Consider the following 230,686-nt stretch of genomic DNA (forward strand, 5'->3'; position numbering starts at 1 on the left):
GGTCCGCCCGTCCGCTGTTCGGGGGACGTATCCCGATAGGCTCGGAACCTCGACGCGGAGCCCATGGCCTGCCCGGATGGTGGAATGCAGACACGGCGAGCTTAAACCTCGCTGCCCCTCGCGGGCGTACCGGTTCAAGTCCGGTTCCGGGCACCTCCGACCTCTTTCGTCCCCTTTCCGTAAAACCGACGGCCGAGTGCCGCTTGCGGTGGGACCCTGCACTCAAGACTTCGCCGCGGTGTGCGTGCGCGCGAAGCGGTGTCCCGTTCGGGGGAGGGGACCATGAGGATGCGGTGTTTCCGGAGCGGCCGGCCGGCCCGGTGGGGCGGACATGTCGCCGCGATCGGGCTGACGGTACTGCTGGGCCTCGGGACGGTCACCGGGTGCGGTGCGTCGGCGGGTGCCGGCGGGGACGATCCGGGTGGCGGCGGACCGGCGCCGGGTGCGACCGGGCCCGCGGGGTCGCCGGGCACCGGCGCGGGATACGGCAGCGTCGGCGGCGGCAGTGACGGTACCGATGGAGCCGATGGGGGCGGTGGCGACGGCGGGACCTACGGGGACCCCGGGGTGCCGGGCGTGGCGCCACCCTCGGACAGCAAGGACTGGGACAGCATCTCGGTCGGCCTCGACGGCGGCATCGGCGGCGTCGACAGCACCTGCCCCTCGCCGGACCAGATCGACTACCCGTACTGCTCCTCGCCGCCGAGCCCGACCGACGGCGGCGGCGCCTCCCCGGTGACCGATCCGCCGGTCGGCGACACCCTGCCGCCCGTCGACCCCTCGGCCGCTCCGGGCGACAACGGCGCGGGTCTCTCCCCCGGGCCGACCTGACGACATGCCTGCCCACCCCGGGGCCCCCACGCCAGGCGCCGGGCGGCCCGCGAACGGCCCCGCACGCATCCGTCCGGGCCGCCCACGGGTCCGGCCCGCCCGACCGCGGCCGCCCACGCCCGTACCCGCCCCCACGCCCCCGCCCGACCGCCCCCGCGGCCCCGTCGACCTGCTCAACTCGGTGGCCGGAATCGCGTCCTTCGTCGGCGCCCTGATGCTCTACGCCGGCTACATCTACACCAATGCCTACTTCGGCTACTTCCGCCTCAACCCCTTCGCCGTGGGTCTGAGCACCTTCGAACTCGTCATGCACAGCCTGCGGTTGGCCACACTCCCGGTCCTGGAAGCGCTCGCGCTGGCCCTCCTCGTCCCCGCCGCGCCCCGGCTGCTGACCCTGCTCCACGTCCCCGAACAGCAGGTCCGCCGACTGCGGGACTTCGGCCGCTCCATCGCTCGCGCGCATCTCGGATACGTCGTCCTCGGCGTCGTACTGATGCTGCTGTGGCGCTGGATCCAGCCCTACGGCTGGACGGCACCCCTGCTGGTCGCGGGCGGACTCATCCTCGGGCTGACCCGCGCCGCCGGCCCCGAGGGGGAGGCCCGGGCCCCCTGGGAACGCGCCGGGTCCCTCCTGGTCGCCGGGCTCTTCCTCATCTGGGTCACCGCTCTGCTCGCCGGCCAGCTCGGCCGCCAGGACGCGCAGCGCGACGCGGAGCAGCTGGTGAGCCGGGTCGCCGTCGTCGTGATGAGCACCGAGCGCCTCGACTTCGCCCCGCCCGGCCCCCGCTACGAGGACCTCGGCAAGGGCGTCCACTACCGCTACCGCTACACCGGCCTGCGCGTCCTCCTCGAACGTGACCACCGCTACTACCTCCTGCGCATCGGCTGGGACCACGACACCGACCCCACCTACGTCATCGAGGACGACGACACCGTCCGCATCGAGCTGCGCCCGGGCGTCCTGCCACGCACCGACCGTTGACAGGGGCCGCGGGCCGCCGCAGACTCGGCATGAGTCAATGGTGAAGAAAATTTCACCATGCGAACAACGATATGACGCGAACAACAGCGAACAGAGAGGTTCGTCGATGCGCACCACCGTCGGCATCATCGGAGCCGGCCCCGCCGGCCTCCTCCTCGCCCGGCTGCTCCACAACGCGGGCATCGACGCGGTCGTCCTGGAAGCCCGCGACCGCGCTTACGTCGAGCAGCGTCAGCGGGCCGGGATCCTGGAGCAGGGGACCGTGGACGTGCTGCGCGCGGCCGGGGCCGGGGAGCGCATGGACCGCGAGGGACTGCGGCACGACGGGATCGAGCTGAGGTACGACGGGAAGCGGCACCGTGTCGACTTCCCCGCCCTCACCGGCGGCCGGTCCGTGATGGTGTACGCGCAGACCGAGGTCTGCAAGGACCTCATAGCCCTCCAGCTGAAGGAGGGCGGACCGCTGCTGTTCGAGGCGGAGGCGCTGGCCGTCGAGGGGGCCGACAGCGACAGTCCGGCCGTCCGCTTCCGGCACGAGGGGCGCGAGGACGTCCTGGAGTGCGAGTACGTCGTCGGGTGCGACGGGTTCTGGGGGGTGGCCCGCAAGGCGGTGCCCGAGGAACTCGTGCGCGTCTTCGAGCGGACGTACCCCTTCGGCTGGCTCGGCATCCTCGCCGACGTCCCGCCCTCGCACGACGAGCTCGTCTACGCCCGCCACGACCGCGGCTTCGCCCTCCTCTCCATGCGCTCGCCGTCCGTCTCCCGCCTCTACCTCCAGGTCCCCGAGGGCACCGACGCCGAGGCGTGGGGCGACGAGGAGATCTGGGACGAGCTGGAGCGCCGCTTCGAGACCGAGGACGGGTGGACGCTGGAACGGGGCCCCCTCACACAGAAGTCCGTCACACCCATGCGGTCCTACGTCCACGAGCCCATGCGGCACGGGCGGCTCTTCCTCGCCGGGGACGCCGCGCACATCGTGCCGCCGACCGGGGCGAAGGGGCTGAATCTGGCCGTCGGGGACGTCGTCACCTTCGCGCGGGCGCTGTCGTACAAGAAGGACACCGGTTCGGCCGAGCTGCTCGACGCCTACTCGGAGACCTGTCTGCGCCGGGTGTGGCAGGCCGAGCGGTTCTCGTACGACATGACGACCCTGCTGCACCGGTCACCCGACGCCACTCCTTTCGAGGACCGGCTCCAGGTGGCCCGGCTGGAGCGGATCGCCACGTCCGTGGCCGCCGAGACCGACCTCGCCGAGGGCTACACGGGGTTCTCCTTCGGGTGATGTACCGAAACGGTCATGAACCTGCCCCCTTCGTGGCTGGGAATCAACCGCCCGCGTAGCGTGTTGCGCAGCACGACAAGGGAAAGATCCTCCCCAAGCACTAGGGTCAATCCTTTGCCTACCTATTACTCTTGACGCCAAGGCCCACACGAAGTGGCCATGGAGGAGTGAAATGAGGAGCAGCAACCCGGTCTTCTCGCGACGGGGGTTCAGCCGCGACAACGGCTACGCGGGCTTCAACGCCCAGCCGCAGGCCGGGGGCGCAGCCGTGGGCGCGCAGGGCAACCCGTACGCCCAGCAGCCGACCGGCAACCCGTACGCGCAGAACCCCTACGCGCAGAACCCGTACGCCCAGCAGGACCTTCAGCACGGCGCGCCGCCGCAGGCCCCGGTCACCACCGGCCGGATGACGATGGACGACGTCGTCATGCGCACCGGTACGACCCTCGGTGTTCTCATCGTCACGGCCGCCGTCGCCTGGGCGACGCTGCCGGTCGACGACGCGAACATCAGCCGGTCCTACGGCATCGCCATCGGCGCCGGTCTGATCGGCATGGTGCTGGCGCTCGTCCAGTCCTTCAAGCGCAAGGCCTCGCCCGCGCTGATCGTGTCGTACGCCGCGTTCGAGGGTGTCTTCCTCGGCGTGGTCTCCAGCGTCGTCGACAACCGCATCGCGAGCGGTGCGGCCATGCAGGCCGTGATCGGCACGCTTGCCGTGTTCGCCGCGGTCCTCGTGGCGTACCGGGCGGGCTGGATCCGCGTCAACCGCCGCTTCTACGGCTTCGTGATGGCGGCGGCCCTCGGCTTCGTCCTGCTGATGGCCGTGAACCTGCTGTTCGCCGTCTTCGGCGGCGGTGACGGCCTCGGCTTCCGCAGCGGCGGCCTCGGCATCGCGTTCGGCATCATCGGCGTCCTGCTCGGCGCCTGCTTCCTGGCCCTCGACTTCAAGCAGGTCGAGGACGGCATCGCCTACGGCGCGCCGAAGGAGGAGGCCTGGCTGGCGGCGTTCGGTCTGACGATGACGCTGGTCTGGATCTACATGGAGTTCCTGAGGCTCATCTCGATCCTCAACAGCGACTGACCTCCGCGGAGGTAGTCGCGTGGAAGGGCCCCGGCGTTCTCGCCGGGGCCCTTCGGCGTTTCCGCCGGTGCGCGTCTAGAGGAACTTGCGCGCGGCCCTCCTCAGGTCGTACTCGTGGATGATCGCCTTCGCGTGGCCGTACGCGAGGTTGTGTTCGTGGCGGAGCCAGCTGACCTTTTCCTCGAAGCGGAAGAGAGCCGGGCCTTCTTCGACGGTGCGGATCCAGTCGGACACTTCACGACCGGTGCAGTGAGGGATGCGGGCGAGCATGTTGCGGTGGGTCTCCTCGGAGAGGACGTGGGACATCGGCGCCTCCGGACGCAAAGGGGATGTAAGCCGGTCCTTCAGGTCACCGTGCCTGAGCGTTGGCCTGTTGGCAACAGTCCCGGTGCGGCGCGTACGGTTGCGCCGTGGCTGATACGACGCGTCTGACGCAGGCTGTGGATCACTTCGCCGACCGTTTGCGGGCCGCTCCGCAGAGCCGGCTGCAAAGGGGCGCCGCGGCCGAGGCACTGGGCCTGGCCAGGGAGTTGGCGCGCAGGGCGCAGCTGATCGAGGAGCCCTCGGCGGAGCCGAGAGAGATGCCGGACGCGGGCATGTTCGCCGCCGCGGACCAAATCACCGTCGCCGTGCACGACTTGGCCCTCGTCCTCACGGACGAGGGCCAGCTCGACGAGGCGGTGCGGTTGGTGGAGGAGGCGCAGAAGCGGGCGGGCGTCTGAGAGGGGACTACAGGGACGCTATGACCCGGTCCGCCAGGATGTAGACGTTCTCCTCGCCGCACGCGAACGTCAGCGTGTAGGCGCCCGAGACTCCCGAGCCGCCCAGCAGTATCGGGCTCTCGCCCGCGGTCAGCGCCGCCGAGAGGCGTTCCGCCGTCTCCCGGTGGCCCGGCGTCATGCACAGGGTGGTGCCGTCGGCGAAGACATAGACGTCGAGGGTGCCGAGGGGGCCGGGACGGACGTCGGCCAGTTCCGTGCGGGACGCGGCGAGTTCCTCCAGCGTCGCCACCGTACGCTCGTGGTCGTTCACGACCGGTGACTGGACCGGTACGAAGTCCGGGTGCGAGGGGTGGCGGCGGCGGGCCGCGGCCAGCTCCGGGGAGTCGGCGGCGAACTCGTCGGCGTCCGCGGCGGGCTCGGCGACCGGCTCCAGCGGCTCCAGGCCCACGAAGTCCGTCTGGCGGGGCAGGAACAGCTCGCTGTCGGTCAGCCCGAGGAGAGTGGGGGCGTCCGCGTCCCGCGCCTCCTGGGCGGCCCAGAAGGCGCGCGCCTCGGCGAGTTCCCGCTCCCGCTCCTGTGCGAGGGCCTCGGCCACGGCGGCGCGTATCTCGTCGGCGTCACCGGCGGGACGGGCGGCGGGCACGAGACCGTGCGCGGCGCTCGCCGCGTTCGTCTCGGCGAGCTGGGTGTGCAGGGCTGCCACCTGCCGGCGCAGCTGCAAAAGGGTGCGCAGGACGGCGACGCCCACGGCGCCCGTGGCGGCCGTGGTGACCAGCAAGGCGATCGGCATGGCGCTCACTGACGTACTCCCGGTTCAAAGTCGACCCCCGACTTCCTACATCAGCTTGAAGGGCGGACTATCCCGCTGTCAGTGCGTAACGTCACGAAACGGACAGGACTTTGGGCCCGGAGTTTAGTGTGAGAACGGTTCTGACCTGCGTAAATCCCTATGCGGAGGGAGATAGGTCACATCCTGGGGGAGATTGGATCACAAAACGGCCCAGAACCCTGGTGGTTCAAGGGTTCCGGGCCATCGCGTCACACGGAGTGCCTGGGGAACTACAGGGAGTTGGTCAGCTGAGGCGCTCGATGACCATCGCCATGCCCTGGCCGCCGCCGACGCACATCGTCTCCAGACCGAACTGCTTGTCGTGGAACTGGAGGGAGTTGATCAGCGTGCCGGTGATCCGGGCGCCCGTCATGCCGAAGGGGTGGCCGACGGCGATGGCGCCGCCGTTGACGTTCAGCTTCTCCAGCGGGATGTTCAGGTCGCGGGCGGAGGGGATCACCTGCGCGGCGAACGCCTCGTTGATCTCGACCAGGTCGATGTCGTCGATGGTGAGGCCGGCGCGGCGCAGCGCCTGCTGCGAGGCGTCCACCGGGCCGAGGCCCATGATCTCGGGGGACAGGCCCGAGACGCCGGTGGAGACGATGCGGGCGAGCGGGGTGAGGCCGAGCTCGCGGGCCTTGGTGTCGGACATGATGACGACCGCGGCGGCACCGTCGTTCAGCGGGCAGCAGTTGCCGGCGGTGACGAGTCCGTCGGGGCGGAAGACCGGCTTCAGACCGCTGACGGCCTCCAGGGTGACGCCGGCGCGCGGGCCGTCGTCCTTGGAGACGACCGTGCCGTCGGGCAGCGTGACCGGGGTGATCTCGCGCTCCCAGAAGCCGTTCTTGATGGCTTCCTCGGCGAGGTTCTGCGAGCGGACGCCGAACTCGTCCATGTCCTGGCGGGTGACGCCCTTGAGACGGGCCAGGTTCTCGGCGGTCTGGCCCATGCCGATGTAGGCGTCCGGCACGAGGCCGTCCTCGCGCGGGTCGTGCCAGGTCGTGCCCTCCTGCGTGGCGACCTCGGCGGTACGGGCCTCGGCCTCGGCGAACAGCGGGTTGTGCGTGTCCGGGAGGCTGTCGGAGTTGCCCTTGGTGAAGCGGGAGACCATCTCGACACCGGCCGAGATGAAGACGTCGCCCTCGCCGGCCTTGATGGCGTGCAGGGCCATCCGGCTCGTCTGGAGCGACGAGGAACAGTAACGGGTCACCGTGCAGCCGGGGAGGTGGTCCATGCCCATCTGTACGGCGACGATGCGGCCGAGGTTGTTGCCCTGCTCGCCGCCGGGCAGACCGCAGCCCAGGTGCAGGTCGTCGATGTCCCTCGGGTCCAGCTCGGGGACCTTCGCCAGGGCCGCCTGGATGATCGTGGCGGTCAGGTCGTCCGGGCGCAGGTCCTTGAGGGAGCCCTTGAAGGCGCGGCCGATCGGGGAGCGGGCGGTCGAGACGATCACGGCTTCAGGCATCACGGCTCCATTGGCGTTACGGGTTCTTCCGGGCAGGGCTGGTTGGGAAGTTACCCGTACGTATGGCCAGGGTCACTGGTGTCGCGGTGTGACCCTGACCGCAGTTTTCTAAGCGCTTGCTTTTTTCCTCGGCGCAGAGGCGGACGGCTCACCTCTCGGCGGACCGGGACGGGTGGTGGACGGAGACAGGGCCCGGCTCCGGCACCCGACGGCGCTTGCGCCGCTTCAGCAGCGCCCATGGCCCCTTCGGCCCCGTCGGCATCGCCGCCGTCACCTCCGTACCCGGCTCCGCCACGGCCTCCGCCGCGGCGCGGGCCACGGGCAGGAAGCCCTCGCGGCGGCTGACGTCCGGACGCTCCTCGTCCGCCGGCCACAGACCGAGGGCCGCGCACACCGTCGGCAGCACCGCCATCGCCGCGGTCGCGTAGCCCTCCGCCGAGGGGTGGTAGTTGTCCGGCCCGAACAGCTCCCGCGGGTTCGCCGCGAACTCGGGGCCCAGCAGGTCGCCCAGGGACACCGTGCGACCGCCCTGCTCGACCGTGCCGATCGTCTGGGCGGCCGCCAGCTGACGGGAGGCCCGGCGGGCCAGCCAGCGCAGGGGCTGCGGGACCTGCTCCACCGTGCCGAGGTCGGGACAGGTGCCCACCACCACCTCCGCACCGGCCGTGCGCAGCCGCCGTACCGCCGTGGACAGATGGCGGACGGAACGGGTCGGCGGCATCCGGTGGGTGACGTCGTTCGCACCGATCATGATCACGCAGACGTCGGGCAGCCGGCCCGGGTCCGCGAGAACCAGGGCCACCTGCCGGTCCAGGTCGTCCGAGCGGGCGCCCGGCAGTGCCACGTTGTGCAGGTCCACCGGACGCTCGGCCACCGCGGCGAGACCCGAGGCCAGCAGCGCGCCCGGCGTCTGCCCCGAGCGGTGCACGCCCTGGCCCGCGGCCGTGGAGTCGCCCAGCATGGTCAGCCTGAGCGGCGGTTCACCGCGGACGGAATAGGAGAGGCCGTACAGGCCCTGCGCGTTGGGCACATGCGGCGACGTGCCGTTGCCGTTGCCCACCTGCCGTTTGGCCAGCCGCACCTCGGCCAGCAGCAGACCCACGGCCGCCGCGCCGACCAGACCGATCCCGCCGCCGCCGTACGCCGCGCCTGCCGCGATCCGCCGGGCCACCCTCGCCCTCGACATGCTCGTCATGCGTCGCCGCCACCTCCTCGTTGCCGTACATCCACTCCTTGCCCCGTACGGACCGTCGTCCAATCGCAACGAGGAGTGAACAACCGTCAAGGGGCCGTAGGCTGGCGGAACCACTACGACCACATCTTTTGCAGCATCCGGAGACAACGGTGCAATTCCACGACTCGATGATCAGCCTCGTCGGCAACACCCCGCTGGTGAGGCTCAACAACGTCACCCAGGGCATCCAGGCGACCGTCCTGGCCAAGGTGGAGTACTTCAACCCCGGCGGGTCCGTGAAGGACCGCATCGCCCTGCGCATGATCGAGGCGGCGGAGGAGAGCGGCGCGCTCAAGCCCGGGGGCACGATCGTCGAGCCGACCAGCGGCAACACCGGCGTCGGGCTCGCCATCGTGGCTCAGCAGAAGGGGTACAAGTGCATCTTCGTGTGCCCCGACAAGGTGAGCACCGACAAGATCAACGTCCTGCGGGCCTACGGCGCCGAGGTGGTCGTCTGCCCGACCGCCGTCGACCCCGAGCACCCGGACTCGTACTACAACGTCTCCGACCGCCTCGTCCGTGAGACGCCGGGCGCGTGGAAGCCCGACCAGTACTCCAACCCCAACAACCCGCTCTCCCACTACCACTCCACCGGCCCCGAGCTGTGGGAGCAGACGGAGGGGAAGATCACCCACTTCGTGGCGGGCGTCGGCACCGGCGGCACCATCTCCGGCACCGGCCGCTATCTGAAGGACGCCAGCGACGGCAAGGTCAAGGTCGTCGGCGCCGACCCGGAGGGCTCGGTCTACTCCGGCGGTTCCGGCCGGCCGTACCTCGTCGAGGGCGTCGGCGAGGACTTCTGGCCGACCGCCTACGACCGGACCGTCGCCGACGAGATCGTCGCCGTGTCCGACAAGGACTCCTTCCAGATGACCCGCCGCCTCGCCAAGGAGGAGGGCCTCCTCGTCGGCGGTTCCTGCGGCATGGCGGTCGTCGCCGCACTGCGCGTCGCCGAGCGCCTCGGCCCGGACGACGTGGTCGTCGTCCTCCTCCCCGACAGCGGGCGCGGCTACCTCTCGAAGATCTTCAACGACGAGTGGCTGGCGTCCTACGGCTTCCTCGAGGAGTCGGAGCCGGCCGCGAGCGTCGCGGACGTGCTGAAGCACAAGGCAGGCGCCATCCCCAAGCTCGTCCACATGCACCCGGAAGAGACGGTCGGCCAGGCCATCGAGGTGCTGCACGAGTACGGCGTCTCCCAGATGCCGGTGGTGAAGCCGGGCGCCGGGCATCCCGACGTCATGGCGGCCGAGGTGGTCGGTTCCGTCGTCGAACGGGATCTGCTGGACGCGCTGTTCACCCAGCGGGCCGCTCTCACCGACCCGCTGGAGAAGCACATGTCGTCGCCTCTGCCGCAGGTGGGATCCGGCGAGCCGATCGAAGGCCTCATGGCGGTCCTGGGCCGTGCGGACGCCGCGATCGTTCTGGTCGAGGGCAAGCCGACCGGAGTGGTGACGCGTCAGGACCTGCTGGCGTACATGGCACGCACGGTTCAGTAGGGCGGCCGGGGTGCCGTCCTTGAGGACGGCACCCCCGCAGCGATTCCTCCGTTCACGTCAAGGCGGTGATCCGCAAGAGCGTGACGTCGAACGGGGCGCGGCGCGATCGGCCGGGCGGAAGGGGCAGGACGGTCACGGACCGCAGGACGGTGGTGACTGCTGCTCGTCGCTGCTCAAGACTCATCCCGGGCCAGCGCGACGACGGCCGGGCTCCCCGAGCGTCCTGTCGGAGGGCATGGTGCTTCGTCCGGTCCGCCTCCAATCCTGAGATCCGGATCTCGAGGTCGGATGCCCTCCGCAAGGAGCCGGCGTCGCTCGGAGCGCCTGCGCGGAGTGCGTGCTCGAGGGATTCGCGTTCCTTGACCAGGCGTTGCAGCAGCGGCGCCCCAGCCCATTCCGGCCGTTCGAAGTCGAGCGTGGCGTGACGTTCGTCGAGCAGGGATAGGACGAGAGCCTCGAGGTGACGGTCGACGTCACGAACGCTGCGTGCAGTGCCTCCGCAGTCCAGGGCGGCGCACAGGTACACGGCGTTGGCTGGGTTCGTGGCGGTCGGACGGGCACTACCGCCCATCTTGGAGTCGCACGGGCTTCCGTCCTTTCGGGCAGCGCCACAGCGCAAGTACCCGCTGAACAAGTACTTGCGGAGGCTTGAAGGCTCCGTCCCCGGACGTGGGCTGCCGTTCGTCAGGCGGGTGCCTCGCTTCGCGCCGCGCTGCCGGGAGAGTTCCACCAGTGCCTGCCATTCCGCGACGCTCGCGGGGGCGTCCCACTGGCCTACCACGGGTGCACCGTCGGCGGGGTCCCGGAGGAGTTCCCCGTGGATGGCCCGGTACCCGCACATCACAGGGTTGGTCAGGGCCTGGCGCACGGTTGAGCCGCTCCATCGGTTTCCCGACGCGGTCGGGATGGCTCGGGCATTCAATCGCCTGGCGATGTCGTTCCAACTCGTGCCGTGCAGCGCGGATTCGATCATCTCCCGGAGGACGGGCCACTCCTCGGGGTCCTTGCGCATATTGATCTTGAGCCCTGACCGTGGGTCGGGCGGGAGCCAACCGAAGCGTCGGCGACCGCCTGGTGTCCCGCCGTCGAGGGCGCGGCGCCGGATGTGGCGTTCGATGCGCTCCTTCGTCCTCCGTACTTCGCCGTCGCCGGCTACAGCGTCTTCGCTGCGCTTCGAACGAAGGTCGTAGACGGCTTGGCGCTCGATGAACAGTCCGTCGTCCGTGACGGTGACGGCCTGGCGGACCCTCGCGAAGTCCGAGGCCAGCCGCCACACGCGTTCGTGTTCCGCGGCGACGAGGGTCTGGACGGGAAAGCCCTCGGTCGTCCTTCGGTAGTGGAGGGCATCGACCATCTCTGTGAATGCCGGTCGTACGAGAGTCGGCTGCGCGGCCGTCAGGCCGTTGTCTTCGTAGAACTTGACGATGGCCACGCCGAACGCGGCTGCCGTTTCGATGTTGTCCTCGTGCTGGTGGCGAACGCCTGTCCCGGCCTCTCGGCCCAGGGCCAGGACGGCGGACCGCGTGCTCTGGTCAGCGCTGATCCGGGCGTAGTCCACTCCGGGTATCCGGGCGCCCAGCCACTCCTCGAAGGTGCGTCCGGCTTCCAGGGCCGAGACGAGCGAGGGATTCAGGAAGCTCCTGGACCAGCCGGGCATGCGAGCACCTTTTCTGGAGCCAATGAAGTGTTCGGATGCTTCGAAATATGCGGGAGGGAGCCGGGATTTGTGAGTGGATGCCCGACTGGTTGCGCATATCGGGTGAACGGGCGGCTGCCGGTTGACGCCGTGCGGGGGTCGGATGTCAGCCGCCAGGACCTGCTGGCCTTCCTCGCCAAGGGTGGGAAGTAGCGGTGAAACGCGGGGCGTGGCGGTGAACTTGCGGTGAACTGCCGGGGTGGTGGGCGAACTTGCGTTTGCCTGCCGAATCGGCGGACTTCGTCGAAGTGGTACGAGCGTGTCACGTCCGCGCAGCACCCGCTTAACACGCGTCCGGCACATTAGTGGATGTCGGCAGGGCGGGAGCGGCTCCCCGCCCCGGCCGGCGCCGAACGTCCAAGGACCTCCGGAGCGGCTCCCGGACCTCCATGGACGCCGGACGTAAGACCTGGCCTGACCCGGTCGACGTCCCTCGCGGGGACCGCCGTCGTCCCGCCCCCCGGTAACGGGGGTGCGGCGGTCCCCGCGATATATCTTTTCCGGCCCCTCGGACTGTCCGGTCAGCCTTCCCACTCGCTGTCCTGCTGAGCCTTACGACGTCCGGTGCGCCCACGGAACAGGTCCGGGTTCACCCGCAGGGCCTGGAAGGCGTTCACCCCGACGATGCCCACCCAGGTGACCAGCAGGCCAGGGAGGTGGGAGACGCCGGCGCCGATCGCGGAGAGCGGGACGGCGAGGACCAGCGAGACGATGCCGAAGCCGTACCGCTCGCCCCAGGAGTCCGTCGGACTCGGCCTCCGCGCACCCCGGGCCACCACCATCTGCTGTTCCGCCAGCTGCCGGCGCACCCGGCGCTCCACCGCGCCGTCGATGCGCTGGTCGACCTTCTCCAGGAAGGAGTCGACCAGCGCCGACTCGTACTCCTCGCCCAGTTCCCTGCGGGCCTGCAAGGTGGCGTCGAGTTCTTTCTTGAGGTCGGCGTCCCGCGCGTCCATTCCGGTCATGCGGTCAAACTTAGGGAGCCACGGCGCCCGCCGCACTGGGGATAGCCCCCGTCTTGGGCCTCGGGATCTCCGGGAGCACCCCTAGGGACTCCAGCACCCCGAATCCGAGGTCAGGGCAGGAGGGAGACGAGCCCGGTGTCGGGGTCGAAGCGGGCCGCCGCCACCTGGGCCTCCCGGAAGGCGGGGTCGGCCCTGATCGCGTCCCGTACCCAGCGGGTGTGGGTCGTCATCGTGTGCTCGGACCAGTTGCCCGGCAGGGCGCGGGTGCGGCGGGCGGACGGTGTGATCTCGTCGACCAGGAGCTCCAGATGGCCGGGACCGGGGCGCCGGTGCGCAGATGGTCGAGGGTGGCCGCGATCGCCCCGCAGCGCTCGTGGCCGAGCACCAGGACCAGCGGATGCCCAGTTCCTCGACGCCGTACTGGATCGAGCCGAGGACCGCCTCGTCCAGCGTCTGTCCCGCCGTCGTTGTGCATGGTGGGCGTGGCCGCGGGCGTAGCGCCGGTTGCCGGCGAGCAGTGCGGCCAGGGCCGTGTCGGGGTCGGACGGGTGGCGGTTCGCGGCGGGGGCGGCGGCCAGTGCACCTACGGCGCCGGCCGCCAGAAAGGCCCTGCGGTTCGAGGCCATGACGCATCCGGTCAGGCCAGCCCGTGCTGCTTCGCGTACGCGTTCGCCACGTCCTCCGGGTCCTTCTTGTCCTTGTCCACCTGGCGGTTGAGCTCGGTGAGCTGGGCCGTGGTGAGGACGTTGCCGAGGCGGGCGAGGGCCTTGCGGACGGGGGAGTCGGCGACCCGGTCGGCGATGAGCGGGACGATGTGCTGGCCGGGAATGAGGTTCTTGGGGTCGGTCAGGACCACCCAGTCGTTGGCCTGGATGTCGGTGTCCGTGGTGAACAGGTTCGCCACGTCCACGTCGCCCTTCTTCAGGGCGCCCTTGACCAGCGGACCGGAGGAGTCCAGCGACTTGAACTCCTTGAACTCCACGCCGTAGACCTCCTTGAGTCCTACGGCACCCACCTGGCGCTTCTTCACCTCCGGTGCCGCGCCGATCACCAGCTTGCCGTTCTGCTTCCTCAGGTCGGCGAGGGAGGTGAGGCCGTACTTCCTCGCGGTCTCCTGGGTGACGACGAAGGCGTCCGAGTCCTCCGCCATGCCGTACGGCAGCACCTGGAGCCCGGTGGGGAGCGCGACGGCGAGGGCGTTCTGCATCGCGCCCTCCTCGGTCGCCGTCGCCTTGGGGTCGAGGTAGTGCAGGAGGGCGCCCTGGTACTCGGGCAGGAGGTCGATGTCGCCGCCCTTGAGGGCCGGGATGAGGATCTCGCGGGTGCCGAGGTTGGGGCGGACCTTCACCGTCACGCCGGCCTGCTGAAGGACGGCCGCGTAGAGGTAGCCGAGGACCTGGTTCTCGGTGAAGTTGGCGGTGCCGATGGTGACTCCGTCCTTGCTGGAGCCGCCGCCACCGGAGGTGGACCCTTCGCCGTCGAGGGAGGTGATGCCGCCGGCGCAGGCGGTGAGGGCGGGGACGGAGGCCGCTGCGAAGAGGCCGCCGAGGAGAGTGCGTCGGTTCATCGAGGGGTCCTATGCGGTGCGGTGGCGGAAGAGGAAGCGCTGGAGGCCGGAGAGGGCGAGGTCCAGCACCACGGCGATCGCGGCGACCAGCACCGCGCCGCCCAGCACCTGGACGAGGTCGCGCTGGGCCAGGCCGTCGAAGACGTAGCGGCCGAGGCCGCCGAAGGAGACGTACGCGGCGATGGTCGCCGTGGCGACGACCTGGATGAGCGCGAGGCGCAGGCCGGTCATGATCAGGGGGAGCGCGAGGGGCAGCTCGACCTGGAGCAGGACCTGGTGGCCGCGCATGCCCTGGCCGCGGGCGGCATCGCGCACGTCCGGGTCGACCGCCGTCATCCCCGCGTAGGTGTTGGTGACGATCGCCGGGACCGCGAGGGCGACCAGGGCGACGTACACCGGCAGCATCGAAAGGCCGCCGGCCAGGAAGACCAGCACGACCAGGCCGACGGTCGGCAGCGCCCGCCCGAAGGACGCGAGGTTGATGGCGACGAACGCGCCCTTGCCGGTGTGGCCGATGAGGAGGCCGAGCGGCAGGCCGATGGCGGCCGCGATGAGGGTGGCCAGGAGCGAGTACTGGAGGTGCTCGGCGAGGCGGTGGGCGATACCGTCCGGGCCGGACCAGCTCGCGCCGCTGGTCAGCCATGTGCCGAGGTTCTTGAAGAGTTCGAACATGTCAGGCTCGCCTCCTGCGCCAGGGGGTCAGCACGTACTGGAGGGCGACCAGGAGCGCGTCCGCGACGACCGCGAGCAGGATCGTGAGGACCACGCCCGCGATCACCGGGGTCGGGAAGTTGCGCTGGAAGCCGTCGGTGAAGAGCTGGCCGAGGCCGCCGTCGCCGATGTAGGTCGCGACCGAGACCAGGGAGATCGACATGACGGTGGCGATCCGGACGCCCGCCATGATCACGGGGAGCGCGAGCGGGAACTCGACGGTGAGCAGCGTGCGCAGCGGGCGCGTGCCCATCGCCTTCGCCGCCTCCTTGGTCTTCGCGGGCACCGAGTCGAGGCCTTCGACGGTGTTCCGGAGCAGGACGACCAGGGTGTAGACGGTCAGGCCGATCACGGTCGTGGTGCGGGTCAGTCCGCTGACCGGCAGCAGCAGTACGAAGATCGCGATCGACGGGATCGTGAACAGGATGTTCGAGACGCCGAGCAGGAAGCCGCGCAGGGGGCGGATCCGGTGGGCGATCACCGCGAGGGGCAGCGAGATCAGTACGCCGAGGAAGACGGCGGTCAGGGCGGCCTGGAGGTGGGAGACGGTGAGGGTGGTGAGTTCGTCGGTGTGGTCGCCGATCCACGACCAGTCGATGCTCACGCCGCCACCCGGGCTTCCGTGTGCGCCCGGCCCGCGTAGGTGTGGATGTCGTCGCGGGAGGAGACGCCGGTGAGGACGCCTGCCGCGTCGACGCGGGCTATCAGGCCGGTGGGGGAGACGAGGGACTCGTTGAGCGCCGACAGCAGGGAATCGTTGTCGGTCAGTGGGCGTACGGGGATCTCGGCGTCCTTCGACGCCCAGTGGAGGGGCTTGTCCGCCGCGTCGAGGACGAGGGACCACGTACCGCCCTCGGGCGCGGGGCCCTGCGGAACCGCTGCCAGGGTCGTCAGTGAGAGCAGCTTGAGGCCGCGCTCGGCGCCGAGGAAGTCGGCCACGAAGTCGTCGGCGGGGCGGGCCAGGAGCTCGGCGGGGGAGGCGCACTGGACGAGGTGGCCGCCGGTGCGGAAGACGGCGATCCGGTCGCCGAGCCGTACCGCTTCGTCGATGTCGTGGGTGACGAAGACGATGGTTTTGCCCAACTCCTTCTGGAGGCGCAGGAGTTCGTCCTGGAGCTGGGTGCGGACCACCGGGTCGACCGCGCCGAACGGTTCGTCCATGAGGAGCACCGGCGGGTCGGCGGCGAGCGCGCGGGCCACGCCGACGCGCTGTTGCTGGCCCCCGGAGAGCTGGTGCGGATAGCGTCGGCCGGCGTCCGTGGTGAGGCCGACGGTCTCCAGCAGCTCGGCCGCGCGGGCGCGGGCCTTCCTGCGGCCGTGGCCGAGGAGCAGGGGCACGGTGGCGATGTTGTCGAGGACCGTGCGGTGCGGGAAGAGGCCCGACTGCTGGATGACGTATCCGATGGAGCGGCGCAGTTCGGCCGCGTCCTGCCGGGTGACGTCCTTGCCGCCGACCTTGATGGTGCCGGAGGTCGGTTCGACCATTCGGTTGATCATTCTGAGGGTGGTCGTCTTGCCGCAACCGGAAGATCCGACGAGGACCGTCACGCCGCCCTCCGGCATCTCCAGGGAGAGATCGTGGACTGCTGTCGTGCCGTTGGGGAAGCGCTTGTGGACCGCGTCGAACTGGATCATGAGATGTCCCTTGCCCGGCTGTATAACGTCATGCAGAGTTCTCTGTAGCTGAATAACTTGTCAACGGGTTGATGTAAATCCGAAGTAACGGATGACCGACGGGCAAGATCGGGTGTCCGGATTGAGGGGAGTTTGGGGCTTTATGTCGTCTCGGATCGTGGACACGCCTGCGTCTGTGCACACCGGGCTGGTCGTCCTCGACGGGATCGGACTCGGCGTCGCGGACGTCGTGCGCCTCGCCGACGGGACCGCGCGGCCCGTCCCCGGCACCGAGGGCATGAAGCGGGTGGCCGAGTCCTGGGACGCGGCCCGGCAGATCGCCGCGACCGGACGGGTCTACGGCCGCTCGACCGGCGTCGGCGCCAACCGGAACGAGCCCGTGCCCACCGAGGCCGCCGCCGAGCACGGCCTCAGACTCCTGCGCAGCCACGCCGGTGCCATCGGCGAGGAACTCCCCGCCCGGCAGGTGCGCGCGATGCTCGCCGTACGGGCGAACCAGTTGCTGGCGGGCGGCGCGGGGCTGCGGCCCACCGTTGTCACCGCCCTGTGCGAGGCCCTGGCGGGCGGGGCGTACCCGGTCGTCCACGAGTTCGGCTCAGTGGGCACCGGCGACATCGCGGCGCTGGCCCAGGCGGGCCTCGCGCTGGCCGGGGAGCACCCCTGGAAAGGCGTCGGACCCGAGCCCCAGCCCCTCGACAACAACGACGCCCTCGCCTTCATCAGCAGCAACGCCCTCGCACTCGGCCAGTCCGCGCTCGCCCTCGACGAACTGCGCGGCCTCCTTGAGGCCACCCAGGTCGTCGGCGCGCTGTCGCTGCTCGCGGTGGACGGCTCGCACGAGGCCTACGCCGCCCCCGTGCACGCCGCCCGCCCGCACCGGGGGAGCGCCGAGGTCGCCCGGCGGATCAGGGGGCTGATCGGGGCGGACGAACGGCCCACCCCACCCCTCGGCCGCATCCAGGACCCGTACGGCTTCCGCTGCCTGCCCCAGATCCACGGCCCGGCGCACGACGCCGCCGACGCCCTCGAAGCGGTCCTCGCCGTCGAGCTCAACGCCGCCGCCGAGAACCCCCTGATCAGCCCCGAGGACATGGCCGCCTACCACCACGGCGGCTTCTACCAGGCCCAACTCGCCCTCGCCCTGGACCACTTCCGGCTGGCGCTGACCCAGGTGGCCCGGCTGTCGACCTCCCGCCTGTCCACCCTCAACGAGCCCGCCTACACCCGGCTGCGCCCCTTCCTCGCCGACCCCGAGCCCGCCTCCTCCGGCGTGATGATCCTGGAGTACGCCGCCGGCGCCGCCCTCGGTGATCTGCGGGCCTTCTCCGCCCCCGCGTCGCTCGGGCACGCTGTACTCTCCCGAGGCGTCGAGGAACAGGCCAGCTTCGCCTCGCTCGCCGCCCGCCAGACCCTGCGGGCGTGCGGCGCGTACCGGCTCGTCGTCGGCTGCGAACTCGTCGCCGCCGTACGGGCACTGCGCCAGCGCGACCACGGCCCCGACCCGGACCTCCCGGTGGGCCGGGCGCTGGAGCTCGCCTACGCGGTGCTCGACGACGACCAGGCCGACCGGCCGCTCACGCACGACGTGACGACGGCGGCCCGACTGCTCGACCGGTTCACGGACATCTGGAGGGGGAGCGAGGCATGAGCGACAAGGGTGTGGGGGACACTCCCGCGGCACGGCTCCAGGCGCTGTTCGAGGGACACCGGCTCACGCCGACCCAGCGGCGCATCGCGCACAGCATGGTGCGGCGCGCCGCCGACGTGCCGTTCCTGTCCAGCGTCGAGCTGGCCGAGCTCGCCGGGGTCAGCCAGCCGTCCGTGACCCGCTTCGCGGTCGCCCTCGGCTTCGACGGCTACCCCGCCCTGCGCCGCCATCTGCGCGAGGTCGCGCCCGCCGAACAGCCGGCCGACGCGGCGTCCTACAACGAGTACCAGCAGGCCGTCGAGGCCGAGATCGAGAACCTGAGGCACCTCGCCGAGGTCCTCGCCGACCCGCGGCCCGTGCAGCGCGCCGGACGCGTGCTCGCCGGCTCGCGCCCGCTGCCGGTCCTCGGACTGCGGGCCGCCGCCTCGCAGGCGTACGGCTTCGCCTACTTCGCCGCCAAGGTCCATCCCGACGTACGGCTGCTGCACGAGGGCGGCACGATGGTCCACGACCGGATCGACGCCGCCGTCCGCGCGGGCGCCTCGGCGCTGCTCTGCTTCGCGCTGCCCCGCCATCCCCGGGAGGTCGTGGACGCGCTCAGCTACGCCAAGGAGGCCGGGCTGACCGTCGTCACCGTCGCCGACTCCGCCTTCGCGCCGGTCGCCAAGGTCTCCGACCTGCTGCTGCCCGCCGCCGTCGGCACCGGGCTCGCGTTCGACACCGCCTGCGCGCCGATGCTGCTCGGGCGGGTGCTCCTGGAGGCCATGGCCGACGAGCTGCCGGAGGCGCAGGCGCGGCTTGAGGAGTTCGACGCGAAGGCGGCGGCGCGGGGGCTGTTCGTGGAGTGACCCCGGTTTTAAGGCTCGTCTCACCTTCGCTCGTTAACCTGCCGGGCCATCAGGACTGTGCCGGGAGGACGAGGAGGACGGACGTGTCGCGCGGAGGTCAGGGACTGGCCCGGGTGGCCGTGGTCGTGCGTGCCGGAGCCGCGCCGCTGTGGTGGGCCGGGGTGTTCGCGGCGGGTGTCGGACTGCTGGTGCCGGGGCTGACCGGGCGCCGGATCGGGGTGATGGCGGGCGCGGCACTGTTCATCGTCGCCGTGGCCGTCGTGTCGTACCGCCGTCGTAAGCGCTACACCGCACTGAGCCGCGGCGTAGCGCGGGCCGGCAAGCACGATGTGCTCCAGGACCGGGCCGTGACCGTACGGAACTGGCGGCACGGACACCGCTGGTGGCTGCTCCTCGCCTGGCTGGTGGCGTTCGGCGCCAACTTCGCCGTGCCCGTCGCGGGCGGGCTGCTGCTCGCCGGGACCGGGGCGGGGCTGCGGCTGAAGGCCGCGTGGCTCGGGCGGCGCGAGCGGGCCGGGGACGCGCTGCTGTGGGTGCGGGTCGACTGGCTCGACGCGCGCGGCGGACGCCCGGCAGGCAAGGCGGTCAAGGCGTACCGCGGCACGGGCATCGCGGCGGGCGACGCGGCCCCGGGCGGGGCGCGCCGCCGCACCGCGGCGCTGGTCTGAGCGGCGTGCGCCGTCAGACCTCCAGCTCCTCCTCGATCTTCTTCAGCTGGTGGCGGGCCATCGCCAGGTTGGCGCGCTTGGCGTCCAGGACCAGGTACATGAAGAGCCCGTTGCCGCTGCGGCCGCTGATCAGCCGGATCAGGTGGTACTGGTCGGACAGGGTGATCAGGATGTCCTCGATCGCGCCCTTGAGCCCGAGATGCTCCATGGTGCGCATCTTGGCGCGGACGACGTCGGTGTTGCCGGCGGCGGCCACGCTGAGGTCGAAGCTCTTGCTGCCGCCCATCGTGCCGAGCGCCATGCCGCTGGTGTAGTCGACCAGCGCGACGCCGGTCGCGCCCTCGATGGAGGCGAGGCACTCCTTGAGGGATGTTTCGGTGTTGGCCATGACTGTCTGCCCTTCTTGTGGATTCAACTCTCCGTGGAGGTACGTGCGTTGGTCGTACGGGGCGGGCGGGCCGCTCTGGTCCGGGCGGGCGCTCTCGGCTTCGGGACGGGCGCCTCGGCGGGCGCCCGGGAGTCGAGGAGCTCCCCGATGCGGGCCCCCGCGCGGCGGCCCTCCAGATGGAGACGGCCGGCGTTGACGCGGTCCTGGGCGAGCAGGGTGAGCACGGCCGTGCGGCCCGCCGCGTACGTCGCCACATAGCCGTACGCGCCGCGCACCGTCAGCTCCCGGAACTCCCCCTGCCCGGTCGCGTCCGTCAGCCGCATCGCGACGCCGAGCGCCGCCGCGGTGAGCGCGGCCATGCCGTCGGGCTCGACGCCCGGGGTGTCCTGGGCGAGGACGAGCCCGTCCACGCTCGCCGCCAGGGCCCCGGTGAGATACGGGACCCGGCTCCTCAACCGGCGCAGCTCGTCCACGATTTCGGGTTCGGCCGCCATCTGGTCACTCCTCTCGGCGCGGGCGCGTTGTCGTTCAAAGGGACTCCAGCGCATCCCTGAGCCTCTTCAGCAGCGTGATGTCGGGGTCGGTCTCGGTCCTCGCCGGTGCGGCGGGTCTCAGGGCGCCGCGCACCAGGACCCCGGCCGCCGCGAGCCGCCGTACGTCCACCAGGGTGTGGAACGCCGGGCGGCCCATCGTGCGGGCGATGTCCGGTGCCGTGCGCACGCCGTCGACCAGATGCACCACCGCCCGCTGCCGGGCGGTGAGGCCGGGGACGGCGACGGTGTCGGCGCGCAGCAGCGGGGACTCGTCGGTCGCCGGGTCGGGCCAGATGCGGTGCAGCAGATCGCGGCGGCGCAGCGTCTCGTGCTCCAGGGCGGCCACCGGGACCGCGCGCACCGCGCCGATCCGGCCCGGGCTCGTGTACCGGAAGCGGCCCGGGGTGCTGCTGGGGGCGAGCGCGAAGTAGGCGGCGTCGTAGAGCGCTTCGAGATGGCACAGCTCCAGCGCGCCCCGGCTGAGCCGGCCGCGGCCGACCAGCAGCAGACCGGCGCCCGGGGCCTGAGCCGCCTCGTCGGCGGCCTGCCGCCAGGTGTCGGCGTCGAGGGTGCCGTGGGCCGTGAGCAGGGCGCCGAGGCCGGGGGCCGCGGGGCTCTCGGCGTGCACGACCCGGCCCTCGGTGAGATGCAGGGTGCCGCGCTCGCGGAGCAGGACGCCGGTGGCCCGTTCGGCGGCGAGCCGGGTCAGCATCGGGGAGACGCCGCCCCAGGCGCGCTCACGGGCGTCCGCCTTGTCCCGTACCGGCAGCCGGGGCGGGGGCGTGGTTCTCACCGCGGTCATCCGAGGACCAGCCGTCCGGTCATCTCGCCGAGCCGGATCCGGGCCAGCGCGAGGTTGCCCTCCACACGGGCCAGCCACAGATGGAGGAAGACGCTGCTGTCGAAGGACGTCCGCACGAAGCACAGGACGTGATAGCTGTCCCGGTTGCTGATGATGACGTCCTCGACCGGGGGGTCGGCGGCGCTGTTTTCTGGGTCGTCCGGCGCGAACGCCCGGTGCTCGGCGGCCAGCCGGGCCAGCTCGGCGGCCTCGGCCGCGGCCGTCTCGTGATCGCCGCCCGGTGACTCGCCGGCGGTGCCGAGGGCCAGCCCGCTCGTCCAGTCGACCAGCGCGGCACCACGGGCACCGGGCAGTTGCATGACTTCCGACAGACACTCGTCGATACCGGGCACCGTGAGTTCCCCTCCCGCCTGGGGTTCGGCTGAGTGACGCCGAAACTACGCAGGGTGTGAGTGAGGGGTGAGGGTTATGGCATTTTCCGGTGGAACATGCGCCGGATGGCTAAGGTGGGTCAACTGGGCTCGTTTTCCGGACAGTTGACCCACATGTCCACCGGCCTGCGTCAACGGCGCACGGCTGCTCAGAGGGTGGTGAGGGCTGACGCGTGCGCCCCTCCGGACTCGGCCACGATCTCGTCGAGCGTCTGCGGGGTGCGGACGGTCACGAACGCGACCCCGTTGCCCTCGCCCGGCGCGAAGCCGTAAATGCCCGGCCGGGCCAGGGAGTTGTACGCGTAGTGATGCGCGAAGTAGTACGCCCCCGTGTCCAGCGCCGCCGCGTAGTCACCCTGCTCCAGCAGGGGCAGCGCCCTGCCCTCGGCCAGCAGGTCGCCCGAGAAGCAGGCCGGCCCCGCGATGTCCTGCACCACCTCGGGCCCCTCCTTCGGCCGCCCCTTCCCGTCGTACGCCGCGATCCTCAGCGGCCACGACCCCGGCACGTACACCGTCCGCGTCGCCACCTGCACGCCCGCGTGCGTCACCGCCACCGGCCGCCCGCCCGCGCTCTTGGCGTACTCCACCCGCGCCACGACCGTCCCGTGCTTGGCCAGCAGCGACCGCCCGAACTCGGTCACCAGTCCGTACCGCCCGTCGAACAGCCCCGGCACCGCCTCGCTCAGCAGCCGGGCGTACTGCGCGTACGTCGGCGCCGTCATGTCCGAGCCGAAGTTGACCGGCAGCCCGCCGCCGATGTCGATCGTGTCGATCTGCGGGCGCCCGATGTGCCGGTTGATCTCCTCGGCGAGCGCGTACGTCTCCGCGACACCCCGCGCCATCAGGGACAGCGGGATGCCCTGGGAGCCGGTGTGCGCGTGCAGCCGGTTCAGCCAGGGCCGGTCGGCGTAGGCGCGCAGCAGCCACTCCCGGGCGCCGGGGTCACGCAGCGCCACCCCGAACTTCGAGGTCGCCGTCGCCGTCGAGGTCGCCCCGATGGAACCCCCGCCGACCTGCGGATTCACCCGGATTCCCAGCGGGGACCGGCTTGCCGCGGACCGGATGAGCGCGTCGATGCGGTCCAGCTCCTGCGGATTGTCGGCGTTCACGGCGATACCGAGGGCGAGCGCCTCCCGCAGCTCGGCGGGCGTCTTCGCGGGCGAGTCCAGCACCGTCTGCCGCGGGGTCAGCCCCGCCGCCCGCGCCAGCGCCAGCTCGCCCGGGCTCGCCACCTCCGCCCCGATCCCGGCCTCCGCCAGCAGCCGCAGCACCGGCACCAGCGGGGTCGCCTTCACCGCGAACGCGTGCAGCACCGGGGTGCCGGGCGCGGTGACCGCGTCGAAGGCCGCCCGCAGCTCCGCCGCCGACTCCCGGATGCCGGCCACGTCGAGCAGCCCGACGATCGGGGAGTCGGGCCCCAGCAGCCCCTGCTCCACCGCCGCCCGCACCGCGTCGTCCCGCCGGACGGCGCGCTCACCCTGTCCTTCGCTGTCCATGACGTCCCCCGTCAGGTCGTTGTCCGCACCCATGCATCCAGCCAAACACCCGCGACGCGCTCGCGCCGGGGGACCGCGCTATTGACTAGCTCTATTCAGGCGGCGAGTATGTGAATAGAGAGCCAAACAGTCCACGAGGAGGCAGACCATGTCAGGACCCCGCCCCGTCCGAGCGCCGCGCGGTACGGAACTGAGCGCCCTGGGATGGCAGCAGGAAGCCGCCCTGCGGATGCTCCAGAACAACCTCGACCCCGAGGTCGCCGAGCACCCCGACAAGCTCGTCGTCTACGGCGGCACCGGCAAGGCGGCCCGCGACTGGCGCTCCTTCGACGCGATGGTCCGCACGCTGCGCACGCTGAAGCAGGACGAGACGATGCTCGTCCAGTCCGGCCGCCCCGTCGGCGTCATGCAGACCCACGAGTGGGCCCCGCGCGTCCTCATCGCCAACTCCAACCTGGTCGGCGACTGGGCCAACTGGGAGGAGTTCCGCCGCCTGGAGGCCCTCGGCCTGACCATGTACGGCCAGATGACCGCAGGCTCCTGGATCTACATCGGCACCCAGGGCATCCTCCAGGGCACCTACGAGACCTTCTCCGCCGTCGCCGCGAAGAAGTTCGGCGGCACCCTCGCCGGCACGATCACCCTCACCGCCGGCCTCGGCGGCATGGGCGGCGCCCAGCCCCTCGCCGTCACCATGAACGACGGCGTCGCCATCTGCATCGACTGCGACCCCCGGGCCATCGAGCGCCGCATCGAGCACCGCTACCTCGACGTCAAGGCCGACAACCTGGAGCACGCCCTCCGGCTCGCCGTCGAGGCCCGCGACGCCCGCCGCCCGCTCTCCATCGGCCTGCTCGGCAACGCGGCCGATCTGCTGCCCCGGATGCTCGCCGAGAGCGCCCCCATCGACATCGTGACCGACCAGACCTCGGCGCACGACCCGCTGGCGTACCTGCCGCTGGGCGTCGACTTCGACGACATGGCGGACGCGGTGGCGAAGGACCCGGCCGGGTTCACGACCCGCGCCCGCGAGTCCATGGCCCGGCACGTCGAGGCGATGGTCGGCTTCATGGACGCCGGCGCGGAGGTCTTCGACTACGGCAACTCGATCCGCGGCGAGGCCCAGCTCGCCGGATACGACCGGGCGTTCGCCTTCCCGGGCTTCGTCCCCGCCTACATCCGCCCCCTCTTCTCCGAGGGCAAGGGCCCCTTCCGCTGGGCCGCGCTGTCCGGCGAGGCCTCCGACATCGCCAAGACCGACAAGGCGATCCTCGACCTCTTCCCGGAGAACGAGTCCCTCGCCCGCTGGATCAAGATGGCCGGGGAGCGGGTCCACTTCCAGGGCCTCCCGGCCCGCATCTGCTGGCTCGGCTACGGCGAACGCGACAAGGCCGGCGAGCGCTTCAACGACATGGTGGCGAGCGGTGAGCTGGCGGCCCCGCTGGCCATCGGGCGCGACCACCTCGACTCCGGCTCCGTCGCCTCCCCGTACCGCGAGACCGAGGCCATGCTCGACGGTTCCGACGCGATCGCCGACTGGCCGCTGCTGAACGCCATGGTCAACGTGGCCTCCGGCGCTTCCTGGGTGTCCATCCACCACGGCGGCGGCGTCGGCATGGGCCGCTCCCTCCACGCCGGACAGGTCACGGTCGCCGACGGCACCGCGCTGGCCGGCGAGAAGATCCGCCGCGTCCTCACCAACGACCCTGGCATGGGCGTCATCCGGCACGTCGACGCGGGGTACGACATCGCGGAAGCGGTGGCGGACGAGCGCGGGGTGCGGGTGCCGATGCGTGAGGGTGACTCGGCGTGACGGAGACGTCCGACGGCAGCTCGTTCCACACCATGTGGCGCGAGCTGCTCCCCATCGGCCGCCACGCCGACTCCCACGGCTACCGCCGGTTCGCCTGGACCGGCGCCGACACGGAGTGCCGGGCCTGGTTCCGGACCCAGGCCGAGGACCGTGGGCTGGCCTACGAGGTCGACCGGAACGGCAACCAGTGGGCCTGGCTCGGGGATCCGGCCGCCGGGGACGCCGTCGTCACCGGGTCGCATCTGGACTCCGTGCCCGACGGCGGGGCCTTCGACGGGCCGCTCGGGGTCGTGTCCTCCTTCGCCGCCCTCGACGAACTGCGGGCCCGGCAGGTGGAGTTCACCAAGCCCCTCGCCCTCGTCAACTTCGGTGACGAGGAGGGCGCCCGCTTCGGGCTCGCCTGTGTCGGCTCCCGGCTCGCCTCCGGACAGCTCACCGTCGAGCAGGCGCACAAGCTGACCGACGGGGACGGGATCACCCTCCCCCGGGCCATGGAAGCCGCCGGGTACGACCCTGACGCCCTCGGCGCCGACCCGGAGCGGCTCGGCCGTATCGGTGCCTTCGTCGAGCTGCATGTCGAGCAGGGGCGGGCGCTGGACATCTCCGGCGACCGGGTCGGCATCGCCAGCGCCATCTGGCCGCACGGACGGTGGCGGTTCGACTTCCGGGGCGAGGCCAACCACGCCGGCACCACCCGCCTCGTCGACCGGCACGACCCGATGCTGTCCTACGCCGAGACCGTCCTCGCCGCCCGCCGCGAGGCCGAACTCGCCGGTGCCGTCGCCACCTTCGGCAAGATCTCCGTCGAACCCAACGGCGTCAACGCGATCCCCTCCCTCGTGCGCGGCTGGCTCGACTCCCGCGCCGCCGACCAGGCGAGCCTGGACCAGGTCGTCGGCGGGATCGAGAAGGCCGCCCGCGAGTACGCCGACGCCCACGGCATCGCGCTCGACATCGTCCGTGAGTCCTTCACGCCCGTCGTCGAGTTCGACCACGCCCTGCGCGACGAACTCGCCCGGATCCTGGGCCGGGACAGCGAGCTGAGCGTCCCCGTCCTGGGTACCGGTGCCGGACACGACGCCGGAATCCTCTCCGGGACCGTCCCGACCGCCATGCTGTTCGTACGCAACCCCACCGGCGTCTCGCACTCCCCGGCCGAGTTCGCGGCCGAGGACGACTGCGTGGCCGGGGTCCTCGCCCTCGCCGACGTACTGGAAGGACTGGCCACCACGTGACCATGTACTGGCTGGAGCACGCCTGGCTCGACACCCACGTCGAGCCGGGCGTGGCGGTGGTGACCCGGGACGGCCGCATCAGCGACGTCCGCACCGGCGTCGACACCCCGCCGCCCGGCGCCGAGATCCTGCGCGGTCTCACCCTCCCCGGCCTCGCCAACGCCCACAGCCACGCCTTCCACCGCGCCCTGCGCGGCACCGTCCAGGTCGGCTCCGGGACCTTCTGGACCTGGCGCGAGGTCATGTACGCCACCGCCGACCAGCTGACCCCGGAGAGCTACCACGCCCTCGCCCGCGCCGTGTACGCGGAGATGGCGCTGGCCGGGGTGACCTGCGTCGGTGAGTTCCACTACCTCCACCACGCCCCCGGTGGCACCCCCTACGCCGACCCCAACGCCATGGGCGAGGCCCTCGTCGCGGCCGCCGCCGACGCCGGCATCCGGATCACCCTCCTCGACACCGCCTACCTCTCCGCGGGCTTCGGGCAGCGGCCGAACAGCCACCAGCTCCGCTTCTCCGACGGCACCGCGGAGGCCTGGGCCGAACGCTGTTCACTTCTCAAGGAACGGGATCACGCGCGGATCGGCGCCGCCATCCACTCCGTCCGGGCGGTGCCCGCGGGGCAGTTGGCGACCGTGGCCGCGTGGGCCGAGGAGCGGCGGGCCCCGCTCCATGTGCATCTGTCCGAGCAGACCGCCGAGAACGACGCCTGCCGGGAAGCCCACGGGTGCACGCCGACGCGGCTCCTCGCCGACCACGGCGTCCTCGGCCGCCGCACCACCGGCGTCCACAACACCCACCTCACCGACGAGGACATCGCCCTCATCGGCGGCTCCGGGACCGGGACGTGCATGTGCCCGACGACCGAGCGGGACCTCGCGGACGGCATCGGACCGGCCGTCGCCCTACAGAGGGCCGGTTCGCCGCTCTCCCTCGGCTCCGACAGCCATGCCGTCATCGACCTGCTCGAAGAAGCACGCGCGATGGAGCTCGACGAGCGGCTGCGCACCCGCACCCGGGGCCACTGGACGGCGGCGGCACTGCTGCGGGCCGCCTCCGCCGACGGCCACGCGGCCCTCGGCTGGGACGAGGCGGGCACCATCGAGCCCGGCGCCCTCGCCGACCTCACGACCGTCGCGCTCGACTCGGTCAGGACAGCGGGGACGCTGCCCAGGCTCGGCGCCGAGACGGCCGTATTCGCGGCGACGGCAGCGGACGTACGGCACACGATCGTGGGCGGACGGCACGTCGTACGCGACGGGGCGCACACCCTCGTACCGGATGTGCCGCACGCGCTGGCGCAGGCCGTCGAAGCCCTCCGCTCCTGAGCCCTGCGCTCCTGAAGACGACCGACAAGGACGCCATGAGCAGCACCAGCACCGTCATCACCAACATCGCCACGCTGGTCACCAACGACCCCTCCCTGGGTGACGGCTCCCCCCTCGGCCTGATCCAGGACGCGGCCGTCGTCATCGACGGCGACCGCATCGTGTGGACCGGTGAATCAAGCAAAGCACCCGCCACTGACAACCGGGTCGACGCCGGGGGACGGGCCGTTCTGCCCGGGTTCGTCGACTCCCACTCCCACCTCGTCTTCGCGGGCGACCGCACCCAGGAGTTCAACGCCCGTATGTCGGGCCGGGCCTACAGCGCCGGCGGTATCCGTACGACCGTCGCGGCCACGCGAGCGGCCACCGACGCCGACCTCGAAGCCAACCTCACCCGCTATCTCGCCGAGGCCCTCCGCCAGGGCACGACGACCTTCGAGACGAAGTCCGGCTACGGCCTGACCACCCGCGACGAGTCCCGCGCCCTGCGCATCGCCGCCGCCCACACCGACGAGGTCACCTACCTGGGCGCGCACATCGTCTCCCCGGACCACGCGGACGACCCTGCGGCGTACGTCGCCCTCGTCACCGGCGAGATGCTCGACGCCTGTGCCCCGTACGCCCGTTGGATCGACGTCTTCTGCGAGAAGGGCGCCTTCGACGGCGACCAGGCCCGCGCGATCCTCACCGCCGGCAAGGCCAGGGGCCTGCACCCGCGCATCCACGCCAACCAGCTCTCCTACGGCCCCGGCGTCCAACTGGCCGTCGAGCTGGACGCGGCGAGCGCCGACCACTGCACCCACCTCACGGACGCCGACGTCGACGCCCTCGCCAACGGCGACACCGTCGCCACGCTGCTGCCCGGCGCCGAGTTCTCCACCCGCGCCGAGTGGCCGAACGCCCGCCGTCTCCTGGACGCCGGCGTCACCGTGGCCCTCTCCACCGACTGCAACCCGGGCTCGTCCTTCACCTCGTCCGTCCCGTTCTGCATCGCGCTCGCCGTGCGGGACATGGGCATGACCCCGGACGAGGCGGTCTGGTCGGCCACGGCGGGCGGCGCGGCGGCCCTGCGCCGCACGGACGTCGGCAGGATCACGGCGGGCGCCCGCGCGGACCTGACCCTCCTCGACGCCCCGAGCCATGTGCACCTGGCTTACCGGCCGGGCGTACCGCTGGTGAGCGGGGTATGGCGACGGGGCGTACGCGTCGTCTGACGCGCACGCCCCGCACTCGATAAAAAGCCGGAACAACTCAGAGGATCAGGTCACTCCTCGATCGTCAGCCCTTTTCGCAGCCGCACCAGCGTGCGTGACAGCAGCCGCGAGACATGCATCTGCGAGATGCCGAGCTCGTCGCCGATCTCCGACTGGGTCAGGCCCGCCACGAAGCGCAGGGAGAGGATCTTCCGGTCCCGGGAGGGGAGGTCGGCGATGAGGGGCTTCAGGGACTCCACGTACTCGATGCCCTCGATGCCGTGGTCCTCGTAGCCGATCCGGTCGGCCAGCGCGCCCTCGGCGTCGTCCTCCTCCGGCTGCGCGTCCAGGGAGGACGCGGTGTACGCGTTGGAGGCGGCCATGCCCTCGACGACCTCGTCCTTCGACAGCCCCAGGCGCTCCGCGAGCTCGCCCACGGTCGGCGCCCGGTCCAGCTTCTGCGCCAGTTCGTCGCCGGCCTTGGCCAGGTCGAGGCGGAGCTCCTGGAGCCTGCGCGGGACCCGCACCGACCACGAGGTGTCGCGGAAGAAGCGCTTGATCTCGCCGATGATCGTCGGCATCGCGAAGGTGGGGAACTCCACGCCGCGGCTCAGCTCGAAGCGGTCGATCGCCTTGATCAGGCCGATCGTGCCGACCTGGATGATGTCCTCCATCGGCTCGCTGCGGGAGCGGAAGCGGGAGGCGGCGAACTTGACCAGGGCCAGGTTGAGTTCGACGAGCGTGTTGCGGACGTACGAGTAGTCGTGGGTCCCTTCCTCCAGCGACTCCAGGCGAGCGAAGAGGGTCTTGGACAGAGCCCTCGCGTCCACCGGCCCCACCTGGTCGTACGGGGGGATCTCCGGGAGCCCGGCGAGCGCGTCGTCTGCGTCAGGGCCCGCGAGGGCGTCCTGCTCGATGGGATCCAGCTGTTCCGGGGGGGATGTCGACGTCGCTTGATGGGTATGCGATGCGTCGAGCCGGGGTGACATGATGTCCTCCATCGTTCTCGGCATGTGGCTGCCGAAGCCGTGCGTGCACTGCGGTGTGCGGCGCCTCCAAAGCCGGCCGTGTCGTTTACGTGTCTCTACTAGCCCTACCCGGTTTCCCGACCTCGCCGCAAGTGCGTTCTGTGGGGAAATGTCCGTTTGTGTGCGGATGTTCGGGTGTCAGGGTGTGTGAGGAAGGCGTAGTGTTCGAGGGCGTCAGCAGCAGCCACGACGTCGGGAGAGAGAGACGGCATGGACCGCGGGACGGTCGGCAGCGCACAGTCTGGCCGGCTTCTGGTCGAGGTGCGAGAAGAGGGCGTCAGCGCCGTCGTGACCCCGGCAGGTGAGTTGGATCACCATACGGCCGATCTGTTGCGTGAACCACTAGAGGAATGTCTGTCCAAGGGCTTCAGCCGCCTTGTGGTCGACTGTTCACGCCTGGAGTTCTGCGACTCCACCGGCCTGAACGTCCTGCTCGGTGCGCGCCTGAAGGCGGAGGCCGCCGGGGGTGGCGTGCATCTCGCGGGGATGCTGCCCGTCGTGGCACGCGTCTTCGAGATCACGGGCGCCGACGCGGTCTTCACGGTCCATGACACGCTCGCCGCGGCCCTGGCCGACGAGACCGGCTGAGCCGGTCCGCGCCGGCCGCGCGGAGCGCCCCGTCGTCCCAGGTGGAACAGCGTTTTCCCCGGGTCGCGCCTTCCGTGCCGAAACAGGGGGTGTTCTGCCGGTTCGGTCGGGCAGGAGACACCCTGACAGTCGCGCGGGGGACAGTCCGGGGTCGTACGACCCGCGAATCCGCCTCCGTGCGACGTACTGCAACGTGACTTTTGAATCGTGAACTGGTGAATCGGTGAGGTGAAGCGCTGATGAGCAGCACCCGGCCTTACTCGCCGGGCGACGGCGGCCCGGAGGCCGACGGCGCTTCAGGGGCGTCCGAAGGGGGTGCGGCCGTGCCGTCTGAGTCCTCGGCGGGCCGGCAGGTCCGCAGACTGAACTTCGACGGCGCGAGCGGTGTCGTCCCGATGGCCCGCGACTTCGCCCGGCAGGCGCTGTACGCGTGGGGCTGGCTGCCCGCCGCCACCGCCGACCAGCGGGCCGCCGCCGAGGATGTGCTGCTGGTCGTCTCCGAGCTGGTCACCAACGCCTGTCTGCACGCCGAGGGCCCGGACGAGCTGTGGATCACCTGCGACAACAAGGTGATCCGGGTCGAGGTCTCCGACCGCGGCGCGGGCCAGCCCGCACCCCGCACCCCGCACCGCGCGGGCCGCCCCGGCGGACACGGCATGTTCATCGTGCAGCGGCTGTGCCTGGACTGGGGTGTCGTCCGCAACCCGGGGGCCGCCGGCAAGACGGTCTGGGCGGAACTGGGCGCTCCGGCGTAGCCGCGACGACGTGGTGACGCACGTCACGCGCGCCGATGTCACAGGGGAACCAGCCCCTCTCGTCCTGGGTGTGTAAGCCCAAGCGACGGCAGAGGAGCACACCGTGGAAGCCCGCCTCAACCCCTTCGGCGTCCCGCTCATGCGCAAGGTCCTGCCCCACTTCCTCTCGGCGAACAAGGCGCTCGTGGAGTCGGCCCTGCCCGCCGCGACCCAGGAACTGGTCAAGATCCGGGCGAGCCAGATCAACGGCTGCGCGGCCTGTCTCGACATGCACACCAAGGAGGCCGCCGCCGCGGGCGAGACCATGGAGCGCCTGCTCATGGTGGCGGCGTGGCGCGAGGCCAAGGCCTTCACCGAGGCCGAGCGCGCGGCCCTGGAGCTGGCGGAGGCGGGTACCCGTATCGCCGACGGCGCCGGAGTCCCGGACGAGGTCTGGCAGAACGCCGCGAAGCACTACGACGAGGAGCAGCTGATGGCCCTCGTGATCCTGATCGGCCTCATCAACACCTTCAACCGCATGAACGTCATGATCCGGCAGCCGGGGGGCGACTACGAGGTGGGCATGCTCCAGCACTGACCCGGGGGCCAGCCCTCCACCCGAACCCCCTTGCGTGCGCGCCGGATCGTCACAACTCCGGCGCGCTCCGTGTCTTCCTTCCTCACGACCCCGGGCGTACCTTGACGGCCGAATCTGATGTGCCGTCAGAACCGAGGAAGAGGGAGCGGAACCGTGTCGTACCGGAATCGAACCGCCGCGCTCGCGTCCGCCGCGGCCCTGGCCGGGTCGGCGGTGCTGATGGCAGCCCCCGCCGCCCACGCCGAGGTGGTCGACGTCAAGTACCAGTGCAAGACACCGATCGGCGACAAGAGCGCCGTCTCGCCCATCGACATCAAGGGCGTCAAGAGCGGCAGCGGCTACAAGATCACCATGTCGTGGCAGAAGGGCGTCTCCTCCAGCCCGGTCGACCTGGGCAAGGGCGCGATGGCGCCGAGCGCCGTCATCAAGCTGGGCGGGGCCGACAGCGGCACCCTGAACGTGTCCGGGCCCGCCAACCAGGCGGTCGTCCCCGCCAACACCCCCATCAAGATCAGCGACTTGAGCGGGACGTACACCCCGAAGAAGTCCGGCAAGGTCACCTTCACCGCGGGCGTCCTCACCATCAAGGCGCTCGGCACCACGACCACCTGCACGCCGACCAACAGCCCCGGCCCCTCGCTCACTTTGGACGTCACCGCCGCGACCGGCACCCAGAGCGGCTCCGGCTCCGGCTCCGGCACGGACTCCGGCGGCGAACTCCCGCAGACCGGCCCCGAGGACTCGGCGATCGCGCTGGGCACCCTCGGAGGCACGGTGCTGCTCGCGGGCGCGGCGGGCGCGCTGTGGCTGACGCGCAGGCATCAGGCGGCCCGTCGCTGACACCGCACGCCGTACGACAGCTGGAGCCGCCGATGCCGTCCGCCGTCCGTGCCGTCCCCGTCGTCCTCGCCGTGCTGGGGGCGACCGTCCTCACGCTCCTGGCCGTCGCGCCCCCGGCGACCGCTGCCGGCGGCTGGTCGGCCGCGCCCGCGGGGGAGGCGCGGCCGGCCTTCTACGCCGAGGGCGAGCCCGGCACGGCGCTCCAGGACACGGTGTCCCTGACCAACCGCGGCCCGACGCCCGTGGACGTCTCGCTGCGCGCGGCCGGGGCAGAGGTCGCCTTCGCCGACGACCGCCTCCGGCTGCCCCCGCGCACCCGCACCGACGTGCCCTTCACGACGACGGTCCCGGCCGACGACGCCACCGCCGAGCTCGTCGCCCGCGACACCGACGGCCGCACCCTGCGGGTCCCCCTCCATCTGCGCGCCTCCGTCCCGAGGGTCTCCGCGCTGACCGTCGAGCACGTGGCGGTCCACGCCGACCGCATCACCTACGAGCTGGTCAACCGCGGTACGACCCCTCTCACGCCGCGGCTCGCGGTCCGCGCCGACGGTCTCCTCGGCCGCCTCCTCGACCGCGCCCCGCGCACCCTGCCCCTCGAACTGGCGCCGGGCCGCCGGGTGCGACTCGGCGAACCCTGGGACCGGCCCGCGCTCGACTCCGTCGAGGTGCGGCTGACGGTCACGGCGGCGGGCGGGGCACGCGACGAGGCGCGGGTGTCGACGGGCGTCGGGCCGTGGGGCGCGGTGGCGGCCGGCGCGGGGGTGGTGGCGGCCGGGGGCGCGCTGTGCGCCGTACGGCGGCTGCTTGTCGTACGACGGCACAGGCGCCGTACGGCGGTCCTGCCCGAACCCGCTTGTCCGGGAGCCGAGTTGACGGGAGCGGTGTCGTGAAGCTGCGGATTCTCGGGGCGGCGGTGCTGGCACTGCTGCTGGCGTCGGTGTCGGTCGGCCCGGTGCGGGCCGCCGAGCAGCCCACCGTCAGGCTCTCCAAGTCGCAGGCCGGCACCGGTGGTTCGGTCACCGTCACCGGCAGCGGCTGGCGGGCGAAGGCGCTGCTGATGATCCTGATCTGCGGACAGGCGGTGCCCTCCCGCGGTGTGCCCGGCGGCACCAACTCCTGCGCCAATGCCGACGGCCGGGCCGTCACCACCGACGCCAAGGGCCGCTTCAACAGGAAACTGCCGGTCGCCGAACCGCCGGTGCCCTGCCCCTGTGTGGTCCATGTGGCGACGGTGACCGGGGCGAAGGCGGAGGCGGACGCGATCTTCCAGGTGGCCGGGCACGCCGTGGAGCCGCTGCCCGCCGAGACCTCCGGCGGACGGCTCTCCGTCCTCACCGACACCCGCCTCGACGGCTCCGGCGGCCTGCTCACCTGGTTCGGTTCGCCTCCCGCGCGCACCCTCGTCTTCACCGTCGGCAACGTCGGCACCTCGGCCGTCAAGAACCCCCTCTTCCAGGTCGGCACCTCCCACGGTGTGTTCGCCCCGCAGTGGGAGGAACAGCAGTGGCGCGGCACCATCGAGCCCGGGAGGAAGGCCCGCATCGAGCTGCCCGTCGAGCTGACGGGCGGCGCCCACGGCGACTACACGGTCTCCCTCAAGTACGGCGGCAAGGTCCTCGCCGAACAGCCCTGGGGGGTCGGCCGGCCCTGGGGCGTGACCCTGTTCTGGGTGCTGGTCTGTCTGGTCGTGCCCGCCGCGCTGTTCCGTGCCGCGATGGCCGCCATCGACCGGGTGCGGCCCCGCCGTCCGGGCCGCTCCTCCCGCGCCCCCGCCCGGCTGCGGCTGCCCGAACTCACCCTGCGGCTCCCGGGGTTGCGCAGCGGCCCCGCCGAACAGCCGCCCCCGTCCTCGACCCTGCCGTGGTTCACCCCGGACTCCGATCCGGGCACGGCAGGTCGGCTCTCCGCACCGCACGACGACAGCCCGACGACTCCCACCAGGAAGGGACCCACGTGAGCAAGCGAAGGAGAGCCGTACCGGACCGTGTCAGAGTCGCGCTGGCGCTCTGCGGGGCGGGCGCCCTCATCGGCGTCGCCGTCGCCCCCGCGCAGGCCGCGGAGGTGTCGTACGCGACGCACTGCGTGCCGCCCGCGGGCGTCGGCCTCGACCCCGTGGACGGCACCACCAAGGTGGAGATCACCGCGCCCGCCACCGCCAAGGTCGGCGACGAGGTCGAGGTGGTGTGGAAGTTCGTGCAGGCCGCCTCGAAGAACCCCGACCTCATCGACATCGGGGAGAACCAGGTCAAGCCGTCCGGCACCCTCAAGGCGGCCGGCGCGCAGAGTGCCGGCATCCCCATGGCGGGACCGCAGGAGAACCCGCCCATCCCCAAGGGCGGCGACATGGTGCTCTCCGACATGAAGGGCACCCTGAAACTGACGACGGCGGGTGAGGTCACGCTGACGCCGGACGCGTACACCGTCACCGCGTACGGCACGGACACCAAGTGCACGCCGAGCGAGGCCGTACCGGCCGCGGCGACGATCAAGGTCGAGGCGGGCGACGGCGGTTCACCGACCCCGACGACCTCCGACGAGCCGACCGACACCGCGAGCCCGACCTCCAGCGCCTCCGAGGAGCCCAGCGAGAGCGCCTCGTCGACCCCGAGCGCCACGGCGTCCGACAGCGGACAGACCGACTTCACCGGCGAGGTCGTCGACGTCCCGTACACGTGTGAGTCGCCGATCGGCACCCAGAAGGCGACCTCGACGATCCAGATCAACGCCAAGAAGGACGGCGGGAACTTCGGTCTCACCGTGCAGTTCAAGAAGTCGCCGATGAACAGCCCGGCCAACATCCCGAAGGACTCGATCAAGCCGTCGATGGAGGTGGTCCTGGGCGGCGCCGACAAGGGCTCGGTGCATGTGGAGGGCCCGACCAACACCGAGGACATCAAGGCGGGCGACCCGATCGAGATCCCGGACATGACCGGCACGTACAAGCCGGGGGCGACGGGTGAGTCGACACTGTCGCCGGGTGTCCTGACGATCGAGGCGCTCGGTACGACGACGACGTGCAAGCCGGACTCGACGTCGGTGTCGCTGAAGCTGGACACGACGGAGCAGGAGGGCGGGGCGTCCGGTGGCTCCTCGACCGGTGGAAGCTCGTCCGGCGCGGGCTCCTCGGGCGGCCTGGCGGCGACCGGTTCCGAGGATCACGGCGCGCTCAAGGCGCTGGGTCTGGTGGCGGGAACGGCCGTTCTGCTGGGCGCGGCGGTGTTCACGTTCATGCCGGGCAGGCGACGCGCCTGAAACCCCGAAGGGCCGCCGCACCGGACGGTGCGGCGGCCCTTCGAATACAGCCTCGGCTCAGTGGACGCTGCCCATGAGCTCCTTGACCCGGCTGCGGTACATCCAGACCGCGACACCGGCGACCACGGCGAGCGTGGCCTCCAGGGCGACGATGCCCGTCTTGTTCAGGTCGACGCCCGCGATGGACAGCAGACCCGTGGTCGCGTCACCCGCGGTCACCGCCAGGAACCAGACACCCATCATCTGGGAGGCGTACTTGGCGGGCGCCATCTTCGTCGTCACCGACAGGCCGACCGGGGAGAGCAGCAGCTCACCGACGGTCTGGACGAAGTAGATCGCCACCAGCCAGGCCGCCGCCGCCTTGTGACCGCCCTCGGCGATCGACAGCGGGGCGAGGAACAGGAAGAAGGACGCGCCGACCAGGACCAGACCGGAGGAGAACTTCACGATCGTGCTCGGCTCCTTGCCGCGCCGGTTCAGCGCGAGCCAGAACCAGGCGAAGACCGGGGCCAGGGCCATGATCAGGACCGGGTTGACCGACTGGTACCAGGAGACCGGGAACTCCCAGCCGAAGATGGTGTTGTCGGCCGAGGAGTCGGCGAAGATCGACAGGGTCGAGCCGCCCTGGTCGTAGATCATCCAGAACACGGCCGCGGCCACGAAGAACCAGATGTACGCCGACATCGAGCGCTGCTCGGTGCGGTCCAGGTCCTTGTCGCGCTTGATGCGGGCCAGCACCATCACCGGGATGATCAGACCGAGCAGGGTCAGCGGGACCAGGAGCCAGTTCAGGGTGTAGTGGCCGGAGAAGCCGACGATCGCGTAGAAGACGACGGCGATGCCCGCCCAGATGGCGGCCTTGCGCAGCGTCGAGGCCTTCTCCTGGGCCGACAGCGGCGTCGGGACGACGCTGGAGCGGTCCGCCAGGTGACGGGAGCCGATCAGGAACTGGCCGAGGCCCAGCGCCATGCCGAGCGCGGCGAGCGCGAAGCCCAGGTGCCAGTTGACGTTCTCACCGATGGTGCCGATGACCAGCGGCGCGGCGAACGCACCGAGGTTGATGCCCATGTAGAAGACGGTGAAGCCACCGTCGCGACGCGGGTCGTCCGGGCCGTCGTAGAGGTGGCCGACCATCGTGGAGATGTTGGCCTTCAGCAGACCGGAGCCGATCGCCACCAGTCCGAGACCGGCGTAGAAGGTGCCGGAGGACGGCAGGGCCAGGGTGAGGTGGCCGAGCATGATCACGCCACCGGCGACGGCGACGGTCTTGCGGGGGCCCCAGACACGGTCGCCGAACCAGCCGCCCGGCAGGGCGAGCAGGTACACCAGCGACACGTACACGGAGTAGATCGCGGTCGCGGTAGCGGCGCTCAGGTGGAGGCCGCCCGGGGCGACGAGGTACAGCGGGAGGAGAGCCCTCATGCCGTAGTAGGAGAAACGCTCCCACATCTCGGTCATGAAGAGAGTGGCCAGTCCGCGGGGGTGGCCGAAGAAGGTCTGCTCGGAGCCGGGGGTGCCCGGGCGGACCGAGTCCTTCGTCAGGCTGGACGCCATTGGTCGTTCCTTGCTGGTGGGGACGCACAACGTGCTTCAAGGCTGGCGGTGGCCGGCCCGCACATGAAAGAGACCTTCAGCGTGAACTGCTTTGCCAAAGGTCCCCGTGCTGCAAAAGGCGTCTTTCACCATACGGCAGGACACTGCCGGAAATGGAAGGACTTGAGACATGGATCACAGGCGCCGATGGAACCGCGCACACTTTTCTAAGGCTCTTACTACCCTCTCACCTCTGGTACATAGGTTCGTACCAAATCGCCCCATGGTAAGAATCACGGGGTTGCGATCACACCCCAGCATCTGCATTCCGCGGTCTACCATCAGCTCATGACCCGTGTACTGCTCGCCGAGGACGATGCGTCCATCTCGGAGCCGCTGGCCCGCGCACTGCGCCGGGAAGGGTACGAGGTCGAGGTGCGTGAGGACGGCCCCACCGCACTCGACGCCGGAATGCAGGGCGGTGTCGACCTGGTCGTGCTCGACCTGGGTCTGCCCGGCATGGACGGCCTCGAAGTCGCCCGCCGGCTGCGTGCCGAAGGTCACGCCGTGCCGATCCTCATCCTGACCGCGCGCGCCGACGAGGTGGACACCGTCGTCGGTCTGGACGCGGGCGCCGACGACTACGTCACCAAGCCCTTCCGCCTCGCCGAACTGCTCGCCCGGGTCCGGGCCCTGCTGCGCCGCGGCGCCGCCGAGCCCGCGCAGCCGCCGGCCACCCACGGCGTGCGGATCGACGTCGAGTCGCACCGCGCGTGGATGGGCGACGAGGAGCTCCAGCTCACCGCGAAGGAGTTCGACCTGCTGCGCGTCCTCGTGCGCGACGCGGGCCGGGTCGTCACCCGCGACCAGCTGATGCGCGAGGTCTGGGACACCACCTGGTGGTCCTCCACCAAGACCCTCGACATGCACATCTCCTGGCTGCGCAAGAAGCTCGGCGACGACGCGGCGAACCCCCGCTACATCGCCACCGTGCGCGGTGTCGGCTTCCGGTTCGAGAAGAGCTAGCCGACCCCCGTGCGCCGCCGCCTGATCCAGTCGACGCTCGCCGTCGTTCTCGTCGTCATCGCCGTGTTCGGCGTCTCGCTGGTCATCGTCGAGACCCGGACCATCAGTAACAGCGCCCAGGAACGCGTCGACTCCGAGGCGGTCCGGCTGGCCAGCATCATCGACAGCCGGCTCCTCGGCGAGCAGACCGTCGACGCGGACGTGCTCAAGGACCAGGTCGCGGGGGAGCGGTACGCCGAGATCCGCATCCCCGGCGAGCCGCTCATCGAGGTCGGCACCAGGCCCACCGGTGACGTCATCAGCTCCACCGAGAGAGGCGAGGAGGGCGAGACGGTCACCGTCCAGGAGCCGCGCTCGTCCGTGACCCGCGAGGTCGGCCGGACCCTGCTGATCATCGGGGCGGTGGCACTGCTCGCGGTGATCGCCGCCGTGCTGCTCGCCGTACGGCAGGCCAACAAGCTGGCCTCACCGCTGACCGACCTCGCCGAGACCGCCGAGCGCCTCGGCTCCGGCGACCCCCGGCCCCGGCACAAGCGGTACGGCGTCCCCGAGCTGGACCGGGTCGCCGACGTCCTCGACTCCTCCGCCGAGCGCATCGCCCGCATGCTCACCGCCGAGCGGCGCCTCGCCGCCGACGCCTCCCACCAGCTGCGCACCCCGCTGACCGCGCTGTCCATGCGCCTGGAGGAGATCACCCTCACCGACGACCCGGACACGGTGAAGGAGGAGGCGACGATCGCGCTGACGCAGGTGGAGCGACTGACGGACGTCGTCGAGCGGCTGCTCACCAACGCCCGCGACCCCCGCACCGGCTCCGCCGTCTCCTTCGACCTCGACGAGGTCATCCAGCAGCAGCTCGCCGAGTGGCGCCCCGCCTACCGCAGCGAGGGCCGGGCCATCGTCAGCTCCGGCAAGCGGCATCTGCGGGCGGTCGGCACGCCGGGCGCGGTCGCGCAGGTGCTGGCGGCGCTGATCGAGAACTCGCTCATGCACGGGGGCGGCACGGTGGCGCTGCGTACCCGCGTCACCGGCAACCAGGCCGTCATCGAGGTGACCGACGAGGGGCCGGGGGTGCCGGCCGACCTCGGGGCGCGGATCTTCGAGCGGACCATCAGCGGGCGGAACTCGACGGGGATCGGCCTGGCGGTCGCGCGTGACCTCGCGGAGGCGGACGGCGGGCGCCTGGAGATGCTTCAGGCCCAGCCGGCGGTGTTCGGGCTGTTCCTGTCGCGTACGCCGTTGAAGAAGCCGTCGGTGGACGAGCAGGAGCCTACGGTTCGCTAGGGCGGACGGATGCCGAGGCTTCTCAGCCGACCCTCTGCTGGGAGCGCGGCCGTTTCTCCGCCTCCGCCAGGATCTCCTCCGCGCTCGCCACCAGCTCCGGGGCCGGCAGCGCCTTGAAGACCCACGACCGGTAGGACCAGAAGCGGAACAGGGTCGCGATGCCGATGCCGACGAACTTGAAGACATTGCTGGCCAGCGGGCTGTCCCAGCCGAAGCCGTACGTCGCCACGTAGAGGACGCCGTTCTCGATCACCAGGCCGACCGCGCTGAACAGCAGGAACAGCGTCAGCTCCTTCGTACGGCCCCTCTTGTCGCGGTCGCGGTACGTGAAGTAGCGGAAGCCGATGTAGTTCGAGACGATCGCGACCACCGTCGCGATCACGCTGGCGCGCACCACCGGGAGGTCGGTCGTGTGCCGCACCAGGTTGAAGACGAGAAGGTTGACGAGCAGCCCCGCACCGCCCACGGCGCCGAACTTGGCGATCTCGTGCACGAGCCTGCGCAGCCCTGAGGAACCACGTCCCATGGAAGTACAGGCCCCCAGTCGGTCGGTTTCGTCGACGTCGGTCGGTTTCGTCAACCCAGCCATGCTAACCATCCCCCCTCCCGGTTGCCTGTGGGCGGACGCACACCGCCGTAAAGAAGCTGGTATGAGCGGCGGAAAGCGGGCGGAAAGCAGGCACAAAGGGGGCGCAGGAGGAGCGGAATCCGGCCGCCGTGGCGTGGCCGATACCCTAGGAGCGTGACGTTCCCGGTAGTCGGCATGGTCGGCGGGGGTCAGCTCGCTCGTATGACACACGAGGCGGGCATCCCGCTAGGCATCAGATTCAAGCTCCTCAGTGACACCCCTCAGGATTCCGCGGCGCAGGTGGTGAGCGATGTCGTCATCGGCGACTATCGCGACCTCGACACGCTGCGTGAGTTCGCGAGGGGCTGCGATGTGATCACCTTCGATCACGAACACGTACCCACCGAGCACCTCAGGGCGCTGGAGGCGGACGGCATCCCCGTGCGCCCCGGTCCCGACGCGTTGGTGCACGCCCAGGACAAGGGCGTGATGCGGGCGAGGCTCGACGCGATCGGGGTGCCGTGCCCACGGCACCGGATCGTGAGCGACCCGGCGGACGTGGTGGCGTTCGCCGAGGAGGGCGACGGCTTCCCGGTCGTGCTGAAGACCGTCCGCGGCGGCTACGACGGCAAGGGCGTGTGGGTCGTCGACTCCGTCGAGGAGGCCGAGGACCCCTTCCGGGCCGGTGTGCCCGTCCTCGCCGAGGAGAAGGTCGACTACGTCCGCGAGCTCGCCGCCAACGTCGTACGGTCCCCGCACGGCCAGGCCGTCGCCTACCCGGTGGTCGAGTCCCAGCAGGTGAACGGCGTCTGCGACACCGTGATCGCCCCGGCCCCCGATCTGGACCCGGCCCTCGGGCTGAAGGCCGAGGAGATGGCGCTGACCATCGCCAAGGAACTGGACGTCGTCGGCCACCTCGCCGTCGAGCTGTTCCAGACCCGCGACGGCCGCATCCTCGTCAACGAGCTGGCCATGCGCCCGCACAACAGCGGCCACTGGTCGATGGACGGCGCGATCACCAGCCAGTTCGCCAACCACGTCCGGGCCGTCCTCGACCTCCCGCTCGGCGACCCGCGCCCGCGCGCCAGGTGGACCGTCATGGTCAACGTCCTCGGCGGCGACTACCCCGACATGTACTCCGCGTACCTGCACTGCATGGCCCGCGACCCCCAGCTCAAGATCCACATGTACGGCAAGGACGTGAAGCCCGGACGCAAGGTCGGCCACGTCAACACCTACGGCGACGACCTGGACGACGTCCTGGAGCGCGCGCGTCACGCAGCCGGTTACCTGAGAGGCACGATCACCGAATGAGCCCTGTCGTAGGCATCGTCATGGGGTCGGACTCCGACTGGCCCGTCATGGAGGCCGCCGCCCAGGCCCTCGACGAGTTCGAGATCGCGTACGAGGTCGATGTCGTCTCGGCCCACCGCATGCCGCGCGAGATGATCGCGTACGGCGAGGAGGCGGCCGGGCGTGGCCTCAAGGCGATCATCGCCGGAGCCGGTGGTGCCGCCCACCTGCCCGGCATGCTCGCCTCCGTCACCCCGCTGCCCGTCATCGGCGTCCCGGTCCCGCTGAAGTACCTCGACGGCATGGACTCGCTGCTGTCGATCGTGCAGATGCCAGCGGGCGTCCCGGTCGCGACCGTCTCCGTCGCCGGGGCCCGCAACGCCGGTCTCCTCGCCGCCCGTATCCTCGCCACCTCCGACGAGGAACTCCTCGGCCGGATGAAGGAGTTCCAGCAGGAGCTCAACGACCAGGCCACCGAGAAGGGCAAGCGGCTGCGCGCCAAGGTCGAAGGGCCGGGCAACGGCTTCGGCTTCGGGAAGTGACCGCCGTGAGCGCACTGGAGACCGCCCGGGAACTCCTCGCCGAGTTCCCGGTCGTCGACGGCCACAACGACCTGCCCTGGGCCCTGCGCGAACAGGTCCGCTACGACCTCGACGCCCGTGACATCGCCACCGACCAGAGCGCCCATCTGCACACCGACCTCGCGCGACTGCGGGCCGGTGGCGTGGGCGCGCAGTACTGGTCGGTGTACGTCCGCTCGGACCTGCCCGACGCGGTGCCGGCGACCCTCGAACAGATCGACTGCGTACGGCAGTTGATCGACCGCCACCCGGACGCCCTGCGCGCCGCGCTCACCGCGGCCGACATGGAGGCGGCGCGCGCGGAGGGCCGTATCGCCTCGCTGATGGGCGCGGAGGGCGGGCACTCCATCGCCAACTCCCTCGCCACACTGCGGGGGTTGTACGCGCTGGGCGTGCGCTACATGACGCTCACGCACAACGACAACAACGACTGGGCCGACTCGGCGACGGACGAGCCGAACGTGGGCGGTCTGTCGGCCTTCGGCCGTGCCGTGGTCGCGGAGATGAACCGCGAGGGCATGCTCGTCGACCTGTCGCATGTGGCGGCCACGACGATGCGGGACGCGCTGGACACCTCGGTGGCCCCGGTGATCTTCTCGCACTCCTCGTCGCGCGCCGTGTGCGACCATCCCCGCAACATCCCGGACGACGTCCTGGAACGCCTCGCGGGCAACGGCGGCATGGCGATGGTGACCTTCGTGCCGAAGTTCGTGCTCCAGGCCGCCGTGGACTGGACGGCCGCGGCCGACGACAACATGCGGGCCCACGGCTTCCACCACCTCGCCACCACCCCCGACGCGATGAAGGTGCACCGCGCCTTCGAGGAGCGCACCCCGCGCCCCATCGCCACGGTGTCGACGGTCGCCGACCATCTCGACCACATGCGCGAGGTCGCGGGCGTCGACCATCTCGGCATCGGCGGCGACTACGACGGCACGGCGTTCACCCCGGACGGCCTGGACGACGTGTCCGGCTATCCGAACCTGATCGCCGAGCTGCTCGACCGCGGGTGGTCCAACGCCGACCTCGCCAAGCTGACTTGGCAGAACGCGGTACGGGTGCTGGGCGCGGCGGAGGACGTGGCGCGGGACCTTCAGGCGACCCGGGCGCCGTCCAACGCGACGATCGAGTCGCTCGACGGCTGAGAGCCGGTTTCGTACAGGGCGGGGTAGTCGGTGTATCCGGCCGCCCCGCCCACGTACATCAGATAGCGGTCCCGTACGGGGTTCAGCGGTGCCCCCAGCCGCAGCCGTGCGACGAGGTCGGGGTTGGCGAGGAACGGCCGGCCCAGGGCGATCAGGTCGGCGCCCGCGTCGAGGAGCCGGTGCGCGGCGTCGGTCACGGCCCCCGTGGCGAGTTCGCCGAGCACCGGGTTGGCGATGAGGGTGCCGTGCCATTGCGCGCGGATCCGCTGGAACACCGGCGCGTCCGGATCGGCGTGCACGACGTGCAGATAGGCGAGCCCCAGGCGGTTCAGCCGGGCGACCAGCGCCGGGTAGAGGTCCGCCGTGTCGCCCTCCTCGATGCCGTTGACGGTGAGCCCGGGGGAGAGCCGTACGCCCACCCGCCCGGCTCCGACCGCCGCGGCGACGGCCTCGACGACCTCCGCCGTGAACCGGATGCGGGCGTCGACGGAGCCGCCGTACGCGTCCGTGCGGCGGTTGGTGTTGCGGGCCAGGAACTGGTGCAGGAGATAGCCGTTGGCGGAGTGCACCTCGACGCCCTCGAAGCCCGCCTCGACCGCGTTCCGCGCGGCGGTCGCGAAGTCGGCGACCGTGGCGTGGATGTCGTCGAGGCTCATCTCCCTCGGTGTGACGGCCGGTTGGTGACCGTCGGGGGTGAAGACCGTGTCGGGGAGCGGGACGGGGGAGGGGGCGAGCGGGGTGTGTCCGCTGTTCGCCGGGTGGCCGACCCGGCCACCGTGCTGGAGCTGGAGGAACATCCGTCCGCCCGCCTCCCGCACGGCGTCCGTCACCCGCCGCCAGCCGGTGATGTGGGCCGGGGTGTGGATCGCGGTGATGTTCGGATACGTCTGCCCCACCGCGTTCGGCGTCGCGGCCTCGGCGACGATCAGACCGGCGGAGGCGCGCTGGGCGTAGTACTCGGCCATGAGGCCGGTGGGGGTGCCGTCGGCGGCGGCGCGGTTGCGGGTCATCGGGGCCATCACCAGGCGGTTGGGGAGGGCGAGGGGGCCGAGGGAGGTGGGTTCCAGGATCTGCGTCATGACCGTACGCTAGAACCTGACATCAGTGTCAGATTCAAGTCGAGGTGTCCATGCGGATCGGTGAACTGGCCCGGCGCACCAACGTCAGCGAGCGGTCGCTGCGCTACTACGAGACCCAGGGGCTGCTCGCAGCCGACCGCACCCCCGGCGGGCACCGGGACTATCCGGAGGCGGCCGTGGACCGCGTCGTGCGGATCCAGGAGCTGTTCGCGGCCGGGCTGCACAGCGAGAAGATCCGGCAGCTGCTGCCCTGCATGCGGGACCGGGACGGCGGCCCCTCCGTCGTCGCCACCCCCAAACTCGTCGCCGACCTGGCGCGGGAACGGGACCGCATCGACCGCATGATCCGGGATCTGGAGCGGTCCCGGGACACCCTCGACGAGGTCATCCAGGTGGCCCGCGGAAGCTGACCCGCGTACCCCCGAACGCCCCACCCACCAGGAAGCCCTCGGTACCCCGTGCGACCGTGACCGTACTGCTGATCATGCCGCCGATCACGACGTACGGGAGCACGCCATGGCAGACCTCCAGGACGAACTGGACACCACGACCGAGGTCGGCGCGCTCGACGGCCTGACCGACCCCTTCGTGGCGGACGAGCCCTACGCCCCCGTCTCCGACCCGGACTCCGGCCCCCTGGAGCGCGCGCACGCCATCCTCGCCGCGCACCCCGTCGCCGACGGCTACAGCGGACTGCCCTGGGCCCTGCGCCACCTGCCCTGGTTCGACCTGGAACTCGGCGAGAGCTCCGTCGACACGGACGTGCCCCGGCTGCGCGAGGGCCATGTGGGCGCGCTGTTCTGCTCGCTGCACCTGCCCGAGAGCATCGGCGGCGACCGGGCCGTGGGCGCCACCCTCGAACAGCTCGACCTCGTGCGGACGGTCGTGGGCACCCACCCCGAGGGCCTCCGCCTCGCCCACACCGCCGGCGAGATCGCCGACGTACGGCACTGCGGCCGCGTCGCCGTCCTGCTCGGCCCGGCCGGCGCCGCCGCCCTCGGCGACTCCCTCGGCATCCTGCGCTCGCTGCGCGCCCTCGGTCTGCGCGCCCTCACCCTGTCCGGCGTCTCCTGGGCGAGCGAGGCGGGTCTCACCCGGTTCGGCGAGGAGGTGCTGCGCGAGATGAACCGGCTCGGCGTCCTCGCCGACCTGTCCGGCGCCTCCGCCGACACCGTCCGCCGCGCGCTCGCGGTCTCCAAGGCGCCGGCCCTGTGCAGCCGCTCCGCCGCCCGCGCCCTGCGCCCGCACCCGGCCAACCTCCCCGACGACCTGCTCGCCGAGCTGGGCGCCGCCAAGGGCCTGTGCATGGTGCCGCTCACCGCCGAGCAGACCGGCCCGAGCGTGCGGGACGTGGCCGACCATCTCGACCATGTGCGCGAGGTCGCGGGACCGGAGTGCGTCGGCCTGTCCGGCACCTACGACGCCGGCACCGCCCACCCCCAGGACCTCGCCGACGCCTCCTGCTACCCGCTCCTCGTCGCCGAGCTGCTCCGGCGTGGCTGGGCCGAGTCCGACATCGCCCTGCTGACCTGGGGCAACGTCCAGCGCGTCCTGCGCAGCGCGGACTTCACGGCCCGCGCCGCCCGGGAGCGACGCGAGCCGTCGACGGCGAAGATCTCAGACCTGGACGGGTAGCCGACGACGGGTGACTGTCGACGGCGAGGTCTCAGACCTGGACGGGTAGCCGCCGGGCCACGTCGATCCGGCAGAGGCAGAACGGATGCCCCGCCGGGTCGGCGTACACCCGGAAATCCTCCTTGTCCTCGGCGTGCAGCGCCCGCGCCCCCAGCTCCAGCACCTTCTTCTCCGCCGCCTCGACGTCCTCCCACGTCGACCCCGCGTCGAAGTCGATGTGGAACTGCTGCGAGTTGCGGTCCGCGCGCGGCCACTCCGGCGGGGTGTACCCCTCGGCCCGCTGGAAGGAGAGCCGGGGCCCGCCCGGCACATCGAGCACGACCCACTCGGGATCGTCGTCCTGCGGCGTACCGCCCACCACCCCCGCGTAGAAACGGGCGAGCGCCCGCGGGTCGGGGCAGTCGAGGACGACGGAACGGAAACGGGTCACAGCGGTCATGGGTATACCTCCCGGCTCAGCAGGCGCACAGACAGAACGGGTGCCCCGCCGGATCCGCGTACACACGGAACGAGCGCGAGCGGTCCTCGGCGTCGAGCACCGTCGCGCCGAGCGCCAGAACGCCCTTCTCGGCGGCGTCCAGGTCCTCCACGGTCAGGTCCAGATGGAACTGCTGAGAGCGGTCGGGCGACGGCCACCGCGGGGGTACGTGATCGACGGCGGCCTGGAACGCCAGCGCCTGTCCGCCGGGCACCTTCACCTCCACCCACTCCCCGTCCCCCTCGACGGTGCCGCCCAGCACCTCGGCGTAGAAACCGGCGAGCGCACGGGGGTCGGGACAGTCCAGGACGACGACACCCAGCTTGGCGAGAGCCATGACTTCCTCCGGTGTTACCTCTAGAAGCGGTCAACCAGTAACGGTTACTGCATGCTGCCGCATAGGAGGTAACGTCGCAAGCATGAGTGAGAGATCGGCCGCCCCCGGGAGCCTGGCGCTGGTCGAGTCCCTGGTGAACACGCTGGACCTCGAGTCCGGCGCCGACGCCCTCGACACGGCGGACGGCCGGGCGCGCTTCGGGCTCACGGAGGAGGACGTGCCGGGAGCCCGCGAGCTGCGCGAGTCGCTGCGGGCGACGCTGCTGGCCCACGCCGGGCACCCGGCGCACGCCCCGGTCGCGCCCCTGGGCGAGCTGCTGGCGGCGGCGCCGCTGCGTGTGACGGTCGACCCGGCGGACGGCTCCGCCGCCCTCGCGCCCGCCGACGCGGGGCGCCTGCACTCCCGTGTCGCCGAAGCCGTCGCCGCGGCCCTGATCGCCGGCACCTGGCAGCGCCTCAAGTCCTGCGAGGCTCCCACCTGCCACTGGGCGTACTACGACCGCAGCCCCGCCGGACGCGGTCGCTGGTGCTCGATGCAGGTGTGCGGGGCGCGCGCGAAGATGCGGCGGTACCGGGCCAAGTAGTTCACCGGATGCCGCACAGGCCGGTGGTGCAGAATGCAACAGGACGCCGGTTCGGCCGACTGAGCCTCGGCCGAACCGGCGTCACCTTCTCCGGAAGGGGTCAGGCGGTCGGCCGGCCCATCGCCCGGTACGTCCACCCGGCCTTCCGCCACAGCACCGGGTCGAGGCTGTTGCGCCCGTCCAGGATCAGCCGCACCGTCACGGACTCGCCGAGCGCCGCCGGGTCCAGCTCGCGGAACTCCCGCCACTCCGTCAGATGCAGCACGACATCGGCGCCGCGCACCGCCTCCACGGCCGAGTCGGCGTAGCCGAGGGTCGGGAAGAGCCGGCGGGCGTTGTCCATGCCCATCGGGTCGTAGACCGTGACCTGACCGCCCTGGAGATGGATCTGCCCGGCCACGTTCAGCGCCGGCGAGTCACGGACGTCGTCCGTGTCGGGCTTGAAGGTGGCACCGAGCACCGCGACCCGCTTGCCCAGGAACGACCCGCCGCCCAGCGCCTCGCGCGCCAGCTCCACCATCTGCCCGCGCTGCCGCATGTTGATCGAGTCGATCTCCCGCAGGAACGTCAGCGCCTGGTCGGCGCCCAGCTCACCGGCGCGGGCCATGAAGGCGCGGATGTCCTTGGGCAGACAGCCGCCGCCGAAGCCGATGCCGGCCCGCAGGAACTTCTTGCCGATCCGGTCGTCGTACCCGATCGCCTCCGCCAGCTTCGCCACATCGCCGCCCGAGGCCTCGCACATCTCCGCCATGGCGTTGATGAAGGAGATCTTGGTGGCGAGGAAGGAGTTCGCCGAGGTCTTCACCAGCTCGGAGGTCGGGAAGTCGGTGACGACGAACGGCGTCCCCTCACCCATCGGCGTCGCGTAGACCTCCCGCAGCAGCTTCTCCGCGCGCTCGCTGCGCACCCCGACCACGATCCGGTCCGGGTGCAGCGTGTCCTGCACGGCGAAGCCCTCCCGCAGGAACTCCGGGTTCCACGCCAGCTCGGCGCCGGCCCCGGCGGGGGCGTGCTCCACGAGGTAACGGGCCAGCCGGTCCGCGGAGCCGACGGGCACGGTGGACTTGCCGACGACGAGCGCGGGCCCGGCCAGGTGCGGCGCGAGCGAGGCGATGGCGGAATCGACGTACGACATGTCGCACGCGTACTCGCCGTGCTTCTGCGGCGTGTTGATGCACAGGAAGTGCACATCGCCGAAGGCGCCGACCTCGGCCCAGTCCTGGGTGAACCGCAGCCGCCCGCTCGACCCCTCGATCCCGGCCACATGCTTGCGCAGCAACTCCTCAAGACCGGGCTCGAACATCGGGGCCTCGCCGCGCTGGAGCATGGCGATCTTCTCGGGTACGACGTCCAGGCCCAGCACCTCGAAACCGAGCTCGGCCATGGCCGCCGCGTGGGTAGCGCCGAGATAGCCGGTGCCGATCACGGTGATCTTGAGGGCCATGGATGCTCCAGAGGTGGACGTCGTTCGATGCGCTGACCGAGCATAGTCGGGGCGTCGGAGCCCGCTCCGTCGGGCAGCCTTCCCCTGTCGCCAAGCTCACGTATCACTCCCGTGAGCCGGGCTCTAAAATTTGAGTTACTTAACGGTAATTAGCGTCGTTCATCGCAGCGCACTGGGAGCGTGAGACACCTTGGCCGGATCGGCTGACTTCGACCTGTACCGCCCGTCCGAGGAGCACGACATGCTCCGGGACGCCATCCGCTCACTGGCCGAGGCGAAGATCGCGCCGCACGCCGCAGCGGTGGACGAGGAGGCCCGCTTCCCGCGCGAGGCCCTCGAGGCGCTGGTCGCGAACGACCTGCACGCCGTCCATGTGCCCGAGGAGTACGGCGGCGCCGGCGCGGACGCGCTGGCCACGGTGATCGTGATCGAGGAGGTGGCGCGCGTCTGCGTCTCGTCCTCCCTGATCCCGGCCGTCAACAAGCTCGGCTCGCTGCCCGTGATCCTCTCCGGCTCAGAGGAGCTGAAGAAGAAGTACATGACCCCGCTCGCCAAGGGCGAGGGCATGTTCTCCTACTGCCTCTCCGAGCCCGACGCGGGTTCCGACGCGGCCGGCATGAAGACCCGGGCGGTCCGTGACGGCGACCACTGGATCCTCAACGGCGTGAAGCGCTGGATCACCAACGCGGGCGAGTCCGAGTACTACACCGTGATGGCGGTCACGGACCCCTCCAAGCGCTCCAAGGGCATCTCCGCCTTCGTCGTCGAGAAGTCCGACGAGGGCGTCTCCTTCGGCGCCCCGGAGAAGAAGCTCGGCATCAAGGGCTCCCCGACCCGCGAGGTCTACCTCGACAACGTCCGCATCCCCGCCGACCGCATGATCGGCGACGAGGGCACCGGCTTCGCCACGGCGATGAAGACCCTGGACCACACGCGGATCACCATCGCGGCCCAGGCGCTCGGTGTCGCCCAGGGCGCCCTCGACTACGCCAAGGGCTATGTCCAGGAGCGCAAGCAGTTCGGCAAGGCCATCGCCGACTTCCAGGGCATCCAGTTCATGCTCGCCGACATGGCCATGAAGATCGCCGCCGCCCGCGCCCTGACCTACCAGGCCGCGGCCGCCTCCGAGCGCGGCGACAAGGACCTCACCTTCCAGGGCGCGGCGGCCAAGTGCTTCGCCTCGGACGTGGCCATGGAGGTCACCACGGACGCGGTCCAGCTGCTGGGCGGCTACGGCTACACCCGTGACTATCCGGTGGAGCGCATGATGCGCGACGCGAAGATCACGCAGATCTACGAGGGCACGAACCAGGTCCAGCGCATCGTGATGGCGCGCAACCTGCCGTAACGGCCGATCGAGAAGGGGCGCCCGGAACTCCGCCGGGCGCCCCTTGCCGTATCAGTCCTCGAACCCCTCAGCGGCCCGCTTCTCCCGCAGTTCCATGATCGCGCGCCGCCGGGCCAGCCGGTGGGTGCGGCGGATCTGGGCCTCCTGGTAGCGGCGCTTGTCGCGCTCGGTCTCCGGGACGACCGGCGGCACCTGCCGGGGCTTGCCGTCGGCGTCGACCGCGGCGAAGACGAGATACGCGGAGCCGACCTGGGTCGCCGGGTTCGACTCGTTCCAGCGCTCCGCCAGCACCCGCACCCCGACCTCCATCGAGGTCCGGCCGGTCCAGTTGACCTGGGCCTTCACATGGACCAGGTCGCCGACGCGGACCGGCTCCAGGAACACCATCTCGTCCATGGACGCGGTCACGGCGGGCCCGCCGCTGTGCCGTCCGGCCACCGCGCCCGCCGCGTCGTCGACCAGCTTCATGATCACGCCACCGTGCACGGTCCCCAGCAGGTTGGTGTCGGCGTGGGTCATGATGTGGCTGAGCGTGGTGCGCGACGCGGACGTCGGCTTGCCCGGGATGTCGGACTCCGTCGAGGGGGCCGGATCTGTCATGGCCTCCACCTTATGCCGAGGCCTGGATCGCGGACTTTGTGTTGGGTTCGCAACAGCAGTGCCCTGATTTTCCTACGACCCTTGTAAAGGGCACAGCCGATCCCTGCACACTGGGCCCCATGAACGATTGGCCCGAGGCATGGTCCGACGAGAACCGCGGCGACCGGTACGGACGCGGCAGCGCGAGCGCACAGCCTGAGGGCGCCCGCGCCATGCGGCAGGTCCGCAGGCCCGCCTCGGGCGCGTACGGGGGCGGCCCCGGGCAGCAGTCCGCTCCGCCCTACGGCGGCGGGGTACCGCAGCAGCCCTCCTACGGCGGCGGCTACGCCGACGACTCCGCCGTGGACGGCTACGACAGCGGTTACAACACCGGCCAGGTCTACGGCGGTGGCGGCCCCGCCGGTCCCGGCGGTGGGGGCCGCGGTGAGCGGCCCGCGCCGAACTGGCGGCGCCGGATCAAGTGGACGGCGATCACAGTCGTGACCGTGCTGGTCGTGACGACGATCGGGACGTACTTCTGGGCCGACTCCAAGCTCAACCGCGAGGTCGACCTCTCCAAGGTCATCGACCGGCCGGACTCGGGCGAGGGCACGAACTATCTGATCGTCGGCTCCGACAGCCGCGCCGGCATGTCCGCCGAGGAGAAGAAGAAGCTGCACACCGGGTCCGCCGAGGGCAAGCGCACGGACTCGATGATGATCCTGCACACCGGCGACAACGGCTCCACGCTGGTCTCGCTGCCCCGTGACTCGGACGTGGAGATCCCGACGTTCGTCGGCTCCGAGTCCGGCAAGACGTACAAGGGCACCGGCCGGCACACCAAGCTCAACGCCGCGTACGCCGAGGACGGCCCCGAGCTGCTGGTGCGCACGATCGAGTACAACACCGGTCTGCACATCGACCACTACGTCGAGATCGGCTTCGCCGGCTTCGCCGACATCGTGGACTCGGTCGGCGGCGTCGACATCACCATCCCGAAGGGCGGCATGAAGGACACCAAGTCCGGCGCCGACTTCGAGGCGGGCAAGCAGACCCTGAACGGCGAGCAGGCGCTGGCCTTCGTCCGCACCCGGTACGCCCTCGCCGGCTCCGACCTGGACCGCACGAAGAACCAGCAGAAGTTCCTCTCGGCCCTCGCCAACAAGGTCGCGACCCCCTCGACGGTCCTCAACCCCTTCAAGCTCTACCCGACCATGAGCGCCGGCCTCGACACCCTCATCGTCGACAAGGACATGGGCCTGTTCGACCTCGCGGACATGTTCTGGGCCATGAAGGGCGTCAGCGGCGGCGACGGCACGTCCATGAACATGCCGATCTCCGGCTCGACGGGCGGCAACCTCGTCTGGGACAAGGCCAAGGTGAAGACGCTGGTGGACGAACTGAAGAACGACGAGAAGGTCACCGTCTCGGGCAACTGAACGACACGGCTCAGGGGCACCCCACCGGGTGCCCCTGAGCCGTGTCAGGCCGAGGGCCTCACATCCGGGCGCCCGCCATCGTGCGACACATCTCCGCGCAGCGGCGACACGCCTCCGCGCAGCGCATCATCATCGGGTCGTCCGGCATCGCCATACACGCCTCGGCGCACATGTCGCACGCCTTGGCGCACATCGCGCACATCTCCGCCGACATCGGCGAGCGGCGCATCATCATGTCCGCGCACATGCGGGTCATCTCGGAGCAGTCCAGGAGCGCGCGCATGATCTGCATCTGGGCCTGGCCGCCCATCTGCATGCAGGAGCTCATGGCCTCCTCGCACATGCTGTGGCAGGACATGCACGCCTCGACGCAGTCCTGCATCTCCTTGCTCATGGCGGCCGTTCCGGTCATCGCGGGCTTGGTCATGGCTCCTCCTCGGGGGGTCGCGGAGCCCGGGGCGGGCCCCGTGTGCGTTTCCGTCCTACGCCCGCCCGCCGCCCGGCGCCATCGGGCGGACGGTAATAATCCGGAACGTAGTCGGTGTAATCGCCCCGATCCGGGCTGTTACGGCACAGGCCGCCACCCCGCCGCCATTGGGGTTACGGCTTCCTGCCCACCCCGGCGAAGTGCGTGACCTCGGCGATCTCGCCCTCCGGTGCCTCCGGCCGCCAGCGCGAGCAGGAGACGATGCCGGGTTCGAGGAGCTCGACGCCCTCGAAGAGACGGGCGAGGTCGGCGCGGCTGCGCAGGGTCATCGGGGCCGAGCCCTGGCTGTTCCAGTACTCCACCGCCGACTTCATCGCCTCCCCGTCGACCTCGGTGGTGGGGTGGGAGATCACCAGGTGGCTGCCGGAGGGCAGGGCCGCCAGGAGCTTGCGCACGATCCCGACCGCCTCCTCGGTGTCCATGACGAAGTTGACTATGCCGAGCATCGTGACCGCGACCGGCTGGGTGAGGTCGAGGATCTCGGCGGCGCCCCGCAGGATCGCCTCCGGGTCGTGGACGTCGGCCTCGATGTAGTCGGTGGCCCCTTCGGGCGTGCTGGTGAGCAGGGCGTGCGCGTGGGTGAGGACGAGGGGGTCGTTGTCGACGTAGACGATCCGGCACGAGGGGTCGACGCGCTGGGCGACCTCGTGGGTGTTGTCGGCGGTGGGCAGACCGGTGCCGATGTCCAGGAACTGCCGTATGCCCACCTCCGCGGCGAGGTACCGGACGGCGCGGGCCAGGAAGGCGCGGTCGGCGACGGCCGAGCGCGGCAGGGCCGGGACGAAGGACAGGATCTGGTCGCCGACCTCCTCGTCCACGGGGTAGTGGTCCTTGCCGCCGAGCCAGTAGTTCCAGATCCGGGCCGAGTGGGACACATCGGTCCGCAGCCGGGCCATGCGGGCGACGCCTTCGTCACGGGGCACTGCGGGGTCGGACATGGGTCTGGTCTCCTTCGGGCGGCACTGACCGGACGTGACCGGTCTGGATGCGCTCCAAACTAGACACAAGTCCTCAGTCTTGGCCGGAAGTTGACCGAAGTTCCGGGCTTTCGGCGGCCGCGCCTACACGCAGCCCACCTCGTCGCCCGTCACCACCCCGAACTCGCCCTGGTACGGGTCCTCCGCCCGTACCTTCCGCACCTGCCGGAAGTCCGCCCCGGCGATCACCTTCAGCACCGCCCCCTGCCCCTGCACGGGCCGCAGCTCGCTGCCCGGCAGGGCCGCGGCGAGGGACTTCGCGGAGCGGTCCCAGCGGGGGTCGTAGGCGATGACCGTGCGCTTGACCGCGCGGTTCGCCGAGGTCACCGGCTGGTGGGTGGTGCGGAAGCCGGTCGCCGCGAGCTGGGCGTCGACACGCTTGCCGAGTCCGGCGGTGGCGGTGCCGTTCTCGACCTGGACGCGGATCTGCTGTGGGGCGACGGCGACCCGGACCGCCTTGCTCCGCGGCTTGTGCACGGCCAGCGGCTCGTCGTCGCGCAGGGCCTGGAAGAGGCGGCCCGCCTTCTTCGCGTCCCACTTCAGGGTGGAGCCGACGCCCTTGACGGCGTACCCCATCTGCCCGATCGGCACCGTCGTGAACTCGGACGAGGACGGCGAGAAGTTCCGCATCGCCCGCCCCAGGTCGAGGAGTTCGCCGGTGCCGAACTCCTTGTCGGCCCGCACCGAACCCAGCACGGCCCGCGTCACGTCCCGGAACTTCATGGGGTTCAGCAGGATGCCGGAGGAGGTCGCGCGGTCGATCAGCGCCGCCATGAAGCGCTGCTGGCGCTTCATCCGCCCGAGGTCCGCCGCCCCGTCGATGTGCCGGGAGCGGACGTACTGGAGGGCCTCGCCGCCCATCAGGGTGTGCGAGCCGGCGGGGAGGTCGAGGCCCGTGTACGCGTCCTTCAGGGGCTCCGCCGTGCAGATCTTCACGCCGCCCAGCACGTCCACCGTCTTCATGAAGCTGGTGAAGTCGACCTCCAGATAGTGGTCGATCTTCACGTGCGTCATCGTCTCGACGGTCCGCACGGTCAGCTGGGGGCCGCCCTCCGCGTACGCCGCGTTCAGCTTGACGGGGTGGCCGTGGTGTTCCTCACCGGTCGTCCGGTCGGTGTGCGGGGGCGTCATCGCGTACGAGTCGCGCGGCAGGCTCACCACGCTCGCCCGCTCCCGGTCCTCCGAGATGTGCACGATCATGACCGTGTCGGTGCAGTGACAGGGGGCGCCGCCCAGCCGGTACTTCTGCCGCTCGGCCTCGGTGATCTTGTCGCGCCCGTCGGTGCCGACCAGCAGCACGTTCATGCCGTGCCCGGCTCTGGGCCGGTTCTTCATGTCCTTGAAGGGATCCACCCGCGCGATGTCCGCGTCCAGGCTGGAGAGGACACCGTGCCCGATGCCGGCCGAGGCGAGGATCACCACGGAGAGCGTGGTCACCGCCCGACCGGCCCAACGCGGCTTCCGCCGTCGTACGGGCGGCTTCGGCCTCGGCCGGGGCCGGGCGGCGGCAGGGGAGCGGCGGGGCGGCGTGGACATGGGGGGCACCTCCGCTGGGACCGGACCTGAGGGCCTTACATGGGATCTTCAGCACCGTAGGCCGATACGATCTGCGGCCCGGGACGCCGCCCCGACCGGGGCGCACCGGTGTCCCCCGTTCGCGGTAACGTGAGCCCCCTATGAACGCCAAGCCCGACGTGCGGCTCCCCGCCGTTTCTGTGATCATGCCCGTCCTCGACGAGGAGCGGCATCTGCGCGGAGCCGTCCAAGCGATCCTCGCGCAGGAGTACGCCGGCGAGATGGAGGTCGTGATCGCCCTCGGTCCTTCCAAGGACCGCACGGACGAGATCGCCGCCGAGCTCGTGCGCGAGGACCCCCGAGTCCACACCGTCCCGAACCCGACGGGCCGCACGCCCGCCGCCCTGAACGCCGCGATCAAGGCCTCCCGCCATCCGATCGTCGTCCGCGTCGACGGCCACGGCATCCTCTCGCCGAACTACATCGCGACCGCCGTACGGCTCCTGGAGGAGACCGGCGCGCAGAACGTCGGCGGCATCATGCACGCCGAGGGCGAGAACGCCTGGGAGGACGCGGTCGCCGCCGCGATGACCTCCAAGATCGGCGTCGGCAACGCGGCCTTCCACACGGGAGGGCAGGCCGGCCCCGCCGAGACCGTGTACCTCGGCGTCTTCCGGCGTGCGGCGCTGGAGCAACAGGGCGGCTACAACGAGGAGTTCATCCGCGCCCAGGACTGGGAGCTGAACTTCCGCATCCGCGAGGCCGGCGGCCTGATCTGGTTCTCGCCGGAGCTGCGGGTGTCGTACCGCCCGCGCCCCTCGGTGAAGGCGCTGGCCAAGCAGTACAAGGATTACGGCCGCTGGCGGCACGTCGTCGCCCGCTACCACTCCGGCTCCATCAACCTGCGCTACCTGGCCCCGCCGGTCGCGGTGTGCGCGATCGCGGCCGGCCTCGTGGTGGGCGCGGCCCTGACCCCGCTCGGCTTCGTCATCCCGGGCGGCTACCTCGCGGCGATCGCCCTCGGCTCGCTCCCGGCGGGCAGGGGCCTGTCCCTGAAGGCACGCCTCCAGATCCCGGTCGCCCTCGCCACCATGCACATGTCGTGGGGGTACGGCTTCCTGACCAGCCCGAGGTCACTGGCGCGGAAGGTCATCGCGTCGCGGCGCCCCGCGGTACTCAGTTCGCACTGAGCACCGCGGGCCCCGGCCCGTCCCGGACTACCAGGTGTAGTCCGGGTTGACGTGCATGCACTTCGTGGTGTCGGCGCCGTTGATCGCGTCCGCGGTGGACGGCGTCTTGTCCGACTCCTTCGGCGCCTCGTACGCCGTACCGGACCGCCAGTCCGCGCCCACGACGAGGGTCACCCCGGAGACGTCCGTGGACTTCTTCACCGAACTCGACGGCACCCCGAGGACCTTGGCCACCCGCAGGGCGTCGCCCTTGAGGTCGAGGCTCGGGTAGCGGATCAGGGTCTTCTCCGCGGCTGTCGCCGTCGTCCGGTCCGCCGCGGCCTTGGTGAAGCCCTTGCCGATGAGGAGCTCGGCCACGGTGCTCGCCCGGCCGGTGACGGGGGCGAGGGTGTCGGTGCGGGTGCCGTTCTCGACGGTGATGCCGATCTTGTCGTCCGCGGCGGCCTCGTCGGAGGTCGTCGTCTCCGTGGTGGCCTTCTTCTTGTCCTTGCCGTCGAGGGCGATGTCCTCGCGCACGAGCCGGAACAGCGTGTCCGCGTCCTCGGTGGGCTCCACACGCGCGCCGACGTACCGGTTCGGCATGGTCGTCATCGTGATGCGCTTGGTGGGGACCTTCTTCAGCTCGCCCGCGAGGTCGTAGAGCTTCTTGACGGTGTCCAGGCCGTCGTCGACGGTGAGCGCCTTGGTGGCCGCCTCGGCGAGGTTCCGCAGCTTGCCGGGGTTGCTGAGGCTCGCGTTCTTGCGGAGCTGGCGGACCATCGAGTTCATGTACATGTGCTGGGCGCGGGCCCGGGCGAGGTCGCTGCCGTCCTCGAAGCCGTAGCGGGTGCGCAGCCACTGAAGGGCCTGCTTGCCCTTGATGGACGTCGTGCCCTCCTCCAGCTTCAGGCCGGAGCCGTGGCCGGTGGAGGTGTGGGAGTAGATGTTGGCGTCCACACAGACCGGGACGCCGCCGATGGCGTCCGCCATCGACACGACACCCGAGAAGTCGATCATCATGAAGTGGTCGATGTGGATGTCGGTCAGCTTCTCCCAGGTCGCCACCGTGCAGCCGGGGCCGCCGCGGCCGAGGGACTGGTTCGTCATCGTGCGGGTGGTGGTCGCCCGGTACACCGTGCCGTCGTCGGGGTCGGTGCACTTGGGTATCTGCAACAGGGTGTCGCGCGGCATGCTCACCACCGACATGTTGCTGCGGTCCGCCGAGACATGGACCAGCATCTGCACGTCCGCGAGGGGGGTGCCGTTGAAGGTGTCCTTGGCCCCGCCGAGCTTCTGGTTCTCCGCGCTGTCCCGGGCGTCCGAGCCGATCAGCAGGATGTTCAGCGGCTTCTGCCCGGCCGCGTTCGCCTCGGTCTCGGCGGCCCGGTCCTTCTCGTCGCCGATGTTGAGGGCGTCGTTCTTGATGTTGCTGTTGAGATGCTGGTAGTAGAGGTAACCGGCACCCGCGGTGCCGGTTATCACCACCGCCAGCACGATCGCCGACCAGCGCAGAACACGCCGTCCGCGCTTGCCGTCGCCCTTCTTGCGCCGCCCTCTGCCGTGACCGGCGGGCGGCGCCGATGCCTGCGGTGTGAGGGACATCGTGTCCTCGACCGCGGGCACCTCTTTGCGCACACTCTGCGCCAACTCCCCTGCCCTCCCCACCCTGCGCCAGAAAGCGGACCCTGTACCGGCCCGCCGAGCCTCCCCTTGCCCGACGGGCGGCTGGTCGACTGTGCGCCCGGTCCGCCTGGTCGGAAGCGTACGCGAGCGCGGCTCATCATTCTTCAGCCACTTAGGAGTTTGCTGTGGGGGCAGGGGTTTCCCTCGGTCGCCCCACAGCGATCCCCTACCACTGATACGTCTCGTACACGTCCATGCACTTGCTGTCGTCGGCCGCGTTGAGTTCGTCGGAGCCGTCCGGTACGTCCCCGGCCTTCGGGTCCGACTTCTTCGGGTACGTCGTGCCCTCACGCCAGTCGGCGCCGACGACGAGCGTGATCCCCGAGACGTCCGTCGACTTCTTCACCGAACTCAGCGGAATCCCCAGGGACTTGGCGATCCGCTGGGCGTCGCCCTCCAGGTCGGCGCTCGGGTAGCGCACGACGGTCGCCTCCTCGGCGAGCCCCGCCGTGGCGTCCGCGGTGGCCTGGGCGAAGCCCTTGCCCTGGAGGACGTCGGTGACGTCGCGGGCCCGCCCGTTGGCCGGGCCGAGGGTCGAGGACGCGGTGGCGTTCTGTACGGCGACCGTGATCTGGTCGTCGGCGGCGGCCGGGTCGTCGGAGACCTTCTCCTTCGTCTTCTTCTTCGACGCCGAGCCCTTGTCGTCGAAGGGGACGTCGTCGCGGAGCATCTGCCACATCTTCGCGGCGCCGGAGGCCTGCGGGACCAGATGGTCCTTGTCCTCGGAGTCCTGGATGTTCGGCATGGTCGTCATGGTGATCCGGTCCGTCGGCACCGACTTGAGCTGCTTGGACAGGTCGTACAGCTTCTTCGGGGTGCCGATCTCCTCGGAGACCGTCAGGGACTTCGTGGCCGCCTCGGCCAGGTCCATCAGACGCCCGCTGTCGGTGAAGACGTTCTGCTTCTTCAGCGTGCGGATCATCGAGTTCAGGTACATGTGCTGGGCCCGCGCCCGCATCTGGTCGCTGCCCCAGGCGTGCCGGGTGCGCAGCCACTGAAGCGCCTGCTTGCCCTTGACGTCGTGCGGGCCCTTGGTGAGCTTGAGGCCGGAGCCGCCCTTCTGCATCGCCGTCGAGCGGTCCCACACGTTCTGGTTCACACAGACCTCGACGCCGCCGATGGCGTCCGCCATGCTCACCACGCCCGCGAAGTCGATCGTCATCCAGTGGTCGATGTAGACCCCGGTGAGGTTCTGCCAGGTGTCGAGCGTGCACCCCGCCCCGCCGCGGGCCAGCGTCGTGTTGATGATGTCGTTGGTCGCCGGGTACACATGGCCCGTCTTCGGGTCCGTGCACTTGGGTATGTCGACGCGGGTGTCGCGCGGGATGCTCACCACGGCCGCGCTCTTGCGGTCCGCGGACAGATGGATCAGCATCTGCACGTCCGCCAGCGGCGGATTGCCCCGGTTGTCCTTGCTGCCGCCGAGTTTCACGTTCTCATCCGAGTTCCGGCTGTCGGAGCCGATCAGCAGGATGTTCAGCGGCGTCTGTCCGGCGGCGTTCGGCTTCGTCTTCTCCGCGTTGGAGCCGCCGGTGCTGCGCTTGCCCTTGTCGATATTGCCGCTCAGATGCTGGTAGTACAGATAACCGGCGCCGGCCGTGCCAAGTATCAGCACCGACAGCGTCGCCGCCGACCACCGCAGCACGCGATGCTTACGGCGCGGTCGCGCCCGGCGTCTGCCGTGTCTGGCACCCCCGTTGCCCTCGGCCGCCCCTTCCGCGACCTCCGGCTGCTGCTCTTCCTCCCGGACACTGCTGTGGCTCATCTCCCCGTCCTCCCCACCCTCACCACACACCCCACAGGCCTGTCGTACGCCCTGTTAGACGTACGACAGGCCTGTCAGGTCACACACTTCACACAGTTCGGCGAGCTCCGTCGCCCGCGTCCCCGCCCCCGCGGGCGCTGCTCAGCTGGCGCACTTCACCTCGTTCGCCGTGGTCTTGTCCACGTTCGCCGGCGCCGCCGAGGTGGCGTTCATCTTCACCCCGGCCCCCTTGAAGTCCTCGCCCAGCGTCAGTGTCATCGTCGGCAGACCCTGGGAGTTGGTGACGCTCTTGCCCGGCTTCATCATCGAGCCGGACAGGCCCATGATCGCGGCGAGCCTGCGGGCCTGGTCGGCCTGGTCCGGGGCGTACTCCAGCGTCGTCTTCGCCTGGGACGCGTCGGCGTTGCCCGCGTTCTCGGACTTGGTCACCCCCGCCTCGGTCTGGAGGTAGGTGAGTTCCTCCTGGGCGCTGCCGGCCGCGGCACCGCCGTTGAGGATCCGCACCCGCACCTCGGAGGCGTCCGACTTGCTGCCCTTCAGCCGGGCGGCGACAGCGGCCTTCTCCTTCTTCTTCTTGGCCTTGACCTCGGTGAAGGAGGTGTCGCTCTTGATCGTGTTGAAGACCTGCGAGGCGTTCGGCTCCAGGGGCACGACGGTCGCCTTGACCACCTCGGCCGGGTTGTCCTTGACCGGGACCGTGGTGAAGGTGATGTTCTTCATCGGCACCTTCTTCAGCTCCAGGGCCACGTCCTTGAGCGTGCTGGCCTTGCCGATACCGGTGTCGACGGTGAGCGCCTTGGTGGCGGCGTTGGCCAGCTTGATCAGCTTGGTGGGGCTGGTGAGGGTGTCGCCCGAGGTCATCTTGCGCATCAGCGAACTCATGAACTGCTGCTGGACCTTGATGCGGTCCAGGTCGCCCTGGTTGCCGAAGCTGTGCCGGGTGCGGACGAAGGCGAGAGCGGTCTCGCCCTCGATCGTGTGCTTGCCCGCCGACAGCTTCAGATGCGAGTCGGGGTCGTCCACGTCCTTGGCGAGACAGACGTCCACGCCGCCCACCGCGCTCGTCAGCGTCTTCACCGCGTTGAAGTCCGCCATCGCGAAGTGGTTCACGTCGATGCCGGTGAGCTCCTCGACCGTCTTCATGGTGCAGCCGGGGTTACGGCCGTCCTGGCCGAGGCTGGTGTTGAAGCGGACGTTCTGGGTGCCGGGGATGATGTCCCCCTCCTTCGGCCCGTCACAATCCGGCACGTCGACGATCAGGTCCCGAGGGATGCTCATCGCGGTCGCGTTCGTCCGGTCCTTGGAGACGTGCAGCAGGATGTTGGTGTCGGCGTGCCCGACGCTGCCCTTGTCGCCGTAGCCCTCGTTGCCCGATCCGGTCCGCTTGTCGGTGCCGATGATCAGGATGTTGAAGGCCTCGTCCTTGCTGAAGCCGTCGTCGGCCACATTGCCGACGTCCTCGGTGGTGACGTTGCCTTCGAGGTGCTTCAGATACAGATAGGCGGCACCGGCCGTGCCGACCAGCACGAACGCCATCACACCGCCGGTCCACAGCAGTATTTTCTTGCCGCGCGCCTTCTTCTTGACCGGCCGCCGGTTGCGGCGCCCGGGCGGCGGCTCCTCGGGCGCACCGCGCCGCCGACGCGGCGGCGGTACGTCACGGCCGGGGGCGTCGGCGGGCGACGTCCGTCCGGGCGCGGCCGTTCTGCCGCGCGGCGCCCCGGAAGGGCCCGCCGGGCGGGAGGTCGTTCTGCTGCGTGGCCCCGGGACCGCTGATTGCGGTGCGGAAGGAGTCAGTCGCAGTTCGTATTCGCCAGTGTTCGGATTGAGCACCCACTGGTCTGCGGGGTCGATGTCGTCCGCCCGCCCACGGCCTTGCGCGTCCACGGTTGTCTGAATCCTCCGTCGGGGCCACGCGGCGCCTTCCCCCTCAAAGGCGCTCGGGTCTCGGTCTCTCAGTGCACGACCCCAGGAAGACCTATCGGCCTGCTGCACCGGATCGCTCACACTATCCGGCCAGTTCATCGGCAAGCGACGACGGTGACAAATTCCACGTCCCTACAACTGGGCAATCCACCCATTTCCTTGAACAGATGTGCGTCGCCTTGGTAATCGCTTTACTTACAGGTGTCCTCGGCGGCCGTGTTTCCGCGAAACGTGGGCGCGGGCGAAACAGTCGCGGTGGGTCGGTCGGGGGTTGTGGAATCCCGCGGAACTTCCTTGGCGACCGCCACCGGCGCGTCCGTGCGCAGCCGGGCGAACAGCTGCTCCGCCTCGTCTTCCACGAGCTGGTCGCGGTTGGCGTCGTAGGCGTACGACTCCCTTGGCACGGTCAGGAATTGCACACGTTCGGTGGGGATGTCGCGCAGTCCGCGCACGAGTTCGTACAAACCACGCAAGCTCGCTAGATCCGGGTCGGTCGTGAGCGACGAGGTGGCCGCGTCCAGCACCGGATAGAGCCGCACCGGATTCAGCAGGACGTCATTGCTCTGCACCTTGTTGACGAGGGCCCCGAGGAACCGTTGCTGCCGGTCCATCCGGTCGGTGTCGCTGCCGTTGCCGAGCGACTTGCGGGCGCGGACGTAGCCGAGGGCCTGCTCCCCGTCGAGCGTCACCTTGCCCGCCGGGAGCTTCAGCTTGGCGGCTTTGTCGCTGATGGGCTTCGTCAGACAGATCTCCACGCCGTCCACCGCGTCGACCATGTCCTTGAAGCCATGGAAGTCGACGACGACGTGATGGTCGATCCGGATGCCGGTCAGCTTCTCCACGGTCCGGATCGTGCAGGCCGACCCGCCCTTCTGGAAGGCGTAGTTGAACATCGCGAACATCGGCTCGGTCCGGCTGCCGTCCGCCTGCCGGCAGGCCGGTACGTCCACCATCAGGTCGCGGGGGAGGGAGACGGCCGTCGCGCTGCGCCGTCCCGCGGAGAGGTGCAGCAGGATCGTCGTGTCCGACCGCTCGGTCCCCGAGTCCCGCCCGTAGCGCGCGTTCCCGTCCCCGGAGCGCGAGTCCGAGCCGATCAGCAGGATGTTCTGCGCGTCCTTGACGAGCGCGGTGGGCCGGTCCTTCTCGTACCGGGCGAGTTCCGCGGCGGCGGCGTTGTCGGCCGTGATGTTCCCGTCGAGCTTCGCGTACAGCGCCCACCCGGTTCCCACGGCCGCCACGACGACGACGGCCACCCCGACCGCCGTGCCGCGCAGCCAACGGCGCCGACGCCGACGTATCAGCCCACTCCCGGTGGCGGACGCCCCCGCTCCCGGACCGAGGGTGCCTTTGGGGGGCGTACCTGCGGTGTCGGTCACGGCTGGATCCACCCCTCATGGCGTACGAGCGTGCGGTAGGGCTGCTCTTACGACCATGGCGTGGATGGGAGGACGGGGGCGGATGGTGTTGGGCCGGATGGGGGAGTGAGGGTGCTTCTCAGCGGGCGGTACGGATGACGTCCGTAGGGGCGCGGGGAACTGCGCGAGCAACCACAGCGGACCCGCACCCGCGAAACGACGTCAGCGCGCGGTAACAGTCACCCGCTCACTCTCAACCCTCTTGGCCAGCCCTTCCTCCCCCAACCGCTCCAGATTCCGGCACAACACCACGGACCCCCCCGTGGCCAGCGGCGAGTACAACCCCGCGCACAGCCCCTCCCATGTGTCGTACGGCAACCCCGACAGCAACCGGGCCCCCGGCCCCGTCATCCCCAGCCCGGAGGCCTCCGCGGAAGCCCGCTCCACCACCTCCGCCCCGCTGAACTCCCGCCCGGCCACCACGAGCGCCGGCTCATCGGGGTCGACCGGCGCGAACGGGGCGAACCGGTCGCCCTGCCCCGGCACCTCGACCGCGTAGTCGGCGAAGCCGTCCGGGGTCTGCGGGAAGCGTCCGCCGAGCGGGCGCAGGGCGAGCGCGATCCGGGAGCCGGAGCAGGCGCGGGCCGCGTCCAGCGTGTCCGGGCCGCTCACCACGAGGTCGGCCGCCTTGGGGTCCCCGGCGACATCGGCGACCACACCCACCGACGAGCACGCCAGCAGCCACACCGCCGTCTGCCAGTGCGCGGGCAGCAGCAGCGCGACCCGGTCACCGGGCTCCGCGGAGAGCTCGCCCTGGAGCAGGTTGGCGGTCTTGGCCACCCAATTGGCGAAGGTGGCGACGGACAGTTCGACGCGTTCGCCCGTGGCGTCGTCGTAGAAGGTCACCAGGGGGCGTCCGGCGTCCGCGGCGAGCGCGGAACGCAGCAGGTCGGCAGGGGTGCGATCGGTGGCGTTCACCCGGGCAAGCGTACGCGGGCGCACGGCGGGGCGACGAGGGACCGGCCCGCTGCCGGCTCACCGGTTCGGGGGAACGGGAGCCGACGATCCGTCAGTTCCCGGATGGACAGATATGTATGACTATGTCCAACATCGTTGGCATGCGCGGATTTCTTGCTTCCTCGATCGGTGTCACGTGTGCGGCCGCTCTCGCCCTGCCGCTGACCTCACCCGCCGCCGCGACCGTCGCGCGCCCGGCGCCGACCGCGCAAGTGTCGGCCCGGAGCGTCGATCCCGGCGCCGCGGCGGCGGTCCCCGGCAGCACCCAGTCGCTGCCGCTCACCCCGCTCGGCGCCGACCGCTCCCTGGGGTCGGCCACCGTCCAGGGCCTGCCCCGCCGCGATGTGCACCGCTTCTCGATGGTCGGCGTCGTCTGGGACGACCCGGACACCGCACTGCACGGCCGCGTCGAGGTACGCGCACGTGCCCTCGACTCGGGTACGTGGTCCGCCTGGCAGGACATCGAGACCCACTACGGCGACGACGGCGCCGACCCCGACACGGCCGAGCGCACCTCGGGCCGGGTGCGCGGGGCGACGGCACCGCTGTGGGTCGGTGACTCGGACGGCGTGGAGGTACGGGTGCGGGCCGCGGCCGAGACCCGCGAGCTCGGCGCCGAGGCGACCGCGCTGCCGTCGGGGCTGCGCCTGGACCTCGTCGACCCCGGCGAGGCCGCCCTCCCGCAGGGCAGCCCGGCCGGCGCCCCCCGGGCTCGTGGCGGTCTCGGCGCCGAGGCCCCGGAAGCCGTCGCCGCCTCCGCCGCCAACGCCGCGCTCGCGCCGCTCGGCGCCGCCGAGATCCCCGCGCTCGACCGTGCGCGGACCGAGCGTGAAATGTCCGTTCTGCGCGCCGGTGAACTGACGGAACGGCAGCGGGCCGAGCCGAAGATCGGTCCGCGCCCGCGCATCGTGACGCGGCGCGGCTGGGGGGCGAACGAGAAGCTGCGCGAGAAGGAGTTCGTCTACACGAAGAAGGTGAAGGCGGCCTTCGTCCACCACACGGCCACCGGCAACGGCTACCGCTGCTCCCAGGCCCCCTCCGTCATCCGCGGTATCTACCGCTACCACGTCAGGAGCATGGGCTGGCGTGACATCGGCTACAACTTCCTCATCGACAAGTGCGGCACCATCTACGAGGGCCGCGCCGGGGGAGTGGCGAAGCCGGTCCTGGGCGCCCACACCCTCGGCTTCAACACCAACAGCATGGGGATCGCCGTCCTCGGCTCCTTCGGCTACACCCGCCCGACGTCCGCCGCGGTGAAGGCCGTGGCCCGCGTGACGGCCTGGAAACTGGGGCTCTACGGTGCCAATCCGCGCGGAAAGACATACCTGAAGTCGGGCGGTGGCAACCTCTACCGCAAAGGCAGGAACGTACGACTGAACGTCATCTCCGGCCACCGCGACGGCTTCTCCACCGCCTGCCCCGGCTGGCAGCTCTACCGCAAGCTCGGCTCGGCCCGCTCGACCGCGGCGCGTTACCAGGGGAGGTGACAGAGGAGGGCGAGGGGGACGGAGAACCGCACTGCCGCCGATTCCGTCGATGCTGTCGAAAGCGCCGCACAACGGTCTGCATACACTGACCGGCCGAAAGACAGTTCGGCCGGTCACCGGCAGGAAGCAGAGACGACAGGTGACAGAAGCGATCCTCCTGGTCGGGGGCAAGGGCACGAGGCTGCGCCCGCTCACGGTGCACACGCCGAAGCCGATGGTCAGGGCGGCCGGAGTCCCGTTCCTCACACATCAGCTGGCGCGGGCGAGAGCGGCGGGCGTCGACCACATCGTCCTGGCCACGTCCTATCTGGCCGAGGTCTTCGAACCGCACTTCGGCGACGGCTCGGCCCTCGGCCTCCACATCGAGTACGTCACCGAGGAGGAGCCGCTCGGCACGGGCGGAGCGATCCGCAACGTGGCCTCCCGCCTCCACTCCGGTTCCGACGACCCGGTCCTGATCTTCAACGGCGACATCCTGACGGGCCTGGACATCCGGGCCCTGGTGGCCACGCACGAGTCGACGAACGCGGACGTCTCGCTCCACCTGACGAAGGTCACGGACCCTCGCGCCTACGGCCTGGTCCCCACGGACGGAACAGGAAAGGTCCTGGCCTTCCTGGAGAAGCCGCAGACCCCCGAGGAGATCGTCACCGACCAGATCAACGCGGGCGCGTACGTCTTCCGCCGCTCCCTCATCGACACGATCCCGGCGGGAAGACCGGTCTCGGTGGAACGCGAGACCTTCCCCGACCTCCTCGCGGCCGGAGCCCACCTCCAGGGCATGGTCGACTCGACGTACTGGCTGGACCTGGGCACCCCGGCGGCCTTCGTACGCGGATCGGCGGACCTGGTCCTGGGCCGCGCCCCCTCTCCGGCCGTCCCCGGTCGCTGCGGCGACCGTCTGATCCTCCCCACGGCCCGCGTGGCCCCCGACGCGAAACTCACCGGCGGCACGGTGGTCGGCGAGGGAGCCTTCGTGGCCGAGGGCGCCCGAGTCTTCGGCAGCACGATCCTCCCCGGCGCCGTGATCGAACCCGGCGCGGTCATCACGGACTCCCTGATCGGCACCCGCGCGAGGATCGGCGAACGCTCCGTCCTCACCGGCACGGTCATCGGAGACGGCGCGGTCGTGGGCGCCGACAACGAACTCCGCGACGGCGCCAGGGTGTGGTGCGACGCACACATCCCGGCGGGGGCGGTGCGCTTCTCGTCGGACCAGTGACTCCACCCCGGGCCTCGTCCTTCAGCCCATCCGGCGCTGGAGGACGAGCTGTTGCCGAGGGCGTCGCCTTTCCAACACAGCCCCGCATCTCCGAGCCGGTCCGGCGTTGGAGGGCGAGCTGTTGCCGTCCCAATCCCCCGCCCGCCCGCTCGGGGCGTCGCCCTTTCGGCGCAGCCCTGCATCTCCCAGTCTGTCCGGCGTTGGAGGACGGGCTGTGGCCGGGGACGTCGCCTTTCCAACGCAGCCCGGCATCTCCCAGCCCGTCCGGCGTTTGAGGACGAGGCCCCTTCAGGGCCGACGGGGGTCCAGGGGGCGGAGCCCCCTGGCGGGGTCGAAGGGGCAGCGCCCCTGGGATGGGACGGGTAGGGGCGGCGGGGGCGAGGAAAGCCAAGGCCAGCCACAGCGCCACCCCCCCCGTCACAACTGCCCGATATCCCCCCGCGGCATCCGAGGCGCCCGCCGCGCCGGCGTCCGCCCACTCAGCAGAATCAACCGCGCCGCCCGATGCCGCTGCCCCGCATAAGGCTCCAGCAACGACAACATCACCTCGTCATCCGCGTCCCGGTCCCCCGCGAGCGCCCACCCCACGATCCCCGGCAGATGCAGATCCCCCACGGTCACCGCATCCGCCGCCCCATGACTGCGCTGCACCACTTCCGCGGACGTCCACGGCCCGACCCCCGGCACAACCTCCAACCGAGCCTGCGCATCCTCCGCCGACATCCCCACCGCCTGCTCCAGCCGCGCGGCAACCCGCACAGCCCGCAGAATCGTCGACGCCCGCTTGTTGTCGACCCCGGCCCGATGCCACTCCCACGACGGAATCAACGCCCACGTCCGAGGCGCCGGCATCACCCAGAGCCGCCCCCCGGCGGCGGGCCCCGGCGCCGGCTCCCCGAACTTCCGTACCAGCAACCGCCACGCCCGGTACGCCTCGTCGGTCGTGACCTTCTGCTCCAGGATCGACGGGATCAAGGACTCCAGCACCAGCCCGGTCCGCGTCAACCGCAACCCCGGCCGCCGATGCCGCGTCACCGCCAGCAACCGGTGCCGGGGCACGAAGACGGACGGCTCGTCGGCTGCCCCGAGCAGCTCGGGCAACCGGTCGAGCAACCACTGCGCCCCCGGCCCCCACGCCTCCCCGCGGACCTCCCCGTCCCGCCCGGCGGCGACCCGCAGCGTCCCCGGCCCCGCAGGCGTCAGACTGGCCCGCCACACCGACCCGTCCGGCATCGCCCGGAACGTCGGATCGGCGGGCCCGCGCCGCAACGGCCCGAGCACCAGCCCCAGATCCAACGGCCACTCCGGCACGAACGTCCGCACCCGCCCCGGCGCGGACGCGGGCCGCGGCACATCCCCTGGAATGCCCCCGGGCACGCCTCCTGGCGCGGCGACATGCCCACCGCGCACCGTCGTACGCGTGGGCCGCGGAGCGAACCGTCCAGCCACGAATGAAGTCCCGGATGAGATGAGTGAGGTCCTACAGTCCTACGAGGGTAGAGCGACGCGAGCGTCCCTCACCGCACCTCGATGAACATCCCCGCATCCCGCTCCGCCCGGGCCCGCGGCTCCTCCGCCGGATGCCCGACCGCCACGGCCCCCATCGGATCCCAGTCCTCCGGCAGCCCCAGCACCTCCCGCACCACGTCCCGGCAGAACATCGTCGACGACACCCACGCCGAGCCCAGCCGCTCCCCGGCCAGCGCGACGAGGAAGTTCTGCACCCCGGCCCCGGTGGCGACGACGAACATCTCCCGCTCGGCCGCGTCCCGCCGCGGATCGCCGTAGGTGTGCGACCCGTCCATGACCAGACACGGCACCACCAGATAGGGCGCGTTCCGCAGCACGTCCCCGCGTCGCACCCGCTTGGCGATCGACTCCTCGCTCTTGCCGTCGCGCCGCAGATCCGCGATCCACGCGTCCCGCATCGCGTCCAGCAGCTCCGTCCGCGAGGCCTCGGACTCCAGCAGGACGAAACGCCACGGCGTGGTGTGATGCGGCGCCGGCGCGGTCACGGCCGCGGCGACCGCCCGCCGCACCGCACCGCCGTCGACCGGCTCGTCCGTGAAGGCCCGTACGGTACGCCGTTGGGTCACCGCCAGCCTGACCGCCTCGGAGGTGCCCAGCCGGAACATGTCGTCGCGCGCGCCGCGCACCATGGCGCCCGCCCCCTCCCCGTGCTCGACGGACACCACCTGCGCCAGCCCGCGCACCACGGCGACGGGCCGTCCGGCGGCCTTGCCCTTGACCAGGTCGCCGGCCGCGGCCAGTTCGTCGGCCGTGGCGACGACGGTGGCGCTGAGCGGATTGCCGTACGCGTCCGTGCCTCCCCGCAGATCGTCGAGCACCCGCACTCCGGCGGCGCCGATCGCCACGTCGGTGAGGCCCGCGCGCCACGGCCGCCCGAAGGTGTCGGTGACGACGACACCGACGTCGACCCCGAGCAGCTCCCGCAGCCCCTCGCGGATCGCCCGCGCGGAGGCGTCCGGGTCCTCGGGCAGCAGCAGGACGGTCCCGGCGGGAGTGTTGGAGGCGTCGACCCCCGCCGCGGCCATGATCAGCCCCTGCCGGTTCTCGACGATCCGCAGGGCGCCCCGTCTGGCCACCACCCGCACCGTCTCGGCGTCGATCGCCGCCTCCCGGTCGGCCGCCTCGACGATCCGGCCCTCCGCCTTGGAGACGATCTTCGAGGTGACGAGCAGCACGTCACCGTCGGTGAGACCGGGCTCGGCGGCGGCGATCAGCTTGGCGAGGTCGTCGCCGGGCGCGATCTCGGGCAGCCCGGACAGCGCCCACACACGAAAGCCGTCCGGGCCGAGGCCCGCACTCAAGTCAGAGGCCGAGCCCAAGCCCGAGGCCGAGTCCGAGCTCACGTCCGCGCTCGCGCTCCCGTGCCCACCGGTGCTCACGCTCGCGTTCCCGCTCGCGCGTCCGTTCACATCCCCGCTCAAGCCCCCCGCACCTCCTCCGCCAGCGCCAGCGCCTCGCGGGCCATCTGCGCGCTCGCGTCGAGGTCCGTCATCATCAGTGGTACGGCCCGGCAGCGGATGCCGGCCGTCTCGACGCGCTCCACAGAGGCTGCGTCGACGGTGTCGACGAGCCAGCCGTCCAGCAGCCCCGAGCCGTAGTGCTCGGCCACCGCCGCTGCCGTCGACTCCACGCCCACCGCCGCCAGCACCTTGTCGGCCATGCCGCGCACGGGCGCGTCCCCGACGATGGGGGAGAGGCCGACGACGGGGACGCCCGCCTCGGCGATCGCCTCGCGGATGCCGGGCACGGCCAGGATCGTGCCGATGGAGACGACCGGGTTGGACGGCGGGAAGAGGATCACGTCCGCCTCGGCGATCGCCTCCAGGACGCCGGGCGCGGGCTTGGCCTGCTCGGCGCCCACCGGCACGATCGCCTCCGCCGGCACCGAGGCCCGCAGCCGTACCCAGTACTCCTGGAAGTGGACCGCCTTGCGCTCGCCGTCGACCTCGACGGCGACATGGGTCTCCACGCGGTCGTCGGACATCGGGATCAGCCGCACACCCGGCTTCCAGCGGTCGCAGAGCGCCTCGGTGACCGCGCTCAGCGGGAATCCGGCACCGATCATCTGCGTCCGCACGATGTGGGTGGCGAAGTCCCGGTCGCCGAGCCCGAACCACTCGGGGCCGACGCCGTACGCCGCGAGCTCCTCCTTGAGGTGGAAGGTCTCGTCGGCCCGGCCCCAGCCCTGTTCCTCGTTGATGCCGCCGCCGAGCGTGTACATCACCGTGTCGAGGTCCGGGCAGACCTTCAGCCCGAAGAGGTGGATGTCGTCCCCGGTGTTGCCGATGACCGTGACGTCCGCGTCCGGCACGGCCTGCTTCAGACCGCGCAGGAAACGGGCACCGCCGATGCCGCCTGCCAGAACCACGATTCGCATGGGACCAGCATTGCAGGCGGGTACGACAACGCGTCAGGCAGTCACCGGACGCGCCGTGCAGGCGTGCGCACCGTGCATCGGCATCTCGGTCAGGCCCGGGTAGTACACGTGCAGGCTGACCGCCGGCTCCAGCGCGTCATTGACGACCTCGTGCACATAGCCCGGCGCGAACACCCGCTGCGCGCCGGTCGCCAACGCGCGCGTGCCGCGGTCGGTGCGCTCGGTCAGCTCGCCCTCCAGGACGGTCAGCACACCGGAGGAGCGGCCGTGGTCGTGCAGCCCGCTGCCCTGACCGGGCACCCAGGACAACAGCCAGATCTCGTAACCGGGGCCGGTGCGCAGCCGGTGGTACCAGCGCGTCGTGGCGTCGTACTCCACCAGGTGCTCCCACTGGGAGCGGTCGGCGGCGACGGAGCGGGCCAGGCCGACGAACTCCGCGACGGTGGCGGGGTGCTCGCGCGGGGGCTGGAGGAGGTGGGGCACCTCCAGGATGTCGCCGGCGATCTGGAGGTCGTTGTCGCTGTTCATGGGATGGGCTGGTTCCTCAGTGAAAGAAGGGTCAGACAGAGGGAACGGGAAAGGCCGAGTCCCGGGGGATTCGGCCTTCAGCTGGAGCGGGTGTCGTGCACCGTGGCTCAACAGCTGTGACAGCAACAGCAACAGCGAGCGCGGGCAGCACCGTGGGACCCGGCGGTGCGGGTCGTGGTGAATGCCAAGTTCGCGAGCATGCCCACTAGGACAGCGGTTCACACCGGCACTGTCAACTCGACACCGGCATGTGGGACTGCTTTCACCTCATCCGGTTCATCTGGGAGGTGAAAGGTTTGTTCACCCGTCTACCGGGACACATGGCGCACAACCGGCGCGCAAGGAACGGGAACGAACTCCTGGGCGTCCTTCTCCGTACAGGTCCTGCACGGGTTCGGAAGCCCCGCGGGCCCCATCTGTGTGTCAAGGTTTATGGCGATTTGAACACTTTCCGCTAGGCCTTGGTTCCGCAGAGTGAATAAGGGGCCCAATAGCAGATCTCGGCTTGACTCGCCCGGAGCAGCACACTTGTAATTTCACTCGTGTCGTTCAGCCGACATCGGTAACGGCTACATCACGGGGACGCGAAAGACAGACGAGGGGCGCACATGACCGAGCTGGTGCAGCAACTGCTGGTCGACGACGCGGACGAGGAACTCGGCTGGCAGGAGCGCGCGCTGTGCGCCCAGACCGACCCCGAGTCCTTCTTCCCCGAGAAGGGTGGTTCCACCCGTGAGGCCAAGAAGGTCTGCCTGGCTTGTGAAGTCCGTTCCGAGTGCCTTGAGTACGCCCTCGCCAACGACGAGCGCTTCGGCATCTGGGGCGGCCTTTCCGAACGGGAGCGGCGGCGCCTGAAGAAGGCCGCGATCTGACCGACCGGTGTCACATCGCACGTACATACGGGACTTACGGCCCGTCGCAGGTGGGTTGTCCACAGGCGGCGGGCCGCTGCCGTGCCCAGCCGATAGTGTGGTCGCTCGTCCGAGACGCCCCGCTGCCCCCTCGGGGCACAGGCGTCCACCGCAGTCCACCGAACCGGGGCCCGTACCTCGATGTCCGTGCACAGCCACACGGCAGCCCACGACGCTGCCATTCCTGAGTTCCCGCGTCATGTGGTGACCGCGGTCCTCGTCGCGCACGACGGCGCCCGCTGGCTGCCCGACGCGCTCGCCGGGCTGCTCGGCCAGGAGCGCCCCGTCCAGTTCGCGACGGCCGCCGACACCGGCAGTGCGGATGCCTCCGCGCAGCTGCTCACCGACGCTCTCGGCGCCGACCGGGTGCTGCACCTCGCCCGCCGTACCGGCTTCGGCCAAGCCGTCGAGGAGGCCAACCGCACCGCACCCGTCCTCACCCCGGACGAGCTGCCGTATCTCAAGCGCCCCAGCGGCTGGGACCCCGTCACGCGCACGTGGCGCGACGACGCCTACGACCTGCCGGAGCTCCCGCACGGAGAGCCGGTGCAGTGGCTGTGGCTGCTGCACGACGACTGCGCCCCCGAACCCGACGCCCTGGCCCAGCTGCTGCGGGTCGTCGACCAGGAACTGGAGCTCGGCCGGGACGACGTGGCCGTCGTCGGCCCCAAGCTCCGCGGCTGGTACGACAAGCGGCAGCTCCTGGAGGTCGGCGTCACCATCGCCCACTCCGGGCGCCGCTGGACCGGCCTGGACCGCCGCGAACAGGACCAGGGCCAGCACGACCACGTCCGGCCCGTGCTCTCCGTCTCCACCGCCGGCATGCTCGTGCGGCGCGACGTCTTCGACGCACTCGGCGGCTTCGACCGGCACCTGCCCCTGATGCGCGACGACGTCGACCTGTGCTGGCGCGCCACCGCCGCCGGCCACCGCGTCCTGATCGCCCCCGAGGCGGTCGTACGCCACGCGGAGGCGGCCTCCCGCGAGCGCCGCGCCGTCGACTGCGTGGGCCGCACCGCCGCCTCCCCGCACAAGGTCGACAAGGCGGGCGCCGCCTACACCCTGCTCGTCAACAGCCGTACGGCCGTACTCCCCTGGGTCCTGCTGCGCCTCGTCCTCGGCACGGTGCTCAGGACGGTCGCCTATCTCGTCGGCAAGGTCCCCGGACAGGCCCTCGACGAGATCCGCGGCCTGCTGAGCACCCTGCTGCGGCCCGAGCGGATCATCGCCGGGCGCCGCAGGCGCGGCACACCGGTGGTCGACAAGGACGAGATGCGTCCGCTGTTCCCGCCGCCCGGCGCGACCGTGCGGGCCACCGTCGAGCAGGCCGCCGGCAGTTTCGCCGGCAGCTCCGACCCCGAGGCGACCTCGGGCGCCGGACGCCATGGCGGTGCCGTCGAGTCCGGGCCCGGGGGCGACGACGCCGACTTCCTGGAGATCGAGCAGTTCGCCCGCGTCAAGCGCATCGCCCGCAAGCCCGGGCCGGTGCTCTTCCTGGTGCTGCTGCTCGTCTCGCTCGTCGCCTGCCGTGAACTCCTCGGCTCCGGCGCCCTCTCGGGCGGTGCCCTGCTGCCCGCCCCGGCCGACTCCGGCGAACTGTGGTCGCGCTACCTGGACGCCTGGCACGCCGTCGGCGCCGGCGGCACTCCGGCCGCGCCGCCCTACCTGGCGATCATCGCGATGCTCGCCTCCGTGCTCTTCGGTTCGACCGGGCTCGCGGTCACCGTCCTGCTCGTCGGCTCGGTGCCGCTGGCCGGAATCACCGCCTACTTCGCCTCCCGGCCGCTCGTCGAGTCGCGGCTCCTGCGCGCCTGGGCGGCCGTCGTCTACGCCTTCCTGCCCGCCGCCACCGGCGCCCTCGCCGGCGGCCGCATCGGCACCGCCGTCCTCGCGATCCTGCTGCCGCTCATCGCGCGCGCCGGCATCGGGGCCGGCGGCCTGGCGAACACCTCCGGCGCGCGCGGCAGTTGGCGCGCCACGTGGGCGTACGCCCTGCTCCTGACCGTCACCACCGCGTTCACGCCGATCATCTGGCCGATCGCGCTGCTGCTCGGCCTCGGCGTCCTGGCCGTGCGCCGCACCGACATCACCGCCTACGGCCTGCGCTTCCTGGCCCAGCTCGGCACACCGCTGCTGATCCTCGCGCCCTGGTCGCTGACGCTGCTGCCGTTCGGATTCTTCGACGAGGCCGGCCTGAAGTACGGCTCCTCGGCAGCCTCCGCCGTCGACCTGCTCGGTGCCAGCCCCGGCGGCCCCGGCACGGTCGACGGGCTGATGCTCATCGGCGTCGTCCTGGCCGCGCTGGCCGCCCTGCTGCGCTCGCAGCGCCAGTTCGGCATCTGGACGGCCTGGGCGATCGCCCTCGTGGGCCTCGTCTTCGCCGCCCTGTCCAACGGCTCCACCTGGGCCGGGCCCGCCACCCTCGTCTACGGCATCGCCCTGCTGGCCGCCGCGATGCTCGGCGCCGACGGGGCACGCGCGCGGGTCGCCGAGCAGAGCTTCGGCTGGCGCCAACCGGTCGCCGCGCTGATCGCCTTCGCCGCCGCCGCGGGCCCCCTGCTCGTCGCCGCCGGCTGGATGATCGGCGGCGCCGACGGCCCCCTGGAGCGCCGCGACCCGGTGCAGGTGCCCGCGTTCGTCGCCGAGGACGGCAACAACCGCGACCGGGCCCGCACCCTCGTCCTCGACAGCGACTCCGCCGCCCATGTCGGCTACATGCTGGTGCGCGGCTCGGGCGCCCGCCTCGGTGACGGTGAACTGGCCGCCGCCGATGGCGAGAACACCCAGCTCGACAAGGTCGTCGCCAACCTCGTCGCCGGTTCCGGCGCCGACCAGGCCGACCAGCTCGGCAAGTTCGCGGTGCGCTACGTCCTCGTCCACAAGGGCGCCCCGCGCGAGGTGACCCGCGTCCTGGACGCCACCCCGGGCCTGTCCCGGCTCAGCGAGCAGAACGGCAGCGCCCTGTGGCGGGTCGACCAGGACGTCGCCCGCGCCACCATCGTCACCGGCTCCGGCACCCCGACGCTGGTCGCCGCGGGCCCCGTCGAGATCCACACCACGATCCCGGCCGGCGCCGACGGCCGCACCCTGCGCCTGGCCGACACCGCCGCCGAGGGCTGGACGGCCACCCTGGACGGCAGGCCGCTCACCGCGACCACGGTCGACGGCTGGGCCCAGGGCTTCGAACTCCCCGCCGCCGGCGGCAAGCTGGACGTCGTCTACGACGACCCGATCACCCACACCGCCTGGCTGTGGACCCAGGGCGCCCTCGCCCTCGTCCTCGTGGTGCTGGCCCTGCCCGGCCGCCGCCGCGACATCGACGACGACCTCCCCGAGGAGGAGCGGGCGATCCCCGCCCAGGCGACCGAGGGCGAGGGCCGCCGCGCCCGCCGCCTGCGCGCCCAGGCGGAGGCCGAGGAGTCCGCCCAGAGCGACGAGCCCGTGTCTCCTCCTTCGGAGGAGACCCCGGTCCCGGTCCCGCAGCAGCAGTCCTACGGCGACTGGAACCAGGCGAGCTACGCGGGCGCCGAGTACAGCGGCTACGCCGGTGACCAGTACCAGTCCGCCCCGCAGCAGTACCCGGCGGGCGGCTACGACCAGCAGGGCTACGCGGACCCGTACCAGGGCGGCCAGTACGACCCGTACGCGTACGGGGGCCAGGCGCAGCAGCCGTCGTACGACCAGTACGGGCAGCCGTACGACCAGGGTTACGACGCCACGTACGACCCGGCGCAGCCGCAGCAGCACGACGGCGAGCGTCCCGACGGGAGCCAGCAGTGAACCGCACCACCGTGTCCCTGATCGCCTGCGCGACCGCTCTCGCCGCCGTCACCGGCTTCGCCTCGCTCAACGCGCCCGACGCGTCCGGCACGACCACCGCCGGGGCGGCCGCCGAACTGCCCGTGGAGCGCACGAGCCTGCTCTGCCCGAGCCCCAGCCTCTCCGACCTCGCCGACACGTCCTACACGTCCTTCACGCCCGTCACCAAGGGCACGGGAAGCGACGGCAAGGCCGAACTCGTCTCCGCGGCACAGGAGGCGCAGGACAGCGACAAGAAGGACGACAAGAAGGCGGGCGGCAAGGCGGCCAAGCCGGTCCTCACCGCCAAGGAACCCGGTGCGCCCGACACCGAGGACGCCTCCGGCGGCGACTCGCCCGCACTCATCGGCACCGCCGAGGGCAGGTTCGCGCCCGGCTGGACGGTGCAGGAGACCACCGAGGTCGCCGCGGGCACCGGACGCGGCCTCCAGGGCGTCAACTGCGGTGCCGCGGACACCGAGTTCTGGTTCCCCGGCGCCAGCACCGCCGCCGACCGCACCGACTACGTGCACCTGACCAACCCCGACGACTCGGCTGCCGTCGTCGACATCCAGCTCTACGGCAAGGACGGTGCCATCGACTCCCCGGTCGGTGAGGACATCACGGTGCCGCCGAAGTCCAGCGAGCCGATCCTGCTGTCCACGCTCATCAGCGACAAGCAGACCAACCTCACCGTCCACGTCAGCGTCCGCAGCGGGCGTGTGGGCGCCGCCGTGCAGGCCCTCGACGACAAGATCGGCGGCGACTGGCTGGCCGCCGCCACGGATCCGGCGGGCAGCCTGGTCCTGCCGGGCATCCCCAAGGACGCCACGGCCGTGCGTCTGGTCGCCTTCGCGCCCGGTGACGCCGACGCCGACCTGAAGGTCCGCCTCGCCTCGCCGTCCGGCTCGATCACCCCGGCCGGCAACGAGACGCTGCACATCAAGGCCGGCATGACGACCGCGGTCGACCTGGGCGCCGTCACGCGCGGGGAGGCCGGTTCGCTGATCCTGACGCCCACCGGCGAGTCCGTACCGGTGGTGGCCGCACTGCGGGTCACCCGAGGCAAGGGCGACAAGCAGGAGACGGCGTACATCCCCGCCACCCGCCCGGTCGGCACGCGCGCGACGGTCGCCGACAACAGCGCCAAGGGCACCACGCTGTCCCTGGTGGCCCCCGGCGGTACCGCGAAGGTCAAGGTGACCGCGTCGGCGGGCAGCGACGGCGGTACGGCCGCCTCGAAGACGTACACGATCAAGGGCGGCACCACCCAGGACGTGAAGCTGCCCGTGCCGAGCGGTCTGAAGGGCACGTACGCGCTGACGGTGGAGCCGGAGTCGGGCGGCCCTGTCTACGCGGCCCGCACTCTGGCGGCCACTGAGGACGGCATTCCCGGCTTCACGGTCCAGACGCTGCCGGACGACCGGGGCATGGTGGCGGTGCCGGAGGCGGACGAGGACCTGTCGGTGTTGCAGAAGTAGCCCGCGCGGGGTCGCTTCTCCACGGAAGCAGCCCCCAGGAGGCCGTTTCTCACTCCTCGCCGTAGCGCGGGTCGACCGTCTCCGGGGTCAGCCCCAGCAGCTCGGCGACCTGCTCGACGACGACCTCGTGCACCAGGGCCGCGCGTTCGTCGCGGCCCTTGGTGCGGATCTCCACGGGGCGGCGGTACACCACCACGCGCGCGGGGCGTCCCTCGCGTGCGGCAATCGTGCCGCCCAGGGGGACCGCCTCGTCGTTGAAGGTCCGGCCGTCGAGGCGGGGCACCTCCAGGACCAGGAAATCGATGTCGGCGAGCTGCGGCCAGCGCCGCTCCAGACGCTCCACGGAGTCCTGCACCAGATCCGCGAACACCTCGGCACGGCTGGCCGCGAGCGGCACCTGGGGCGGCGCGATCGGGCCGCGCATACCCCGGCCGTGGCGATCACGTCGGCGGGGGCCGGGGCCGGCGGCACGGGCGGGGGGCGGTACGGGGCTGTCCATCACTGCTGAAGCGTAGTCCCCTGGTGCGGCCTGTCGCCGGATGACCATTCCGGCCAAGGTTGGGCTCATTTCCGTATCTCTCCGGGACCGGCGATCTCAAGGCATTTGACCTTGTTTGTGCCGAGTGGTGACCGGACTCGGGACCGTCCGAAATCTCAGAAAGCGGTATCTGTGCAGGTGGGGCCGGTGTGTTCGGAGAGGCGTGTGGGCCGTTTCACGCCACGACACGGTGGAGTGACCTGAGGGAGAGTCGTCGCGGCCCGCTCAAGAGTGCGGTACCGTCCAACGTCGTGAGCCCTGTACGTCGCTGTTCGCGCACCGCTTGCGGCCGCCCCGCCGTCGCGACGCTGACGTACGTCTACGCCGACTCGACCGCGGTCCTCGGCCCGCTCGCCACCTACGCCGAACCCCACTGCTACGACCTGTGCGCCGAGCACTCCGAGCGCCTCACCGCCCCGCGCGGCTGGGAGGTCGTCCGGCTCCTCGACAGTTCGGCTCCCGCCCGCCCCAGCGGCGACGACCTGGAAGCGCTTGCCAACGCGGTCCGCGAGGCGGCCCGCCCGCAGGAGCGCGCCGCCCGTGCCGGTGGCGGGGGACGTGCGGCGGACCCCATGGAGGTCGCGCGGCGCGGGCATCTGCGCGTGCTGCGCTCGCCCGACAACTGACCTCCCGGTCGGCAACCACCCTCTTCCCGTGTGCATTTGGTGCACGTTCCACTCAGTGACGCACGCCCATTGACGACTGCTTGGCGCGGACACGACCATTCCGGAAGCCGAAACGAGAAATCGCTTTCCGCATACCGGAATCGACCGACCCCGGACGCGGAACCGGATCGGGGAGGCGCCCGTGTACGTCCAGGAACTGGAACCCGTCGCCGACTCACTGGGCCTGTCCGCCCTCGTCGCCGCCCTGCCCCTGGTGATCGTCCTCGTCCTGCTCGGCGGCGTCCGCCTCAAGGCCCATCTCGCGGGCCTCACAGGGCTGCTGGCGGCCGTTCTGGTCGCCTGGCTCGCGTACGGCATGCCGCTGGGCCAGACGCTCTCCAGCGGCGCCCAGGGCGCCGTCTTCGGCCTCTTCCCCATCCTGTGGATCGTCGTCAACGCCCTGTGGGTGTACCGGATGACGGTCCGCACCCGGCACTTCGACATCCTGCGCCGCTCCTTCGGGCGGCTCTCCGACGACCCGCGCATCCAGGCCCTCGTCGTCGCCTTCTGCTTCGGCGCCCTCCTGGAGGCCCTCGCCGGCTTCGGCGCACCCGTCGCGATCTGCTCGGTCATGCTCGTCGCCCTCGGCTTCGACCCGGTGAAGGCGGCCGTCGTCGCCCTCGTCGCCAACACCGCGCCCGTGGCCTTCGGCGCGATGGGCACCCCCGTGGTGACGCTCGCTCAGGTGACGGGGCTTCCACTGGACACCGTGGCCTCCGTGGTGGGCCGTCAGACGCCGCTGCTCGCCCTGGTGGTGCCCCTCGTGCTGGTGTATCTCGTCGACGGGCGGCGCGGGTTGCGCGACACCTGGGTGCCCGCCCTGGTGTGCGGTGTCGCCTTCGCCGTCGCCCAGTTCGCCGCCTCCAACTACGTCTCCGCCCAACTCGCCGACATCGGCGCCGCCTTGGCGGGAGCTGCCGCCCTGGTCGCCGTACCGCACGCACGCGTGCCCGCCGAGGAGTCGGTACGCGCGTCCGTGCTGACGGGCGCCAGGAGCGAGGAACTCGACGAGGACGACCCGCGCGGTGAGGTCGTACGGGCCTACGCCCCCTACGCGTTGATCGTCGCCATCTTCTCGATCGCGCAGATCCCCGCGGTCAAGGACTGGCTGGCGAACGCGACCCAGACCTACGACTGGCCCTTCCTGAACGTCGTGAACGCCGACGGCGACCCGGTCGGCGGCAACGTGTTCATCTGGCCGATCGTCTCCACCGGCGGCACGCTCGTGCTGCTCGCCGGGGTGTGCACGGCCGTCGTCCTCGGCGTCCACGCGCGCGTGGCCGTCAGGGAATGGCTCGCCACCGTCCACGAGTTGAGGTTCGCCATCCTCACCGTGACGAGCGTCCTCGCGCTCGCCTACGTCATGAACCTCTCCGGACAGGCCGCCACCATCGGCCACTTCGTGGCGGCGGCCGGCGCCGGACTCGCCTTCCTGTCGCCGGTCCTCGGCTGGTTCGGCGTGGCCGTCTCCGGCTCCGACACCTCCGCCAACGCGCTCTTCGGGGCGCTCCAGGTGACCGCCGCGCGTGAGTCGGGACTCTCCCCGGAACTGCTGGCCGCCGCGAACAGCTCCGGCGGCGTCCTCGGCAAGATGATCTCCCCGCAGAACCTCACCATCGCCTGCGCCGCCGTCGGCCTCGCCGGCCGCGAGGGGGACCTGCTGCGCAAGGTCCTGCCCTGGAGCCTCGGGCTGCTGCTGGTGATGTGCCTGATCGTCGTCGGGCAGAGTTCGCCGGTCCTGGACTGGATGCTGCCCTGACCTGAGGTTACGTTCACGGGTCCAGTCGATGGACGCGGAGCACGCTGTCAGTGGGGGAGGGTAGTTTGGGCCGACCGATAGGACTTTTTGGAGGGTTGGCCGGTGACCGTTGATCTGTCACAGCTCGTGAAGGCGTACGACGTGCGCGGCGTTGTCCCCGACCAGTGGGACGAGCCGCTCGCGGAGCTCTTCGGGGCGGCCTTCGTCCGGGTGACCGGAGCGAGCGCGATCGTCATCGGCCACGACATGCGGCCCTCGTCCCCCGGCCTGTCCGGCGCCTTCGCGCGCGGGGCCGCCGCCCAGGGCGTCGACGTCACCGAGATCGGCCTGTGCTCCACCGACCAGCTGTACTACGCCTCGGGTGCGCTGAACCTGCCGGGCGCGATGTTCACGGCCTCCCACAACCCGGCCCAGTACAACGGCATCAAGCTCTGCCGCGCGGGCGCCGCACCCGTGGGCCAGGACACCGGCCTCACCGAGATCCGCGAGCTCGTCGAGGGCTGGGCCGAATCGGGCGCCCCCGCCCCGGCCGCGACCCGGGGAACCGTCACCCGACGCGACACGTTGGAGGACTACGCGGCCCACCTGCGCTCCCTCGTCGACCTCACCGCCATCCGCCCCCTGAAGGTCGTCGTCGACGCGGGCAACGGCATGGGCGGGCACACGGTTCCCACGGTGTTCGCGGGTCTGCCCCTGACCCTCGTCCCGATGTACTTCGAGCTGGACGGCACGTTCCCGAACCACGAGGCCAACCCCCTCGACCCGGCGAACCTCGTCGACCTCCAGAAGCGCGTCCGCGAGGAGTCCGCCGACCTGGGCATCGCCTTCGACGGCGACGCCGACCGCTGCTTCGTCGTCGACGAGCACGGCGACCCGGTCTCCCCGTCGGCCATCACCGCCCTGGTGGCCGCCCGCGAGCTGGCCAGGAACGGCGGCAAGGGCGTGATCATCCACAACCTGATCACGTCCTGGTCGGTCCCGGAGGTCGTCAAGGAGAACGGCGGCACCCCGGTCCGCACGCGCGTGGGCCACTCCTTCATCAAGGCCGAGATGGCGACGTCCGGCGCGATCTTCGGCGGCGAGCACTCCGCGCACTACTACTTCAAGGACTTCTGGAACGCCGACACCGGCATGCTGGCCGCCCTCCACGTCCTCGCCGCCCTCGGCGGCCAGCAGGGCCCGCTGTCCGGCCTCGTGGCCTCCTACGACCGCTACACCGGCTCCGGCGAGATCAACTCCACGGTCGCCGACCAGCAGGACCGACTCACCGCGATCCGCTCCGCCTACGAGGGCCAGGAAGGCGTGACCCTCGACCACCTCGACGGCCTCACGATCACGACCGCCGACTGGTGGTTCAACGTCCGCCCGTCCAACACCGAACCGCTGCTGCGGCTGAACGCCGAGGCCAGGGACGAGGCCACGATGGCGAAGGTCCGGGACGAGGTGCTGGCGATCATCAGGGCGTGAGGTCGACGGGGGTGCCGTTGACCTCGCTCGCCCTGGCCGCGGACAGTCGTGCCGCTGGGGCGGCCCGGTTATCCACAACCCCGGCACCCACCCCCCACCGGCGGTACGCTGACCAGGCACATCCGCTCACGCAGCCGTACCGCCCCCGAAGGGAACCCTCATGCCGCTCGAAGCCGGCCTCCTGGAGATCCTCGCCTGCCCGGCCTGCCACGCCCCTCTCAAGGAGCAGGACACCGAGCTGATCTGCACCGGCCAGGACTGCGGCCTCGCGTACCCGGTCCGCGACGGCATCCCCGTCCTCCTCGTCGACGAGGCCCGCCGCCCCGCGTGACGACGCGGCCCGGCCCCCGAAAGCCTGACGGGGCCACACACGCGTAATCGACGAACCCGGCGATCGGAGGAGTCTGCCGCCCATGCTCGACGAATCGCTGCTCGACACCCCTGAGGCGCTCTCGGAGGCCGACCGCCGCGGCCTGCTGCGCGGCGCCGCCGAGGCAGGCGCCCGCGTCCGCACCGCGTCCCGGCACGCCGCCGAGGCCGGCGTCAACGACCTCAAGCCCGACGGCCGCCCCCGCGCGGTCCTCATCGCGGGACCCGGCGCCGCCGCCACCCACGTCGCCGACCTCCTCGGCACACTCGCCGGCGCCGGCAGCCCCGTCATCCGCCTCGCCCCCACCGGCGTCGCCCCCGCCGCGGGCGCCCTGCGCTGGGAGCTCCCTGGCTGGACCGGCTCGATCGACCTGCTCCTGATCGCCACCCCCGACGGCACCGAACCGGGCCTCTCCCTCCTCGCCGACCAGGCCTACCGCCGCGGCTGCACGGTCGTCGCGGTGGCCCCCGCCGAAACCCCGCTCGCCGAGGCGGTCGAGGGCGCCCACGGCATGTTCGTACCGCTCGCGACGGCCCCGTACGAGCAGAACGGTCAGCAACTCGCCGCGTCCGCCCCCGGCGTCCTGTGGGCGCTGCTCACCCCGCTGCTGGCGATCCTCGACCGCACCGGCCTGCTCGCCGCCCCGCCCGACGTACTGGAGAAGGTCGCCGACCGCCTGGACCACATCGCCGAACGCTGCGGGCCCGCCATCGCGACGTACAGCAACCCGGCGAAGACTCTCGCCGCGGAGCTGGCCGACGCGCTTCCGGTGATCTGGACGGAGGGCGTCTCGGCCGGCCCGGCGGGCCGCCGGTTCGCCGCCGCGCTCGCCGAACTCTCCGGCCGCCCCGCCCTGGTCGCCGAACTGCCCGAGGCGCTCGCCGCCCACAGCGCGCTGCTCGCCGGACCGCTGGCCGCCAGCGCCGACCCCGACGACTTCTTCCGCGACCGGGTGGAGGAGCCTCCCGCGCTCCACGCGCGCGTGGTGCTGCTCCGCGACCGCCCCCTCGGCGGCCTCTCCGCCGCGCCGGCCGCCCGTGAACTGGCCCTGAGCCACGACACCCCGATCAGCGAGCTGGAACCGGAGGAAGGCGCCGAACTGGAGACCCTCGCGGAACTGATCGCCATCACGGATTTCGCCGCGGTTTACCTGGCGCTCGCCTCCGGAGCCTGATCATGCCCGGGACGCCCCGACCGCCGTACGGATCGACATGGCCGCACGGATCGACGTACGGGACGCCCTGACCGTCGTACAGAAAGAACCCGATGGACCGCCTCGACAACACTGTCCGCCCCTACGCCTGGGGTTCCACCACCGCCATCCCCGACCTCCTGGGTATCGCGCCGAGCGGCGAGCCGCAGGCGGAGATGTGGATGGGGGCCCACCCCGGAGCACCCTCGCGCACCGCGCGCGGCACGCTCGTCGAGGTCGTCGAGGCCGATCCGGAACGGGAGTTGGGGGCCGCGGCCGTCGCGAAGTTCGGCCCGCGCCTGCCCTTCCTGCTCAAGATCCTCGCCGCCGGCGCCCCGCTCTCCCTCCAGGTGCACCCGAACCTCGCGCAGGCCAAGGACGGTTACGAGGACGAGGAGCGCCGCGGCATCCCCGTGGACGCCGGGCACCGCAACTACAAGGACGCCAACCACAAGCCCGAACTCATCTGCGCGCTCACCGAGTTCGACGGCCTGTGCGGCTTCCGCGACCCGAACCAGGCCGCCGAACTCCTGGCCGGCCTCGGCGTCGACTCCCTCAAGCCGTACGTCGACCTGCTGCACGCCCACCCCGAGGACGCCGCCCTGCGCGAGGTCCTCACGGCCGTCCTCAGCGCCGACCGCGAGGAGATGGCCCGTACGGTCACGGAGGCGGCCGCCGCCTGCGCGCGCCTCGGCGGCGCGTACGCCCCGTACGCGGACATCGCCCACCACTACCCGGGCGACCCGGGCGTCATCGCGGCCATGCTCCTGAACCACGTCCGTCTCCAGCCCGGCGAGGCGCTGTTCCTCGGCGCCGGCATCCCGCACGCCTACCTGAACGGTCTGGGCGTCGAGATCATGGCCAACTCGGACAACGTCCTGCGCTGCGGCCTGACCCCCAAGCACGTCGACGTCCCCGAACTCCTGCGCATCGTCCGCTTCGAGGCCGCCGACCCCGGCGTGCTGCGCCCGGAGGCGTCCCCGGACGGCGAGGAGGTCTACGAGACCCCGATCGACGAGTTCCGGCTGTCGAGGTACGTCCTCCCCGAGGGCGGCGCCGCCCATGACCTGACGCGCCCGACCCCGCAGATCCTGCTCTGCACGGCGGGCTCGATCCGGGCGGGGGAGCACCAGCTGAGCCCTGGTCAGTCGGTGTTCGTCCCGGCCGGCGAGAAGGCCGAGGTGTCCGGGACGGGCACGGTCTTCCGGGCAACTGTGATCGTATGACCGGCACTGTGGATACCTGACGAGTCGCCCCCGGGCAGGGCTGCAAGAATGGCCCACCGGCAAAGGGCGGGCAAAGGCGGACAGGCCGAGCCCGGGACGGCGTACGAAGGGACAACGCGAACACATGAGCGCGTCAGGCGGTACCAAGGCGATCGTGGCGGCACTCGGCGCCAACCTCGCGATCGCGGCATCGAAGTTCGTGGCGTTCGCGTTCAGCGGTTCCTCGTCGATGCTCGCCGAGGGCGTCCACTCGCTCGCCGACTCCGGCAACCAGTTCCTGCTCCTGCTCGGCGGCAAGAAGGCCCAGCGCGAAGCCACCCCGCAGCACCCGTTCGGCTACGGCCGCGAGCGCTACATCTACGCCTTCCTCGTCTCCATCGTCCTGTTCTCGGTCGGCGGCATGTTCGCCATCTACGAGGGCTACGAGAAGATCAAGCACCCGCACGAGGTCGAGCACTGGTACTGGCCGGTCGGCGTCCTCGTCTTCGCGATCATCGCCGAGGGCTTCTCCTTCCGGACCGCCATCAAGGAGTCCAACGAGCTGCGGGGCTCCCAGACCTGGTCCCAGTTCATCCGCCGCGCCAAGGCGCCCGAGCTGCCCGTCGTCCTCCTTGAGGACTTCGGCGCGCTCATCGGTCTCGTCCTCGCCCTCGGCGGCGTCGGCCTCGCTCTGATCACCGGCGACGGCGTCTGGGACGGCATCGGCACCCTCTGCATCGGCATCCTGCTCATCCTGATCGCGCTCGTCCTGGCCGCCGAGACCAAGTCCCTGCTGCTCGGCGAGGCCGCGGGCGTCGACGAGGTCAAGAGGATCGAGACCGCGATCGTCGACGGTGACACCGTCACGGGCATCATCCACATGCGCACGCTCCACCTCGGCCCCGAGGAGCTCCTGGTCGCCGCCAAGATCGCCGTCCAGCACGACGACACGGCCACCGAGGTCGCCAACGCCATCAACGCGGCGGAGGCCCGTATCCGCGAGGCCGTCCCGATCGCCCGCGTCATCTACCTGGAGCCCGACATCTACAGCGAGGCCGAGGCCGCCAAGGGCCCCGACCGCGAGGCCACCCCCGGAGGCCCGGCCCAGCAGCCCACCGCCGGCCACTGACCACACTGAGGGCCCGCCGGACACCGGCGGGCCCTCAGTCCGCCTTCGCCCCTCACGCTCGCGCGGTGATCACCCAGCGGGGACAGCGGTCTCTCGGGGGCCCGTACGCACTCCTTTACGCGCAAGGGCCCGCCCCCCCCGTACGAGCGGAAGGGCACGGCCCCGACCCGGCTGAGCAACGGCTACCCGACCTCGCCCAACACCGCGAGCACCGCCGACTCGTCCGCCGCGGTCATGAGCCGCTCCCGGAACCCGGTGTCCATCAGCTTCCGCGACAGCAGCGCCAGAATCCGCAGATGCTCATCCCCCGAGGCCGCCTCCGGCACGGCGATCATGAACACCAGCTTGGCCCTCGTACCGTCCAGGGATCCCCACTCGATCCCCTCCAGGGACCGCGCGAACCCGACGACAGGGGCCGTCACCGCATCCGTCTTGGCATGCGGAATCGCGATCTCCTCACCGAGCCCGGTCGTGCCCTGCGCCTCCCGCCGCAACGCGGTCGCCACCAGCTCGTCCACGTCCGCGACCCTGCCGCTCCGCGCCAGCAGCCCGGCCATCTCACGGATGGCGGCCTCCTTGCCGTCCGCATCGAGTCCGACCTTCACGGTCTGCTCGGTGAGATACCCGGAGAGCACTTCGACATCGCCCGGAGCGGCTGACGAGGCAGCAGCGGACGAGTCAGACGCAGGCGAGGCAGATGCCGAGGCGGGCGAGGTGGGCGAGGTGGGCGGCGCGGGCGCTGCGGCCACGCTCCTCTGCGCCACGACGCCGGCGGCGTCCGGCGCCACTCCCGCACCCGCCCCGACCAGCACCGGCTCGGGCCCGGCCACCGCCACGCCGACGACCGCGGCTCCCCGCCGCCTGCGCTCGCTCACGTCCACGAGGCCGACAGTCATCAGCGCCGTGACGACCGTGCCGATCACCACCGCCACGAAGAACATCGGCACACCGCTCACCGCGCCGAGCACCGCCACGATCGGCCCGCCGTGCGGCACCGCGTCCTCGACCCCGGCGACCCCGGCGACCGCACCGGCCACCGCGCCGCCGAGCATGTTGGCCGGGATGACCTGCGCGGGCCGCGCCGCCGCGAACGGGATCGCGCCCTCGGAGATGCCGAAGCAGCCCATGAAGAGCGAGGCGAGCCCGGTCTCCCGTTCCTGCTCGGTGTAGAGCCGCTTACGGATGAGCGTGGCGAGCCCCTGGCCCAGCGGCATCACCGGGATCGCGGCGGCGCACATGCCCATCACCGTCTGGTTGCCGGACGCGATGAGGCCGGCACCGAACAGGAACGCCGTCTTGTTGACCGGTCCGCCCATGTCGAACGCGATCATCAGCCCGAGGATCGCGCCCAGCAGGATCGCACTGGTACCGGTCATGCCGCTGAGCCAGTCGGTCAGGTGCTCGAACACCCAGGAGATCGGTTTCCCGAGGACGTAGATGAAGAACAGTCCGAGCGTCGTGGTCGCCACGATCGGGATCACGATGATCGGCATGATCGGCTGCACGAACTTCGGGACCTTGACCTTCTTGATCCACAGCACCAGATACCCGGCGAGGAAGCCGGTCACGATCGCCCCGATGAACCCGGCGCCCGCCTTGGAGTCGTAGAGCTCACCGGTGTTGGCTATCCAGCCGCCGATCATGCCGGGGACGAGGGCGGGGCGGTCGCCGATGGCGTACGCGATGTAGCCGGAGAGGATCGGCACCATCAGCGTGAAGCCGATGACCCCGATGTTGTTCACGTCCATCCAGAAGGAGTCCTTCGGGATGACCAGACCGCCGGACGGGTCCGTGTGCCCGCCGAGCGAGAGCGAGATCGCGATCAGCAGCCCGCCGACCACCACGAACGGGATCATGTAACTGACCCCGTTCATCAGGGCCTTGTACCCGACGCCGCGTTCCTTCCCGCCGGACGACGACGCCGCCGCCGCTGCCCCGGGCCGGTGCACCGGCGCCGACCGCACCCGCTCGATCAGCTCCTCGGGGTGGTGAATGCCCTCCGCCACCCCGACCTTGAGGACCCGCTTGCCGGCGAAGCGGCTCAGATCCACATCCTTGTCCGCGGCGACGATGATGCCGTCCGCAGTGCTGACATCGTTGTCATCGAGGACGTTTTCGGCCCCGATCGATCCCTGGGTCTCCACCTTCATGTCGATGCCGCGGCTCTCGGCGGCCTGCTGGAGCTTCTCCGCCGCCATGTACGTGTGCGCGATGCCGGTCGGACACGCGGTCACCGCGAGCAGCTTCACCCTCTGCCGCTCGCCACTGCCGCTGCCCGTGGGGGGAGGGCCGGCCGGACTGGTCACGTCGATCTCCTAACGCCTTTGTCACGCGGAACGCCGTCCCTGACGCCCCGCGAGATCGATCAGCTGGTCCCGATCTCTTCGCATCCTCCACCACCGCGCCGACGAGCCCAAAGAAGCAGAAAGTCCCTTTTTGACCCTGTCTGTTGGACCTGCTCCGGCGACCGGGGGTGTCCTGTTATCGCTGTCCCGTCCGGCGCTCCCCATGCCTAGGGCATCCCTTGAACGACGCTATGGGTTCGGAGGTGGACTGGGGACGGCCGGTCGTACCGGTGTAGCTTGGGACGAAGCCAGACGTCGCTGCTGATGGCGGTCGGGCGGTCCCACGGACCGACCGAGGGAGAGAGGGCCTCCGACGGACTGCGCTGCGCGCACCGGGCATGCCTGTGTCCTCTTTTCGGCACCCTGTGTCCGCCGCCGCGCAGACCAGCCGTACCCACCTCGCCCCAACCCCGAGGAGCAGCTCGCAATGACGACTGTCGAAAACCGACAGGACTTCAAGGTCGCCGACCTCTCCCTGGCCGAGTTCGGCCGCAAGGAGATCACTCTCGCCGAGCACGAGATGCCCGGCCTGATGGCGATCCGCAAGGAGTTCGCCGCCACCCAGCCGCTGGCCGGTGCCCGCATCATGGGCTCGCTGCACATGACCGTGCAGACCGCCGTCCTGATCGAGACCCTGGTCGCCCTGGGCGCCCAGGTCCGTTGGGTGTCCTGCAACATCTTCTCCACCCAGGACCACGCGGCCGCCGCCATCGCCGTCGGCCCGAACGGTACGCCCGACAACCCGCAGGGTGTCCCGGTCTTCGCCTGGAAGGGCGAGACGCTGGAGGAGTACTGGTGGTGCACGGAGCAGGCGCTGACCTGGCCGAACACCCCCACCGGCGGCCCGAACATGATCCTCGACGACGGTGGTGACGCCACCCTCCTCGTTCACAAGGGCGTCGAGTACGAGAAGGCCGGCAAGGTCCCCTCGGTCGACACCGCCGAGAACGACGAGCACCGCGTCATCCTCGAACTCCTGAACCGCACCATCACCGACGGCTCCCAGAAGTGGACCCAGCTCGCCTCGGAGATCCGCGGCGTGACCGAGGAGACCACCACCGGCGTCCACCGCCTGTACGAGATGCAGCGCGACGGCCAGCTGCTCTTCCCGGCGATCAATGTGAACGACGCCGTGACGAAGTCGAAGTTCGACAACAAGTACGGCTGCCGCCACTCCCTGATCGACGGCATCAACCGCGCCACCGACGTCCTCATCGGCGGCAAGACCGCCGTCGTCTGCGGCTACGGCGACGTCGGCAAGGGCTGCGCGGAGTCGCTGCGAGGCCAGGGCGCCCGCGTCATCGTCACCGAGATCGACCCGATCTGCGCCCTCCAGGCGGCGATGGACGGCTACCAGGTCACGACCCTCGACGAGGTCGTCGACAAGGCCGACATCTTCATCACCACGACCGGCAACAAGGACATCATCATGGCCTCGGACATGGCCAAGATGAAGCACCAGGCCATCGTCGGGAACATCGGCCACTTCGACAACGAGATCGACATGGCCGGCCTCGCCAAGATCCCCGGCATCGTGAAGGACGAGGTCAAGCCTCAGGTCCACACCTGGAAGTTCCCCGACGGCAAGGTCCTCATCGTGCTGTCCGAGGGCCGCCTGCTGAACCTGGGCAACGCCACCGGCCACCCGTCGTTCGTGATGTCCAACTCCTTCGCGGACCAGACGCTGGCCCAGATCGAGCTGTTCACCAAGCAGTCCGAGTACCCGATCGGCGTGTACACGCTGCCCAAGCACCTGGACGAGAAGGTCGCCCGTCTCCACCTGGACGCGCTCGGCGTGAAGCTGACGACGCTCCGCCCGGAGCAGGCCTCCTACATCGGCGTCGAGGTCGAGGGCCCGTACAAGCCGGACCACTACCGCTACTGAGCCACCCTCACCTCAGCAGCACCACCTCCGAGGCAGGCCCCCGCACCCCCGTGCCGGGGGCCTGCCCCTTTGGCCGCCGTGGCCGGACCAGCCCGCGCCGCCACGCCCGGACCAGCCCGTCAAGACCCAGGACCCCCATGCCCCGCGGCCGTTATTCGCTCCACGATCCGCACGATCACACCCCCCTCGCAGAAGAACACTTCCACTGCGCCCCCGGCCCGTCCGGCTGGCGCTACGTCTCCCAGCTGACCACCGCCACGGGCGCCCACACCGGCTCCGTCGACCTCGCCCTCGACGAACTCGGCCGCCCCATCCGCCTGGAACTCCATGCCGCCGGCTGGCAGGTCCGCGGCGCCGCCCTCGACGGCGTCACCTGGGTCCGCACCGACCCCACAGGGGTTCACGCCACAGAAGGCAATGTCCGCGCCCACGCCTTCACCGGCACTTCCCCCGCGTTCCTCATCGCCACCGCCCGTCTCCTGCGCCTCACCCCTTCCACCTCGGCCACCCGCGTACGGCTCGTCGCCTTCACGGATCCGGTCCTCGCCCCGCGCACCCTGGACCAGTCCTGGGCCCTGCTGAAAAGCGAAGCACACGCCACTGACAACGGCCCCCTGACCGTGGACGAATACCAGGTCACAGCCCTGGACACCGGTGAACAACACACCGTGCACATCGCGGGAGACGTGGTCCTCGCGGCACCCGGCGTCGAGCTGGAGGACCTGGAATCCCCGCCGTCGGTGTTCCCTTGAGACCGGGCGCGGAGGAGACGGCGTAAGGGCGGCCTAGGCGGGGGGCGCGAACCCGGTACGGGGAGGCTCGGACGACGACGCCGCCTCGGACGCGTCACGGCGAGCCTCGGGCTCGTGCACGACGGCAGCCTGAGGAGCCGCTGCCGCAGCAGACGACGGGGCCTGAGCCGGGGACCAGCTCTGCGCCGGCCCGTACGCCCCCGGCGCGCCAACCGGGGAAGCAGGCACCCCGCCCCCGGTCATCGGACCGTTCGCGAAAGCCCGCCGTACCTCTCGGGCCTGCCGCTCCTGCACGACCGCCGCCAAATACGCCGCCGACGGAACACCGTGCGGCGCCGGAGTCCCCGTACGCGCGACGAGGTCGGCGGCCAGCCGCTCGGCCATGACCGAGCCGACCTGAGGATCGAGCTGCTGCATCCGCGCCAGGTACTGACGAATGGCCAGCCACAGCCCGTCGGGAACCGCCGACAGATCAAGCCCGGAGAACCGTCCTGCCAGCCAGGGCGGCGGCGGGGGCAGAAAACCCGAGGTCGACACCGGCACCCGTTCCCGTACGACGAGAGTCCCCGCGAACACGTCTCCGAGCCGCCGTCCCCGAGCGGACACCAGGGAGGCGATACAAGCGACGACGCCGAACGTCAGCAGGATCTCGATCACCCCGATCCCACCTCGCACAAGGGCGTGTCGGAACCGGATCGGCCCACCGTCGTCCCGCACCACCCGCAGCCCGCACGCCATCTTCCCGAGCGAACGACCGTGGCTGAGCGTCTCGACGGCGATCGGCCCGCCCACCATCACGATCACGAAGGCGGCGAGGGACACCGCGAACTGGGCCGCCTCGTCCAACGAAGCCGTCGAAGCCACCAGAGCGACGGTCACGAGGATGTAGGCGACAACGGCCACCAACAGATCGAGCAGCACGGCGAGCGCCCTGCTCGGCAGCCTCGCGGGACGCAGTTCCAGCGCCACCGCCTCGCCCGTCACCAGCTCACTCACGCCCGCCGTCCTTCCCCTGACCCGCCCCGAGAACCGCCAGTCTGCCAAGCTGAGGGCGCATCGCGCCCCAGTACGACAAGCTGACACCACGACGAGCCGCCGACGACCCTCCGAGGAGCAGCCGAAACCGATGGACCTCGACGTCTTCGTCTCCGCCCACAGAGCGGAGTGGGATCGCCTGGACGCCCTGCTCCGCCGCCAGCGCAGACTCACCGGCGCCGAGACCGACGAACTCGTCACGCTCTATCAACGCACGGCCACCCACCTCTCGCTGATCCAGTCCAGCGCCCCCGACCCCCAGCTGACGGGGCGGCTCAGCCAACTGGTGGCACGCGCGCGTAGTGCCGTCACGGGCACCCGCCGCGCCTCCTGGCGCGATGTCACCCGCTTCCTGACGTACGGCTTCCCGGCAGCGGTCTACAGGGCGCGCCACTGGTGGGTCCCCACCGCGCTTCTCTCCACGGCCGTGGCGGTCCTCCTGGGCTGGTGGATCGGCACCCATCCCGAAGTGCAGTCCTCCATAGCGGCCCCCAGTGAGCTGCGCGAGCTCACCCGCCCCGGTGGCCAGTACGAGACGTACTACTCGAGCCACCCGGCAGCATCGTTCGCCGCCCAGGTCTGGACGAACAACGCGTGGGCCGCCGCCCAGTGCCTGATCCTGGGCGTGTTCTTCGGACTCCCGGTCCTGTGGATCCTCTTCCAGAACATGCTCAACCTCGGAGTCGGCTTCGGCCTGATGTCCTCGGCCGGCCGCCTCGACACCTTCCTCGGCCTCGTCCTGCCCCACGGCCTTCTCGAACTGACCGCGGTCTTCGTCGCCGCGGGCACCGGCCTGCGCCTCGGCTGGACCGTCATCGACCCCGGCCCACGCACCCGGCGAGCAGCCCTCGCGGAAGAAGGCCGCGCTGCGATCGGCATGGCGATCGGCCTCGCCCTGATCCTCTTCGTCTCCGGCGCGATCGAAGGCTTCGTCACCCCCTCCGGCCTGCCCACCTGGGCCCGCATCACCATCGGAGTCGCCGCCGAAGCGGCCTTCCTCGCCTACGTCTATGTAGTGGGCGGTCGCGCGGCTCGCACCGGCGAAACGGGCGACGTCGAGGCCGCGGAACGCAGCGCCACCGTCCCCATGGCCGCCTGATGTGCGTGTGGGGCTGCTGAGCTGCTAGTCTCCTCTTCGCCCCACAGGAGCCGTTGACACGGAGCCGATGGGGAGGTAGATTCGAACAGTTGCCTGGAACTGGATATCATTCGGTCGGCGACAGTGAGTATCTGTCTGCTTCTAGAAATATCGATTTCGAAGAAGCCCCCTCCCGATGATTCGGAAATGAGCAGTCGGTCAGACCGGCGCGAAACTTCTGATAAAGTCGGAACCGCCGGAAAGGGAAACGCGAAAGCGGAAACCTGGAAAGCACCGAGGAAATCGGAACCGGAAACGGTCTGATAGAGTCGGAAACGCAAGACCGAAGGGAAAAAGCCCGGAGGAAAGCCTGAGAGAGTCTCTCGGGTGAGTACAAAGGAAGCGTCCGTTCCTTGAGAACTCAACAGCGTGCCAAAAATCAACGCCAGATTTAGTTGATACCCCGTCTCCGACCGGTTTCGGTTGGGGCGAGGTTCCTTTGAAGAAACATACAGCGAGGACGCTGTGAACCATCGGATTATTCCTCCGGTGGTTCCGCTCTCGTGTGTGTGCACCGGATTACCGGTAAACATTCACGGAGAGTTTGATCCTGGCTCAGGACGAACGCTGGCGGCGTGCTTAACACATGCAAGTCGAACGATGAACCACTTCGGTGGGGATTAGTGGCGAACGGGTGAGTAACACGTGGGCAATCTGCCCTTCACTCTGGGACAAGCCCTGGAAACGGGGTCTAATACCGGATACCACTACCGCAGGCATCTGTGGTGGTTGAAAGCTCCGGCGGTGAAGGATGAGCCCGCGGCCTATCAGCTTGTTGGTGAGGTAATGGCTCACCAAGGCGACGACGGGTAGCCGGCCTGAGAGGGCGACCGGCCACACTGGGACTGAGACACGGCCCAGACTCCTACGGGAGGCAGCAGTGGGGAATATTGCACAATGGGCGAAAGCCTGATGCAGCGACGCCGCGTGAGGGATGACGGCCTTCGGGTTGTAAACCTCTTTCAGCAGGGAAGAAGCGAAAGTGACGGTACCTGCAGAAGAAGCGCCGGCTAACTACGTGCCAGCAGCCGCGGTAATACGTAGGGCGCAAGCGTTGTCCGGAATTATTGGGCGTAAAGAGCTCGTAGGCGGCTTGTCACGTCGGGTGTGAAAGCCCGGGGCTTAACCCCGGGTCTGCATTCGATACGGGCTAGCTAGAGTGTGGTAGGGGAGATCGGAATTCCTGGTGTAGCGGTGAAATGCGCAGATATCAGGAGGAACACCGGTGGCGAAGGCGGATCTCTGGGCCATTACTGACGCTGAGGAGCGAAAGCGTGGGGAGCGAACAGGATTAGATACCCTGGTAGTCCACGCCGTAAACGGTGGGAACTAGGTGTTGGCGACATTCCACGTCGTCGGTGCCGCAGCTAACGCATTAAGTTCCCCGCCTGGGGAGTACGGCCGCAAGGCTAAAACTCAAAGGAATTGACGGGGGCCCGCACAAGCAGCGGAGCATGTGGCTTAATTCGACGCAACGCGAAGAACCTTACCAAGGCTTGACATACACCGGAAAGCATTAGAGATAGTGCCCCCCTTGTGGTCGGTGTACAGGTGGTGCATGGCTGTCGTCAGCTCGTGTCGTGAGATGTTGGGTTAAGTCCCGCAACGAGCGCAACCCTTGTCCTGTGTTGCCAGCATGCCCTTCGGGGTGATGGGGACTCACAGGAGACCGCCGGGGTCAACTCGGAGGAAGGTGGGGACGACGTCAAGTCATCATGCCCCTTATGTCTTGGGCTGCACACGTGCTACAATGGCAGGTACAATGAGCTGCGAAACCGTGAGGTGGAGCGAATCTCAAAAAGCCTGTCTCAGTTCGGATTGGGGTCTGCAACTCGACCCCATGAAGTCGGAGTTGCTAGTAATCGCAGATCAGCATTGCTGCGGTGAATACGTTCCCGGGCCTTGTACACACCGCCCGTCACGTCACGAAAGTCGGTAACACCCGAAGCCGGTGGCCCAACCCCTTGTGGGAGGGAGCTGTCGAAGGTGGGACCAGCGATTGGGACGAAGTCGTAACAAGGTAGCCGTACCGGAAGGTGCGGCTGGATCACCTCCTTTCTAAGGAGCACTTCTAGGCAGCCGCAAGGTTGTCCAGAGGCCAGCATGCGAGCGAATGTCTCGCACTGGTTGCTCATGGGTGGAACGTTGATTATTCGGCACTTTCAGTCATCTCGGACTGCCAGTACTGCTCTTCGGAGCGTGGAAAGCTGATCATGAGTGGCGAGGGTGTCGGGCACGCTGTTGGGTGTCTGAGGGAATGAACCCCCTCGATGCCGGCCCCGGTGAAGCATCGCGTGAGCGGTGTGTGACGGGTGGCTGGTCGTTGTTTGAGAACTGCACAGTGGACGCGAGCATCTGTGGCCAAGTTTTTAAGGGCGCACGGTGGATGCCTTGGCACCAGGAACCGATGAAGGACGTGGGAGGCCACGATAGTCCCCGGGGAGTCGTCAACCAGGCTTTGATCCGGGGGTTTCCGAATGGGGAAACCCGGCAGTCGTCATGGGCTGTCACCCATACCTGAACACATAGGGTATGTGGAGGGAACGCGGGGAAGTGAAACATCTCAGTACCCGCAGGAAGAGAAAACAACCGTGATTCCGGGAGTAGTGGCGAGCGAAACCGGATGAGGCCAAACCGTATGCGTGTGAGACCCGGCAGGGGTTGCGTATACGGGGTTGTGGGATCTCTCTTTCACAGTCTGCCGGCTGTGAGACGAGTCAGAAACCGTTGATGTAGGCGAAGGACATGCGAAAGGTCCGGCGTAGAGGGTAAGACCCCCGTAGTCGAAACATCAGCGGCTCGTTTGAGAGACACCCAAGTAGCACGGGGCCCGAGAAATCCCGTGTGAATCTGGCGGGACCACCCGCTAAGCCTAAATATTCCCTGGTGACCGATAGCGGATAGTACCGTGAGGGAATGGTGAAAAGTACCGCGGGAGCGGAGTGAAATAGTACCTGAAACCGTGTGCCTACAAGCCGTGGGAGCGTCGGAACAAGGCTTGCCTTGTTCTCGTGACTGCGTGCCTTTTGAAGAATGAGCCTGCGAGTTTGCGGTGTGTTGCGAGGTTAACCCGTGTGGGGAAGCCGTAGCGAAAGCGAGTCCGAATAGGGCGATAGAGTAGCGCGCTCAAGACCCGAAGCGGAGTGATCTAGCCATGGGCAGGTTGAAGCGGAGGTAAGACTTCGTGGAGGACCGAACCCACCAGGGTTGAAAACCTGGGGGATGACCTGTGGTTAGGGGTGAAAGGCCAATCAAACTCCGTGATAGCTGGTTCTCCCCGAAATGCATTTAGGTGCAGCGTCGTGTGTTTCTTGCCGGAGGTAGAGCACTGGATAGGCGATGGGCCCTACCGGGTTACTGACCTTAGCCAAACTCCGAATGCCGGTAAGTGAGAGCGCGGCAGTGAGACTGTGGGGGATAAGCTCCATGGTCGAGAGGGAAACAGCCCAGAGCATCGACTAAGGCCCCTAAGCGTACGCTAAGTGGGAAAGGATGTGGAGTCGCACAGACAACCAGGAGGTTGGCTTAGAAGCAGCCACCCTTGAAAGAGTGCGTAATAGCTCACTGGTCTAGTGATTCCGCGCCGACAATGTAGCGGGGCTCAAGCGTACCGCCGAAGTCGTGTCATTCATACAATAGGGCCAACGCCTGTATGGATGGGTAGGGGAGCGTCGTGTGCCGGGTGAAGCCGCAGCGGAAGCTAGTGGTGGACGGTTCACGAGTGAGAATGCAGGCATGAGTAGCGATACACACGTGAGAAACGTGTGCGCCGATTGACTAAGGGTTCCTGGGTCAAGCTGATCTGCCCAGGGTAAGTCGGGACCTAAGGCGAGGCCGACAGGCGTAGTCGATGGATAACCGGTTGATATTCCGGTACCCGCTGTGAAGCGTCAAACATCGAACCCATTAATGCTAAGGCCGTGAAGCCGTTCCGGACCCTTCGGGGAAAGGAAAGTGGTGGAGCCGCCGAACCAAGGTGGTAGTAGGTGAGTGATGGGGTGACGCAGGAAGGTAGTCCATCCCGGGCGGTGGTTGTCCCGGGGTAAGGGTGTAGGCCGAGTGGTAGGCAAATCCGCCGCTCATTAAGGCTGAGACCTGATGCCGAGCCGATTGTGGTGAAGTGGATGATCCTATGCTGTCGAGAAAAGCCTCTAGCGAGTTTCATGGCGGCCCGTACCCTAAACCGACTCAGGTGGTCAGGTAGAGAATACCGAGGCGTTCGGGTGAACTATGGTTAAGGAACTCGGCAAAATGCCCCCGTAACTTCGGGAGAAGGGGGGCCATCACTGGTGAGGAGACTTGCTCTCCGAGCTGGGGGTGGCCGCAGAGACCAGCGAGAAGCGACTGTTTACTAAAAACACAGGTCCGTGCGAAGCCGTAAGGCGATGTATACGGACTGACGCCTGCCCGGTGCTGGAACGTTAAGGGGACCGGTTAGTGCGCTTTCGGGCGTGCGAAGCTGAGAACTTAAGCGCCAGTAAACGGCGGTGGTAACTATAACCATCCTAAGGTAGCGAAATTCCTTGTCGGGTAAGTTCCGACCTGCACGAATGGCGTAACGACTTCTCGACTGTCTCAACCATAGGCCCGGTGAAATTGCACTACGAGTAAAGATGCTCGTTTCGCGCAGCAGGACGGAAAGACCCCGGGACCTTTACTACAGTTTGATATTGGTGTTCGGTTCGGCTTGTGTAGGATAGCTGGGAGACTTTGAAGCGGCCACGCCAGTGGTTGTGGAGTCGTCGTTGAAATACCAGTCTGGTCGTGCTGGATGTCTAACCTGGGTCCGTGATCCGGATCAGGGACAGTGTCTGATGGGTAGTTTAACTGGGGCGGTTGCCTCCTAAAGAGTAACGGAGGCGCCCAAAGGTTCCCTCAGCCTGGTTGGCAATCAGGTGTTGAGTGTAAGTGCACAAGGGAGCTTGACTGTGAGACCGACGGGTCGAGCAGGGACGAAAGTCGGGACTAGTGATCCGGCGGTGGCTTGTGGAAGCGCCGTCGCTCAACGGATAAAAGGTACCCCGGGGATAACAGGCTGATCTTCCCCAAGAGTCCATATCGACGGGATGGTTTGGCACCTCGATGTCGGCTCGTCGCATCCTGGGGCTGGAGTCGGTCCCAAGGGTTGGGCTGTTCGCCCATTAAAGCGGTACGCGAGCTGGGTTTAGAACGTCGTGAGACAGTTCGGTCCCTATCCGCTGCGCGCGCAGGAATATTGAGAAGGGCTGTCCCTAGTACGAGAGGACCGGGACGGACGAACCTCTGGTGTGCCAGTTGTTCTGCCAAGGGCATGGCTGGTTGGCTACGTTCGGGAGGGATAACCGCTGAAAGCATCTAAGCGGGAAGCCTGCTTCGAGATGAGTATTCCCACCCACTTGATGGGGTAAGGCTCCCAGTAGACGACTGGGTTGATAGGCCGGATCTGGAAGCCCAGTAATGGGTGGAGGTGACCGGTACTAATAGGCCGAGGGCTTGTCCTCAGTTGCTCGCGTCCACTGTGTTGGTTCTGAAACCACGAACGGCCCCATGCCCATGGTCACGGGTGTGGTGCGGCATGTTTGACAGTTTCATAGTGTTTCGGTGGTCATAGCGTGAGGGAAACGCCCGGTTACATTCCGAACCCGGAAGCTAAGCCTTACAGCGCCGATGGTACTGCAGGGGGGACCCTGTGGGAGAGTAGGACGCCGCCGAACAAAATTTAGAAAAGGCCCACGCCATTAGGCGTGGGCCTTTTTTGTGTTTCTCGGGGACCGGAAGCCCTTGTCGGCCCCCTTGAGTTCTGGCTTACAGGCGTCCTGCTGTCTTGAGAGCCAGGTAAGCGTCTGCCAAGGCCGGCGCCAGATCATCGGGTGTCGCGTCGACGACGGTGACACCGTGGCGGCGAAGTTGGTCCGCGGTGCGATGGCGCTCGCTCTGTGCCTGTGCGGCGGCTGCGGCCTCGTAGACGGCGTCGGTGTTTCCGCGGGAGTTCGCCATGCGGGAGACGTGCGGGTCGGCGACCGATGACAGGAGGACCGTGTGGCGTTGGGTGAGCTGAGCGAGGACGGGGAGCAGGCCCTCTTCCACCGGGGCGGCGTCGAGGGAGGTCAGCAGCACGATCAGGGAGCGGCGGGGAGCCGTCCTGAGCGCAGTGGCCGTAAGACCGCGGGCGTCTGTCTCGATCAGTTCCGGTTCGAGGGTGGCCATCGCGTTGACCAGAGAGGGGAGGACGTCGCTCGCGGTGCGGCCCTGGACCAGGGCGCGTACGCGGCGGTCGTAGGCGAGGAGGTCGACGCGGTCGCCGGCGCGGGAGGCCAGTGCTGCCAGGAGCAGGGCGGCGTCCATCGAGGCGTCCAGGCGTGGGGCGTCGCCGACGCGGCCTGCTGAGGTGCGACCGGTGTCCAGGACCACGAGGATGTGGCGGTCGCGTTCGGGGCGCCAGGTGCGTACGGCGACCGTGGAGTGGCGGGCGGTCGCGCGCCAGTCGATGGAGCGGGTGTCGTCGCCGGGAACGTATTCGCGCAGGCTGTCGAATTCTGTGCCTTCGCCTCGGGTGAGGACGCTGGTGCGGCCGTCGAGTTCGCGTAGGCGGGCGAGTTTGGACGGGAGGTGCTTGCGGCTGGTGAAGGGGGGCAGGACGCGTACCGTCCACGGGATTTTGTGGGTGCCCTGCCGGGAGAACAGGCCTAGGGGGCCGTAGGAACGGATCGTCACTCGGTCTGCTTGGCGGTCGCCTCGGCGGGTGGGGCGTAGGCGTGTGGTGACACGACGGCGTTCACCCGCGGGGACTGTGAGGCGGTGGCGGGAGGCTTCGACCTCTGTGCCGGGGAGCCAGCTGCTGGGGGGCCAGGCGTCGCGCAGGTGGGCGCGGAGAGGGCGGCCTGACGGGTTGGTGACCGTGAGGGTCACGTCGGCCGCCTCACCCAGGCGCACGGAGGTGTCGCCGGAGCGGGACAGGCCCAGGCGTCGTACCGGTGCCGCGAGGGCGAAGTCGCAGGCGCAGGCCACCGCCAGGGGGGCGTTCACGGCGAGAAGGCCCGTCCAGCCGGGGTCCCAGATGCCGACGGGGAGTGAGCCGAGGGCCGCGAGGAGTGCGGCGCGTCCGGTGAGCGCCATCAGCGGGGGACGGGGACGTGGGCGAGGACCGCGTGGATGACGGAGTCAGTCGTCACGCCCTCCATTTCGGCCTCCGGGCGCAGCTGGACGCGGTGGCGGAGGGTGGGGAGAGCGAGGGCCTTCACGTCGTCGGGGATGACGTAGTCGCGGCCCGTGAGCCATGCCCACGCGCGCGAGGTCGCGAGGAGCGCTGTGGCGCCGCGCGGGGAGACGCCGAGGGTGAGGGACGGCGACTCGCGGGTGGCGCGGCAGATGTCGACCACGTAGCCGGTGATCTCGGGGGAGACGGTGGTTTTGGCCACCGCTGCGCGGGCCGCTTCCAGGTCCGCCGGGCCCGCGACCGGGCGTAGGCCGGCGGCTCGTAGGTCGCGTGGGTTGAAGCCCTCTGCGTGGCGGGTCAGGACGTCGATCTCGTCCTGGCGGGAGGGGAGGGGGATGGTGAGCTTGAGGAGGAAGCGGTCCAGTTGGGCTTCGGGGAGGGGGTAAGTGCCCTCGTACTCCACCGGGTTCTGTGTCGCCGCGACCAGGAAGGGGTCGGGGAGCGGGCGGGGGGTGCCGTCGACCGTGACCTGGCGTTCCTCCATGGCTTCGAGGAGGGACGACTGGGTCTTGGGAGGTGTGCGGTTGATTTCGTCCGCGAGGAGGAGGTTGGTGAAGACGGGGCCGGGCTGGAAGGAGAACTCGGCGGAGCGGGTGTCGTAGACGAGGGAGCCCGTGACGTCACTCGGCATGAGGTCGGGGGTGAACTGGACGCGCTTGGTGTCGAGTTCGAGTGCGGATGCGAGGGCGCGGACGAGCAACGTTTTGGCGACCCCGGGGACTCCTTCTAGTAGCACGTGTCCGCGGCACAGGAGTGCGACGACGAGGCCGGTGACGGCGGGGTCCTGGCCGACCACGGCTTTGGCGATCTCGGCGCGCAGGGCTTCCAGGGAGGCCCGGGCGGCGCTCGGGTCCCCGGGGTTCCCGGCGTTGTCAGTGGTCGGGGCCATCATGGACGGCGTACCTCTCTTTCGAGGGCGTCGAGTTGGTCGGCGAGGGAGACGAGGGCGGTGTCGTCGCTGGGCGGCGGGCCGAAGAGGAGCGGGTGCAGGGTCTGTCCGTCGCCGCGGAGATGGGCGGACAGGGCGGGGAGCAGGACCTCGGGCGTGTGCGCCTGGGTGACGGGGACGCCTACGAGGGGGGCGAGGCGGGTGCGGGTGGTGGAGCGAAGAGCGGCGGCCGCGCGATCGCGGGCGTTGGCCTTGCGGTAGAGGCGGGCGCGGCCTTCGACGGTCTCGGAGGCGCGGATCGCCACGGGGAGTTTTTCAGGCACCAGGGGGCCCAGTCGGCGTGCCCGCCAGAGGGCGGCGAGGGCTGCGGCGAGGAAGAGCTGCACGGTGCCCCACTTCCAGCCCGAAGGAAGTAGGTCGAGGAAGCTGCGTTCGTCGTCCGGGTCGGCGGCCGACGCGTCGGAGAGCGAGGGGAGGTACCAGACCAGATGGGGGCGGGAGCCGAGGAGTTGGAGGGCGAGGGAGGCGTTGCCCTGCTCGTCGAGGCGGTCGTTGTAGAGGATGTCGGGCGCGCCGAGGACGACGGTGTCGCCGTCCCCGGTCGCCGGGATGCGCAGCAGGGTGGCGAGGCGCTCGCTGGGGTAGCAGGTCTCGGCCTCGAGGTGGGTGGTGGTGTAGCGGATGCCGCCGGTGTCGGCGGCGCCGGCGCGCTGGGCGGCGGGCAGGTCGCAGTCGGGCTCGAGGGTCGAGTTGATGCTGGTGGCGGGGTCCGCGGTGACGTCGGGGGCGAGTCGGCCGATGGACCAGCTGCCGGGGGCGATGAGGACCGTACGGCCGCCGGAGGGTGCGGTGGCGGAGTGCAGCGCGGTCTGTTGACGGTGCGTCAGCAGGTCGGGCACCGCGATGAGAAGGGTGGTGTCCGGGCCGGCCGCGGCGCGTGCCTCGTCCAGTGTGGTGATCACGCGCGTGGATACTCCCCGGTCGGCGAGGAGTTCGGCGACTGCGCGGCTGCCGTGGTCGTCGGCGGAGCGCGGGTCGAGGGTGCCGTGGCGGGTGTCGGAGCGGATCACGGCGATCGTGACGGCCGCGGCCAAGAGCAGGACGGCGGCGAGCGCGATGCCTCGCGAGCGGGTCCACAGTTGGCGTGCGGTGGGCGAGACCGAGGTGGACGGGAGCGTGGCCTCGGTGGTCATCCGGCGGCTCCCTGGCGGGTGGTGTGGGCCGCGCTGGGGATGCTGCTGGTGAGCTGGGGTTTGGTGCGTTCGAGGTCCTCGTCGAGTTCGGCGATGCGGCGGTACGACTGCTCGCTCGCCCTGCGTCCGCCGTATGTGACGTCGTCGAAGTCCCGGGCGGCGGCGCGCAGTCGGCCGGTGTGGGCGGGCAGGGTGTGGCCCGCTTCCGCGGCGGCTTCGTCGGCGGTGCGGCCGGGGCGGACGTCGAGCAGGGCGCGTTCCTCCAGGGAGCGGACGATGGCGCGCATGCGTTCCTGGACGGCCTGGTTCCAGTGGCCCTGGGCGGCGTGGGCCTCGGCGGTGGCGCGGTGTTCGGCGGCGCTGCGGGGACGGTCGTCGAACAGGGCGGCGGAGGAGGCGGGTTCGCGCCGTGGGGTGCCGAGGCGCCACCACAGGGCGCCCAGGACGGCCAGCACGGCCACGATGATGACGACCAGGCCGAGCGTTCCGCCGGGGGCCGCGGTCGCGGCCGTGTTGAACAGCTCGCCGACCCACTTCCAGAAGGCGTTCAGGGCACGCTGGAACCAACCGGGGTCGTTCTCGTGGTACATGCGCTTGGACAGCTCGCGTCGAGCCGCCTCCCGCGCGGGGTCACGCGGGACGGTGACCGGCGGCTCGTCGCCGGAGCGCGCCGACGACAGCATGCCGGTGTCGCCGACGCGGACAGCCACGCGGGACAGCAGCGGTACCGATGTGAGAACTCCCCCCGTCAGGCTCACCGCATCAGCCTCCGGCAGTGGTGCCGGGTGTGCCGGTGCCGTGGTCCTGGACACCGGCCGCGCGGGCCAGTTCGAGGTCGAGGGCCTCGCGGCGGATGCGCTGGTCGATGTAGAGGAGGACCGTGACGCCCGCCGTGATCGGGAAGGTGATCATGGCGCCGATCACCGAGCCGATCCCGCTGACGACCAGGAATGTCCAGCCGAGGTCGCCGCCGCTGTTGAGGAACCCGGTGAAGCCGTCGCCGTTGAGTGCGGCGGCGAGGAAGGTGAAGGGGATGACGACGATCGACGCGACGACGTTGGCGATGATCGTGGCGAGCAGCTGAATGCCGAACACGCGCCACCAGGAGCCGCGGACAAGCTTCGCGGAGCGGCTCAGCGACTTGACGATGCCCTGCTTCTCGAGCATCAGCGCGGGGGAGGCGAGGGAGAAGCGCACCATCAGCCACAGGGCGACGACGCCGGCACCGAGGCCGCCGAGGACGGCGAGGGCCGCTCCCCCGTCGCCGGATCCCGCGATGGCCACGAGGACGCCCGGCAGGGTGCCGGCCGCGACGACGCCGAAGGCGATGAGCATCAGCAGGAAGATCAGGCCGAACAGCTTGGCGACCTGCGGGCGGGCATCGCGCCATGCCTCGCCGGTGGTCACCGACTTGCCGAGGACCGCGCGGCTGGTGACGGTCGTGAGCAGGGCGGTCGCGGCGATCGTGCCGATCAGCGAGATCAGGAAGACGACGCCGGAGCTGAGCATGGCGTCGCCCATGGCGCGGGTGAGCTCGTCGAGGGTGGCGCTGGGGTCGTCGAGGGCTTCGGTGCTTGTGTCGTTGAAGACCAGGCCCTCAAGGAGGATGACGACGATCTGTGTGACGACGGCGACGGTCAGGGAGATGCCCAGGACCGTGCGCCAGTAGGTGCGCATGGTCGAGACCGCGCCGTCGAGGATCTCGCCGACGCCGAGGGGACGCAGCGGGATCACGCCGGGCTTGGCGGCGGGCGGCGGACCGCCCCAGCCGTTGCCCCAGCCGCCGCCGGGAGCTCCGTAGCCGCCGTGTCCCCCGTAACCGCCGTATCCGCCAGGGCCGTTGGGGCCGGACGGGGGGCGGTTGCCCCAGCCCGGGCCGGGGGGCGGGGGTGGTGGGGTCTGGCCGGGGGCCGGCGGTCCGGTCGGGGCGGACCACTGTGCGGGAGGCGGCTGCTCCTTGGACCACTTCGAGCCGTGTGGTTCCTGGCCCGGCTGCTGCGCGGGGTCGGGGCGGTCCGCGGGCTCGGCAGGGCCGGACGCACCGGGCTCCTGCCCGTCGGACGGGGCAGATCCGGGCGAGGCCCAGCCCGGAGTGTCTTTCATCGTCGCTCCTTCACGGTGCCCGTCCGCGGTCGCGGCGGCAGGTTGGCAGCCATCGTGCCATGGGGTGGTCACCGGGGGACCGGCCGCGGTATCGGCTGCACACCTTCAATTGTCCGCCGGATACGGGGCAGACTGACCGCATGGCTGATCAGTACGCGCAATCCGGCGAGGACAACCGGCCGACCGAGATACCGGCGATCCGCTGGGACGAGCCACCCGAAGGGCCTGTGCTGGTCCTGCTGGACCAGACGAGGCTGCCGGCAGAGGAGGTCGAACTGGTCTGTACGGACGCGCCCGCGCTGGTGGAGGCGATCCGCTCGCTCGCCGTACGCGGGGCGCCACTGCTCGGGATCGCGGGCGCCTACGGAGTCGCGCTCGCCGCCGCGCGGGGCTTCGACGTGGACGACGCCGCGAACGCGCTGGCGGGTGCCCGGCCGACCGCGGTGAACCTGGCCGTCGGCGTGCGCCGGGCGCAGTCCGCGTACCGGGCCGAACTCGCCAGGAGCGGTGACGCCGGGGAGGCCGCGGTGGCGGCGTTGACCGCGGCGCGGACGCTGCACCGGGAGGACGCCGAGGCCAGCGCGCGGATGGCGGAGCGTGGGCTGGCGCTGCTGGACGAGTTGTTGCCAGGTGGTGGGCACCGGATCCTGACGCACTGCAACACCGGTTCGCTGGTGTCGGGTGGTGAGGGGACGGCGTTCGCGGTGGCGCTGGCCGCGCAGCGGGCGGGGCGGTTGAGGCGGCTGTGGGTGGACGAGACGCGGCCGTTGTTGCAGGGCGCCCGGCTGACGGCGTACGAGGCCGCGCGCACCGGTATGGCGTACACCCTGCTCACCGACAACGCGGCGGGTTCGCTGTTCGCGGCGGGCGAGGTGGACGCGGTGCTGATCGGGGCGGACCGGATCGCGGCCGACGGGTCGGTGGCGAACAAGGTGGGGAGCTATCCGCTCGCGGTGCTGGCGCGCTACCACCATGTGCCGTTCATCGTGGTGGCGCCGGTGACGACGGTGGATCCGGACACGCCGGACGGGGCGTCCATCGAGGTGGAGCAGCGGGCTGGGTTCGAGGTCACCGAGATCGCGGTGCCGCAGGCGCCGGTGACGGGCGCGGGCGGCGGGGTGCCGGTGGCGCCGCTGGGGACGCAGGCGTACAACCCGGCGTTCGACGTGACGCCGCCCGAGCTGGTGACCGCGATCGTCACGGAGGAGGGCACGGTGTCGCCGGTGACGGCGGAGGCGCTGGCCGAGGTGTGTGCGCGGTCGCCGCAGGTGGCGATCGGCTGATCGGGGCCGAGCGGGAGGGGCCGGGGTTGGGTGGGGCTGGGGCTTGGGGGGCTCAGCCCCGGCTTCAGTGGACGGGGGGCGTCCGGAGGGGCGGGTTTCATGGCGAGGGGGAGCGGCGTGACGGAGCCGGGCTGGGACGACGACAGCGAGTACCGCCGGGCTGTGCGGCGGGCGTGGGGCACGGTGGCGCTGGCCTCGTGCTGCTCGCTGCTGGTGGTCGGGCTTGTCGTCCTCGCTGTGATCGGTGCGGGGGCGTTCCTGTTCGTGGTGGAGACTCTGAGTGGATAGCCAGAGGCGGTCCGGGCGGTGGAGGCAGACAGTGACCGCCCGGTACGACTAAGGTCACTGGCCGGTGACGTACCTCACCACTGCCTTCGTCACTGTTATGAGAATGGGATGATGTCGTTTATGAAGGGACGAGTCCTTGTCGTCGACGACGACACCGCACTGGCCGAGATGCTCGGCATTGTGCTGCGTGGTGAAGGTTTTGAGCCGTCTTTCGTAGCCGACGGCGACAAGGCGCTGGCCGCGTTCCGGGAGAGCAAACCCGACCTGGTGCTGCTGGACCTGATGCTGCCCGGACGGGACGGCATCGAGGTGTGCCGGCTGATCAGGGCCGAGTCGGGTGTGCCGATCGTGATGCTGACGGCCAAGAGCGACACCGTTGACGTGGTGGTCGGGCTGGAGTCCGGCGCCGACGACTACATCGTGAAGCCGTTCAAGCCGAAGGAGCTGGTCGCGCGGATCCGGGCGAGGCTTCGGAGGTCCGAGGAGCCCGCGCCCGAGCAGCTCGCCATCGGTGACCTCGTCATCGACGTGGCCGGCCACTCGGTGAAGCGGGACGGGCAGTCGATCGCGCTGACGCCGCTGGAGTTCGACCTGCTGGTCGCGCTCGCGCGCAAGCCGTGGCAGGTGTTCACGCGCGAGGTGCTGCTCGAGCAGGTGTGGGGCTACCGGCACGCCGCCGACACCCGGCTGGTGAACGTTCACGTGCAGCGGCTGCGCTCCAAGGTCGAGAAGGACCCCGAGCGGCCCGAGATCGTGGTGACCGTCCGTGGGGTGGGATACAAGGCAGGACCCAGCTGACATGTCCGGAGACAGTGCCGCTTCGTCGCCCGGGCGGACCGGGGTCGATGCGGGGCGGCCTGTCGGACGGAAGTCCGCGGGCTCCCGGTGGGGGCGCTTCTTCGAGGGCGGGTTGCTTCAGGGCGGGGTCCAGGGCAGTCCGGTCCTGAGGCTGTTCATGCGCTGGGTGCGCCGGCCTCTGCTGCCCGTCATGCGGCTGTGGCGGCGCAACATCCAGCTCAAGGTCGTGGCCACGACCCTGTTGATGTCGCTGGGTGTCGTACTCCTGCTCGGCTTCGTCGTCATCGGGCAGGTGCGCAACGGCCTGCTGGACGCCAAGGTGAAGGCCTCGCAGAGCCAGGCCACCGGCGGTTTCGCGTCGGCCAAGCAGAAGGCCGACACCGCGCTGAGCGCGGACGGGGAGGACGGCGCGGGCGCGGACGGCCGCGCCAACCAGAACGTCAGCTCATGGATGGGCGACCTGGTGGAGTCGCTCTCCAGCGGCGGCCAGGGCGCCTTCGACGTCGTCACGCTGCCCGCCGCAGGTGACGACAGCGGCGGGCGCGGCCCGCGTGCCTCAGGCCTCGTCGACCCCACCTCCAGCGTCCCCGAGGACCTGCGGGAGCGCGTCGACAGCGACAGCGCCCTCGCCGCCCAGAAGTACACCCGCATCCAGTACACCAACGGCGCCGAGTCACAGCCGGCGCTGATCATCGGCAAGCAGGTCGACGACCCGAACGGCGACCCGTACCAGCTCTACTACCTCTTCCCGCTCACCCAGGAGGAGAAGTCGCTGAGCCTGGTCAAGGGGACGCTGGCGACGGCCGGGCTGTTCGTCGTCGTCCTCCTCGGGGCCATCGCCTGGCTCGTGGTGCGGCAGGTCGTCACGCCGGTGCGGATGGCGGCCGGGATCGCCGAGCGGCTCTCCGCCGGGCGGCTCCAGGAACGTATGAAGGTCACCGGTGAGGACGACATCGCCCGCCTCGGTGAGGCCTTCAACAAGATGGCGCAGAACCTTCAGTTGAAGATCCAGCAGCTGGAGGACCTGTCGCGGATGCAGCGGCGGTTCGTGTCCGACGTGTCGCACGAGCTGCGGACCCCGCTGACGACCGTACGCATGGCCGCGGACGTCATCCATGACGCGCGCGAGGACTTCGACCCGGTGACCGCGCGGTCGGCGGAACTGCTCGCCGACCAACTGGACCGGTTCGAGTCGCTGCTCGCCGACCTGCTGGAGATCAGCCGGTTCGACGCGGGTGCGGCGGCGCTGGAGGCGGAGCCGATCGATCTGCGAGAAGTCGTGCAGCGGGTCGTCAGCGGGGCCGCGCCGCTCGCCGAGCGCAAGGGCACGCGGATACAGGTGCGGGGCGACCAGCAGCCCGTCGTCGCCGAGGCCGACGCGCGGCGGGTGGAGCGGGTGCTGCGCAACCTCGTCGTCAATGCCGTCGAGCACGGTGAGGGCCGGGACGTCGTCGTCAAGCTCGCCTCGGCGGGCGGGGCCGTCGCGGTCGCGGTGCGCGACTACGGGGTCGGGCTCAAGCCCGGCGAGGCCACGCGCGTGTTCAGCCGCTTCTGGCGGGCCGACCCGGCACGCGCGCGTACCACCGGCGGCACGGGGCTCGGGCTGTCCATCGCCCTGGAGGACGCGCGACTGCACGGCGGCTGGCTCCAGGCGTGGGGCGAGCCGGGCGGCGGCTCGCAGTTCCGGCTGACGCTGCCGCGGACCGCGGACGAACCGCTGAGGGGCTCGCCGATACCGCTGGAACCCAAGGACTCACGTCGTAACCGTGGACTTAATGACGCCGGATTGCCGCGCGGGGCGGACGACGGGGAGAAGCGCGCCACCGTACCGGTGCAGACGTCGGGTGAGCAGACGCCCGCGCGGGCGCCGCTCACGCCCCGGATGAACGCCGCGCCCCCCACCGCCGACCCCACCGCGCTGCCCGGCAACGGCGCGCGCGTGGTGCCGCGGCCCACCGGGGGCGCACGACCGGCGGACGACAGCGCGAACGGCCCGGACACGCCGCCCCAGGAGGCGTCCTCGGACGCGTCATCGCCCGACACCCGGAACGCCGGGTCGGAGGACCGCAGCAAGCAAGGGGAGGCCAGCCGTGGGCGCTGACCGTGTGGGGGGCGGCGGTCGGCGTCGTACGCCGGTGCGCACGGCGGCGTACGCCGTCTGCGGTGCCGTACTGCTGGCCGGGTGCGCCTCGATGCCGGACAGCGGCGATCTGCGCGATGTGGAGTCCACGCCCAGGCAGGACACACAGGTGCGGGTCTTCGCCCTGGAGCCCCGGGAGAACGCCGGGGCCAGGGAGATCGTCGACGGCTTTCTTGAGGCGCTGACCAGCGATGATCCGCATTTCGAGACGGCTAAGAAGTATCTGACGGCCGACGCCGCGAAGGCATGGAAGCCCGAATCGTCACTCACCGTGCTCGAGGACGGGCCCGGGGCGACCCCGGAGGGTTCCAACGGACGGGACGCGACCGTGGAGTCCTCCTTCCGGCTGTACGGCGACAAGGCCGCCACCATGGACGGGCAGCAGACGTACGCGCCCGCCTCCGGCAGCTACGACAAGGTGCTGCATCTCATCCGTGAGAAGAAGAGCCGGCAGTGGCGCATCGACGTGCCGCCGCCGGGCGTCGTCATCGGCAAGTCGGACTTCCTGCGCAACTACACATCGGTCAACAAGTACTACTTCGCCTCGAACACGCCGTCCGCCGCGGGCGGTCAGCCGGTGGCCGTCGCCGACCCCGTGTACATCCGCAAGAAGGTCGACCCGATGACGCAGACGGTACGGCTGCTGCTCGCGGGCCCCTCGCGCTGGCTCGACCCGGTCGTCAGGTCGAGCTTCCCCACGGGGACGGAACTGAAGCTGAAGAAGGGCGTCACCTCGCTGACGCCCGACGAGGGCAACCGGCTCACGGTGCCGCTGAACGCCAGGACGAACCGGGTCGGCGCGGGCAGGTGCCGGGAGATGGCCGCCCAACTCCTGTTCACACTGCGGGACCTCACCCCTACCGGGGTGAAGGAGGTCGCGCTCCAGAGCTCCGACGGCACCCAGCTGTGCCTGCTCGACGAGAGCGACGCCGAGAACGCGGTGGAGCTCGGTGTGGGCGACAACGAGTACCAGTACTTCCTCGACGCCAAGCACCGGCTGGTGCGGCTCCAGAGCGGGAGCAGCAGCGCGGACGCCGTCGCGCCGGTTCTGGGCGCGCTCGGCGAGGGCACCAAGGAGCTGCGGTCGGCGGCGGTGTCCCGGGACGAGCGCCGGGCGGCCGGGGTCACGCTCGACGGAAGTTCGCTGTACGTCGGGTCGCTGGTGTCCGGTGCCTCGCTCGGCGAAGCGGTGCTGCACAGCGATGGCAAGACGCAGAACGACCGTCTCACCACGCCCAGTTGGGACGGCGACGGCAATCTGTGGGTTGCGGACCGTGATCCGGACCGTCCGCGGCTGCTGTTCCTGAAGGACGGCGCGGGCGAGCCGGTCGAGGTCTCGACTCCGGGGCTCGACGGGCGTATCGAGGCGGTGCGGACGGCCGCCGACGGGGTCCGGGTCGCGCTCATCGTGGAAAAGGGCGGCAAGAAGTCCCTCTACATCGGGCGCGTCGAACGGGACGACAAGGCGGACGAGGGTCGCGTCTCGGTCGTCGAACTCCGCTCGGTGACACCGCAGTTGGAGGAGGTCGCCGCCATGTCCTGGGCGGGTGACAGCCGGCTGGTGCTGGTGGGCCGCGAACAGGGCGGCGTGCAGCAGATGGCGTACGTCCAGGTCGACGGCTCCACGCCGGTGGGGTCGGCGCCCGCCGCGCTCACCGGGGTGAAGGCCCTGGCCGCGTCCGAGGACGAGCAACTGCCGCTGGTCGCTTACTCGGAGGAGGACGGCATCGTCCGGCTCTCGGCGGGGTCGAAGTGGCAGCAGGTGGTCAAGGACGGGACGGCGCCGGTTTATCCGGGATAGCCGGCGGATGGGGTGCGGCTCTTCGAGGGGTGCGGAGAGCCGCGTCTGACCTGCGTGTGCGTACCGTGGCGAGTTGTCCACAGGGAGTTATCCACAGGGGTGGTCGGTCGAGGCCGGCGCGGGCACAGTGGTGGGCATGCGGGGGTGGTGGCGGGATCTCACCGATCTGGTGCTGCCGGCCGAGTGCGGAGGCTGCGGGAAGCCTCGCGCGGTGCTGTGTCCGGAGTGCCGTGACGTCCTGAACGGGAGCGCACCGTGCCGGGTGCGACCGGTGCCGGAGCCGACGGGGCTGCCGGCGGTTCATGCGGCGGCCCCGTATGCCGACGAGGTGCGGGCGGTGCTGCTGGCCCACAAGGAACGCGGCGCCCTGCCGCTCGCGGCACCCTTGGGGGCGGCTCTGGCGGGGGCGATCAGGGCGGGGCTGGCGGGGGCGCGGACGCGGGCGGAGGCGGAGGCGGGCGCGGAGGGGCAGTCGGGGGTGCGGGGGCTGGCGCAGGTGCGCGGGTGCGGGTGCGGGTGCGGGTGTGGGCGTGGGTTGTCGGGTGCGGGCTGTGGTGTGTCGGCGGGGGACGGTGTGCCGGCTGGGGGCCGCTGTGCGACGGCGGGGATCTGTGTGCCCGTAGGCGCGTCGGTGGAGGCGGGCGTGCCGGGCCGGGCGGGTGCGTCTGCGGGCGTGCCAGGCCGGGCGGGTGCGTCGGTGGGCGTCAGGGGAGATGGGGCGAGGACCGGGGGCGTGGGTGGGGCCGTGCTGCTGGTGCCCGTTCCATCCTCGCGTACGGCGGTGGCGGCGCGCGGGCATGATCCGGCTCGGCGGATCGCGTTGGCGGCGGCTGCGGAGCTGAGGCGCGGTGGAGTACCGGCGCGGGTGCTCGCGGTGCTGCGGCAGCGGCGTGCTGTGGCCGACCAGGCGGGGCTCAACTCCAGGGAACGGCTGGACAATCTCGCCGGTGCGCTCGCTGTGGTCCCCGGCGGTGGGCGACTGCTGCTCGACGGGCCGGTCGTGCTCGTCGACGACGTCATGACGACGGGCGCATCCCTGGCGGAGGCCGCGCGAGCCGTACGGGCGGCGATGGCGGAGGAGGGCGGCGGGGGCGGGGCGACGGGGTGGGGGCGCGGGGGTGTGCTCGGGGAGCCCTCCGCGGAGTGGCGCAGGCCGGGCCCGGCGGGTGGGGGCGTGGCGGAGGGAGGGTTCCGTGGGGTGGCGGAGGCCGGGTGTGGGGGTGTTGGGGCGGTGGGGGATGGCCTTGGAGGGCCGGGCGAGGGGACGGCGGAGGGAGGGTTCCGTGGGGTGGCGCGGGTCGGGTGTGGGGGTGTTGGGGCGGTGGGGGATGGCCTTGGAGGGCCGGGGGAGGGGACGGCGGAGGGAGGGTTCCGTGGGGTGGCGCGGGTCGGGTGTGGGGGTGTTGGGGCGGTGGGGGATGGCCTTGGAGGGCCGGGGGAGGGGACGGCGGAGGGAGGGTTCCGTGGGGTGGCGCGGGTCGGGTGTGGGGGTGTTGGGGCGGTGGGGGATGGCCTTGGAGGGCCGGGGGAGGGGACGGTGGAAGGAGGGTTCCGTGGGGTGGCGCGGGTCGGGTGTGGGGGTGTTGGGGCGGTGGGGGATGGCCTTGGAGGGCCGGGGGAGGGGACGGCGGAGGGAGGGTTCCGTGGGGTGGCGCGGGTCGGGTGTGGGGGTGTTGGGGCGGCGGGGGGCGGCCTTGGAGGGCCGGGCGAGGGGATCGCGGGGAGCGGCGGGCTGTGTGGGGTGTCGGTCGTGGGCTGTGGGGGTGCCGGGATGGCGCGGAACGGTCGGAGTGGAGGGGGCGGGCTGATGGCGGAGGGTCGGCTGTGTGGGGCGGCGGAGGGGGGCTCTGGCGGCGTCGAGGGTGAGGGAGGCGGTCGGAGCGGGGTCGGCGGAGTGGCGGCGGGGGACGGTCGGAGCGGGGTGGCGCAGGTCCGGTCTGGAGCTGTTGGGGTGGCGGGGGACGGCCAAGGCGAGGGCGTGGGCGGGGTGGGATGTGGGGGTGTGGTGACGGTGGCGGGGGGACTGTGCGGGGCGGGTGTCGTGGGGTCGGGGGGTGTGGGGGGTGAGGCTTTGGGGGTGAGCTGCGCGTATGGAGGGGGCGAGGCGGTCGGGAATGGGTCGAGCGGAGAGCCGTTCGGGTACGGAAGTGCCGGAGCCGCCGTGTATCGGGCGGTGGCTCGGGAAGGCACAGGGGAACGGATGGGCGGATCGGTGGAGGCGCGTGTGGGTGATCGCCGGCCCGACCGGGCGGGAATGGCGGGCCTGAGCCGCAGCGAAGGCGTCGGTGGCGTCATCTGCGCGGCCGTCGTCGCCGCACCGCCGGATGCTTTCGAAATAAACCGGAACTGACTGTGAACTTGCATCGTTGCAGGTAATGAGAGGACCTATTCACCTGAACGGAGGTACGCCGCGGTAGAGGGTGACGACATCCGTCCGGGCGAGATATGTTCGGTTGTGAGGAAAGGCGCAGGCCACCCCTCTCATATCCGATTGCCGTGCTGCGGGTTTTTCACTGTCACCCGCGCTGGTGGAGTGGAGATCTTGCCCGCGGGGGAGGAGGTGGAAGTCACCGAGTCCGAGGTTCCGGGGTCACCGGAACCTGGTGCAAAAGGGAGATGCTCCGCCGTTGGAGCGGAGTGATCCGGGAACGGAGTTCTGCGTGGACATCGTCGTCAAGGGCCGCAAGACCGAGGTGCCCGAGCGGTTCCGCAAGCACGTGGCCGAGAAGCTGAAGCTGGAGAAGATCCAGAAGCTCGACGGCAAGGTGATCAGCCTCGACGTCGAGGTGTCCAAGGAGCCCAACCCCCGACAGGCCGACCGCTGTGACCGAGTGGAGATCACGCTCCGCTCCCGCGGTCCGGTGATCCGGGCGGAGGCGGCGGCAAGCGATCCGTACGCGGCGCTCGACCTGGCGGCGGAAAAGCTGGACGCCCGGCTGCGCAAGCAGCACGACAAGCGTTTCTCACGGCGCGGAGCACGCCGGATCTCGGCCGCCGAGGTCCCCGACCACGTGCCGGGCGCGGCGACGCTCAACGGCAACGGCCACCCCGTCCAGGACGAAGAGCCGGACGGCGTCCCCACCAAGAAGATCGGCTCGCTGGAAGTGAAGGGCGAAGGCCCCCTCATCGTCCGCGAGAAGACCCACGTCGCCTCCCCGATGACCCTCGACCAGGCTCTGTACGAGATGGAGCTGGTCGGGCACGACTTCTATCTGTTCGTCGACTCCGAGACCAAGGAACCGAGTGTCGTCTACCGACGGCACGCCTACGACTACGGCGTCATCCACCTCAGCACGGACCCGATGGTCGCCCAGGCGCAGCCTCCCGCGGCCGGTGGCACGCTGGGTGGCTGACCGCCCGGCTGACGGCTGAGCCGGTGCCCCTGGAGCGCTTGTGCGCCCCCAGGGGCACCGGTGTGCGACCACTTCACGCCCCGCTCGGTCACCGCGGTGTCGTCCGGGCATGAAATCATGGCCGCACCGGCCCAACCGCTGGGCCGTTGCCTTGGGTTGGCGATGGCACAGGACCAGCCACAGCCTTCAGGGGGAGGAACGATGGCGGACAGTTTCGGACCGATGCATGACGGGGACGCCGACGACGGCGTTACCGACATGGGCCCGGACACGGGCTCACCACGCAAGGAGCCGATCCGTGTCCTGGTCGTGGACGACCACGCCCTCTTCCGGCGGGGACTGGAGATCGTGCTCGCGGCCGAGGAGGACATCCAGGTCGTGGGCGAGGCCGGCGACGGCGCGGAGGCCGTCGACAAGGCCGCCGACCTGCTGCCCGACATCGTCCTGATGGACGTACGGATGCCCAAGCGGGGCGGTATCGAGGCCTGCACCTCCATCAAGGAGGTCGCGCCCAGCGCGAAGATCATCATGCTGACGATCAGCGATGAGGAAGCCGACCTCTACGAAGCGATCAAGGCGGGCGCGACCGGTTATCTCCTCAAGGAGATCTCCACGGACGAGGTGGCGACCGCCATTCGCGCGGTCGCCGACGGACAGTCGCAGATCAGCCCGTCCATGGCGTCGAAGCTGCTCACCGAGTTCAAGTCGATGATCCAGCGGACGGACGAGCGCCGGCTCGTTCCCGCGCCCCGGCTCACCGACCGTGAGCTGGAAGTCCTCAAACTCGTCGCCACCGGAATGAACAACCGCGATATCGCCAAGGAGTTGTTCATCTCCGAGAACACCGTGAAGAACCATGTGCGCAACATCCTGGAGAAGTTGCAGCTGCACTCCAGGATGGAGGCCGTGGTCTATGCGATGCGGGAGAAGATCCTAGAGATCCGCTAGCGCCTTGGTGAGGGGCGCGCGCAGTTCGGGCGCGTCCACCCGCTCCACGCGTACGTCCGCGCAGTCCACCCAGCTCGCCGCCTCGACCAGCGCCTGGGCGACCGCCGGGACCGCCTTCGGGCCGTCCAGCGTGACCTGGCGGGCCACCAGGGTGCTGCCCTCGCGGGCCGGGTCCACCCGGCCGACGAGACGGCCGCCGGCCAGGACCGGCATCGCGAAGTAGCCGTGGATCCGCTTCGGCTTGGGGACGTAGGCCTCCAGGCGATGGGTGAAGCCGAAGATCCGCTCCGTACGCGCGCGTTCCCAGACCAGGGAGTCGAACGGCGACAGCAGGGTCGTACGGTGGCGGCCGCGGGGCGGGGTCTCCAGGGCCTCCGGGTCGGCCCAGGCGGGCTTGCCCCAGCCCTCGACCGTGACCGGCACCAGGCCCGAGTCGGCGATCACCGCGTCGACCTGCTCGGCCTTGAGGCGGTGGTAGTCGGCGATGTCCGCGCGCGTGCCGACGCCGAGGGACTGGCCGGCGAGGCGGACCAGGCGGCGCAGGCACTCGGAGTCGTCCAGCTCGTCGTGGAGCAGCGCCTCCGGGACGGCGCGCTCGGCGAGGTCGTACACCCGCTTCCAGCCGCGGCGCTCCACGCAGACGACCTCGCCGTACATGAGGGCCCGCTCCACGGCGACCTTGGTGCCCGACCAGTCCCACCACTCGCTGGTCTTCTTCGCGCCGCCCAACTCCGTGGCCGTGAGGGGGCCTTCGGTGCGGAGCTGCTTGATGACCTGCTCGTAGGTGCCCTCGGGGAGGTCGTGGTTCCAGTGCGGGCGGCTGCGGTAGGCGCGGCGGCGGAACGCGAAGTGGGGCCATTCCTCGATGGGGAGGATGCAGGCCGCGTGGGACCAGTACTCGAAGGCGTGTGTCTCGGTCCAGTACGCGTTCTCGACGGTCTTGCGGCCGACCGCTCCCAGGCGGGCGTACGGGATGAGTTCATGGGAGCGGGCGAGGACCGAGATGGTGTCGAGCTGGACCGCGCCCAGGTGGCGCAGGACGCCGCGGACGCCGGAGCGGCGGTCGGGGGTGCCGAGGAAACCCTGGGCGCGCAGGGCGATGCGGCGGGCTTCGTCGGCGGTCAGTTCGGTCGAGGGACGCGGGGTCGTCATGGTGCGGACGATAGGCGGTGGCACTGACAACGGGGCGTGAGCTGCGCCATCGCTACGACAGCTCGGTGCGGGCCGGCAGATACGGCGCCGTCGACGGCAGACCCAGGTCCGACGGGAGCAGGGAGCCCACCCAGCAGTCCCGGCGTACGCCCTGGTGGACGAGGCCCGAGCGCAGGACGCCCTCCACGGTGAAACCGCAGCGCTCCGCCACCGCGCGCGAGGGACGGTTGCCGACCTCCGCGCGCCATTCCACGCGGTCGATCGACAGCTGGGTGAAGGCCCAGCGGGACGCGGCGAGGACGGCCTCGGTGACATAGCCGTTGCCCCGGTGCTCCTTCGTGCCCCAGAAGCCGACCTCCGCCGCGCTCATGGAACGCATGGACAGCCCGAGCATGCCCACCAGTTCCTCCCCTTCGGGGAGGAAGAGGCCCCACGTGAACATCGATCCGTTCGCCCAGCCGTCCGGGACCAGTTGGTCCGTGAAGCTCTCGGCGTGCTCGCGCAGATAGGGCGAGGGGATCGTGGTCCAGCGCTGGATCTCGGGATCCTGGGCGGCCTCGTACACGGTGTCGGTGTCCGGCGGGCCGACCGTGCGCAGCAGGAGGCGGCCGGTGGTGAGCGTGACGGGTTCCATCGGCCGATTCTGCTCGGGGATTCACGACAAGCGCCATCTTTTTGCGGTGTGTGAGCGCGTGATCACTTTTCGCGCAATTCGTCGGCGGGGGGCGGCACCATCGACGACCCCCGGCCGTTGTCCCCTTTGACGGAGATTTGAATCAGCGGACGGTCGGCGTCCCCGGCAGGCTCCCGGCGTGGCCGGGTCCTCGCATACGATGGCCGTTGCTCAGTCAAGTCAAATGGAAACCGACCGTCCCAGGCCCGACCGGCAAGGAGACTTACCCCCGTGTCCGTCCTCTCGAAGATCATGCGTGCAGGCGAAGGCAAGATCCTGCGCAAGCTGCACCGCATCGCGGACCAGGTCAACTCCATCGAAGAGGACTTCGTCGACCTCTCCGACGCCGAGCTGCGGGCCCTCACTGATGAGTACAAGCAGCGGTACATCGATGGTGAGACGCTGGACGACCTGCTGCCCGAGGCGTTCGCCACCGTGCGCGAGGCCGCCAAGCGCGCCCTCGGCCAGCGCCACTACGACGTGCAGATCATGGGCGGCGCGGCCCTCCACCTCGGCTATGTCGCCGAGATGAAGACCGGTGAGGGCAAGACCCTCGTCGGCACCCTGCCCGCTTATCTCAACGCGCTGTCCGGCAAGGGCGTTCACCTGATCACGGTCAACGACTACCTGGCCGAGCGCGACTCCGAGATGATGGGCCGGGTCCACAAGTTCCTGGGCCTGGAAGTCGGCTGCATCCTCGCCAACATGACGCCGGCCCAGCGTCGCGAGCAGTACGCGTGCGACATCACGTACGGCACGAACAACGAGTTCGGCTTCGACTACCTGCGCGACAACATGGCGTGGTCCAAGGACGAGCTCGTCCAGCGCGGCCACAACTTCGCCATCGTCGACGAGGTCGACTCCATCCTGGTCGACGAGGCCCGTACACCGCTGATCATCTCCGGCCCGGCCGACCAGGCCACCAAGTGGTACGGCGACTTCGCCAAGCTGGTCACCCGCCTGAAGAAGGGCGAGGCCGGCAACCCCCTCAAGGGCGTCGAGGAGACCGGCGACTACGAGGTCGACGAGAAGAAGCGCACCGTCGCCATCCACGAGGCCGGTGTCTCCAAGGTCGAGGACTGGCTGGGCATCGACAACCTCTACGAGTCGGTGAACACGCCTCTGGTGGGCTACCTGAACAACGCCATCAAGGCGAAGGAGCTCTTCAAGAAGGACAAGGACTACGTCGTCATGGACGGCGAAGTCATGATCGTCGACGAGCACACCGGCCGTATCCTCGCCGGCCGCCGCTACAACGAGGGCATGCACCAGGCGATCGAGGCGAAGGAAGGGGTGGACATCAAGGACGAGAACCAGACCCTCGCCACGATCACCCTCCAGAACTTCTTCCGCCTGTACAAGCGCCACGACCACAACGGCAAGGAACAGCCCGGCCTCTGCGGCATGACCGGTACGGCGATGACCGAGGCCGCCGAGTTCCACCAGATCTACAAGCTCGGTGTCGTCCCGATCCCGACCAACCGGCCGATGGTCCGCAAGGACCAGTCCGACCTGATCTACCGCACCGAGGTCGCGAAGTTCGAGGCGGTCGTCGACGACATCGTCGAGAAGCACGAGAAGGGCCAGCCGATCCTCGTCGGTACGACGTCGGTCGAGAAGTCCGAGTACCTCTCGCAGCAGCTCAGCAAGCGCGGAGTGCAGCACGAGGTGCTGAACGCCAAGCAGCACGACCGGGAGGCGACGATCGTCGCCCAGGCCGGCCGCAAGGGCGCCGTCACCGTGGCCACCAACATGGCCGGTCGTGGTACCGACATCAAGCTCGGCGGCAACCCCGAGGACCTCGCCGAGGCGGAGCTGCGCCAGCGCGGCCTCGACCCCGAGGAGCACATCGAGGAGTGGGCGCAGGCCCTGCCGGCCGCCCTGGAGCGGGCCGAGCGGGCGGTCAAGGCGGAGTTCGAGGAGGTCAAGGACCTCGGCGGGCTCTACGTCCTTGGCACCGAGCGGCACGAGTCGCGTCGTATCGACAACCAGCTGCGCGGTCGTTCCGGCCGTCAGGGCGACCCGGGCGAGTCCCGCTTCTACCTGTCGCTGGGCGATGACCTGATGCGCCTGTTCAAGGCCCAGATGGTCGAGCGCGTGATGTCCATGGCGAACGTGCCGGACGACGTGCCGATCGAGAACAAGATGGTCACGCGCGCGATCGCGTCCGCCCAGTCGCAGGTCGAGCAGCAGAACTTCGAGACCCGTAAGAACGTCCTGAAGTACGACGAGGTCCTCAACCGCCAGCGCGAGGTCATCTACGGCGAGCGGCGCCGCGTCCTGGAGGGCGAGGACCTCCAGGAGCAGATCGTCCACTTCATGGACGACACGATCGACGAGTACATCAGCGCGGAGACCGCCGAGGGCTTCGCGGAGGACTGGGACCTCGACCGGCTGTGGGGCGCCTTCAAGCAGCTCTACCCGGTGAAGATCACCGTCGAGGAGCTGGAGGAAGCGGCCGGCGACCGGGCCGGGCTGACCGCGGACTTCATCTCCGAGTCCATCAAGGACGACATCCACGAGCAGTACGAGGCGCGTGAGGCGCAGCTCGGCTCCGAGATCATGCGTGAGCTGGAGCGTCGGGTTGTGCTGTCGGTCCTGGACCGCAAGTGGCGCGAGCACCTCTACGAGATGGACTACCTCCAGGAGGGCATCGGCCTGCGCGCGATGGCGCAGAAGGACCCGCTGGTCGAGTACCAGCGCGAGGGCTTCGACATGTTCACCGCCATGATGGAGGGCATCAAGGAGGAGTCCGTCGGCTACCTGTTCAACCTGGAGGTCCAGGTCGAGCAGCAGGTCGAGGAGGTCCCCGTCGAGGCCGCCGCACCGTCGCTGGAGAAGCAGGACTCGGTTCCCGCGCAGGCGGGTGCGCGTCCGGAGATCCGCGCCAAGGGGCTCGACGCCCCGCAGCGTCGGGATCTGCACTTCTCCGCGCCGACCGTGGACGGCGAGGGCGGTGTCGTCGAGGGTGAGTTCGCCGACGACGACGAGCCGGTGCGTTCCGAGGCGGACGGTCTCACGCGCGCGGAGCGGCGTAAGCAGGCGCGCGGTGGGCGTCGTCGTAAGAAGTGACGTTGCGGGCGCCTGGGGCGCCGTAGCGGTGTGAGGCGAAGGGCCGGGCCACCTGAAGGTGGCCCGGCCCTTTGTCGTGCGGGAGGCGACAGGAGGAGGCCTCCTGTCGCCTCCTGTCGCCTCCTGGCGACTTTGGCTACTTGGGGTCGCGGTCGTAGGCCGCCTTCGACCAGCGGTAGCCGAGGACGGCGAGGCCGAGGCACCAGGCGAGGGCGAGCCAGCCGTTGTGGCCGATCTCGGTGCCGAGGAGGAGGCCGCGCAGGGTTTCGATGGCCGGGGTGAAGGGCTGGTACTCGGCGATGGGCTGGAACCAGCCGGGCATCGCGTCGACGGGCACGAAGGTGCTGGAGATCAGGGGCAGGAAGATCAGCGGCATGGCGTTGTTGGAGGCGGCTTCGGCGTTGGGGCTGACCAGTCCCATGCCGACGGCGATCCAGGTGAGCGCGAGGGCGAACAGGGTGAGGAGTCCGAAGGCGGCGAGCCATTCCAGGACGGTGGCGTCGGTGGAGCGGAAGCCGATGGCCACGCCGACCGCGCCGACGAGGACCACGCTCATCACGCACTGAAGGACGCTGCCGATGACGTGTCCGACGAGCACCGAGCCGCGGTGGATGGCCATGGTGCGGAAGCGGGCGATGATGCCCTCGGACATGTCCATCGCGACGGACACCGCGGTGCCGATCGTGGTGCCGCCGATGGTCATCAGCAGCAGGCCCGGCACCACGTAGGCGATGTAGGCGGAGCGGTCCGCGCTGCCGCCGATGCCGGCGCTCATGGTGTCGCCGAAGACGTAGACGAACAGCAGCAACAGCATGACCGGGGTGAGCAGCAGGTTCAGCGTCATGGACGGATAGCGGCGTACGTGCAGGAGGTTGCGCCGCACCATGGTGGACGAGTCGCGTACGGCGAGGGCGAAGGTGCTCATCGGACCGTCTCCTTGGGGTGGTTGGTGCCGTCGGTGAGGGCGAAGAAGACGTCGTCGAGGTCGGGGGTGTGCACGGTCAGTTCGTCGGCCTCGATGCCGGCCGAGTCCAACAGGTCGAGCAGGGAGCGCAGTTGGCGCTGGCTGCCGTCGCTGGGGATGCGCAGTGCGAGGGCCTCGTCGTCCGGGGAGGCCTCGGTCAGGGTGGAGGCGGCGGACCGGTAGGCGGCGGGGTCGGTGAAGCGGAGCTGGACATGACCGCCGGGGATCAGCCGCTTCAGCTCCTCGGCGGTGCCCTCGGCGGCGATCTTGCCGTTGTTCAACACCGCGATGCGGTCGGCGAGTTCGTCGGCCTCTTCCAGGTATTGGGTGGTGAGGAAGACGGTGACGCTGCCGGAGACGAGCTCGCGGATGATGCCCCACATGCTGTGGCGGGAGCGGGGGTCGAGGCCGGTGGTGGGTTCGTCGAGGAAGATGATCCGCGGGCTGCCGACCAGGGTCATGGCGATGTCGAGGCGGCGTTTCATGCCGCCGGAGTAGGTGGAGGCGGGCTTCTTGGCGGCTTCGGTGAGGTCGAAGCGTTCGAGCAGCTCGGCGGTGATCCGTCGTCCTTCGTTCTTGGTGAGGTGGTGCAGGTCGGCCATGAGGAGCATGTTCTCCTCGCCGGTGATCAGGCCGTCGACCGCGGAGAACTGTCCGGTGACGCCGATCGCGGCGCGGACCGCCTGGGGCGCGGTGGCGATGTCGTGGCCGGCGACCTGTGCCTGGCCGCCGTCTGCGGTGATGAGGGTGGAGAGGATCTGCACGGCGGTGGTCTTGCCGGCGCCGTTCGGGCCGAGCAGGGCGAAGACCGAGCCGGCCGGGATGCGCAGGTCGATCCCGTCGAGGACGACCTTGTCGCCGTATGACTTGCGCAGACCGGTGGTGGAGACGGCGGCCGGGGACGGAACACCGTCCCGCCGCGTGGACGTGGACATGACAGATGAAGGCATGGGGCCCTCCGCTTGAAGGCTGAAGTGGGTGGAGGAGTGGGAAGGGGCGCGCGGTGCTCAGGGCTTGGCGCGGAGGACGTCGATGTTTCCCCAGTTGGTCCGTGCGCGGATCTGGACGGTGTCCTCCGTCTGCTCCGGGGGCTCGGACGTGGTCAGCGTGTTGCGGACCTGCCCGCGGTGGGAGCTGACGTCGAGCCAGGCGGCGGTGCCCTCGCGGACGCCGACCTCGATGGAGCCGTTGGAGGTGTCCAGCCGGACGTCCCCGCGGGCGACCTCGGCGACGCGAAGGTGGCCGTTGGTCGAGGTGCCGACGACCGATGCCTCGGCGCGCGTGATGTCGATGCCGCCGTTGGTGCCGCTCATCCGCAGCTCGCCGGTGACGACGCCGACGGTCGTGGTGCCGTTCGTGTTCTTCAGGACGGCGGGTCCTTCGACGGTGCCGACGCGGATGTTGCCGCTGCTGCTGCTGATCTCGGCGCGGCCCTCGACGCGGCCCACGGTGATCGAGCCGTGCGACACCTCCAGGTGCAGTGCCCCGGTCGTGTCGAGCCGGACGTCACCGGTCGACGTCTTCACGCGGACGTCGCCGAGGACGCCCTCGCCGAGCACCTGCGTCCAGGAGCCGGTCGTGTCGAGGCTGGAGCCGGTGGGCAGTTCGACCGTCACGGAGACGATGCCGCTCGGTCCGATCATGCGGCGCTCCTTCGTCCTGATGTTGAGGACGCCGTTCGCGAACGTGACCTCGGTCTGGGCGGCCGCCTTCACGTCCTTGTCCCGCTTCGGGTCGCCCGGCCGCACGTCGACGACGGTATCGGCCCGGTCGGTGGCGCTGAACTGGATGTACCCGGCGCCGACGTGGGCGACGACCGAGATCGGCTCGGGAGTGTCGAAAGCAGGCATGGCTGTACCGTCCTCGTGGCTGTTCGGGGCGTCCCCGCAGGTGGGACGTGGTGTGGGTGAAGTGGATGGTGGGCGGGGCTAGCGCACCCAGCCCGTGAAGTTCTGTCCGGTGCGGGTCTTCTGTGCCGTACGGGGCTGTGCCCCGCCGTCCACCGCGGCCGACACGGCGCGCACCAGCCACGCGTTGACCGACAGGCCCTCGCGGTTCGCGGCCTCCTCGGCACGGGCCTTGAGGGGGGCCGGCAGTCGCAGGTTGATGCGGGCGGTGCCGCCCTCGTCGCCGTCGGCAGGGACCGGGGCAGGGGTCGGGGTCGGGGCCGAGGTGGGGAACGGTTCGACGGCGGGGGAGTCGGCGTAGGTGGGCGGCGGGGTCACCACGAAATCGGGGTCGAGGCCGCGAAGCCGTACGTCGACCGAGCCGGGGGCGAGTTCGCGGGTGATCTCGTCCATCGCGGCGGAGAGCACGTTGAGCATGGTCAGCCGGGTCGCCGACTCCAGGGGAGCGGTGAGCCGCTCGGCCAGCTCGCGGGCTTCGTCGCCGCCGGCCTCGGCGGCCACCGCGAGTTCGCGGCGGAGGGTGTCGACGTAGGGGGTGAGGTCCATGGCGTCATCATGGCATCACTTTGGTGCCATGCGCAAGCTCGGGTGGCGTCGGGGAGGGGATGGAGGTGTGGGATGGTGCCTTGACCTGCGGAAATTCGGAGACGCTGGGATGGCTTGTGGTGGTGCCACGCGGTGCTGCTCGGTGCGACGTGGCACCGAATGGCATCACGCGGCGCCACGCGGTGCCACGCGGTGCCATTAGGTGTTGCGGTGGCGTCGGGGCGCTTTGGGTTGCGGGTCTCAGTTGTCGTCCGTGCGGCGGTCGCGGTGGCCACCCAGTTCCACCGCGGTGCAGCGCCAGCGGCGGTCCCGGCCCTGTTCCACGCGGAAGGCCATGGCGCGCAGCTGGTCGCCGGCGCCGATGCGGGCGAAGGCCTCGAAGGTGCCGGGGCGCGGGACGTAGTAGCCGATGTCGCGGATTACGGGGCGGGTGCCGCGGGCGCGGAGGGGACCGCGCTCGGCGAGCTCGGCCAGTTCGTCGTAGGCCTGCCCGACGGTGTGCCGGAGCATCGAGTGGACCGGGCGCTGACCACTGAGGACCAGGACGAGGAGTTCGGCGATGTGGTCGGTGGGGTGGAGCTGGGGGACGGGTCCGAGGGCGCTGGGCGTGCTGCGGGTGGTGGAGGTGCTGCGGGCGTCCGTGCTGAGTGCGGTCGGGCCCGTGAGGGTCGGTGGGCGGTTGTCCGTGGGCCTGGCGCGGGTGGTGGGGCCGGTGCTGTTCGGGGAGCCCGGCGGGCGGCCGTCGTCGGAGGCGGCGCGGGGCGCGCCGCCGGCCGGGGTGCGGGGCGGGGCGCCGCCGGGGCGGCGGGTGTCGCGGCGGCTCGGCGGGCGGGTGCCGGGGCGGGGCTGCGACCTGGTCATGACCTTGTTCATGGAGATCCCCGTTCGTGGAGCCCGGAGCGTTGCGTACCGGGCGGTAACTTCGGCGGTTGAGGATCTTGTACGGGGTGGAGGGCGACGGCGGCAAGGAAGGCCGGGGGCCGGGGCGAGGGGCCGGAAGGTTCGCTTATCCGGGTGATGTCGGAGGCCGGAAGCCCGTGACCGCGGGGGTGCGCCGGGTGAGTTTCCGGACGCGGGTGGACGCCTTCGGGTGGATGGGCAGGGACTCGAAAGGGGACGCCCGCACGTATCCTGAAGGCTCTTCGGGAGGCCGTCGACGTCCTGTCGAAAGGCCCCCGTGGAGCCTCGTCCACGCTTCTCCGACCACGAAAGCGGCAACCATGCGCGTCTACGTCCCCCTGACCCTCTCCGGTCTCGCCGAGGCGTACAAGACGGGCGAGTTGGGTCCCGGTCCGCTCGTCGCCTACGCAGTGACGCCCGCGTTGCGCGAGTGGTACGTCTCCGACGACATCGAGGAGCTGGAGTACGCGGCGCTGAACCGGGCCGCGCTCGCCTCGCTGCGGCTGCTGGCGGCCGACCCCGAGGCGGTACGGCGCCGGGTCGTGGTCGCGGTCGACGTGCCCGACGGCGCGGCGGTGGCCGACCCGGACCGCGGGCTCGATCCGGCGGCGCTCGGCGAGGTCCGGGTGGCCCGGGGCGTGGCGCTGGCCAAGGCGGCCGCGGTGCATGTCGACGCGAGCGACGCCGAGGACGACGTGGCCGCGGGGGCGCGGGCGCTGGCGGCGGCGGACGACGGGGACGACGACGCGCAGTTCGTCGTGGACGGGACCGAGGACCACGAGCTGCTCTGGTACGCCACGCAGGAGATCGAGAACCTGGTGGGGCTGGCTGGCTGAAGCTCCCTGTCCGTGCCGGTTAGACGCCGACTGGGCCCCTGACCTGCGCGTCTCTTGATTGTCAGTGGGGGCGGGTACGTTTTCGGCATGGGGATGCACATGGGCGCGCACATCGTCTGGGACTGGAACGGGACGCTGTTCCACGACAACGACGCGATCATCGGGGCGACGAACGCGGCGTTCGCCGAGCTGGGGCTCGCGCCGATCACGATGGAGCAGTACCGGGCGCTGTACTGCGTGCCGGTGCCGAAGTTCTACGAGCGGTTGATGGGGCGGCTGCCCAGTGAGGCCGAGTGGCTGGTCATGGACGAGACCTTCCACCGGTACTACACCGAGCACCGGGTGGGGTGCGGACTGACGGCCGGCGCGACGGAGTTGCTCGTCGGGTGGCGGTCGGCGGGGCGCAGCCAGTCCATCCTCAGCATGTACGGGCACGAGGACCTGGTGCCCCTGGTGCGCGGGTTCGGGATCGAGGCGCACTTCGTTCGGGTCGACGGGCGTACCGGGCCGTCCGGGGGCAGCAAGGCCGAGCACATGGAGCGACACGTCGCGGCGCTCGCCGGGGTGGATCCGGCTCGTACGGTGGTGATCGGGGACGCTGCCGATGACGCGGTGGCCGCGTTGCACGTGGGGGCGCGGGCGGTGCTGTACACCGGGGGGTCGCACGGGCGGGCGAGCCTTGAGGCGGTCGGCGTTCCGGTCGTCGACTCGCTGGCCGAGGCTGTCGCGGAGGCAGAGCGGATAGTGGCGTAACCGGCGCCCCGCAGCGGTCGAGGCGGCGCCCCAGTGGCGCGACTGCCTACCCTGCAATGGCGCCCCCTCAGCACCCCCTCAGCGCCCACGTCACCCGTGCCTTCGCCCTCGGCACCGTCAAGAAGCAAGCAAGAAGCAAGCACGTGGCACGAGGGTCGGGGATTGTGCAGAACGTCAAAGTTCGACCCCCGGTTTTGTACACATACGGCTCATGACGGGGCCCCCGCAAGGAGCGATAGCCTTGGTGGCGTGATCAGCGCGATATCTCGCGGGGGCACTGTCGCCCCTGCCCTGCGCCCGGAGAACACGGACGACATCCGTGTCCGGGCGTCAGTCGCTGGTCCGCGCGGGCGGGACGGAGGTGCGGAACCCTCCAGGGCGCCGCGCACACCCCATGACAGGGCCTCCCAGAGAGCAGCGTCACACCCTTCGAGGGCGTCGACATTGGCTGATATCACCCCGCCCATCTCGCCTCGCGGCATAGCGTCGGAACGGACCGGACACCCCGGGCCGTGGCGTAGAGCCGTAGAGGAAGAGACCGAACTTCCTTCAACGTCACGCAACGGCGCGCGACAGGAGCCAGAGGACAATGCAGACCAAGCTGGACGAAGCCAAGGCCGAGCTGCTCGAGAGGGCCGCCCGGGTAGCTGAGAACAGCCCGGTCGGGGGGCATCTACCGACCGGGACGACGGACGAGGGCACCCCTGACCGGGAGTCCGTGCTCGCGTTCCTCCAGCGCTACTACCTGCACACCGCCCCGGAGGACCTCACCGACCGCGACCCGGTCGACGTCTTCGGAGCCGCCTTCTCCCACTACCGGCTGGCCGAGAACCGGCCACAGGGCACGGCCAATGTGCGGGTCCTCACGCCTACCGTGGAGGAGAACGGCTGGGCGTGCAGTCATTCGATCGTCGAGGTCGTCACCGACGACATGCCCTTCCTGGTCGACTCGGTCACCAACGAGCTGACCCGGCAGGGGCGCGGGATCCACGTCGTCATCCACCCGCAGGTCGTCGTCCGCAGGGACCTCACCGGGCAGCTGATCGAGGTGCTTCCGCAGCGCCTCGCCGGCGACCGGAGCGAGCTCGCGCACGACGCGCACACCGAGTCCTGGATCCACGTCGAGATCGACCGCGAGACCGACCGTGCGGACCTCAAGCAGATCACCGCCGATCTGCTGCGGGTGCTGTCGGACGTCCGCGAGACGGTCGAGGACTGGGAGAAGATGCGGGACGCGGCGCTGCGGATGGCCGAGGAGCTGCCCGCCGAGCCCGTCGCCTCCGACCTGCGCGAGCAGGAGATCGAGGAGGCCCGTGAGCTGCTGCGCTGGCTGGCCGCCGACCACTTCACCTTCCTCGGGTACCGCGAGTACCAGCTCCGTGAGGACGACTCCCTCGCCGCCGTGCCGGGCACCGGCCTCGGCATCCTGCGCTCCGACCCGCATCACGCCGAGGACGAGAGCCACCCCGTCAGCCCCTCCTTCGAGCGGCTGCCCGCCGACGCCCGCGCCAAGGCGCGCGAGCACAAGCTCCTGGTGCTGACCAAGGCCAACAGCCGCGCGACCGTGCACCGGCCGTCGTACCTCGACTACATCGGCGTGAAGAAGTTCGACGCCGAGGGCAACGTCGTCGGTGAGCGGCGCTTCCTCGGGCTGTTCTCCTCCGCGGCCTACACCGAGTCCGTGCGCCGGGTGCCCGTCATCCGCCGCAAGGTGGCCGAGGTGCTCCAGCGCGCCGGGTTCTCGCCCAACAGCCACGACGGGCGCGACCTGCTCCAGATCCTGGAGACCTACCCGCGCGACGAGCTCTTCCAGACCCCGGCCGACGAGCTCCAGTCCATCGTCACCAGCGTCCTCTACCTCCAGGAGCGGCGCCGGCTGCGGCTCTACCTGCGCCAGGACGAGTACGGCCGCTACTACTCGGCCCTCGTCTACCTGCCCCGCGACCGGTACACCACCGGCGTCCGGCTGCGGATCATCGACATCCTGAAGGAGGAACTCGGCGGTATCAGCGTCGATTTCACCGCCTGGAACACCGAGTCGATCCTCTCCCGGCTGCACTTCGTGGTCCGGGTCCCGCAGGGCACCGAGCTGCCCGAGCTCAGCGACAGCGACAAGGAGCGCATCGAGGCCCGCCTCGTCGAGGCCGCCCGCTCCTGGGCCGACGGGTTCGCCGAGGCCCTCACCGGCGAGCTGGGCGAGGAGCGCGCCGCCGAACTGCTGCGCCGCTACGGCAGCGCCTTCGCCGAGGGCTACAAGGCCGACCACACCCCGCGCGCGGCCGTCGCCGACCTGTGCCACTTGGAGCAGCTCACCGAGGAGAACAACTTCGCCCTGAGCCTGTACGAGCCCGTCGGCTCGGCCCCCGAGGAGCGCCGCTTCAAGATCTACCGCAAGGGCGAGGCCGTCTCCCTGTCCGCGGTGCTGCCGGTGCTCAGCCGCCTCGGCGTCGAGGTGACCGACGAGCGGCCGTACGAACTGCGCTGCTCGGACCGTACGACGGCCTGGATCTACGACTTCGGGCTGCGCATGCCCAAGTCGCAGAACGGCGCCGGGGACTACCTCGGCGACGACGGCCGTGAGCGCTTCCAGGAGGCCTTCGCCGCGACCTGGACCGGCAAGGCGGAGAACGACGGCTTCAACGCCCTCGTGCTCAGCGCGGGCCTCGGCTGGCGGCAGGCGATGGTGCTGCGGGCGTACGCCAAGTACCTGCGCCAGGCGGGCTCCACGTTCTCGCAGGACTACATGGAGGACACCCTCCGCAACAACGTCCACACCACGCGCCTGCTCATCTCCCTGTTCGAGGCGCGGATGTCGCCGGACCGGCAGCGGGCCGGGCGCGAGATCGTGGACGCGCTCCTCGAAGAGGTCGACGCGGCGCTCGACCAGGTCGCGAGCCTCGACGAGGACCGCATCCTGCGCTCCTTCCTGACCGTCATCAAGGCGACCCTGCGCACGAACTTCTTCCAGGAGGCGTTCGGCGGCAAGCCGCACGACTACGTCTCCATGAAGTTCGACCCGCAGGTCATCCCGGACCTCCCCGCACCGCGCCCGGCGTACGAGATCTGGGTCTACTCGCCGCGCGTCGAGGGCGTGCACCTCAGGTTCGGCAAGGTCGCGCGCGGTGGTCTGCGCTGGTCCGACCGGCGTGAGGACTTCCGGACCGAGATCCTCGGCCTGGTGAAGGCGCAGATGGTGAAGAACACCGTCATCGTGCCGGTCGGCGCCAAGGGCGGCTTCGTCGCCAAGCAGCTGCCCGACCCGGGCGTGAACCGGGAGGCGTGGCTGGCCGAGGGCATCGCCAGCTACAAGGTGTTCATCTCGGCGCTGCTCGACATCACCGACAACATGGTGGCCGGCGAGGTCGTCCCGCCCGCCGACGTCGTCCGGCACGACGAGGACGACACCTACCTCGTCGTCGCCGCCGACAAGGGCACCGCGACCTTCTCGGACATCGCCAACGGGGTGGCCGAGTCGTACAACTTCTGGCTCGGCGACGCCTTCGCCTCCGGTGGCTCGGCCGGCTACGACCACAAGGGCATGGGCATCACCGCGCGCGGTGCCTGGGAGTCCGTCAAGCGGCACTTCCAGGAGCTGGACGTCGACACCCAGACCGAGGACTTCACGGTCGTCGGCATCGGTGACATGTCCGGTGACGTGTTCGGCAACGGCATGCTGCTCAGCGAGCACATCCGCCTGGTCGCCGCCTTCGACCACCGGCACATCTTCATCGACCCGAAGCCGGACTCGGCGACCTCCTACGCGGAGCGCCGCCGCGTCTTCGAGCTGCCGCGCAGCTCCTGGGCCGACTACAACGCCGAGCTGATCTCGGCCGGCGGCGGTGTCTTCCCGCGCAGCGCCAAGGCCATCCCGGTCAACGCGCACATCCGCGAGGCCCTCGGCATCGAGGGCAAGGTGTCCAAGATGACGCCGGCCGACCTGATGAAGGCGATTCTCAAGGCGCCGGTCGACCTGCTGTGGAACGGCGGCATCGGCACCTACGTGAAGTCGAGCGTGGAGACCCACGCGGACGTCGGCGACAAGGCCAACGACCCGATCCGCGTCGACGGCGCCGACCTGCGCGTCAAGGTCGTCGGCGAGGGCGGCAACCTCGGCCTGACCCAGCTCGGCCGGATCGAGTTCGCGCTGCACGGCGGCAAGATCAACACCGATGCCATCGACAACAGCGCGGGCGTGGACACCTCCGACCACGAGGTGAACATCAAGATCCTGCTCAACGGCCTGGTCACCGAAGGCGACATGACCGTCAAGCAGCGCAACAAGCTGCTCGCCGAGATGACCGACGAGGTCGGCCGTCTGGTCCTGCGCAACAACTACGCGCAGAACACCGCCATCGCCAACGCGCTGGCCCAGTCCAAGGACATGCTCCACGCCCAGCAGCGCTTCATGCGCCACCTGGTCAGGGAAGGCCATCTCGACCGGGCCCTGGAGTTCCTGCCCACCGACCGCCAGATCCGCGAGCGCCTGACCAACGGCCAGGGCCTGACCGGCCCGGAGACGGCCGTGCTGCTGGCGTACACGAAGATCACGGTCTCCGACGAGCTGCTGCACACCTCGCTGCCCGACGACCCCTATCTGCGCACCCTGCTCGACGCGTACTTCCCGACCGCGCTGCACGAGAAGTTCGCCGAGCAGATGCACAGCCACCCGCTGGCCCGCGAGATCATCACGACGGTCCTCGTCAACGACACGGTCAACACGGGCGGTACGACCTATCTGCACCGGCTGCGCGAGGAGACCGGGGCCTCCCTGGAGGAGATCGTCCGGGCGCAGACCGCGGCCCGCGCGATCTTCCGCTCGGGCGCCGTGTGGGACGGGGTGGAGTCCCTCGACAACCAGGTCGAGGCCGCCGTACAGACCCGTATCCGGCTGCACTCGCGCCGGCTCGTCGAGCGGGGCACGCGCTGGCTGCTCAACAACCGGCCGCAGCCGCTCCAACTCGCCGAGACCGTCGAGTTCTTCGGCGAACGGGTCGAGCAGGTGTGGTCGCAGCTGCCGAAGCTGCTGCGGGGCGCGGATCTGGAGTGGTACCAGCAGATCTACGACGAGCTGTCGGGCGCCGGTGTCCCGGACGAACTCGCCACGCGCGTGGCCGGGTTCTCCTCCGCCTTCCCGACGCTCGACATCGTCCTGGTGGCCGACCGCAACGGCAAGGAGCCGCTGGAGGTCGCCGAGGTCTACTACGACCTTGCCGACCGGCTGCACATCACCCAGCTCATGGACCGCATCATCGAGCTGCCCCGCGCGGACCGCTGGCAGTCCATGGCCCGCGCCTCCATCCGCGAGGACCTCTACGCGGCCCACGCGGCCGTGACCGCGGACGTCCTCGCCGTCGGCAACGGCACATCCACTCCCGAGCAGCGCTTCAAGGCCTGGGAGGAGAAGAACGCGGCGATCCTCGGCCGGGCGCGCTCGACCCTGGAGGAGATCCAGGGCTCGGAGACGTTCGACCTCGCCAACCTGTCGGTGGCCATGCGGACGATGCGCACGCTGCTGCGGACGCACTCGTAGGCCGTACGAGCTCGTAGTGCGGTACGAGCACCAGGGCGCCCCAGGCCTCAATCGGCTTGGGGCGCCCTTTTCTTGGCTTGCTTTAGGCAAAGGCGAGGGGAGCGCTTACCGTCTGCGGCTAAGCCTTGTGCCGTGACCGTGAATCTTTCGGAGGAGCGAGTGGCCGCTCCCGCGCCGTTGCTCACGCGGCTCAGGCGGACCGTCCGTGAAGTGGTGAACTTCGGGCTCGTCGGCGGCAGCGGCGTCGTGGTGAACTTCGCCGTCTTCAACCTGCTGCTGCACGGCCTCGGACGGCGGGCGATGGTGGCGACGGTGCTCGCGAGCCTCGTCGCCATGGCCACCAACTACCTCGGCTTCCGCTTCTTCGCCTACCGCGACCGGGAGTCCCGCACCCGCGGGCAGATCCTGCTGTTCTTCGTCTTCAGCGGTATCGGCGTGGCGATGGAGAGCGGTCTGTTCTACGTCGGCTATCACGGCCTCGGCCTGCACGGTCCGTTCGAGTCGAACGGGGTGAAGGCCGTGTCGATCGTGCTGGCGTCGGCCTTCCGGTTCCTGGTCTACCGGACGTGGGTCTTCCAGCACGAGACGGTCTAGACGGCAGCCTTCGCCTTCGGTTTGGCCTTGGCCTTGACCGGCGTCTTGTCACCGGTGAAAGCCTCGTACTCCTTCAGGACGTCCTCGGTCGGCCCGTCCATGCGCAGCTCACCGCGCTCCAGCCACAGCACCCGGTCGCAGGTGTCGCGGATCGACTTGTTGTTGTGGCTGACCAGGAACACCGTGCCGGCGTGCTTGCGCAGCTCGCGGATGCGCTGCTCGGAGCGCCTCTGGAAGGAGCGGTCGCCGGTCGCGAGGGCCTCGTCGATGAGGAGGACGTCGTGGTCCTTGGCGGCGGCGATGGAGAAGCGGAGCCGGGCGCCCATGCCGGAGGAGTACGTGCGCATGGGCAGGGTGATGAAGTCGCCCTTCTCGTTGATGCCGGAGAAGTCGACGATGTCCTGGTAGCGCTCCTTGATCTGCTCGCGGGACATGCCCATCGCGAGGCCGCCGAGGTAGACGTTGCGCTCGCCGGTGAGGTCGCCCATCAGGGCCGCGTTGACGCCGAGGAGGGAGGGCTGGCCGTCGGTGTAGATGGCGCCGCTCTCCACGGGGAGGAGGCCGGCGACGGCCTTGAGCAGGGTCGACTTCCCGGAGCCGTTGGTGCCGATGAGGCCGATGGCCTCGCCCTTGTAGGCGACGAACGACACCTTCTTCACGGCGTGCACCTTGCGCACACCGGACGCCTTCTCGGTCTTCTCGCGGCGCAGGATGCGGTTGAGGGCGGCGGTCGCGGAGCCCTTGCCGGCGCCGGTGCCGTTGACGCGGTAGACGATGTCCACGTTGTCCGCGATCACGGTGGGGGCGGGTACCTGGTCGTTGATGTTCGCGTTCTCAGCCACGGCCGTACGTCTCCTCAGCCTTCCAGAAGTAGATGAAGCCGCCGACTCCGGCGAGCAGGGCCCAGCCGGTCGCGATCAGCCACACATGGGCCGGCAGCTGGCTCGCGTGGAAGCTGTCGATCAGGGCGAAGCGCATCAGGTCGATGTAGACGGCGGCCGGGTTGGCCTGGAGGACGGGGACGACCCACGACGGCCAGTCGCTGTGCTTGCTCGCCAGGTGCTCGATGCTCCACATGACGCCCGAGACGTACATCCACGTACGCAGCACGAACGGCATCAGCTGCGCGATGTCCGGGGTCTTGGCGCCGAGCCGGGCCATGACCATCGAGACGCCGGCGTTGAAGACGAACTGGAGGACCAGCGCCGGGACCGCCAGCACCCAGGACGCCGCCACCGGCACACCGAAGCAGAGCAGGATCACGACGAGGGCGCACATGGAGAACAGCAGCTGCTGGAGCTGCTGGAGGCAGAACGAGATCGGCAGCGCGGCCCGCGGGAAGTGCAGGGCGCGCACCAGACCGAGGTTGCCGGAGATCGCGCGGGTGCCCGCCAGGATCGAGCTCTGGGTGAACGTCCAGATGAACACGCCCGTCACCAGGAACGGGACGTAGTCCGGAACGCCCTTCTTGGTGCCGAGCAGCACACCGAAGATGAGGAAGTACACCGCCGCGTTGAGCAGCGGGTTCATCACCTGCCAGATCTGACCGAGCTTCGCCTGGCTGTACTGGGCGGTGAGCTTGGCGGTCGAGAACGCGGTGATGAAGTGGCGCCGGGCCCACAGCTGGCGGATGTACTCGGGCAGGGTCGGTCGGGCACCGCTGACCGAGAGGCCGTGGCGGGCGGCGAGGGCCGCGAGGTCGCCGGCGGCGGGCATGGGGGGCGCCGCCTCCGTCGGGGGCGGTGTGTGGAGGACCTGGCTCACATCCGCTGCTTTCGCTCAAGGGGGGTGGAGTGCGGTGACCGGGCTCGTCGCCGGAAGTTTCCTTACGTGACTCTTCACGTTCTCTTACGTCGGGACGGGACCGTATCGTCGCAACGTGAGCGTAGGCCGAGTCGGCGTCGGAACGCAACCGTTTCGTCGTGACGAGTTGCGTGGGGACGGTCCCGTTTCGTCGTCACGTTCTGCGTGGGGACGGGACCGTATCGTCGTAACGCCCTATGCTGGTCCGTATGACGACCAACGCCGAGGAGCCTCAGACGCGTCCGCGCCGCCGGGCACCCGCCGGGGCGGCCGTGCTGCGGGAGGACGTGACGGAAGCCATTCGCGCGGCCGTCTTCGAGGAGCTCGCGGCCGTCGGCTACGCGCGGATGTCCATCGAGGGGATCGCGCGCCGCGCGGGCGTCGGCAAGACGGCGGTGTACCGCCGCTGGCGTTCCAAGCTGCACCTGGTGCTCGACGTGGTGTCGGCGCTCGCCGTGCAGGGGCTTCCGGCGCCGGACACGGGCGCCCTGGAGAGCGACCTGCGGCTGCTGTACGAGGTGACGTCACGGGCGCTGCGGCACCCGGTGGCCTCGCAGATCCTGCCGGACCTCCAGGCCGAGGCGGCCCGCAACCCCGAGATCGACGAGGCCGTGCAGAAGGCGGTGCGGGACGGTCAGGAGGGCGTCGCCAGCAAGATCATCGTGGCGGCGGAGCAGCGCGGTGAGGTCCGGGTGGGCCTGGATGACGAGCTGGCTCTGGACCTGATCTCCGGGCCGCTGTACTGGCGGTCGGTCGTGATCCGCAGCCCGAAGCTGCCCAAGGGGTACCTCGACGCGCTCGCGCGGGCGACGGCGGCGGCGATCAAGGCGTTGTAGACCTCGGGGCTCTCGGTGGCTCTCGCGGCATCTCGGGGCACGTCGGTGAGGCCGCCCCGGGCCATGCGGGGGGCGTGCCGGGGCGGGCGCGGTCAGTCGCGGGCCGCCTCCGGGTGCAGCCGTACCCAGCCCTCCCAGGCCGACGTGATCATGTCCTCGACGTCGTGTCGGGCCTTCCAGCCGAGTTCGGTGGTGATGCGGTCGGCGGCGGCGACGACGCGGGCCGGGTCGCCGGGGCGGCGCGGGGTGACGGTCGGGGGGCGGTCGTGGCCGGTGACGGCGTTGATCCGGTCGATCATCTCGCGGACGGAGACGCCTTCGCCGCGGCCGATGTTGAGGGTGAGGTCACGGCCGGGGGCGGAGCGGAGGGCGCGGGCCGCCGCCACATGGGCCTCGGCCAGGTCGACCACGTGGATGTAGTCACGGACGCAGGTGCCGTCGGGGGTCGGGTAGTCGTCCCCGAAGATGCGCGGGGGCGCGTTCTCCGTGAGCTTCTCGAAGACCATGGGGATCAGGTTGAAGACGCCGGTGTCGGCGAGGGCGGGGGTCGCCGCGCCCGCCACGTTGAAGTAGCGCAGGGACGCGGTGGCCAGACCGGTCGCCCGGCCCGTCGCGCGGACCAGCCATTCGCCCGCCAGCTTTGTCTCGCCGTACGGCGACATGGGCACGCACGGCGTCTCCTCCGTCACCAGCTCCACGTCCGGCATGCCGTACACCGCCGCCGAGGACGAGAAGACGAACGACGGCACCCCGGCCCCGGTCACCTGCTCCAGCAGGACGCGCAGCCCCTCCACGTTCTCCCGGTAGTAGTGCAGTGGCAGATCGACCGACTCGCCCACCTGCTTCTTCGCCGCCAGATGCACGACCCCGGTGATCCCGTGGTCGGCCAGCGCGCGTGCCACCCGCTCGCCGTCCAGCGTGGAGCCGACCACCAGCGGCACCCCGTCCGGGACCCGCTCGGCGATGCCCGTCGACAGGTCGTCGTACACCACCGTGCCCTCGCCCGCCTCGGCCATCGCCCGTACGACGTGCGCCCCGATGTATCCGGCGCCGCCGGTGATCAGCCAGGTCATGTACGGCCGTCCCCTCGTCAGTGGAGCGTGATGGTCATCGCGGTCGGTGCTCATCGCGGTCGGTGGTCGTCGTGGTGGTCGGTGGTGGTCGTGCTCGGTACGTGGTCGGGTACCGGTGTCAGTCAACCAGGCCGGGTGCGGCGCCGGAGACGGCTGTGGACACACCCCGCGAACGGGTGGGCGCGCGCAGTGGTTCCGGCCGGGCGCTCGTCGTGCGCCACAGGCGCGTGAAGGACACGGCGGCCGCCGTCACCAGCAGCGCGTTGCGCAGCACCATCAGCGCGCAGCCCGTCCAGCTCGCGGCCTCCACCTCGGCGTACAGGACCGGATACGCCACCGCGCTCACGGCCGTCGCCGCCACGATCAGCGCGGCCACCGGGCGCTGTGCGGTGTGCCGCGAGGTCAGGCACACGGCGGCCAGTCCCAGCAGCCAGACCAGGTACTGCGGGCTGATCACCCGGCTGGTCACCGTGAACAGCAGCACGGCCGAGAGCGCCGCGTCGTACGGCGTCGCCGGCGTCCAGTGTCCGGCCCGCACCCGCCACCACAGCAGGAGGCCACCGGCGACCGCGGTGGCGGCGAGGGAGGCGTGGGCGATCAGGGAGACGTACGGACCGGTGTACTCCAGGGCGCCGTACTGGTAGCGGACCGTGCCCGGCCGGCCGGCGTGGGTGGCGAGACCGAGGGCCGTGCCGCCGAGCGACTCGATCTGCACACCCCGGCCGCCCTGTTGCCGCAGGAACGCGAGGGGGTTGTCGAAGCGGGCCAGTAGGAGGGCGAGGGTCGCCGCCCCCGTCAGCGCCGCCCACCGCCCCACCGACCGGGTCGCGCGGCCCCGCTCCACCCCCAGCAGCACCAGCACCGGCCACACCTTCACCAGCGCGCCCAGTGCCGCGAACGCGCCGCACGCACGCGTGGAGCGCGACAACGTCAACAGCGCGAGGACAGCCAGGGCCGTGACCTGCACGTCGTAGCGCGCGAGCGGGACGTGGAGGAGGAGCGGGAGACCGCCGGTCCAGAGGGCGGCGCCGCGCGGACTGCGGCCGGGGCGGGCACCCGCGCGGGTCAGCGCGTACGTGATCGCCGCGTCGGCGAGGAGGGTCAGGGCCACGAACGCCTGGAGGTACGTCAGGCCGGGCAGCAGGGCCGGGGACAGCAGGACAGGGCCCGCGCCGGGCGGGTACTGCCACAGCGGGTCGTTCGCGGGGAAGGTGCCGGTGGTCAGGACGCCGTACCAGTGGGCGTACAGCCGCCACACCTCACGGGCGACACCGCCGCCGCCCAGCAGGGGCAGCGTGTCGTGGGCGAGCAGCCACAGCATCAGGGCGCGGGTGGTGAGCCAGGCAGCGGACAGGAGGAGGGCGGGGCGAGGTCTCATCACGCCGGATCGTAAGGCGCCGGATTGCCGTTTTCGTGCCCATATGTGCGGGTGGCTACTACTCCTGTGCCGCCGCGTTCGAGGCCGCCGTGTCCAGCGCCGTCGTCAGTTCGTCCAGGCGGGCCCGCAGCTCGCGGATCTCGTCCATGTCGAAGCCGGTCGCGCCGGCGATGCGGCGGGGCACCTGGAGGGCGTGCTCGCGCAGGGCCCGGCCCTCCTCGGTGAGCCGCACCTCCACGGACCGCTCGTCGCGGGCGCTGCGCTCACGGTGCACCAGACCGGCCGCCTCCAGCCGCTTGAGCAGGGGCGAGAGTGTGCCGGAGTCGAGGCGCAGGTGTTCGCCGAGCTTCTTGACCGGCAGAGCGCCCTGTTCCCACAGGACCAGCATCACCAGGTACTGGGGGTAGGTGAGCCCCAGGTCCTTGAGGATCACGCGGTAGACGCCGTTGAAGGCGCGGGACGCCGCGTGCAGCGAGAAGCAGATCTGCTGGTCGAGGCGGAGCCAGTCCGTCGTGGGCGAGGTCATGACCCCAGGATACCTCGGATGGGCAATTAGATTGTGCACAACTGAATTGTGTGCTCTACTTGTGGTCATCGGGTTCACGACCCCCGAGTCACGACCTCCGAGAGGACTGGTTTTCCATGGACGCGCTCTACACCGCTGTCGCCACCGCCACCCACGGCCGCGAGGGTCGCGCCGTCTCCAACGACGGCAAGATCGACCTCCCGCTGAGCTTCCCGGTGGAGATGGGCGGCGACGGTCAGGGCACCAACCCCGAGCAGCTGTTCGCCGCCGGTTACGCCGCCTGTTTCGGCAGCGCCCTCGGTCTCGTCGGCCGGCAGGCCAAGGTCGACGTCAGCGACGCCGCGGTGACCGCCGAGGTCGGCATAGGCAAGCAGGGTGAGGGCTTCGCCCTCAAGGTGACGCTCCGCGTCGAGCTGCCGGACGGCGTCGACGAGGCGACCGGGCGCAAGCTCGTCGAGACCGCCCACCAGGTCTGCCCGTACTCCAACGCCACCCGCGGCAACGTCCCGGTCGAGCTCGTCATCGAGTAGTCGTCCCGAACGCCACGCATACGAAGGGCCGGTGCTTCCCGCACCGGCCCTTCGCGTTTCTCAGCGGCCGCCCGCCTGTCGCGGCGGCCGTTTCACGTGTTTCAGCGGCCCGGACGTCCGGCCGGGCGCCAGCTGGACGGCCGGGTCGGGGTGGGTCGGGACGGGCTGGACGGCATACGTACTCCGGTGAAGAGGAAGGCGGGGTCGGTCAGATGCTCTCGGTGAGAGTCGCCGTGGGCGACGCGGGCCGTGGCACCGTCCCCAGGGGCGAGTGTGCCAGGGCCGCCGCCGCGGACGGCACGGGGTGCCGATCGGCGAGCGGCAGCACCGGCGGCAACTCGGTCTCGCCCAGCACGACATGGCGTACGACCCGCTCGGCGGCGCGTCCGTCGTCGTACGGGCAGAAACGCTCGCGGAACGCCGAGCGCAGCTGGGTGGAGCGGGAGCCGCGCCAGTGGCCCGTGGCGAAGATGTCGATCAGCTCGTCCTCGCTGCGCGCGACCGCGCCCGGCGGGAAGGACCGCAGGTCGAAGTAGGTGCCGCTGGCCGCCTCGTACGCCGCGTGGTCGTCGTCGGCGGCGTGGATCACGATCGGCCGGTCGAGGCCCGCGTAGTCGAACATCAGGGACGAGTAGTCGGTCACCAGGGCGTCCGAGGCGAGGCAGAGGGACTCCACGCTCGGGTGGCCGGTGACGTCGATGACCCGGGCCGAGCCGCTGGCGAGCGGCCCCTCGTGGCGGTGGTGCCCGCGGGCCAGTACGACGAAGCGGGGGCCCAGGCGGCGCAGGACGCGGTCGAGGTCGAGGGCGGGGCGCTGGGTGCGGCGGTAGTCGCGATGGGCCGGCGCGTACAGGATCGCGACCGTGCCCTCCGGGACGCCGAGTTGCTCGCGCAGCCGCCGCACGTCCTCCGAAGTGGCCCGCAGGAACACGTCGTTACGGGGATTTCCGTACGGCAGTGTGGTGTAGCCGCCGGGGAACACGCGCTCCCAGGTCAGGGTGGCGTGGCGGTTGGCGGACAGGACGTAGTCCCACTTGTCGACGTCCTGAAGGAGCGCTTCGACGTCCATGTCCCGGGCGGCGGCGGGGTGTTCGAGGAGGTCCAGGCCCATGTGCGCGAGGGGCGTGCCGTGTTGGGTCTGGACGAGGACCTGGCCGGGGCGCTTGACCAGACGACGGTCGAACCCGACGTTGTCGACGAGGTACTTGGAGCGGGCCAGCGCCGTCCAGTAGGCGGCGGTGCCGGGGCGGACGCGGCGCGTGGCGACCGGGATCGTGTGGTGGTGCTCGGGGTCGGCGATCCACGCCGTGCGGATGTGCGGGGCGAGATCACGGAACGCCGATTCGAGGGCGCCCGGGTTGCAGCCGTGGCCGCCGCCCCGGTAGGCCGCGAAGACCGCGCGGTTCTCGCGCAGGGGAAGCCGGAGCTGGACCCGGTAGTGAAGCCGCAGGGCCACCGTGTGGAGGGACCTGGCCAGGCGGGTGGCGAGCGTCGCGGTCCGGTGGCCGAGCCTCTTGGCCGACTCCAGGGCTCGGTAGGTGCGGTGCAGGTTCAGCCGGACCAGGGTGTGGCGCAGGTGGGCACGCAGCGGGACCGGGTGGCCCGGGGTGCGGTAACGGCGGTAGTGGTCACGGGCCCGGCGCAGGAACTCGACGCGGGCGCCCCGTGACAGCCGGTCCCGCTCGGCGAACACCGCCGACAGCTGGTCGACCATGCGGCGGAACAACACCGGCCGCCACCGCGCGAGTTCGGGGTGCTGGTCGAGAAACGCGAAGAGCCGGTCGTACTGGTCGAACATGTCGAAGCGGCTCGTGGTGCCGCGCCGGTTCTGCCTGCGTCGCCGGTGGTGCACGCACACCCCGTCCAGTGTCGCGAGGGTCTCCGCCGTCATCAGGGCCGGGTACGTCCAGGAGATGTCCGGGTGGTGGCCGGGCGGGAAGCGCAGGCCCGCGCGCTCCGTGAACTCCCGCCGGTACGCCTTGTTCCAGGCCGCCGTGGTCAGCCGCAGCAGCCCGGGGCGGTCCTCCAGGCGGAACGGCGCGGGCCCCTGCTCGGTGAGTTGGCGGCCCGACGCGTCGCCGGCGGCCACGCCCCGCCAGTCGGTGCGCGCGTGGCCGTGGACCAGCACGTCCGGCTCGCCCGTCTCCTTCAGCCGGTCGGCGATCGCCTGGAGCGCGTCCGGGGTGAGGGTGTCGTCGCCGTCCAGGAACAGCACGTAGTCACCGGTGGCCGCCGCCAGACCGGCGTTGCGCGCCGGGCCGAGCCCCCGGTTCTCCGCGAGGTGCACCGCCCGCACCCGGGGATCGCGGGCCGCGAACTCGTCGACGATCTCCCCGCAGGCGTCCGGCGAGCGGTCGTCGACGGCGATCAGCTCCAGATCCGGGTACGACTGGGAGAGCACCGACTCCAGGCACTCGTGCAGATACGCCTGGACCTCGTACGCGGGGACGATGACACTGAACCTGGGCAAGGCACATCCATGGGGGTGGGGTCGGCGCGGGCGTTCGGCCCGGGAACGGCCGGTGGAGTGACTTGGTTACGACGCTTGCGGCATACGGGGGACGCCGGGCGCACGCGAGGGGGCGGACCGCTCCCGGCCCGTCCCCTCCGACACGCCAACCCGCGTGTCGTACGCGCTACTTGACCGCGCCCGCCATCACGCCGGACACGAACTGCCGCTGGAACGCGAAGAACACGATCAGCGGGATGACCATCGAGATGAAGGCACCGGTCGCCAGGATCTCGATGTTGCTGCCGAACTGCCGTACCTGCTGCTGAAGAGCGACCGTCAGCGGCTGCGAGTCGGCGTTGGTGAACACCAGCGCCACCAGCATGTCGTTCCACACCCACAGGAACTGGAAGATGCCCAGCGAGGCGAGTGCGGGTGCCGCGAGCGGGAGGACGACGGTGGCGAACAGCCGGGCCTCGCCCGCCCCGTCCAGGCGCGCCGCCTCCAGGAGCTCCCGGGGGATCTCCGCGAAGAAGTTGCGCAACAGGAAGATCGCGAACGGCAGTCCGAAGCCGACGTGGAACAGGACCGCGGCGATGATGTCGCCGAAGATCCCGAGCTCCCGGAAGAGCACGGTCAGCGGGATCAGCGCCACCTGCACCGGCACCACCAGCAGCCCCACCACGACCATGAACCAGGTGTCGCGGCCCTTGAAGTCCATCCACGCGAAGGCGTAGCCCGCCATCGCGCCGATGAGCACCACCAGCAAGGTCGCCGGGACCGTGATCCAGACGGTGTTGAACAGGGAGTCGGTGATCGTCTCGTTCTTCAGCAGCGTCTCGTAGCTGTGCGCGGTCAGCTGGCCCGGTGCGCTGAACACCTTCCACCAGCCCGAGGCGGCGATGTCGGTCGGGTCGCGGAACGACGAGACCAGCAGCCCGAAGGTCGGCACCAGCCAGACCAGCGCGATGCAGATCAGGAAGATCCGCAGTGCTCCGCCGGCCGTCCCGCTCGCCACCCGGGCGGCGAGGGAACGCTTGGCGCGCACGGGTGTGTCGACAGCGGTCACCGCTCACGCTCCTTCCGCAGCCGTCGCAGATTGATCCACATCACCGGCAGGACGAGCAGCAGCAGGATGACGCCGATCGCGCTGCCGATGCCGTAGCTGCTGCCGCCGCCGAAGGACGCCTGGTAGAGCTGGAGCGCCAGCACATTGGCGTCGTCCATGGTGGGCTGCGGGGCGATGATGTAGACCAGGTCGAAGATCTTCATCACGTTGATCATCAGCGTGACGAGGACGACGACCAGGACCGGCGCCAGCATCGGCACCGTGACCCGCCGGAACACCTGCCACTCGTTGGCGCCGTCGACCCGGGCCGCCTCCAGCAGGTTGCGGTCGACCCCGGCCAGCCCGGCCGCGATCAGCACCATCGCGAAGCCCGCCCACATCCACACGTACGCCCCGATGATCGCCGGGGTGACCAGGGTCGGGCCGAGCCAGTCGATGCCGTTGTAGGGGGCCGCGAAGTTCGAGCCGGGGAGCCTCAGTTGGGCCCCGTCCGCCTCGCCGGGGAGATGGAAGGTGCCGTCGGCGCCGCTCTTCGTGGAGGCGACGACCTCACCGTTCTTCACGGCCTCGATCTTGACGCCCTTCAGCGCCTTCTCACCGGCGTCGATCTGGCCTTTCGTGCCGCCGCCGCCCAGCTTGAAGTCCAGCCAGACCGTGCCGTCGACGCCGTCGCCGGTGGCCTCCTTCGCGGCCTCGGGGGTGCCGGGGAGCTTGTTGGGCGCGATGCCGACGAGCGGGAGAAGCGCGGGGGTCCCGGCCTTCACCGTGCCGGTCGTGGTGAACGAACCGCCGCCGGAGGCCTTCAGATCGCTCACCGCCGCGTTCGGCCGGGCCTTCGGATAGACCGAGGAGTCCACGAACGCGTCGTGCACACTCGTCACCACCGCGTTCGCGACCCCCTGGTCCGGGTCCGCCGCGTACACCAGCCGGAAGATGATGCCGGCCGCGAGCATCGAGATCGCCATCGGCATGAAGACGATCAGCTTGAACGCCGTACCCCAGCGCACCCGTTCGGTCAGCACCGCGAAGATCAAACCGAACGCGGTGACGACGGCCGGCGCGACCGCGACCCAGATCGCCGTGTTGCGTACGGCCGTCAGCGTGGCGTCGTTGCTGAAGATGTCGCCGTAGTTGTCCAGGCCGACGAAGTTCGAGCCGCCGGCGTCGTAGAGGCTGCGCCAGATCGAGTACCCGATCGGGTAGACCACGAGCGCGCCGAGCAGGACCAGCGCGGGCAGCAGGAACAGCACCGCCACCCACCGTCTGGTCCGCGTCACGCTCTTGCGCGGAGGGACGGAGGGCGTCGGCAGTGCGCCGGCGCCCTCCGCCGAGTTCGCCACCGAGGCCATCGGCGTCAGCTCGACCCGTAGGCCTTGGCCGCGTCGGCCTCCAGCTTCCGCTGGGCGCCCGCGACATCGCTCGGGTTGCTCAGGAAGTCCTGGAGGTCCTTCCACTCGCCGGTGCCCTGCGTGCCGCCGAAGGCCGCCGGGGCCTGGTCGGACATGTCGAACCGGAAGTCGTCACCGGCGTCGATGAGCGCCTTGGCGATCTGCCGGGTCACGTCGTCCTTGTACTTGCTCTGGTCCATCTCCTTGTTGGGGGAGAGGACGCCGCCCTGCGCCGCCCAGATCTCGGCCGCGTCGGTGGAGGCGAGGAACGTCAGCAGCGCCTGGGCGCCCTTGCCGTCCTTCAGCGCCACGGCCACGTCACCGCCGCTGACCACGGGGGAGTCGGCGCCGACCGCCGGGAACGGGAAGACCTTGGCGTCCGTGCCCACCTTCGCCTTGGTGTCGGCGTTGATGTTCGCGGTCACGAAGTCGCCCTCGTAGACCATCGCGGCCGGGGTGTCCCCGGTGAAGGCCTGGGTGACCGACTTCGGGAAGTCCGTGTCCAGCGCGCCCTTGCGGCCGCCCGCGATCAGTTCGTCCTTGCCCCACAGCTCGCCGAGCGTGGTGAGGGCCTGCTTGACGGACGGGTCCGTCCACTTGATCTTGTGCTGGGCCAGCTGGTCGTACTTCTCCGGCCCGGCCTGGGACAGATAGACGTTCTCGAACCAGTCGGTCAGCGTCCAGCCGTCGCCGCCGCCGATCGACACGGCGGGGGAACCGGCGTCGGACAGCGTCTGCGCGGTGGTGAGGAAATCCTTCCAGGTCTTCGGCGTCTCCGTGATCCCGGCCGCGTCGAAGGCCGCGGTGTTGTACCAGATCAGGGACTTGTTGGCGGCCTTCGCGTACACCCCGTACTGCTGGCCGTCGACCGCCCCGAGGTCACGCCACCCCTGGGAGAAGTTCTTGTCCAACTGGGCCTTCGCCTCCGCCCCGAGGGGCTTGAGCCACTTCTTCTCCGCGAACTGGTGGAGCACACCGACCTGCGGCAGGAACGCCACGTCCGGCGGCTGGCCGCCCTCGATCTTGGCGCCGAGGAAGGTGGAGGTGTTGTTGCCGGTCGGTACGAACTTGACCTTGGCGCCGGTGCGTTCGGTGAACTCCTTCAGGACCTGGGTGAAGTTCTCCTGTTCCGCTCCGGTCCAGACGGCGGCGACCTCCAGGGTCTGGCCGTCGAGCTTGGGGAGCGTCACGGAGGTGTCGGTCCCCGTGCCCTTGCTCTCGTCGTCGCTTGCGTTGTCGTCGTCTCCGCCGCACGCGGTGAGCACGAGGGCTCCCGCGAGGAGGGCTGCGGCCGTGGCCGTGGCCCTGCGTGTCCGGTAGGTGCTGCTCGTGCTGCGCATCACTGCCCCGTTCTTCGTTCGTCGTCGAACGTCGAGCGCTGTCCCGTGGGCTCTGGTCTACGCCGGGGGCATGGGGTCGGCAAGACCGCGTGCGGTGTCAAGCGGGAGATCGTTGCGCCGTCGTAACGCTGCGTTCTACGGCGGCCCTGGCGCCGCGCTCTACAAAAGTGACGGCACCTCCGTGGCCGCGACCTCCCGGGCCGCCCGCTCCAACGCGCTGGCCAGCAGGGCAAGATCCGTCGGGCCGTTCCCCAGCTCGCGCACCGGGCGGCGGGCCGGCGGATCGCCCATCCGCTGCCAGTCCAACGGCACCACCGTCGGCCGCAGCGTCGCCGTCCGCGGGATACGGCCGGTGACCCGGCCGGCCTGGAACGCCGTCGTACGGCCGTCCGCCCACGTCAATCGGCCGCGCCCCGGCGCCGGTTCGTCCGGACCGGCCGCCACCGCGTCCAGCGTGACCCGCAGCGACGCCCGCCGCGCCGGTTCCGACTCCGCCGTACGGCCGCCGGAGGTCGCCGCGGCGACCAGATGGACGCCGAGCCGCTCGCCCTCCCGCGCCACGGCCTCAAGCGCCCGGATCACGGAACCCGCCGACGGTCTGCCGGGGGAGCCGAGCGGGGGTGAGACCAGCGCGTCCAGGTCGTCGACGACGACCACGAGACGGGGCAACGGGGGCGCCGGCTCGGTCCGTTGCCGGGCCGCGCCGGGCCGTAGACGCATGGTGGAGCTGGGCGGGCTGTCCAGGTCGCCGTTCCCGGCCGCGCCGCGCTGGGCGACCATACGGCCCGACAGCTCACGGCCCGTGTGCCACTCGGCGAAGTCGGACCGGCCCAGCAGCTCCGCGCGGCGCTTCAGCTCGGCGCTCAGGGACTGCGCGAACTCCCGCATCCGGACGGGATCGTTGGCGGCGAGATGGGTGGTCACATGCGGTACGTCCGTGCAGACCCGCAGGCCTTCGCCGTGACCGCCGCCCACCGCGCCCACACCGTCCCGGCCGTCCATCAGGACGATGCTCAGCCGGTCCGGCCGCTCGGCCGCGGCCAGCGACGCGACGACCGCCCGCAGCAGTTCCGTACGGCCGCTGCCCGCCGGTCCCTCGATCAGCAGATGCGGGCCGTCGGCCACCAGATCGGCGCTGACCGGCCCGCGCGGGCCGGCGCCGAGCACGGCCCAGGCCCGTCCGCCGAGCGCCTCGGTGTCGTCCGCCGCGTCCGCCCAACGGGCCATCAGCGACGCCGGGGTGGCCCTGGCCAGCCCCAGCTCGTCCAGCAGCCGCGCCAGCTGGGGCAGCGGCGCCGACACGCGCGCGTGCCGCTCCTGCCCGGTGCCGTCCGTGCGCAACGGGGCGAGGGCTCGCGCGAACCGTTCCGCCCAGGCGGGGGAGACGGCGTCCACGGCGGCGACGGTGCCGTGGCCGACCGGGCCGGCCGGGGTCTCGCCGACCGGGGTGAGGTCGCCGGTGCCCGCGCCGCCGGTGGCCCGCGCCACCCGCAGCAGCCGTAGTGCCGTCGCCACATCGCCGCTGAGCAGCGCGACCGCACCGCACGCGCGAAACGTCGGCGCCGCCGTGCACGCCGCCTCGTACGTCTCCGTCACCGGCGACGCCGGCGAGGCCGGGGACGTCTCGGCGAGGCACACCACATGGATCCCGGCCCGCGGCCCCTCCAGCGCCAGCCGCGCCACGGCCTCGCGCACATCGGCGCCACCGGGGTCGCCGTCGACGACGAGGACGGTGTACGGCCCCACGAAGCCCGGGGTTCCCTCGGCTTCGTCGTCCTGCGCCCAGGAGGGGCGCCGGGGCGCCGCGGCTGTGGGCTGCGCGGGCAGATCCTCCAGCCGCCTGAGCAGTTCCTCCGTGCGTGCCGTGGCCTGCTCGCGGTCGTAGGCGAGGAGCAGACGGCAGTCCTGGCCGTGGACCGGGCGCAGATGCGGGAGCCAGCCGAGCCAGGCCCACTCGGCGGTGCGCTCCGCCACGGAGCGCGAGCGGTCCGCGCTGAGCAGGACTATCTCCAGGGTGTCGGGGGAGTGCAGCGCGGCGAGCTGGGCGAGCACCGCGCGGGCCAGCCCGGCCAGCCGCGCGCGCGGACCGGCCAGACCCAGCGCCCCCGCCTCGCGCAGATCGGCGGTCACCGGCACCGCGGGCAGCAGACCCGAGCCGTCCGGAGCAACCCGGTCGGCCGTGCCCAGCCGCACCGTGAGCGCCTCCGGGTGACCGGGGCCGCGCTCCCACAGCCGGGGCCCCGGGCCCAACGCCGTCAGCAGCAGCGCCGCCGGGTCCGGCCAGGTCTCCGGCGCCTGGGGCGCCCCCGAGACGGGTTCGGCGATCGGCGCGGCCTTCTCCTCGTCGTAGGCCTCGCTTCGGGACGACGCCGCGTCCTGCTCACCCCGCCCGCCGGTGAGCCGCCGCGCCCAGGCACCGAGCCCGCCACGCTTGCGCAGACCCTGCGGCACGTCGGTGCCGCGGAGGGGCGTGCCCTTGCGGCGGCCGGTCCCGGGAGCGTCCGTGCCATCGGCCCCGTCCGCGGCACGCGCGTGCTCGGCGGCGTCGTCATCCCGGCGAGAGACCCGGCCGGGCACGGGGCCGTCGACGGGGGTGCCCAGTGAGGGGCCGTCGACGGAGCCGCCTTGTGTCGGGCCGCCGAAGGGGCCGCCCTGGGTCGGGCCGTCGAAAGTGGCGTCCTGTGCCGGGCCTCCGAAGGGAGCGCCCTGCGCGGGCCCGCTCTGCGGGCGGGCGCCGGAAGCCCCGCCGTGGGCCGAGGCGTTGCTGGTGGGGCCGCCCCGCGCCGGGTCGGTGTAAGTCCTGTCAGAGGCCGGGGCGTTGCCGGAGGGCGCGTGGCTACCTCGCGTGCCTCCGAGGTCGCTGCCGCGTGGGGGCTCATCGTGCGCGTACGCCTCCCCCGCGCCCAGCCGTCCTCCGTGCGTCCGTCCGCTGTCTCCCGCGCCCGGCTGTCCCGCGTGGGTCCGCCCGCTGTCTCCCGCACTGGGTTGTCCCGCGTGGGTCCGTCCGCCGTCTCCCGCACCCGGCCAGGAGCCCTTCGCGCCCGTCCCCGAGGCACCCGCGTCCGCGCCCAGCCCTGAGCCACCCGCGCCCGGCCCCGCGGCACCCGCGTCACGCGCCGCCCCCGCCACGTCGGACACCCGGCGTCGGGAACCGCCGCCCCGGGTCTCGTACGGCCGGTTCCCGCGGCTCTCGATCCGGGGGGCTCCGCCCTGGCCGGGCACGACGGGCTCTTCGGCGGTGCCGTGTCCCTGTCCGCGAGCCTGCCCATGAGCCTGGCCGCGTCCTTGAGCCTGGCCCTGGCCTTGAGTCTGGCCTTGCCCCTGAGTCTGTCCTTGATTCCGGCCCTGGCCCTGTGTGGCCCAGTCGGCCGTGCCGGTTGTGTGGTGGGTCGGGGCGGAGGGGGCTGCGTCGACCCCACCCGCGTCCTCGTCCGTCGGCGCCGGTACGCGTACGTGCCCCTCGCCGTCCGGGGCCGTGTGCAGGCGGGCGCCGGGGCCGCCGGGCGGGGCCAGGCGGAGCGCCGACTCGCCGATGCGCAGCAGGGCGCCGGGCGGGAAGCGGACCGGGCGGGTGCCCACGCGGGTGCCGTCCAGCACCGTGCCGTTCGTGGAGTCGAGGTCGACGAGGGAGACGCGGCCATCGGCCCCGACCGTGACCGCGCAGTGCAGCCGGGAGACGTCCGGGTCGTCGAGCGGGACGTCGGCGTCGGCGGAGCGGCCGATCTCGATCCGGCCGCCGTGCAGCAGATGGACCCCGCCCGCGTCCGGGCCCGCGACCACGTCGAGACGGGCCGGGGCGTCGGCCACCTCGGGGTGCGGCTCGGGGTCGGTGGGCGCGCCGAGCGACAGCACCGCGCCGTCGGTCAGCGGGGGCTCGCCGAGGGTGCAGCGCTGGGCGTCGAGCCGCTCGGCACCGGCGTACAGCACGGGCTGGCCGGTGGCGGTGGCGCCGTCACCGGAGACCGCGGAGGCGAGCGCGGAGGTTATCGCCGCCAGGGCCGTCCCCGCGGGCGCCGTGACCAGCACGTCGCAGTTCGGGGTGCGGCCCCGGGCGGCCTCGGGAGGCGGGGCCAGCGGGTCTACGACGGTCAGCCGAATCTGCATCGCCGTCAGCGGTCCCTTCTGCCCGGGCGCGGACAGTCCCCCACCCCGCGCGAGCACATCGGCCAGTACTGCACGCATCCTCGCACCTGCCACTGACAGTCTGCCCGCCCCCCGGCGGTAAGTGATCTTGATTGGTCAGCTCTGCCCCCAAAAGTGCCTGACCAATGCCGCGCCACTGATCACTTGAGATCGGTCACGTCAGGCTCTGGCAACCGGCCGACCGGGTCGAGCGTCTTTCCTTCGAACAACTACGGGAACCGGTACGTAAGACGCACAGAACGACGACAGGCCGCTGCCAGGGGATGCGGCACTACAGTGGACCGGAACACAGGCAAGCAAGCAGGGAGCGCATGACGTGCGGCCGGTAGGCAGCAAGTACTTCCTCGAGGAGCCGCTCGGACGCGGTGCCACGGGGACCGTCTGGCGAGCCCGCCAGCGCGAGGCCGCGGGCGCCGAGGCGGCCGTGCAGGGCCAGCCCGGTGAGACCGTCGCGATCAAGGTCCTCAAGGAGGAGCTCGCGAGCGACCCGGACATCGTGATGCGGTTCCTGCGGGAGCGCTCCGTCCTGCTCCGGCTCACCCACCCCAACATCGTCCGGGTCCGTGACCTGGTCGTCGAGGGCGATCTGCTGGCCCTGGTCATGGACCTCGTAGAGGGCCCCGACCTGCACCGCTACCTGCGCGAGAACGGCCCCTTCACCCCGGTCGGCGCCGCCCTGCTCACCGCGCAGATCGCCGACGCGCTCGCCGCGAGCCATGCCGACGGTGTCGTCCACCGCGACCTGAAGCCCGCCAACGTCCTGCTCCGGCAGAACGGCGGCCAGATGCACCCGCTGCTGACCGACTTCGGCATCGCGCGCCTCGCCGACTCCCCGGGGCTGACCCGCACCCATGAGTTCGTGGGCACGCCCGCGTACGTCGCCCCCGAGTCCGCCGAGGGCCGCCCACAGACCTCCGCCGTCGACATCTACGGCGCCGGCATCCTGCTGTACGAACTGGTCACCGGCCGCCCGCCGTTCTCCGGCGGCTCGGCCCTGGAAGTCCTCCACCAGCATCTGAGCTCCGAGCCGCGCCGCCCGTCCACGGTCCCGGACCCCCTGTGGACCGTCATCGAGCGCTGTCTGCGCAAGAACCCCGACGACCGGCCCAGCGCCGAGAACCTCGCGCGCGGCCTGCGCGTCGTCGCCGAGGGCATCGGGGTGCACGCGAACTCCGCGCAGATCGCCGCCGCCGAGAACGTCGCGGCCCTCCTCGCGCCCGACCCGGCCCCGGCCGCCGTACCGGGTTCCGCGGACCCCACCCAGGTGCTGCCGCACGGCGCGGGGGCGTACGACCCGAACGCCGCCACCAACGTGCTGCCGCACGTGGGCGCCGCCGACCCCACCGCCGTGCTGCCCAACCGCGGCGCGGCCGACCCGACGGCCGTCATGCCGCCGGTGCCGCAGGGGCACCCCGGCCAGCCCGGCGGACCCGGCCCCGAGGATCCGCACCCCTGGCAGAACCAGCTGCGCGCGGCCCGCGACCGCAACGAACAGACGCAGGTCCAGTACCTCGACCCGAACCAGGACCCGCTGCGCCGCCGCCCCCAGCGGCAGGTCGCCCGCCCGCAGCAGCAGCCGCGCCCCCAGCAGCGCCCGCAGCCCCAGCAGGGGTACGGCTATCCGCAGCAGCAACCGCAGCAGCCGCAGCGGTACGCGCCCCAGCCGCAGCCCCAGCAGCCGCCGCAGCGATACGCGCCGCCGCCCCCGCAACAGCCCCAGCAGCCTCAGCGCGAGCCCAGGCAGCGCAGCTCCAGCCCGATGAAGATCCCCGGGCTCGGCTGCCTCAAGGGGTGCCTGTTCACGATCGTCATCCTGTTCGTCGCGGGCTGGCTGATCTGGGAACTGAGCCCGTTGCAGGACTGGATCGGCACCGGCAAGAGCTACTGGGACCAGATCGGGGACTGGATCGGGACGGTGTCCGGGTGGATCGGCGACCTGGGTGGCGGTTCGTCCGGCCAGTGACGCTTTGGGCCGCCCCGGCTCGCGGCGAGTCTGTTGATTTGTCGACACCCAGCGGGTGATTTCGGTCTCCGCGGTGAAGGTCGGCTCTTCGGACGCGTATTTTTGTCGCCAAGTCGCGTCGGTAGGAGCAGCCTTGGCACGGAAGATCGGCAGCCGGTACACCGCCCACCAGATCCTGGGGCGGGGCAGCGCCGGCACGGTGTGGCTGGGCGAGGGGCCCGAGGGTCCCGTCGCCATCAAGCTGCTGCGCGAGGACCTCGCGTCCGACGAGGAGCTCGTCGGACGGTTCGTGCAGGAGCGCACGGCGCTGCTCGGCCTGGAGCATCCGAACGTCGTCTCGGTCCGTGACCTGGTCGTCGACGGCAACGACCTCGCGCTGGTCATGGACCTCGTCCGCGGCACCGATCTGCGCACCCGCCTCGACCGCGACCGGCGGCTCGCGCCCGAGGCCGCGGTGGCGATCGTCGCCGACGTCGCCGACGGGCTCGCGGCCGCGCACGCGGCGGGCGTCGTGCACCGGGACGTGAAGCCGGAGAACGTCCTCCTCGACATGCAGGGCCCGCTGGGCCCCGGCGGCTCGCATCGCGCGCTGCTCACCGACTTCGGGGTCGCGAAGCTGATCGACACCCCGCGGCGGACCCGGGCCACGAAGATCATCGGGACGCCGGACTATCTGGCGCCGGAGATCGTCGAGGGGCTGCCCCCGCGCGCGGCGGTGGACATCTACGCGCTGGCGACGGTGCTGTACGAGCTGCTGGCCGGCTTCACGCCGTTCGGCGGCGGCCACCCGGGCGCGGTGCTGCGCCGCCATGTGACGGAGACCGTCGCCCCGCTGCCCGGCATCCCCGACGAGCTGTGGCAGCTGATCGTGCAGTGCCTCGCCAAGGCGCCGGCCTCCCGGCTGCGGGCCTCGGAGCTCGGGGCGCGGCTGCGGGAGCTGCTGCCGATGCTGGCCGGGATGCCGCCGCTGGACGTGGACGAGCCGGACGCGGAGGAGGACGAGGCCGAGGAGGCCGCGACACCGGAGGAGCCGGCGCCGTCCTCGGCGTCGCCGGTGCGGCGCGGGGCGGTGCCGCTGGTGCCGGGGGCGAAGCCGGCCGACTCCAACCGGGACACGCATACGTCGATGAGGGTGCCGGCGCCGGACGAGCTGGCGGGGGGCGCGCGGGGGACGGCGCGGGTGCCACGGGCCGCCGGGGCGCCGCGGCCGGGGTCGGCGCGGAACCGGGCGACCACGCGGCGGCGCCGGGTGGCGGTGAGTGTGGCGGCGGTGGTGCTGGCGGCTGCGGCCGGGGTCGGTACCTGGGCCGCTGTGTCGGGGGACGACGCGGGGGCGACTCCGCAGGACACGAAGAACTCGGCGCCGGGCACTCCGTGAGGTGACGGCTCGGTGGGGCGCGCGCCGGGTTTCCTCGCCCCCGCCGCCCCTACCCGTCCCGTCCCTGGGGGCTGCCGCCCCCAGACCCCCGCTTCGGCCCCGAAAGGGCCTTGTCCTCGAACGCCGGACAGGCTGAGAGATGCGGGCCGGCGCCTTGAGAGGTGCTCGGCCGAGGTCGCTTGCCGTAGCCGTTAGGCTGGAGGCGTGGCAGTCGTCGATGTATCCGAAGAGCTCAAGTCCCTCTCCTCGACCATGGAGTCGATCGAGGCCGTTCTGGACCTCGACAAGCTGAGGGCAGACATCGCCGTGCTCGAGGAGCAGGCGGCCGCGCCGTCCCTGTGGGACAACCCGGACGAGGCGCAGAAGATCACCAGCAAGCTCTCCCACCTCCAGGCGGAGGTGCGGAAGGCCGAGGCCCTGCGCGGACGGATCGACGATCTCTCCGTGCTCTTCGAGATGGCCGAGGAGGAGGACGACCCGGACACCCGCGCCGAGGCGGAGTCCGAGCTGGTCTCCGTGAAGAAGGCGCTGGACGAGATGGAAGTCCGCACGCTCCTCAGCGGTGAGTACGACGCCCGTGAGGCGCTCGTCAACATCCGCGCCGAGGCCGGTGGCGTCGACGCCGCCGACTTCGCCGAGCAGCTCCAGCGCATGTACCTGCGCTGGGCCGAGCGGCACGGCTTCAAGACCGAGATCTACGAGACGTCGTACGCCGAAGAGGCCGGCATCAAGTCGACCACCTTCGCGGTGCAGGTGCCGTACGCCTACGGCCAGCTCTCCGTCGAGCAGGGCACCCACCGGCTCGTGCGGATCTCGCCCTTCGACAACCAGGGCCGCCGGCAGACCTCGTTCGCGGGTGTGGAGATCCTGCCCGTCGTCGAGCAGACCGACCACATCGACATCGACGAGTCCGAGCTGCGGATCGACGTCTACCGGTCCTCCGGTCCCGGCGGCCAGGGCGTCAACACGACCGACTCCGCGGTGCGCATCACACACCTGCCCACCGGCATCGTCGTCTCCTGTCAGAACGAGCGCTCGCAGATCCAGAACAAGGCCACGGCCATGAACGTTCTTCAGGCGAAGCTGCTTGAGCGGCAGCGCCAGGAGGACCGGGCCAAGATGGACGCCCTCAAGGACGGCGGCAGCTCCTGGGGCAACCAGATGCGTTCGTACGTCCTGCACCCTTACCAGATGGTCAAGGACCTGCGGACGGATTTCGAGGTCGGCAACCCGCAGGCGGTGCTCGACGGTGAGATCGACGGGTTCCTGGAGGCGGGAATTCGCTGGCGCAAGCAGCAGGAGAAGTAACTTTGTCGACTTGACCATCCATGCCCGTCCGTGATGGTCGACCCTTCAACCGCCTCCGATCCGGAGGCGGTTGTCTTTTGTCCGGGTTCTACAGCTCGCTCACAGCGGTTAATTCCGGCATAAGGCTGCCTAGTTGGGCATCCGGCGCACTACTCCCTTGACGTTGCTTTGAAAAATGGGAAGGGTAAAGCGCGGCATGCGTATCCCTGGGGCGCATGTGAACCGGGGGAGAGTCGAGTACCGCCACCCCCGTTGATCACGGCCCCGAGCGCCGCCCAATCGACGATGAGCTACTGGGGGTAGCAACCACATGACCAAGAAGACGCGGATCCGGATCGCGCGCATAGCCGCCGGTGCCGTGATCGCGGCCGGTGCCTCGCTGACCGCCGCCGGCGCCGCTTCCGCGCTGGAGATCGACGTGAACGTCGCCGGTATCGGCGTCAACGTCGACACCGGTACCGGTGAGGACGATCCCACGCCTCCCGCGCCCACCGACATCCCGACCGACCCGGCGCCCACCGACCCGGCCCCGACCGACCCCGCTCCGACGGACCCGGCTCCCACCGACGAGCCGCCCATCACCGAGGAGCCCACGACCGAGCCCACCGAGCCGACCGAGGACCCCACCGAGGACCCGACGGACGAGCCCTCCGAGGACCCGACCGACGACGGCGGTAACGGCGGCGGCAACGGAAACGGAAACGGCGGCGGCAACGGCGGTGGCGGCAACAACGCCGACCCCGACGGCGGCTCCGACGCCTCCGCCCAGGAAGAGGGCTCCTCCGCCCTCGCCGACACCGGCTCCGACACCACCGCCCAGGGCGGTGGCGGCGAGCTCGCCGAGACCGGTGCCGGGCAGACCGCCTTCCTGCTGGTGGGCGCCGCCACGATGATCGCCGGCGGTATCGGCTTCCGTATCCTGCCGCGCCTCATGGGCGGCCGCGGCGGCGCTGTCGCCTGACGGTAGTCGCGCGCACGCGCAGCGTGTGCCTGTCGTACGACGAGAGGCCCGGAGCGAAGGACTCGCTCCGGGCCTCTCGGGCGTTCGCGCCGGCGTTATGCGGTCTGGTGCGCCAGCAGTGCCACCGCCGCGATCAGTACCGCGAGCAGGGCGATCAACGTCATGGGGTTGAGCTGCGCGAACGGGTTCTGGTTCTCCTGCGAGAGCCGCTCGCGGTTGGCGCGGCACACGGGGCAGCGGCCCTCGGTGACGGGCGCCGCGCAGTTCGCGCACACCAGCCGGTCGTACGTCATGCGCTCGCCCTCCTCATACCGGTTCTCTCCACAGAACGCTCCCGGGGCGGAGAACGTTCCCCCTCCACTGTGCCAGGTTCCCTCGGAATCGGCTCGGGCGCTCCCGGAAGGCCGTGCACAAAAGGCACAAGCAGCGCGCAACCGCAACCTGTGCCTGCGCTCACACACCCGGTTCGCGTATGGTCACGCTCATCTACCCCCGGCTAACCGTGGTGCATCCGTGATCCGATTCGACAACGTCTCCAAGGTCTACCCCAAGCAGACCCGCCCCGCACTCAGGGATGTCTCCCTGGAAGTGGAGAAGGGCGAGTTCGTCTTCCTCGTCGGGTCCTCCGGCTCCGGAAAGTCCACCTTCCTGCGGCTGGTGCTCCGCGAGGAGCGGACCAGCCAGGGGCAGGTGCACGTCCTGGGCAAGGACCTCGCGCGCCTCTCCAACTGGAAGGTGCCGCAGATGCGCCGCCAGCTGGGGACGGTGTTCCAGGACTTCCGCCTCCTGCCCAACAAGACGGTCGCCGAGAACGTGGCCTTCGCGCAGGAGGTCATCGGCAAGTCCAAGGGCGAGATCCGCAAGTCCGTGCCGCAGGTGCTCGACCTCGTCGGGCTCGGCGGCAAGGAGGACCGGATGCCGGGCGAGCTGTCCGGCGGTGAGCAGCAGCGCGTCGCCATCGCGCGGGCCTTCGTCAACCGGCCCAAGCTGCTGATCGCCGACGAGCCCACCGGCAACCTCGACCCGCAGACCTCCGTCGGCATCATGAAGCTCCTCGACCGGATCAACCGGACGGGTACCACGGTGCTGATGGCGACGCACGACCAGAACATCGTGGACCAGATGCGCAAGCGCGTCATCGAGCTGGAGCAGGGCCGCCTCGTCCGCGACCAGGCGCGCGGCGTCTACGGCTACCAGCACTGACCGCACAGTCCACGGAAAGGCCCAACCAGACGCCATGCGCGCCCAGTTCGTACTGTCCGAGATCGGTGTCGGTCTCCGTCGCAATCTGACGATGACGTTCGCCGTCATCGTCTCCGTCGCCCTGTCCCTCGCCCTGTTCGGTGCCTCGCTCCTGATGAGCGACCAGGTCAGCACCATGAAGGGCTACTGGTACGACAAGGTCAACGTCTCGGTCTTCCTCTGCAACAAGAGCGACGCCGAGTCCGACCCCAACTGCGCCAAGGGCGCGGTCACCGACGACCAGAAGAAGCAGATCCTCGCCGACCTGGACAAGATGTCGGTGGTCGAGAAGGTCACGTACGAGACCCAGGACCAGGCGTACAAGCACTACAAGGAGCAGTTCGGCGACTCCCCGCTGGCCGCCTCCCTCACGCCGGACCAGATGCAGGAGTCGTACCGGATCAAGCTCAAGGACCCGGAGAAGTACCAGGTCGTCGCGACCGCCTTCGACGGCCGGGACGGCGTGCAGTCGGTGCAGGACCAGAAGGGCATCCTCGACAACCTCTTCGGGCTGCTGAACGGCATGAACTGGGCGGCGCGCGCGGTCATGGCGCTGATGCTCGTCGTGGCGCTGATGCTGATCGTCAACACCGTGCGCGTCTCCGCGTTCAGCCGGCGGCGCGAGACCGGCATCATGCGCCTGGTCGGCGCCTCGGGCTTCTACATCCAGGCCCCGTTCATCATGGAGGCCGCGGTCGCCGGTCTGATCGGCGGCGGCGTCGCCTGCGCCTTCCTGGTCGTCTCCCGGTACTTCATCATCGACCACGGCCTGGCCCTGTCCGAGAAGCTGAACCTGATCAACTTCATCGGCTGGGACGCCGTACTGACGAAGCTTCCGCTGATCCTGGCCACCAGCCTGCTGATGCCGGCGCTGGCCGCATTCTTCGCGCTGCGCAAGTACCTCAAGGTGTGACGCACGCCAACAGGGCCGTCCGGTCAACCGACCGTGCGGCCCTTCGCGTTGTCCTAGACTCACCCGCATGTCAGGCCGTGACCTGTTCTGTCAGCCCCGCCGCGTAGGCCGCGGGGCGGCTCTGACGTTGGTGTTCGCGAGTGTGCTGGTCGCGGGGGCGGCGACGGGGTCGCTGCCGGGGCCCGACCGGAAATCCACGCCCGACGCGGCCCGTTCGGCCGCTCCCGCCGGGCATCACCAGGACGTGGCGAAGGCCGCCGAGGACGCCATGGCCGACGGCAAGTCGCCCATGGAGGCCGCCGAGCGGGCCGTCAGCCGCAGCGGGGACCGGTGGGGGGCCGTGTACTCCCAGGGGGAGTACGAGGAGTTCGAGGAGGCCCTCGACGGCCGGTACACCGGCGTCGGGCTGTGGGCGCGGCGGGAGCGGGACGGCCGGATCGAGGTGACCAAGGTGCGGGCCGGTTCGCCCGCGGCCGGGGCCGGGATCCGCGCCGGGGATCTGCTGCGCAGTGTGGACGGCGCCGACGTCGACGGGCGGCCGGTCACCGAGGTCGTCTCCTTACTGCGCGGTGACGCCAAGGACGCGGCCGCCGGGACGGCGGTCACCCTCGGCCTTGAGCGCGGCACGCGCGCGTGGACGGAGACCGTGCGCAGGGCGCGCCTGTCCACCGACTCGGTCACCGTGCGCAGGCTCCCCGGCGGGATCACCCTCATCAAGATCGACTCCTTTACGAAGGGCTCGGGCGACGTCGTACGCGACGCCGTCCGGCAGGCCCCCGTCGGCGCCGGGATCGTCCTCGACCTGCGCGGCAACTCCGGCGGGCTCGTCACCGAGGCCGTCACCGCCGCCTCCGCCTTCCTCGACGGCGGTCTCGTCGCCACCTACGACGTCGACGGCGAGCAGCAGGTCCTGCACGCCGACTCCGGCGGCGACACCACCAGACCCCTGGTCGCGCTCGTCGACGGCGGCACGATGAGCGCGGCCGAGCTGCTCACCGGCGCGTTGCAGGACCGGGGGCGGGCCGTCGTGGTGGGTTCCCGGACCTTCGGCAAGGGCTCGGTGCAGATGCCCAGCCGGCTGCCGGACGGGGCGGTGGCCGAGCTGACCGTGGGCCACTACCGCACCCCCTCCGGGCGAGGCGTGGACGGCAAGGGCATCACCCCGGACCTGGAGGCCGACCAGCAGGTGCTGGAGCGGGCGGAGACCGTGCTGAGCGGGCTCGCCCCCGAGTCGTAGCGGGCCCGCGTCCCACGCAGTAAACGGCTTTCCACACACCCCCCGCGTAGTGCGAAAATGGACGGCACTATGAGCAAGGGAATGTACGTACCGAAGGAGTCCCAGCCCAAGCAGGGCGGGACGGCCGCCGCCAAGGCCAGGGACGGCGAGAAGGGCGGCAAGAAGAAGATCGTCGCCCAGAACAAGAAGGCCCGGCACGACTACGCGATCATCGACACGTTCGAGGCCGGTCTGGTCCTCATGGGCACCGAGGTCAAGTCGCTGCGTGAGGGACGGACCTCGCTGGCCGACGGCTTCGTCCAGATCGACGGGGGCGAGGCGTGGCTGCACAACGCCCACATCCCGGAGTATCACCAGGGCAGCTGGACCAACCACTCCGCGCGCCGCAAGCGCAAGCTCCTCCTGCACCGCGAGGAGATCGACAAGCTGGAGGCGAAGTCCCAGGAGACGGGTCACACGATCGTGCCCCTCGCCCTGTACTTCAGGGACGGCCGGGCGAAGGCCGAGATCGCGCTCGCGCGCGGCAAGAAGGAGTACGACAAGCGCCAGACCCTGCGCGAGAAGCAGGACCGGCGGGAGTCGGACCGGGCGATCGCGGCGGCGAAGCGGAAGCAGCGGGGGCAGTAGGAATAGGCTGGCATCGGCCCACGTTGGTCACGTAGGATGGGGCTTGCACCTCACCGAAGGTGCGGCGTTTGAAAACACAACATGGGGATGATCGGTTTCGACAGCGGATGTCGAAGCAGGGGAAGCGTGTCGAGGAAGCGGCAATGATCTCGTTAACCATATGTCGCAACCAATAATCGCCAATTCCAAGAGCGATTCCCGCGCCTTCGCCCTCGCTGCCTAATAAGCAGTGAGTGAAGGCCCTTAACGGGTGTCAGACCGGGGGTGTTCCCGACCCGGACCCTGGCATAATCTAGGGGACTAAACCATTCGATCCGGTCACGGGGTCGAATGGGAAATCAAACAGTGACTGGGCCCGTCGGCGACTTGTTCGCGTGATTGCCGGGGCCGAGAAAATCACAGCGAACTGCACACGGAGAAGCCCTGATTCAGCACCGTTGGACGCGGGTTCGATTCCCGCCATCTCCACTCGCCCAGACCGATGGGCACCCCATGTGGGCACGGCCCCGCTGCTCTTGAGCAGCGGGGCTTTGTCATACCCCGATGTCCTGAGTTCCTGAGAGCCGTGCCATGACCGATGACGACACCCCCCGGCCGCTGCTGCTCCACGCCGGTGCCGAGCTGCCGTGGGACGAGCTGCCCGGCGGCCTCACCGAGCGGCTCCGCGCGTGGTACCGGGCCCGGCCGGCCGACGGCTTCACCTCCCGTCCCGCGCTGCGCAAGCACGTCCGGCAGGGGGTGGAGGCGGCTCAGGAGCTGGCCCGGTGGCTGGGGCCCGGGTGGGAGGTGCGGTACCGGGACGAGCGGCATCGCACCGAGAAGTACGTGTGCTGGGGCTGCGGGCAGCTGTACTGGGACGTCGAGGCGCACGGCTCCCCGGCGCATCCGCGGGACTTCCTCGTCCACGGCGAGTACCGCTGGTACCCGCTGCGCGCCGACGGCTTCGGGGACTTCGCGCCGGACGACCCCGCCGCGGCGCTCGACCTGTCCGAGGAACTCGTCGGCGATCTCAACCGGTGGTCCGCGGAGATCGACGCGGCCATGGACCGCTGGCTCCAGGACCGGGACGACGAGGCGTTCCGTGCCGAGCATGAGCGACTGGACGGTGTGGGGCGGGAGTTGACCGTACGCGTCGCTCCCGAGCTCGGTCCCGGGCGGACCGTGCGATACGGCGGCCTCTGGTAGCCCCCTCTCCCGGAGTCGGCCTCCGGCAGGCCCACTTTCGGCGGTCGTGTTGTGGTGTGCGGCCCCATATCCGGGGGTCGTTCACGCTTCTACGGTCCCTGCCCATGACACACACCAGAGCCGCGAGCCTTCTCGCCGTCCTGACGGCCCTGTTCGCCGTCCTCCTCACACCGGTGCCCGCGTCCGCCGCCTCCCTCCAGGAGGTCACCGGGTTCGGGACCAACCCGGGGGCGCTGCGGATGTTCCGGTACGTCCCCGACGGACTGCCCGCCGGGCGGCCGGTCGTCGTCGCGCTGCACGGCTGCACCCAGAACGCCTCCGGATACGGCACCGGCAGCGGATGGACGCAGCTCGCCGACCGGTGGGGCTTCTCCGTCGTGCTGCCGCAGCAGCAGAGCGCGAACAACTCCTCGCTCTGCTTCAACTGGTTCCAGAGCGGCGACATCACGCGCGGTCAGGGCGAGGCCGCCTCGGTTGCGCAGATGGTGGACCGGCAGGTCGCCGATGTCGCCGGAGGCCGGGTGTATGTGACGGGGCTGTCCGCCGGGGGCGGGCTCGCCGCCGTGATGATGGCCACGTACCCGGAGAAATTCACGGCGGGCGGGATCGTCGCCGGGCTGCCGTACGGGTGTGCGCAGGCCGCCGGGTCGCCGTACGTGTGCATGTATGTCGGGGCCACCCAGACCGCCGCGCAGTGGGGTGACCGGGTGCGGGCCGCGCGGCCCGGGTACACCGGACCCTGGCCGACGCTGGTCGCCTTCCAGGGCACGGCCGACTACACGGTGAAGCCCGTCAACATGACCGACCTCGTCAAGCAGTGGACCGAGGTGCGGGGCGCCGATCAGACGGCGGACGTCAGTGACACCGTCGCCGGGTATCCGCACCGGACGTACCAGGACGTGGGCGGCAGCGCCGTCGTCGAGACGTACAGCGTGACCGGGATGGGGCACGGGCAGCCCGTCGATCCGGGGAGCGGGAGCGAGCAGTGCGGGACCGCCGGGGCGTACGTCCTCGACGTGAACCTGTGCGCCGCCTACCGGATGGGTGCCGCGTGGGGGCTCCAGGGCTGAGCGGCGACCACCACCCGGCGTCCTCCGCGCAGCCGCCGGAGGACGCCGGGTGGTGTGCGGGCGCTAGCCGTGGACCAGCGGTGAGCCCAGGAGTTCCACGGTGAAGGAGCCCTTGCCGTCGCCCGCGATGTCGTAGACGACCGTGGAGTCGGACGACCACCAGACCTCGCCGTCGTACACCGTGGACGGGGCGGCGCAGTTGTTGACCGGCTCGTCGAGGAACCAGGTGTAGTTGTCGTTGGCCAGCTTGGTCACGTCGCAGGTCCTGGTCGCCTCGATGACGTCCGCGCTGTCCTTGCCCGGGCGCGATTCGAGACGGTTGGTGATCTTCAGGCTGTTGAAACGGGTGGAGTTGTCCACCACCTGGTCGTCGACGATCTGCCACCAGATCTTGGAGTTGACGGTGATGTTGCCGCCTACGACGGAGGCCGCGTTCTCCACGTGGAACCAGGTCTGCGGCCGCTGGTCGGGGAAGATCACGTCGAAGTCGGAGGTCGCCGCGGCGGCAGCGGCGGGGGAAGCGGTCAGGATTCCGACGGCCAGGGCTGAGGCGGCGAGTCCGAGCACGGCCAGGGGCTTGCGCGTCATGTGGGGTTCCTTCGGTGTCGGCTGACCTCCGGCGACTGGTCGGATCGGCCGGAGCGACGATCACCATACGTACATGTCAAAGGCGCGCACCAAGGGAAACCGGACGGATGGCGCAAAGCCGCCAGAGAGCCGAAACGGCCTTGCGCCACCCGGAGTTCAGCGCAGACTGAACTCAGCGCAGACTGAACGTCGACAGACGTAGATCCTTTCCGTTCAGCACCAGGTACACGTCCGTACGGCCCTTCGCCGCCCGGGACAGGTCGGCGGTCACCGTCTCGTAGGTGTACGGCGACGAGGTGCCGCCGAAGGCCGCCGTGCCGACGAGCGTGCCGGTCGGGGAGCCGAGCCGTATCTCGACCGCGCCCGCCGCGCCGGACACCTGGGCGGTGAACTGCTCAGCACCGGAACCGAGTTGGGTGTCCGAGAACCTCAGCCACGCCCTGTCGGTCGCCGCCGCCACCGACGTACCGCGCTCCTTGGACTCGTCGACGAGACGGGTGCCGTCATAGTCGTCGAAGTTCTCGGCGCGGGTCGTGCGGGTGAGGTCGCGGGCCGGGATGGTCTCGCCGGCGACCTGCCAGGTGGCGCGGGAGCGGATGTCGGTGGAGGAGGAGCCGGCCAGGACGTCGTACGTGCCCTTCTCCACCGTCCACTTGGAGCGGGTGACGTCCCAGTGGGCCAGGTCCTTCGGCGCCAGCTTCAGGCGGACCGTCCTGGTCTGGCCCGGCTTCAGGGAGACCCGCTGGAACGCCTTCAGCTGCTTCAGGGGCTGCTTGTCACGGGAGGTGCGCTGGTGGACGTAGAGCTGGACGACCTCGTCGCCCGCGCGGCTGCCGGTGTTGGTGACCTTCACCTCGTAGCCGTTCGCCGTCCTGCGCAGGTCGCCGTAGCGGAAGGAGGTGTAGGAGAGGCCGTGGCCGAACGGGTAGAGGGCCTGGCCCTTGAAGTACTGGTAGGTGCGGTCGGACTTGATGATGTCGTAGTCGAGGATCGAGGGGAGGTCGGCCGCGGAGCGGTACCAGGTCTGGGTGAGGCGGCCGGAGGGGTTGGCGTCGCCGTAGAGGAGGTCCGCCAGGGCGTTGCCGGTCTCCTGGCCCGCGTGGGAGGTCCACAGGAGTGCCGGGACCTCCTGCTGGAGGGCGCCGAGCGTGGTCGGGTAGCTGTTCTCCACCACCACGACCGTGTTCGGGTTGGCCTTGCGGACCGCCCTGACCAGGGCTTCCTGTGCCGGGGCCAGGCTCATGTCGGTGCGGTCGTGGGCCTCACGGCCGTTGATCGACGGGTTGGAGCCGACCACGACCACGGCAGCGTCCTTGCCCTTCACCGCGGCCGCGGCCTCGTCGACACCGCTGCGGACGACGTCCTTCGTGTAGTGCGCGGCGGCGTCCTTCGCGACCAGGCCGAGAGTGCCGTCGCTGCCGGTCGGGCCGAGGTAGACCGGGTTGCTCCACCAGGACTCCTCGGTCTCGTAACCCGCGTAGCGCAGTAGATAGCTGCCGTCGGCCTGCTGCTCCAGCTTGAACTGCTGCTGGACGTACCAGCCGCCCGGCTGCGCCTGGTCGTCGGCGAATCCGGACCAGTTGTAGCCGACGTACTTGCCGCTGGCCGCCGAGCGCAGTGTCACCACGCCCCCGCCCCAGTCGAGGACGTCGAACTGCGTCTGGGTACCGGGGCTTTGGGCGCTCTCCTTGAGCAGGGCGTCGCCGGTGGTGACGTACTTGCCGGTCGTCGTGTTCCTCAGCGCGATGCGGTCGACGCCTTCGCTGCTGGTTACGTCGGTGCCGAGCTTGGCCGCGATGCCCTCGGCCGGGGTGACGGCGTAGGGGAGGGAGCCGGAGTACCAGTCGGTGTACAGGGTGTCGGCGAGGGGGCCGACCACGGCCACGTCCTTCTGCGACTTCTTCAGCGGCAGTGTGTGCGCCTGGTTCTTGAGCAGCACCGCGCCCTCGGTCGCCGCCTCGCGCGCGAGGCGCTGATGGGCCGGGCTGTTGATGACGGACTTGTCGAGCGCGCCGTACGTGCCGCCGCCCGGGTCGAACTCGCCGAGGCGGACCCGGACGGACAGGATGTGCCCGGCCGCGTCGTCGACGTCCGATTCCTTCAACAGGCCCTTGTCCAAAGCCGACTTGACGGCGCCGGTCGTCACCGACGAGTCCGCGTTGTTGTCCGTGAAGCTGTCGATGCCGGCCTTGATCGCCGCCGCGTCGCCCTCGACGACGCTGGGGTAGTACCGCTGGTCGCCGGGGAGGTTGCCGGGCGCGAAGGCGTCGGTGACGTTCAGGAGGTCGTACGAGGACCAGTCGCGCACGACCTCGTCCAGGTCCGGGTTCACCGTGTTGGGGCGGCCGTTGACGAGGTTGTACGACGACATCACGCCGGTCGCCGCGTCCGCCTCGAGCGCGGGCTTGAACGCCGCCTCGTCGTACTCCTTCGCCACGCGCGGGCGCAGGTCGGAGGAGGTGGTGGTGCGGTGGTACTCGTTGTTGTTGGCGAGGTAGTGCTTCAGCGTCGGCGCCGTCTTCAGGTGGTCCGGGTCGCCGCCGGTCAGGCCCTCGCCGTACGCGGTCGAGAGCGCGCCGGTCAGTTCGGGGTCCTCGCTGTAGCCCTCCTCGTTGCGGCCCCAGCGCGGGTCGCGGAGCAGGTTCACCACGGGCGCCCAGAGGTTGAGGCCCCAGCCCTCGGGGCGTTCCTGCTGGAAGCCGCGGGCCTCGTCGCCGACCGCCGAGCCGACCTGCTCCATCAGGGCCGGGTCCCAGCTGGAGGCCAGGCCTATGGCCTGCGGGAAGACGGTGGTCTCGCCGAGCCAGGCGACGCCGTGCAGGGCCTCGGTGCCGGTGCGGAAGGGCTGGATGCCGAGGCGGGGGATCGCGGGCTGGTACTGGTGGAGGAGGGAGATCTTCTCGTCGAGGGTCAGCCGGTCCAGGAGGTCCTCGACGCGTTGGTCGACGGAGAGGGCCGGGTCGCGGAAGGGGTAGGCGGCGCTGTGTGCGGGGACGGTGGCACCGAGACCCGCGATCAGGGCCAGCGCCACCACGAGCGTGGATCTACGTCTCTTCTTGCTGCCTCTCATCGTTCGGCTCCTTCGGGTAGGGCCTTGCGCCAACAGGGGTCATCTCAGGGCGTGTTCCTCGGTGCCGTGCTCGCGCGTTCCGTCATCCGGGGCGGCAGCAGCGTGGCCTCGGGCACGGCCTTGGCATCGAGCTTGCGCATCAGCAGCTCCACGGCCCGCTCGCCCACCTCGGCCGAGGGCAGGGCGACCGAGGTGATCGGGACGCGGAGGTTCGCGGCGAGTTCGTCCGGGCAGATGGCGGTGACCGACAGGTCGGCGGGGACGCGCAGCCCGAGCTGCTCGAAGGCGTCGACGAGCGGCTCCAGGATCGCCTCGTTGTGGACCACGATCCCGGTCAACGCGGGCTGTTCGCGCAGGAGTTGCCCGGCGACCTCGCGGGCGGCGGCGGGCGTCGCCTCGCAGGGGTGGACGGAGGAGACGAGGCGGCCCCGGTCCGCGGCGGCGGTGAAGCCCTGGACCACCCGCTGGGCGAACGCGGTCTGGCGGACGTAGACCTCCGGTGGTGAGCCGACCAGGGCGACCACCCGATGTCCCAGCCGGGCCAGATGTTCCACGCACGCCTCGCCGGCCGCCCTGAAGTCGAGGTCGATGCAGGTGAGGCCGTCGGCGTCGGCGGGGAAGCCGATCATCACCGAGGGGCGCTCCAGGGCGCGCAGCAACGGCGGCCGGGGGTCGTCGAGTTGGACGTCCATGACGACGAACCCGTCCACCAGTGCGGAGTCGGCGACCCTTCTGAGGCCGTCCTCGCCCTCCTCCTGGGTCAGCAGCAGCACATCGTGGTCGTGGCGCCGGGCCGTGGTCACCACCGACACGGCGAACTGCATCACCACGGGGACGTGGATGCCGGTCCGTAAGGGCACGACGAGGGCGAGCACATTGGATCTACTGCTGGCCAGGGCGCGGGCGCCCGCGTGCGGGCGGTAGCCGAGTTCGCGGATGGACGCCTCGACCCGCCGCCGGGTCTCCTCGGAGATGGGGCGCTTGCCGCTGAGCGCGTAGGACACGGTGCTGGGGGAGACGCCGGCGTGCCGGGCGACGTCCGTGATCTTCACCATCAGCCCAGCTCCAGCGAGAGGAAGCCGGTGCCCGTCCGCGCCCGCGCGGTCCGCTCCCCGGCGGCCAGCGCCCAGGGCGCCGACGGATCGCTGCACGAGGCCCGCAGGGTGTCCCCTTCGCGTACGACGGTGAAGGCGACCTCCCCGACCCGCACCACCACCCGGTCGCCCCGCCGCAGCCGGTAGGCGTGCAGGGTCACCCCGTCGGCGTGGTCGTAGTCGGGCCGGTCGGCCGCCGCGCCCACCGGGATCACCGCACCGGGCCTGACCAGCAGCGGCACGCTCTGGAAGCCGTGCTTCTCACGCACCCAGCGCGGCCCGGTCACCGTCTCGCCGCCGACGAGGTGGGTCCAGGTGCCCTCGGGCACGTAGTACGCCACCTCCCCGTCGTCGGAGAACACCGGCGCCACCAGCAGGTCGGGGCCGAGCATGTACTGCCGCTCCAGATGCGCGCACCCGGGGTCGTCCGGGAACTCCAGGACCATGGCCCGCATGACGGGCGTGCCCTCGGCGTGGGCGGTGCGGGCGGCCTCGTACAGGTAGGGCATGAGGCTGAGCTTGAGCCGGGTGAAGTGCCGCAGCACGTCCACCGATTCCTCGTCGAAGAGCCACGGGACGCGGTAGGAGGAGCTGCCGTGCAGCCGGCTGTGGGAGGACAGCAGGCCGAACGCCAGCCACCGCTTGAACAGGGCGGGGCTCGGCGTGCCCTCGAAGCCGCCGATGTCATGGCTCCAGAAGCCGAAACCGGAGAGCCCGAGGGAGAGCCCGCCCCGCAGCGACTCGGCCATCGACTCGTACGTCGCCTCGCAGTCGCCGCCCCAGTGCACCGGGAACTGCTGGCTACCGGCCGTCGCCGAACGGGCGAAGACGACCGCCTCCTCCTCGCCGCGGTGCTTGCGCAGCACGTCGAAGACCGTGCGGTTGTAGAGGTACGAGTAGTAGTTGTGCATCCGCTCCGGGTCCGAGCCGTCGGCCCAGGCCACGTCGGTGGGCACCCGCTCGCCGAAGTCCGTCTTGAAGCAGTCCACGCCCTGGGAGAGCAGGACCTCCAGCTTGCCCGCGTACCAGTCGCGGGCGGCCGGGGAGGTGAAGTCGACCAGCGCCATGCCCGGTTGCCACAGATCCCACTGCCAGACACTGCCGTCGGGCCGCTTCAGCAGATGCCCGAGCGCCTTGCCCTCGGCGAACAGCGGGGAGCGCTGGGCGATGTACGGGTTGATCCACACGCTGACCCGCAGCCCCCGCGCCCGCAGCCGGGACAGCATGCCCGCCGGGTCGGGGAAGACCCGCGGGTCCCACTGGAAGTCGCACCAGTTGAACTCGCGCATCCAGAAACAGTCGAAGTGGAAGACGGAGAGCGGCAGTTCACGCTCCCGCATGCCCTCGATGAACGAGGTCACCGTCTCCTCGTCGTAGGACGTCGTGAAGGACGTCGACAGCCACAGCCCGAACGACCAGGCGGGCGGCAGCGCCGGTCGGCCGGTGAGAGCCGTGTACTTGCGCAGGATGTCCTTGGGGTCCGGGCCGTGGATGACGTAGTACGTCAACTGCTGGGCCTCGGCGCTGAACTGCACCCTCGACACCGCCTCCGAGCCGACCTCGAAGGAGACCTTGCCCGGGTGGTCGACGAAGACGCCGTAGCCCGCGTCGGTGAGATAGAACGGGACGTTCTTGTAGGCCTGTTCGGTGGCCGTGCCGCCGTCGGCGTTCCAGATGTCGACGACCTGGCCGTTCTTGACGAGCGGGCCGAAGCGTTCCCCGAGGCCGTAGACCGAGGTGCCGACGGTGAGGTTCAGCTGCTCGCGCAGATAGTGGGCGCCGTCCGTGTCGCGCATGATGCCCATGCCCTTGGGGCCGCTGCTCGTCAGCGTCCTGCCGTGCGCCAGGAAGTCGACGTGCCAGGGGCCGGTGCGGGCCACCCGGACCGACAGGGTGCCGGAGGTGAGGGTCGCGTGCTCCTCGTCGTACTCGGTGTGGGCGGAGAACTCCTCCTTGGTGACCTCGAACCGGGGGCCGCGGGGCTGCTCGCCCTGGAAGTGGGTGAAGGTGAGGCCGATGACGTCGGGCATCGGGGCGTGGGCGCTGATCGTCACGACCGGTCCCTTCAGCAGGTCGCCGCGGTGGCGGATGGGCTGCGTGGGCGCGTGGATCTCCAGCGCGCCCTCGCCGGCGGTGACGTCGAGGACCTCGACCGGGTGGGCCGCGGTGACGCCTTCGCGGAGCAGCCAGTAGCCGTCGGTGAACTTCATGTGGGGGGTCCTTACTTCACGGCTCCCACGGCGATGCCGCGGGTGAGCGTGCGCTGGAAGAGGAGGAAGAACACGATCGCGGGCAGCACGCCCAGCAGGGCGGCCGCGTTGGTCATGGTGGCGTCCATCAGCCGCTGGCCCTGGAGGACGCCGAGGGCCACCGACACCGTCTGGTTGTCGTTGGAGATCAGCATGACCAGGGGGAGCAGGAACTCGTTCCAGGTCCAGATGAAGAAGAACACCATCAGCACCCCGAGCGTGGGGCGGCTGACGGGGACGACGATCCGCCACAGCACCTGCCACTTGCTCGCGCCGTCGATCTTCGCGGCCTCGATGATCTCCCGGGGGAACTGGCCGAGGACGGAGGAGAGCAGATACGTGCCGAACGCCGCCTGGATGACGGTAAAGACGATGATCACGCTCAGCCTCGTGTCGTAGAGGCCCGCCTCCTTGCTCAGGTAGTAGATCGGGTAGACCAGCGCCTCCTGCGGCAGCATGTTCGCCAGCACGAAGAAGGCGAGGACCCAGGGACGGCCCTTGATCCGGCCGATGCCGATCGCGTACGCGTTGAGGATCGACAGCACCACCGCGAGGACCGCCACCGCGCCGCTGATCAGCACGGAGTTGAACAGCTTCTGCGCGTAGTCCACGCGCTCCCAGAAGTCCTTCAGGCCGTCGAGATAGAGACCGTCGGGGAGGCTGAGCGGGCCGTTCTGGCTGTACTCCGCCGGGGACTTGAAGGCGTTGAGGGTGACGATCAGAAACGGCACGATCATGAAGAGGGCCGCGACGCACAGGGCGGCCAGCACCGGGTAACGGCGGAGCGCTCTGCTCATGACCGGTCCTCCTCGCGGGTCTGGAGCCTGAGCCCGATCAGGGACAGCGCCAGGATGATGACGGTGAGCACGGTGGAGATCGCCGCGCCATAACCGACCTGCGTCTTCTCGAAGAACGTGGTGAAGGAGAAGTACGACGGGACGTCCGTCGCGCCGCCCGGGCCGCCCTTCGTCAGGACGTACACCGCGCCGAACACCTTCAGCGCGGCGATCGTGCACCAGGTCAGCACCACGTAGATCTCCGGGCGGATCTGCGGCAGCGTGATGTGCCAGAACCGTCGCCACCAGCCGGCCCCGTCCAGCTCGGCCGCCTCGTACAACTGCGGGTCCACGCGCTGGAGTCCGGCCATGAAGACGACCAGCGGGAAGCCGAGCTGCACCCACACCATCACGCCCATCACGCTGTAGAGCGCGATGTCCGGGTCGCCGAGCCAGTCCTGCTGCCAGGAGGACAGGCCGACGGCCTTGAGCAGTGCGTTGAGCGAGCCGTTGTCGGGGGCGAGGATCCAGCTCCACACGATGCCCGCGACCGCGATCGGCAGCACCTGGGGGAGGTAGAAGCAGGCGCGCAGGACCGCGGTGACCCGGCTGCCGAAGTGCTTGCCGACGTAGTCGAACAGGGCGGCGGCCAGGACCAGTCCGACCGCTGTCGGTACGGCCGCCATCGCGACGACCATGAACAGACTGTGCCGGAACGACGCCCAGAACTCGGAGTCGTCCATCAGCTCGCGGTAGTTGGCGAGCCCGGTCCAGTCGGGGGAGCCCACACCCTGCCAGTCGGTGAAGCCGACGTACGTGTTCATCAGGAACGGGACGATGATCACGGCCAGGAAGGCGAGCACACCGGGGAGCAGGAAGAGGGCGTAGGAGTCGCGGGGGCGGCGAGGATGACCGGCCTGTGCCGCCTTGCCGGTCACCCCGCGCTTCTCGACGGTCACCGTCATTGCTTCGGCGCGCCCTTGTCGTACGCGTCCTGGAGGGCGTCGAGATAGCCGTCCGGCTTCTCGCTGTCGGTGATCAGCTTCTGGGTCTGGGAGACGAGGACGTCATAGAAGCCGGGCACCGGCCAGTCGGGGTAAAACGCCAGGCCGTCGCGCTGGGAGAGGGTGTTGAAGTTGTCGATGAGCGCCTTCGACCTCGGGTCGGTGATCGCGCTGGCGTCCGCGGCGACCGGGACACCGCCCTTGTTGCCGAGCAGGTTCTGGATCTTCTTCGACATGGTGATGTCGATGAAGTCGTAGGCCAGTTCCTTGTTCTTGGCGCCCTTCGGGACCACCCACAGGTTGCCGCCGGAGCCGAGGGTCATGTTCGAGTCGGGCCACAGGAAGGTGCCCCAGTCGAACTTCGCCTCGTCGACGAAGCGGCCGTACCACCAGCTGCCGGAGAAGAAGACCGGCGCCTTGCCCTGGAGGAAGGAGACGCCCGCGTCCTCGGCCTTGGTGCTGGAGGAGGTCTTACTGATGTAGCCCTTCTTCACCCAGTCGGCATAGGTCTCGGCGGCGTACGTCCAGGCCGCGTCGTGGAAGTCGGTCTTGCCCTTGTACAGCTCGTACGAGTCCACCCAGGCGCGGTCCGCCTTCGACAGGGCGAGCTGGTACAGGTACTGCTGGGCCGGGTACTCGGCGCCCGCGTTGGCCAGCGGGGTGACCTTGTTCTGGACGAACTTGTCCATCGCGGCGGTCAGTTCGTCGAACGTCTTCGGCTCGGCGATCCCGTACTTCTTGAACAGGTCCTTGTTGTAGAACACCATCGTGTACTCGGCGTAGTTGGGCACTCCGTACCACTTGCCGGAGCCCATCACCCCGTTGGTGTCGTACATGCTGGTGGTGCGGACACTCGCGCTGAGCTTCTTGTCCCAGCCGCGGGCCGTGGCCTCCTGGGTGAGGTCGGTGAGAAGACCCTGCTTGGACAGCAGCCCCGCCGTCGCGTTGCCCTTGTTGTACTCCATGACGTCGGGCGCGTCGGAGGAGTTGAGGACCATCGGAGCGGTCTTCTGGATCTGCTCGAAGCCCTTCTCCTCGAACTCCACCTTCACGCCCGGGTGGGTGGCCTTGAACTCCTTGACCGCCTCGTTCCAGGCCTGCCCCATCGCGCTGTTCGGGGCTTCGTAGTGCCACAGCTTGAGTGTCTTGCCGTCTCCTGAGGACCCGCTGTCGGAGTCCCCGCAGGAGGTCAGGAGCAGTGCTCCGGCGGCGAGCACCGCCGTCGCCACCACGCGCCTTCGTGCCGTCAACATCCCGTGCCTCCAGGGGAGTCGGAGCCGGATGGTGCTTCGGATCGTTCGTGCGCCGTGCTCGGTGCGTCGAACCGTTTCGACGACTTACGTCGAAGCGCTTCGACGGGGGAAGGTATGTGGGGGCTGTGAGTGAGTCAATGGCTCGCGCGAGAATTGCCGGGATCGCGATCGCCGGGAGCGGGAGACGACATGACAATTTCGACTGGGGTGCGCGAGGCACCGATCGTGGCCGCGAACCTGTTGCTGGGTTCGATGAACGACCTGCTCAGAGACCCGCTCGGCACCTATGAGCGGGCCCGCCGCGACCACGGCGACGTGGTGCGGTTCCGGGCCGGGCCGCCGGGGCTGCGGGCGGATGTCTACGCCGTCTTCTCGGCCGAGGGGGCCCAGCAGGTGCTGGCCGGCCAGGCGGCGAACTTCCGCAAGGACAACGTCTTCTACGAGGAACTGCGGCAGACCATCGGCAACGGGCTGCTCACCAGCCAGGACGACGTGTATCTGCGCCAACGCAGGCTGGTGCAGCCGCTGTTCACCCGGCGGCGGGTGGACGGATACGCGGGGCTGGTCGACGCGGAGGGGGCGGCTCTGGCCGCGGAGTGGCGGGGGCGTGGCACCGTCGAACTGGTCGGTGAGATGCACCGGTTCGCGTTGCGGATGGTCGGGCGGATCCTGTTCGGGACGGACATGGAGAAGGCGTTCGACGTCGTCGAGCGAACCCTGCCGCCGCTCCAGGGGTACTCGCTCAAGCGCGGTCTCTCTCCCCTCAAGTCGCCGCGTGCCTGGCCCACGCCCGCGAATCGCGGCGCCGCCCGTCTTCAGGGCGAGCTGTTCGCGCTCTGCGACGAGATCATCGACAGCCGCCGGGGTGGTGCGGGGGCCTCGGATGATCTCGCCGGCCTCCTTGTCCACGCCGGGAACGCGCAGGACGGCCGCCTCGACGCCGACGAACTCCGTGAGCAGGTGCTGATCTTCCTGGTTGCCGGCCATGAGACGACTGCCACGGCACTTGCCTTCACCCTGCACCTCCTCGCCCGGCACCCTGAGGAACAGCGGCGCGTGCAGGAGGAGGTCGACCGGGTGCTGGGCGGCGCCGACCGGGTGCCGAGCGCGGCGGACGTGGCGGCGCTGCCCCGGCTCACCCGGGTCGTCAAGGAGGCGATGCGGCTGTATCCCTCGGCGCCGGTGATCGGGCGGCGGTCTGTTGCCGACGCGGACATCGACGGCGTACGGATTCCGGCGGGGGCCGATGTGATCGTCAGCCCCTGGGTCACGCAGCGGCATCCCGCGTACTGGTCCGAGCCGGAGCGGTTCGACCCGGACCGTTTCACGCCCGAGGCGGAGGCTGAGCGGCCGCGGTACGCGTGGTTTCCCTTCGGGGGCGGGCCGCGCGCCTGTATCGGGCAGCACCTGTCGATGCTGGAGTCGGTGTTGGGGGTGGCGGTGCTGCTTCGGGATTATGCGTTCGAGGATGTGGAGGGGGAGGTGCCGGTGGGGGCTGGGGTGACGTTGATGGCCAAGGGGGCGGCGAGGGCGCGGATCAGTTCGCGGGGTTGATGGTCGCTTTTCGTGTGCGGTGCCGTGGGGGCTGGTCGCGCAGTTCCCCGCGCCCCTTCGGGGGCGTTGCTGCGAGCGTGATGAGCAAGGCCACGCCTGCCGCTGCGAACGGCACGCTGTAGCCCGCCGTCGGTGACAGGTGCTCGGCTGCCCAGCCTCCCACCGCGCTGCCCCCTGCTATGCCGCCCAGCAGGCCCGTCACCGCCAGGGTCATGCCCTCGTTCAGGCGGCCGGCGGGAGTGCGTTCCTGGACCAGCGTCATCGTGGTGACCATGGTCGGAGCCGTTGCCATGCCCGCGATCAGCAGGGCGCCCGCGAGGAGGGGCAGGGAGCCCGTCGTGGCCGCCGCCAGGAGCGGCAGGGTCAGGAGTGCGGTCATCGCGGCCAGGCACCACGGGTGGCGGTCCTCGGCTCGGCCGCGCAGCGTGAGCGCGCCGTAGACCAAGCCCGCGACACACGACCCCGCCGCCTGTAGGCCGAGGACGACACCGGCCGCCGAGGCGTGGCCCCGGGCGTCCGTGAACGCGATCGTGACGACCTCCATGGAGCCGAACACCGCGCCCATGGCCAGGCAGGCGAGCAGCAGTGGGGGCATGCCCGGGGCCCGCAGCGGTGCCTTCGCGGGGGTCTGTCGCCTCACCGGCGGTTCCGTCGAGCGCTGGGCCGTGAACAGGAGCATCCCCGTCACCAGCAGTACGGCCCCGGCCAGCGTGCCCGCCTCCGGGAAGAGCGTCCCGCAGAGCAGGGCCGCGAGTACCGGGCCCAGCATGAAGCACAGCTCGTCGGCGGCCTGCTCGAAGGAGTTCGCGGTGTGCAGCGCCTTGTCGTCGCCCTTGAGGAGGTGGGCCCAGCGGGCCCGGGACATGCCGCCGATGTTGGGGGTCGTGGCGGTGGCGGCGTACGCGGCGAACAGGGTCCAGGCCGGGGCGTCGTGGCGCACACAGAGGAGGAGGGCGAGTGAGCCGAGGGTGGCGAGGAGCGTGGCCGGTACGGCGATACGGGCCTGGCCGTGGCGGTCGATGAGGCGTGCGGTGAAGGGGGCCAGTACGGCCGTCGCCGCGAGGCCCGTCGCGGTGACGGCGCCGGCGAGGGCGTACGAACCCCGTGTCCCGGCGATCATGACGACCGCGCTCACGCTGAACATACCCATCGGGAGCCGGGCCAGCAGGTTGCCCGCGGTGAAGGCGCGGGTGCCGGGGTGGGTGAAGAGGCGGCGGTAGGGGCCGGGTGTGCGGGGTGCGCGGGGCGGGCGTGGGGTGAAGTCGGCCATGACCAGCATGTCGCCGGTGGTGGTGAAGAGGGTGCGGCGGTGGGTCGGTTGCGGCATGGGTCAACCGTCGCCGGTGGGTGATCTCGGGGTCCAACACCTGCCGCGCGGCCATTGACGCACCTCTGTTGTCAATGACGGTCGCGTTGTAGGTTCGCCGGATGCCCGCCCCGACCCATCTCGATCCCCGTCTGCTGCGCGCTTTCCTCGCCGTCGCCGAGGAGTTGCACTTCACCCGCGCCGCCGCGCGGCTGTACGTCGCCCAGCAGGCGCTCAGCCGGGACGTACGGCGGCTGGAGCGGGAGCTGGGTGCCGAGCTGTTCGTGCGGACCACCCGGCAGGTCACGCTGACCGGTGACGGGGAGCGGCTGGTGCCGCACGCGCGGCGGGTGCTCGCCGCGCAGGACGAGCTGATCGCCGCCTTCGGACAGGCCCGGCCGCTGCTCGTCGACGTCAACTCGCCGGGGCTCGGCACCGGGCGCCGGGTGCTGCTGCGGGCCCGTGAGCTGGCCCCCGAGCAGGAGCTGATGGCCCGCTACGAGAGCGGGCTGACGGGCGCCGCCGTCGAGATCCTCGCCGGTCGCCTCGACGCCTCCTTCGGCCGGTTCGCGGGACTGGAGCCGGCGCTGCGGGCAGGGCTCGGCCATCAGCTCGTCCGGCTCGAACCCATGGCGGTCGTGCTGCCCGAGGACCACCGGCTGGCGGCGCTGGACGCCGTGCCGCTGGCCGAGCTGGCCGGCGAGGAGGTGTACGCGGGGGCCGGGAATCCCCGTACGCCCGAGTGGACCGACCTCGCGCGACACCTGTTCGAGGGACGTGGGATCGAGGTCGCGTCACCCGCGCCGATGGCTGTCGGTCACGAGGAGTTCCAGCGGATCATGGCCAAGACACGGAACCCGATTCTCGCCGTGGTGGACTTTCCGGCCATGCCGTCGACCGTGCTGCGGCCCTTGATCGATCCGGTGCCGCTGTCGCCTGTGTCCTTGGTGTGGCGGAAGGGGCTGGTGCACCCCGGTTTCCACGCTCTTCGACGTGCTGCGGCCGAGCTGTCGGCGGCGGAGGGGTGGCTGAACCGGCCCGTCGAGAGTTGGTTTCCGGCCATCGACATGAAGATCGAAAATGTCCACAAGTGACACACGGCAAACACGCCTGCCTCGTGTGCGCTACATTCTTGACCTGAGCACCATGTGATAAAGGGGGCGCTCGGACCGGGTGGGGGCCTGGTTCGGTCGACGGGTGCCCGGAGTCGTATGCGCACCCGGAACCGTCCCGTGGGGGGATTTCGTGCGCGAAAACAAATGGCGAGAAGACGCCCAACCGGAATGGCCCGACGCGGCATCCGGGACGCGGGACTTCCCTGCCCCGAAGGACGGCACCCAGGCGTTCCCGGAGACGAGAGGAACCGAGGTCCCTGCCTCCGCGGACGCGACCGCGATACTGCCGAAGAACCCGCCCCATCCCCCGTCCGGGACCACGTCGAACGGCTCCGCCTTCCGTGACCCGTGGGACCCGAGCGGTGCCGTCGGCGGATCCGGTGGCAACACGCACGACCCGCACGAGGTGACCGTCCAGCTGGACGCCGTGGCGTTGCGGGCCGATCACCGGCTCGTCGGGCAGGCCGGCGGCGGTGCCGAGGGTGAGGGCTCCGACGGGCCCGTGTTCGTCGACGAGTCGGGAAGACGGAGCCGGAGATTCCGGCGTATCGGGATCTTCGTCGGGATCGCCTGTGCGATCTACGCCGTCGTCATCGTGAGCACCCTGCTGTCCGGGAACTCCAACGCGCCCTGGCTGCCCGTGCCGGGCCAGGAGGGCAAGGAGGCCGGGCAGGTGGAGACCACGCCGCTGCCCGCCGACCCGGCCGCGCCGACCGACGACGCGGGTGTCTCACCCGGCGCCTCGCCGACCCTCAGCGACGGTGTGACCCCGTCCCCGGGCGTCAGCGCCACCGCGCCCGGTGCCTCCGCCACGGCCACCACCCCGGGCGCGTCCGCCGACCCGAAACCGACGGCGACCAAGACCGCGACCAGTCCGGTCACCAACCCCTCCGTCTCGGCGAAGCCCACCGACGAGCCCACCACCAGCTCGCCCAACCCGTCGGTCACGCCGCCGACCACCCCGCCCGGTCCGTCCGACACCCCGGCCGGCGGCAGCGCCGGCACCGGCACGGACAACCTCGCCGACGGCGCGAACACCGCGTCCGGCCTCTCCACCGCACCACCCCTGGAGAACACCCTCTGATGGCCTCCCGCTCAAGCCGTCCCGGGCCCGCGACCGGAGCCCGTGGCGGCTCCCGTCGCCGTCTGCCCCTGCGCCTGCTGCTGCCGCTGCTCGTCCTCGTCGCGATGACGGCGATGCTGATGCTGCGCGGCTACGTCCACAGCGAGATCCTCGCCGACTACCGGGTGGCCCCCGCCACCGCCAACGACAAGGTGCCGCAGGACATTCTCAAGGGCGGCCCGGTCATCGACACCCGCAGCGGCCGCAGCACCACCATGACCGTGCCGGACGACAGCGTCGTCCTCACCTTCGACGACGGCCCGGACCCCACCTGGACCCCGAAGGTCCTCGACACCCTGAAGAAGAACCACGCGCACGCCGTCTTCTTCATCACCGGCACCATGGCCTCCCGCTACCCGGACCTCGTCCGGCGCATGGTCGACGAGGGCCATGAGATCGGGCTGCACACCTTCAACCACCCCGACCTGTCCTACCAGTCGAAGAAGCGCATCGACTGGGAGCTCTCCCAGAACCAGCTCGCGCTCGCGGGCTCGGTGGGCATCCGCAGCTCGCTGTTCCGGCCGCCGTACTCCTCCAAGGCCGCGAACATGGACAACAACTCCTGGCCGGTCACCGAGTACATCGGCAGCCGCGGCTACATCACCATCGTCAACGACACCGACAGCGAGGACTGGCGCAAGCCGGGCGTCGCCCAGATCGTCCGCAACTCCACGCCCAAGGCCGGCCACGGCGGAGTCGTCCTGATGCACGACTCCGGCGGCGACCGCCACCAGACGGTCCAGGCGCTGGAGCAGCTCCTCCCGCAACTCGCGGAGAAGGGCTACAAGTTCCAGAACCTCACCGAGGCCCTGCACGCCCCGAGCGCGCACACCCCGGTCACCGGTCCGGAGCTGTGGAAGGGCAAGGCCTGGGTCTTCCTCGTCGACGCCTCCGACCACATCACCGCCGTTCTGGTCGTCGGCCTCGCCGTCATCGGCTTCCTCGTCTTCGCCCGCTTCGGGCTGATGCTGCTGCTCTCCGGCCTCCACGCCCGCCGCACCCGCCGCCCCGACTTCCGCTGGGGCCCGCTGCCGGTCACCGAACCGGTGTCGGTGCTGGTGCCCGCGTACAACGAGGCCAAGTGCATCGAGAACACCGTGCGTTCACTGATGCGCAGCGAGCACCCCATCGAGGTCATCGTCATCGACGACGGGTCCTCCGACGGGACGGCCCGGCTCGTGGAAGGGCTCGCGCTGCCCAACGTACGCGTCATCAGACAGCTCAACGCGGGCAAGCCCGCCGCCCTCAACCGCGGACTGGCGAACGCCCGTCACGACCTGATCGTGATGATGGACGGCGACACCGTCTTCGAACCGGCCACCGTCCGCGAACTCGTCCAGCCCTTCGCCGACCCGCGCGTCGGCGCGGTCGCCGGCAACGCCAAGGTCGGCAACAAGGACACCCTGATCGGCGCCTGGCAGCACATCGAGTACGTGATGGGCTTCAACCTGGACCGCCGGATGTACGACGTCCTGCAATGCATGCCGACCATCCCCGGCGCCGTCGGCGCGTTCCGCCGCTCCGCCCTGGAACGGGTCGGCGGCATGAGCGACGACACCCTCGCCGAGGACACCGACATCACCATGGCGATGCACCGGGACGGCTGGCGGGTCGTCTACGCCGAGAAGGCCCGCGCCTGGACCGAGGCCCCGGAGTCCGTCCAGCAGCTGTGGTCCCAGCGCTACCGGTGGTCGTACGGCACCATGCAGGCGATCTGGAAGCACCGCAGGGCGCTGGTGGAACGCGGTCCCTCGGGTCGCTTCGGCCGCGTCGGGCTGCCGCTCGTCTCCCTCTTCATGGTCCTCGCGCCGCTGCTGGCCCCGCTGATCGACGTGTTCCTCGTCTACGGCCTGGTCTTCGGGCCCACGGACAAGACGATCCTCGCCTGGTTCGGCGTCCTCGCCATCCAACTGGTGTGCGCCACCTACGCGTTCATCCTGGACCGGGAGCGCCTGGCCCCGCTGGTCTCGCTGCCGTTGCAGCAGATCCTCTACCGCCAGCTCATGTACGTCGTGCTGCTCCAGTCCTGGATCACGGCGCTCACCGGCGGCCGGCTGCGCTGGCAGAAGCTGCGCCGCAAGGGCGGCGTCTCCGCCCCGCCGACCGCGCCCGCCGGACGTCAGCAGGTCGTGGGCGGGAGGCCCGCCCGATGAGCACGCCGTACTTTCCCCCTCCGTCTCAGAAAGTCGTGAACGTGACCGCACCCCTCGTGCCGCCGGGTGCGGCCGCCCCGGCCCCGCAGGTGGCCCTGCCCGAGCAGCAGACGAAGCCCAAGGGTCCTGTCCGCGACCGCTACTTCGACCTGCTGCGGGCCCTCGCCCTGTTCCGCGTGGTCCTCTACCACCTGACCGGCTGGGCGTGGCTGCCGCTGGTGTTCCCCTCCATGGGCGTGATGTTCGCCCTCGCCGGCAACCTCATGGCGCGCTCGCTGAAGCGCCCCGCCGCCCAGGTCATCAAGAGCCGCGTCCGCCGGCTGCTGCCGCCGCTGTGGGTGCTCGGGGTCGTGGGTGTCACCGGCATGGTCGTGCAGGGCTGGGGCCCCTCGGACGACGGCCACCCTGGCTGGTGGTGGCTCCATCTGACCTTCTGGGTCCTGCCGTTGAGCGACCCGCCGTACGCCGAGGGCCTGCCCGGCATCCACGGCTACCTCGCCGACAACTGGGCCGTGGACCTCGCCGGACCGCTCTGGTACATCCGCGCCTACCTCTGGTACGTCCTGCTGTCGCCGTTCCTGCTGAAGGCGCTGCGCGCCCTGCCGGTCGCCACGGTGTTCGCGCCGATCGCGCTGTCCGCCGCCTTCGAGTTCGGCTACATCACGCTTCCCGGCGAGCGGATCCCCTCCGCCCTCACCGACTTCAGCACCTTCGGCGCCTGCTGGATCCTCGGCATGGCCCATCAGGAGGGCATTCTCAGGAAACTGCCCCGCTATGCCGTCCCGTCCGTCGCGCCCGCGATCGCCCTGCTCGGTCTCTGGTACGCAACCAAGCACGACTTCTCCCAGGGCAACGACCTCGACAGCATGCCCTTCGCCCAGGCCCTGTGGTCCCTCGGCACGGTCATGATCCTGCTACACGTCAGCCCGTCCTGGTCCGAGTGGCCCAAGCGGCTGCGGCGCTTCGACCGGCCGATCACGCTCCTCAACTCCCGTGCCGTCACGATCTATCTGTGGCACAACACCTGCATCGTCGTCGCGATGACGATCTGGGACCGGCTGTGGGGCATCGACCTGATGTGGCAGCACTTCCCCTGGCTCCTGGAGAGCCCGTGGCCGGTGCTCGTCTTCACCTGGATCCTCATCGGCAGCTGCATCGTCTGGTTCGGCTGGGCGGAGGACCTCGCCGCCAAGCGCAAGCCGCAGCTGTGGCCGGACGGGTCGCAGGGGAATCGGACGCGCGCCAAGTCCGGTTCGCACCGCGCCTGATGACGCTCTCTCAATTGACGCTCAAATAAATCCTCAATTGAAGCTCAAGAATGCGGATCAGCCTCAATTGATGCTCAGAAGAACCGATTAGCTCTCGCTCGCGGCCATGACCCCGTGGAAGGATCATGCCTGCGCGGCCACGCCGAAGGGGAAAGGCGGAACCGTGTCCTGGTGCAACGCCAGGGTAATGCACGGTAATTCGCCCTTTCTTTATTCGGCTCGCATGCTCTGTCATGCCCGCGTGTTTTGAGAGTGACATGAAGAGACAGATATGGGCGACGGTCGCCACTTTGATGATGACCGTAAGCCTCGGTGTAATTCCGGCGTACGCCGCCGATATTTCGACCACGGTGACGGAATCCGATCCGGTCGACCCGCCGCTGTACGACGAGACCGCCGACGGCGGCACCGTACGCGTCAATGTCGTCACCGAGGACCGCGGCGATCTCTCCAACGCGGCGAGCGCCGGTGAGACGCTGCTGTCCTTCCAGACGCTGCCCGTGGTCACCCTGGAGGTGGACAAGGACGGTCTGGACGACCTGGCCGCCCAGCCGGGCGTCGTCAGTGTCACCGAGGACGAGCTGGTCGCGCCCTCGCTGGACGAGAGCGTGCCGGTCATCGGCGGCGACAAGGCCATCGCGGCCGGCAAGACCGGCAAGGGCAGCGCCATCGCGATCCTGGACACCGGCGTCGCCGCCAACCACCCGTTCCTGAAGGGCCGGATCACCGCCGAGGCCTGCTTCTCTCCGGTCGACCCCAACTACGGCGCCACCAGCCTGTGCGGCAACGGCGCGGCCACCCAGGAGGGCACCGGCGCCGCCAACTCCGCGAACACCTGCGCGGACATCGACGAGTGCGACCACGGCACCCATGTCGCGGGCATCGCCGCCGGTGACGGCACCGGACTGAGCGGGGCCCCCAAGACCGGCGTCGCCCCCGGCGCCGACATCGTCGCCATCCAGGTCTTCTCCCGGCTCGACTCCACCAAGTACTGCGGCGCCACCAACCCGTGCATCCGCAGCTTCACCAGCGCCCAGATCGCCGCGCTGGAGAAGGTCCTCGCGCTCAAGCAGGCCGGCACGCCCATCGTCGCCGCCAACCTGAGCCTGGGCTCGGCCAGTTACTCCGCCGCCTGCACCAAGGACGCCCGCAAGACCATCATCGACAGCCTCTACGACGCCGGAGTCGCCACGGTCGTCGCGGCCGGCAACAACGGCAGCGCGACCGCGGTCACCGCCCCGGCCTGTGTGCCCAACGCGGTCTCCGTCGGCGCCACCACGGACGACGACGAGGTCGCCTCGTTCTCCAACCACGGACCGCTGCTCGACGTCTTCGCCCCCGGCAACGGCATCGTCTCCTCCGTCCTCGCCGGCTACGACTCCAAGAGCGGCACCTCCATGGCGACCCCGCACGTCGCCGGTGCCTTCGCCGTCCTGCGCCAGGCCTACCCGGACAAGACCCTCGCCGAGCTGGAGGCGCTGCTGAAGTCGACCGGCACGCCGGTCACCGACGAGGCGGGGGTGACCGTCCCCCGGATCGACGTCGGCAAGGCGGTCGGCGCCGCGACGCCCGCGCCGGCCCCCGAGCCCGCCGACACCACCCGCCGCACCAAGATCCTCAACGACGCCTCGTACGCCGTTCCGGACCTCGGCACCGTCCAGTCCCCGATCACCGTCTCCGGCGTCACCGGCAACGCGCCCAAGAACCTCCAGGTCTCCGTCGCCGTCACCCACGAGTGGCTCGGCGAGGTCAAGATCGACCTGGTCGCTCCCGACGGTCAGACGTACGCCCTGAAGGCCACCAACGGCACCGACCCGGGCGGCACGCTGACCAAGACGTACACCGTCGACGCGAGTGTCTCCCCGGCGAGCGGCACCTGGAAGCTCCAGGTCGCCGACAAGTCCGCCGGTGGCACCGGCACCATCGACGACTGGGCGCTGACGTTCCCGACCCCGTTCGCCAAGACCAGCTCCGCCGCCGTCCCGGACGCGGCCACCCTCACCTCCGAGATCACGGTGAACGGCGTCACCGGCAACGCCTCCGGCGCGCTCCAGGCGTCCGTGAACCTCACCCACGAGTGGCTCGGCGAGGTCAAGATCGACCTGGTGGCTCCCGGCGGCCAGACGTACGCCCTGAAGGCCACCAACGGCACCGACCCGGGCGGCACGCTCAGCAAGACGTACACCGTCGACGCGAGCGCCTCCGCGGCCAACGGCACCTGGAAGCTCCTCGTCGCCGACAAGTCCGCCGGCGGCACGGGCACCCTGAACAACTGGTCCCTGACCTTCCCGTCGATCGAGAGCCAGTCCACGTACGCCATCCCGGACGCCGGCACCCTCCAGGCACCGATCACGGTGAGCGGCATCTCCGGCAACGCGCCGAAGACCCTGAAGCTCTCCCTGGACCTCACCCACGAGTGGCTCGGCGAGGTCAAGATCGACCTGGTCGCTCCCAACGGCCTGGTGTACGCGGTGAAGGCCACCAACGCCACGGACCCGGGCGGCACGCTGAACAAGGTCTACACGGTCGACGCGAGCGCCTCCGCGGCCAACGGCACCTGGAAGCTCCGGGTCGCCGACAAGTCGGCGGGCGGGACGGGCACGCTGGACGACTGGGCGCTGACGTTCTGACGACTGAGGTTCTGAGGACTGAGGTTCCGGCAACTGGCTGTGCGGCAACTGACTGTCCGGCAACTGACGTTTCGAGAACTGCATAAAGGAAAGGCCCGGCCGGGATCACCCGGCCGGGCCTTTTTGTGCGTTGCCGCGCTCCGTCGTTCTACGAGCCTTGCTCCGCGCCCTGCTTCCACTCCTCGGCGAGCAGTCCGAGGATCACCTCGTCCATGAACTCGCCCAGCACCCAGGCCGAGGAGCGCAGGACGCCCTCGCGGACGAAGCCGTTGCGCTCGGCGGACCGCAGCATCCCGACATTGTCCGGCAGCGTCTCGACCTGTAGCCGGTGCAGGCCCCGTACGACGAAGCCGTAGTGGCACAGCACCGCGACCACGTCGGTGCCGTACCCCTTGCCGCGGGCGGACGGCAGCAGGCCGAGGCCGATGTGTGCGCACCGGTGGTGGGTGTCGATGCCCCACAGCGTCGCGGCGCCGACCAGCTCACCGCTCTCCAGGTCCACCACGGAGAACGGGAGGTTGTCCTGGTCCGTGGGGTCCACCACGAACTTCCCGGCGGAGCCGCCGGGCGGGACCGGGCGCCACGGCCGGCCGTCGGCCCGCGAGGTGTTGACCACGTCGTCGTAGAGCTCGGCCTGAAGAACCGGGACGTCGTCCTCGTGCCGGGCCCTCAGCCCGACCTTGCTGCCTCTAAGCATGCAGGCTTCCTATCGGGCCGGACCGGTCGGCGGCAAACCCTTTTGCGCGCGAAAAACCGGCAGAGCCGGCCGCACCGAGCGAGATGCTCGATACGACCGGCTCTGCCGGTGCGAGGACGGAGGCTTACTTGAGGTAGCCGCCCTTGAAGCCGCTCTGGTCGGCCCAGATGCGCTCACGGGCGTCCCAGGAGAAGCCGGCCCACTTGCCCTGCCAGATGGTCTCGGCGGTGGCGTTGTTCGCCGGGTCGGCGGAGATCCACTCCTTGACCGGGCTGTTGGAGAAGTCGGCGAACGGCACGTAGTTCCGGTGCGAGGCCCAGCCGTTGTAGACCTTCACGACACGGGACGAGGTCGTGCGGTAGTTGACGCCGATCTTCACGGTCGTCACCTTCACGCCGAAGATGGTGTCGGAGACCGAGTACCAGGCGCTCCGGTCGTAGTACCGGGCGCTCGGGTCGGCGAGCTCCTCGTCGGTGGTCGGCGGCGTCTCGGTCTCCTCGACGGCGAGGGTGGCCTCCAGGACGACGTCGCCGTCCGCGGCTTCCTTTCTCGTCTCGGTGGTGTAGTTCTCCTCGTCGATGGACTCGACATCGGAGACGTCCGAGATGAAGTCGCCCAGCTCCTGGCCGCGCTGAGGATCGTTCAGCAGGTCGACGAACTGTTCCTTGTCGCCGTCGGAGAGCTCCGAGTACTGGTCCAGGGTCTCCTGGGCGTCCGTGTCGCCGAGCTCCACCTGCTCCACGAGATAGGACTCGTAGGCCTCGGGGGTGGTGCCGGTGGTGTCGTCCGCGAACGCGGAGCCCGGCATGGCCGCCATGGTGATCGCCGCCGCCGTGGCGACGGCAATGCCCACGAGCCGCTTCCGGTTCATCGTCGTCGTGGTACGCATATCTACTGCCTCCGTACGTGAATGAGTACACGAACTGAAATAAGCAGTAGGGAAAGCGCGATTGATTCGCCCCCCTACAAGCGTTTGCGCCTTTCCCCTTCGGCGTTCCCGCTTGCCTTGATCCTTCCGTAAGGAATGGGTGTGGGGGAAGCTCAAATAGCCTTTCCTGAGCATCAATTGAGCTTGCGGGGAACTCAAGGCCGTTTACTTGAGGCCCAATTGAGCTTTCCGCGGACTACTTCTTCGTGAGCCAGCGGCCGAGCAGGATCACGCCCGTGACGAGGGTGACCGCGACGACGGCGATGACTATCTTCATGCTGGTGTCCATGACGCCGAACATCTGTGTCTCCCTTATGACTTGGGTCGGTAGCTGAGCAGGTCACCCGGCTGGCAGTCCAGGACCTCGCAGATCCGGGTGAGGGTGGTGAAGCGGATCGCCTTGGCGCGCCCGTTCTTGAGGACGGACAGGTTGACGTTGGTGACGCCGACGCGGTGGGCGAGTTCGGTGACGGTCATCCCGCGCTCGCTGAGGAGCCTGTCGAGATGGACCTCGATGTCGTGGCCCTCGTGCTCGTCCTCGGCCATCAGACGACCCCTTCGAGGTCCGCGCGCATGGCGGCACCGGCGCTGGTGATACGGGCGAAGGTGAGGAGGCCGAGGCCGGTGAGGATGAGCAGGTAGGGGGTGGACCACATCTCCAGCCAGGAGGCGGCCGTGAAGTCGTGGTTGGTGGCGAGCTTCGCGAGCACGGCGGCCTTGGCGTTCGACTCGATGAGGTCCGTGACGAGACTGCCGGCCAGCAGCCACCAGCCGAGGAGCCGGAACCGGGTGGCGGTGCGTGCCGTGTAGACGCCGTCCCGGGCGGCGCCCTGGAGGAGCCGGTGCAGCAGGAAGAGCCCGCCGATCAGCAGCAGGTCCGAGGGCAGGGTGCTGAGCTGGTCGAGGAACTGCAGGGAGGTGCTGGCCGCCTCGGCGCAGTAGTGCGGGATCGCGTCGGCCTGGGCCCCCTTCTCGGGGAAGAAGTAGTCGCCGTCGATGCCGACACCGGTCGAGTCGTCGGTGATGCAGGCGCCGCCGCTGCCCCAGCCGCCGTGGACGGTTCTGAAGACGACCCCCAGCGTCACCAGCGCCAACAGCACCCGCAGCGCTATCGACACCACCGTCGCCATCGGCTCCAGCATCTTCCGGTCCTCGGACATGATCCCCCGCCTCGCTTATCGTTTTTCGATGTATCGAGTTTCGATGTTATCGAGAAACGATAAGCCGCGCAAGCGACCGCGCCCCCGCACCAGGACAGGTGCGGGGGCGCAGAGTCGATGATCTGATTCAGGGTCAGAACCTCACGACGAAGTTCCTGACCGTGCCGGTGTCACCCGTGGCCACGTCGTCGACGCGGAGCTTCCACCAGCCGTTGACCGGCAGATCCGTGGCGTCGACCGTGTAGACCTTCTTGAGCGTCCCGCCGGGCTCCTCGCCGTTGTCCTTGAGCAGGTGCAGGGAGCCGTCCGGGGCGATCAGGTCGATCTTGAGGTCGCCCAGGTACTCGTGCTCGACGTCCACGTACACCTTGAGCTTGGCGGAGCCGACGCCGGACAGCCCGTCGGTCTTGGTCCAGATCTCCGTGTAGTTCTTGTCCGGGATGGCCTTCACGGTCTGGTTCTCGTACGACGGGAAGCCGAGCGACCAGCCGGTGAGGGTACCCGTGGAGCCGGTGGCGGAGTCGGTGACCTTCAGGGTCCAGGTGCCGTTGGCGACCGCGTCGGTGGCGTCGACGCCGTAGGTGGTCTGGAGCGTGCCACCGGCCTCGGAGCCGTACGGCTTGAGCGTGTACGACTTACCGTCCGGGCTGGTCAGGGCGAGCTTCAGGTCGCCGATCCGGGTGTGGGTGAGGTTCGTGTACACCTGGAGCGGGCCGGCGGCGTTGCCGTCGATCCCGGAGACGGCGATGGTGGAGCCGAGGGTGCCGGAGTCCGGGATGGTCTGGGCGGTGGTGTTCTCGAACGGCGTCGGGAAGATCAGCGACCAGGTCGTCAGCGTGCCGGCGTCGCCGTCGTCGGTGTCGGTCATCCGCAGCTTCCACTCGCCGTTCGCGACGGAGGCGGAGGCGTCCACGGTGTACGTCGCGACGATGTCGTCGGCGCCGTCGGAGGTGCTCGCGGCCTTCAGCAGGTGGGTCGTGCCGTTCGGCGCGACGAGCTCCAGCTTCACATCACCGCGGAAGGCGTGGGTGATGTTGACGTACGCCTTGAGGTTCTTCGGCGCGTTGCCCGGGTATTCGGCGACGGTGATCGGCGAGGTCACCGCGGCGCCGGTGCCGCCGGTCGGCGCGTCCGGGATGGCGATGTCCTTGTCGTTGTCGGCCTGGAAGGCGCGCGGCTTCTTGTCCGCCTCGGGCTTCGGCTCGACCGCGGCGACCGCCTTGGCCACGTCGATCCGGGGGACGGTGACGCCCGCCTCGTCGGTGATCGGCTTGCCGGTGGTGGCGAGCAGCGAGACCAGGCTGGCGAGCCCCTCGGTCGGGTAGGCCTGCCGCAGGACGGCGAGGGCGCCGGCGACGTGCGGGGCCGCCATGGAGGTGCCGCTCATGGAGTCGTAGGTGCCGCCGGGGACGGAGGAGACGATGCCGTTGCCGGGGGCGAAGACGTCGAGCAGCGGGCCGTGGTTGGAGAACGAGGCGACCTCGTCGTCGTCGGTCGTGGCGCCGACGGACACGGCGTTGGGCACGCAGGCGGGGGCGGTGACGGCGGTCGCGCTGCCGTTGTTGCCGGCCGCGACGACCGTGGCGACACCGGCGGCGTAGAGCTTGTCGATGGCCGCCGCGCGGGCGTCCTTGGCGCAGGCGGCGGTGTAACTCGCCGAGCCCAGGCTCAGGTTGGCGGCGATGATCGGGGTGCCGGCCTGCTGGAGCTGCCAGACCTTCTCCAGCGCGGCGATCTGGGCGCTGGTGAAGCTGCGGATGCACGGGTTGGCGGCGCCGCAGTACTTGGTGGAGTCGAGCCGGGAGAAGACCTGCATGGCGACGATGCCGGCGTCCGGCGCGACACCGGTGGCCGGGGCGCCGGTCAGTCCGGTGCCGTCACCTGCGGCGATGCCGGCGACGTGGGTGCCGTGGTCGCAGCCGTCGAGGGTGGCACAGGCGCCGGCCGCGGAGTTGGCGGCGCCGGTGCCCTCCTGGGTGGCGGCGCCGTTGCCGCACAGGCTGGTGGCGCCGTAGGCGGCGTCGATCGGCGAGAAGCAGGCCTCGGCGACGATCCGGTCCTTGAGGAACGGGTGGTTGGTGGCGACACCGGTGTCGATGATCGCGATGTCACTGCCCGAGCCGGTCTTGCCGGCCTTGTGTGCGGTGTCGGCGCCGATGACCGGGATGCTCTCGTCCAGCGAGGGCGCGGAGAGACCGTCCTCGGTGACGCTCACGACGCCGTCCTGGGCGGCGAGTTCGTCCAGCCCGGACTTGTTCACGCGCAGGGTGACGATGGGCAGGGTGTCGAAGGACTGAAGGGTGTCGCCGACGCTCGCCGCGCTGGAGAGGTCGGCACGGCTCTCGGTGACGACGTTCACGCGGACGGTGTCCCCGTCGGCGGTCTGGTCGTACAGGGGCGGGTCGATCGGCTCGTCGGCCGTGGTGGCCGTCGAGGTGGTCGACGTGGAGTCGGTGGCGTGGGCGGGTATCGCGCTGAGGGTGGCGGCCATCACGGACGTGATGACGGCAGCCCAGATCCGTCTGTTCATGGGGCTCTCGAGTCAGCAGGGCATGACTGAGCATGCGGGGGTGGGAGAGAGGGAATTCCGGCGCGCGGAAAGCACACGAAGGAGCCGGATGAAGAAGAAGAGAAAGAAGAAAAGAAAGGAGAAGAAAGAGAAGACACAGAGAACTGCCTGCGGACGTCACGCACTAGGCGTGTTCCGTCGGGAGGCCGTAGGGGAAAGCGGCGGCAAGGCCGACCGCAGCGGCGGAGAAAGACGGATCCGCTTGATCACCGCAGACATTAGGGGGCGGTGATCACCACCGCAAGACCCCAATATCCGGAGCCGATGACTCCGTACGGTTGCTCCGGCAAAAGGTGCGCCCGTCCACCCGGGATCCCCAACTGGGCGGCAAGGCAGCCAAGTTGATCACGCCCGCAAAACGGAAGCTGCCCCCTTCACTTTTCCGCCCGCCCCAGAACATCCCAGGCACCCCACCGCTCGCTCTGGTGCCCGCTCCCGGGGCCCCGCTACCGTGGCGCTGCCGCGCACCACCACCGAGAGACCGAAAAAATTGAGCCAGGAACCGACCATCCCCGCGGCGGGCGAACGCGCGCCGGTGTTCGGGCTGATCACGCCCGAGGACTGGTACCGCATCCCGCTCCAGCCGCAGGACCGCCGTGAGGCGTCCGTCGCCGCGCTGATCAAGCGGCAGTTCGCGGGCGTCGACGACCAGCCCGTCCTGCGCCGCAAGGCGGAGGAACAGCTGCGCGGCACCGCCGAGGCCGGCGTCGAGCAGGGCGGTGTGGTCCTGTACCTGTCGTTCCTGGAGGTCGGCGGCGTCCCGCTGTCCGCCTCCCTGCTCGTCTCTCATCTGCACCAGCGGTTCGACGGCCTCGACGCGGTCGCCGCGCTGGCCGGATCCGGCGAGGTCGGTCTGACGACCCTGCCCACGGCGGGACGGGCGGCCCGGCTGGTGCGGCGCGAGCAGTCGAAGGAGTCGCGGAAGCTGGGCTCGGAGTTCCGGGACACGGTCGTGGAGTACTTCGTACCGGTCCCGGACCGCGACGAGGTGCTGATGCTCACCTTCAGCACACCGCTGGAACCGATCGCGGACGCCATGGTGGGGCTGTTCGACGCGATCGCCGGAACGCTGCACTGGCAGCGGGAGAACAACAGGACGGGGGAGGGCGAGGCATGGGCGAGAGACTGAGGGTCTCCACGGACGACCTGGAGACGGCCGGCACCGGTCTGCGGACGGTGGCCACCGAACTCGAGGGGCTCGACAAGCTGATGGACCAGTACGACCGCCGCACGGTCGGCCACCAGCAACTGCACGAGCGGCTCCAGGACTTCTCCGACGGCTGGGACGACAACCGCAAGAAGATGATCGAGGAGATCCAGGGCCTCGGCCAGGTCGCCCACGAGTCCGGCAAGGCGTACAAGGAACTCGACACCGCGCTCTACAACGCGCTCATCGGCAAGGGGAAGAAGAAGTGATCGGCAAGGGGAAGAAGAAATGACCCGCCCCGCCGACCACCGCTGGGAGGTGCTGGGGGAGAGCGGCGACCCGGTCCCCGGTGACGTCACCGACCTCAAGGCCCTCTCCCGCCGTTTCGAGGCCACCGCCAGGACCATCACCGACACCGCCGCCGCGCTGCGCCGCCTCGGCAACCAGGAGAGCTGGGACTCCGAGGCCGGACGCGCCTTCGCCGACAAGGCCAACGACACCGCGAAGACGGTCAGCAAGGCGCACGACCGCTACGCCGGCGCCGCGTCCGCGCTGAAGACGTACTACACCGACCTGGAGACCATCCAGGAGGACGCCGACAAGCTCCTGCGCGACGCGGAGACCAAGGCCGGCGACCTGACCAAGGCCAGGTCGAGCGCCGAGAACCCGCCCCAGGGCACCGAGGACGCCGACCAGAAGAAGCTCGACAAGAAGGTCACCGACATCCAGGGCGGCCTGGACGACCTGCGCGGTCAGCTCGCGGACGTCAAGCGGCGGCACCAGGACGCCGGTGACAAGGCCGCGAAGAAGATCCACGACACCACCGAGGGCGACGGCCTCAACGACTCGTGGCTGGACGACCTGCGCGACGCCCTGAAGATCATCAGCGACATCACGGGCGCGATCGCCGCGGTCTGCGGCATCCTCGCGCTGCTCGTCGGCTGGATCCCGATCATCGGCCAGGCGCTCGCGGGCGTGCTCGGCACGATCGCGCTGGTGATGACGGTGATCTCCCTGGTCTGTCACGTCCTCCTCGCCATCAACGGCGACGGCTCCTGGGGCGATGTCGCCATGGACGCCCTGGGCCTGGCCACCTTCGGTATCGGCCGGGTCTTCTCCGCCGGCTCCAAACTCGCCGCCACCGTCGGACGCAGCCGCGTCTGGCAGGCCGCCGACGACTACGTCCGCGCCTGGAACCGCGGCATGAACTCCGCCGCCCGCCGCCGCCTCGTCGAGGCGATGGTCGGCCCGCGCGCCGGGGCGAACGGCGCGGGCGCCCTGCCCGACGTCTCCCTCGCCGCCGCCTTCAAGGGCCTGCCCCGCTCCTTCGCCGACGACCTCGGCACCATCCGCGGCAACTGGCGGGACCTCTTCAAGGTCGGCGACAACCTCACCGCTGCCCGCAACGCCTACAACGCGGGCGGTGCGCGGGGCCTGGCCAGCATGTACGTCGGCCCCGGCATGGTCGACGAGCTAGGCCGCATGAAGAACATCGACCCGACCGACCTGAACTTCATCGGCACCCCGGACGCCTTCAAGCAGGCCCTCTCCTACAACTCCTGGGCCCTGGGCGCCACGGGCACCGGCGCGGGCTCCGACACCAACAGCTTCATCGGCCTGTTCGGCGGCGACGACGAGATCGACGTGACGGGCCCGGACGCGTCACTGGCGGGGCGGTGACCACGGTGCAGTGGAGCGAGTGCCGCGTAGATCTTCCCGCCCCGCACAACTGGCTGGTGCTCGACCTGCGCACCGAGAACCCCGAGCCCTGGGCACGCCAGATTGCTCAGCAGCACCTGGCGGAGGGCTCACGACCGGACCTGTACGACGCCTTCGCCACGGACGTCCTCTGGTACTGGGGCGCGGCCCGCCGCCAGAACGCCCTGTGCGCGTCCCTCCTCGCCCCACCGGACACCCCGGTCCTGGCGAGCTGCACGGTCCGCGAGGTGCGCGTCCCGCCGGTGTCGACCATGACGACCCTCCGCGAGGAGGTGGGACAGGCGGAGGGCCCGTTCTTCGGCACCCAACTGCTGGAGGAGGTGGACCTCCCGCTGGGCCCGGCGCTCCGCGTCCAGCGTATGGAACCCACGGCCCCCGACTCCTCGACCGGCGAGATCATCGAGGGCGTCGCGCACTACGTCCTGCCCGCCCGCTTCACCGGTACGGCACTGGAGTGCCGTCTGCTGTGGAGCTCCCCGGGCCTGGGCGAGGCGCTGGCCAGGATGGCCGACGAACTGGCGGCGTCACTCCGCCTGACGTGAGCGCCGCCCGACCGGCAGCTCCCCGAGCCCCAGCCTCTCCCACGGCAGCATCGCCAGCGGCATCCAGCTGAAGCCGACGGCGAAGACCCCGAGCACGTTGACGAGCTGCTTCGGCAGCACCCACCCGAGCTGGGCCACGACCAGCGCGACGACCAGCAGATACACATCGAAGACGAGCACGGCGAGAATCTTCCGCAGAGCGGCCCCGACACCGACCCGCGCCTGACCGCCCCCGAGCATCCCGAAGACGATCACCGGCACCATCAGCCCGGTGACCCCACCGACGGCGATCCCCCCGATGACGAAGGCGATCCGCCCGTCCTCGGGCACCACGTCCGACAGCGGCGCACGGTCCACCGCGTCCCCGAGCAGCGCCACGGCCGCGTACACGCCCAGCGCCATCGCCGCCAGCACGACGACGACCCCGACCCCGAAGGCGACCTTCCCGGCAACAGAGCGCTTGCTGCGCTGCGTCGCCTCCGGCCCCTCGGCCCTCGACTCGGCGGACATGGACTCTCCCATTCCTCTGCGGGGTCCGCTAGAGGATAGCCACGATGACGGGAGTGCCGTCACTGCCGGCTACTCACGACAGGCCCAAGGCCTCCGTGTCCAGCACCTTTGCCGGCGGCTTCACGTCGAGGGGCTTGTCGAAGGCGCTGTAGGTGGTGGTCGTGCGGAAGTCCGAGCCGTTGTAGACGACCTTCAGGAGATACGGCTTGCCCTCCGTGGCCACGTAGAACGTGTACTTCCCGGTCTTCACCGACTTGTCGGTCACGATCACCGAGATCGCCGGGGTGCCGTCGATCTCGGTCGGCTCGCCTCGCTTCGCCGTGCCGAAGGAGGAGAAGTCACGGGGGCAGTCGGCCAGGCCGTCGCCCGGTTCGGCCTTGCTCGCCGGGGTCTTGATCCAGCGGTCCTGGTCCCCGTCCATGGACTTGTCCGACCACCACTCGATGTACGCGCGGTTCGGGCGGACGTAGTCCGTCTCGCCGATCCGGATCTGTTCGATGGCGGCGTCGTTCCAACTCCAGGTGACCTTCGAGGTGCACCTGTTGTGGAGGTCGGTCGTGATGCGGGCGGTGAAACCCTTGCCCTCGGGGTTGGTGGTCGTCCCCTCGACGGTCACGGACGTCAGCCCGCTCATCGTCTTGTGGGCCTCGTCGAGAATCTCCTGACCGGAGCGTTCGTCCCCACCGCCGTCGCTCTGCGTGCACCCGGTCACCAGCAGGCATGCCAGCACCGCCACCGCTCTTCTTCGCACAGTCCCCCCACAGGTCACAGATGGCCCAGAGGTTACCGGTGCGGACAGGCGCGCCAAGATCCTGTAAACCGCGGGGGACAGCGGTTTCCCCGTGCCGTACGGCGTGCGAGACTGCCCCGGTTGCGGAAGTGAACGGGGTGGCCCGACGGGGCCGGTGGGGAGCGGGACGACGATGAGCAAGCGGCAAGTACAGAAGATGCTGCGGTTGATGGCGAGCGGGGAGGCCGTCGAGCTCACCAGCCCCATGGCCTCGGTGAAGAAGCTCGCCCGACTCGCCTTCATCGCCCAGCAGTTCGGGTACGAGTACGCCGATGTCCGGCAGAGCGGCGGCCGGAACAACGCCCTCGTCATGCTGCTCGTCCCCGATCCCAGCCCGCAGGCCCGCACCCGCGCCGCGCAGAACTGGGCGCAGTACCCCAACGCGAGCGACGGTGTCTCCGTGCCGCCCCTGATCCCGGACGCCTTCGAACTCCTCAAGGCCCGGATCAACTTCGACCTCACCGGGCAGGCCAAGAAGCGCATGGGCTACGCCGTCGCCGGTGTCAGCGTCGCGTGTCTGGTCCTCGCGTACCGCTTCGGCGGCCAGTCCGACGACTTCGTCGTCGCGGCCGTCATCTGGGTCGTGCTCATGGCGGCGCTCGGCATCGCCTTCGTCGTCAACGGCAAGCGCAACGTCAAGTTCGCCGGCCGGCTCCAGGCGGCCGGGTTCATGCCGGTCACCGACGAGGGCGGACGGGTGCGGTATCTGCCGCCGGGCGCTCAGCTGCCGGGCCAGGCGAACCCCTTCGCCGCCGGCCCGTACGGCCAGCAGCCCCAGCCGGGATACGGCAACCAGCCTCAGCCGGGATACGGCCAGCAGCCTCAGCCGGGATACGCCCAGCAGCCCCCGCAGCCCTACCCCCAGCCTCAGCCCCAGCAGCCGTACCCGCCCCAGCCCGGATACGCCCAGCCGCAGCCGCAGCCCTACGGCTACCCCCAGCCCCAGCCCCCGCAGCCCTCGGCCGCCCCCGGCCCGTACGCCCCGCAGCAGCAGCCGTACCCGCAGCAGCAGCCCCCGCAGCCGTACCCGCCGCAGCAGCCCTACCCCCAGCAGAACCCCAACTGGCAGGCGCCGCAGGGGTGACGTCCGGGGTGACGTCCGGGGTGACCCACGCCACTGGGAGCTGTTCGTAACAAACGGCCGCAAGTACCTCTCACCCCGCCCCCGCGCCGGGTGAGAGCAAAGTTCCCTTCCGGTCACCCAGTGCCACAGCAAGGAAACGCGCCCTCCCTACCTTCGGAATCAGCCACTCGACGCAGCCATGCGTCACGACTGAGCCCGGAGCCCGTGGAGGCAGCATGACAGCCCCTAGTACAGCCCCCGCACCGCCGAGCAGGGGCGGCCGCTGGATCCAGCAGTGGGATCCGGAGGACGAGACCTTCTGGAACGAGACCGGGGAGAAGGTCGCCCGACGCAACCTCCTCTTCTCCGTGCTCTCCGAGCACATCGGGTTCTCGATCTGGACCATGTGGTCCGTGCTGGTGCTGTTCATGGGCCCGGAGTACGGCCTGACCCCGGCCGACAAGTTCCTGCTGACCTCGATGGTCACGCTCGTCGGCGCCGTCGTCCGCGTCCCGTACACCTTCGCCGTGGCCCTCTTCGGCGGCCGGAACTGGACCATCGTCTCCGCCAGCCTCCTGCTCGTCCCCACCATCGCGGCGTTCGCCGTGATGAAGCCGGGGACCTCCTTCAACACCTTCCTGCTCGTCGGTCTGCTGGCCGGCATCGGCGGCGGCAACTTCGCCTCCTCCATGACCAACATCAACGCCTTCTTCCCCCTGCGTAAGAAGGGGTGGGCGCTCGGCCTCAACGCGGGCGGCGGCAACATCGGCGTCCCGGTCATCCAGCTGATCGCCCTCGCGGTCATCGGGGCGAGTGGCGGGCCGCGTGTGCTGCTCGGCATCTACATCCCGCTGATCCTCGTCGCCGCCGTCCTCGCCGCGCTCTACATGGACAACCTCGCGACGGTGAAGAACGACACCGGTGCCGCCATCGACTCGGCGAAGGACGGCCACACCTGGATCATGTCCTTCCTCTACATCGGCACCTTCGGCTCCTTCATCGGCTTCTCCTTCGCCTTCGGCCAGGTCCTCCAGGTCCAGTTCGGCCGTACGCCGCTACAGGCCGCCTACGTCACCTTCATCGGCCCGCTGCTCGGCTCGCTGATCCGCCCGCTCGGCGGCTGGCTCGCCGACAAGTACGGCGGCGCGAAGATCACCCTCTACAACTACGTCGGCATGGGCGCCGCCACCGCCGTCCTGGTCTTCGCCAGCATGCAGAAGTCGCTGCCGCTGTTCGTCACCGCCTTCGTGGTGCTGTTCGTCCTCAGCGGGCTCGGCAACGGCTCCACGTTCAAGATGATCCCCGGCATCTTCCACACCAAGGCCCTCGCCAAGGGGCTCGTGGGCGACGAGGCCGCCGCCCACGGCCGCCGGCTCTCCGGCGCCTCCATGGGCCTCATCGGAGCGGTCGGCGCGCTGGGCGGTGTGGGCATCAACCTGGCCTTCCGCCAGTCGTTCCTGTCGAACGGCTCCGGCACCGGCGCCTTCATCACCTTCCTCGTCTACTACGCCCTCTGCTTCGTGGTGACCTGGGCCGTATACCTTCGCCGTACGGCCGCGAAGACGGAGACGTCGGCAGCCGCCGAGACGAAGCCGCAGCTCAACTACGCCGAGGTGTGACGTAACACCGGCGCAATGAAGCGGAACCGAGCCTGTCACGCACCGTTGACAGGCTCGGTCGGCATGCAGGTGCCATCACAGCCGGTGTAGGTGCAAACGACTCGAGTGCGGGACGAGAGTTTATGTACGACGAAGAGCAGCGACCAGAACAACACGGTCCCCTGGCCGGCTTCACCGTAGGGGTGACAGCCGCACGCCGGGCCGACGAGCTGGGCGCACTGTTGCAGCGACGGGGAGCCGCCGTCCTGCACGCACCGGCCCTGCGGATCGTGCAGCTCGCCGACGACAGCGAGCTGCTCGCGGCGACCAAGCAGGTCATCGACGAGGTACCGGACGTCGTGGTCGCCACGACCGCGATCGGGTTCCGGGGCTGGATCGAGGCCGCCGACGGCTGGGGTCTGGGCGAGGACCTGCTCCAGCGGCTGCGCGGCATCGAGCTGCTGGCGCGCGGACCCAAGGTGAAGGGCGCGGTCCGGGCCGCCGGGCTGACCGAGGACTGGTCGCCGTCGTCCGAGTCCATGGCGGAGGTGCTCGACCGGCTCCTGGAGGAGGGCGTCGAGGGCCGCCGTATCGCCATCCAACTGCACGGTGAGCCGCTGCCCGGGTTCGTGGAGGCGCTCAGGGCCGCGGGAGCGGAGGTGCTCGGGGTGCCGGTCTACCGGTGGATGCCGCCGGAGGACATCGGGCCGGTGGACCGTCTCCTGGACGCCACCGTCTCCCGGGGCCTGGACGCCCTCACCTTCACCAGCGCCCCCGCCGCCGCGTCCCTGCTGACCCGGGCCGAGGAGCGGGGCCTGCTCCCGGAGCTGCTCGCCGCCCTCAACCACGACGTCCTCCCGGCCTGCGTGGGCCCGGTCACGGCCCTCCCGCTCCAGGCCCGTGGTGTCGACACCGTCCAGCCCGAGCGCTTCCGCCTCGGCCCCCTCGTCCAGCTCCTGTGCCAGGAACTCCCGGCCCGGGCCCGCACCCTGCCCATCGCGGGCCACCGGGTCGAGATCCGCGGCCACGCGGTCCTGGTCGACGGCGCCCTGCGCCCCGTACCGCCGGCCGGGATGTCCCTGCTGCGCGCGCTGTCCCGGCGACCCGGGTGGGTGGTGGCACGAGCGGAACTGCTCCGTGCCCTGCCGGGCGCGGGCCGCGACGAGCACGCCGTGGAGACGGCCATGGCCCGCCTCCGCACCTCACTCGGCGCCCCGAAGCTGATCCAGACGGTGGTGAAACGGGGTTACCGACTGGCCCTGGACCCCGCCGCCGACGCCAAGTACTCGGACCTGTAGGACCGCCCCCGCACCAGCAGCGCCCTCGCCAGACAGCCCACGGCCACCGTCGACAGCACGGCCCGTACGACGTTCCAGGCCACCCACGCGTCCTCGAACTCCTCGCGGGCGCCGGCCGGATCGGCGGCGGTGTCCAGACCGTTGTTCAACGGGATGTTGAAGGCGACCGTCACCAGGAAGGCGAGGGTGTACGCGGCGAGGGCCGCCCACACCCACCGGCGGTGCGACTGTCCCCGGCCCTGCCACGCCGCCACCCCGGTCAGCAGCAGTGCCCCGAGGAAGCTCAGCATGAACACCGGGTTCTGGATGACGTCGTTGATGTTCCGCATGACCTCGACGTAGACCCGGTCGTCGCTGCGGGCCAGGCCCGGCATCACCGCGCACGCGAACACATAGAAGGTCCCCGCGATCAGCCCCATGGCGACCGTGGCCGCACCCAGTACCCCGCCCGTCGTCCCGCTCTGCTTCGTCATGCCCACCAGTCAACGGGCCGGGGACCACCGCCGACATGGCCGAGACGCCCAGCCCCATACGCGTGCGTCCAGGACTGGCCGGTACGTCTCGCAGCTACGCCTCGCCGGTACGAGGACTTCCGGCGGCGCGGCCGGGAAGGCACTGTGAGAGGGAACCGTTTTCTCACGGCACCCCATAGGTGGTGACAGGCACATGGCACTTGATACGGCCGCGGCCCCGTACGAGCTGCGGTTCGACGCCGGGCGGATCTGTCTCGATCTCCTCGCGACCACCCATCCCGTCGAACGGCTCGACTCGGTCGAGGTGCTGTGCGCCTGGATCGTCGGTTCCGGGCTGGTCCCGGCGGACACTCCGCTGACCCACGCCGGTGTCTCCTGGCTGGTGGCTTTCCGTGAACTGAGGGGACGGCTGGGACAGTTGGTGCGCACGGGGTCCACCGGTGTGGACATCGCGCTCGCCCGCGTCAACGAACTCGCCCGCGTCGCGCCCCCGGCCCCCCGTGCCGTACCGGCCGAAGACGGCACGCTCGTACGGCAATTGACCGGTCCGCCCGAACTGGCCGCCCTGCTCGGCGCGATCGCCCGGGACGCCGTCGAACTGCTCACCGATCCGCTCGCGCGGGCGGGTCTGCGGCAGTGCGCCGGCGACAACTGCCCGATCGTCTACCTCGACACCTCACGGGGACGCAGGAGGCGTTGGTGCTCCAGTGAGGTCTGCGGGAACCGCGAAAGAGTGGCCCGGCACCGCCGGCGCGCCGCCATCGCCCGTGCCTGAGGGTCCGAGACACGCGCTTGAGGGTCCGAGACACGCGCCTGAGGGCCGGAGACACGGGCCTGAGGGTCCGTTATGCGGCTTCTGTGGAACGGGAGTCGAAGTGATTTCGATTACACGCCGTTTACTCCCGCCGCGTCACGGGCAGCCGCACCGATCTTGCCGATGTGGTGGAAATGTAAAGATCGCACGGTGGGAATGTGCGCTCATGTCCCCCTCGTCACGTCACCCGGAAGAAAACTGTCACGTCACTTTGAACACACAACGGCCCGCGTCCGTACCCGGTGTTGAGCGACTGGTCGGGGGAACCCCCGGACATCGGAGGTGGGCGTGCGCAAGGATTCCGTCGTGGCCAATGAACGTGGATCGAGGGCCCGACATCGCATGTCCCAGCCCTCGGAACCTGATGAGGAGCTCATGCGTGCTCTGTACAGAGAGCACGCGGGACCCCTGCTCGCCTATGTGCTGAGGCTGGTCGCCGGAGACCGGCAAAGAGCCGAGGACGTTGTGCAGGAGACGCTGATCCGTGCCTGGAAGAACGCCGGTCAGCTCAATCGAGCGACCGGATCTGTACGCCCCTGGCTGGTGACGGTTGCCCGGCGCATCGTCATCGACGGCCACCGAAGCCGGCAGGCCCGGCCGCAGGAGGTCGATCCGTCGCCGCTGGAGGTCATCCCCGCGGAGGACGAGATCGACAAGGCGCTGTGGTTGATGACGCTGTCGGACGCGCTCGACGACCTGACTCCCGCGCACCGGGAGGTGCTCGTCGAGACGTACTTCAAGGGGCGTACCGTCAATGAGGCGGCCGAGACGCTCGGTATCCCCAGCGGCACCGTCCGCTCGCGGGTCTTCTACGCCCTGCGTTCGATGAAGCTGGCACTGGAGGAGCGGGGGGTGACGGCGTGATGAGTGTTTACGGGGGAAACCAGGGATTCGGCACAGGTGGTTCGGGTATGTCTGGGGCTATGCAGGGATCTCCGGTGCCGAGCGAGCACGAGACCGTCGGCGCCTACGCCCTCGGGATCCTCGACGACGCCGAGGCAACCGCTTTCGAGGTGCATCTCGCCGGGTGCGAATGGTGCGCCCAGCAGCTCGACGAACTCGCCGGGATGGAACCGATGCTGGCCGCGCTGGCGGACCTGCCCGGGACCGGGACACCCGCGATCGGCGAGTCGCTGTCCGCCAGGCCCAGCCCACGGCTGGTGAACAAGCTGGTCGACGAGGTCGCCGACCGCCGCGCCCAGAAGCGCCGGCGGAGTTTCTACATGGTCGCCGCCGCGGCCGCGCTGATCATCGGCGGCCCGCTGGTCGCGGTGGGAGCCACGAGCGACGACTCGGGTGGGAACGTTTCCGCGCACACCACCGCCAGCAGCCCCGCCAAGGAAGCCTTCGACGTCATCAAGGACAAGGTCACCGCGACCGACCCCAGCACCGACGTCACCGCGACCGTCGCGGTGGAGAAGAAGGACTGGGGCACCCACGCGGTCCTTCAGCTGAAGAACGTGACGGGCCCCGAGAAGTGCTCCCTGATCGCCGTCGGCAAGAACGGCGAGCGCGAGACGGTCACCTCCTGGTCCGTCCCGAACTGGGGCTACGGCATCCCGAACGCCAAGACCGAGGAGGCCAAGCAGCCCCTCTACGTCCACGGCGGCGCGGCCTTCGACCCGAACCAGATCGACCACTTCGAGGTCATGACCTTCGACGGCAAGAAGCTCGTAGAGGTCGACGCGTAGAACGTGTGACGGCCGACGCGTAGCTTCCACCGGCCCCCTTCACCTAAGGTTGACGGCTGCCCAGCACGTCAGAAGGGGGCCCGGTGGCCGCTCAGGCACAGCAGGAGACCGCGGTCGGTCCGGATCACGATTCCGTTCGTGACCGGGAGATCAGCGTCGAACAGGTCCATCTCGACCGGGTCTACCGGCGTCTTGAGGAGAAGATCCACGAGGCGGAGTTCCTCATGAACGACGCGGCCCAGCGCGGCCAGGTCGGCACGCCCGGCGCGCTCGCCGAGCGGGACGCCCAGGTCTTCCGGGCCGGCGTCCACCTCAACCGCCTCAACAACGAGTTCGAGGACTTCCTCTTCGGCCGTATCGACCTCCTCCTCGGCAAGGACGGCAAGAAGGGCCCCGACGGCGCCTACACCGCCGTTGAGCCCGCCGAAGGCGCCGTACGGGCGGACGACACCGCCGATATCGCCGAGACGCTCCACATCGGGCGTATCGGGGTCCTCGACTCCGACTACGCGCCGCTCGTCATCGACTGGCGGGCCCCGGCCGCGGCGCCCTTCTACCGGTCGACCCCGGTCGATCCGGGCCGGGTCGTGCGCCGCCGGGTCATCCGCTCCAAGGGGCGCCGTGTCCTCGGTGTCGAGGACGACCTGATGCGCCCCGAGCTGACGGCCTTCCTCGACGGCCATGAGCTGCCCGTCATCGGCGACGGCGCCCTGATGGCCGCCCTCGGCCAGGCCCGCAGCCACACCATGCGGGACATCGTCGCCTCCATCCAGGCCGAGCAGGACCTGGTCATCCGCGCCCCCGCCGCCTCCGTGACGTACGTCGAGGGCGGACCGGGCACCGGGAAGACGGCCGTGGCGCTGCACCGCGCCGCCTACCTCCTCTACCAGGACCGGCGCCGCTACTCGGGCGGCATCCTGATCGTCTCGCCGACGCCCCTGCTGGTCGCCTACACCGAGGGCGTCCTCCCGTCGCTGGGCGAGGAGGGCCAGGTCGCCATCCGCGCCATCGGCTCCCTCGTCGACGGCGCCGAGGCCACGCTCTACGACAGCCCGGCCACCGCCCGCGCCAAGGGCTCGTACCGCATGCTCAAGGTTCTGCGGAAGGCGGCACGGGGCGCACTGGAGAGCAGACCGGCCGGCGGTCAGCTCGCCCTCGGCGAGGACGACGCGGACACCGCCCGCCCCACCGGCACCCCCACCCGCCTGCGTGTCGTCGCCTTCGGCCGCCGCCTGGAGCTGGAGGCCGCCGAACTGGACCGCATCCGCCACAACGCCCTCGGCGGCACCGCGCCCGTGAACCTGCTGCGCCCGCGCGCCCGCAAGCTCCTCCTCGACGCGCTGTGGGCGCGGTCCGGCGCGGCCGGCCGGCACACCGACCCCGAGCTCGCCGCCGAGCTGCGCTCCTCCTTCGACGAGGACGTCAGCTCCGAGGACAGCTTCATCGACTTCCTGGGCGCGTGGTGGCCCGAGCTCACCCCGAAGACCGTCCTGGACGCCATGGCCGACGAGCGCCGCCTCGGCCGCTGGGCCCGGCGCGTCCTCAACCCCGGCGAGGTCCGCAGGGTCGCCCGCTCCCTCAGACGGGACGGCCACTCCGTGCACGACATCGCCATGCTCGACGAGCTCCAGGCCATCCTCGGCACCCCGGCCCGCCCGAGGAAGAAGCGCGAGCTGGACCCGCTCGACCAGCTCAGCGGCCTGGAGGAGCTGATGCCGGTCCGCGAGGAGTCGCAGCGTGAACGCGCCGAGCGGCTCGCCCAGGAGCGCACCGAGTACGCCCACGTCATCGTCGACGAGGCCCAGGACCTCACGCCGATGCAGTGGCGCATGGTCGGCCGCCGCGGCCGGCACGCCACCTGGACGGTCGTCGGCGACCCGGCCCAGTCCTCCTGGTCCGACCCCGACGAGGCGGCCGAGGCCCGCGACGAGGCCCTCGGCACCCGGCCCCGCCGCCGCTTCGAGCTCACCGTGAACTACCGCAACCCCTCGGAGATCGCCGACCTCGCCGCCAAGGTGCTGGCCCTCGCCATGCCCGGGTCCACGTCCCCGCGGGCCGTCCGCTCCACCGGCGTCGAGCCCCGTTTCGTGACAACGAACAACAGGCACAGCACCGGGGTGCAGGACTCGCTCGCGGCCACCGTCCGCGCGGAGGCCGCCCGCCTCCTCGACCTCGTCGACGGCACGGTCGGCGTCGTCGTCGCCATGCAGCGCCGCGAGGAGGCCGCCCGCTGGCTCACCGGACTCGGCGACCGGGTGGTGGCGCTCGGCAGCCTGGAGGCCAAGGGCCTGGAGTACGACGCCACCATCGTCGTCTCCCCGGCCGAGATCGCGGACGAGTCCCCGGCGGGCCTGCGGGTGCTGTACGTCGCCCTGACCCGGGCCACCCAGCAGCTGACGATCGTGTCGGGGGAGCGGGACCAGCCAAACGCGAACGGGGTGCCCGATCTGCTGAGAGATTGAACTCTCGGGATGGGAATGGCCTTACGGGATCCGTTTGTTAGCCTGGGTGTGACACCGGCTCGATCCAAGCCCCCGGGCCCAACCTTCGTCCCTTAGAGGGACCACTTGCCGCGAGGCGAGCATGGCGGGTCGGTGTCATTGACTCGCGAGAGGCCCACGTCCATGGACGTGGGCCTCTTTCGTTGTGAACAAAACGTTCGCAATCCAGCGTGGCTAACGCCTACTCATCAGTAGGTGCGACGATCGGACGGCATACGGCAATACAGCGACACAGCGTCACAGGTGAAAGCAGAGGAAGTCGGCCATGGCAACGGCGCCCAGCGTCTCCTACTCGATGACGGTCCGGCTGGAGGTGCCCGCGAGCGGAACCGCGGTCTCCCAGCTCACCGGGGCCGTCGAGTCCCACGGAGGCTCGGTGACCGGCCTCGACGTGACCGCCTCCGGCCACGAGAAGCTCCGGATCGACGTCACCATCGCGGCCACCTCCACGGCGCACGCCGACGAGATCGTCGAGCAGCTGCGCGGCATCGAGGGCGTCACGCTCGGCAAGGTCTCCGACCGTACGTTCCTGATGCACCTCGGCGGCAAGATCGAGATGCAGTCCAAGCACCCCATCCGCAACCGTGACGACCTCTCCATGGTCTACACGCCGGGTGTGGCCCGCGTCTGCATGGCGATCGCCGAGAACCCCGAGGACGCCCGCCGCCTCACCATCAAGCGCAACACCGTTGCGGTCGTGACCGACGGTTCGGCCGTGCTGGGCCTCGGCAACATCGGCCCGATGGCCGCCATGCCGGTCATGGAGGGCAAGGCGGCCCTCTTCAAGCGCTTCGCCGACATCGACGCCTGGCCGATCTGCCTGGACACCCAGGACACCGACGCGATCGTCGAGATCGTCAAGGCGATCGCCCCCGGGTTCGCCGGCATCAACCTGGAGGACATCTCCGCACCCCGCTGCTTCGAGATCGAGGCACGGCTGCGCGAGGCCCTCGACATCCCCGTCTTCCACGACGACCAGCACGGCACCGCGATCGTCGTCCTCGCCGCCCTGAAGAACGCACTTCGCGTCACCGGCAAGGCAATTGAGAACATCCGTGTCGTCATGTCCGGCGCCGGCGCGGCCGGTACGGCCATCCTCAAGCTGCTGATCGCCGCGGGCGTCAAGAACGCCGTCGTCGCCGACATCCACGGCGTGGTGCACGCCGGCCGCGAGGACCTCGTCGACGCCGCCGCGGACTCGCCGCTGCGCTGGATCGCCGACAACACCAACCCCGAGGGCCTGACCGGCACGCTGAAGGAAGCGGTGCGCGGCGCCGACGTCTTCATCGGTGTCTCCGCGCCCAACGTGCTCGACGGCGACGACGTGGCCGCGATGGCCGAGGGTGCGATCGTGTTCGCGCTCGCGAACCCGGACCCCGAGGTGGAGCCGGCGATCGCCCGCCAGACGGCGGCGGTTGTGGCCACCGGCCGCTCCGACTTCCCGAACCAGATCAACAACGTGCTGGTGTTCCCGGGTGTCTTCCGCGGTCTCCTCGACGCCCAGTCCCGCACGGTCAACACCGAGATGATGCTGGCCGCCGCGACCGCCCTCGCGGACGTGGTGAGCGCCGACGAGCTGAACCCGAACTACATCATCCCGTCCGTCTTCAACGACAAGGTCGCGGGCGCGGTCGCCGGTGCGGTGCGCGAGGCGGCGAAGGCGGCGGGCGCCACGGCGTAGGGCCGGGTGCCGGTCTCCTGGCGCCGGGTGGCACGTCCTGCGAGCGGGTGGGTGCCGCGTTCCGTTGTCGTAGCCGTGTCGTACTGTGCAAGGGCTGTGGGTGGTCATGCGGGCTTGTGAGCATCACCACCACCGCCCCTGCATCGGCGCGTCGCGGAACCGCAGGCCGAGGGCCGCCCGTTAGGTTGGCGGGCACGCGCAGGCCTTTCGTGTGACTCCCTAGGGTGTTCTCACGACTCCTACGGGTGCCGGATTGGCTTTCCCGCCGCAGGTAGGGGCAGGATGCGTCTCTGGGCGCGAGCGCATCGGCAACCGACAGCGCCCAACATGCGGCTCCGCCGCGTGGCACGCCTCAACGGCAAGAAGAACACGGGAGTAAGAACATGAACCGCAGTGAGCTGGTGGCCGCGCTGGCCGACCGCGCCGAGGTGACCCGCAAGGACGCCGACGCCGTTCTGGCCGCTTTCGCCGAGACCGTCGGCGAGATCGTCGCCAAGGGCGACGAGAAGGTCACCATCCCCGGCTTCCTGACCTTCGAGCGCACCCACCGTGCCGCTCGCACCGCGCGCAACCCGCAGACCGGCGACCCGATCCAGATCCCGGCCGGCTACAGCGTGAAGGTCTCCGCTGGCAGCAAGCTCAAGGAAGCCGCCAAGGGCAAGTAAGGGCGCCTGTGCGCCGTCGTGGCCTGGCGCCGCGGGCGACCGCGGGCCGGTTGTGGCTGGTCGCGCAGTTCCCCGCGCCCCTTTCGGGGCGCTGCAATCAACGCCGATGGGGCGGTCACCCGAGTCCGGGTGACCGCCCCATCGACGTCTGCACGACCGGCGTTATCCGAGTGCTTTGCCCGGGAGTTCGACCTTCGCGCCCAGTTCCACGAGCTTCTCCATGCTGTGTCTGTCCGGGGGATGACCCCCGGGCCCCCAGCCGGGAGCGGCGTGGCCCTGGGCCGGAGCCGGGAAGTGGCGGTCAGCCGAGCGCCTTGCCCGGCAGTTCGACCTTCGCGCCCAGTTCCACGAGCTTCTCCATGAAGTTCTCGTAGCCGCGGTTGATCAGGTCGATGCCGTGCACCCGTGACGTGCCCTGCGCGGCGAGGGCCGCGATGAGGTACGAGAAGCCGCCGCGGAGGTCGGGGATGACGAGGTCGGCGCCCTGGAGCTTGGTGGGTCCTGAGACGACCGCCGAGTGGAGGAAGTTGCGCTGGCCGAAACGGCAGTCGCTGCCGCCCAGGCACTCGCGGTACAGCTGGATGTGAGCACCCATCTGGTTGAGCGCGGAGGTGAAGCCGAGCCGGGACTCGTAGACCGTCTCGTGGATGATCGACAGACCGGTCGCCTGCGTCAGCGCCACCACCAGGGGCTGCTGCCAGTCCGTCTGGAAGCCGGGGTGCACGTCGGTCTCGAGCGCGATGGACTTCAACTGGCCACCGGGGTGCCAGAACCGGATGCCCTCGTCGTCGATCTCGAAGGCACCGCCCACCTTCCGGTAGGTGTTGAGGAACGTCATCATCGACCGCTGCTGAGCGCCGCGGACGTAGATGTTGCCCTCGGTCGCCAGCGCGGCGGACGCCCAGGAGGCGGCCTCCAGGCGGTCCGGCAGCGCCGCGTGGTTGTAGCCGCCGAGCGAGTCCACACCGGTGACGCGGATCGTGCGGTCGGTGTCCATCGCGATGATGGCGCCCATTTTCTGGAGGACGCAGATGAGGTCCTCGATCTCGGGCTCCACCGCGGCGTTGGAGAGTTCGGTGACTCCCTCCGCCAGCACCGCCGTCAGCAGCACCTGTTCGGTCGCGCCCACCGACGGGTACGGCAGCGTGATCTTCGTACCGCGCAGCCGCCGCGGCGCCTCCAGGTACTGACCGTCCGCCCGCTTCTCGATCGTCGCGCCGAACTGCCGCAGCACCTCGAAGTGGAAGTCGATCGGCCGGCCGCCGATGTCGCAGCCGCCGAGACCGGGGATGAAGGCGTGCCCGAGGCGGTGCAGCAGCGGGCCGCATAGGAGGATCGGGATACGGCTCGACCCGGCGTGGGCATCGATGTCAGCGACGTTCGCGCTCTCGACGTGGGTCGGATCCATCACCAGTTCGCCGGGCTCCTCACCCGGACGGACCGTCACACCGTGCAGTTGCAGCAGACCGCGTACGACACGCACGTCACGGATGTCCGGAACGTTGCGCAGTCGACTCGGCCCGCTGCCCAGCAGGGCGGCGACCATGGCCTTCGGTACGAGGTTCTTCGCACCGCGGACTCGGATCTCGCCCTCCAGCGGGGTGCCGCCGTGGACAAGCAGTACGTCGTCAGAGCCGTTGACGGTCATGTATCTCGCGTTCCGATTGGTGGGGCAGGGGCCAGAAGGGAAAGGGTAATCGCCGTCCACCCCCCTTCCGTAAGCCCAAGTACCGCTCAGCCACGTCATAGCTGTGTCACAACACGAACCGTTCCCCGGCGGGCACATGGGGTCACGGCGGCGGGCGCGCACGAGGGGCGCGTGGTTGCGCTCTGAGCTGCATCCTCCGCCGTAAGGGCATTGCCACCCCCTTTCACGGGAAGATGCGGGATCATGTCTGGCATGACCGAGGTGTCCTCGCTCACAGGGCGGTTGCTCGTGGCAACGCCCGCCCTGGCGGACCCGAACTTCGACCGTGCGGTGGTGCTCCTTCTCGACCACGACGAGGAGGGCTCCCTCGGTGTCGTCCTCAACCGGCCGACCCCGGTGGACGTCGGCGACATCCTGGAGGGCTGGGCGGACCTCGCCGGTGAACCCGGGGTCGTCTTCCAGGGCGGCCCGGTCTCCCTCGACTCGGCGCTCGGCGTCGCCGTCATCCCGGGCGGCGCGTCCGGCGAGCGGGCCCCGCTGGGCTGGCGCCGGGTGCACGGCGCGATCGGTCTGGTCGACCTGGAGGCCCCGCCGGAACTCCTCGCCTCGGCCCTCGGTTCCCTGCGGATCTTCGCCGGATACGCCGGCTGGGGCCCCGGCCAGCTGGAGGACGAGCTGGTGGAGGGCGCCTGGTACGTCGTCGAGTCCGAACCCGGCGATGTCTCCTCCCCGTCCCCGGAAAGACTCTGGCGCGAGGTCCTGCGCCGTCAGCGCAACGAGCTGGCGATGGTGGCCACGTATCCGGACGACCCTTCGCTCAACTGAACCGTGTGACCTTCAGTACCCTGGCTTTCATGAGCACTCTTGAGCCCGAGCGCGGGACTGGTACGGGGACCCTCGTAGAGCCGACGCCACAGGTGTCCCACGGCGACGGCGACCACGAGCGCTTCGCCCACTACGTCCAGAAGGACAAGATCATGGCGAGCGCCCTCGACGGGACCCCCGTCGTGGCGCTGTGCGGCAAGGTGTGGGTACCGGGCCGCGACCCGAAGAAGTACCCCGTGTGCCCCATGTGCAAGGAGATCTACGAGTCCATGGGCGCCGGCGGGGACGGCGACGGCAAGGGCGGCGGCGACAAGTAGGTCCCGCCTCCGGCTGAGCCCGGTGAGGCCCTCGGGGCGCGTTCAGGCGCGCCCCGAGGGCCTTTCGCATGCCTTTTCGCGCGCCGTTCGCAGATCACGAAGTGGTTGAGACCTCTTGTGGGCATGTTCATGTAGTCCCTAGCCTCCGTTGTGCAGAGCGAAATCGCCATTGCATATGTTGCAACGCATCGCATCCTTGCTCGGAGGCCCCACTCCATGAAGCTCTCCCCCCGGCTGACCGTGCTCCTGACCGCCCTCGCCCTCACCGCCTGCGCTCCCCAGACCTCCTCCAACTCGTCCTCCGACAAGGACGACAAGACCGGCACCCTGCGCGTCTGGCTCTTCCAGGAGGTCGGCAACAAGCCCAAGGAGAAGGTCGTCGACTCCGTGGTCGCCGCCTTCGAGAAGGCCCACGACGGCACGAAGGTCGACGTGGAGTACATCCCGGTCGACACCCGCGCCCAGCGCGTCAAGGCCGCCTTCAACGACCCGGCGTCCGCTCCCGACGTCATGGAGTACGGCAACACCGACACCGCCGGCTATGTGAAGGACGGCGGACTCCTCGACATCACCCAGGAGTTCGGCGCCTGGCCCGAGGCCAAGGACACCGACCCCACCGCGAAGACGTCCGTCACCGTGGCCGGCAAGGTCTACGGCGCGCCCTTCTACGTCGGTGTCCGCGCCCTGTACTACCGCACGGACGTCTTCAAGGAGCTGGGCCTCGAAGTCCCCCGGTCCCTGTCCGAGTTGGCCGCGACGGCCCGGAAGATCCGCGCCGCGAAGCCCGAGTTGTACGGCCTGGTCGTCGGCGGCGCCTATACCTACGGCGCGATGCCGTTCGTCTGGGCCGGCGGCGGTGAGATCGCCACCGCCGAGGGCGGCTCGTACACCTCGGCGATCGACGGCGCGGCGGCCCGCAAGGGCATCACGGCGTACACCTCCCTGTTCTCCGACGACAACTGCCCCGCCGCCAAGTGCGCCGGCTTCGGCGGCAACGACACGGTCACCGCGTTCGCCGCCGGCAAGGCAGGCATGGCGATCGGCGGCGACTTCAGCCACACGGCGGTGGAGGCGGGCAAGGTGAAGGGCAAGTACGCGGTGGTGCCGCTGCCCGGCGTCGCGTCCGGCTCGATCGCTCCCGCCTTCGCGGGCGGCAACAACATCGGCGTACTGAAGAGCACCTCGCACCGCACGCTGGCCGTGCGGCTGATGGAGCAACTGGCCTCGAAGAAGACGCAGGCCGCGCTCTTCGACGCGATGGGCTTCCTGCCGACCTTCGGGGACGTACGGCAACAGGCGGCGAAGAAGGAGCCGTTCGTGAAGCCGTTCGTGGAGACCCTGGGCGCCGGGACGAAGTTCGTGCCCGCGTCGCCCGCCTGGTCGCAGATCGACTCCTCGCTAGTCCTGCCGACGATGTTCCAGGAGGTCATCAGCGGAAAGAAGTCGGTCGCGGCGGCCTCCGCGGACGCGGCGAAGAAGATGAACGACGCGTTCGGCTCCGCCGGATGACCCCGGTGACCCACCGCACCACCTGGACGCCGTGGCTCTATCTGGCCCCCGCTCTGGTCGTCCTCGGCGGACTGCTCGTCTACCCCATCTACCAACTAGGCCTGATCTCGTTCTTCCGGTACACCCAGGCCCAGGTCAGCGGTGGTGAACCGACCGCCTTCGAAGGATTCGGGAACTATCGGGAGCTCTTCGCCGACGAGCAGTTCTGGCAGGTGCTGCTGGCCACCGTGGTCTTCGCGGCCGCCTGCGTCGTCTCCACCCTCGCCGTCGGCTGCGCGCTCGCCGTCCTGCTCACCCGGGTGCGTGCCGTGCCGCGGCTGGCGCTGATGCTGGCCGCGCTGGGGGCGTGGGCGACACCGGCGGTGACCGGGTCGACGGTCTGGCTGCTCCTGTTCGACCCGGACTTCGGGCCGGTCAACCGGGTCCTCGGCCTCGGCGACCACTCCTGGACGTACGGGCGTTACTCCGCCTTCCTGCTCGTCCTGCTCGAAGTGGTCTGGTGCTCCTTCCCGTTCGTGATGGTCACCGTCTACGCCGGTATCCGCACCGTCCCCGCCGAGGTGCTGGAGGCGGCCTCCCTCGACGGCGCCTCCCAGTGGCGGATCTGGCGCTCGGTGCTGGCGCCGATGCTGCGGCCGATCCTGGTGGTCGTCACCATCCAGTCGGTCATCTGGGACTTCAAGATCTTCACTCAGATCTACGTCATGACGAACGGCGGCGGCATCGCGGGCCAGAACCTCGTCCTCAACGTCTACGCCTACCAGCAGGCGTTCGCCTCCTCGCAGTACGGCCTCGGCTCGGCGATCGGGGTCGTGATGCTGCTGATCCTGCTCGCCGTGACCCTCGGCTATCTACGGCTGCTGCGCCGCCAGGGGGAGGAGCTGTGAATCTTCTTCGGGGCCTTGTGGCCCGCCCGTGGCGGTTCGCGGCAGAGGCGTCGGCTCTGCTGATCGCGGCCGTCGTCGCCTTCCCCCTCTACTGGATGGTGCTGAGCGCCTTCAGACCGGCCGGGGAGATCGAGTCGAGCGAGCCGCGGCCATGGACGCTTTCGCCTTCTCTGGATTCCTTCCGGCGGGTGTTCGGCCAACAGGATTTTGGTCGGTATTTCGTCAACAGCCTTGTCGTGGCGGGCAGTGTGGTGATCGCCTCCGCGTTCATCGCGTTTCTCGCGGCGACCGCCGTGACCCGATTCCGGTTCCGCTTCCGGACCACCCTGCTGATCATGTTTCTGGTGGCGCAGACGGTGCCGGTGGAGGCGCTGACGATCCCCTTGTTCTTCCAGCTGCGGGACGTCGGTCTGCTGAACTCGCTGGGTTCGCTGATCCTGCCCCACATCGCCTTCTCGCTGCCCTTCGCGATCTGGATGCTGCGGGGGTTCGTGAAAGCGGTGCCTCAGGCCCTGGAGGAGGCCGCGTACATCGACGGGGCGGGCCGGGTGCGATTCCTGTGGCAGATCCTTTTCCCTCTCGTGTTCCCGGGGTTGTTGGCGACGAGCGTGTTCTCCTTCATCTCGGCCTGGAACGACTTCCTCTTCGCCAAGTCGTTCCTCATCAGCGACACTTCCCAGTCGACCCTGCCGATGGCCCTGCTGGTCTTCTACAAGCCGGACGAGCCGGACTGGGGCGGGGTCATGGCGGCGTCCACGGTGATGACGATTCCGGTGCTGGTGTTCTTCGTACTCGTACAGCGACGTCTGGTCTCCGGGCTGGGCGGAGCGGTCAAGGACTGAAAGGCCTGATCATTCATGGATCTCATTCCGGCACCTGACCGGGCGGAGCGGACCGAGGGCTTCCGTGAACTCGGCGACGGCTTCGGGATCGAGGCCGGGCCGGGCACCGAGGACACCGCGCGCTGGCTGCGCGCGACGCTCGGCGCGGCGACCGGGCTCACCCTGCCGCCCAAGAAGGGGGACGAGCACGACGTCCTCCACCTTTCCGTCCGGCCCGGACTGGACGACGAGGCCTATCGCCTCGTAGTCGCCCCCCACGGCGTCCACCTCCAGGGCGGCTCGCCCGCCGGTGTCTTCTGGGGCGCGCAGACGCTGCGCCAGCTCCTCGGCCCCGACGCCTTCCGGCGCGCACCCCTTCCCGGCCGTACCTGGCGGCTGCCCCTGACGGAGATCCAGGACTCCCCTCGATTCCGCTGGCGCGGCCTCATGCTCGACGTGGCCCGGCACTTCATGCCCAAGGACGGGGTCCTGCGCTACCTCGACCTGATGGCCGCCCACAAACTCAACGTCTTCCACTTCCACTTGACGGACGACCAGGGCTGGCGCGTCGAGATCAAGAGGCACCCCCGGCTCACCGAGGTCGGCTCATGGCGGGCGCGGACGAAATTCGGCCACCGGGCCTCGCCGCTGTGGGAGGAGAAGCCGCACGGTGGCTACTACACCCAGGACGACATCCGGGAGATCGTCGCCTACGCCGCCGAGCGGCATATCACCGTCGTCCCGGAAATCGACGTACCCGGACACTCGCAGGCCGCCATCGCCGCATACCCGGAACTCGGCAACACCGATGTGATCGACACGACTTCCCTCTCCGTCTGGGACAACTGGGGGATCTCCGCGAACGTACTCGCCCCCACTGACAACACCCTGCGCTTCTACGAAGGGGTCTTCGAGGAACTTCTGGAACTGTTCCCCGGGGAGTTCGTCCACATCGGCGGTGACGAATGCCTCAAGGACCAGTGGCGGCAGTCGGCCACGGCACAGGCCCGTATCAAGGAACTCGGCGTCGGTGACGAGGACGGACTTCAGGCGTGGTTCGTACGGCACTTCGACACATGGCTCTCCGCGCGCGGGCGCAGGCTCATCGGCTGGGACGAGATTCTCGAGGGCGGCCTCGCCGAGGGCGCGGCGGTGTCCTCCTGGCGCGGGTACGGGGCCGGGGTGACGGCCGCCCGCGCGGGCCACGACGTCGTCATGTGCCCCGAGCAGCACGTCTACTTGGACTACCGGCAGGCCGACGGCCCCGACGAGCCGGTGCCCATCGCCTATGTGCGCACCCTGGAGGACGTGTACCGCTTCGAGCCCGTTCCCGCGGAGCTGACCGCGGACGAGGCGGCGCACGTGCTCGGCACACAGGCCAACCTGTGGACCGAGGTGATGGAGGACCACGCGCGCGTGGACTACCAGGCCTTCCCCCGGCTCGCGGCCTTCGCCGAAGTCGCCTGGAGCACCCTGCCCGCCCCGGGCGAGCGGGACTTCGCCGGCTTCGAGCGGCGGATGGCCGCCCATTACCGGCGACTTGACGCCCTCGGCGTCGGCTACCGGCCGCCCACCGGTCCGCTGCCGTGGCAGCGGCGCCCCGGAGTGCCCGGTCGCCCGATCGAGGGGTCACCGCCGAACAAGTAGTGGAGAAATCCCGGCAGGATCACTGAAGAGAGGCAATTCGCTCACACCGGTGATGCCGTACGAAAACGGACCATCTCCCCGATGAGGTGGGCGAATGCCGTCTACCGGACCCCGTTCTTCGGGCCCTGCGAAGATGTGCCAGAGTTGCCACGTCCGCCCTGTCAGCACGTACCGTACGGCAGCAACAGGTGGGACCAGGTGGGGCAGCGGGAAGGGGCAGCCGGTTTGACCACGCACGCACCGCAGGCGGCGCAGGCCGTCACGCTGCCCACGACGCTCGACGAGGCCGTGGCGGCACTGGCCGCCACGCCCGCCGCCGTGCCCGTCGCGGGCGGCACCGATCTCATGGCATCGGTGAACTCCGGCCAGCTCAGGCCCGCCGCACTGGTGGGCCTCGGCCGGATCAGCGAGATCCGCGGCTGGCAGTACCAGGACGGGCACGCCCTGCTCGGCGCCGGGCTCACCCACGCGCGCATGGGCCGCCCCGACTTCGCCGCCCTCATCCCCGCGCTCGCCGCCTCCGCGCGCGCCGCGGGACCCCCGCAGATCCGCAACGCGGGCACTCTGGGCGGCAACATCGCCTCGGCGTCCCCCACCGGCGACGCGCTCCCGGTGCTCGCCGCCCTGGAGGCGACGCTGATCATCGCGGGCCCGGGCGGAGCCCGCCGGGAACTGCCGGTGTCGCATCTGCTGGCCGGGATGGACCTGCTGCGCGGCGGTGAACTCATCGGCTTCGTGCGCGTGCCGCTGCTGCACGCCCCGCAGGTCTTCCTCAAGGCCACCGGCCGCACCGGCCCCGGGCGGGCCATCGCCTCCGTCGCGCTTGTCCTCGACCCCGCCCGGCGCGGCGTCAGGTGCGCCGTCGGAGCCATAGCGCCGATGCCGCTGCGGCCCCTGGACGCCGAGCAGTGGGTCGGCCGGCTGATCGACTGGGACAACAGCCGCGCGCTCGTCCCGGAGGCGCTGCACGCCTTCGGCGAGTACGTGGCCGCGGCCTGCATCCCCGACCCGGTCCCGGAGCCCGACGGCTCCGTGCAGCCGCTTCCGCCCGCCGTACTGCACCTGCGGCGCACCGTCGCCGCGCTGGCCCGACGAGCACTGGGGAGGGCACTGTCGTGACCGACGACCAGCACGGAGAGAGCGGCGCGCCCCACAGCGGCGGCCGCTGGGACCCGCTGCCCCAGGGCGACTACGACGACGGCGCCACCGCCTTCGTGAAGCTCCCCGAAGGCGGCATCGACGCCCTGCTGGCCTCCGACAGCCCGCTCGCGGCGCCCGGCCACGGCTATGTGCCGCCGCAGATAACGGTCGCGCCCGGCGGAGCGGCCGGTACGGACCCGGCGGCCACCGGCACCTGGGCCGCGGCCCCCGCCGGCGGCACGCAGTGGCCCGACCCGAACGCGGTGCCGCAGGACGGGCACACCGCCGGGAACGACCAGTTCACGTACAACCCGGGGGCGACCGGGCAGTGGACCTTCCAGGACGCCGCGGAGTCCGCTCCGGCGCCCGGCCACGACGTCACCGGGCAGTGGTCCATCCCCGTCGCCGGGGGTGACCTTCCGGACGAATCGGGCGAGTTCACGACATCGTCCCTCGTCGAGCAGTGGGGCGGCACCCCGCCGGCCACCCTGCCCGGCGGCGCGGCCGCACCCTGGGCGACGCAGACGGGACAGCCGTGGGACACCGGGGCGTCGGACGCCGGGCAGGAACACGGCGTACCGGTCGGCGACGGGCACGGGCACGTACCGTCCGCCCCGCACCCCGGTGCCCACGAGGTCACCGACGCGCCGGACCATTACGCGCCGGACGGCCACGCGCGCGTCGGGGCGGGCCCGGACACGCCCGGGCAGCCGCCCGCCGCCGGCCCGGACCCGGCGCAGGCATCCGCGCCGCACACCCCGGACGGGGCGTCCGCCTCCGCGGGGAGCCCTGCCGCAGACGTCTCACGGCCCTCTCCCGGCGACGGTGAGGCCCCCACGGCACCCGCCGCGGCTCCCACGGCACCCGAGGGCCCCGAGGGCGCTCAAGAGGCCGTGGAGACCGCCGAGGAGGCCCCGGAGCCGCGCCCCGACCACGCCCCGGCCGACAGCGGCGACGCCGAGTCCGGCGCGGAGGAGCACACCGAGGACTCCACGGCCCCGGCCGAACAGCCCCCCGCCTTCCCCGGCGAGGAACACCCTCTCGCCGACTACGTCCTGCGCGTCAACGGCGTCGAACGCCCCGTCGCCGACGCCTGGATCGGCGAGTCGCTGCTCTACGTGCTGCGCGAGCGCCTCGGTCTCGCCGGCGCCAAGGACGGCTGCTCGCAGGGCGAGTGCGGTGCCTGCAACGTCCAGGTCGACGGGCGGCTCGTCGCCTCCTGCCTGGTCCCGGCCGTCACCGCCGCCGGCAGCGAGGTCCGTACCGTCGAGGGACTCGCCGAGGACGGCCGCCCCTCCGACGTGCAGCGGGCGCTCGCCCGGTGCGGCGCGGTGCAGTGCGGCTTCTGCGTGCCGGGCATGGCGATGACCGTGCACGACCTGCTGGAGGGCAACCCGGCGCCGACCGAGCTGGAGACCCGCCAGGCGCTCTGCGGCAACCTGTGCCGCTGCTCCGGCTACCGGGGCGTCGTCGACGCCGTCCAGGAGGTCGTCGCCGAGCGGTCGGCACACGCCGCCGGGGACTCCGAGTCAAACGGCGAAGAGGCACGTATTCCCCATCAGGCAGGCCCCGGAGCCGGCGGAGTCAACCCGTCGGCCTTCGAACCGAAGCACGACCAGGCGTACGGACCGGACGGAGGCCAGGCGTGAGCAACGAAGCCGCCACCGCGACCACTCCCGCGGAGGCAGCCCCTGCCCCCGAGCCGATCCCGCACGGCCTCGGCGCGTCCCTCCCGGCCGCCGACGCCCGTGCCAAGACCGAGGGCACGTTCCCGTACGCGGCCGACCTGTGGGCCGAGGGCCTGCTGTGGGCGGCCGTGCTGCGCTCCCCGCACCCGCACGCGCGCATCGTGTCCATCGACACGTCCCACGCGCGCGAGATGCCCGGCGTCCGCGCGGTCATCACCCACGAGGACGTGCCGGGCCACCCGCTGTACGGCCGCGGCACGGCGGACCGCCCGGTCTTCGCCTCCGAGGTCGTACGCCACCACGGCGAGCCCATCGCCGCCGTCGCCGCCGACCACCCCGACACCGCGCGGATGGCCGCCGCGGCCGTCATCGTCGAGTACGAAGTACGCGAACCGGTCACCGACCCCGAGCAGGCCTTCGAGGCCGAGCCGCTGCACGCCGACGGCAATCTGATCCGGCACATCCCGCTGCACCACGGCGACCCGGCCGCGACCGGCGACATCGTCGTCGAGGGCCAGTACCGGATCGGCCGCCAGGACCCGGCCCCCATCGGCGCCGAGGCCGGACTCGCCGTGCCCCGCCCCGACGGCGGCGTCGAGCTCTACCTGGCCTCCACCGACCCGCACACCGACCGGGACACCGCCGCCGCCTGCTACGGCCTTGAGCCCGAGCGCGTCAAGATCGTCGTCACCGGTGTCCCCGGCGCCACCGCCGACCGCGAGGACCAGGGCGTCCAGCTGCCGCTCGGCCTGCTCGCGCTCAAGACCGGCTGCCCGGTGAAACTCACGGCCACGCGCGAGGAGTCCTTCCTCGGCCACGCGCACCGCCACCCGACCCTGCTCCGCTACCGCCACCACGCCGACGCCGAGGGCCGGCTGGTGAAGGTCGAGGCGCAGATCCTGCTCGACGCGGGCGCCTACGCCGACACGTCCTCCGAGGCCCTCGCCGCCGCCGTCGGCTTCGCCTGCGGCCCCTACGTCGTCCCGAACGCCTTCATCGAGGGCTGGGCGGTGCGCACCAACAACCCGCCCTCCGGCCATGTCCGCGGCGAGGGCGCCATGCAGGTGTGCGCCGCCTACGAGGCCCAGATGGACAAGCTGGCGAAGAAGCTGGGCATCGACCCGGCGGAACTTCGCCTGCGCAACGCCCTGGCCACCGGGGACGTCCTGCCGACCGGCCAGACCGTGACCTGCCCGGCCCCGGTCGCCGAACTCCTCCAGGCGGTACGCGACTTCCCGCTGCCCGCGCTGCCCAAGGACACCCCCGAGGACGAGTGGCTGCTGCCCGGCGGCCCCGAGGGCGCGGGCGAACCGGGCGCGATCCGCCGGGGCGTGGGCTACGGCCTGGGCATGGTGCACATGCTGGGCGCCGAGGGCGCCGACGAGGTCTCCACGGCCACCGTCAAGGTCCACGACGGCATCGCGACCGTGCTCTGCGCGGCCGTCGAGACCGGCCAGGGCTTCACCACGCTGGCCCGCCAGATCGTCCAGGACACCCTGGGCATCGACGAGGTCCACGTGGCCCCCGTCGACACCGACCAGCCCCCGGCCGGCGCGGGGTGCAGAGGCCGCCACACCTGGGTCTCCGGCGGCGCGGTGGAGCGCGCGGCGAAGATGGTCCGCACCCAGCTCCTCCAGCCCCTGGCACACAAGTTCGGGATGTCCACCGAACTGCTCCAGATCACCGACGGCAAGATCACCTCGTACGACGGCGTCCTGTCGACCACCGTCACCGAGGCGTTGGACGGCAAGGAACTGTGGGCCACCGCCCAGTGCCGGCCGCACCCGACCGAACCGCTCGACGAGCAGGGCCAGGGCGACGCCTTCGTCGGCCTGGCCTTCTGCGCGATCCGCGCGGTGGTCGACGTCGACATCGAACTCGGCTCGGTCCGGGTCGTCGAACTCGCCGTCGCCCAGGACGTGGGCCGGATCCTCAACCCGGCCCAGCTCGCCGCCCGGATCGAGGCGGGCGTCACCCAGGGCGTGGGCGTCGCGCTGACGGAGAACCTGCGCACCGCACGCGGTGTCATCCGCCACCCGGACCTCACCGGGTACGCGCTGCCGACGGCCCTGGACGCCCCGGACATCCGGATCGTGAAGCTCGTAGAGGAGCGGGACGTGGTCGCGCCCTTCGGCGCGAAGGCGGTGAGCGCGGTGCCGGTGGTGACATCACCGGCGGCCATCGCCTCCGCCGTCCGGTCCGCCACCGGCCGCCCGGTGAACCGGCTGCCGATCCGCCCGCAGGCCGCGGTGGTGACAGGACAGTGAGCTCGGAGGATCCGCAGCGCTACGAACCGCCGCCCAGCGTCGGGAAGTTGCTGGTGTGGATCCTGGTGTTCGCGCTCGCGGCACTGGTGGTCGTGCTCGGTGGCGTGTACCTCACGTGACGTGTGGGTGCGGGTGACGTGATGCGCGGGGTCGTTCTGGTCACCGGCGTCATGGCGTCCGGCAAGTCGACGGTCGCGCAGGCCCTCGCCGAGCGACTGCCGCGTGCCGCGCACGTCCGTGGGGACGTCTTCCGCCGGATGGTCGTCTCCGGGCGACAGGAGTACGTTCCCGGCGGCGGAGGTGAGGGCGCGGCCCAACTCCGGCTGCGGTACCGGCTGTCGGCGGCGACCGCGGACGCGTACGCGGAGGCCGGGTTCACGGCCGTCGTACAGGACGTGGTGCTGGGGGAGGAACTGGCCGCGTACGTCCGGCTCGTCCGCACCCGCCCGCTGTACGTCGTCGTCCTCGCCCCGAGCCCCGAGACGGTCGTGGCCCGGGAGGCCGAGCGGGCCAAGACGGGGTACGGGGCGGCCTGGACGGTGGGGGAACTGGACCGGGAGCTGCGGGCCCGGACGCCACGGATCGGGCTGTGGCTGGACACCTCGGAGCTTTCGGTGGGGGAGACGGTGGAGGCGATTCTCGCGGGAAGGCAACGCGCCGAGGTGGTTTGAGCGTCTCTTGGTCGTGGGGCGTTGTCGTGAGGCGTTGTCAGTGGCTCGGCGTAGTGTTCCGGTCAGTGGGGAACGACGGCGAGATCTTCACGGCAAACCCGCCCTGCCCTGCTCGGGGACACAGAGCTCGCACGCACGGGGGAACGATGAGCACGACCGGCACCGCGTCCGCGGTGATCACCTTGACCGACGACGATCTGGAGCGCCTCGTCACGCACGCGTCGACGCGCAGCTGGCTGACGGGCCCCGGACTGCCCGCCGAGATCGGCCTGTTGAGCTTCGCGGAGCTCGGCCGGGAGGGTTTGCGGACCCTGACGGACGCGACCGGTGACCCCGGCGGGCGGCTGGCCGTGGACATGCGGGACCAGCTGGTCATAGGCGGGCTGCTCGACGACGAGGGCCGGGAGACGGAGTCGGTCCTGCTCGACGGTGTGACGGGCGAGGTGTCGACGACCGACTTCTGGTGGGACCGCCCGGACCTCATGGAGCGCCGCCCGCTCGCCCCGTCGCTGGAGAAGCTGATGCGCTTCGCGACCGCGACGGACGAACTGGCGGGACTGCGCGGCCAGTTCGCGGCCTACGCCGACCGCCACGGCCAGCAGGCCGCGGCAGAGGCCTCGCGTCGCCTGCTCGCGATCTTCGAGGAGGGCACGGACGGCGAGGTGCCGGCCCTGTGGCGGGCGGCGGCCCTGATCCGCCCGCTGGCCCTGACGGCCGGCCCGGGCAGGACGTCCGGGCTGGCGCTCGACCTCCCGGTGCGGCTGCTGGACCAGGAGTTCGGGCAGGGCGAGATCTGGCGCTTCGAGGAGGTCGACTTCCCCGCGACGCTCACCCATGAACCCACCCGCCGCTTCCTGCGCGACACGGGCCTGCCCGAGGACACCGACCTCTTCCGCCTGGACACGGACGTTCCGCTGCCCACCCTCGCCGAGCACTACGCCGATGACCCGGACGCCGAACTCCCGGCCGGCGCCGACCACTTGATACGCCTCGGCCATCTCGTCGAGGACAACAGCCTGGTGGTGGACGGCCGCACGGGCGCGGTCCTGCACTGGAGCGAGCCCGAGGCGCGGCTGTACCCCCTGAACACGGACATCTCCACGCTCGCGTTCACGCTCTGGCTGCTGCGCCGCGAGGCGAGCCTCGACGAGGAGCTGTCGCGGGGCCGGATCCAGGTGCTGGGCGAGCCGCTGGGACCGCACGCCCAGCTGGCGGCCACGATGATCCAGGTCCTGTCGACCGTCGACCGCACCGGCCGCGCGACGGACGCCGACTGGCACTACTGGACGGACGTGCTGCGGGACGAGGCGGGCGGGGTGCTCTGACCGCACCCGCCTCTCTCCCCCGCCGGTCGCCCCGGCCTCGCGCCCTACTCCTCGGGCGCCTCAGGGAGTTCGGGTGCCGCCGAAGCGGCGCCCGGGTCCGCGGTGTTCGGGTTCGCGGCGCCCGGGTCCGCGGCGCCCGGCTCGGCAGAGGTCGCCCCCGGTGCCGGGGCCTCGGGGGACTCCAGGACCGGATGCGGCTGGGTGCGGGCGGCGATCTCGGGCTCGGCCTCCCACATCCTGGTCTGCTGCTCCCGGGCCTCCTCGGCGGCGCGCGTGATGAGCGCACGCAGCCCGGCGAGATCCAGGGCGCCCGCCTCGCCGGGCCGGTCGTCCTCCACCTCCTCCGACAGCAGCACGGTCTCGCCGTCGAGCGGGAAGACGCTGGAGAAGTACGGCACCCAGGAGGTACGGCTCTCCCGGACGAGGAAGGCGACCTGGGCCCGCTCGTCCTGCGGGGCGAGCCGCCAGGCCACCTGCCCGGCCTCCTGGCCCTGGCCGGCGGAGCCCGCGCCCGGCATCCGGATGGTCAGCGCGCCCTCGTCGTCGCCCTTGAGCACCTCGGCGGGCGTGGCCCGGAAGGTGCCCAGCGGGCGGGCCTCGCGGGCCTCGTGGTCGGTGGTGACCGACTCCAGGGCGCGATCACGTAGGACGACGACGGCCTGACAGTCGCGGATGCGCTGGAGCAGGGTCGGCGTGGTGGTGAGATACGTCGCCATGGCTCACTCGCCTCCGTACCAGAGGAGCAGGTTGTTGCCGACGCGGCTGTGGGCCAGGGCCGGTGCCGTGCTGGACGTCGAGTTGGGCAGCTGCTGGGCCGCCGACCACGACGTCTTGAGCCACTCCTTCTGCGCGACGCGCAGCGAGGTGAGGAAGTTCTGTTCCCGGAAGGAGAGATGGAAGAGATTGCGGCCGGGATCGTAGGTGACGGCGGGCTGGCTGCGGGTGCGGTCGTTGGAGTACCCGGTGCCGCGCTGCACGAGCCGGTCGCCGGAGACCTCGCAGTCGAGGCTGCGGACGAGGTTCATGGAGTAGATGTCCGGCCCCGCCCAGGAGAAGCCCAGCACCAGCCGGTTGTCGGGGGCGGCGCCGAGGGAGACCCCGGCGAGCGACTTGTAGTCGTAGCTGGTCGGTACGACGGTCGGCGTCGACCAGGTCCAGCCGTCGTCGTAGGAGACGCTGGCGCGGATCCGGCCGGTGCCGGGGTGGTCGGCGCGGTCGAGGTGCGCCCAGGCCAGCACCCACGCGCGGCGCCCGTTGACCACGGTCGAGGCGAGCCCCGGGGTGCCGAACGTGGTGGCGCCGGCCGGGGTGTTGGCCCAGGCCCAGCTCTGCCCCTGGTCGGTGGAGCGGACGACGCGGAGGGTGCCGTTGTTGTCGTTGTGCACCCAGGCCATGAGCATCAGCCCGCCGGGTTCGTCGGCGAGGGCGGGGCCGTGCACGGAGCGCTCACCGCCGTAGTACACCCAGCCGTTGAAGAGGAAGTTGACGCCGTCGGTGCGCAGCCAGGTGGGGATGCGGTTCGGATGACTCCAGCCGAGCGCGTACAGCCCGCTGCTGCCGATGGAGGTGACGCCGGGCGTCAGACAGGTGCGCGCCTGGTAGTTGTTGTAGTCGGTGATCTGCGTGCCCTGCGCGAACCAGGACCCGCCCCCGTCGACGGACCGGAACTCCCGCAGCCGGTTGCGGTCGAAGTCCGGGTAGATCGCCTTGACCTTGGCGACGTCGCCTTCCCAGGGCCCGAAGCGGTTGCTGTGATAGCTGTAGCTGCCGAACATGACGTCGTCGGCGCTGCCGCTGTGGTCGAGCCAGTAGCAGTGGCCCAACTCGTGCTGGAAGATGCCCTGGAGATCGATCTGCCCGGGCTGGGCGTTGAACGGCACCAGCGGCCACGGGGTGAGGTCGGCGCCGTTCTTGCGGTGGATGACCAGACTCGCCTTGCGCCAGCTGGTGAACGTCGAGGCGATCCGCGTGGTGTCGAAGTGCCGCTCGTTCATCGACACGATGATCTCGCCGTCCTGCGGCTCGGTGCGGTCGGTGTAGTTCCAGAACTGGAAGCGGCAGTCGACCCCCGCGTTCTGCCACCTCGTGTACGCGTTGAGCACCGCGTCCGTGACCGGGCCCTGCCAGTCGTTGCTGATGCCCTGCGCGGTGAAGGACTGCCAGTTGATGAAGATCCGGGGCCGGTCCCCGGCGTTCCAATATGCCTGATCGCCCATCGCATCCCCCTGATGCCGGCGCGGAACCTTCGACGGCTCCGATGCGGGCAGCATGGCAGCGGATCAAGCACACGGGAGGACAAACAGCCTATGTGGGTACGCACCTTTCGCTTTGCTGACTCATCGGAGGATTCACAGCAAAACGGAACGCTCGACCCATGCCGCACGGGCATCGCCGCCCGCATAAATATCAGCCAACTCCCGTTCCCCTCGGCTACGTTCGGCGCGACCAGTTGTTCGAAGAGAGGAACGCCGCTGTGCGCAAGCTCCACCGTCGAATGACGACCGTCCTCGGGGTCGCCGCGGCCTCCGCGTCGGCGCTCGCCCTGGGCATCGCCCCCGCGCAGGCCGCCGGCGAGGTCTACGAGGCCTCCAACTCCATCATCTCGTCGGACGTCACCGCGAAGACGTACTTCGCGGCCGACGGCGAGATCCTCACCGCCCTCGACATGCTGAAGGACGGCCACGGAACGGCCGCCCAGTGGCGCTACAACTCCAGCTCCTCGACCCACTCGTACTACAACGGCTACGGCTACGCCGTCGCCCACGACTGGAACCTCTCCTTCGCCGAGGGCACCACCCTCCAGATCCGCGCCTGCCTCCAGGACGGCTCCGACGGCACGCCGTACAAGTGCGGCGGCTGGGAGTACGCCAAGGCCTGACCCCGCCCGGCCAAAAAGGGCGGCACCCCCACTGGGGGCGCCGCCCTTCCGGCATCCTCGACACAGAGGCCGTGGCGGGAATTGAACCCACGTACCTCGCTTTGCAGGCGAGTCCCTAAGCCACTCGGGCACACGGCCGGGGTTGGGAGCGGAGGTTTTGGACTCCGTTCCGAACTCGGTGAGATGACCGTACGGGCGGGGCGGGAGGGGGCTCAAGGGAATCCCGGCCGCTGCAATGCGACTGCCATACGGCGTTCATGAAAGCGGGCGTGCGTCTCGTGGTCGTACGACCAAGGTCTCAGCCTCAGACCGTCTCCCGACAGGGGTCAAACCCGCCCTCGGCCCTTACCCTGGCGACCATGACCAGCCTCGAACCGCGCGACGCCGATGTCGTGGAGACCGCCCCTGACCTGCCCGCCGGTGTCGAGGAAGGGGTGTTGGGGCGGGCGTATCGGGCGCTCAGTGTCGGGATCGTGTCGGTCGTGCTGCTCATCGCCTTCGAGGCGACCGCGGTCGGCACTCCCATAGCGGAGTTGGAACGTGCACACTACGGGCATGGCCTCACCCATCACTAAGCCGCCAGCCGAGGGCATCAACGTTGACTATGCCCGCGTCTCCGACGATGACCGCGGCACTGCCGAGGGCGTCGACTCCCAGCACGCGGACAACGAGGAGTTCGGCGAAGAGATCGGCAGACCGCTCACCGGCACCTACCAGGACAACAGTCTCTCTGCCTTCACCGGTCGCGAACGCCCCGAGTTCCAGCGCCTCCTGGCGGACGTCGCCGCCGGCCTCATCGCGGCCGTCATCGTCTGGCACGCCGACCGCCTCACCCGCGACGTGCGGGAGGGGCTCGACATCGTCGACCTGTTCCGCGCGCAGGGCGTGCGCCTGTACTCCGTCCAGAAGGGCGGCGAGTACCTTCTGAGCCGCGCCTCGGGGCGGGCCGAGTTCATCAATGACATCAATGCTGCGCAGAAGGAGTCGGGCCACAAGGGCGAACGTGTCTCCCTCGCACGCAAGCGGCAGGCCCGCATGGGTGCCCACGGGGGTGGCATCCGCCGCTTCGGCTGGGGAGCCCCGACCGGCCGCGTACGCAGCAAGTGCACCAACCCCAAGGCCCCCCTCGACGAACGCGAGTACGTCGACGTGCCCGTCCTCGACATGACCCAGCACCGCGAGGACGAAGCCGAGGAGATCCGCAACTGGGCCGAGGAACTCCTCGCGACCAAGGGCAACATGGCCCAGCTGCTCGCCGGCATCCGGGAACGCGGCGTGAAGACCGTGAGTGAGGCCGACGGTCGCACGCTCAAGCGCGGCGGCAGAGAAGTTGCGCACGGAGGCTGGGACAGCAGGACGATCACGCGGATACTCACCTCGCCCCGGGTGTCCGGGCACGTCGTCCACCAGGGCCAGATCATCAAGTGGAACGCGTGGCCCGCGATCATCCCGGAGGAGACACGGCAGGCTCTGATCACGTTGCTGGAAGACCCGGCACGCGTCACGACTCCCGGCAACACCCCGAAGTGGCTTGTCTCCAAGTACGCCACGTGCGGCTACTGCGTGACGGGCGTCGTCACGGCGCGCGGCGGGTCGCGCAGCAAGGGCACCACGTACCGGTGCAACACCTGCCACAAGGGCAATCAACTGGCGGCCCTGGTCGACGAGTACATCGCCAGCGTCGCTGTCGAGCGCCTGTCCCGCGACGATCTGGTCGACCTGATCAAACCGCCGAAGCCGGACCTCGACGTCGTCGGCCTGCGCGCCGAGATCACCGAGCTGACGCGCAGCAAGACCGAGGCCGCTCAGTCGTATGCCCGCCGCAAGATCAGCCTGGCGGTGCTTGAGACGGTCGAAGCCGACACCGACAAGCAGATCACGGAGATTCGAAGCAAGATCGCCGAGGCGACCTCCAGTAGCCCGCTCGCTGATTTCCTGGACGCGGACACCTTCGAGGCGGCCTTCGAGGTCTGGCAGTCCAAGAGCATCGGCAGGCGCCGTGAGATCGTGCGGCTGATCATGGACATCACCCTGGACAAGGGAGCTCCCTATCACCTCGACCCCGCCACCGTCCGGATCGCACCGAAGGGCTGACGGCCGCCGTACGGGGCTGCCGCAGGTGCGGCGCCGGCCGCCGGTGGGGAGGTCGGCGCCGCACGGTGACACGCCTACGCCAGTATCAGGGGCGCGATGGGCGGAGCGAGTCGTTGCGTGGGCATCACCAGCCGGTTCCCGGGCCAGTGCTGCTTCCACAGGCCGTCGCCCGCGAGCCTGAGCAACTGGTCGTTCACTCCATGGCGGATCCGGGGGGCGTGGCTGTCCCAGGAGACAGCCCAGACGCAGCTTCCTCGCCGAGAGATGGGGTGAATGAGGCACCCCTCAGGCAACTCCTCCGGAGGAACGGCTTCCCACCGTGAGACGCACAGCAGCTTCCCGAGGGTCGGTCCCTCCATGCGGTCGCCGCCGGTCCAGTCCTGTCGCCACTCGCCGTTGACCATCTGACTCGCAGACTGCAGCGTGGCTTGTTCGAGCAGCTGCGGGTCCGTGACCCCGTCCGGCTCGAAGATCATCGCAGCCCGCCGCCCGGGCAGTTCCTTGATCCAGACGGCGTGGCCATCCGGGATCTCACCGGGCTCGGCGAGTCGGTAGACGATTTGGATGTGTGGCTCGTACGGCATGTAGCCGTCACCCCCCAGTGCGCAAGAACGTTTCCCCGCAGCGAGTGACGCGCGTGGAGGGCGTCACCCGTTCCCCATGCGGCGGAGCCTCATCATGCACATAACGCTCACTTTTAGCCACACCTCTATCACCACCAGCAACACCGATGCTCTCAACTGCCGGTTTGCGTCCGGTAGTTGATGAAACGGCTATTTCCGGCCACGGTGTACCTGGGTGGTGTCGATGCTCAAGCGGGCCATCTGGGCCTTCGCCCTCGCGATCCCCTCCGGCGTGGCGTGCTCCAGCTGCAGCGTGGTCTTGGACTGGCGGTCGTCGCTCCAGACGGTCACGATGCCGAAGAACTGGGCTGCGTTGGCGTCCCGTACTTCCATCACGTCGAGCCCCAGCGTGGCGGCCAGGGGGTCCAGTTGCGCGTACTCCGGGTACTCGTCCGGCACCAGCGCCACGCGTTCCAGACGGTCCAGCCACTCGGCGGCCACGGTGCGCTCGCCGCTCTGTGAGTCCACCACGCGCTCCGACACCTCTTCCGGGCTCAGGCCGACCCTCAGCCGGGCCTCGCGCACCAGGTCCGACAAATCCGTACGGCCCGTCACTCGGTACGGAATCCCGCGCGACGACCCCACGACCGCCCCTACGGGAAGCAGCTCCTGCTGCAGGTACTGGGGTACGAGCCGCACGATCCTCTCGGGGGTTGCGCCTAGGTCGTTCGCGGGTGCCTGAGGGGGCTGTTCCTGTTCGAGGTCCTGGCGGACCCGTCGCATGATCTCGTCGGACGCCTCGGGTTTCAGCCCCAACTCCTTCGCAGCAGCTGTGACCATGCGCCGGAATACCTCCTCGTCCGGAGACAGGGAAGAGGGTGGTGAGGGCTCGGGACTGCCGTGCGACGGGAGTGCGTCAAGTTCTACGGGTTGCTCACCGGCTGCGATGGCCTCGCGGGCGCCGGGCCCCCAGAGCAACACGCGCTCAAGGGACCGCTCTGTCAGTGGGGCAACAGGGTGCCCGTGCCGCCAACGGTTCAGGGTCTGATGCGTCACCCCGGCCTCTTGGTAGACCTGCATCCACTTCTTGCCGAGCTCGACGCGGCGCGCGTCTGTGACGGCAATAAGGAGCTCGGCAGCCTCGCGCATGTCCATGTCCTCAGGTTAGCGGTCCTGTGAATCAGAGTGAACACAACTGATCTTCGGTGAGCGGGAGTATGCAGCGCCCTGAATCCTCTCCTGTCAGTAGAACTGAAAAACACTGAATGGCAACCCCTTGACTGTGAAGCACTGTTGACTACAGTGAAGCCATGAAGTCAGCACTCTTCAATGCGGACGAGGTGAAGCGCCGCCTCTACCTGCAGGGCATGCATGGGCAGCAGCTCGCCGCGGTCGTGGGTGTCAGCAATGCGTCGATCTCCTACTACCTGAGCGGCCAGCGCACGCCTTCTGCCCCAGTCTTTCTGCGGATCTGCAAGGCGCTCGGAGCTGAGCCTGAGGACCTCTACGTAGACGCCGACGCCCCCGCGTCATCCGTTGCCACTTCCTCCGGGAACGCGGCGTGATTCGGCCGGAGTGGCAGGAGCACATCCGCCGCATGGTCGACGGCTGGCCGCCCGTCACCCCCGAGACGTACGCGCAACTCGCGCTGTTGCTCGCGCCAGAGCGGCCGGCCAGTCCGAGTGCCGCGCTTCCTACGCCGAGCGCGCGCCCCGCACAGCACCTCGCCGCCTGATCACACAAGAACGGGGCCGGCCCCGGCCTCACCCGGAGCACGACCCCTCGGCACATCCACACCCAAATCCGATTCCAGGAGTGGATCACCTTGACCGCATCATCCCAGAACCCGACCGGGGCGCAGGCCTCGGAACTCCAGCCCGCACCGCTGATGTCGGATGCCGAGCGCGCCGCGTACGCCGCGTACGGCGTCGCGATCCCCGCGCCCGCGGGACCGGTGGCGCCCCAGAAGCTGCCTGCTGCGTACCCGGACGATGTCCCGTTCGATCTGCGTGTCCCGTTTGCGGAGCCGCAGCAGGCCGAGTGCTGCGTATGCAGCAGCCAGGAGGGTGCGTTGCGGACCGACCCGGACGAGCGCCGGTACCCGTCCGGGGCGCAGGTCCTGTTCTGCCTGAAGCACGTGCCGCTCTCCTTCACCGAGGCGGCGGCCGAGGCCCTGATCGCCGAGGCCCTGGGTCGTGGTGATAGTGCGCGCGACACGGCCCTGTCCATCTCCGGTACGGGGATTCTGTTCGACCCGCAGGCGGCTGCGGACATCGCGGCGGCCGCCGCCGAGCAGGCTCACGCCGAGGACCAGGCCGAGCTCGACGAGCGCGGCCGCCAGCTCGCCCGTATGGCCGGTGCGGAGCGTCAGCGTGACGCGGTGGCGCGTCTCCTCGAGGGCCGACCCGTGACCGACTTCCTGTCTGCGGCCGAGGTGGCCCGGGCCATCGAGTACGGCACCACCTCCCTCGACGCCTACCCGATGACGCTCACCTGGACCGCCAAATACGGGGTGGACATCCCCGGCCCGGGCGACACCAGCGAGCGGGCGGTCATCCGGTGCCGCTCCTCGCACGGGCAGGCCGCGGACCTGATCGTCAAGGGCGACGACCGCCAGGCCCTCGCCTCCCTCCTCGGCCTTGAGGCCCGCGACATCCACGCCGAGTGCCCCACCGACGGCTGCGGGACCGTGGACGACTACGACGCCTCCGACCCCTCCCTGTTCGGCTGGTCCCGCCTGCAGATCGCTGCGCTCGGCGACGAGGCCCGCTGGTACTGCAGCGACCGTTGCGTGATCGACGCGCTCGCCCGCGCCGGCCACGACTTTGCGGAGGCCGACCGCCAGGCCGCGGTCGACCCGGCCCAGCAGGGCCACGCGCCCGCCGAGGACGGTGCCGCGTGAGGTCGACGCTGGACACCTATCTGGGCTGGGAGACGCTGCGGCACTTCGACGGCTGCAAGCGGCCGCTGGTGAAGATCGCGTGGCGCCGTGACGAGAACGAGTACCGCCGCGACCCCGACCGCGGGTTCGGCGGGTCCTCGGTCAACCACTCCTGCACGACCGAGTACTGCGCCCACGGCAACTCCTTCACCAAGCTGACGGTGCGGATCGTGTGCATCACCTGCACCGCCGCGCAGGTGATCACCGGCGAGGCCACCGAGGACACCGGGATCTCGACGACCACCACGAAGCACCTCGGCTACGGGCTCGCGCCCCGCCAGGCGGCGGGTCTGCTGCTGTGGCCCGGCATGCCGTGGATCGACGTCGGCCGTATGGGGAGCGAGGAGCCGCACGACTTCGTCGTCACCCGTACCGGCGTCAAGACGGTCACGCAGGACGTGGTGGTCGGGCAGATCACCCAGGGCCGCGGCAAGCTCGGCGGACTGGTGTGGACCGCGCTGGCGGTGCCTGACCCCGAGGGCCGCTACGGGTTCGGGCGGCCGGTGCACTACATGCACCGCAACGACGGCCGGGGCGACGGTGGTTCGCCGCTGCGGACGGTCAAGAGCGCGGCCCGCTGGGTCGCCGCGCGCCTGGCCGAGCACGGTGCGCAGGGCGGTGGTGCGAAGTGAGGGCCATCGAGGAGAGGGGCACCGCGGTGCCCGGGAAGAGCACCCACGACAGCGGCCAGCTGTCGGTGGGCGATGCCACCCGGACACTGACGCTGCCTCACCTGCCGTACGCGGACGCCGTCCACGCCGCACTGCGTGAGGTCGAGGTCGTTCCCGACCACGTCGAGACCGGCCTGCGCACGGAGACCTTCGACGGCCAGCGGGAGCTGTTCATCCGGCTGGAGTGGCTGCCCGGGCACGACGACCTGATCCCCCCAGGCGTGCAGGCGACCGGCCTGGTCGTGCACTGGTCCCACCTCGCCGGCTGGTCCGTCTGCGCGGGCGCCGACGTCACCGTGCCGCCGGTGGACGACCTTGCCGACCCAGCCCTGATCGCGGACGCGGCCCTGCACGCCGCCGTCTACGGCCTGACCGAGCGGTGGGTGATCCCGTTCGAGGCCCGCTGGCAGTACGCCCTCGAACTCGACATCGCCCTCGTCCAGTTCGACGAGCGGGAGGCGGTCCGGTAATGGCCGAGCTGATCATCTGCGCCCTGCTGGTGCTCCTGGCGCTGTGGGTGGCCGCCGGCGTCATCGACACGCGCGCCGCACACCGCCCGGCGCCCCGCGTCCAGGCCGTACGGCATGCACCGCCCCTGCTGCCGCCGACCCGGCCTCGCCCTGACCTGCCCGGGCCCAGCCTCGACCTGGACCGCGCCCGTCGTGTCCGCAACGACCGTGCCCGGCGCCGCCATCTCAGCGACGAGGGGCAGCGGTGACCCGCGCCGAGACGATCGCCGACGTCCTGCGCCGTCCGGTCCTCAAGCGGCCAGTCCTCGCGCATGAGTTGCGCGGGCGCCTGGTCCAGGGCCTCGGCGCAGGCTCGACGGCCGCGGAGTGGACGGCGACGGTGCCGCAGCTCGCCGAGGCGATCGACGCCGCGCTCGGCGCCGGTCACGCCCTGGTCATCGAGCACCAGGGCGGCGATCTGGTCGGTACCTGCCAGTGCGGCCGCCGCCTGGGCCGCATCAACCCCGCCACCCGGCTGGACGCGCTCGCCGTGCCCTGGGTGCGCCACACCGAAGAACGCACCGCGGCCGCCGTCCGCACTCACGCCTGACCGACCCCCTGACCTCCGGGCGGGCGGGACGTGCCCTGACAACCGTCCTGCCCGCCCGGACCCAACACCCTTGTGGGAGTACCGATGTACAACCTCGCACCCGCGAACGCGCCCTGGTTCGAGCACCTCGTCGACAGCGTCCGCGCGCTCGGCGAGGCGGCCCGTGAGTGGCAGCTCGCCGACCAGACCGCCCGCCTGTTGGAGGCCGGCGTCGAGTTGGAGCGCCGCAACCTGCACGAGGGCAAGATCCTCGTGCACGGGCCCGCCGCCCGCGGCTGGGATGCCAAGCCGCGCAAGAGCGGGCCGCACGAGCACGCCGTGTTCGACCTGCAGAAGATCTACATGGAGCACCGGTTCCTCACCCGCCGCCGGTACGCGCACGCGGCGATGTTGTTCGCGTCCGGCGCGGCCCGGGCGATTGCCCAGGTGCAGGCGGGCGAGCAGCCGGAGCGCGTCATGTTCCAACTCGACGCGGACCGCACTCCGGTGGTCGGCGGCTACAAGATCGGCAAGCTCGGCAACTACGTCAACGCGCAGAAGATCGCCGCGGCGTACGACCAGGTCCTGTGCATGGACCAGGCCGCCGAGTACGCCGAGGAGATCGCGGGCCGCGACGACCACGAGGTGAGCGAGCGCGACGCAGGCGACATGTTCGAGGCCGGCGCGTACGCCGAGGGTCTGCCGGACGCCGCATACGCCTACGGGCGCCTCGCCGAGGGCGCCCTCGCCTTCGTCCTGCTCGGGCCCAAGGCAGAGCACCGCAAGCAGATGGCGGCGGCGCGCGACACCCCGGGCGAGGTGGCGCAGTGACGCGCGCGGACCGGCTCACCCTGGTGCGCCAGCATCGTGCGGAGGGCCTGAGCCAGCGCCAGATCGCCCAGCGGCTGGGCATCTCCAAGGACACGGTGCGCCGGGACTTCCGGCGTATCGACGCCGAGGGTGCGCCGGACGATGCGCCGCCCACCGAGCTGCCCACGGCGGTTGCGCCGCAGGCCAGCGTGGGTGACGCCGAGGTTGGTGCGCCGGAGGGTGCGCCGCCTGGTGAGCCGGTGGCGCAGCTGCCGCGCCGGGTGGCCGATCCGCTGGCCGGTATGGACGTGAGCCAGTGGCGCGCGCTGCGCCGCGACCTCGCGATCCTGGCGCAGACCGGCTCAACCGCGGAGTCCCTCGTGCACCAGGCGGTGGTCGCGATGGCGCACGCCTACCGCCAGGCCCTGGCCCGTGGCGACATCGAGCCGCGCGTGCCGTTCCTCGTGAGCGAGGTGCGGCTGACGCCGCTGCGGCACCGCGCGACTGCGGCCGCGCCCGTCGAGGGCGCCTGAGACCGGGCCGCCCGCCCCCACCTCCCCCCCGAGGGACGGGCGGCCCACCTACCCGAACACCAGATCGACGGAGGCTCGCCGTGTACCGCATGTGGCTGCTGTGCTCCCTGCTCGCCCTGTGGGCCGTCCTCGGCCCCCTCGGCGGGTAAGGCCGGTGGCCGCCGACTGGCCGCCCGCGCGGGCGTACTTCGGTCTGCACGTCGACCTCGGCGACTTCCACACCAAGCGCGGTATCTGGCTCGCCTACCCCACCGCCCGCTTCACCTGCCGGTGGGGCTGCGAGCTGGACGCCGTCGGCCCCGTCGACGTCGCCAACCTCACCGAGCACCTGACCGCCCACCACGCCCGGATCTGCCCGGGCCCACCCACACCCGCCCCTGGGAGGACCTGATGGACACCACACCCGTACCCACCCCCGCCGCCCTGGCCCGGCCGCGCGGCTCATACGACCGCCACCGCTGGGAGGCCGCCGTCCTGGCGAGCGGCCTGCAACGGCTCGGCCGCCACCTGGCGCTCACCCTCGCCCACCTTGCAGGCCCCGCAGGCCAGTTGCCCGCTGGCGGCCGCCACGACGCCGGACACCTCGCCTCCGTCCTGCGCCTGGACGCCAAGCGCGTCCGGCTGACGCTCACCGAGCTTGAGCAAGCGGGCTGGATACACCGCCCGGACATCCGCACCTGGGAACCGCGCCAGATGCTCCGCCCGATCACGCTCACGCTCCCGGCCGACCGCGGCACGGACGCCTGACCGATGTCCCTCCTGCCCGCGCCCGCCGCCGAGCCCCGCCACAGTCGTGGCGGGGCCGGTGGTGCTGCGCGCGGGCAGGACGAGCCGTCCTGGTACCGGCAGAAGGTGAAGGTTCCCCGGCGGCTGTGGGACGGCGGCGGGTACTCCGCGGGCGCGGTCGCCTACTGGGCGCAGATCACCGCCCTGGCCCACCGCGAGGACGGGTGCCGCGCGTCCGTCGCGCGGCTGGCCGAGTACCTCGGGGACGCCAAGCGCACCGCCGAGCGCTGCCTGGCCGAGCTGTCCGCGCCCGGGCCCGACGGCGAGCCTGAGCTG

At 70.5% G+C, this 230,686-nt stretch carries 199 protein-coding genes, 2 tRNA genes, 3 rRNA genes, 1 other RNA gene and 2 pseudogenes (1 of these 207 running past the window's edge); 123 read left to right on the plus strand and 84 right to left on the minus strand.

The annotated features are described in order from the left end of the window. The first annotated feature begins 70 nt into the window (after positions 1-70). The 5 genes from OG866_RS25980 (at position 71) to OG866_RS26000 (ending at position 4,176) form a co-directional block, all read left to right on the plus strand. A tRNA-Leu gene (locus tag OG866_RS25980) sits at positions 71-153 on the plus strand. Positions 154-282: 129 nt separating this feature from the next. Next, entirely contained in the window at positions 283-831 is a 549-nt protein-coding gene (locus OG866_RS25985) for a hypothetical protein (protein ID WP_329338263.1), read from the plus strand. Positions 832-1,012: 181 nt separating this feature from the next. Beyond that, the gene (locus OG866_RS25990) at positions 1,013-1,813 is read left to right on the plus strand and encodes a hypothetical protein (protein ID WP_329338265.1); all 801 of its coding nucleotides are present in this window, start codon (positions 1,013-1,015) and stop codon (positions 1,811-1,813) included. 106 nt (positions 1,814-1,919) lie between these two features. Further along, on the plus strand, positions 1,920-3,095 hold the full coding sequence (locus tag OG866_RS25995) for a 4-hydroxybenzoate 3-monooxygenase (RefSeq protein ID WP_329338267.1): 1,176 nt from the start codon (positions 1,920-1,922) through the stop codon (positions 3,093-3,095). A 172-nt stretch (positions 3,096-3,267) separates the two neighbouring features. Then, complete coding sequence (locus OG866_RS26000; protein ID WP_329338268.1) at positions 3,268-4,176, plus strand: Bax inhibitor-1/YccA family protein; 909 nt, start codon at positions 3,268-3,270, stop codon at positions 4,174-4,176. A 75-nt stretch (positions 4,177-4,251) separates the two neighbouring features. On the opposite strand, the gene OG866_RS26005 is transcribed toward OG866_RS26000, so the two are convergent. After that, a complete protein-coding gene (locus tag OG866_RS26005; RefSeq protein ID WP_059196158.1) occupies positions 4,252-4,482 on the minus strand; it encodes a DUF4287 domain-containing protein in 231 nt (76 codons plus the stop codon). 104 nt (positions 4,483-4,586) lie between these two features. Between OG866_RS26005 and OG866_RS26010 the strand changes: the two genes are divergently transcribed. Continuing rightward, entirely contained in the window at positions 4,587-4,898 is a 312-nt protein-coding gene (locus OG866_RS26010) for a hypothetical protein (protein WP_329338269.1), read from the plus strand. Positions 4,899-4,905: 7 nt separating this feature from the next. Here the strand turns inward: OG866_RS26010 and OG866_RS26015 are convergent, their stop codons facing one another. The 3 genes from OG866_RS26015 to OG866_RS26025 form a co-directional block, all read right to left on the minus strand. Continuing rightward, complete coding sequence (locus tag OG866_RS26015; RefSeq protein WP_329344306.1) at positions 4,906-5,688, minus strand: hypothetical protein; 783 nt, start codon at positions 5,686-5,688, stop codon at positions 4,906-4,908. Positions 5,689-5,971: 283 nt separating this feature from the next. Further along, positions 5,972-7,192, minus strand: a complete 1,221-nt coding sequence (locus OG866_RS26020) for an acetyl-CoA C-acetyltransferase (protein WP_329338271.1) — start codon at positions 7,190-7,192, stop codon at positions 5,972-5,974. A 148-nt stretch (positions 7,193-7,340) separates the two neighbouring features. Further along, positions 7,341-8,387 (minus strand): SGNH/GDSL hydrolase family protein, encoded by a 1,047-nt coding sequence (locus OG866_RS26025; protein ID WP_329338273.1) that lies wholly within the window; start codon positions 8,385-8,387, stop codon positions 7,341-7,343. A 149-nt stretch (positions 8,388-8,536) separates the two neighbouring features. On the opposite strand from OG866_RS26025, the gene OG866_RS26030 reads away from it, so the two are divergent. After that, positions 8,537-9,922, plus strand: a complete 1,386-nt coding sequence (locus OG866_RS26030) for a cystathionine beta-synthase (protein ID WP_329338274.1) — start codon at positions 8,537-8,539, stop codon at positions 9,920-9,922. A gap of 52 nt (positions 9,923-9,974) precedes the next feature. Here OG866_RS26030 and OG866_RS26035 read toward each other — a convergent pair whose 3' ends face one another. From OG866_RS26035 to OG866_RS26065, 7 genes are all read right to left on the minus strand, one after another. Further along, on the minus strand, positions 9,975-11,579 hold the full coding sequence (locus OG866_RS26035) for a recombinase family protein (protein WP_329338275.1): 1,605 nt from the start codon (positions 11,577-11,579) through the stop codon (positions 9,975-9,977). A 560-nt stretch (positions 11,580-12,139) separates the two neighbouring features. Beyond that, positions 12,140-12,574, minus strand: coding sequence for a hypothetical protein (locus OG866_RS26040; protein ID WP_329344308.1), 435 nt, complete (start codon positions 12,572-12,574; stop codon positions 12,140-12,142). Between the two features lie 119 nt (positions 12,575-12,693). Next, positions 12,694-13,209 carry a twin-arginine translocation signal domain-containing protein gene (locus tag OG866_RS26045; protein WP_329338276.1) on the minus strand — a complete coding sequence of 172 codons (516 nt, stop codon included), beginning with the start codon at positions 13,207-13,209 and terminating at the stop codon, positions 12,694-12,696. A gap of 11 nt (positions 13,210-13,220) precedes the next feature. Continuing rightward, positions 13,221-14,150, minus strand: coding sequence for an ABC transporter substrate-binding protein (locus OG866_RS26050; protein ID WP_329338278.1), 930 nt, complete (start codon positions 14,148-14,150; stop codon positions 13,221-13,223). Between the two features lie 9 nt (positions 14,151-14,159). Further along, positions 14,160-14,822, minus strand: coding sequence for an ABC transporter permease (locus OG866_RS26055; RefSeq protein ID WP_329338280.1), 663 nt, complete (start codon positions 14,820-14,822; stop codon positions 14,160-14,162). A 1-nt stretch (position 14,823) separates the two neighbouring features. Next, positions 14,824-15,465, minus strand: a complete 642-nt coding sequence (locus OG866_RS26060) for an ABC transporter permease (protein ID WP_329338281.1) — start codon at positions 15,463-15,465, stop codon at positions 14,824-14,826. Next, complete coding sequence (locus tag OG866_RS26065) at positions 15,462-16,496, minus strand: ABC transporter ATP-binding protein (RefSeq protein WP_329338283.1); 1,035 nt, start codon at positions 16,494-16,496, stop codon at positions 15,462-15,464. The genes OG866_RS26060 and OG866_RS26065 overlap by 4 nt, the downstream gene beginning before the upstream one ends. Before the next feature lie 142 nt (positions 16,497-16,638). Here OG866_RS26065 and OG866_RS26070 point away from each other — a divergent pair, with 142 nt between their 5' ends. From OG866_RS26070 to OG866_RS26080, 3 genes are all read left to right on the plus strand, one after another. Next, positions 16,639-18,144: an aromatic amino acid ammonia-lyase gene (locus tag OG866_RS26070; RefSeq protein ID WP_329338284.1), complete on the plus strand. Its 1,506-nt coding sequence runs from the start codon at positions 16,639-16,641 to the stop codon at positions 18,142-18,144. After that, positions 18,141-18,992: a MurR/RpiR family transcriptional regulator gene (locus OG866_RS26075; protein WP_329338286.1), complete on the plus strand. Its 852-nt coding sequence runs from the start codon at positions 18,141-18,143 to the stop codon at positions 18,990-18,992. Before OG866_RS26070 ends, OG866_RS26075 begins: the two co-directional genes overlap by 4 nt. An 83-nt stretch (positions 18,993-19,075) precedes the next feature. After that, positions 19,076-19,660 carry a hypothetical protein gene (locus tag OG866_RS26080; protein WP_329338288.1) on the plus strand — a complete coding sequence of 195 codons (585 nt, stop codon included), beginning with the start codon at positions 19,076-19,078 and terminating at the stop codon, positions 19,658-19,660. Positions 19,661-19,673: 13 nt separating this feature from the next. Here OG866_RS26080 and OG866_RS26085 read toward each other — a convergent pair whose 3' ends face one another. The 5 genes from OG866_RS26085 to OG866_RS26105 all read right to left on the minus strand — a co-directional run bounded on the left by OG866_RS26085 (position 19,674) and on the right by OG866_RS26105 (position 23,343). Further along, positions 19,674-20,048, minus strand: coding sequence for a hypothetical protein (locus tag OG866_RS26085; protein WP_329338290.1), 375 nt, complete (start codon positions 20,046-20,048; stop codon positions 19,674-19,676). A 23-nt stretch (positions 20,049-20,071) separates the two neighbouring features. Further along, a complete protein-coding gene (locus OG866_RS26090; RefSeq protein WP_329338292.1) occupies positions 20,072-20,542 on the minus strand; it encodes a roadblock/LC7 domain-containing protein in 471 nt (156 codons plus the stop codon). A 34-nt stretch (positions 20,543-20,576) separates the two neighbouring features. Then, positions 20,577-21,383 (minus strand): transcriptional regulator, encoded by an 807-nt coding sequence (locus tag OG866_RS26095; RefSeq protein WP_329338294.1) that lies wholly within the window; start codon positions 21,381-21,383, stop codon positions 20,577-20,579. Then, complete coding sequence (locus tag OG866_RS26100) at positions 21,380-21,775, minus strand: hypothetical protein (RefSeq protein ID WP_329338295.1); 396 nt, start codon at positions 21,773-21,775, stop codon at positions 21,380-21,382. The genes OG866_RS26095 and OG866_RS26100 overlap by 4 nt, the downstream gene beginning before the upstream one ends. A gap of 188 nt (positions 21,776-21,963) precedes the next feature. After that, on the minus strand, positions 21,964-23,343 hold the full coding sequence (locus OG866_RS26105) for a diaminopimelate decarboxylase (protein WP_329338297.1): 1,380 nt from the start codon (positions 23,341-23,343) through the stop codon (positions 21,964-21,966). A 115-nt stretch (positions 23,344-23,458) separates the two neighbouring features. Between OG866_RS26105 and hutU the strand changes: the two genes are divergently transcribed. Genes hutU through hutI form a run of 4 tightly spaced genes read left to right on the plus strand, consistent with a single transcriptional unit; the run spans position 23,459 to position 28,900 of the window. After that, positions 23,459-25,123: a urocanate hydratase gene (hutU, locus tag OG866_RS26110; protein WP_329338298.1), complete on the plus strand. Its 1,665-nt coding sequence runs from the start codon at positions 23,459-23,461 to the stop codon at positions 25,121-25,123. Positions 25,124-25,155: 32 nt separating this feature from the next. Next, positions 25,156-26,358 (plus strand): allantoate amidohydrolase, encoded by a 1,203-nt coding sequence (locus tag OG866_RS26115; RefSeq protein ID WP_443063660.1) that lies wholly within the window; start codon positions 25,156-25,158, stop codon positions 26,356-26,358. Positions 26,359-26,360: 2 nt separating this feature from the next. Further along, positions 26,361-27,686, plus strand: a complete 1,326-nt coding sequence (locus tag OG866_RS26120) for a formimidoylglutamate deiminase (protein ID WP_329344310.1) — start codon at positions 26,361-26,363, stop codon at positions 27,684-27,686. 35 nt (positions 27,687-27,721) lie between these two features. After that, a complete protein-coding gene (hutI, locus tag OG866_RS26125) occupies positions 27,722-28,900 on the plus strand; it encodes an imidazolonepropionase (protein WP_329338301.1) in 1,179 nt (392 codons plus the stop codon). Positions 28,901-28,950: 50 nt separating this feature from the next. Here the strand turns inward: hutI and OG866_RS26130 are convergent, their stop codons facing one another. Next, a complete protein-coding gene (locus OG866_RS26130; protein WP_329338303.1) occupies positions 28,951-29,880 on the minus strand; it encodes an RNA polymerase sigma factor SigF in 930 nt (309 codons plus the stop codon). 237 nt (positions 29,881-30,117) lie between these two features. Between OG866_RS26130 and OG866_RS26135 the strand changes: the two genes are divergently transcribed. The 7 genes from OG866_RS26135 (at position 30,118) to OG866_RS26165 (ending at position 35,922) form a co-directional block, all read left to right on the plus strand. Further along, on the plus strand, positions 30,118-30,495 hold the full coding sequence (locus tag OG866_RS26135) for an STAS domain-containing protein (protein ID WP_329338305.1): 378 nt from the start codon (positions 30,118-30,120) through the stop codon (positions 30,493-30,495). A 239-nt stretch (positions 30,496-30,734) separates the two neighbouring features. Beyond that, complete coding sequence (locus OG866_RS26140; RefSeq protein ID WP_329338306.1) at positions 30,735-31,250, plus strand: ATP-binding protein; 516 nt, start codon at positions 30,735-30,737, stop codon at positions 31,248-31,250. A gap of 103 nt (positions 31,251-31,353) precedes the next feature. Beyond that, positions 31,354-31,827, plus strand: coding sequence for a carboxymuconolactone decarboxylase family protein (locus tag OG866_RS26145; RefSeq protein ID WP_329338307.1), 474 nt, complete (start codon positions 31,354-31,356; stop codon positions 31,825-31,827). A gap of 153 nt (positions 31,828-31,980) precedes the next feature. Further along, positions 31,981-32,667 carry an LPXTG cell wall anchor domain-containing protein gene (locus OG866_RS26150; RefSeq protein WP_329338308.1) on the plus strand — a complete coding sequence of 229 codons (687 nt, stop codon included), beginning with the start codon at positions 31,981-31,983 and terminating at the stop codon, positions 32,665-32,667. Positions 32,668-32,699: 32 nt separating this feature from the next. Beyond that, the gene (locus tag OG866_RS26155; RefSeq protein ID WP_329338310.1) at positions 32,700-33,560 is read left to right on the plus strand and encodes a hypothetical protein; all 861 of its coding nucleotides are present in this window, start codon (positions 32,700-32,702) and stop codon (positions 33,558-33,560) included. Further along, the gene (locus OG866_RS26160) at positions 33,557-34,627 is read left to right on the plus strand and encodes a hypothetical protein (RefSeq protein WP_329338311.1); all 1,071 of its coding nucleotides are present in this window, start codon (positions 33,557-33,559) and stop codon (positions 34,625-34,627) included. The genes OG866_RS26155 and OG866_RS26160 overlap by 4 nt, the downstream gene beginning before the upstream one ends. Then, positions 34,624-35,922 carry a hypothetical protein gene (locus OG866_RS26165; protein WP_329338313.1) on the plus strand — a complete coding sequence of 433 codons (1,299 nt, stop codon included), beginning with the start codon at positions 34,624-34,626 and terminating at the stop codon, positions 35,920-35,922. Before OG866_RS26160 ends, OG866_RS26165 begins: the two co-directional genes overlap by 4 nt. A 57-nt stretch (positions 35,923-35,979) precedes the next feature. Here OG866_RS26165 and OG866_RS26170 read toward each other — a convergent pair whose 3' ends face one another. Continuing rightward, complete coding sequence (locus OG866_RS26170; RefSeq protein ID WP_329338314.1) at positions 35,980-37,476, minus strand: oligopeptide:H+ symporter; 1,497 nt, start codon at positions 37,474-37,476, stop codon at positions 35,980-35,982. A 327-nt stretch (positions 37,477-37,803) separates the two neighbouring features. Between OG866_RS26170 and OG866_RS26175 the strand changes: the two genes are divergently transcribed. Together OG866_RS26175 and OG866_RS26180 are read left to right on the plus strand one after the other, a co-directional pair. Next, positions 37,804-38,481, plus strand: a complete 678-nt coding sequence (locus tag OG866_RS26175) for a response regulator transcription factor (RefSeq protein ID WP_016436346.1) — start codon at positions 37,804-37,806, stop codon at positions 38,479-38,481. Positions 38,482-38,490: 9 nt separating this feature from the next. After that, positions 38,491-39,765 (plus strand): ATP-binding protein, encoded by a 1,275-nt coding sequence (locus OG866_RS26180; RefSeq protein WP_329338318.1) that lies wholly within the window; start codon positions 38,491-38,493, stop codon positions 39,763-39,765. 22 nt (positions 39,766-39,787) lie between these two features. On the opposite strand, the gene OG866_RS26185 is transcribed toward OG866_RS26180, so the two are convergent. After that, positions 39,788-40,291 (minus strand): GtrA family protein, encoded by a 504-nt coding sequence (locus tag OG866_RS26185; RefSeq protein WP_329338320.1) that lies wholly within the window; start codon positions 40,289-40,291, stop codon positions 39,788-39,790. 216 nt (positions 40,292-40,507) lie between these two features. Here OG866_RS26185 and OG866_RS26190 point away from each other — a divergent pair, with 216 nt between their 5' ends. The 3 genes from OG866_RS26190 to OG866_RS26200 are packed head-to-tail and all read left to right on the plus strand — an operon-like array spanning position 40,508 to position 43,352. Continuing rightward, positions 40,508-41,647: a 5-(carboxyamino)imidazole ribonucleotide synthase gene (locus OG866_RS26190; RefSeq protein WP_329338322.1), complete on the plus strand. Its 1,140-nt coding sequence runs from the start codon at positions 40,508-40,510 to the stop codon at positions 41,645-41,647. Next, on the plus strand, positions 41,644-42,168 hold the full coding sequence (purE, locus tag OG866_RS26195) for a 5-(carboxyamino)imidazole ribonucleotide mutase (RefSeq protein ID WP_329338323.1): 525 nt from the start codon (positions 41,644-41,646) through the stop codon (positions 42,166-42,168). The genes OG866_RS26190 and purE overlap by 4 nt, the downstream gene beginning before the upstream one ends. Further along, entirely contained in the window at positions 42,165-43,352 is a 1,188-nt protein-coding gene (locus OG866_RS26200) for a dipeptidase (RefSeq protein ID WP_443063565.1), read from the plus strand. The genes purE and OG866_RS26200 overlap by 4 nt, the downstream gene beginning before the upstream one ends. Here OG866_RS26200 and OG866_RS26205 read toward each other — a convergent pair. Continuing rightward, positions 43,301-44,431 (minus strand): alkene reductase, encoded by a 1,131-nt coding sequence (locus OG866_RS26205; RefSeq protein WP_329338327.1) that lies wholly within the window; start codon positions 44,429-44,431, stop codon positions 43,301-43,303. The genes OG866_RS26200 and OG866_RS26205 overlap by 52 nt on opposite strands. Before the next feature lie 50 nt (positions 44,432-44,481). Between OG866_RS26205 and OG866_RS26210 the strand changes: the two genes are divergently transcribed. Further along, entirely contained in the window at positions 44,482-44,841 is a 360-nt protein-coding gene (locus OG866_RS26210; protein WP_329338328.1) for a MerR family transcriptional regulator, read from the plus strand. Between the two features lie 106 nt (positions 44,842-44,947). Then, on the plus strand, positions 44,948-46,066 hold the full coding sequence (locus OG866_RS26215; protein WP_329338330.1) for a dipeptidase: 1,119 nt from the start codon (positions 44,948-44,950) through the stop codon (positions 46,064-46,066). Positions 46,067-46,097: 31 nt separating this feature from the next. Here the strand turns inward: OG866_RS26215 and OG866_RS26220 are convergent, their stop codons facing one another. Further along, the gene (locus tag OG866_RS26220) at positions 46,098-46,505 is read right to left on the minus strand and encodes a VOC family protein (RefSeq protein WP_329338331.1); all 408 of its coding nucleotides are present in this window, start codon (positions 46,503-46,505) and stop codon (positions 46,098-46,100) included. Positions 46,506-46,521: 16 nt separating this feature from the next. After that, complete coding sequence (locus OG866_RS26225) at positions 46,522-46,881, minus strand: VOC family protein (RefSeq protein ID WP_329338333.1); 360 nt, start codon at positions 46,879-46,881, stop codon at positions 46,522-46,524. An 82-nt stretch (positions 46,882-46,963) separates the two neighbouring features. On the opposite strand from OG866_RS26225, the gene OG866_RS26230 reads away from it, so the two are divergent. Further along, complete coding sequence (locus OG866_RS26230; RefSeq protein ID WP_329338334.1) at positions 46,964-47,464, plus strand: CGNR zinc finger domain-containing protein; 501 nt, start codon at positions 46,964-46,966, stop codon at positions 47,462-47,464. 100 nt (positions 47,465-47,564) lie between these two features. Here the strand turns inward: OG866_RS26230 and OG866_RS26235 are convergent, their stop codons facing one another. After that, the gene (locus OG866_RS26235; RefSeq protein WP_329338336.1) at positions 47,565-48,908 is read right to left on the minus strand and encodes a UDP-glucose dehydrogenase family protein; all 1,344 of its coding nucleotides are present in this window, start codon (positions 48,906-48,908) and stop codon (positions 47,565-47,567) included. Positions 48,909-49,098: 190 nt separating this feature from the next. On the opposite strand from OG866_RS26235, the gene OG866_RS26240 reads away from it, so the two are divergent. Next, a complete protein-coding gene (locus OG866_RS26240; protein WP_329338338.1) occupies positions 49,099-50,256 on the plus strand; it encodes an acyl-CoA dehydrogenase in 1,158 nt (385 codons plus the stop codon). A 51-nt stretch (positions 50,257-50,307) separates the two neighbouring features. Here OG866_RS26240 and OG866_RS26245 read toward each other — a convergent pair whose 3' ends face one another. After that, positions 50,308-50,856 (minus strand): acyl-CoA thioesterase, encoded by a 549-nt coding sequence (locus tag OG866_RS26245; RefSeq protein WP_329338340.1) that lies wholly within the window; start codon positions 50,854-50,856, stop codon positions 50,308-50,310. 119 nt (positions 50,857-50,975) lie between these two features. Here OG866_RS26245 and OG866_RS26250 point away from each other — a divergent pair, with 119 nt between their 5' ends. Beyond that, on the plus strand, positions 50,976-52,274 hold the full coding sequence (locus tag OG866_RS26250) for an LCP family protein (RefSeq protein WP_329338341.1): 1,299 nt from the start codon (positions 50,976-50,978) through the stop codon (positions 52,272-52,274). Between the two features lie 58 nt (positions 52,275-52,332). On the opposite strand, the gene OG866_RS26255 is transcribed toward OG866_RS26250, so the two are convergent. The 3 genes from OG866_RS26255 to OG866_RS26265 form a co-directional block, all read right to left on the minus strand. Continuing rightward, positions 52,333-52,701, minus strand: a complete 369-nt coding sequence (locus OG866_RS26255; protein ID WP_329338343.1) for a four-helix bundle copper-binding protein — start codon at positions 52,699-52,701, stop codon at positions 52,333-52,335. 173 nt (positions 52,702-52,874) lie between these two features. Beyond that, on the minus strand, positions 52,875-53,699 hold the full coding sequence (locus tag OG866_RS26260; RefSeq protein ID WP_329338344.1) for an SAM-dependent methyltransferase: 825 nt from the start codon (positions 53,697-53,699) through the stop codon (positions 52,875-52,877). Between the two features lie 123 nt (positions 53,700-53,822). Then, positions 53,823-55,274: an LCP family protein gene (locus tag OG866_RS26265; protein ID WP_329338346.1), complete on the minus strand. Its 1,452-nt coding sequence runs from the start codon at positions 55,272-55,274 to the stop codon at positions 53,823-53,825. A 140-nt stretch (positions 55,275-55,414) separates the two neighbouring features. Here OG866_RS26265 and OG866_RS26270 point away from each other — a divergent pair, with 140 nt between their 5' ends. Beyond that, the gene (locus tag OG866_RS26270) at positions 55,415-56,443 is read left to right on the plus strand and encodes a glycosyltransferase family 2 protein (RefSeq protein WP_329338347.1); all 1,029 of its coding nucleotides are present in this window, start codon (positions 55,415-55,417) and stop codon (positions 56,441-56,443) included. Positions 56,444-56,470: 27 nt separating this feature from the next. Here the strand turns inward: OG866_RS26270 and OG866_RS26275 are convergent, their stop codons facing one another. From OG866_RS26275 to OG866_RS26295, 5 genes are all read right to left on the minus strand, one after another. Beyond that, entirely contained in the window at positions 56,471-58,024 is a 1,554-nt protein-coding gene (locus OG866_RS26275) for an LCP family protein (RefSeq protein WP_329344311.1), read from the minus strand. A gap of 247 nt (positions 58,025-58,271) precedes the next feature. Then, positions 58,272-59,870 (minus strand): LCP family protein, encoded by a 1,599-nt coding sequence (locus OG866_RS26280; protein WP_329338349.1) that lies wholly within the window; start codon positions 59,868-59,870, stop codon positions 58,272-58,274. 141 nt (positions 59,871-60,011) lie between these two features. Continuing rightward, a complete protein-coding gene (locus OG866_RS26285; RefSeq protein ID WP_329338351.1) occupies positions 60,012-61,757 on the minus strand; it encodes an LCP family protein in 1,746 nt (581 codons plus the stop codon). A gap of 230 nt (positions 61,758-61,987) precedes the next feature. Continuing rightward, positions 61,988-63,172, minus strand: coding sequence for an LCP family protein (locus tag OG866_RS26290; protein ID WP_329338352.1), 1,185 nt, complete (start codon positions 63,170-63,172; stop codon positions 61,988-61,990). Positions 63,173-63,373: 201 nt separating this feature from the next. Then, positions 63,374-64,129, minus strand: a complete 756-nt coding sequence (locus OG866_RS26295) for a TIGR03089 family protein (protein WP_329338354.1) — start codon at positions 64,127-64,129, stop codon at positions 63,374-63,376. Positions 64,130-64,269: 140 nt separating this feature from the next. Here OG866_RS26295 and OG866_RS26300 point away from each other — a divergent pair, with 140 nt between their 5' ends. Then, complete coding sequence (locus OG866_RS26300) at positions 64,270-65,658, plus strand: peptidoglycan recognition protein family protein (protein ID WP_329338356.1); 1,389 nt, start codon at positions 64,270-64,272, stop codon at positions 65,656-65,658. A 139-nt stretch (positions 65,659-65,797) separates the two neighbouring features. Then, positions 65,798-66,880 (plus strand): NDP-sugar synthase, encoded by a 1,083-nt coding sequence (locus OG866_RS26305; RefSeq protein ID WP_329338358.1) that lies wholly within the window; start codon positions 65,798-65,800, stop codon positions 66,878-66,880. A gap of 417 nt (positions 66,881-67,297) precedes the next feature. Here the strand turns inward: OG866_RS26305 and OG866_RS26310 are convergent, their stop codons facing one another. The 4 genes from OG866_RS26310 to OG866_RS26325 all read right to left on the minus strand — a co-directional run bounded on the left by OG866_RS26310 (position 67,298) and on the right by OG866_RS26325 (position 71,315). Then, positions 67,298-68,329, minus strand: a complete 1,032-nt coding sequence (locus OG866_RS26310) for a DNA-3-methyladenine glycosylase family protein (protein ID WP_329338360.1) — start codon at positions 68,327-68,329, stop codon at positions 67,298-67,300. A 68-nt stretch (positions 68,330-68,397) separates the two neighbouring features. After that, positions 68,398-69,711 (minus strand): coenzyme F420-0:L-glutamate ligase, encoded by a 1,314-nt coding sequence (locus OG866_RS26315; RefSeq protein WP_329338361.1) that lies wholly within the window; start codon positions 69,709-69,711, stop codon positions 68,398-68,400. A gap of 116 nt (positions 69,712-69,827) precedes the next feature. Beyond that, positions 69,828-70,787, minus strand: a complete 960-nt coding sequence (gene cofD / locus OG866_RS26320) for a 2-phospho-L-lactate transferase (RefSeq protein WP_329338363.1) — start codon at positions 70,785-70,787, stop codon at positions 69,828-69,830. A 33-nt stretch (positions 70,788-70,820) separates the two neighbouring features. Continuing rightward, entirely contained in the window at positions 70,821-71,315 is a 495-nt protein-coding gene (locus tag OG866_RS26325; protein WP_329338365.1) for a cysteine dioxygenase, read from the minus strand. Between the two features lie 608 nt (positions 71,316-71,923). Here OG866_RS26325 and OG866_RS26330 point away from each other — a divergent pair. The 3 genes from OG866_RS26330 (at position 71,924) to OG866_RS26340 (ending at position 77,505) form a co-directional block, all read left to right on the plus strand. Next, positions 71,924-72,187, plus strand: coding sequence for a WhiB family transcriptional regulator (locus tag OG866_RS26330; protein WP_010986447.1), 264 nt, complete (start codon positions 71,924-71,926; stop codon positions 72,185-72,187). A gap of 180 nt (positions 72,188-72,367) precedes the next feature. Further along, positions 72,368-76,006 (plus strand): glycosyltransferase family 2 protein, encoded by a 3,639-nt coding sequence (locus tag OG866_RS26335; RefSeq protein WP_329338366.1) that lies wholly within the window; start codon positions 72,368-72,370, stop codon positions 76,004-76,006. Beyond that, on the plus strand, positions 76,003-77,505 hold the full coding sequence (locus tag OG866_RS26340; RefSeq protein ID WP_329338367.1) for a DUF5719 family protein: 1,503 nt from the start codon (positions 76,003-76,005) through the stop codon (positions 77,503-77,505). Before OG866_RS26335 ends, OG866_RS26340 begins: the two co-directional genes overlap by 4 nt. 49 nt (positions 77,506-77,554) lie before the next feature. Here the strand turns inward: OG866_RS26340 and OG866_RS26345 are convergent, their stop codons facing one another. Then, positions 77,555-78,004: a metallopeptidase family protein gene (locus OG866_RS26345; protein WP_329344313.1), complete on the minus strand. Its 450-nt coding sequence runs from the start codon at positions 78,002-78,004 to the stop codon at positions 77,555-77,557. 239 nt (positions 78,005-78,243) lie between these two features. On the opposite strand from OG866_RS26345, the gene OG866_RS26350 reads away from it, so the two are divergent. From OG866_RS26350 to OG866_RS26380, 7 genes are all read left to right on the plus strand, one after another. Beyond that, on the plus strand, positions 78,244-78,669 hold the full coding sequence (locus OG866_RS26350; protein WP_329344314.1) for a DUF3499 domain-containing protein: 426 nt from the start codon (positions 78,244-78,246) through the stop codon (positions 78,667-78,669). Between the two features lie 181 nt (positions 78,670-78,850). Further along, complete coding sequence (locus OG866_RS26355) at positions 78,851-80,467, plus strand: L-lactate permease (RefSeq protein WP_329338369.1); 1,617 nt, start codon at positions 78,851-78,853, stop codon at positions 80,465-80,467. Positions 80,468-80,569: 102 nt separating this feature from the next. Beyond that, on the plus strand, positions 80,570-81,934 hold the full coding sequence (locus OG866_RS26360) for a phosphomannomutase/phosphoglucomutase (RefSeq protein WP_329338370.1): 1,365 nt from the start codon (positions 80,570-80,572) through the stop codon (positions 81,932-81,934). Positions 81,935-82,094: 160 nt separating this feature from the next. Continuing rightward, positions 82,095-82,265, plus strand: a complete 171-nt coding sequence (locus OG866_RS26365; protein ID WP_007382472.1) for a Trm112 family protein — start codon at positions 82,095-82,097, stop codon at positions 82,263-82,265. 82 nt (positions 82,266-82,347) lie between these two features. Further along, entirely contained in the window at positions 82,348-83,478 is a 1,131-nt protein-coding gene (locus OG866_RS26370) for an SIS domain-containing protein (RefSeq protein WP_329338371.1), read from the plus strand. 92 nt (positions 83,479-83,570) lie between these two features. After that, a complete protein-coding gene (gene manA / locus OG866_RS26375; protein ID WP_329338372.1) occupies positions 83,571-84,722 on the plus strand; it encodes a mannose-6-phosphate isomerase, class I in 1,152 nt (383 codons plus the stop codon). 124 nt (positions 84,723-84,846) lie between these two features. Next, positions 84,847-85,830 carry a cation diffusion facilitator family transporter gene (locus OG866_RS26380; protein WP_329338374.1) on the plus strand — a complete coding sequence of 328 codons (984 nt, stop codon included), beginning with the start codon at positions 84,847-84,849 and terminating at the stop codon, positions 85,828-85,830. A gap of 182 nt (positions 85,831-86,012) precedes the next feature. Here the strand turns inward: OG866_RS26380 and OG866_RS26385 are convergent, their stop codons facing one another. Further along, a complete protein-coding gene (locus OG866_RS26385; protein WP_329338376.1) occupies positions 86,013-88,136 on the minus strand; it encodes a fructose-specific PTS transporter subunit EIIC in 2,124 nt (707 codons plus the stop codon). Positions 88,137-88,602: 466 nt separating this feature from the next. Between OG866_RS26385 and ahcY the strand changes: the two genes are divergently transcribed. Together ahcY and OG866_RS26395 are read left to right on the plus strand one after the other, a co-directional pair. Further along, positions 88,603-90,060 (plus strand): adenosylhomocysteinase, encoded by a 1,458-nt coding sequence (gene ahcY / locus OG866_RS26390; protein ID WP_329338378.1) that lies wholly within the window; start codon positions 88,603-88,605, stop codon positions 90,058-90,060. Between the two features lie 137 nt (positions 90,061-90,197). Further along, a complete protein-coding gene (locus tag OG866_RS26395) occupies positions 90,198-90,812 on the plus strand; it encodes a hypothetical protein (RefSeq protein WP_329338379.1) in 615 nt (204 codons plus the stop codon). A gap of 33 nt (positions 90,813-90,845) precedes the next feature. Here OG866_RS26395 and OG866_RS26400 read toward each other — a convergent pair whose 3' ends face one another. Further along, complete coding sequence (locus OG866_RS26400; RefSeq protein WP_329338380.1) at positions 90,846-91,808, minus strand: RDD family protein; 963 nt, start codon at positions 91,806-91,808, stop codon at positions 90,846-90,848. Between the two features lie 130 nt (positions 91,809-91,938). Between OG866_RS26400 and OG866_RS26405 the strand changes: the two genes are divergently transcribed. The 4 genes from OG866_RS26405 to rrf all read left to right on the plus strand — a co-directional run bounded on the left by OG866_RS26405 (position 91,939) and on the right by rrf (position 98,678). Next, on the plus strand, positions 91,939-92,946 hold the full coding sequence (locus tag OG866_RS26405) for a stage II sporulation protein M (protein WP_329338382.1): 1,008 nt from the start codon (positions 91,939-91,941) through the stop codon (positions 92,944-92,946). Between the two features lie 571 nt (positions 92,947-93,517). Continuing rightward, positions 93,518-95,043, plus strand: a 16S ribosomal RNA gene (locus OG866_RS26410). A gap of 301 nt (positions 95,044-95,344) precedes the next feature. After that, positions 95,345-98,465: ribosomal RNA gene (locus OG866_RS26415) — 23S ribosomal RNA — on the plus strand. A 96-nt stretch (positions 98,466-98,561) separates the two neighbouring features. After that, positions 98,562-98,678 (plus strand): 5S ribosomal RNA (rrf, locus tag OG866_RS26420). Together the 16S, 23S and 5S rRNA genes form the textbook arrangement of a ribosomal RNA operon. A gap of 91 nt (positions 98,679-98,769) precedes the next feature. Here the strand turns inward: rrf and OG866_RS26425 are convergent. Genes OG866_RS26425 through OG866_RS26445 form a run of 5 tightly spaced genes read right to left on the minus strand, consistent with a single transcriptional unit; the run spans position 98,770 to position 104,365 of the window. Beyond that, positions 98,770-100,080 carry a DUF58 domain-containing protein gene (locus OG866_RS26425; RefSeq protein ID WP_329338384.1) on the minus strand — a complete coding sequence of 437 codons (1,311 nt, stop codon included), beginning with the start codon at positions 100,078-100,080 and terminating at the stop codon, positions 98,770-98,772. Beyond that, positions 100,080-101,069, minus strand: coding sequence for an AAA family ATPase (locus tag OG866_RS26430; protein WP_443063566.1), 990 nt, complete (start codon positions 101,067-101,069; stop codon positions 100,080-100,082). Before OG866_RS26430 ends, OG866_RS26425 begins: the two co-directional genes overlap by 1 nt. Beyond that, positions 101,069-102,262 (minus strand): DUF4350 domain-containing protein, encoded by a 1,194-nt coding sequence (locus OG866_RS26435; RefSeq protein ID WP_329338386.1) that lies wholly within the window; start codon positions 102,260-102,262, stop codon positions 101,069-101,071. The genes OG866_RS26430 and OG866_RS26435 overlap by 1 nt, the downstream gene beginning before the upstream one ends. Further along, positions 102,259-103,020: a DUF4129 domain-containing protein gene (locus OG866_RS26440; protein ID WP_443063567.1), complete on the minus strand. Its 762-nt coding sequence runs from the start codon at positions 103,018-103,020 to the stop codon at positions 102,259-102,261. The genes OG866_RS26435 and OG866_RS26440 overlap by 4 nt, the downstream gene beginning before the upstream one ends. Positions 103,021-103,024: 4 nt before the next feature. Then, positions 103,025-104,365 (minus strand): DUF7847 domain-containing protein, encoded by a 1,341-nt coding sequence (locus tag OG866_RS26445; RefSeq protein ID WP_329338388.1) that lies wholly within the window; start codon positions 104,363-104,365, stop codon positions 103,025-103,027. Positions 104,366-104,505: 140 nt separating this feature from the next. Here OG866_RS26445 and mtnA point away from each other — a divergent pair, with 140 nt between their 5' ends. The 8 genes and pseudogenes from mtnA to OG866_RS26485 all read left to right on the plus strand — a co-directional run bounded on the left by mtnA (position 104,506) and on the right by OG866_RS26485 (position 114,976). Then, the gene (mtnA, locus tag OG866_RS26450; RefSeq protein ID WP_329338389.1) at positions 104,506-105,648 is read left to right on the plus strand and encodes an S-methyl-5-thioribose-1-phosphate isomerase; all 1,143 of its coding nucleotides are present in this window, start codon (positions 104,506-104,508) and stop codon (positions 105,646-105,648) included. A gap of 99 nt (positions 105,649-105,747) precedes the next feature. Beyond that, positions 105,748-105,936: a hypothetical protein gene (locus tag OG866_RS26455; protein ID WP_329338391.1), complete on the plus strand. Its 189-nt coding sequence runs from the start codon at positions 105,748-105,750 to the stop codon at positions 105,934-105,936. 108 nt (positions 105,937-106,044) lie between these two features. Next, complete coding sequence (gene mtrA / locus OG866_RS26460) at positions 106,045-106,734, plus strand: two-component system response regulator MtrA (RefSeq protein WP_187284748.1); 690 nt, start codon at positions 106,045-106,047, stop codon at positions 106,732-106,734. Position 106,735: 1 nt separating this feature from the next. Beyond that, on the plus strand, positions 106,736-108,835 hold the full coding sequence (gene mtrB, locus OG866_RS26465; protein WP_329338393.1) for an MtrAB system histidine kinase MtrB: 2,100 nt from the start codon (positions 106,736-106,738) through the stop codon (positions 108,833-108,835). Then, on the plus strand, positions 108,825-110,675 hold the full coding sequence (locus tag OG866_RS26470) for an LpqB family beta-propeller domain-containing protein (protein WP_329338394.1): 1,851 nt from the start codon (positions 108,825-108,827) through the stop codon (positions 110,673-110,675). Before mtrB ends, OG866_RS26470 begins: the two co-directional genes overlap by 11 nt. Before the next feature lie 136 nt (positions 110,676-110,811). Further along, positions 110,812-111,261 (plus strand): annotated as a pseudogene (locus tag OG866_RS45270) (hypothetical protein); the annotation flags it as partial. 2,074 nt (positions 111,262-113,335) lie between these two features. After that, complete coding sequence (gene hpf / locus OG866_RS26480) at positions 113,336-114,028, plus strand: ribosome hibernation-promoting factor, HPF/YfiA family (protein ID WP_443063568.1); 693 nt, start codon at positions 113,336-113,338, stop codon at positions 114,026-114,028. A 201-nt stretch (positions 114,029-114,229) separates the two neighbouring features. After that, on the plus strand, positions 114,230-114,976 hold the full coding sequence (locus OG866_RS26485; RefSeq protein WP_329338397.1) for a response regulator transcription factor: 747 nt from the start codon (positions 114,230-114,232) through the stop codon (positions 114,974-114,976). On the opposite strand, the gene OG866_RS26490 is transcribed toward OG866_RS26485, so the two are convergent. Beyond that, positions 114,962-116,128 carry a winged helix-turn-helix domain-containing protein gene (locus tag OG866_RS26490; RefSeq protein ID WP_329338399.1) on the minus strand — a complete coding sequence of 389 codons (1,167 nt, stop codon included), beginning with the start codon at positions 116,126-116,128 and terminating at the stop codon, positions 114,962-114,964. The genes OG866_RS26485 and OG866_RS26490 overlap by 15 nt on opposite strands. A 52-nt stretch (positions 116,129-116,180) precedes the next feature. Then, positions 116,181-116,762, minus strand: a complete 582-nt coding sequence (locus OG866_RS26495) for a GNAT family N-acetyltransferase (RefSeq protein WP_329338401.1) — start codon at positions 116,760-116,762, stop codon at positions 116,181-116,183. Positions 116,763-117,032: 270 nt separating this feature from the next. On the opposite strand from OG866_RS26495, the gene secA reads away from it, so the two are divergent. Further along, the gene (gene secA, locus OG866_RS26500) at positions 117,033-119,873 is read left to right on the plus strand and encodes a preprotein translocase subunit SecA (RefSeq protein WP_329338403.1); all 2,841 of its coding nucleotides are present in this window, start codon (positions 117,033-117,035) and stop codon (positions 119,871-119,873) included. 136 nt (positions 119,874-120,009) lie between these two features. Here secA and OG866_RS26505 read toward each other — a convergent pair whose 3' ends face one another. The 5 genes from OG866_RS26505 to OG866_RS26525 form a co-directional block, all read right to left on the minus strand. Then, positions 120,010-120,798, minus strand: a complete 789-nt coding sequence (locus OG866_RS26505) for an ABC transporter permease (RefSeq protein WP_329338404.1) — start codon at positions 120,796-120,798, stop codon at positions 120,010-120,012. Next, complete coding sequence (locus OG866_RS26510; protein WP_329338406.1) at positions 120,795-121,772, minus strand: ATP-binding cassette domain-containing protein; 978 nt, start codon at positions 121,770-121,772, stop codon at positions 120,795-120,797. The genes OG866_RS26505 and OG866_RS26510 overlap by 4 nt, the downstream gene beginning before the upstream one ends. 72 nt (positions 121,773-121,844) lie before the next feature. After that, the gene (locus tag OG866_RS26515; RefSeq protein ID WP_329338408.1) at positions 121,845-122,687 is read right to left on the minus strand and encodes a DUF4097 family beta strand repeat-containing protein; all 843 of its coding nucleotides are present in this window, start codon (positions 122,685-122,687) and stop codon (positions 121,845-121,847) included. A gap of 78 nt (positions 122,688-122,765) precedes the next feature. Then, positions 122,766-123,290 (minus strand): toxin-antitoxin system HicB family antitoxin, encoded by a 525-nt coding sequence (locus OG866_RS26520; protein ID WP_329338409.1) that lies wholly within the window; start codon positions 123,288-123,290, stop codon positions 122,766-122,768. 240 nt (positions 123,291-123,530) lie between these two features. Then, positions 123,531-124,163: an Rv3235 family protein gene (locus tag OG866_RS26525; RefSeq protein ID WP_329338412.1), complete on the minus strand. Its 633-nt coding sequence runs from the start codon at positions 124,161-124,163 to the stop codon at positions 123,531-123,533. A 347-nt stretch (positions 124,164-124,510) separates the two neighbouring features. Here OG866_RS26525 and OG866_RS26530 point away from each other — a divergent pair, with 347 nt between their 5' ends. The 4 genes from OG866_RS26530 (at position 124,511) to OG866_RS26545 (ending at position 131,903) form a co-directional block, all read left to right on the plus strand. Continuing rightward, positions 124,511-125,026 carry a DUF6912 family protein gene (locus tag OG866_RS26530; protein WP_329338413.1) on the plus strand — a complete coding sequence of 172 codons (516 nt, stop codon included), beginning with the start codon at positions 124,511-124,513 and terminating at the stop codon, positions 125,024-125,026. Between the two features lie 87 nt (positions 125,027-125,113). Next, positions 125,114-125,779 carry an HAD family hydrolase gene (locus OG866_RS26535; protein WP_329338415.1) on the plus strand — a complete coding sequence of 222 codons (666 nt, stop codon included), beginning with the start codon at positions 125,114-125,116 and terminating at the stop codon, positions 125,777-125,779. Between the two features lie 589 nt (positions 125,780-126,368). Further along, entirely contained in the window at positions 126,369-131,309 is a 4,941-nt protein-coding gene (locus tag OG866_RS26540) for an NAD-glutamate dehydrogenase (protein ID WP_329338417.1), read from the plus strand. A 132-nt stretch (positions 131,310-131,441) separates the two neighbouring features. Beyond that, complete coding sequence (locus OG866_RS26545; RefSeq protein ID WP_329338418.1) at positions 131,442-131,903, plus strand: GtrA family protein; 462 nt, start codon at positions 131,442-131,444, stop codon at positions 131,901-131,903. Here the strand turns inward: OG866_RS26545 and OG866_RS26550 are convergent. Both OG866_RS26550 and OG866_RS26555 read right to left on the minus strand, forming a co-directional pair. Then, positions 131,900-132,745 (minus strand): ABC transporter ATP-binding protein, encoded by an 846-nt coding sequence (locus tag OG866_RS26550; protein WP_329338420.1) that lies wholly within the window; start codon positions 132,743-132,745, stop codon positions 131,900-131,902. The genes OG866_RS26545 and OG866_RS26550 overlap by 4 nt on opposite strands. Next, positions 132,738-133,667 (minus strand): ABC transporter permease, encoded by a 930-nt coding sequence (locus OG866_RS26555; RefSeq protein ID WP_329338421.1) that lies wholly within the window; start codon positions 133,665-133,667, stop codon positions 132,738-132,740. Before OG866_RS26555 ends, OG866_RS26550 begins: the two co-directional genes overlap by 8 nt. A gap of 236 nt (positions 133,668-133,903) precedes the next feature. Between OG866_RS26555 and OG866_RS26560 the strand changes: the two genes are divergently transcribed. Continuing rightward, positions 133,904-134,542: a TetR/AcrR family transcriptional regulator gene (locus OG866_RS26560; RefSeq protein ID WP_329338423.1), complete on the plus strand. Its 639-nt coding sequence runs from the start codon at positions 133,904-133,906 to the stop codon at positions 134,540-134,542. 92 nt (positions 134,543-134,634) lie between these two features. Here the strand turns inward: OG866_RS26560 and galE are convergent, their stop codons facing one another. The 3 genes from galE to OG866_RS26575 all read right to left on the minus strand — a co-directional run bounded on the left by galE (position 134,635) and on the right by OG866_RS26575 (position 137,519). Continuing rightward, on the minus strand, positions 134,635-135,615 hold the full coding sequence (galE, locus tag OG866_RS26565; RefSeq protein WP_329338425.1) for a UDP-glucose 4-epimerase GalE: 981 nt from the start codon (positions 135,613-135,615) through the stop codon (positions 134,635-134,637). A 118-nt stretch (positions 135,616-135,733) separates the two neighbouring features. Then, positions 135,734-136,993 (minus strand): glycosyltransferase 87 family protein, encoded by a 1,260-nt coding sequence (locus tag OG866_RS26570; RefSeq protein ID WP_329338427.1) that lies wholly within the window; start codon positions 136,991-136,993, stop codon positions 135,734-135,736. A 58-nt stretch (positions 136,994-137,051) separates the two neighbouring features. Beyond that, entirely contained in the window at positions 137,052-137,519 is a 468-nt protein-coding gene (locus OG866_RS26575; RefSeq protein ID WP_329338429.1) for a MarR family winged helix-turn-helix transcriptional regulator, read from the minus strand. Between the two features lie 116 nt (positions 137,520-137,635). On the opposite strand from OG866_RS26575, the gene OG866_RS26580 reads away from it, so the two are divergent. Next, positions 137,636-138,049: an organic hydroperoxide resistance protein gene (locus OG866_RS26580; protein ID WP_329338431.1), complete on the plus strand. Its 414-nt coding sequence runs from the start codon at positions 137,636-137,638 to the stop codon at positions 138,047-138,049. A 208-nt stretch (positions 138,050-138,257) separates the two neighbouring features. Here the strand turns inward: OG866_RS26580 and OG866_RS26585 are convergent, their stop codons facing one another. From OG866_RS26585 to OG866_RS26605, 5 genes are all read right to left on the minus strand, one after another. Then, positions 138,258-140,519, minus strand: coding sequence for a bifunctional glycosyltransferase/CDP-glycerol:glycerophosphate glycerophosphotransferase (locus OG866_RS26585; protein WP_329338433.1), 2,262 nt, complete (start codon positions 140,517-140,519; stop codon positions 138,258-138,260). Between the two features lie 166 nt (positions 140,520-140,685). Beyond that, positions 140,686-141,567: a carbohydrate ABC transporter permease gene (locus tag OG866_RS26590; protein WP_329338435.1), complete on the minus strand. Its 882-nt coding sequence runs from the start codon at positions 141,565-141,567 to the stop codon at positions 140,686-140,688. Then, the gene (locus OG866_RS26595) at positions 141,564-142,916 is read right to left on the minus strand and encodes a carbohydrate ABC transporter permease (protein WP_329338436.1); all 1,353 of its coding nucleotides are present in this window, start codon (positions 142,914-142,916) and stop codon (positions 141,564-141,566) included. The genes OG866_RS26590 and OG866_RS26595 overlap by 4 nt, the downstream gene beginning before the upstream one ends. 5 nt (positions 142,917-142,921) lie before the next feature. Beyond that, complete coding sequence (locus OG866_RS26600; RefSeq protein WP_329338437.1) at positions 142,922-144,295, minus strand: ABC transporter substrate-binding protein; 1,374 nt, start codon at positions 144,293-144,295, stop codon at positions 142,922-142,924. A 159-nt stretch (positions 144,296-144,454) separates the two neighbouring features. Then, positions 144,455-148,399, minus strand: a complete 3,945-nt coding sequence (locus tag OG866_RS26605; protein ID WP_329344318.1) for an FHA domain-containing protein — start codon at positions 148,397-148,399, stop codon at positions 144,455-144,457. Between the two features lie 355 nt (positions 148,400-148,754). Here OG866_RS26605 and OG866_RS26610 point away from each other — a divergent pair, with 355 nt between their 5' ends. The 4 genes from OG866_RS26610 (at position 148,755) to OG866_RS26625 (ending at position 154,048) form a co-directional block, all read left to right on the plus strand. Then, positions 148,755-150,401 (plus strand): serine/threonine-protein kinase, encoded by a 1,647-nt coding sequence (locus OG866_RS26610; RefSeq protein WP_329338438.1) that lies wholly within the window; start codon positions 148,755-148,757, stop codon positions 150,399-150,401. 133 nt (positions 150,402-150,534) lie between these two features. Then, complete coding sequence (locus tag OG866_RS26615; RefSeq protein WP_329338439.1) at positions 150,535-151,779, plus strand: serine/threonine-protein kinase; 1,245 nt, start codon at positions 150,535-150,537, stop codon at positions 151,777-151,779. A 204-nt stretch (positions 151,780-151,983) separates the two neighbouring features. Then, positions 151,984-153,087 carry a peptide chain release factor 2 gene (prfB, locus tag OG866_RS26620; protein WP_329338440.1) on the plus strand — a complete coding sequence of 368 codons (1,104 nt, stop codon included), beginning with the start codon at positions 151,984-151,986 and terminating at the stop codon, positions 153,085-153,087. Positions 153,088-153,397: 310 nt separating this feature from the next. Beyond that, positions 153,398-154,048: a hypothetical protein gene (locus OG866_RS26625; protein ID WP_329338442.1), complete on the plus strand. Its 651-nt coding sequence runs from the start codon at positions 153,398-153,400 to the stop codon at positions 154,046-154,048. A gap of 95 nt (positions 154,049-154,143) precedes the next feature. Here OG866_RS26625 and OG866_RS26630 read toward each other — a convergent pair whose 3' ends face one another. Then, the gene (locus OG866_RS26630; RefSeq protein WP_329338443.1) at positions 154,144-154,341 is read right to left on the minus strand and encodes a hypothetical protein; all 198 of its coding nucleotides are present in this window, start codon (positions 154,339-154,341) and stop codon (positions 154,144-154,146) included. Between the two features lie 220 nt (positions 154,342-154,561). Between OG866_RS26630 and ftsE the strand changes: the two genes are divergently transcribed. From ftsE to OG866_RS26665, 7 genes are all read left to right on the plus strand, one after another. Next, positions 154,562-155,251 (plus strand): cell division ATP-binding protein FtsE, encoded by a 690-nt coding sequence (gene ftsE, locus OG866_RS26635; RefSeq protein ID WP_057574412.1) that lies wholly within the window; start codon positions 154,562-154,564, stop codon positions 155,249-155,251. Between the two features lie 34 nt (positions 155,252-155,285). After that, positions 155,286-156,203, plus strand: coding sequence for a permease-like cell division protein FtsX (ftsX, locus tag OG866_RS26640; RefSeq protein WP_329338445.1), 918 nt, complete (start codon positions 155,286-155,288; stop codon positions 156,201-156,203). A gap of 67 nt (positions 156,204-156,270) precedes the next feature. After that, a complete protein-coding gene (locus OG866_RS26645) occupies positions 156,271-157,440 on the plus strand; it encodes a S41 family peptidase (RefSeq protein WP_329338446.1) in 1,170 nt (389 codons plus the stop codon). An 81-nt stretch (positions 157,441-157,521) separates the two neighbouring features. Further along, positions 157,522-158,067: an SsrA-binding protein SmpB gene (gene smpB, locus OG866_RS26650; protein WP_329344320.1), complete on the plus strand. Its 546-nt coding sequence runs from the start codon at positions 157,522-157,524 to the stop codon at positions 158,065-158,067. Between the two features lie 83 nt (positions 158,068-158,150). Further along, positions 158,151-158,538, plus strand: a transfer-messenger RNA (tmRNA) gene (gene ssrA, locus OG866_RS26655). Positions 158,539-158,637: 99 nt separating this feature from the next. After that, positions 158,638-159,252, plus strand: coding sequence for a hypothetical protein (locus OG866_RS26660; RefSeq protein WP_329338449.1), 615 nt, complete (start codon positions 158,638-158,640; stop codon positions 159,250-159,252). A 104-nt stretch (positions 159,253-159,356) separates the two neighbouring features. After that, positions 159,357-160,322, plus strand: coding sequence for an extracellular catalytic domain type 1 short-chain-length polyhydroxyalkanoate depolymerase (locus tag OG866_RS26665; RefSeq protein WP_329338451.1), 966 nt, complete (start codon positions 159,357-159,359; stop codon positions 160,320-160,322). 63 nt (positions 160,323-160,385) lie between these two features. On the opposite strand, the gene OG866_RS26670 is transcribed toward OG866_RS26665, so the two are convergent. The 7 genes from OG866_RS26670 to OG866_RS26700 form a co-directional block, all read right to left on the minus strand. Then, positions 160,386-160,910 (minus strand): hypothetical protein, encoded by a 525-nt coding sequence (locus tag OG866_RS26670; protein WP_329338453.1) that lies wholly within the window; start codon positions 160,908-160,910, stop codon positions 160,386-160,388. Positions 160,911-161,082: 172 nt separating this feature from the next. Beyond that, entirely contained in the window at positions 161,083-163,980 is a 2,898-nt protein-coding gene (locus OG866_RS26675) for a glycoside hydrolase family 3 protein (RefSeq protein WP_329338455.1), read from the minus strand. Between the two features lie 44 nt (positions 163,981-164,024). After that, positions 164,025-165,035, minus strand: coding sequence for a LacI family DNA-binding transcriptional regulator (locus OG866_RS26680; RefSeq protein ID WP_329338457.1), 1,011 nt, complete (start codon positions 165,033-165,035; stop codon positions 164,025-164,027). Next, complete coding sequence (yicI, locus tag OG866_RS26685; protein WP_329338459.1) at positions 165,035-167,284, minus strand: alpha-xylosidase; 2,250 nt, start codon at positions 167,282-167,284, stop codon at positions 165,035-165,037. Before yicI ends, OG866_RS26680 begins: the two co-directional genes overlap by 1 nt. An 11-nt stretch (positions 167,285-167,295) precedes the next feature. Then, a complete protein-coding gene (locus OG866_RS26690; RefSeq protein ID WP_329338461.1) occupies positions 167,296-168,120 on the minus strand; it encodes a carbohydrate ABC transporter permease in 825 nt (274 codons plus the stop codon). Beyond that, positions 168,117-169,064, minus strand: a complete 948-nt coding sequence (locus OG866_RS26695) for a carbohydrate ABC transporter permease (RefSeq protein ID WP_329338462.1) — start codon at positions 169,062-169,064, stop codon at positions 168,117-168,119. The genes OG866_RS26690 and OG866_RS26695 overlap by 4 nt, the downstream gene beginning before the upstream one ends. Next, positions 169,061-170,356: an ABC transporter substrate-binding protein gene (locus OG866_RS26700; RefSeq protein WP_329338464.1), complete on the minus strand. Its 1,296-nt coding sequence runs from the start codon at positions 170,354-170,356 to the stop codon at positions 169,061-169,063. Before OG866_RS26700 ends, OG866_RS26695 begins: the two co-directional genes overlap by 4 nt. A gap of 189 nt (positions 170,357-170,545) precedes the next feature. On the opposite strand from OG866_RS26700, the gene OG866_RS26705 reads away from it, so the two are divergent. Continuing rightward, positions 170,546-171,910, plus strand: a complete 1,365-nt coding sequence (locus tag OG866_RS26705; RefSeq protein WP_329338465.1) for a cytochrome P450 — start codon at positions 170,546-170,548, stop codon at positions 171,908-171,910. Here the strand turns inward: OG866_RS26705 and OG866_RS26710 are convergent. Continuing rightward, entirely contained in the window at positions 171,894-173,237 is a 1,344-nt protein-coding gene (locus tag OG866_RS26710; RefSeq protein ID WP_329338466.1) for an MFS transporter, read from the minus strand. The genes OG866_RS26705 and OG866_RS26710 overlap by 17 nt on opposite strands. Positions 173,238-173,338: 101 nt before the next feature. Between OG866_RS26710 and OG866_RS26715 the strand changes: the two genes are divergently transcribed. The 5 genes from OG866_RS26715 to OG866_RS26735 all read left to right on the plus strand — a co-directional run bounded on the left by OG866_RS26715 (position 173,339) and on the right by OG866_RS26735 (position 181,505). Continuing rightward, positions 173,339-174,310 carry a LysR family transcriptional regulator gene (locus OG866_RS26715; protein WP_329338467.1) on the plus strand — a complete coding sequence of 324 codons (972 nt, stop codon included), beginning with the start codon at positions 173,339-173,341 and terminating at the stop codon, positions 174,308-174,310. A gap of 151 nt (positions 174,311-174,461) precedes the next feature. Beyond that, positions 174,462-175,415 (plus strand): hypothetical protein, encoded by a 954-nt coding sequence (locus tag OG866_RS26720; protein ID WP_329338468.1) that lies wholly within the window; start codon positions 174,462-174,464, stop codon positions 175,413-175,415. Further along, on the plus strand, positions 175,415-177,607 hold the full coding sequence (locus OG866_RS26725) for a bifunctional polysaccharide deacetylase/glycosyltransferase family 2 protein (protein ID WP_329338470.1): 2,193 nt from the start codon (positions 175,415-175,417) through the stop codon (positions 177,605-177,607). The genes OG866_RS26720 and OG866_RS26725 overlap by 1 nt, the downstream gene beginning before the upstream one ends. Beyond that, entirely contained in the window at positions 177,604-178,875 is a 1,272-nt protein-coding gene (locus tag OG866_RS26730; RefSeq protein ID WP_443063569.1) for an acyltransferase family protein, read from the plus strand. The genes OG866_RS26725 and OG866_RS26730 overlap by 4 nt, the downstream gene beginning before the upstream one ends. A 257-nt stretch (positions 178,876-179,132) precedes the next feature. Continuing rightward, a complete protein-coding gene (locus OG866_RS26735) occupies positions 179,133-181,505 on the plus strand; it encodes a proprotein convertase P-domain-containing protein (RefSeq protein WP_329338471.1) in 2,373 nt (790 codons plus the stop codon). Positions 181,506-181,653: 148 nt separating this feature from the next. Here the strand turns inward: OG866_RS26735 and OG866_RS26740 are convergent, their stop codons facing one another. The 5 genes from OG866_RS26740 to OG866_RS26760 all read right to left on the minus strand — a co-directional run bounded on the left by OG866_RS26740 (position 181,654) and on the right by OG866_RS26760 (position 186,820). Then, a complete protein-coding gene (locus OG866_RS26740) occupies positions 181,654-182,202 on the minus strand; it encodes a GNAT family N-acetyltransferase (RefSeq protein WP_329338472.1) in 549 nt (182 codons plus the stop codon). A gap of 124 nt (positions 182,203-182,326) precedes the next feature. Beyond that, positions 182,327-183,091: a hypothetical protein gene (locus OG866_RS26745; protein ID WP_329338474.1), complete on the minus strand. Its 765-nt coding sequence runs from the start codon at positions 183,089-183,091 to the stop codon at positions 182,327-182,329. 351 nt (positions 183,092-183,442) lie between these two features. Then, positions 183,443-183,676, minus strand: a complete 234-nt coding sequence (locus OG866_RS26750) for a helix-turn-helix domain-containing protein (protein ID WP_059192123.1) — start codon at positions 183,674-183,676, stop codon at positions 183,443-183,445. Next, on the minus strand, positions 183,676-184,290 hold the full coding sequence (locus OG866_RS26755) for a hypothetical protein (protein ID WP_329338475.1): 615 nt from the start codon (positions 184,288-184,290) through the stop codon (positions 183,676-183,678). The genes OG866_RS26750 and OG866_RS26755 overlap by 1 nt, the downstream gene beginning before the upstream one ends. Before the next feature lie 133 nt (positions 184,291-184,423). Continuing rightward, entirely contained in the window at positions 184,424-186,820 is a 2,397-nt protein-coding gene (locus OG866_RS26760; RefSeq protein WP_329338477.1) for a proprotein convertase P-domain-containing protein, read from the minus strand. A gap of 88 nt (positions 186,821-186,908) precedes the next feature. Between OG866_RS26760 and OG866_RS26765 the strand changes: the two genes are divergently transcribed. The 5 genes from OG866_RS26765 to OG866_RS26785 all read left to right on the plus strand — a co-directional run bounded on the left by OG866_RS26765 (position 186,909) and on the right by OG866_RS26785 (position 190,267). Continuing rightward, positions 186,909-187,091, plus strand: a complete 183-nt coding sequence (locus OG866_RS26765) for a hypothetical protein (protein WP_329338479.1) — start codon at positions 186,909-186,911, stop codon at positions 187,089-187,091. A gap of 258 nt (positions 187,092-187,349) precedes the next feature. Next, on the plus strand, positions 187,350-187,988 hold the full coding sequence (locus tag OG866_RS26770; protein ID WP_329338480.1) for a hypothetical protein: 639 nt from the start codon (positions 187,350-187,352) through the stop codon (positions 187,986-187,988). Next, on the plus strand, positions 187,973-188,275 hold the full coding sequence (locus OG866_RS26775) for a hypothetical protein (protein ID WP_059192120.1): 303 nt from the start codon (positions 187,973-187,975) through the stop codon (positions 188,273-188,275). The genes OG866_RS26770 and OG866_RS26775 overlap by 16 nt, the downstream gene beginning before the upstream one ends. Positions 188,276-188,294: 19 nt before the next feature. After that, positions 188,295-189,686, plus strand: coding sequence for a hypothetical protein (locus OG866_RS26780; RefSeq protein WP_329338483.1), 1,392 nt, complete (start codon positions 188,295-188,297; stop codon positions 189,684-189,686). Then, positions 189,683-190,267 carry a hypothetical protein gene (locus tag OG866_RS26785; protein ID WP_329338484.1) on the plus strand — a complete coding sequence of 195 codons (585 nt, stop codon included), beginning with the start codon at positions 189,683-189,685 and terminating at the stop codon, positions 190,265-190,267. Before OG866_RS26780 ends, OG866_RS26785 begins: the two co-directional genes overlap by 4 nt. Here the strand turns inward: OG866_RS26785 and OG866_RS26790 are convergent. Then, the gene (locus OG866_RS26790; RefSeq protein WP_329338485.1) at positions 190,250-190,777 is read right to left on the minus strand and encodes a hypothetical protein; all 528 of its coding nucleotides are present in this window, start codon (positions 190,775-190,777) and stop codon (positions 190,250-190,252) included. The genes OG866_RS26785 and OG866_RS26790 overlap by 18 nt on opposite strands. A 73-nt stretch (positions 190,778-190,850) precedes the next feature. Next, on the minus strand, positions 190,851-191,513 hold the full coding sequence (locus OG866_RS26795) for a hypothetical protein (RefSeq protein WP_329338487.1): 663 nt from the start codon (positions 191,511-191,513) through the stop codon (positions 190,851-190,853). A 187-nt stretch (positions 191,514-191,700) separates the two neighbouring features. Here OG866_RS26795 and OG866_RS26800 point away from each other — a divergent pair, with 187 nt between their 5' ends. From OG866_RS26800 to OG866_RS26810, 3 genes are all read left to right on the plus strand, one after another. Continuing rightward, positions 191,701-192,651 (plus strand): hypothetical protein, encoded by a 951-nt coding sequence (locus OG866_RS26800; RefSeq protein WP_329338488.1) that lies wholly within the window; start codon positions 191,701-191,703, stop codon positions 192,649-192,651. A gap of 215 nt (positions 192,652-192,866) precedes the next feature. Beyond that, a complete protein-coding gene (locus OG866_RS26805; RefSeq protein ID WP_329338489.1) occupies positions 192,867-194,249 on the plus strand; it encodes a nitrate/nitrite transporter in 1,383 nt (460 codons plus the stop codon). Between the two features lie 122 nt (positions 194,250-194,371). Continuing rightward, on the plus strand, positions 194,372-195,526 hold the full coding sequence (locus tag OG866_RS26810; RefSeq protein WP_329338490.1) for a uroporphyrinogen-III synthase: 1,155 nt from the start codon (positions 194,372-194,374) through the stop codon (positions 195,524-195,526). Here the strand turns inward: OG866_RS26810 and OG866_RS26815 are convergent. Continuing rightward, positions 195,475-195,999 (minus strand): anthrone oxygenase family protein, encoded by a 525-nt coding sequence (locus OG866_RS26815; protein WP_329338491.1) that lies wholly within the window; start codon positions 195,997-195,999, stop codon positions 195,475-195,477. The genes OG866_RS26810 and OG866_RS26815 overlap by 52 nt on opposite strands. A gap of 193 nt (positions 196,000-196,192) precedes the next feature. Here OG866_RS26815 and OG866_RS26820 point away from each other — a divergent pair, with 193 nt between their 5' ends. The 6 genes from OG866_RS26820 to OG866_RS26845 all read left to right on the plus strand — a co-directional run bounded on the left by OG866_RS26820 (position 196,193) and on the right by OG866_RS26845 (position 203,351). Further along, positions 196,193-196,774 (plus strand): CGNR zinc finger domain-containing protein, encoded by a 582-nt coding sequence (locus OG866_RS26820; protein WP_329338492.1) that lies wholly within the window; start codon positions 196,193-196,195, stop codon positions 196,772-196,774. Between the two features lie 381 nt (positions 196,775-197,155). Continuing rightward, positions 197,156-197,677: a sigma-70 family RNA polymerase sigma factor gene (locus OG866_RS26825; protein ID WP_010039908.1), complete on the plus strand. Its 522-nt coding sequence runs from the start codon at positions 197,156-197,158 to the stop codon at positions 197,675-197,677. Then, positions 197,677-198,504 carry an anti-sigma factor family protein gene (locus OG866_RS26830; RefSeq protein ID WP_329338494.1) on the plus strand — a complete coding sequence of 276 codons (828 nt, stop codon included), beginning with the start codon at positions 197,677-197,679 and terminating at the stop codon, positions 198,502-198,504. The genes OG866_RS26825 and OG866_RS26830 overlap by 1 nt, the downstream gene beginning before the upstream one ends. Positions 198,505-198,587: 83 nt before the next feature. Further along, the gene (locus OG866_RS26835) at positions 198,588-200,966 is read left to right on the plus strand and encodes a HelD family protein (RefSeq protein WP_329338496.1); all 2,379 of its coding nucleotides are present in this window, start codon (positions 198,588-198,590) and stop codon (positions 200,964-200,966) included. A gap of 304 nt (positions 200,967-201,270) precedes the next feature. Continuing rightward, positions 201,271-202,686, plus strand: a complete 1,416-nt coding sequence (locus tag OG866_RS26840) for an NAD-dependent malic enzyme (protein WP_329338497.1) — start codon at positions 201,271-201,273, stop codon at positions 202,684-202,686. A 383-nt stretch (positions 202,687-203,069) separates the two neighbouring features. Further along, positions 203,070-203,351 carry an HU family DNA-binding protein gene (locus OG866_RS26845; RefSeq protein WP_007382399.1) on the plus strand — a complete coding sequence of 94 codons (282 nt, stop codon included), beginning with the start codon at positions 203,070-203,072 and terminating at the stop codon, positions 203,349-203,351. A 301-nt stretch (positions 203,352-203,652) separates the two neighbouring features. Here OG866_RS26845 and murA read toward each other — a convergent pair whose 3' ends face one another. Then, positions 203,653-204,999 (minus strand): UDP-N-acetylglucosamine 1-carboxyvinyltransferase, encoded by a 1,347-nt coding sequence (gene murA / locus OG866_RS26850; protein WP_329338499.1) that lies wholly within the window; start codon positions 204,997-204,999, stop codon positions 203,653-203,655. Between the two features lie 252 nt (positions 205,000-205,251). Here murA and OG866_RS26855 point away from each other — a divergent pair, with 252 nt between their 5' ends. The 12 genes from OG866_RS26855 to OG866_RS26910 all read left to right on the plus strand — a co-directional run bounded on the left by OG866_RS26855 (position 205,252) and on the right by OG866_RS26910 (position 218,096). Further along, positions 205,252-205,824 carry a YqgE/AlgH family protein gene (locus OG866_RS26855; RefSeq protein WP_059192108.1) on the plus strand — a complete coding sequence of 191 codons (573 nt, stop codon included), beginning with the start codon at positions 205,252-205,254 and terminating at the stop codon, positions 205,822-205,824. 29 nt (positions 205,825-205,853) lie between these two features. Continuing rightward, positions 205,854-206,141 (plus strand): DUF3039 domain-containing protein, encoded by a 288-nt coding sequence (locus tag OG866_RS26860; RefSeq protein ID WP_079309856.1) that lies wholly within the window; start codon positions 205,854-205,856, stop codon positions 206,139-206,141. Positions 206,142-206,357: 216 nt separating this feature from the next. Then, a complete protein-coding gene (locus tag OG866_RS26865) occupies positions 206,358-207,650 on the plus strand; it encodes an extracellular solute-binding protein (protein WP_329338501.1) in 1,293 nt (430 codons plus the stop codon). Continuing rightward, positions 207,647-208,537, plus strand: coding sequence for a carbohydrate ABC transporter permease (locus OG866_RS26870; RefSeq protein WP_329338503.1), 891 nt, complete (start codon positions 207,647-207,649; stop codon positions 208,535-208,537). Before OG866_RS26865 ends, OG866_RS26870 begins: the two co-directional genes overlap by 4 nt. After that, complete coding sequence (locus tag OG866_RS26875) at positions 208,534-209,379, plus strand: carbohydrate ABC transporter permease (RefSeq protein ID WP_329338505.1); 846 nt, start codon at positions 208,534-208,536, stop codon at positions 209,377-209,379. Before OG866_RS26870 ends, OG866_RS26875 begins: the two co-directional genes overlap by 4 nt. 15 nt (positions 209,380-209,394) lie before the next feature. Then, complete coding sequence (locus OG866_RS26880) at positions 209,395-211,005, plus strand: beta-N-acetylhexosaminidase (RefSeq protein WP_329338507.1); 1,611 nt, start codon at positions 209,395-209,397, stop codon at positions 211,003-211,005. Positions 211,006-211,230: 225 nt separating this feature from the next. After that, positions 211,231-212,124 (plus strand): FAD binding domain-containing protein, encoded by an 894-nt coding sequence (locus OG866_RS26885; RefSeq protein ID WP_329338510.1) that lies wholly within the window; start codon positions 211,231-211,233, stop codon positions 212,122-212,124. Further along, a complete protein-coding gene (locus tag OG866_RS26890; RefSeq protein WP_329338512.1) occupies positions 212,121-213,794 on the plus strand; it encodes a 2Fe-2S iron-sulfur cluster-binding protein in 1,674 nt (557 codons plus the stop codon). The genes OG866_RS26885 and OG866_RS26890 overlap by 4 nt, the downstream gene beginning before the upstream one ends. After that, positions 213,791-216,100, plus strand: a complete 2,310-nt coding sequence (locus tag OG866_RS26895) for a xanthine dehydrogenase family protein molybdopterin-binding subunit (protein WP_329338514.1) — start codon at positions 213,791-213,793, stop codon at positions 216,098-216,100. Before OG866_RS26890 ends, OG866_RS26895 begins: the two co-directional genes overlap by 4 nt. Further along, a complete protein-coding gene (locus OG866_RS26900) occupies positions 216,097-216,219 on the plus strand; it encodes a hypothetical protein (protein ID WP_329338516.1) in 123 nt (40 codons plus the stop codon). Before OG866_RS26895 ends, OG866_RS26900 begins: the two co-directional genes overlap by 4 nt. A 21-nt stretch (positions 216,220-216,240) precedes the next feature. Beyond that, positions 216,241-216,771, plus strand: coding sequence for an AAA family ATPase (locus OG866_RS26905; protein ID WP_329338518.1), 531 nt, complete (start codon positions 216,241-216,243; stop codon positions 216,769-216,771). A gap of 146 nt (positions 216,772-216,917) precedes the next feature. After that, positions 216,918-218,096: an SUKH-4 family immunity protein gene (locus OG866_RS26910; RefSeq protein WP_329338520.1), complete on the plus strand. Its 1,179-nt coding sequence runs from the start codon at positions 216,918-216,920 to the stop codon at positions 218,094-218,096. A 44-nt stretch (positions 218,097-218,140) separates the two neighbouring features. On the opposite strand, the gene OG866_RS26915 is transcribed toward OG866_RS26910, so the two are convergent. Together OG866_RS26915 and OG866_RS26920 are read right to left on the minus strand one after the other, a co-directional pair. Further along, positions 218,141-218,812 carry a hypothetical protein gene (locus OG866_RS26915; RefSeq protein ID WP_329338521.1) on the minus strand — a complete coding sequence of 224 codons (672 nt, stop codon included), beginning with the start codon at positions 218,810-218,812 and terminating at the stop codon, positions 218,141-218,143. Positions 218,813-218,815: 3 nt separating this feature from the next. Further along, positions 218,816-220,312 carry a matrixin family metalloprotease gene (locus tag OG866_RS26920; RefSeq protein WP_329338524.1) on the minus strand — a complete coding sequence of 499 codons (1,497 nt, stop codon included), beginning with the start codon at positions 220,310-220,312 and terminating at the stop codon, positions 218,816-218,818. A 278-nt stretch (positions 220,313-220,590) separates the two neighbouring features. Here OG866_RS26920 and OG866_RS26925 point away from each other — a divergent pair, with 278 nt between their 5' ends. Continuing rightward, positions 220,591-220,974, plus strand: a complete 384-nt coding sequence (locus OG866_RS26925) for a hypothetical protein (protein WP_329338526.1) — start codon at positions 220,591-220,593, stop codon at positions 220,972-220,974. A gap of 66 nt (positions 220,975-221,040) precedes the next feature. Here the strand turns inward: OG866_RS26925 and OG866_RS26930 are convergent. Continuing rightward, positions 221,041-221,112 (minus strand) — tRNA-Cys (locus OG866_RS26930). Between the two features lie 221 nt (positions 221,113-221,333). Here OG866_RS26930 and OG866_RS26935 point away from each other — a divergent pair. Both OG866_RS26935 and OG866_RS26940 read left to right on the plus strand, forming a co-directional pair. Then, positions 221,334-221,513, plus strand: a pseudogene (locus tag OG866_RS26935) (MFS transporter); the annotation flags it as partial. A 16-nt stretch (positions 221,514-221,529) separates the two neighbouring features. Next, entirely contained in the window at positions 221,530-223,068 is a 1,539-nt protein-coding gene (locus tag OG866_RS26940; RefSeq protein WP_329338528.1) for a recombinase family protein, read from the plus strand. A 74-nt stretch (positions 223,069-223,142) separates the two neighbouring features. On the opposite strand, the gene OG866_RS26945 is transcribed toward OG866_RS26940, so the two are convergent. Together OG866_RS26945 and OG866_RS26950 are read right to left on the minus strand one after the other, a co-directional pair. Then, entirely contained in the window at positions 223,143-223,652 is a 510-nt protein-coding gene (locus OG866_RS26945; RefSeq protein ID WP_329338529.1) for a hypothetical protein, read from the minus strand. Between the two features lie 189 nt (positions 223,653-223,841). Next, positions 223,842-224,786: a hypothetical protein gene (locus tag OG866_RS26950; protein ID WP_329338531.1), complete on the minus strand. Its 945-nt coding sequence runs from the start codon at positions 224,784-224,786 to the stop codon at positions 223,842-223,844. 155 nt (positions 224,787-224,941) lie between these two features. On the opposite strand from OG866_RS26950, the gene OG866_RS26955 reads away from it, so the two are divergent. From OG866_RS26955 to OG866_RS27010, 12 genes are all read left to right on the plus strand, one after another. After that, on the plus strand, positions 224,942-225,196 hold the full coding sequence (locus OG866_RS26955) for a helix-turn-helix domain-containing protein (protein WP_329338533.1): 255 nt from the start codon (positions 224,942-224,944) through the stop codon (positions 225,194-225,196). Next, complete coding sequence (locus OG866_RS26960; protein ID WP_329338534.1) at positions 225,193-225,366, plus strand: hypothetical protein; 174 nt, start codon at positions 225,193-225,195, stop codon at positions 225,364-225,366. Before OG866_RS26955 ends, OG866_RS26960 begins: the two co-directional genes overlap by 4 nt. A 90-nt stretch (positions 225,367-225,456) precedes the next feature. Then, complete coding sequence (locus OG866_RS26965) at positions 225,457-226,533, plus strand: hypothetical protein (protein WP_329338535.1); 1,077 nt, start codon at positions 225,457-225,459, stop codon at positions 226,531-226,533. Then, positions 226,530-227,204, plus strand: a complete 675-nt coding sequence (locus OG866_RS26970) for a hypothetical protein (RefSeq protein ID WP_329338536.1) — start codon at positions 226,530-226,532, stop codon at positions 227,202-227,204. The genes OG866_RS26965 and OG866_RS26970 overlap by 4 nt, the downstream gene beginning before the upstream one ends. Positions 227,205-227,230: 26 nt before the next feature. Further along, on the plus strand, positions 227,231-227,713 hold the full coding sequence (locus tag OG866_RS26975) for a hypothetical protein (protein ID WP_329338538.1): 483 nt from the start codon (positions 227,231-227,233) through the stop codon (positions 227,711-227,713). Next, positions 227,713-227,961: a hypothetical protein gene (locus OG866_RS26980; RefSeq protein ID WP_329338540.1), complete on the plus strand. Its 249-nt coding sequence runs from the start codon at positions 227,713-227,715 to the stop codon at positions 227,959-227,961. The genes OG866_RS26975 and OG866_RS26980 overlap by 1 nt, the downstream gene beginning before the upstream one ends. Continuing rightward, a complete protein-coding gene (locus OG866_RS26985; RefSeq protein WP_329338542.1) occupies positions 227,958-228,302 on the plus strand; it encodes a hypothetical protein in 345 nt (114 codons plus the stop codon). The genes OG866_RS26980 and OG866_RS26985 overlap by 4 nt, the downstream gene beginning before the upstream one ends. 84 nt (positions 228,303-228,386) lie before the next feature. Continuing rightward, a complete protein-coding gene (locus OG866_RS26990) occupies positions 228,387-229,112 on the plus strand; it encodes a hypothetical protein (RefSeq protein WP_329338544.1) in 726 nt (241 codons plus the stop codon). Then, a complete protein-coding gene (locus tag OG866_RS26995) occupies positions 229,109-229,624 on the plus strand; it encodes an HTH domain-containing protein (protein WP_329338546.1) in 516 nt (171 codons plus the stop codon). The genes OG866_RS26990 and OG866_RS26995 overlap by 4 nt, the downstream gene beginning before the upstream one ends. Positions 229,625-229,778: 154 nt before the next feature. Then, a complete protein-coding gene (locus OG866_RS27000) occupies positions 229,779-230,015 on the plus strand; it encodes a hypothetical protein (RefSeq protein ID WP_329338548.1) in 237 nt (78 codons plus the stop codon). After that, on the plus strand, positions 230,015-230,371 hold the full coding sequence (locus OG866_RS27005; RefSeq protein WP_329338549.1) for a hypothetical protein: 357 nt from the start codon (positions 230,015-230,017) through the stop codon (positions 230,369-230,371). Before OG866_RS27000 ends, OG866_RS27005 begins: the two co-directional genes overlap by 1 nt. Positions 230,372-230,374: 3 nt before the next feature. Next, positions 230,375-230,686 carry the start of a hypothetical protein gene (locus OG866_RS27010; protein ID WP_329338551.1) on the plus strand. The gene runs 1,041 nt beyond the window's last position, so the window shows 312 of its 1,353 coding nt (coding positions 1-312); its start codon is at positions 230,375-230,377; its stop codon lies off the right edge, out of view.

Source organism: Streptomyces sp. NBC_00663 (genome assembly GCF_036226885.1).
Lineage (GTDB): Bacteria > Actinomycetota > Actinomycetes > Streptomycetales > Streptomycetaceae > Streptomyces.

Bases quoted from the DNA above. Each gene is read 5' to 3' on its own strand.
- OG866_RS25985 (WP_329338263.1), top strand. From the start codon at position 283: ATGAGGATGCGGTGTTTCCGGAGCGGCCGGCCGGCCCGGTGGGGCGGA.
- OG866_RS25995 (WP_329338267.1), top strand. From the start codon at position 1,920: ATGCGCACCACCGTCGGCATCATCGGAGCCGGCCCCGCCGGCCTCCTC.
- OG866_RS26000 (WP_329338268.1), top strand. From the start codon at position 3,268: ATGAGGAGCAGCAACCCGGTCTTCTCGCGACGGGGGTTCAGCCGCGAC.
- OG866_RS26005 (WP_059196158.1), bottom strand. From the start codon at position 4,482: ATGTCCCACGTCCTCTCCGAGGAGACCCACCGCAACATGCTCGCCCGC.
- OG866_RS26015 (WP_329344306.1), bottom strand. From the start codon at position 5,688: ATGCCGATCGCCTTGCTGGTCACCACGGCCGCCACGGGCGCCGTGGGC.
- OG866_RS26020 (WP_329338271.1), bottom strand. From the start codon at position 7,192: ATGCCTGAAGCCGTGATCGTCTCGACCGCCCGCTCCCCGATCGGCCGC.
- OG866_RS26025 (WP_329338273.1), bottom strand. From the start codon at position 8,387: ATGACGAGCATGTCGAGGGCGAGGGTGGCCCGGCGGATCGCGGCAGGC.
- OG866_RS26035 (WP_329338275.1), bottom strand. From the start codon at position 11,579: ATGCCCGGCTGGTCCAGGAGCTTCCTGAATCCCTCGCTCGTCTCGGCC.
- OG866_RS26040 (WP_329344308.1), bottom strand. From the start codon at position 12,574: ATGGACGCGCGGGACGCCGACCTCAAGAAAGAACTCGACGCCACCTTG.
- OG866_RS26045 (WP_329338276.1), bottom strand. From the start codon at position 13,209: ATGGCCTCGAACCGCAGGGCCTTTCTGGCGGCCGGCGCCGTAGGTGCA.
- OG866_RS26050 (WP_329338278.1), bottom strand. From the start codon at position 14,150: ATGAACCGACGCACTCTCCTCGGCGGCCTCTTCGCAGCGGCCTCCGTC.
- OG866_RS26055 (WP_329338280.1), bottom strand. From the start codon at position 14,822: ATGTTCGAACTCTTCAAGAACCTCGGCACATGGCTGACCAGCGGCGCG.
- OG866_RS26065 (WP_329338283.1), bottom strand. From the start codon at position 16,496: ATGATCCAGTTCGACGCGGTCCACAAGCGCTTCCCCAACGGCACGACA.
- OG866_RS26070 (WP_329338284.1), top strand. From the start codon at position 16,639: ATGTCGTCTCGGATCGTGGACACGCCTGCGTCTGTGCACACCGGGCTG.
- OG866_RS26075 (WP_329338286.1), top strand. From the start codon at position 18,141: ATGAGCGACAAGGGTGTGGGGGACACTCCCGCGGCACGGCTCCAGGCG.
- OG866_RS26085 (WP_329338290.1), bottom strand. From the start codon at position 20,048: ATGGCCAACACCGAAACATCCCTCAAGGAGTGCCTCGCCTCCATCGAG.
- OG866_RS26090 (WP_329338292.1), bottom strand. From the start codon at position 20,542: ATGGCGGCCGAACCCGAAATCGTGGACGAGCTGCGCCGGTTGAGGAGC.
- OG866_RS26095 (WP_329338294.1), bottom strand. From the start codon at position 21,383: ATGACCGCGGTGAGAACCACGCCCCCGCCCCGGCTGCCGGTACGGGAC.
- OG866_RS26105 (WP_329338297.1), bottom strand. From the start codon at position 23,343: ATGGGTGCGGACAACGACCTGACGGGGGACGTCATGGACAGCGAAGGA.
- hutU (WP_329338298.1), top strand. From the start codon at position 23,459: ATGTCAGGACCCCGCCCCGTCCGAGCGCCGCGCGGTACGGAACTGAGC.
- OG866_RS26115 (WP_443063660.1), top strand. From the start codon at position 25,156: ATGTGGCGCGAGCTGCTCCCCATCGGCCGCCACGCCGACTCCCACGGC.
- OG866_RS26120 (WP_329344310.1), top strand. From the start codon at position 26,361: ATGTACTGGCTGGAGCACGCCTGGCTCGACACCCACGTCGAGCCGGGC.
- hutI (WP_329338301.1), top strand. From the start codon at position 27,722: ATGAGCAGCACCAGCACCGTCATCACCAACATCGCCACGCTGGTCACC.
- OG866_RS26130 (WP_329338303.1), bottom strand. From the start codon at position 29,880: ATGGAGGACATCATGTCACCCCGGCTCGACGCATCGCATACCCATCAA.
- OG866_RS26135 (WP_329338305.1), top strand. From the start codon at position 30,118: ATGGACCGCGGGACGGTCGGCAGCGCACAGTCTGGCCGGCTTCTGGTC.
- OG866_RS26140 (WP_329338306.1), top strand. From the start codon at position 30,735: ATGAGCAGCACCCGGCCTTACTCGCCGGGCGACGGCGGCCCGGAGGCC.
- OG866_RS26155 (WP_329338310.1), top strand. From the start codon at position 32,700: ATGCCGTCCGCCGTCCGTGCCGTCCCCGTCGTCCTCGCCGTGCTGGGG.
- OG866_RS26170 (WP_329338314.1), bottom strand. From the start codon at position 37,476: ATGGCGTCCAGCCTGACGAAGGACTCGGTCCGCCCGGGCACCCCCGGC.
- OG866_RS26175 (WP_016436346.1), top strand. From the start codon at position 37,804: ATGACCCGTGTACTGCTCGCCGAGGACGATGCGTCCATCTCGGAGCCG.
- OG866_RS26185 (WP_329338320.1), bottom strand. From the start codon at position 40,291: ATGGGACGTGGTTCCTCAGGGCTGCGCAGGCTCGTGCACGAGATCGCC.
- purE (WP_329338323.1), top strand. From the start codon at position 41,644: ATGAGCCCTGTCGTAGGCATCGTCATGGGGTCGGACTCCGACTGGCCC.
- OG866_RS26205 (WP_329338327.1), bottom strand. From the start codon at position 44,431: ATGACGCAGATCCTGGAACCCACCTCCCTCGGCCCCCTCGCCCTCCCC.
- OG866_RS26210 (WP_329338328.1), top strand. From the start codon at position 44,482: ATGCGGATCGGTGAACTGGCCCGGCGCACCAACGTCAGCGAGCGGTCG.
- OG866_RS26215 (WP_329338330.1), top strand. From the start codon at position 44,948: ATGGCAGACCTCCAGGACGAACTGGACACCACGACCGAGGTCGGCGCG.
- OG866_RS26220 (WP_329338331.1), bottom strand. From the start codon at position 46,505: ATGACCGCTGTGACCCGTTTCCGTTCCGTCGTCCTCGACTGCCCCGAC.
- OG866_RS26225 (WP_329338333.1), bottom strand. From the start codon at position 46,881: ATGGCTCTCGCCAAGCTGGGTGTCGTCGTCCTGGACTGTCCCGACCCC.
- OG866_RS26230 (WP_329338334.1), top strand. From the start codon at position 46,964: ATGAGTGAGAGATCGGCCGCCCCCGGGAGCCTGGCGCTGGTCGAGTCC.
- OG866_RS26235 (WP_329338336.1), bottom strand. From the start codon at position 48,908: ATGGCCCTCAAGATCACCGTGATCGGCACCGGCTATCTCGGCGCTACC.
- OG866_RS26245 (WP_329338340.1), bottom strand. From the start codon at position 50,856: ATGACAGATCCGGCCCCCTCGACGGAGTCCGACATCCCGGGCAAGCCG.
- OG866_RS26250 (WP_329338341.1), top strand. From the start codon at position 50,976: ATGAACGATTGGCCCGAGGCATGGTCCGACGAGAACCGCGGCGACCGG.
- OG866_RS26255 (WP_329338343.1), bottom strand. From the start codon at position 52,701: ATGACCAAGCCCGCGATGACCGGAACGGCCGCCATGAGCAAGGAGATG.
- OG866_RS26260 (WP_329338344.1), bottom strand. From the start codon at position 53,699: ATGTCCGACCCCGCAGTGCCCCGTGACGAAGGCGTCGCCCGCATGGCC.
- OG866_RS26265 (WP_329338346.1), bottom strand. From the start codon at position 55,274: ATGTCCACGCCGCCCCGCCGCTCCCCTGCCGCCGCCCGGCCCCGGCCG.
- OG866_RS26270 (WP_329338347.1), top strand. From the start codon at position 55,415: ATGAACGCCAAGCCCGACGTGCGGCTCCCCGCCGTTTCTGTGATCATG.
- OG866_RS26275 (WP_329344311.1), bottom strand. From the start codon at position 58,024: ATGTCCCTCACACCGCAGGCATCGGCGCCGCCCGCCGGTCACGGCAGA.
- OG866_RS26280 (WP_329338349.1), bottom strand. From the start codon at position 59,870: ATGAGCCACAGCAGTGTCCGGGAGGAAGAGCAGCAGCCGGAGGTCGCG.
- OG866_RS26300 (WP_329338356.1), top strand. From the start codon at position 64,270: ATGCGCGGATTTCTTGCTTCCTCGATCGGTGTCACGTGTGCGGCCGCT.
- cofD (WP_329338363.1), bottom strand. From the start codon at position 70,787: ATGCGAATCGTGGTTCTGGCAGGCGGCATCGGCGGTGCCCGTTTCCTG.
- OG866_RS26325 (WP_329338365.1), bottom strand. From the start codon at position 71,315: ATGAACAGCGACAACGACCTCCAGATCGCCGGCGACATCCTGGAGGTG.
- OG866_RS26330 (WP_010986447.1), top strand. From the start codon at position 71,924: ATGACCGAGCTGGTGCAGCAACTGCTGGTCGACGACGCGGACGAGGAA.
- OG866_RS26335 (WP_329338366.1), top strand. From the start codon at position 72,368: ATGTCCGTGCACAGCCACACGGCAGCCCACGACGCTGCCATTCCTGAG.
- OG866_RS26345 (WP_329344313.1), bottom strand. From the start codon at position 78,004: ATGGACAGCCCCGTACCGCCCCCCGCCCGTGCCGCCGGCCCCGGCCCC.
- OG866_RS26365 (WP_007382472.1), top strand. From the start codon at position 82,095: ATGCCGCTCGAAGCCGGCCTCCTGGAGATCCTCGCCTGCCCGGCCTGC.
- OG866_RS26370 (WP_329338371.1), top strand. From the start codon at position 82,348: ATGCTCGACGAATCGCTGCTCGACACCCCTGAGGCGCTCTCGGAGGCC.
- manA (WP_329338372.1), top strand. From the start codon at position 83,571: ATGGACCGCCTCGACAACACTGTCCGCCCCTACGCCTGGGGTTCCACC.
- OG866_RS26380 (WP_329338374.1), top strand. From the start codon at position 84,847: ATGAGCGCGTCAGGCGGTACCAAGGCGATCGTGGCGGCACTCGGCGCC.
- ahcY (WP_329338378.1), top strand. From the start codon at position 88,603: ATGACGACTGTCGAAAACCGACAGGACTTCAAGGTCGCCGACCTCTCC.
- OG866_RS26395 (WP_329338379.1), top strand. From the start codon at position 90,198: ATGCCCCGCGGCCGTTATTCGCTCCACGATCCGCACGATCACACCCCC.
- OG866_RS26405 (WP_329338382.1), top strand. From the start codon at position 91,939: ATGGACCTCGACGTCTTCGTCTCCGCCCACAGAGCGGAGTGGGATCGC.
- OG866_RS26425 (WP_329338384.1), bottom strand. From the start codon at position 100,080: ATGGCGCTCACCGGACGCGCCGCACTCCTCGCGGCCCTCGGCTCACTC.
- OG866_RS26430 (WP_443063566.1), bottom strand. From the start codon at position 101,069: ATGGCCCCGACCACTGACAACGCCGGGAACCCCGGGGACCCGAGCGCC.
- OG866_RS26435 (WP_329338386.1), bottom strand. From the start codon at position 102,262: ATGACCACCGAGGCCACGCTCCCGTCCACCTCGGTCTCGCCCACCGCA.
- OG866_RS26445 (WP_329338388.1), bottom strand. From the start codon at position 104,365: ATGAAAGACACTCCGGGCTGGGCCTCGCCCGGATCTGCCCCGTCCGAC.
- mtnA (WP_329338389.1), top strand. From the start codon at position 104,506: ATGGCTGATCAGTACGCGCAATCCGGCGAGGACAACCGGCCGACCGAG.
- OG866_RS26455 (WP_329338391.1), top strand. From the start codon at position 105,748: ATGGCGAGGGGGAGCGGCGTGACGGAGCCGGGCTGGGACGACGACAGC.
- mtrA (WP_187284748.1), top strand. From the start codon at position 106,045: ATGATGTCGTTTATGAAGGGACGAGTCCTTGTCGTCGACGACGACACC.
- mtrB (WP_329338393.1), top strand. From the start codon at position 106,736: ATGTCCGGAGACAGTGCCGCTTCGTCGCCCGGGCGGACCGGGGTCGAT.
- OG866_RS26485 (WP_329338397.1), top strand. From the start codon at position 114,230: ATGGCGGACAGTTTCGGACCGATGCATGACGGGGACGCCGACGACGGC.
- OG866_RS26490 (WP_329338399.1), bottom strand. From the start codon at position 116,128: ATGACGACCCCGCGTCCCTCGACCGAACTGACCGCCGACGAAGCCCGC.
- OG866_RS26495 (WP_329338401.1), bottom strand. From the start codon at position 116,762: ATGGAACCCGTCACGCTCACCACCGGCCGCCTCCTGCTGCGCACGGTC.
- OG866_RS26505 (WP_329338404.1), bottom strand. From the start codon at position 120,798: ATGAGCACCTTCGCCCTCGCCGTACGCGACTCGTCCACCATGGTGCGG.
- OG866_RS26510 (WP_329338406.1), bottom strand. From the start codon at position 121,772: ATGTCCACGTCCACGCGGCGGGACGGTGTTCCGTCCCCGGCCGCCGTC.
- OG866_RS26515 (WP_329338408.1), bottom strand. From the start codon at position 122,687: ATGCCTGCTTTCGACACTCCCGAGCCGATCTCGGTCGTCGCCCACGTC.
- OG866_RS26520 (WP_329338409.1), bottom strand. From the start codon at position 123,290: ATGGACCTCACCCCCTACGTCGACACCCTCCGCCGCGAACTCGCGGTG.
- OG866_RS26525 (WP_329338412.1), bottom strand. From the start codon at position 124,163: ATGAACAAGGTCATGACCAGGTCGCAGCCCCGCCCCGGCACCCGCCCG.
- OG866_RS26530 (WP_329338413.1), top strand. From the start codon at position 124,511: ATGCGCGTCTACGTCCCCCTGACCCTCTCCGGTCTCGCCGAGGCGTAC.
- OG866_RS26535 (WP_329338415.1), top strand. From the start codon at position 125,114: ATGGGGATGCACATGGGCGCGCACATCGTCTGGGACTGGAACGGGACG.
- OG866_RS26540 (WP_329338417.1), top strand. From the start codon at position 126,369: ATGCAGACCAAGCTGGACGAAGCCAAGGCCGAGCTGCTCGAGAGGGCC.
- OG866_RS26560 (WP_329338423.1), top strand. From the start codon at position 133,904: ATGCTGGTCCGTATGACGACCAACGCCGAGGAGCCTCAGACGCGTCCG.
- galE (WP_329338425.1), bottom strand. From the start codon at position 135,615: ATGACCTGGCTGATCACCGGCGGCGCCGGATACATCGGGGCGCACGTC.
- OG866_RS26570 (WP_329338427.1), bottom strand. From the start codon at position 136,993: ATGAGACCTCGCCCCGCCCTCCTCCTGTCCGCTGCCTGGCTCACCACC.
- OG866_RS26575 (WP_329338429.1), bottom strand. From the start codon at position 137,519: ATGACCTCGCCCACGACGGACTGGCTCCGCCTCGACCAGCAGATCTGC.
- OG866_RS26580 (WP_329338431.1), top strand. From the start codon at position 137,636: ATGGACGCGCTCTACACCGCTGTCGCCACCGCCACCCACGGCCGCGAG.
- OG866_RS26595 (WP_329338436.1), bottom strand. From the start codon at position 142,916: ATGGCCTCGGTGGCGAACTCGGCGGAGGGCGCCGGCGCACTGCCGACG.
- OG866_RS26600 (WP_329338437.1), bottom strand. From the start codon at position 144,295: ATGCGCAGCACGAGCAGCACCTACCGGACACGCAGGGCCACGGCCACG.
- OG866_RS26605 (WP_329344318.1), bottom strand. From the start codon at position 148,399: ATGCAGATTCGGCTGACCGTCGTAGACCCGCTGGCCCCGCCTCCCGAG.
- OG866_RS26625 (WP_329338442.1), top strand. From the start codon at position 153,398: ATGACCAAGAAGACGCGGATCCGGATCGCGCGCATAGCCGCCGGTGCC.
- OG866_RS26630 (WP_329338443.1), bottom strand. From the start codon at position 154,341: ATGACGTACGACCGGCTGGTGTGCGCGAACTGCGCGGCGCCCGTCACC.
- ftsX (WP_329338445.1), top strand. From the start codon at position 155,286: ATGCGCGCCCAGTTCGTACTGTCCGAGATCGGTGTCGGTCTCCGTCGC.
- OG866_RS26645 (WP_329338446.1), top strand. From the start codon at position 156,271: ATGTCAGGCCGTGACCTGTTCTGTCAGCCCCGCCGCGTAGGCCGCGGG.
- smpB (WP_329344320.1), top strand. From the start codon at position 157,522: ATGTACGTACCGAAGGAGTCCCAGCCCAAGCAGGGCGGGACGGCCGCC.
- OG866_RS26660 (WP_329338449.1), top strand. From the start codon at position 158,638: ATGACCGATGACGACACCCCCCGGCCGCTGCTGCTCCACGCCGGTGCC.
- OG866_RS26665 (WP_329338451.1), top strand. From the start codon at position 159,357: ATGACACACACCAGAGCCGCGAGCCTTCTCGCCGTCCTGACGGCCCTG.
- OG866_RS26670 (WP_329338453.1), bottom strand. From the start codon at position 160,910: ATGACGCGCAAGCCCCTGGCCGTGCTCGGACTCGCCGCCTCAGCCCTG.
- OG866_RS26675 (WP_329338455.1), bottom strand. From the start codon at position 163,980: ATGAGAGGCAGCAAGAAGAGACGTAGATCCACGCTCGTGGTGGCGCTG.
- OG866_RS26680 (WP_329338457.1), bottom strand. From the start codon at position 165,035: ATGGTGAAGATCACGGACGTCGCCCGGCACGCCGGCGTCTCCCCCAGC.
- yicI (WP_329338459.1), bottom strand. From the start codon at position 167,284: ATGAAGTTCACCGACGGCTACTGGCTGCTCCGCGAAGGCGTCACCGCG.
- OG866_RS26690 (WP_329338461.1), bottom strand. From the start codon at position 168,120: ATGAGCAGAGCGCTCCGCCGTTACCCGGTGCTGGCCGCCCTGTGCGTC.
- OG866_RS26695 (WP_329338462.1), bottom strand. From the start codon at position 169,064: ATGACGGTGACCGTCGAGAAGCGCGGGGTGACCGGCAAGGCGGCACAG.
- OG866_RS26700 (WP_329338464.1), bottom strand. From the start codon at position 170,356: ATGTTGACGGCACGAAGGCGCGTGGTGGCGACGGCGGTGCTCGCCGCC.
- OG866_RS26705 (WP_329338465.1), top strand. From the start codon at position 170,546: ATGACAATTTCGACTGGGGTGCGCGAGGCACCGATCGTGGCCGCGAAC.
- OG866_RS26710 (WP_329338466.1), bottom strand. From the start codon at position 173,237: ATGCCGCAACCGACCCACCGCCGCACCCTCTTCACCACCACCGGCGAC.
- OG866_RS26715 (WP_329338467.1), top strand. From the start codon at position 173,339: ATGCCCGCCCCGACCCATCTCGATCCCCGTCTGCTGCGCGCTTTCCTC.
- OG866_RS26725 (WP_329338470.1), top strand. From the start codon at position 175,415: ATGGCCTCCCGCTCAAGCCGTCCCGGGCCCGCGACCGGAGCCCGTGGC.
- OG866_RS26730 (WP_443063569.1), top strand. From the start codon at position 177,604: ATGAGCACGCCGTACTTTCCCCCTCCGTCTCAGAAAGTCGTGAACGTG.
- OG866_RS26735 (WP_329338471.1), top strand. From the start codon at position 179,133: ATGAAGAGACAGATATGGGCGACGGTCGCCACTTTGATGATGACCGTA.
- OG866_RS26740 (WP_329338472.1), bottom strand. From the start codon at position 182,202: ATGCTTAGAGGCAGCAAGGTCGGGCTGAGGGCCCGGCACGAGGACGAC.
- OG866_RS26745 (WP_329338474.1), bottom strand. From the start codon at position 183,091: ATGCGTACCACGACGACGATGAACCGGAAGCGGCTCGTGGGCATTGCC.
- OG866_RS26750 (WP_059192123.1), bottom strand. From the start codon at position 183,676: ATGGCCGAGGACGAGCACGAGGGCCACGACATCGAGGTCCATCTCGAC.
- OG866_RS26755 (WP_329338475.1), bottom strand. From the start codon at position 184,290: ATGTCCGAGGACCGGAAGATGCTGGAGCCGATGGCGACGGTGGTGTCG.
- OG866_RS26760 (WP_329338477.1), bottom strand. From the start codon at position 186,820: ATGAACAGACGGATCTGGGCTGCCGTCATCACGTCCGTGATGGCCGCC.
- OG866_RS26765 (WP_329338479.1), top strand. From the start codon at position 186,909: ATGAAGAAGAAGAGAAAGAAGAAAAGAAAGGAGAAGAAAGAGAAGACA.
- OG866_RS26775 (WP_059192120.1), top strand. From the start codon at position 187,973: ATGGGCGAGAGACTGAGGGTCTCCACGGACGACCTGGAGACGGCCGGC.
- OG866_RS26780 (WP_329338483.1), top strand. From the start codon at position 188,295: ATGACCCGCCCCGCCGACCACCGCTGGGAGGTGCTGGGGGAGAGCGGC.
- OG866_RS26790 (WP_329338485.1), bottom strand. From the start codon at position 190,777: ATGTCCGCCGAGTCGAGGGCCGAGGGGCCGGAGGCGACGCAGCGCAGC.
- OG866_RS26800 (WP_329338488.1), top strand. From the start codon at position 191,701: ATGAGCAAGCGGCAAGTACAGAAGATGCTGCGGTTGATGGCGAGCGGG.
- OG866_RS26805 (WP_329338489.1), top strand. From the start codon at position 192,867: ATGACAGCCCCTAGTACAGCCCCCGCACCGCCGAGCAGGGGCGGCCGC.
- OG866_RS26810 (WP_329338490.1), top strand. From the start codon at position 194,372: ATGTACGACGAAGAGCAGCGACCAGAACAACACGGTCCCCTGGCCGGC.
- OG866_RS26815 (WP_329338491.1), bottom strand. From the start codon at position 195,999: ATGACGAAGCAGAGCGGGACGACGGGCGGGGTACTGGGTGCGGCCACG.
- OG866_RS26820 (WP_329338492.1), top strand. From the start codon at position 196,193: ATGGCACTTGATACGGCCGCGGCCCCGTACGAGCTGCGGTTCGACGCC.
- OG866_RS26825 (WP_010039908.1), top strand. From the start codon at position 197,156: ATGTCCCAGCCCTCGGAACCTGATGAGGAGCTCATGCGTGCTCTGTAC.
- OG866_RS26830 (WP_329338494.1), top strand. From the start codon at position 197,677: ATGAGTGTTTACGGGGGAAACCAGGGATTCGGCACAGGTGGTTCGGGT.
- OG866_RS26840 (WP_329338497.1), top strand. From the start codon at position 201,271: ATGGCAACGGCGCCCAGCGTCTCCTACTCGATGACGGTCCGGCTGGAG.
- OG866_RS26845 (WP_007382399.1), top strand. From the start codon at position 203,070: ATGAACCGCAGTGAGCTGGTGGCCGCGCTGGCCGACCGCGCCGAGGTG.
- murA (WP_329338499.1), bottom strand. From the start codon at position 204,999: ATGACCGTCAACGGCTCTGACGACGTACTGCTTGTCCACGGCGGCACC.
- OG866_RS26855 (WP_059192108.1), top strand. From the start codon at position 205,252: ATGACCGAGGTGTCCTCGCTCACAGGGCGGTTGCTCGTGGCAACGCCC.
- OG866_RS26860 (WP_079309856.1), top strand. From the start codon at position 205,854: ATGAGCACTCTTGAGCCCGAGCGCGGGACTGGTACGGGGACCCTCGTA.
- OG866_RS26865 (WP_329338501.1), top strand. From the start codon at position 206,358: ATGAAGCTCTCCCCCCGGCTGACCGTGCTCCTGACCGCCCTCGCCCTC.
- OG866_RS26870 (WP_329338503.1), top strand. From the start codon at position 207,647: ATGACCCCGGTGACCCACCGCACCACCTGGACGCCGTGGCTCTATCTG.
- OG866_RS26880 (WP_329338507.1), top strand. From the start codon at position 209,395: ATGGATCTCATTCCGGCACCTGACCGGGCGGAGCGGACCGAGGGCTTC.
- OG866_RS26905 (WP_329338518.1), top strand. From the start codon at position 216,241: ATGCGCGGGGTCGTTCTGGTCACCGGCGTCATGGCGTCCGGCAAGTCG.
- OG866_RS26910 (WP_329338520.1), top strand. From the start codon at position 216,918: ATGAGCACGACCGGCACCGCGTCCGCGGTGATCACCTTGACCGACGAC.
- OG866_RS26915 (WP_329338521.1), bottom strand. From the start codon at position 218,812: ATGGCGACGTATCTCACCACCACGCCGACCCTGCTCCAGCGCATCCGC.
- OG866_RS26920 (WP_329338524.1), bottom strand. From the start codon at position 220,312: ATGGGCGATCAGGCATATTGGAACGCCGGGGACCGGCCCCGGATCTTC.
- OG866_RS26925 (WP_329338526.1), top strand. From the start codon at position 220,591: ATGACGACCGTCCTCGGGGTCGCCGCGGCCTCCGCGTCGGCGCTCGCC.
- OG866_RS26940 (WP_329338528.1), top strand. From the start codon at position 221,530: ATGGCCTCACCCATCACTAAGCCGCCAGCCGAGGGCATCAACGTTGAC.
- OG866_RS26945 (WP_329338529.1), bottom strand. From the start codon at position 223,652: ATGCCGTACGAGCCACACATCCAAATCGTCTACCGACTCGCCGAGCCC.
- OG866_RS26950 (WP_329338531.1), bottom strand. From the start codon at position 224,786: ATGGACATGCGCGAGGCTGCCGAGCTCCTTATTGCCGTCACAGACGCG.
- OG866_RS26955 (WP_329338533.1), top strand. From the start codon at position 224,942: ATGAAGTCAGCACTCTTCAATGCGGACGAGGTGAAGCGCCGCCTCTAC.
- OG866_RS26980 (WP_329338540.1), top strand. From the start codon at position 227,713: ATGGCCGAGCTGATCATCTGCGCCCTGCTGGTGCTCCTGGCGCTGTGG.
- OG866_RS26990 (WP_329338544.1), top strand. From the start codon at position 228,387: ATGTACAACCTCGCACCCGCGAACGCGCCCTGGTTCGAGCACCTCGTC.
- OG866_RS27005 (WP_329338549.1), top strand. From the start codon at position 230,015: ATGGACACCACACCCGTACCCACCCCCGCCGCCCTGGCCCGGCCGCGC.